We start from the raw sequence: 230,686 nt of genomic DNA, 5'->3' as shown, positions 1-230,686 counted from the left end.
GCACGGAACCGCCGACCACGGCGGCGGCGACGCCCAGAGCGACGACGGCGCTCACCAGGGTCGCCAGCAGCCACCAGCGCAGAACGTAGACGACCACCAGCCCGAGCACCGCCGCCGACGCCGCGGCCGCGCAGCCCGTCCCCAGGTCCGCCCGGCCCCCGTCCCGGCGCGGCCACAGCTCCCCCGCGAACCCCGGGGACCGTGTCCGGCCTGCGCGCTCCCGCCGCGCGGTCCCCGTCCCGCCCCTTCCCTCCCGCCGGCCGGCGGCGCCTCCGCGCGTCCGGGCCGCCGCGCCGCCCGGGGCCGCGGAGCCCTCGGCGCCCGCGGCGGCGCCCGTGGGACCGCTCACGACCGCCGCCCTCCCGTCCGGCGCCCCAGCCCGAACCGTCTCCGCTCCCCGTCCCCGCGCCGAAGCCGCGCCCACTCGTCGAACGCCGCCGCCCCCTCCCGGGGCAGCTGTCTGCGCACCCCGGCGAGGTGCCGGCGGCGCCACGCCGCCACGGCGGGGGACAGCACCGCCGAGTCCAGGCGCCTCCCGCGCTCGTGCCCCGCCAGGTCCTCGTGTCCCGCGACCAGGTACACCACGGCCGCCGTCGCCGTGTCGGGCCGGTCGTCGGCCAGCCGGGCGGCGACCTCCCCGCAGAAGGCCCCGAACACGTCCTCCGGGCACCCCCGCAGGGCCGCGGCCAGCGTCCCGGGGCTCCGCCATCCGGACAGCACGCGCACGACCGTCCGCCGGGCGACGGCGTCCACCGCCGGGTGGACCTCCACGAGAGCCCGGTACACGGCGGCGAGCCGCTCCGGCCCCTGCTCCTCCCCGGCCCGGTGGAGGCCGGCCAGGAGGGGGCGGACCTCCGACCACTCCACCACCACGCGCTGCCCCGCCACCGGCAGCCGGTCGCGCAGCCAGTGCCGGGACACCTCGTCCACCAGGTCCCGCCACGCCCGCTCCCCGTCCGGAGCGGGCGCGGCCACCATCGCCTCGGCCACCCAGCCGCCCACGCCGGGGGACACCAGGACCCCGGGGCGCATCGCCCGCAGGGCCAGCAGGGTGGAGTGCGGCCCGTGCCCGGGCCCCCACACCTCGGTCAGCAGGGCGTCGTCCAGGTCGTGCTCGGCCAGGCCCGGAGCGTTCGAGGCCCGCCCCTCCCGGCGCACCGACACCACGTACGCCAGCAGCCCCACGGGGTCGGAGCGGTCGTCGGTACCCAGGCGGCGCAGCTCCCGAAGGCGCGCGCTGGCCCCGTCGCGGTCGCCGGCGAACAGGGCGCCGACCGGGCCGACCGCCACGTCCGCGAGCCGGTCGGGGGGCAGGGCCGCCAGCCGCTCCGCCGCGCCGCGCCGCACCTCGTGGTGGTGGGACAACAGGAACGCCACGGCGGGATCGGGCCACGCCCCGCCCCGCCCCCCGGCCGGCGGGGCGGGCCCCGCGCCGCCGGACGCGGGGGGACGGCCGGAGCAGGGGTCCGCCAGCAGCGGGGCGACGACCTCGCGTCCGTACCTCTCCAGGCTCACCGCCGACGGCGCCAGCCCTCCCGCGCGCGCCCAGCGCAGCAGTTCCACGGCCCGGTCCGGGGCCACCCCGCCGCCCCCGGACACCGCGCCCCCGCTCCGGCGGCCGAGGGCGCCCTCCCCGGCGGGAGGTCTCCTCGCGGGCGCCCCGGGTCCCGGCGCCGCGTCCCCGGCCCCGCCGCGCCGGGCCGCCGTGCTCCCACCGGACGCCTGCGCCGCCTCGGCCCCGGGCGCCCCGCTTTCCGGCGCCCCGGCCTCCGGACCGGCCCCGTCCGGTTCCGTCCCGCCCCATGCGGCCCGACCGTGCGGGGGCTCCTCGGAGGGCGCGCCGGCCAGGAGCGCGGAGATGCGCTCCCGCGCCGCAGCGCGCACCGCGTCCGACCGCATCGGCGCGACCCGGGGCGCGGTCCCGCCCCCGGCGATGCCGTCCAGCGACCGGCGCACCAGGACGCGTTCGATCCGCTCGGTGACCTCGTCCGCGCCCACCCGGTGGGCCACCCCCTGCACACCGGTCAGGGCCCCGTCGTCCAGCGTCCCGGCGCCGGAGTCCAGGACCCAGGTGGCGAGCGACACCGTGTCCCCGGTGGCGAGCCACTCCACAGCCTCCGGCAACCACTCGCGGACGGCCCGCACGTCCTCCGGGCCGGAGGGGCCGCCGGCCAGGGCAGCGGACGCGGCCAGCACCGGGCGCCAGTCCGCCAGGCGCCGCTCCCTCCCCGACGCGTAGGGCGCGGCCCCGCGCCACAGGTCCACCGCTCCACGGGCCCCCGCCCGGACCAGCCGGTCGGCCACCGCCCGCGACCGCTCGTCGGGTTCGGGCAGCCTCCCGGGGGGGTCCGCCTCCGGGGCGTGCACGGTGAACCGGTCCTCCCACGACGAGGTGTCCGTCCCCGGCGGTACCCCGACGACGTGAACCGGCGTCCCGTCCGGGTCGCCGCCGTACGTCGCGAACGACAGCATCCGCGCCCGCCCCGGCGGCATCAGGTGGGTCAGCGCCGCCACCCAGTGGGCGACGGAGGAGCTGTCGGCCACGAGCACGAGGGGCCGGGCGCCGTCCACGGCCCCGTCCGCGCAGACCAGCAGCCGCACGACCGCCTCCGGGGACAGGCCGCGCGCCCAGGCCTCGGTCCGGCGCCGGTCCAAGGGGCCGCGCCGCACCTCCAGGACCGGGAGCCCGTTGCCGCGGACCGGTGCCTCCGCCCAGAAGCCGGCGTCCCACAGCTCGGCCGGCAGCGGGTCCCCGTCCCGGACACCGCCGGCCCCGTCGCCTCCCGCGGGGACCAGGCTGTGCGCGAAGTAGTTGCCCGGCCGCCCCGAGGGGTCGTCGCCGCTGGACACGACCCGGCTCACCACGGGGACCCCGCCGAGGTCCGGCGCGTAACAGAGGTTGACGGGGTGTCCGGCGACCCCGGCGGGGGAGGAGCGGCGCGGCGGCTCGTAGACGGTGAACCGCTCGACCTCCCTCAGCACCCGGGGGTCCACCCCGGGCGTGGCCGCGTTGAACTGGTATCCCGCGTACCCCGACAGGCCGTGTTCGCACGAGGTGTAGTAGAGCTGAGCGAAACCCATCGGCGCGCCCTTCCGGTCGTTCTGGTCTTTCGCGGGGGTCCTGCGGCCGGCGGACCGGCCCTGCGGGTGCGCCGCACCGCGGCGGCCGCGGGTCAGGGGCCCTCACGTGAGGGGACCACCCCGAACTCGCCCAGCATCCACAGGAACGGGTCCGCGACCCGGTAGGGGCGCACCCCGCCCCGGACCCGGTTCCCGTCGTCGGGGGCGCCGCCCAGCGCGGACACCCCGAAGTAGCGGGCGTTGCGGTAGTGGTTGCGCACGTGCCCGTCGATCCCGCCGCCGTCCCACCGGTGCAGGAGCTGCTGGACCTGGGCGTGCACGTCCTGGCTGTCGGAGTCGTCGAAGAACGGCTCCCCCGGCTGGGGCCGGTGCAGGGGGGACCCCGCGTCCAGCTGGCCGTGCAGCGCGTCGATCTTGGTCAGGCACACCGCCATGGGAACCCGGATGAGCCGGCCGGCCGTCCCGGGCCGTTTCAGGAGCAGGTCGGTGACCCTGCCCAACATGTCCAGCGGTTGCCCCGCGGCGCGGCCGGGCGCGGGCATCCTCGTCCCCGCCGGGGCGAGTCTGCGCGCCCCCTCCATCTGGAGCGGGTCCAGCAGCAGGATGACCCCGTCGGCGTTGTTGAGGTACCGGAGGTTCGCCTCGACGCTCTCCTCCGACGTCAGGTCCTCCCCGGCGGTGTCGAAGAACGACAGCAGGGTGTGCCGGGGCCGCCGCCCGGCCAGCCCCCGCCGGGGCGCCGTGAAACGGAACACCAGCGGCTCACGCGTGGTCCCCGTGCGCCGGGTGGCGCCCAGGAGCCGCTCCTCCTCGTACAGCGGGGTCTCGTAGTCGGCCCGGAACCGGTGGCGCGTGTGGTCGTCGGAGCCGCCCACCGAGGCGCCGAACCTGGCGCCCACGCGGTTCATCAGCTCGTGGATGAGCACCGTCATGAACACGGTCTTGCCCGCGTCACGGGCGCCCACCAGGGCGATCAGCCGACTGCTGGTGCGGCCGAAGTTCACCGGCAGCTGCGCGTGGCAGGTGGCGCACACCTGTTTGCCGGTGGTCGACGAGCACTCCGGGCAGACAGCGAGGGCCCGCCGTCCGTCGGCCCCGAACACCGGTGGGAGCCGCTCGCGGCGTCCCAGGTGGGTCCGGACCGCCGTGTCCTCGACGGGGGCGCAGACCCTCCCGCCGGGGCCGGGCCGCCCGGTGCACCGGAACCGGATCAGGCGCTCGGTGAAACGCGAGTAGCAGTAGGGGCACACGAGGCGTCGGCCGTCCAGGGGGTTCAGGGCGTGCAACGCGGTCAGGGCTCTCACAGGCGCAGTTCCTTCACCGAGGGCTGGCGCAGGTGCGCAGCGCGGTCGTCGTCGGCGGCGGGGAAGCACATCAGCCAGCCGGGGCCGGCCCCCCGGGGCGGCCTCACACGCACCGACACCCGCTCTCCCGCGTCCAGGCGCCGGGAGGGCAGCGTCGCCAGGACACGCCCCTGGGCCCCCGAGTGCGGCTGCACCTCCCCCTCGGCGTAGACCACGGACACCTCGGGCATGGCACAGGCCCGGTCCGCGACCAGGTGGACCACGCGCTCGCGCCGCAGCAGGCCGGCCGTCTCCACGCGGTAGGAGATCACCGCCCGGCCCGGCACGGTGACGGACACGGGAGCGCCCACCGTCTCCTCGCCCCCCGCCGCCACCACGGTGCGGACGCTCACCCGGACCGGGCCGGACCCCATGGCGGCCTCGAAGCCTCCGTCCGCCCCGTACTGGCGCCGGGTGCACCGCGCGCCCCCGGACCCGTCCGGGACCAGCGCGTGCTCCGGGTCCCCGGAGGGCTCGGGGGCCCAGGACACCAGGGCCGCGGCGGCACCGTCCGGCCACGTCCACCCCAGCCGGACCGAGGTGTCGAAGCGCTCCGCGCGCAGCCCCCCGACCGGCGGCGCGGTCGCGATCCGCACCGAACGGCCCACCACGGCCCGGTCGCCGGCGACCGTCACCGCCAGCACGTGGCTGGTCCCCGCGCCCAGGAGCAGCTCCGCCCGCTCCAGCCCCGGCCCGGGGTCCCCCTCCCGGACCGGCCCCGGCGCCGGTTCCCCGAGCACCTCGGGGCCGTGGGCGGCCACCTCGTCGGGGCCGACCGGCGTCCCCGGCTCCCACCTGGACGGATCCGGGCCCACCCGCAGGACGACCCGGCCGCGGGGCGGCCGGGTCCAGTGGACCCGCACCCCCGCGCCGTCGCCCGCCGACACGGCCAGGTCGAGCACCGGAGGGGGCGGCGGTCCGGGTGTCGCCCGCAGGACGAGGCCCTCCGACGCACGGGCGTGCCCGTTCGAGGTCAGGTAGACCGCCCGCACCCGGTAGAAGTACTCCGCGTCCGGGCGCACGTCGCCGTCCCGGAACCCGGCGCCGTCCGTCTCCACCCGGACCCCGTCGCCCGGCCCCCTCGGCGCCTCCCCCTCGCGCCGCCACGCGTCCACGCGTACCGCCTCCGCCGGGACCTGCCACGACGCGGTCACCGACGCCTCGCCCGCGCGCACGCGCAGGTCGCAGACCTCCGGGGTGATCATCACCGGGGAGGTCTCCGCCGGCTCCGACACCCCGCGGCCGCCGCGCACCGCCACCACCGCGTAACGGACATCCGTGCCGACCGGCGCCTCGGTGTCGGTGATCTCGGTCCCCGACGGCTCGCCCACGGCGACCTCGCGCGCGCTTCCGGCCCGGCCGGTCCGGCGCACCACCCGGTAGGAGACCGGACCCGCCCGGCTCGGACCGGGCTGCCACGACACGACCACGTCGCGGCCGTCCACCCGGGCGCGGGCTCCGCGCGGCGGCAGCGGCTCCACCTCCCCGAGCCCGGTGGCCGGGGCCCCGTCGTCGGCGGCCGCCTCCGCCGCCGCGGCGAGGGTGTGCGCGGCCTCCTCGTCCTCGTGGCCTCTGCGGTCCTGTGCGTCCCAGGGCATGGTGCCGTGCCGCTCCCCTCGCGCTCGTGGTGGCCGTCGGCGTCGTCCGGGGCTCCGCGGCGCGGGCCCCGCCGGGTCAGCCGGAGGCGCGGATCATGGCGAGGGCCTCCTCGGCCCGCTCCACCCCCGCCCGGCCCGTCCCGCCGGTCTGTACGTCGAAACCTGTCTTCCGCCCGCCCGCCGGGTCCCGGCCGCGCACGTCGGGCAGGCCGGTCCCGGTGAGGTGGAACCCGCTCCGGGAGGGGGTCTGCGCCGGTCCGCGGGGAAGCCCCGCGGGCAGTGCGCCACCGGCGCCGACCTTGTGCTCCGGCTCCTCGGCCCCTCCGAGTCGGCGGTCCCCGTCCGCGCACACCACCCGCCCGCCGTCGCCCTCGCCCCGGACGACGGCGGCGTCGAAGGCGCCGCCGAGGCCGTGGACGAGGAGGCGGCGGACGTCGGGACCGGGGTCCGGGCTCCGTCGGTGCGGGGCGGCGGCGACCGGTCCGGATCCGTGCTCCCGGCCGTGGAACGCGTACGAGGCGTCCTGGCCCCTCTGCCCCGTGGCCGGGGACACCGCCTGGCCGGGGGAGGGGAGGGCGGCGTCACCGGCCTCCTCGCCGACGACGTCGCGGGCCGATCCGAAGCACACGGGGGAGGGGGTGGCGTCGCCGCCCGCGGCGTTCCCGGCGACGGCGACGCGCCCGGCGGCGACCTCCGCCGGTCCTTCGCCGTGGTGCGACCCCATCCGTTTCGCCTCTCGCCTCCGGAACGACCACGGCGCAGCGCCGTCACGGCGCGGCCGTTGTATTCCGCGATCATACTCGCGGAGGCCTTCGCCGACGGGGAGAACGCACGCGACACATTCCCGGGGTCGCGCATGTTCTCGGAGGGCATGTTCCGGCCTTCCACGTGCACTTTCGTGGTCCATCCGAAAACGCCCGATTATGCACTGAAGATATTCATATGGCGCTTCAGGGGTTCTGGATATGTGTTTTTCGGGGATCGGGACAATGGTGTGCGAAGGGCCGTGCGACGACGTTCGCGCGGTTCTCCCCGGGCCGGGGGGAGATCGGGGCCGGGGCGCACGGCGGACGGGTCGGGCGGGCGGCGCGCTCAGGACAGGGCGCGGTCCAGGCGGCTGCCCAGGTCGTGGGCGAGCAGCCGGATGTAGGTCTCCGTGATGTGCCCGGCGTCCCGGTAGATCATCACGTTGCCGATCACCGCGGGGCACGCGCCGTCGACGCAGAACCGGTCGCTCAGGTCGAGCAGGTGCGCCTCGTCCCCCAGCGCGAGGACGGCCTCCTCCTGCGGGTCGGCGTGCTCGAACGCCTCGCTCTCGGTCACCTCGCAGCGCTCCGGCTGGTCGAGGTTGGCCGACACGCACTCCACCACGTCCCTCTGGTGGCGGGGCGTGTCCCGGATCGCGACGATCGGGCCCGAGACCTCGGCCACGTCCCGCCACAGGCGGTGCATGCCCTCGGCGATCGCGGGCTTGCCCTCCTCGATCGTCTCCGTGCCGAAGGGGCGACTGGTCGTGGAGGAGCTGGTGAAGACCAGGTCCGGGGCCAGCTCCGCGAACTCCTCCACCACCCCCCGGTTCCACTCCTGGCACTCCTCGTAGGCGCCGCCCTCGGCGTCCGCGGTCATCGTGTCCGTGAACGCGCAGGACGACTTCGTGTAGAGGAACAGCCGCCAGTCCCTCTCCTCCGCCATCTCGTGGAGGGCGGGGAACCACTGGGCGCTGTGGGAGTCCCCGACCACCGCCACCGTCGTCCCGGCGTCCTCCGCCCCGTACACGCACTGGGCCGACGCGGGGTCGCTGTCCTCCTTGGACGCCTGGCAGTCGTCGTCGTACAGCAGGGGCAGGTCGTCCTCGGCCCTGACCGGGGAGGGGTACGTCCACTCCCCCTCGGAGTCGGCGGACCGGCCGATCGCGGCCGGGCCGGTGTGCACCGACGGGTCGAACGTCACCGACCCGGACCGGTCGACCTGCAGGTACGCGGCTCCGCCCACCGCCGCCACCGACACCATGCCCGCGGTGGCCACGGCCAGCGCGGACCGCCCGCTCCGGACCAGGCCCCGGTCGCGCACCGGGTCCTCCACCCACACCTTCGTCGCCCACGCCAGCAGCACGGACAGGCCCGCCACCACGACCGCGTCCAAGGGGCCCAGCCGGTCCCGGCCGGTGAGGACGAGCGCGAAGACGATCAGCGGCCAGTGCCACAGGTACAGGGAGTAGGACACGTCCCCCACCCACCGGGCCGGCGCCGTGCCCAGCAGGGCCGAAGCGGTCAGGCGGCCGGACCCCTGCTCGGCGGCGATCACCGCCGCGCCGCCCAGGACCGGCAGGGCCGCCGCCCAACCGGGGAAGGGGGTGGCGTCGTCGTAGGCGACGGCGGAGGCGACGACGGCGGCCAGGCCCAGCCAGCCCAGGGGGGCGCGCACCCTCTCCGGCAGGCTGCCGTGCGCCAGGCCCACGGCGAGCAGTCCGCCCACCGCGAGCTCCCAGGCGCGGGTCGTCGGCAGGAAGTACGCGGACGCCGGCTCCTGAGGGGTCAGCACCACCGAGCAGGCGAAGGACAGCACCAGCACCGACCCCAGGAGCACCGTGAGCGCGCGGGCGGTGGTCCGCCGGCGCCGCCGCGTGAGCGCCCACACCGCGAACAGCAGCGGCCACACCACGTAGAACTGCTCCTCCACCGACAGCGACCAGAAGTGCTGGACGGGGCTGGGCGGCGTGTCGGAGGCCAGGTAGTCCACCGCCTGCCGGGCCAGGTAGAGGTTCTCGACGTAGAACGCCGAGGCGGCCAGCTGCCAGGCGGTGTCGGTGAGCCTGGTGATCGGCAGCACGAAGAACGAGAGGACGCCCGTGCCCAGGAGCACGACCGTCGCGGCGGGGAGGAGCCTCCGGACGCGGCGCACGTAGAAGCCGCGGATCGACACGCGACCGTGCGCCGTCGCCTCGCGGTACAGCAGCGAGGTGATGAGGAAGCCGGAGATGACGAAGAAGACGTCGACGCCGACGTAGCCGCCCGGAAGCAGGGCGGGGTTCAGGTGGTAGACGAGGACCAGGAGGACGGCGACGGCACGCAGTCCCTGGACCTCGGGGCGGAACCGGCGTTCGGACCCGGGAGGTGTGGCAGGCATTCGGTGTGCTCCGCGAGCGGGTTCGGGGACGGGCGACCGGAAGGGCCGCGGAACTGGTGATCGCATTCTGTTATGTTCCGGCGACCTGTTTGGTGTTCCAAGGCAACACGAGGGGAGGTGTTCGCCCAACCTGGGCGGAGCGGACACCTTCCCGTGACCGGATGTTCCCCACACGGTCCCCGCGCTGGTGTGTTCCCGGCACGCGCGCTCCGGATCTCGGGCACACTGTCCTGTACGGACGCCGCCCCGCCGACGGCGCCGCGACCCCCCGTCGCGGCGTTCCCGGCCGCCGGGCCGCGTCCGCCCACCAGAGGGCACCGGTCGGGCACCGTCCGCCGCGGCCTCGCCGCGAGAGGAGGCGCACCGTCACCCCCGTCACCCGAGCACGCCTGATCGCCGCCGCCGCGGCGGTGGCACTCGTCCCCGCTCTGCTGTACCCGCTCATCGGCCCCTGGGCCCTGCTGTGGGCCCCGGTCGTCCTGCTGTGCCTGGCGGCCTACCTGTCGCGTGCGGGCGGAGCGGACGGGCGGTCCGGGACGTCCGACCCGCCCGAGCCGGAGGCGGGGCCCGGGGCCGAGGGGCCGGGCGGCGCGCGGGGCACCCGGATCCGCCCCGTGGCGCTTCCGAGCGCCGTCGCCGACCACGACCTGTACTTCTCGGCGACGGTCCACTGGCGCTGGTCCGGCCACGTGGACCTGGGCCTGCGCAACCCGGTCGCCCCGGCGGTCCTCGCCGTCGTCACGCGGGCGTCCGACCTGGTCAGCGCGACAGACCCCGCCCGCGAGGGCACGGCCGAGTGCGAACTGGCCGCCCTGCTCGCGGTGGAGAGGGCCGTCCTGGGCAGCGGGATCGTGGTGTGGGCGGAGGACGTGAGCCTGCGGCTGGCGGACGAGGACGCGGAGCGGCTGCGACGCCTGTCCGCGCTGCGCAAGGACGGTGCGCTGCGCGACGCGGTACGCGACGCCGAGGAGGAGTTGGAGGAGGCCGCCGCGGGGGTCCCCCCGACGCGTCCGGGCGTGTACCCGCTCGGGGAGGGCGACCTCCTGGACGCGCCGTTCGGCGAGGGGGGCGGAGTCCCCGACCCGGTCGGGGAGCCGGACGCGCACGCGCTCGGCGACGGGCCCCCGCAGTCGGCCGGACCGGGCAACGACGTGGACGAGGAGGGCTTCGAGAGCTACTGGTGGCCCGCCGAGACCGAGGGCCACGAGTCGGCCGAACGCGACGTCCAGGTCGCGATCATCCGGAGCCTGGTCGACGCGGTCGAGGACGAGGCCGCCCGGGCCGAGTTCGCGCGCGAGCAGGTGCGGGTCCTGGGGCTCGGCGGCTTCGACGACGTGGCGGTCCGCGTCCGCGAGGCGTTTCCCGGGCTCGACGGCGGCGCCGGGCGGCGCAACGGCTCCTTCGACGCGCCCCGCTGAGAGGGTTGCCCGCCGGGTGGCGGGCCCCGGGGGCCGGCGCGGCAGAAAATCCCCTGAGGGCGCGGCAACCGGACGCGGGGGCTCCGAACTGCGGTGATCCCGTCCGGGTCCCCGCCTCCGGCGGGTTTCGGGTGCGCCGCCGTACGAGCTTTCCTCAAAAAGAGCGCATCATTACCACATGTTGGGGTAGCAAGGCAGATGAGCATGAAAAAAGTATCTTTTTCGTGATTATTTCTCCCTTCCGTACCGCACGTTCCCTGTGAGGACGGCGAGGAGGAGCAAGGCGCCGCTCACGGAGTGCGGCCCGGCGTCCTCCGACCGGCGAGGGCCCGCGGGCCCCGCCGACGGTGGGAGCGCGGTCGGCGCACCGCGGGGGACCAGGACCGGCGACGGACCCGGTACCGAGCCCCCGGGTGAACGGCCACGGCGCCCTCCGGCGCCGCAGTGGGGCGACCGCGCCCGGGAGATCTGCGGTGACGACGCCGCCACGAACCGACCGAGACAGCGCGATCCCGCGCTGACGAGGAGGAGAACCGTGATGAGGAACCCCCTGAGGAAGGCCAGGAGTCTGACCGCCAAGTGGGCTCCGCCGGCGCGATGGCGGCCCGCCGCCCGCACACCCCTGGCGGGCGGACGCAATCCGCTGGCGCCGGGACGCAACCCGCTGGCCCGTGGACGCGGCCCCCTGGGGCGGCCCGGCCGCCCCGTGCGGACGCCCGGCCCCGGGAACCCGCTGCGGTTCCCGGCCGGCAGGACCCCTCCGCGCGGCCGTCGGCCCCGTAGGAGCCCCCTCGGCTGGCTCAGCGGCCTGGCCAGGAGCCGAAGGATTCGGTGATCACGGCGGTGACGCCGCACCGGATTCCCCGCGTTCGGGTGCCCGCCCGGCACACTGAGGCCGAACGCAGCGGGAAGGCACGGCCCCGCACGGTACCGACCGTGCGGGGCCGTCCCGCGTCCCGGGACCTCCCGACCGGGAGCCGACCCGCCACGGCCGCACCCGGGAGCCCCGCACCCTCCGCGGGGGCGCCCGGGCTCAGGCGCGGGGCAGGGTCGGCCCCGGGCGGACGCCGGCCCCCAGCGTGCGGGTCAGGTAGTCGCCGAAGCCCCCGCGGGCGCGCGGGTCCGGCCTGGCGGAGGTCGTCACGGCCGGGTCGAGGGGGCGGCGGACGCGGTAGCCCGCGGCCTCCAGAGCCGTCACCAGCGCGAGGTCCTCGGAGCAGGGCAGGGGCGGGAAGCCGCCGACGTCGCAGTAGGCCGACGCCCGGACGCCGAGGTTGGCCCCGTGGACGTGGGGGTGCGTCCCGCCCCTGTCGCGCGGGTACACCCGCTCGAAGCGCTGCCCGGCCCCCGGCCCCCTGGCGGACCAGTTCCGCACCGCCACGGTCCCGACGACGGCGTCGCAGTCACGGGCGTGACGGAGCTGCTCGGCGATCCAGTGCCGGGGCACGAGCGTGTCGGCGTCGGTGACGGCCAGCCAGACCGCGTCCAGGTCGGTGCGTCCCACCAGGCGGAGGGCGTGTACCGCGCCGGTCCGGCGGGCGGCGCCGACGTTCCGGTGGTCGGCGGGCACCACGTGCGCCCCCGCGGCCCGGGCGACCGCCGCGGTCCGGTCGGTGCAGGCGTCGGCGACCACCACCACGTGCCGTTCGCCGAGCGGGATGCCCGAGGCGTCCAGGGCCGCGCCGACCGACCCCAGGCAGTCACCGAGGAGCAGTTCCTCCTGGTGGGCCGGGACCACCACCGCGAGGCCGCGGATCACACCAGCCCCCCGGCCCGGGCGACGGACACCGGCCCCCCGGCGTCCGAGGACTGGTACAGGTCCAGGAGGAAGTCCTCCTCGACGTGCTCGACCACCCGCTGCAGCCCGGGGACGGCGGCCAGGGCCCGGTGCGCGTCGTCCCCGGAGCGCGCGTGCTCGGGCACGGGATGGCGCCAGTGCACGGCCAGGACGGTCCCGCCCGGGCCGAGGGACCCCCGGGTCCGGCCCAGGACCGAGGCCAGGTCCGCGTCGTCGAAGTAGTAGAGCAGTTCGGAGAGGACCACGAGGTCGAACGGGCCCTCGGGCCACTCCGCGGGGATCCGGGCGCGCTGTACGAGGACGTTCCCGGCGCCCGCCGACTCCTCGCGTGCCAGGGACGCCGCCTCGGCCGACCCCTCCCAGGCCAGGACCCGGTCGCAGCGCGACGCGAGGTCCCCGGTCAGCAGCCCGATCGCGCAGCCCGGCTCGAACGCGCGCCCGTAGCGCTCCCTCGTCAGGGCGGCCGTGCTCAGGGCGCGCTTGCGCCGCTCGTACCACCGGGACCGGAACCCCCAGGGGTCGTCGGAGGAGGAGTACATCGCGTCGAAGTAGGCTCCGTCGACCGTCACGTGAACACCACCTCGTGGTCGCGGGTGAAGTGGGCCAGCATCGAGGGCTCCAGGATCGCCCGGTCCGCCTCGCCCGGACCGATGGGGCCGACCTGCGTCGTGAAGGCGCGGAGCGCGGCGTCCTTCCGGCGCCGGACGTCCCGAGGCAGGTCCAGGCGGCTCGCCCGGCCCCAGGGGACGGACCCGTCGCCCGGCCGCCTCCAGTGCCAGGTCCAGACCGGGTAGGACAGGAAGCGGACCCCGAGCGAGCGGGCGGCGCGCAGGGAGGCGCGGCCCACCGCCTCGTGGTCAGGGTGCGGATCGCCCTCCCAGGGCGCCACGCACAGGTCCGCGCCGCCGCAGAGGTCCGCCAGCCGCCGGGCCAGCTCCCGCTCGTAGACGCCCACGCCGCCGTCGGGCAGCCCCAGGCGCTCGACCCCGGCCCCGGCCGCCCCGAGGGCCGCGAGCGCGTCCGCGCGCTCGGCCGCGCGCCGCGCCACGAGCCGGTCCTGCGTGAACACGGTGCTGCCCGGGTGCGAGGACTCCCCGTCGGTCACCGCCACGATCCGCAGGCGGACGCCTGCGGCGGCGAGCACGGCGAGCCCGCCGCCGAACCCGAGCGTCTCGTCGTCGGGGTGCGGCGCCACGACGACCGCCTCACGCACCCCTTCGAGGTCCAGGGCCGGAAGGCGGTCCAGGCCCCTCCACCGGACCCACGCCTCCTCCGGTGTGCCGGCGTCCTCCGCCGGACGCGCCGGCGCTCCCTCAGCGGTCATCCCCGTCTCCTCTCGTCCGCGCCGCGAGTGCCCCCAGCGCGGCCAGGTCCCGGTCGGCGTGGTGCTGGCGGACGTACACCGCGAGGTCGGACGCGGCCCGCGCGTAGGCGGGGTCGCCCGCGAGCGGTCCGGCGCCCAGCGCCTCCCCCGTCCGCCGGAGCACACCGGCGCAGACCTCGGCGACGACCGCGCGCACCCTCGCGGCGAGCACGGCGCCGCGGGCGGCGTCCAGGGGGCGGTCGTCGATCTCGCGGGCGGCGCGGCGCAGCACCGACTCCGCGGAGTACAGGTCCCGGTCCACGGCGCCGTACGCGCTGAGCACGTGCGGGCCGGCGCCCTCCCGCCCGGCACGGTCGGCCAGGGGGCGGGCCACGGCCAGGGCGCCCCCGTACCAGCAGGCGGCGACCCCGGCGCCGCCGTGGTGGAACCCCGGCCTGTCCAGGTAGTCGCCCGGGCCGCCGACCGGTTCGGCCGCCACGCCGTCGAAGCGGACGGTGAGCGTGTCGCTGGCCTCCATGCCCGCCGACGCCCACGTGCCCGCCAGCGGCTCCGCGCCCGCGGTCCCGGCCGCGAACAGGGCCCGTCGGCCGCCCCCAACCTCGGCGCCGACCAGGGCGTGGGTGCAGACGTGGGCCCCGGAGCAGAAGGGTTTGGTCCCGTACAGCCTCCAACGGCCGCCCGACGCGCGCGCCGTCAGGGCCGCGCCGGGGGGATGCGCGGCCCACACCCCCCACACGTCACCGGGTTCGGGTGCGGGTCCGTCCAGTTCGGCCAGGATCGCGACGGCGTCGGCGTGGCCCTCGGCCAGCCGGGCCAGGGCGAGGTCCTCACGGGCGAGGTCGCGCAGGCGCTCCCAGCGCGCCCATGTGGCGCCGCCTCCGGGGAGCGGCAGGTCCAGCCCGCCCGAGGCGGCCTCCGCCACCAGCCTGGCGGTGACGCGGTCCCCGTGCCGCTCCTCGTGCCCGCCTCCCGTCGTGTCCGGTCCGTTCCTGTCCACTGCCTCTGACGTTTCCACCAGGTCGTGCCCCTCCGGTGCCGTGTGGGCCGGGCCGCCGCGCCGGACGCGTCGAAGCCCGGCCGGGAACCCGGCCGGGCTTGCCGTCCGCGAAACCCGCGACGGGGCCCGCTCTGCGTGCGGCCCTACTTCTTGGCCTCCTCGAACCTGAGCGCCACCCCGAGCGCGAAAAAGGTCGGCGCCCACTCACCGACGAACAGGCCCTTGCGCTCGGCCGCGTCCTTGCCGGCGTCCTCCTTCTTCTTGGAGGCCAGCCACGTCAGAATGGTCAGGCCGATGGACGCGGCGCCCGCACAGTAGGCCATGTCGGAGGTGACGCCCAGTTCGGACAGCTTGCGGATCATGTCGTCTCCCTTGTGGTCGCGGACCTTGCTCGTGCCGCACTCGTGCCGCTGCCCGGGTCCTGGCCGGGACAAACCCAAGGGAGTGCGAGGAATGCCGGGGGAGACCGGGGCCGGCCGCGGGCCCGGAGCCGGGCGGAGCACCGCGGGGAAGGGCCCGCGACCCCCGCTCCGGCGGGCCCCGGCGGGGAGCGTGGCATCCTGGGAGCGACAGGAGCCCGCCCGAGGAGGAACCGCACCGCATGAGCATCGACGCGCGCCAGGCCCGGGCGACCCCCGTCCTCGGGTCGCTCGCCGAGCCCACGAGCCTCCGCGCCCGGGTGACCCAGGTGCTGCGCGAGGCCATGGTCGCCGGGGAGCTCGCACCCGACACCATCTACTCGGCCCCGGCGCTGGCCGAACGCCTCGGCGTCTCCGCCACCCCCGTCCGGGAGGCCATGATGGAGCTGACCCGGGAGGGCCTCGTCGAGACGATCCGGCACCGCGGGTACCGGGTGGTCGAACTCGGCGACGTCGCGCTCGACGAGATCATCGAGCTGCGGGCCCTCATCGAGGTCCCGACCGTCGGCCGCGTCGCCGGGACGGCCACCGCCGAGCAGGTCGCCCTGCTGCGCCCGCTCGCGGACCGGCTCACGGAGACCGCCGAGTCGGGGGAGCTGCGGGAGTTCGTCGCCGCGGACACGGCCTTCCACCTCCAGCTGCTCGCCATCGCGGGCAACGCCCGGATCGTCGAGGAGGTGCGGCGCCTGCGCGGCATGTCGCGCCTGTCGGCGCTGCGCCGCCTCCACCAGGAGGGGCGCCTCACCGCCACGGCCCGGGAGCACCACGCCCTGCTGGACCGTGTCGAGGACCGCGACGCCCCGGGCGCGGAGGCGCTCATGAGGCACCACCTCGGGCACGTGCGCGGGGTCTGGGCGGGGCTCCCGGAGGCCTGACGCGGCCTCCGCGGCGGGGGCGTTCCCGGAACCGACCAGGTCACGAGGGTTTGCCTAAGTGCAATGTGAAATTGTACGTTGCACTAGTCCCCTTCGTGAGGCCCACGTCACGTCGGCCCCCACCCCAGGAGTTGTGCGTGTCACCGCAACAGTCCACGGTCGGAAAACCGGCCACCAACCGCCGGGTGCTCATCGGCAGCCTCAGCGGCAGCACCATCGAGTGGTTCGACTTCTTCCTCTACGCGACAGCCGCCGCGCTGATCTTCGACAAGCAGTTCTTCCCCAACGACGACCCCCTGGTCTCGTTGATGCTGTCGTACCTGTCGCTGTCGCTGACCTTCTTCATCCGGCCGTTCGGCGGCATCGTCTTCTCCCACATCGGCGACCGCATCGGCCGCAAGAAGACCCTCGTCATCACCCTGTCGCTCATGGGCGGCGCCACCGTGGCGATCGGCCTGCTGCCCAACTACGACCAGGTCGGCGTCCTCGCCCCGGTCCTGCTGATCCTCTGCCGTGTGGTCCAGGGCCTGGCGATCGGCGGCGAGTGGGGCGGCGCCCTCCTCCTCGCCTACGAGTACGCGCCCGAGAACCGCCGGGGCTTCTTCGGCGCCGTGCCCCAGACCGGCATCACCATCGGCATGCTGATGTCCACGGTCGCCTTCGCGCTCGTGAGCCTCATGCCCGCGGCCGCGTTCGAGTCCTGGGGGTGGCGCATCCCGTTCGTCGCCAGCGTCGTCCTCGTCTTCGTCGGCCTGTGGATCCGCAAGGGCCTCGCCGAGACCCCGGCGTTCCGCGAGGCCAAGGAGAGCGGAGACGTCGCCGCACTGCCGATCATCGACACGCTCCGCGACCACTGGCGTTCCGTGCTCGTGGCCGTCGGCGCCAAGGTCGTCGAGACCGCGCCGTTCTACATCTTCGCGACGTTCGTCGTCAGCTACGCCACGGGCACGCTCGACATGGAGCGGTCCGTCGTCCTCAACGCCGTGAGCGCCGGGGCCCTCGTCAGCACCTTCGGCATCCTGCTCATGGGCAGGCTCTCCGACCGGCTCGGCCGCCCCGCCGTGTTCCTCGGGGGCGCGGTGCTCATCGCCGCCTTCGCTGCCCCCTTCTTCATGCTGCTCGACCTCCGGATGGACTGGGCCGTGTACGCGGCCGTCGTGATCAGCCTCGGCCTCGTGTGGCCCCCGGTCACCGCGACCCTCGGCACCCTGACCTCGGAGATCTTCACGACGCGCGTCCGCTACACCGGTGTGACCCTCGGCTACCAGGTCGGCGCGGCCCTCGCCGGCGGCACCGCGCCGCTCCTGGCGACCTGGCTGCTCGCCCGGTTCGACGGCGCCTGGTGGCCCATCGCCGCCTACCTGGTGGTCCTGGCGGCCATCTCGATCTGCGCGGTCTTGCTCTCCGGACGGATCGTGCGCAAGGAGTCCGCGGCGATCGCCGCCAGAGAGAACGACAAGGTGACCCTGTGAACCCCGCACCCGCCGGCCTGCCCCTCGTCGACGCGGAGGAGGTCCGCGCCCGGATCAGCCCCTCGCGAGCACGGGAACTGGTCGAGAAAGCGCTGCTCGACGGCTTCGACCCGGCCGAGGACCCGGCCCGCGCCCACGCCCCGGCCGGGGAGGGGCACCTGCTGCTCATGCCCTCGACGCTGGGGGAGTGGGTCGGCGTCAAGATCGCGTCCGTGTCCCCGGACAACCCCGGGCGGGGGCTGCCGCGGATCCAGGCCGTCTACATGCTCATGGACGCGCGGACGCTGACACCGCGCCTGCTCGTCGACGGCGTCGCCCTCACCTCCCTGCGCACACCGGCCACCTCCGCCGTGGCCGCCGACCGGCTCGCCGCGCCCGGGGCCTCCCGGCTCGTCGTGTTCGGCACCGGTCCGCAGGCCGTCTCGCACACCCTGGCGATGGCGGGGATCCGGGACCTCGCCGACGTCCGACTGGTCGGCCGCGACCCCGGCAGGGTCGCGTCCGCCCTCGCCGAGATCGCCGCGCACGGCATCACGGCGGAGGCGGGCGCCGCCGCCGACGTCGCGGACGCCGACATCGTCGTGTGCGCGACGTCCGCCGCCGAGCCCCTGTTCGACGGCTCCCTCGTCCGCGACGGCGCCTGCGTGGTCGCCATCGGGTCCCACGAACCGGACCGCCGCGAACTCGACGCGGCGCTGATGGGACGCTCCCGCGTCGTCGTCGAGGAGCGCGGCGCCGCACTGCGCGAGTGCGGCGACGTCGTGCTCGCGATCGACGAGGGGACGCTCGCCGCCGGGGACCTCGTCGGCCTCGCACCCCTCGTGCGCGGGGAGGCGCACCGCAGCACCGACCGCCCCAACGTGTTCAAGGGGTCGGGCATGTCCTGGCAGGACCTCGCCGTGGCGGTGGGCGTGGCCCCCGCCGGCTGAGCCGACGGCGCCGGGGGCGCGCACGCCGCCGCCCCCGGCCCCGGCCCGCGGGGCGGGCGGAGGACGGCCTGCCGGTGTGGCCTCCCGTGCCGCGGGGCAGGGTCCCCCACATGCGGGAACCGGAACGCACCGCCGACGGCCGCCACGTCGTGATCGGCGGCCGGCGGTGGCGGGCGAGCGACCCCGCCCTGCCGGACCGGGTGCGCGAGGACCTGGTCGGCCACCTGATGTCGGCCCGCAGGGACGTGGCGGCGGCGCTGCGCTCGCGGGATCCCGGGGCGGAGCGGCTGGCCCGGACCCGGGTGGCCTGGGCCAAGGAGGGCCTGGGCGAACGCGGGACCCCCTGGTGGGAGCTCACCGGTGACGAGCGCCGGAGCCGCTGGGAGGAGGCGCTGCGCCGTCTCGGCGGCCCGGGTCCGGCGGAGGAGCCGACCTGAGCCGCCCCGGGCGTGGGACGCACCGCCGGGGAGCACCGGGATGAGGCCGTAGGACACGCTCTGAACAGGGAGAACGGTTTCCCTGACGAGGGTCGCGGGTACAGGGGGCGGACACACCCGCGATCACCGGGCGGTGGCGAACAAGGCGTTCGGCGCGGGTGTTCGCGCCATGGACGACGGGCAGACCGCATCCCCGGGAGGGCGCAGGGACCGCCGGGTGTGCCCGAACCACGCAGAAGGGTGCCGACACGGTGAACCAGAGTTCCCAGGAGGCAGGCAAGGGCAAGGAGCGGACCACGCGTGCCGGCGGCAGGAGAACCGGGAAGGGCGACGCGCCGGACGAGGGGGGCGCGAAGCCCGGGACCGCGCGGGCGAAGCGGTCCGACGGTGCGGAGGAGGAGCTGGAGCCCCTCCGGGAGGACGTCGACCTGAACCCCGGCAGAGAGGAGACGGACGTGCTCCTCGACGTGCCGGTCCTGAAGGTCGACGAGATCGAGCTCGAGGTCGAGAACCTCCTGGCCTCCGTCTCGCTCCAGGCCGAGGTGCTGGACCTGCTCAAACTGAAGGTGGGGGCGGACGTCGAACTCGGCCGCGTCCACCTGAACATCAAGGGCGTCGAGGCCCAGGCCCTGCTCAAGGTACGGCTCGACAACGTCCGGGACATCATCACCAGGGTCCTCCAGACCATCGACACGAACCCGCAGATCCTCGAGCAGGTGACCCGGGGCGTGGGGAGCTCGCTCGAACAGGTCGCGGGCGGCGCGGGACAGGCCGTGGGAGCCCTGGGCCGGGGCGCCGGAGGAGCCGTGGAGGACGTGGGCCGGGGCGCCGGGAAGGCTGTGGAGGAGGTCGGCGCCGGTGCGGGGACCGCCGTCGAGGATGTCGGCGCGGGTGCCGGGAGCGCTGTGGAGGGCGTCGGCGCGGGAGCCGGGTCCGCGGCGAAGGATGTCGGCGCGGGTGCGGGGAAGGCGACGGAGGGCGTCGGCGCGGGTGCCGGGAGCGCAGCCAAGGATGTCGGCGCAGGAGCCGGGTCCGCGGCGAAGAGCACGGGGAAGGGCGCGGGGAACGCGGCCAAGGACGTGGGCAAGGGCGCGGGGTCCGCGGCGAAGAGCACGGGGAAGGGCACCGGGGGCGCCGCGAAGGGCGCGGGGTCCGCGGCGAAGAGTACGGGGAAGGGCGCCGGGGGCGCGGCCAAGGGCGCCGGCGGCAGGGCCCGGAAGTAGGGTCCGGGGGCCGCCCGGCCCACCGGTCGCGAATCCGCCCGGCGGCAGACGGGGGTGGAGACCATGGGTGAACGGAAACGTGCCGAGTACGACGTGGAGATCAGTGCCTCCGTGACCGCGGACGAACTGGTCTTCCACGAGGCCCCGGAGGTCGTGTCGCGGTCCCGGGGGGAGCCGAACCAGGAGGGGACCGTCGGCAGCGACCGCTCGGGGCTTCCCCGGCCCGTCCGGACCGGGGTGGTCTACGAGGACGTCCGTGCCGACTACCGGCTCGCCAGCCGTATCCGTCCGCCTGGGGAGCCGTCCGAGGACGACGACGCCGACGGGGAGTGAGCCCCGGGAGGCCGCTCCACCGGGCCCCCTGCGTCCGGGCGGGGCGGCAGAAGGAACGCCCGGCCATCGATGTCGGTGTGCCTGCCTTTTCCGGATTTCCGAAAACGGTCTGTGGATAAGGGAGTTTCTGTCGAAGGCGGATTGCCTTCGGCCGTGGGGTGTCGTCCGTCCGCCTCGGTCCGGGGCTCGGAGGCTGTGCCTCCCGACCCGTCGCCGCGCTGCTCGGGAATGTCGCCGGGGATTCGGAACGGATACGGACGCCCCTTTTTGCCGGGGGTGTCCGCCGGGTCATGGTGGAGCTGCGGGAGCCGCCGGGGCGCGGCAGCCCCTGCCGCGAGGCGCTGCAGTGGAGGGCATGCGTCCCGGCCCGGGGAGCGGCTGGTTTTCGGGCTGACGTGAAGCGCTGTTTGATGGTCGCCGCTTAAAGGTCGATCGTGAGTTCGAGTGCTTCTGTGCGGAGGCCGTTCAGGTGGCGCCCGTGTTTCCGGTGGTAGTAATTCTGGTTTTGGTCTGTGTTTATGCCGCTGGGGTTTGTGGTCCGCTGTGGGAATTTGATAACTTCCTGGTTGTCGGAGCGGGACTTCTCTGTCTCGCCCGTATTCTTTTTCGGTCATAGTCGGAATGTGTAGGCACCCCCCGTCATGCGTCGTTCCCTGCCCCGTGCGACGACGGCCTGTGCGACTCTCGCCCTGGTCCTCTCACTGCTGGCCGCTGCCCCGGTCGCGGCCGGCGATGAGGCCCCGACCGCGGGCGGACCGGGAGCCTCCGGGGAGCACGGCGCCCGGGAGGAGCTGATCGGCGCGCGGGGGAGCGCCGACCCGGCGGGCGGGGGCCCCGGGCCTACCGGCCCCGACGCCGACGGCTCCCCCGAACCGGCGCGCTCCGGCGGTGGCCGGACCGAGACCGGGAGTTCCGCGTGGACCTACGTCGACCTGGCCTTCCCCGACCGGTCCTACGGCGGCGCCGAGACCGCCAGCGTGGGCACGGGGCGCCTCGCCTGGGACCGCGTCTACACCCGCAGGGCCCTGTTCCGGTTCCCGGTCGCGCACGGCCCCGGCACCGCCGTCGACTCCGCGGTGCTCCGCACCCGGGTGGTGTGGTCCTACGACTGCGACAGCACCTCCTTCGCGCAGGTGCACCGGGTCGACCCCTTCCACGGCGGGACCACCTGGAACGACCAGCCCGCGGCCCGCGCCCTGCTCGACACCCGGAGCATCACGGGAGGGCAGGCCGCCTGCCCCGTGGACGGGGAGGTGGAGTTCGACGTCACCGAGGCCTACCGGTGGGCCGTGGACCACGGGGAATCCCACCTCCACCTCCGGCTCGGTGAACGCGACGAGTCCGGAACCGCGGCCTGGCTCCGCTTCGACGTCGGGAACGTCCCGCCGGCGCTGGTGGTCGACCACGGCACGCCGCGGTTCCCGGGCAAGGCCGTCGGCCCGGCCCGGCCCACGGGCGACCTCCCGCGCGTGGCCGCGGACACCGGGCCGACCGGGGACCGCGCCGCCGTCCACGACGAGAACTCCCCCGCCCCCGCACCGGACCGTTCCGCGGGAGGACCCGACCTCCCCGGAGGGACCGTCCCCGGGGTCGTGGGAAGCGATGCCGCCCGTGTCCCCGGACCCGGCGCCGCGGACCGGCTCCGGAGCGGGGGTGGGCGGGCCCGTTTCCGGCAGGGGGAACGGTCCGTGCGCCCGGCCGCTCCGCGCAGCCTCCGACCGCCGGGCGGGGGCACGTCCCCCCTGGCCCGGGGCCCTCCGGTCTGCCCGGTCGGAGACCGCTCCCCGGTCCACCGACCACGGAGAACCGGTTGACGGACGACGGCACCCGTCCCCCCGGTGCGGAATCCGGCTGGGCGGAGGCACGCACCGGCGGCAGCCCGAAGGGGTCGGGCAGGCCGCTCTCCGAGCACCGCGGCGGGCGGGGCACGGAAGCGGTCGGGGAACCGTCATCGCCGCACAGGCCACAAGACGCGGTGGCCGCCTGCGGTGAGGGCACGGTTGCCGGAGGAGAGGTGCTCGTCCCGAAACCGGACGCATCTACGGCAGGGCCCGGCAGGGGGCTCTGCCGCCGGAAGCCGCGGTGGTCCGGAACCGTCTGTGCGCGTGGGCACCGCACAGGGGGACTCCGGGCCGCCACCGGCATGCGCGGAGATCGGCCTGTTCCTCCGCACGGGGACCGGAGCGGTCGCCCCGGAGGGCGAGGAGCCGGGCGCGGTCGCCGTGCCCGCGGAGGGTCAGCCCACGCCGGCGAACAGCATGATGTTCGCCGCCGCATAGACCACGGCCGCCACCCCCAGGCCGAGGAGCATCACCCAGGCGGCGGGCCTCCCCCTGACCAGGCGCACGATCGACCAGACAGCGACGATCAGCCAGATCGCCCACGGCGAGAAGACCATCAGCGGGATGGCCGAGGCGACGGCGCCACCGCAGTCGCTCCCGCAGCTCGCGGTCGCCATGACCGAGAAGAGGCCCCATGCACTCGTTCCGAGGCACACCAGCGGAGCGAGGCAGATGAGGACGATCGTGACCGCCTTGTCGGCGGGCGACCCCTGGCGGCGCTGCGGCGCGGCACCCGACCGGGAACCGGGCCGAGGGGTGTTCGGGGGGATCCCGAAGGGGGGAGCTTGGGGCATGGGCGTCATCCTGCCACGTGTGGGGGCCGACGACCAGAGCGGCCGGCTCCCATCGTCGAACAGGGCGGACGCCGCTTCCCCACGGACAGCGGAGAGGCCCTGACCTCTGCGCTTGCGCGCTGGTCAGGGCCTCTCCGCTCTGGGGTGGGTGACGGGCCTTGACCGCTGGCGGGGGAGTTGTCTGACCTGCTGTGATGTGAGAAGTCGCAGGTCGTGGGGATGTGGGAGCTTGGTTGCGCCACGTTGTCCCATGTTCCGCCGGGCAGTGTGCACCCTCCGGGCGCACGTCCTCAACCTGCCGGTGCACCCCCACGGGTGCACCGGATACTCACGGGACGGGGGCCACCCGCCCCTGAAGCGGTTGGGTTGATCGCTCGCGTCGGGCCGTGCCGTTCCGTGCCGGCGAGGAGGCACCCACGTCCGAAGGAGCATCGGGCTCGGGACACTCGGACGCGAAAGCGGGCGGAGGATCCGTCGCGCGCTCGAACCACGGTTTGCCCTCGGCAGCCATGCCTTCGAGAATGCGCAGCGTGTGGGAGAACCCGGCGGCGTCGAGGTTGATATCCGATGCCTCGGTCTGCGGTTCCTCGTCCCCCTGGTCGTGAACGGGGGTGTCGGAGACCGGGATGCTCTTGGCCGGTCCGTTGGTCAGTGTGATGTTCAGGGTGTAGCGCCGTGCGCTCTTGATCTGTACCTGGACGGAGGAAAGCGCGTCGAAACGGTAGTTGTCCCGTTCGCTGCGGTGCCACTGTGCCCGCTCGAAGTTGAGTTTGGCTGTGGCCTCCCGCACTCCTTCGTTGGTGACCAGGAAGACCCTGATCTCGTACTTTGAGTGGCGCCAAGGGCCTCCCTTCACGCTGGCCGACTTACAGGGACGGTCCGGTGTCGGGAGGAAAGCATGGGTGGTGACCTCAGACCAGGCCAGGCGGTGGTGTTTCAGGGCTTCGTTGAGGATCAGGGTCTTATCCGCGTTCAACCAGGCTTCCATCTCCGTTTCCGTGGGCATCAGCGCTTCGAGCTTGCCCTTCCACCGCTCGTACTCGGCTTCCCGCGCGGTGAGGAGGACCTCCCGTTCCCAGTTCTCTTCCCTGTAACGACGGTGTTCACTGTGGATCCTCAACCACAGGGGAATCGCGAACCTGCCGGCGACGACGGCGAGGAGGACACAGCCCACGGTTGAGACCGGTGCCTCCTGGAACGCGATGCTGAGCGCCGTCATGGTCGCTGCCACAGAGAGCAGACACAGGACCACGCATCGGGCTTTGGCCGCCGTTCCCACTGCGTGGATTTCGCCAGGCTCCAGAGGCAGGCCCTGGGTCCAGCGCCGCCGAACATCACGCACCATGAACCGGATCAGCCAGTTCACTGCTCCGTTGCGAACACTGCTCTCCCGGTAGACACGGGCGACCTCATCACGCAGAGACCGGCGTACGCCGATGGTTTGGCTGAGCCACTCGTCCCTGGTTTCCGGTTCGGGGGCGTACTTGGCGAAGTAGTGGTCGAACGCGCGCTCCACATGATCCGCGAAACCGCGCTCGGGCGGACGCGTGTGCGAGCGTCGGTAACCGTACTCCTGTTCCTTGGCGAGCTTGCGCCGGTGCTTGTGATGCCAGAAGGTGATGTGCCAAACTGCGGCGGATCCGAAAACGAGCATCGCCAAGCAGGAAATCAGCGACGACAGGCTCCCCTGGGTCAAGGCGGACTTCATGATGACCGCGACAGGGAACAGGAACGTGCTCGCCAGGATCAGACCTCCGAAGATATCCCGGAGGGCGGTGGATTTCGGCTTGGGCCTCCTGGCCCTGGCCCTGGCGGGTACGGGCTCGAAGTAGGCCCAAGCCCGGTCGACCCGTTCATGGGCGCGTTGCTCCAGTTTGGCGCCCTCCCGGATCCGGTGCCACACACCCTGCTTCATACTTCCGGTGAGTACCAGACTGAGATGGCGCAGAATCAGGTCGCGCTGCACGCTGGGCAGAGCGTCCAGGCGGATCATCGTGTCCGCCGGGTCTCCACCGGAGCCGTCCACACAGGACAGGAGCGCGAAGACGATGTCCAGGCCCCGCCACCACTCGTTGCGTCCTACCGGTGTCCGCCGTGTTGACAGCTCTCCTAGGACCGCGCGGTCTTCCTTGGTGAGATCCCGGTAGGAGCGCTTACTGAGGATGGCCAGAGCCCGATGGAAATGGATCTCCGGACCGTCGAATCCGCGCGCGTAGGCTTGCTCCAGGTGCTCCCTCGCTTTGACCGGGACTCCGTCCGCGAGGTAACGGCACCCGACTTCGTAATCACGCTCAGGCGGGTCGTCGGGGCCCACTACGTAAATGACGGAGTCGTGCACATGGCCCGCCTGGACGCCGACGTAGGAACCGGACCCAGCCGTGTTCGCGGTATCAGGCCCGCTCATGAGAGCCCCTTCACCGCGGTGATCAGGGTCGCGACCTGCGCGGCCAGGGCCGCCAGGTCGCCGAGCAGCCCCCGCAGGCGCTTCAGGGCCAGGACCGAGGTTTTCCTGCTCTCAGGTGTTCCCTCCTCGATCCCCTTGCCGGCGATATCGATCTCGGCCGACGCCGCCTCGTGGGTGTCCTCGTCGATGCGTCCCGCCGAGCGCTCCCGTGCCAGCTTCTCCCTGAGGGCGGCGAGTTCGTCCGTGATCCCGGTCCCGCCGGACCCGGGCACGGCGAAGGACACGTGGAACTTGCTGTCGCGCACGTGGCCCGCTTGGACGCCGACACTCCCGTAGGCGGTGTTGGTGACGTTGCCTCCGTCACCGGAGTTGCCGTCCTTGCGCATGCCGGGGGACTCCTCTTGCTTGATGAGTTCTTCCGCGAGGTCCAGGGCGAAGGCCGCGGCGTTCGCGGCGGCGACCGGCTGCCATTCACGGTCCGTTTCGCCGGCCTTCGTGCCGTCGGCGCGGTCACTGATGCCGCGCACGATCGCCACCGGTGCGCCGCTCAGGTGACCGGCCTGGGCGACGCCCGCGCCCTCCATCTCGATGGCCAGCGCGTCGTTGTAGGTCTGCCTGATCCACTCGGCCTCGCGGGAGATACGCGAGTTCTGCACGATCTCTCCGGCGGCGATGGGACCCAGGTGGGCCTGGGGGCGCGGCCTCTCCGGCGGTGCGTGTCGGGACCATGTGCCGAGCCTGGCCAGGTGCGCGACCGTCTGGGCGATGCCGTGCGGTGACTCCCAAGCGCGGGGCCGGGCCTTGAGGCCGTCGTCCTCGCTGGTTCCGCCGTGGTAGGCGTACACGTGCGTCGCCACGACCACATCACCCAGGGGAGGCGTGTCCCACAGGGCTCCGGCCACGCCCACGAAGAGCACCGCGGCCGGTGAGAACTCCTGGACGGCCCGCTCGACCAGCACCGCCGACGACTGGTTGCCCTTGCCGGTGAGTCCGAGGACGACACGGCCGTAGCCGCCGGGCAGTGTTCCGATCTCGAACCGGGTACCCCGGGTGTGCAGGTGCGGTTCGGGGGAGAGGAGCCGCTCCCGCACGGCCTTGTACTCCAGGTTCAGGGCGGTCAGTACCACCACGAGGTCGTCGCTCATTCTTCGTCCTCACTCTGGGTCGGGGGTAGGGGGCGCATCATCGGCGGACGCAGTATCTGTTGGGGGCCGGTGCGGAAGAGGCGGGCGGGGCGTCCCTTGGTGATGCGGCGGTCCGGGACGACCGGGATCAGGAAGTCCGGTACCGCCTGGACCTTGCGGTAGAAGTTGCGCGGGTCCAGCTCGAACCCCCACACCGCCTCGTAGACCCGTTGCAGTTCGGCGATGGTGAAGCTCTCGTCGCAGAAGGCCGCAGCCAGCGAGGTGTGCTCGATTTTCGAGCGGGCTCTTTCCAGCCCGTCGTCGAGGATCTGCCGGTGGTCGAAGGCGAGTCGTCTGCGGCCTTGGGAGACCTCCTCGACGGCAAGCCAGGAGGCGGCCGAGGCGTCGGTACCGGCCTCGGGCTCGGGCAGGCCGGGGGCGATGGCGAGATAGGCGACGGAGACGATGCGTCCGCGCGGGTCCCGTCCGGGGGTTCCGTAGGCGCCCAACTGCTCCAGGTGGAGTTCGGTCGCGTCGAGGTTGGCTTCCTCACGTAGCTCTCGGCAGGCGGCGTCGAAGACGTCCTCGCCGGCATCGGCGATGAACCCGCCGGGCAGGGCCAGCTCACCTTTGTAGGGGTCGATGCCCCGTTCGATGAGGAGGACGTGGAGGGCTGAGGACCGCAGGGTCAGGATGACGAGGTCAACGGTCAGCAGCACGGAGGGTGGTTGCCATGTTTCGTTCTGCATACGCCGAGCCTAGCTTCCTGTCAGAACGACAGGAAGCATTTTCCAAGAATTGGTGCTCGTGGCTATTTGTTTTGTTGGTGTGTGTTGAGAAGCCTGTGGTTTTGGTGTTTCTGGTGGTCTTTAAGTGCTTTTTGGGGCGTTCTTGCTGTCGACTGGCCGGGGCCCGGTCCCTGTCGGCTGCGGAGGGCGTCCTCGGGTTCTGCCAACGGTGGACGCTTCGTGTCACCGGCTGATGGCGATGACCTCCAGCTTCGTGCCCGGGGTTCTGAGGACGCTGTCCGTGTGCAGCAGAGGGCCCTGGACGAAGAAGAGCGGGTCCACAGTCACCGGCTCCCCCTCCTTGAAGGGGGCCGGGAAGCACGATCGGTTCCTCGACCCCCGGCCGGCCGGATGGTCGAGGGCGAGTTCGTTGAGCTTCTCGGTGAACGTCTGCCGGGCCTCGGTGCCGCACCCGAGATCTCGACGCACCTCTTCACCTGGGCGAAGAGGTGGTTGAACGGGCCGGCGTCGGAGGGGCTTCCTCGCGCCGGGCACATTCCTGTCCCGGTGCACCCCCGGCAACGCAAAAGCCCCTGACCCTTGCGCTTCTGCGCTGGTCAGGGGCTTGAGCCTCTGGGGTGAGTGACGGGACTTGAACCCGCGACTTCTTGGACCACAACCAAGTGCTCTACCGGCTGAGCTACACCCACCACGTTCGCCTGGCCTCGCGGCCCTGCGTACGTATGAAATCTTAGCGGACTCCGGGGAGTGCTTCGATCAGTTTTCCGCCCCGGAGTCCCCGGAGGCCCCGTCGCGGGCCTTGAGTCCGTTGCCCCCGGCGATCACGTCGGCCGCGACGGCGCGTGCCTCGGCCGAGCTGGGGCCGGGCTCGGGCACGAACGCGGTGGCGCGGAAGTAGCGCAGCTCACGGATGCTCTCGGTGATGTCGGCGAGCGCCCGGTGCCCGCCGTTCTTGTCCGGGCTCGCGTAGTACACGCGCGGGTACCAGCGCCGCAGCAGTTCCTTGATGGAGGACACGTCCACCATCCGGTAGTGGAGGAACTCGTCGATGCGCTTCATGTCGCGGGCGAGGAAGGTGCGGTCCGTGGCGATCGAGTTGCCGCACAGCGGGGCCTTGCGGGGCTCGGTCACGTACCGGCGGATGTGCTCCAGGACCATGTCCTCGGCCTCGTGCAGGGTGACGCCCTTGTCCAGCACCTCCAGCAGGCCCGACTTGGTGTGCATGTCGCGGACGAAGTCGCCCATGGCGTCCAGTGCGGCCTGCGGCGGTCTGATCACGACGTCGACGCCCTCGTCGAGGACGTTGAGCTCACCGTCGGTGATCAGACAGGCCACCTCGATCAGCGCGTCGTTCTCGAAGTCGAGGCCCGTCATCTCGCAGTCGATCCACACCAAACTGTCATTCATACCGGTCAGCTTAGAGGTTGTGGGAAGTGCCGGGGATGACGAAGGGGCGGCCGGGCCCGTGGCCCGACCGCCCCCGGGGCCGGGTCAGTCCCAGACCAGGCCGCTGACGCCGAAGACGGCGTCCATCCAGTCGTAGACGCCCCAGAACTGGACGTAGGCCAGGCCGAGGACGACCACCAGGATCAGGAGGAAGAAGAAGCATCCGCAGCCGCATCCGCGTCCGCAGCCGCCCTTCTTCTTCCTCTGGGGCTGCGGAGGCACCTGCGGGGGCTGCTGCGGGTACAGGCCACCGCCGGGCTGTCGGCCCGGGCCCCGCTGCGGCTGCTGGTGGCCTCCGTGGGGGCCGCCCACCGGAGGCTGCCCCCCGGGCGCGCCGGCGACGGGGTATCCGGGCGGCGGGCCCTGCGGGGGGCGGTTCATGTGCTGCGGGGGCGGCATGGGGGGACCCTGGTGGGGGTGCCCGCCCATGTTCGGGTTGCCCCTCTGCTGCGGCGGGTACCCAGGCGGCGGGTAACCGCCCTGGTGGTGCGGCGGGGGGAAGCCGGGCTGGGGGCCCGACGGCGGGATCTGCGGGCCGGAGAGCTGGTGCGGCGGGAAACCGCCCGGGTACGGACCGGAGGGGGCACCCGGCGGGACGGTGTGCCCCTGCTGGGGGCCGGAGAAGGGCGGGGAGCCGGGGTGCTGCTGCCCGGGCGTCTGGGCCCCCGAGGGCTGGCGCCCCTGGACCTGCTGTCCGGGGGCCTGCTGCCCCGGCGGCTGCTGGCCGGGGGTGTATCCCTGGGCCTGCTGGTCCGGCGCCGGGGAGGGCCAGGGCTGCCCGGTCTGCGGTTCGCCGGGCACTGCCGCGGCGGCGCCCGGGGTCTGGCCGGGGGGCTGCGCCTGGGGGTTGCGGGCCTGCTCCTCGGCGCGGCGCGCCGCCTCCTCCCGGAGTTCGGCCTCCTTGCGGACGCGCTCCTCCTCGCGCTGCCTGGCGGCCTCCTCCTCGGCCTTGCGGCGCTGCTCCTTGCGCTCCTCGGACAGGTCCGCCCAGCCCTCCTTGAGGTTTCCCAGGAACTTGTTGAACTTGCCGCCCTTGCCCTCGGAGTCCTCGTTGTTCCCGGCGCCCGAGAACATCGGGTCGGAGGGGTCGAACACCGCGGTTCCGGAGGGCTCCGGGGCGGACGGTGGGAACACGGCGGTGCCGGGGGCGTCGGAGGAGGGGGTGAACACCGCCGTCTGCGGGGAGGGGCGGATGTCGTCGTCGGTGAGGTTGGCCGTGGGGATGTCGTCGTCGCCGAGGTCCGCGGTGGGCGTCTCGTCCTGGTCCCTGCCGGGGACGTCGCCGGGGCCCACGCGCATGGTCGCGCCGACGCCGCTCAGGTCGGCGGTCGGCTCCTCGTCCGCGTCGGGGCCGCGCACGTCGGCGGTGGGTGTCTCGTCATCGGAGGCCCCGTGGGCCCAGGAGGGGTTGATGCGCACGGTGCCGGGGTCGTCACCGATCGGCGCGGGGGCGGGGGACGGCGGGGCCGAGGCGCTCCGGGCCCACGACGGGTCGATGCGCACGGTGCCGGGGTCCTCGCCGATCGGCGCGGGGGTGGGGGACGCCGGGGCCGGGCCGGACGGGGAGGCGTCCTGGGCCCAGGAGGGGTTGATGCGCATGGTGCTGGGCTCGTCGTCCGCCGGGGCGGGCGGCCCGGAGGCGCCCTGGACCCACGACGGGTCGATCCGCATGGTGCTGGGCTCGTCCTCGACCGGCGCGGGGGCCGCCGAGCCGGAGCCCAGCCGGACGGTCCCGGCCTCCTCCTCGTCCGGGGCGGCGGAGTCCCCCCGGTCGGGAGTGCCCAGGAACGCGGTGGCGGCCTCCTCGTCGTCCTGGCCGTCGGCACCGCCCTGGAGTTCGCTCAGAGAACGGGTATGCCGCGTCCACTCGTCGCCGTTCCACCATCTGAGCGTCTGCGCGTCGCCTCGCGGGTCCGCGTACCAACCCGGCTCGATAGATCCACCCATGGCCGACAGACTAAGGGGTGGCGGAGCGGCGCTCGACCAGTGGTACCCGGTCCCACGTGCCCAGGGGTGCGCGGATCACGAGCCCGTCACTCCGGGTGTCCATGTCGTTTCCGAGGGTTGCGCGGCGGTGCCGGTTCCCGATGCCGGAAGATCGGGGCGGGCCCCCGCCGACAGCAGGGAGGCGGTGTCCAGCCTCCCCGGCCCCTTGGCGGACGAACCCGGGACCTGGTCGTGGCCGAAGTGGCCGCCCCGGGCCCACACGCGGGCCGCGACCTCGGCCTTGGCGGCCTCGGTCCCGGGCCGGCCGGCGGGCCACGCACGGCGTACCCCCCAGGAGTCCAGCCACAGCAGCAGCGGGGCCAGGCCGAGCATCGGCCCGTCCGTGAACGGGGTCTCCCGGAAGGCCACCACCGACACCACCAGGCACACCCGGCCCTCGTGCCCGTGGTCGAGGTGCTGCTCGTACAGGTCGGTGCCGCCCAGCTGCACACCGGCGCGCCTGGTCGCCGCCAGCGTCTGGACGGTCTCGCCGGTCAGCGGGTTCCAGACGAGGTGCGTGGCGCGGCCCTCGTCCACCAGTCGGCGCGCCTCCTCGTGCGCGGACCACGAACCGGGGTCGGAGCCGGTCACCGTCCACACGGCGCGCGGGGCCCCGGTCCCGGGGGGTGTTCGGGCGGCCCCGCCGTCGAGCCTCGCGGCACCGGGCATCCACGCCTTCGCCATGGCACTCCCAATCGGGTCGTCGTGTGGCCGGGCCCGACGCCGGACGGGCCGGACCGGCCGGGCACGCCGACCGCGGGGCACGCGCCCCGGGGGAGGGGCCGGGCGCCCGGGGTGCGTTCCCCGGCCCCTCCCTGAGTACGCCAACCCGGGGGAGAAGTCCATATCCCCTTCGCCCTAGGACAGGGTCTTGTCACCCCCAGTCACGCCGGGGCCCGCGCGCGGGGCGGCCCGGACGCGGTTCGCACCGGGCCCCGGCCGCCCGGCCCCGCCGGGGCGGGGCCGCTACTCGGCCCCGGGGTCGTCCTCGGTGAGCCGCAGGGAGAACGCCTGGAGGAAGATGTCGCCGATCTCGGTGGGGTCCTCGGTCATGTACGCGGCGCCGCCCGTGGCCGCGGCGATCTCCTGGAGCGGCTCCAGGTTCTGCACGTCCGGCCCGAACGCGATCGTGATGATCGGGATGGGGCGCGAGGGGCTCGCCATGCCGTCGATCTGCGTCATCAGCTCGTCGAGCTCCATACCGCCGGGGTTGTCGTTGTCCCCGTCCGTGAGCATGAGGATGACGTTGGTCCGGTCGGGCCGGTAGGTGCGGGACATCTCCTGATAGGCGGCCAGGTAGGTCTCGTACAGCGCGGTGTCGCCCTGGGGGCGGGGCCGGAGTCCGGCCAGCGCCCCGGCGATGGCGTCGCGGTGCTCGGTCCCGCCGTCCCCCGTGGCCTGGAGTTCGCGGACGGGCGCCAGCTCCTGGTAGTGCAGGTTGTTGTTGACGTCGGTGGAGAACTCCCACAGGCCCAGCTCCGAGGTGGGCGTGAACATCTGGAGGCCCTCCGTGGCGGCCGCGCCCGTCACCTGCATACGGGTCATCCCCGTCCCGGGCACCTCGGCGAGCATCGATCCGGAGACGTCCACGATCGCGAGCACCCGGGAGTCCATCTTGAGCTGGTTCCAGGACCGGGTCAGCTCGGTGACCGCCCCGTCGGAGGGGACGGGCAGCTCCTCCGGGGCGTCCTCGGCGAAGCCGACGTCCTCGGTGAGCACGGCGGGGTCCATCTGGTCGTCGGGGCCGCGGAACCCCTGCGCGAGCAGGTGGGGGAGGGCCTCGTCCGAGCGCACCGCCTCCCGGAACACCTCGGCGGCGCGGGTGATGTCGCTGTCCTCGCTGCGCACCACGTACGGGTAGTCGAGGTAGTAGGTGCCGCCCTCCAGGTAGTTGGCGCGGGCGGAGGCATCCTCGTGCGCCGCGTTGTAGCGCCACACGGCCTGCTCGGACATCACCATCGCGGGCGGCGAGTCGGCCTGGCCGCCGCTGAGGGCCAGGAACGCGGCGTCCTCGTCGGAGGAGGCCCCCTGGTGGAGCGCCTGGAGCGCGGCCGTCATGTGGGCGTTGAAGGTGTCGGCGTCGGGGCTCGACCGCTCCAGCGCCGACTGCAGCAGGGAGAGGGTGCTCAGACCGGTGGAGCTGCGGGCCGGGTCGACGACGCGCACGCTGCGCTCGGTCGCCTCCCCGGGGGCGGAGGTGGGGATGACGTCGGCCCATGCGAGGGCGGCCTCCCCGTCGGCGAACTCGGCGAGTTCGGCCAGGACCAGCGGGGACCGGGCCACGGAGGTGCCGGTCTCGGTGATGACGGCGTCCCCGGCCTGGCTCTGGACCAGGCGGGGCCACATGGAGGAGTCGGGGATCCACACGTCGGACTCGGTGTCGCCCATGGTGGCTCCCGCGCCGGTGATCTGGTAGGCGACGTTGGCGGAGTCGACCTGGCGCACCTCGGCCCGGACACAGCGCCCGTCCACCCGGTTCTCCCCGGCGTTGAAGTCCGAGGCGACCTGGTCGACGGCGGGGGCGAGTTCGGGGCTGACGGCCACGTCGAGCGTGATGTCCGAGCCGCCGCATCCGTCGGACTCGCCGAACATGTACACGCCCGCGACGGTGAGGCCGAGCACGATCACCAGGGCGGCGGCCAGGGCCACGAAGGCCCCTCCCCGGCCGCGCCGGCGTCTGGCCCGGCTGGAGGGCTCTTCTGCGTATCTTCCGCGGTGACGTCCCACAGCTTTCCTCACGGGTGGTGTACGGACGGGGGTGCCGTACAGGGGGAGACATGTCGGCTCGGGGGCGACCGGCCCGGGACGGGCCGCGCGTGCCGGTCCGCCTCGGGAGGGAACCGGCCAACGGTGTGTTACTGGTGGGAACGGTACTCAACCGCCCGGCCCGGGTGGAGGCCGGGCGGGCCGGTGGCGGTCGGGCGACGGAGGGGTGTACCGGGGGTGAACCTGAGCTCAGTGCCGTTGGCCCCGGGGTATCGGGCGGCCGTTCCGGGAACGGGGTTTTCCGGAGCGCACGGACCGAAACCCGATTCCGATATCCAATCGAGACCATCGGGCGCTGTCGCCGCCGGCGCCGCCGGCGCCGCCGGCGCCGACCGGGGGCGCCCCGGACCGGCGCCGACACGGGCACGGTCTCAGTTGTCGCAGTCGGGCACGCACAGCCGGCGTGAGATCGAGCTGAGGAAGATGTCGCCGATCTCGTCCGGGTCGTCGGTCACGAACGCCGAGCCGCTCGTCGCGTCGGCGACCTGCCTCAGCTCCGCCTCCTCCGCCTGGGCCCCGAAGGCGATGATGAACATGCTGACCGGCCGCTCGGGGTCGAACCGGTCCTGCAGCGCCGCCACGAGTTCCGCGTGCGAGATGTCGCTGGAACCCTCGTCCTGCCCGGCGGTGAGCAGGATGACGCTGTTGATCTTGTCCTCGTGGTAGGCGTCCTGGACCTCGTTGTAGGCGGCCAGGATGTTGTCGTACAGGCGTGAGCCGCCGCCGCGCACCCCGACGCCCTCGGCCACGGAGGTGAGCTCCTGGCGGCGGGTCGAGTCCCCGTCGCCGTCCGAGGCGCCCAGCCGGTGCATGTCGGCGGACTCCTCGCGGCCCTCCTCCCCGTACGCGTCCGACATCAGCCACAGGCCCATGTCGGTCTCGTCGGGGAACAGCGACAGGCCCAGCAGGGCCGCCTGGAGGGCGGCCTCCATCCGGGTCGGTCCGCCGGCGCCGTCGAGGTCGTCCGCCATGTTGGCCGAGACGTCGGCCAGGACCAGCGTGCGGCTGGGCATCGACAGCCGGTTCCAGTCGGTGACCGAGGCCAGCAGGGCGTCCCCGGTCAGGTCCTCGTGGGTGGCGGGCTCCTCGGGGATCAGCCCGGGGCGGCCGGCGAGGGCGGACGAGGCCCTTCCGTCGGGGTCGCGGAACCCCAGGTCGCGCAGGCGCGAGCGGTAGGCGTCGTCGCGCAGCACCTCGTACAGGTCCGCCGCCGCGGACCGCAGCGCCGCCTCGTCGGTGGTGGTGACGTAGGGGTAGTCGAGGCTGACCGTTCCCTCGGCCGGGTAGTGGGCGGCCAGCTGGGGCGCCGACTCCGCGCGGTCCTGGTTGTAGGACACCACCGCCTGCTCGGGGACGACGATCACCGGGTCCGGGCGCTCCGCGGCGGCCTCCGACCCCGTGTAGAAGGTGGCGAGGTCGATCTCGCCGAACGCGCTGTCCGTCTGCACGTCGCGTACGAAGTCGGTCATGGCGGTGTCCGCGTCGTCCCCGGTGCCCAGGTGGCGGCGCACGGCGTGCATGACCGTCATCCCGTCGGCCCCGCGGTTGGGGTCGACCATGACCAGCGGGCGGTCGGGTTCCCGGCCGTCGGGCAGGACCGCCGTCCAGCTGGTGTCGCCGGGGTCGGGCATGCCCTCGGTCCGCTCGGGGGCGGCGAGGACCACCGGGGAGGAGGCCAGGGACGGCGGATCGGTCCCGATGCCGTGGGTCCCGCCCCCCGACACGCGGGCCAGCTCGACCCAGGCCGACGACTCGGGCACCCACACGTGCGGGGCGATGGTGGAGTCGGACGCCCGCCCGCCGGTCAGCGCGGTCATGATGCGGTGCGGAGCGATCTCGTCCACCTGCGCGTACACGCACGCGCCGCCGTATCCGGGACGGTCGGCGTTGAACTCGGTGGCGGCCTCCCGCAGAACGGGGGCGATGCTCTGGGTCGCCGACACGCGCAGGTAGCGGGCTTCGCCGCAACCGAGCGAGTTCATGGCGACCGGAACCGCGATCGCGGCGACGGCGACGATCGCGACGACGACGGCGGTGACTCCCAGCGGCGACCTGAACGCACCGCGTGCGGTCCGGCCGGTCGGGGAGGGATGACGGTGGCGTCCACTGGACACGGGCACTCCGGGGGTGTGGCGGTGTCCGGCTTCCGACCGGCGGCCGCCCGGAAGCCGGGTGGGTGCGAGGGGAGGACGCGGGGGTGGCGTCCCGCACCCGCGGTAGGGGGGAGGGGGCGAACCATCGCGCGCCGGCCGGCGTCCCACAGGGTGGAGACGGACGACCGCGCCCTGGGGTGCGAACGATTCTTCACCTGGACCCTACTCGTTGGTAACGGTGGAGCGGAAGGGGCCGACCGGAGCCGTGGGCGCCCCGGAGGCGCCGGATCGGGGTGATCGCTTTGTTACGGTGCTCTCGGAGGAGTGCTCCGCACCGCCCGCTAAGCTTGGGCCCCGCCCCTGGCGTCCACCCCGACTCACACTCCCCGGTGGACGACTCGTGACCAACCGAACCCCGAGGGTTTTTGGTATGTCCCCATCGCACCGTGACCACCGGAGCCGAGGAACCATCGGCACCGCCATGCTCGCCGGCGCCTGCTGCGTCGGCGCGATCGCCTACGGAGTGGTCGTCGGTCCGTCGATGATGCCGCCGCAGGACGTGCAGGCCACCACCGCGATGACCCCCGACGCCGGCCCTGCCGCCCCCGAGCCCGAGCCCGAGCAGGTGACGGAGCCGGGGCCGGTCGGCTACCTCCAGATCCGGCTCAGCGACCGCGACCGCGCCTGGGTGCAGACGCTGCGCTGCACCGGCGTCGTCGAGGAGGACCCGGTCACCTGCGCCGACCTGGCCCTGGCCGCCACCGAGTTCCAGGGCAGGACCGAGGGCGCGGAGGGTTCCGAGGAGGAGCTGGAGGAGGCCCTGGCCGGGGTCGAGGCCGAGCCCACCACCGCTGCGGATCCGGGCGTGGAGCAGTTGTTCACGGAGGTCGGCGAGGGCACCGTCTGCACCGACAAGGTGTACGGCCAGGAGGAGGCCACCGTCGTGGGCACCTGGGAGGGCCAGGAGGTCGAGACGACGCTTACCCGCAAGGGTTCCTGTGAGGAGGCGCGCTGGCAGCGGCTGCGCGCCCTCACCGACCAGATCGGCTGACCCTCCCGCCCGGACCCCGGCCTGTCCGGCGCCCCTCGCGCGTCGGCCGCGCGTCCGCGGCCGGTCCGGCCCGCGACCTCCCCCCGCGGCCGGGACCGCAGACCCCTCGGGGGCGGGCGGCCGGCCGCCCGGGTCGGCCCCGCGTCCCGGAGCAGGGGATAATCCCGTCCCATGGACGTCATCAAGGTCAGTGACCCCGGGGACCCGCGCCTGGCCGACTACACCCGCCTGCGGGACGTGAACCTGCGCCGCCACCTGGAGGCCGAGCACGGCCTCTTCATGGCCGAGGGCGACAAGGTGATCCGCAGGGCGGCCGCGGCCGGTTTCCGGCCCCGCAGCTTCCTGCTCACCGAGCGCCGGGCCGAGGCCCTCGACGACGTGGTCGCCGGCTCCGACGCCCCCCTGTACGTCGTCACCGAGGAGACCGCGGAGCGCCTCGTGGGGTTCGACCTGCACCGGGGCGCGCTGGCGGCCTTCCACCGCAGGGCCCTTCCCCCGCTCGACGAGGTCCTGCGGGGCGCCCGCAGCATCGTCGTGCTGGAGGACCTGGTGGACCACACCAACGTCGGCGCGATCTTCCGCAGCGCCGCGGGCCTGGGGGTGGACGCCGTCGTCCTCGCCCCCCGCTGCGCCGACCCCCTGTACCGGCGGTCGGTCAAGGTGTCCATGGGCGCGGTCTTCACCCTTCCCCACACCCGCATGGACGACTGGCACGGCGGCCTGGACACCCTGCGCGGGGCCGGGTTCCACCTCATGGCCCTCACCCCGGGGGAGGGGTCCCTGCCGATCCGGGACGCCATGGCCGCCCTCGCCCCCGGCGACCGGGTCGGCCTGCTGCTGGGGACCGAGGGAGACGGGCTGTCCGCGCGCTGGCTGGAGCGCGCCACCGCACGGGTGCACATCCCGATGGCCGACCGCGACGTCGACTCCCTCAACGTCACCGCGGCCGCGGCCATCGCCTGCTACGAACTGGCGCGCGGCGCACGCCCGTGAGCCCGGCGCCCCCTCCGCCCGCGCGGTCCGTGCGCCGTGCCCCGGGGACGGCGCGAAAACGGGGCCGGTGGACGTGTGATTCGTCCCACCATCGGACTTCGGGCGACCCGGGACACTAGGGTGGCCGGTGACACGGACCGAGGGAGAGGATGCGGCGACATGGGCGGCCGAGCACTGGTGCAGTGGGAACAGAACAGGGAGGGCGCCCCGGCCTCCCTGACGGTGGACGTCTACGCCGGAGGACGCGCCCCCGAGGCCGGGCTCGACGAGGTCACGTTCTACCAGGTGCCCTACACCCCCTCCTCCCAGGGCGTCGACGAGCGGCTCGACGTGATCTCGCGGATGCCCTCGCTGGAGGTGGTCCAGCTCCTCTCGGCGGGCTACGAGCACGTCCTGCCCCTGGTTCCCGACCACGTGACCCTGTGCAACGGGCGCGGCCTGCACGACGCCAGCACCGCCGAGCACACCCTCGCCCTCATCCTGGCCGCCCAGCGCGACCTGCCCAGGTGGGCGGTCGCGCAGAGGGACCACCGGTGGGAGTCCGTCCCGCTGCGCTCCCTCGCCGACTCGCGCGTGATGATCGTCGGCTACGGCAGCATCGGCAGGGCCGTCGAGCAGAGGCTCCTCCCCTTCGAGACCGAGGTCGTGCGCGTGGCCGGCCGGGCGCGCCCCGACGAGGGGGTGCACGGGGCCGACGAACTGCACGCCCTGCTGCCGGACGTCGACATCGTCGTGCTGGTCACCCCGCTCACCGAGGCCACCCGCGGCCTGTTCGGGGAGCCCGAGTTCGCCCTGCTGCGCGACGACGCGCTCGTGGTCAACGTGGGGCGTGGCCCCGTCCTGGACACCCGCGCCCTGCTGGCGGAGAACGGCCGGGTGCGCGCCGCCCTCGACGTCACCGACCCCGAACCCCTGCCGGTGGAGCACCCCCTGTGGGACGCGCCGGGGGTGTTCGTCACCCCGCACGTCGCGGGCGGCTCCGCCGCGTTCTACCCCCGTGCCCGGGCCTTCATGGACGCCCAGCTCTCCCGCTGGGCCGTGGGGGAGCCCCTGGCCAACGTCGTGCGGGCCGGGGACGGAGGCCGCTAGCGGGGACCGGCCGGGACCGGGCCGGTGCGGCACGGTCCGTCGGCCCCGGCGGCCCGTGCCGGAGGCTCGGCGACGCCCCCTCCCCGGGGAGGGGGCGGCCGACACGGCGCCCGTGCCGGGGACGGCAGAATGTCGGCGGCCGCGGCCAGAATGGGGGCATGCGGATCGCAGTGGTCGCCGACGGCGAGGGCGGCGGCTGGCTCCAGGAACTGGACGCCGTCCCCGGCCCGGCCCGACGTGTGGCCGACCTCGCCGCCGCCGTCCGCGCCGCCGAGCACGCGGGGCCCGAGCCGCCCCGGTGGGTGTGGTCGGCCGGGGAGGACGTCTACCCCGACCTGGTCAGGGCGGGCGTCCGGGTCTCCCGCTGCCACGACGCGGCCCTGACCGAGGCACTCCTGCTCGGCCACCAGGTCCGCCACGGTGAGGCGCACTCCCTCGGCGCCGCGTGGGCCAGGCTGCACGGGCTGCCCGTCCCCGCCGACCCGGTCCGGCCGCTCGGCGAGGGCGCCGCGGCCCAGCCCGCGCTCTTCGAGGCCGACCGCTCCACCCTGCCCCCCGGTACCGACCGCCTCGCCGCCCTGGTCGAGGTGCACGGCGACCAGCTGCGCCGTATCGCCGGCCTCCCCGATCCGGGGCGGATGAGCCTGCTCACGGCCGTGGAGTCCGCGGGCGGGCTCGCCGCCGCGGAGATGAGCCACGACGGCCTGCCCTGGCGGCCCGACGTCCACGACCGGATCCTCACCGACATCCTCGGCCCCCGGCCCCCGGCCGGGCGGCGCCCGCCCGTCCTGGCCGACCTCGCCGCCCGCATCGGCGACGCCGTCGGCCGCGAGGTCAACCCCGACTCGCCGGCCCAGGTCCTCAAGGCCATGGCGTGGATCGGCCACCCCGTGGAGTCCACCCGGTCCTGGGTGCTGGAGCAGGTCGACCACCCCGTCGTGCCCCTGCTGCTGCGCTACAAGGAGCTCTCCCGGCTGCACTCGGCCAACGGCTGGGCCTGGCTGGAGACCTGGGTCGGCGAACGCACCGGCCCCCGGGGCGAGCGGCTCGGCCGCTTCCGCCCCGACTACGTGGTCGGCGGCGTCGTGTCCGGCCGCTGGGCCACCCGGGGCGGCGGCGCCCTGCAGATCCCCAAGTCGGTGCGCGGGGCCGTCCGGTCCGACCCCGGCTGGGTGCTCGTCCGCGCCGACGCGGGGCAGCTCGAACCGCGCGTGCTCGCCGCCGTCTCCGGGGACGACGCGCTCGCCTCGGCCGCCGCCGAGGAGGACCTCTACGCCCGCCTCGCCGTGCACGTGGGCGGAGACCGCGAACGGGCCAAGATCGGCATGCTCTCCGCCATGTACGGCCAGACCTCCGGCGACGCCGCGCCCCTGCTGGCCACCATGCGCCGCCTCTACCCGCGCGCCCTCGACCACGTCGACTCCGCCGCGCGCACGGGGGAGGGCGGCGGAGTGGTCCGCTCCTGGCTCGGCCGGACCTCGCCCGCCCCGGGCGACTGGGCCGCCGCCGTCTCCGGCCCCGGCGGCGACCGCCGCCGGCGGGCCCACGGCCGCTTCACCCGCAACTTCGTCGTCCAGGCCACCGCGGCCGAATGGGCGCTGGTGCTGCTCGCCGCGCTGCGCCGGCGCCTGCCGGACATGCCCGAGGGCGGCGGCATCGTCTTCTTCGTCCACGACGAGGTCGTCCTGCACGTGCCCGCCGAACTGGCGGACGAGGCGGTGCGCGCGGTCGCCGACGCGGAGGCGCAGACCCGGACGACGCTCTTCGGGGAGACCCCCGTACGCTTTCCCCTCGCGACGGTCGTCACGGACAACTACGCGCACCTCTAGAATGCCCGCGAGGCCGGGACGTGGGCGTCCACCACCGGACGGCGTGGGCTTCTTGCAAACTCGTCCTGGTACGCCCATTCTTGGACGCGGTAACCATCGGCAAGGAAAGACAGCCCGTGCGCCTCAGGGGTCCCCCACACCCCGGGTGGCTCACAGAAAGGTGAGATCTCCCCGTGCGGAGCCGTTTCAGAACGTGTACGGGTACCACGGTCGCGTTCGCGGTCGCCTTCACCGCCCTCGGAGCCAGCCCTGCCTGGGCGGACCCGGTGGTCGAGGACCGTCCCCCCGTCAGCGAGCAACTCTCCCTCAACGCCCCCAGCGGCACCGATCCCCGACAGGACCAGGGGTCCGACCCCCGGCCCCCCGACGTCGCCGACGTCGCCGACCTCGAACGCGACGCCTACGTGGCCCCCTTCCGCGAGGCGCGCAGCGTGGAGTACTTCGCCGTCTCCCCGCGCGAACTGCCACGCGAGGCCGTCGCCGCCGTGCGCGCCGTCGAGGGCGTGGAGGCCGCCCTGGCGGTCGACGCGGCCCGCGTCGAGATCGACGGCGAGCCCACCTCGGTCCTCGGCGTCTCCCCCTCCAGCTTCCGCAACCACGCGCCCGAGCCCTCCGCCGAGTCCGACGAGATCTGGCAGGGCGTGGCCGAGGGCCGCATAGCGCTGTCCAGGGAGGTCGGCACCGAGCGCGAACTCGAGGTCGGCAGCGAGGTCACCGTCGCGGGCGGGCGGGGCGAGATCCCCGTGGAGGTGTGGACGCACGCCACCTCCGGCATCGCCGGCATCGACGCGCTCGTGTCGCGGGAGCGCGCGGCCGAACTCGGCATGCCCGAGGGCAACGCCCTGGTGGTCTCGGCGCCCGACGCCGACCTGTGGGACCTGCACGACGCCCTGGAGGAGGTCCTCGGGGAGGACGCCTCGCTCCAGCTCGTCGCGGACGCGCCCGAGCCCCTCGTCGACGGCGACGCCGTGCCCTCCACGGTGATCGAGCAGGTCATCGCGAACGCCGAGACCCAGCTCGGCGTCCCCTACGTCTGGGGCGGCACCACGCCCGACGTCGGGTTCGACTGCTCGGGGCTGCTCCAGTGGGCGTTCCGCGAGGCGGGGGTGAGCATCCCCCGGGTGACCCACGACCAGTGGAACGCCGGCGAGCGCGTGGAGTACGAGGACCTTCAGCGCGGCGACCTGCTGTTCTGGCGGTCCGACCCCACGGCTCCGGACTACATCTCGCACGTCGCCATCTACCTCGGCGAGGGCATGATGCTGGAGGCCCCGCGGACCGGCCTCGACGTGCGCGTCACGCCGGTGCGGACCCGGAACTACGCCGGCGCGGTGCGCGTCAACGCGTGATTCCCGGGATTTCCCCGTCCGGTATCGGACCGGGCGGGGAAATCCCTCGGGTGCGAGGGAAATGCGGCGCACCGGGAAAAGCAGGAGTGGGCCGTGGCGCCACCGCGTCGGTGGCACCACGGCCCACTCTTTTCTCCTTGTCCGAAAAACCCAGCCGGGAGGGGAAGGCAGGCCTCGGTCAGGAGGGGGAACAGGGCCGTCGCTGAGGGAGGGGGAGACAGCGCGCGAACCCCGTATTCAATGGTTCCGAGTTGCTGCGGAGGGCACTCCGGGCGTTCCCGGGGATCCGCTGCACAGGTCTACATAAGCAGTGACCGGACGATTTGGCAAGAGGCCAGATCAAGGCAGGCAAGCGCTCTCAATCCGCACCCGGACCACATCGCGGCCGACGCCGTCCCGGGGGCCGCCGCCCCGTGCCCCTCCGCGTCAGCGGCCCGCCGCGTACCCCTGCGACGCGCGGGCGTCGGCGGCCGCGCGCAGCTCGCCGGTGTCGGGGTCGCGGGCCACGGCCGCCAGCCGCCCCAGCGACCACGGCTGTGCGACCTGCACCCGGTGCCCGCGTGCCATCAGTTCCGCGATCGTGTCCTCGCCGACGCCGGGCTCCACGACCAGGTCCCCCGGGACCGTCTCGCGCGGGTGGAACGAGCTCGGGAAGGCGTTGGTGTGGAACATGGGGGTGTCCAGCGCCTCCTGGAGGTCGTCCACCCCGTTGAGGATGCGCAGCAGCGCGGTGAACGTCCACTGGTCCTGCTGGTCGCCGCCCGGCGTGCCGATCGCCAGGACGGCCTGCCCGTCCTCCCGGGTGACCAGGGTCGGGGAGAGGGTGGTGCGGGGGCGCTTGCGCGGGGCCAGGGCGTTGGGGGAGTCGGGGTCGAGCCAGAACATCTGGGCCCTGCTGCCGAGCGGGAAGCCGAGGTCGGGGATGACGGGGGAGCTGCTGAGCCAGCCGCCGCTGGGGGTGGCCGAGACCATGTTGCCGAAGGAGTCCACGACGTCCACGTGGCAGGTGTCGCCGCGCAGGTCCGCGGGGTTGGAGACGGCCGCGTCGCGCACCGTCGGCTCCCCGGTCGTGCGGTCGCCGGGGGTCCGGCCGGGCACGTACAGGGGAGGCTCGAACGGGGAGCGGGCGCCGATGCGGCCGGGCCGCTGCTCCATGCTGGCGCGGGCGTCGTCGACCAGGGCGGCGCGCCCGGCGGTGTAGTCGGGGCCGAGCAGCTCCTTGAGGGGGACGTCGGTGAAGTCCGGGTCGCCGTACCAGGCCTCGCGGTCGGCGAAGGCGAGCTTGGCCGCCTCGGCCACCCGGTGGACGAAGTCGGCGCTGATACCGTCGCGGACGTCGTGGCCGGTGCCCAGGGCCTCCGCCAGCCGGAACTGCTGGAGCATGGTGGGGCCCTGGCCCCACGGGCCGGTCTTGTGCACGGTGTGGGTCCCGTAGGCGACGCCGACCGGCTCCTCGTAGGACGCGCTCCAGTCGGCCATGTCCTGGGCGGTGAGCAGGGCGCGCTGGGGCTCGCCCGTGCCGCTCGGGACGGGGGAGGCCAGGAAGTCGCCGACCGCCCCGGCGACGAAGCCCTGCGACCAGGCCCGGCGCGCCGCCTCGATCTGCTCCTCCCGGTCGCCGCCGGCTCCCTCGGCCTCGGCGACGATCCGGCGGTAGGTGGCCGCCAGTGCGGGGTTGCGCAGCCGGGAGCCGGGCGCGGGCGCCGTTCCGTGGGGGAGGTAGACGGCGGCCGAACCCGCCCAGTGCCGGGAGAAGACGGGGCGCAGGGCGGTGACGGCCGCGGCGATCCGGTCCAGGACGGGGTAGCCGCGCTCGGCCAGCCCGATGGCGTGGTCGAGGACGTCGCGGACGGTCATCGTGCCGTGGTCGCGCAGGAGCAGCATCCAGGCGTCGAAGGCGCCGGGCACGGTGGCGGCGAGCACGCCGCTGCCCGGGATGCGGTCCATGCCCCCGTAGGCCCCGATGGTCGCCGCGGCCGGCGCCACGCCCTGTCCGCACAGCACGCGGGGGGCCGCGCCCGCCGCCTGGAAGACGACGGGGACCTCGCCGCCGGGGCCGTTGAGGTGGGGCTCGACGACCTGGAGGGTGAAACCCGCGGCGACGACGGCGTCGAAGGCGTTGCCCCCGCGTTCGAGCACGGACATGCCGGTGGCGCTGGCCAGCCAGTGGGTGGAGGCGACCATGCCGAAATCGCCGCGGAGCTGGGGACGTGTGGTGAAACCGGGCATCTGAGCGGGCCCTTCCTCGGGGGTGGGGGACGGCGGTCGCCATCGGTGTCCTGGGCCGGGGAGCCCCGGACGGGGGGTGACGGGGCGGTCGGCCGTGGTCGCCCGGCCGCCGACGTCGAGGTGACGGTACATCATGGGATGTTCCCGCCCGAAGGGGTCGCGGGGGATCGTCCACCGGTCCGCGGTCCTCCTCCCCGTCCCGTCCACAGAAGGAACCCGGGGCTGGTGCATCGCACCGGCCCCGGGTTGACTTGACGTAGGGGGTCCCCAGGGGGCGTCCGCACCGTGCTGCCCGGCACCCTTCCGGCGCCGGGCCCCGACCGCTCCGCCCCGCCCGGGCCCCGCTCACCCCGGGGCGGTCCCGGCCGGTCCTCCGGCCGGTCCGGGCCGCCCCGGGACGGCCGGGGTCAGGCGTTCCCGGCCTCGAACTTCCAGGGCAGCGAGGCCCACATCTCCTCCCACTCCCGGGCGTCGACGGGGTCGACGGGTGCGGCGCCGGTGTCCGCGGCGGCGCCCTCCTGGGCGCCGCTCCCGTCCGCCGCCTGCTCCACGGCCGGGGCCGACTCCTGGGCGGGCCCCTGGACGAGGCCGCCGACCCTCTCCACGACCGCGCCGATCACGCCCTCCACCTGGGCGGGCTCCAGGCGGAGCTCACCGGCGCAGTGGTCGACGGCACCGGTCTTGGCGCTCTCCTCGCCGTGGTTCCAGACGGTGGCGAGCAGCCGGTCGCGGTCCTCCGCCGTGAGCTGTTCCTTGGTCAGGGCCTGTTCCACGAACTCCCCTTCGGCCAGGGGCAGCCGGGCGCCGACCGGTTCGGTCGCGCCGGACCCGAAGTCCACGAACCGGTCGAGGACGCACTCCTCGACCCGGCGTGCCTCGGCGCCCTCGGGCAGTTCGGTCGCCACGGGGGTGTCGGCGGGCGTCTGCGCCGGGGTCTCGTCCGGGGTCTGCGCCGGGCTCCCGGCGGGCTCCTGGGCCGACTCCTGGGCCCCCTCACCCGGAGTCTCCGCGGCCCCGGACTCCTGCGGGGCGCCGGGGTTCCCGACCGGTGCGGCCTCCACCGCGCCGTCCGCCGGAACCTCCTCGGCGGGGGTCCCCGCCTCCCCGGCGCCCTCGGGTCCCGTCGCGGGCTCCTTCCCGGCGGGTTCCCCTGCCGCGGGTTCGACCTGCTGCGCGGCCTCCTCGGCGGGAACCTGTTCGGCGGGGGCCTCCTCCGCGGGGGCCTCCTCCGCGGGGGCCTCCTCCGCTGGAGCCTCCTGCGGAGCCTCCTCGGCGGGGGCCTCCTCCGCTGGAGCCTCCTGCGGAGCCTCCTCCGCGGGCGCCCCTTCCGCCGGAGTCTCCTCCGCCGGCGCCTCCTGCGCCGCCTCCTCGGCGGGAGCCTCGGGCGCCTCCGCCGCCGGGGCCTCCGGCGAACCGGACTCCTCGGTCACGGACCCGGCCATCTCGAGCAGTTCGCCGCGGTCCCACCGCTCCGGCTGGAGGTGCGCGGTGACGGCGACGCCCGGCCGCTCCAACCAGAACACGTCGCCCGTGGACTCCGACAGGTAGGCCTCGCGCTCGAGGCCCGCGCCCGCCGTGAGCCGCTCCAGGCCCTTGTCGGCCAGGTGGGTGTAGCGGCTCTCGCGGAGGTCGTCGAGCTCCTGCACCCGCTCCGAGCGGATCACCGAGACCCGACCGTACAGCTGGTCGGGCCCCTGGACCCAGGAGATCTGCGACTGGCGGACGCCCTGCCGGTCGGTGGTGGAGGACGCGTGGAGCCCGTACCGCTCCAGCCCCGGCGGCAGGTAGCCGATCTCGAAGCCGTCGAGGCTGTACGAGGACGTCCCCTGTCTGACCAGCGGCCAGCTCAAGGCCCCTCCGTCCCGTTCGTCCGCGGACGCGGCGGGGACGCCGACCAGTCCCGACGTCGCGATGGCGGCGGCGCCGAACAGCGCGACCCACCCCGTGTGGTGCTTGCGCATGAGTGTTCCTTCCAATCGACTACTGAAGGTGATGATCTCAGGACTCTGGGTAGTTATTGGGGGACCCTGTGGTCAAAACTGACACATGAAGTAATCAAAGGGATGCACTGGGTGAGGCGTGGTGTTGGGTGCCACTTCACCACCAGATGATGGGCCGCGGATCACCGGATGCTCTGCACACGGTCACCGCCCCGTCACCATGCGCGCTCACCCTGAGGAAGCAGTCGGCCTGTTCACGCTCACCTGGGAGGTCCGGTGCACCGCATCGGGATCGTCGTCGGAGCCGTTTCACTCTTCGTTGCAGTCAGTGCCAGCGCCTCGCCCGCAGCACCGGCCCTCGACCCCGCGGGGGCGGGCAGCCGGAGCGTCGTCGAGGTCCAGCACGCATCCCCCACACGTCCTCTGATCGCCGTCTCCCACAGGGGAGCCGCCGGCCACGCCCCGGAGAACACGCTCGCCGCACTCGACGCGGCCGACGAGCTGGGGGCGGAGACGGTCGAGATCGACATCCAGCGCACGGCGGACAACCACATCGTGCTCCTGCACGACACCACGCTGGCCCGGACCACCGATGTCGAGTCGGTCTTCCCGGACCGGAGCCCCTACCTCGTCGGCGACTTCACCCTGAGGGAGATCAAGAGGCTCGACGCGGGTTCGTGGTTCGCGCCCTCCTTCACCGGGGAGAGGATCCCGACCTTCGACGAGGCGCTCGACCGGCTGGAGCGGCTGGACCTCAACCTCTTCCTGGAAGTCAAGGAACCGGCGCTCTACCCCGGCATCGAGCGGGCGGTCGCCGAGGAGCTGGCCGGGCGCCGGACCTGGCTGGAGCACAACCCGGCCTGGAAACCCCGCAAGCTCATCGTGCAGAGCTTCGACTGGGACTCGGTCCGCCGGTCCAAGTCCCTGCTGCCGTCCGTCCCGCACGCGCTCCTGGGGCGGGTGCCCGAGGCGCGCATCGGCGAGTTCACATGGGCACACATGATCAACCCCAACCACACCACCATCGACGCCGCCTACGTCGAGCGGGTCCAGGACGCGGGCCTGGAGATCATGCCCTACACCATCAACGACAGACAGCGCATGGACCACGTCCTCGGTCTGGGCGTCGACGGCTTCATCACCGACTTCCCCGACACGGGGCAGCGGGCGATCGCCGACTTCAACGGAGGGCGCGACGCCATCGACAGGGCCGCCACACCGGCGCCGGCAGTGGTCCGCTACTGACCCTGGTGGCCGCGCCGCCGCCAGTGGCATGATCGGTCCGGACCACACCGAACCCGCGCGCCGGGGGGGGGCCCCCCGGGGGGCCCCCGGGGGGGGGGCGGGGGGCGGGGGGGGGGGGGTGGGGGGCGGGGGCCTCCCCCCCCCAAACCTGGGCGGGGGGCCCACGCGGGGGGGGGGGGGGGCGGCGCGGTCGGGGGGGCGGGCCCCGCGGCCGCGGGGCGGGCCCCGCCCCCCCCCCCCCCCCCCGCCGGCGCCGGCCCCCCCCCCCCCCCCCCCCCCCCCCCCCCCCCGCGGCACTGGAGCAGGAGGCGACGTGAGCGACCGGCTGACCATCCCCCAGGAACACGTCGACTGGCGGACCAAGGGGCTGTGGTGGACGGGTGGGCCCATCACCCTGGAGGAGTTCGCGGCCCGCCGCGACAACCTGTTCACCGGCCCCTTCACCTGGCCGCTGATGGTTCTGAGGGCCTCCGCGCTGGACCGCAACATCACCGCGCTCGCCGACTTCACCCGCCGGAGCGGGCTGCTGTTCGCACCGCACGGCAAGACCTCCATGGCGCCCGCCCTCATCCAGCGCCAGCTGGACGCGGGCGCGTGGGGCGTCACCGCCGCCACCGCCAACCAGGTCCTGGACCTCCGGCGGTTCGGGGTCCGGCGCATCCTGCTCGCCAACCAGCTGTTCGACGAGAAGGTCCTGCGCTGGGCGGCGGACGAGGCCGCCGCCGATCCCGGTTTCGAGTTCCTGTTCTACGCCGACTCGGCCGAGGGGGTCGCGGCGGCCGCCCGCGCCGCCGCCGGCCGGGAGGACGGGCGTCCCCTGAGGATCCTGGTGGAACGCGGGGTCCCGGGCGGCCGGACCGGCTGCCGCACCCGCGAGGAGGTCCTCGCCGTCGCGCGCGCCGTCGAGGAGGCGCCGGGGCTGGCACTGGCGGGGGTCGCGGGCTACGAGGGACCGCTGGGCGACGCGGACGCGGTCCGGGGGTTCCTCCGGGACCTCTCCGGCGACGCCGCCGCCCTCACGGACGCGCTCGGGGTCGACCAGCCGATCGTCTCGGTGGGCGGCAGCGCGTGGTTCGACCTGGTCGCGGAGGAGATGGGCGGCCGGACCGAGTACATCCCCGTCCTCCGCAGCGGGGCCTACGTCGCCCACGACGACGGCCTGTACAGGAGGACGACCCCCTACAACCGCCTCCCCGAGGGGCCCGGGGCCCTCGCGGGCGCCCTGGAGCTGTGGGCCCAGGTGACCTCGACGCCGGAGAGGGGGCTGGCGATCGCCGCCCTGGGGCGCCGGGAGGCCAACTACGACCAGGGGTTCCCCGTCCCGCGCCTGCTGCGCCGCGCGGACGGGAGCGCGCAGGCGGCGGAGGGCGTCGAGATCACTGACCTCAACGACCACCACGCCTACCTGCGCGTCCCGCCGGAGCTGGGGGTCCGCCCCGGGGACCTGCTCTCGTTCGGCATCTCGCACCCGTGCACCGCGTTCGACCGCTGGCACGTCATCCCGGTGGTGGACGACGCCGACACCGTCGTGGACGCGGTCGCCACCTACTTCTGACCGGCGCCCGGCCGCCGACCGCCGCGTGAACCGCGCGCGACGTCGGCGGCCGGCCCCGCGGGGAGCTACTCGCCCCAGCCGCGGACCCCGGGACGGGTGTGCCAGGGCCGCGGCCCGTCCAGTGGCCGGTACTCCACCCCGACCGCGTCCAGCCGCTCCAGGTGCCGCTTCAGCCGGGGCTCGAACTCGGCGTAGTCGCGCTCGCCCGCCGACCACACCTTCTCGGCGAAGGCCGACAGCCGGGGGAACACCATGTAGTCGAGCTTGCGCGGCGTGTCGATGTGCTCCACCCACACGTTCACCTGCGCACCGAGCACGTGGGCGGCCTCCTCCTCGGTGAGGCCGGGGGGGACCGTCCCGGCGGTGTAGACGTCCTCGGTCCGCAGCAGCGTCCCCACCCGGATCGGCTCGTCCTCGGACTCGGACTGCTTGTAGTCGAGGTAGGAGGTGGCGGTGGGGCTCATGATCACGTCGTGCCCGGCGCGGGCGGCGGCGATGCCGCCCTCCTCGCCCCGCCACGACATCACGGTCGCGCCCGGAGCCAGCCCGCCCTCCAGGATCTCGTCCCAGCCGAGCAGCCGCCGTCCGCGCGCCGTCAGGTGGTCGTCCAACTGGCGGATGAACCAGCTCTGCAACTCGTCCTCGTCGGCCAGCCCCTCGTCCCTGATCCGCTTCTGCGCGGACGCGCTGTTCTTCCACTGGGTCTTGGGGCACTCGTCGCCGCCCACGTGGATGTAGGTGCTCGGGAACAGTTCGAGGAGTTCGTCGAAGACGTTCTTGTAGAACTCCAGCACGTTGTCGGTCACCGCGAGGACCTCGTCGAAGACGCCCCACTGGGTCCCGACCGGGATCAGGCCGCTCTCCCCCAGCTCCGGGTAGGCGTGGATGGCCGCCTGGGAGTGGCCGGGCACGTCGATCTCGGGGACGACCGCGACGTGGCGGGCGTCCGCGTAGGCGACGATCTCGCGGATGTCGTCCTGGGTCAGGAAGCCGCCGTGGGGGCGGCCGTCGAACTCGGGGGGCTTGCCGGCGCCCAGCTGGCTCTCGGTCCGCCAGGAGCCGACCTCGGTGAGCCGCGGGTAGCGGCGGATCTCGATCCGCCAGCCCTGGTCGTCGGTCAGGTGCAGGTGCAGGACGTTGAGCTTGTGCATCGCCAGGAGGTCGATGAACCGCAGGATCTCCCGCTTGGGGGAGAAGTGGCGGGCGATGTCCAGCATCGCGCCGCGCCACCGGAAGCGCGGGGCGTCGGTGACGCTCATGGCGGGCAGGGTCCACACGGCCCCGTCCAGGGGGGCGCTGCGGAAGGCGTCGGGCGGAAGGAGCTGGCGCAGGGTCTGCGCCCCGTAGAACACCCCGGCGGGGTCGTTGCCGACGATGATGGCGCCCTCGTCGTCCACGATCAGCCGGTAGCCCTCCCTTCCCAGGCCGGCCCGGGCGTCGACGCTGAGGCGGATCTGCGCACTGGCCTCGTCGCCGGTGGCGAGGGGGAGCCCGGTGGCCGCGCCGAGTTCACGTTGGAGCCACGTGAGCGTGCCCCGGGCTTCGGCGTCGGCGGAGACCCTGGTCGCGGCGGTGAGGGTGAGGCCCCCCGGCCCACCGGACTCCGTCCGGGAGGGGCGGGGGATCACGGGGAGGGGGGTCGGGGATGAGGCTGGGGCGTCGGGCACGGCGAACTGCTCCTATCCGGTCTAGACCAATCACGGACATAGTGCCACGGGGCCCCACCCGAACACACCCCTGGCGTCAATCGGTCCTCCGGAGAGGGCGGTTCGGGCCTGCCCCATACCCAGTCTTGACCCTGCATGGCTCTTAACACTCCGTGTTTTGCGGGAGACGTAGAAACAGGCGGGACGGTACGAAGGCGCCGAAAACCGTCGCAGGAGAGGCACGGCACGTGCACGGCCCCGTCGCGCAGTGGGGTGGGCACTACCGACGGACGGGGGTTGGCTTTATCGCCAGGACACCCCTCCCGTTCGTACTGTTCTGGTCATGCCCGGCGTTCCACGAGCCGGGACGGGACCGAGCGTCAGGGGATGCGGCGATGACGGAGAGGCGGGGGACACCCGTTGAGCGCGGCGGGTGGTGGCAGTGATGTTCTGGCCCGTCCTCATCGCCGTCGCGGGGGCGTTCAGCCTCGCGCTCGGCTCGGCCCTCCAGGAGCGCGACGCCGTCCGGGCCCCCGGCCGGCAGGTCGCCCGCGCCGGGTTCCTGCTGCACCTGCTCCGCCAGCCCCGCTGGCTGATCGGCAGCGCCGCCGCGGTCCTCGGGTCGAGCCTCCACCTCATCGCCCTCAGCGGGGCGCCGCTGACCGTCATCCAGCCGCTGGGCGTGATCGGCCTGCTGTTCGCGATCGTCCTGTCGGCGGTGTTCAACCGCCAGAGGGTCGGGAAGTCCCAGGTCCTCGCCGGGGTCGCGGTGATGGTGGGCCTCACCGGGGTCCTCCTCCTCTTCCCGCACGGTTCCGAAATCCCCGTCCTGCCGACCTCCACGGCCCTCGTGCTCGCCGGAACCGCGATCGGCGCGGGCCTCCTCGTCTACCTGACCGCGCACTGGATGAACAGCGGCACCAGGGCCCTGCTCCTCGCCCTCGCGGGCGGCGCGGCCCTGGGGACCACCTCCGGCCTGGCCCGGGTGGTCACCGCGAACGCGGTCGACGACTGGACCCGGCTCGTCAGCTGGCTGACCCTGCTCGCCGTGGCCACGGCGGTCTTCGGCGCCCTGCTGATGCAGAACGCCTACCGCACGGGGCACTTCTCCGCCGCCTACGCGACCCTCCTGATCACCGACCCGGTCGTCGGCGTGGCGATCGGCGCCGTCCTCCTGGGGGAGGGCGCGCCGGAGACCCCCGGAGCCCAGATCGGAGCGCTGGCCTTCAGCGTGCTGGCGATCGCGGGCACCATCGCGCTGGCGCAGGCGCGCCACCGCAACCCCGAGGCCCCGGGCGGGCGCAGGCGCCCGGGGACGACGGTCCGTACCCGTACACGTTGAACGAAGGAGACCCACCATGGCCGAGCCCACCCGCCCGCTGCGTGTCCTGATCGCCACCGACACGTACCCGCCCGACGTCAACGGAGCCGGGTACTTCGCCCACCGCCTCGCCGAGGGGCTCGCGGGTCGCGGGCACCGGGTCCACGTGGTGTGCCCCTCCGAGGTGGGCGACCCCTATGTGACGGTCGACGGGGCGGTCACCGAGCACCGGCTGCGCTCCGCGCGCCTGCCCTTCCAGCCCAGCATGCGGGCCGCGGTCCCCCTGGGCATGGGAGGGCACATCGCGAGGCTCCTGCGGCGCTTCGACCCGGACGTCGTGCACGCGCAGAGCCACTTCACCCTCAGCCGGTCGGCGATGAACCGCGCCCGGGCCGAGGGCATCCCGGTGGTCCTGACCAACCACTTCATGCCGGACAACCTGTACGCGCACGCCCGGGTGCCCCGGCCGATGCAGTCGGCGGTGGGGGCGCTGGCGTGGAAGGACATGGTCCGGGTGGCGGGCGAGGCCGACCACGTGACGACGCCGACGCCCCGCGCGGCCGGGCTCCTCCGGGAGAAGGGGTTCGCCCGGGAGGTCGAGGCCGTCTCGTGCGGGATCGACCTGGAGCGCTTCCACCCCCGGCCGCGCGACCGGTCGGCGGCGAGGGCCAGGTTCGGCCTCCCGGACCGGGACACGGTCGTGTTCGTGGGACGGCTCGACGCGGAGAAGAGGATCGACGACACGATCCGGGCGCTGGCGCGGATCCTCCCGGAGAGGGACGCCCAACTGGCGCTGGCGGGGATCGGTGCGCGCGAGCAGGAGCTGCGGGCCCTGGCGGCGGAGCTGGGGGTGGCGGACCGGGTGTTCTTCCTGGGGTTCGTCCCCGACGAGGACCTTCCGCTGGTCTACGCGGCGGGTGACGCGTTCGCGATAGCGGGCGTCGCCGAGCTCCAGAGCATCGCCACGCTGGAGGCGATGTCCACCGGCCTGCCGGTGGTCGCCGCCGACGCGATGGCGCTGCCGCACCTGGTGGAGGTGGGGCGCAACGGGTTCCTCTTCCCGCCGGGCGACCCGGCGAGCCTGGCGGACCGGCTGCTCTCGGTCCTCGGGAGCGAGCGGACCCGCCGCTCCCTGGGCGCGGCCAGCCGCGAGATCGCCCTGCGGCACGACCACCACCGGTCGCTGGAGCGCTTCGAGTCGGTCTACGTGCGCCTCCAGGGGGCCACCCCCGTGCCGCTGAGGGCGGAGCGGGAGTTCTCCGCGCGCCCGGTCGCGGTGTAGGTCAATTGGGCTGTATGTCCAGAAAGGGAGCTTTGAACCTTTTGCCACTTTCCGTATTCTTTGCGTGGCGAACGGTGATGTTGGGGCCCTTCGGGAAACACCAGACACTGTGTGGTTCCAAGGCATCAGTGGACAGGCCGGCCGCAGCCGGACCGCCCGCGGCGGGCACGCCGCCGAGGGCCTCGCCGCTCGGCTCGCCGACGCCGAGAGGGAGGCGGGGTCCCATGAGCGCGACATGTCGTCGTTCGAGCGCGAGCGGATCGACCTGGAGCACAGGGTGACCCGGATGGAGGCCGAACTGGAGGCGCTGAGACAACGCAGACTGGAAGCCTACGCGCGATGGTGGAACGCCCGGGACGACCGGGACCGTGCACTCCACGTCTGTCGCAGACTGCGGCGCAGGATCGACAGGAGCCGCGGCAGGGACGGCGGCGAGTGAACCGGTGCGAGGCGGCGGAGCCCCCGGGGGCGACCGGACGCGACCCGACCGACGTGTGGTCCGGCCCAGGAGGGCCGGGCCACACGCCGTTGTCGCGCGCTCCGGGCCCCTGTCCGCCGCGGCCTGTCTCCCGGTCCCGGCCCCGTCCCGCCCGCGCGACGGCCCCGCCGAGGAGCCGTGTCGTCCACCGGAGCCGGGACCGACCGCCTCCGCCCCCGACCGCTCACGCGCCCGTCACCCGGACCCGGAAGCTCCGCGACCTCGGCGACGGACCGGTCGTGGGCGGCCCGGCGCGCCCCGGACCGTGCGTCGCGCGGGGCATCCGGGTCCACGGCCGCGCGGAGCGGCCGTGCGAGCGGACGGGCGTGATCGGCCCCGGCGTGTTCCTGCGCGCCTCCCCGGCCCCCTCCCGGAGCCGGAACCCGGAAGGGGCGCCCGTGGGGGACGAGTGCGCCCCCGTGCGGGGGACGCTCCACGGGCGGCCCGGCGCCGACTGACGCGGGCCCGGCGAGCGGACTACAGGTCCACGAGCTCCGCGAGCTCCCGCTCGACCTGCCGGGCGGCCTCGCGCAGCGCCGCCAGCGTCACCTGCACCGCGGGCCTGCGCAGCGCGGCGGGGCGCACCACCGCGTACACGTGCCGCTCCGGCGCCGACGCGGGGAGCCTCCGGCAGACCAGTTTCGCGGGGGCGCCCACCATCGCCAGGGCCGGGACGGCGGCGATCCCGATGCCCCGGGACACCAGGCTCAGGATGGTCCCCAGGCCCTCGAACTCCCAGGTGGTGGCGGGAAGCCCGCCCACCTCGGCCAGGAGCCGGTCCGTTCCGTAGCGCGATCGCTCGGTCTGCGGCGCCACGATCCACGACTCGCCGAGCAGGCGGTCCAGCGCCGCCGGCTCGGCCGGGTCCGCCAGCCTGTGGTCCTCCGGCACGGCCAGCACCAGCGGGTCGCGCAGCAGGTGGATGTGGCGCAGTCCGCCGTCGGGCCCCCGGCCGGGGTGCTGCCCCGACCAGTCGTCGACCAGGGCGATGTCCACCTCCCGCGACCGCACCTTCTGGGGCCCGGTCGACAGCAGTGTCTGCCGGAGGACGAGCTGCATCCCCTCGTGCCGCCGCAGCGGCGGGGCGAGCAGGGGGGCGAACGCCACGGCGGCGGTCGGGAACGCCGTGACGGTCACCATGCCCAGGGCCACGTCCGCCTGCTCGGCGAGCACCGACTCGGTCGCCTCCACCAGGGCCAGGATCTCCTCCGCCTGGGTCACGAGCAGCCGTCCGGCGTCGGTCAGCTCGGCGCCCTTGGGGGAGCGGTCCAGGAGCGCGACGCCCGTCTCCCGTTCGAGTCTGGCCAGTTGCTGGGAGACCGCGGAAGGCGTGTAGCCGAGGGCGTTCGCAGTGGCCGCGATGGTGCCCCGGACGCTGAACTCGCGGAGGACGTGCAGGCGACGGAGATCTAGCATAAGGAGATCTTACGCTCAGCATCGAAAAGACTCGCTTGTACTGATGGCTGAAGCGGGGCATGGTGAGGCGTGACAGACCGTCGCACCGAGGCGCGGTCGAGCGCCGAACGATGAGCCGGAGATGAGTCGTCCATGACCGTCACTGTGTCCGCCACCCTTGCCGTCAACGAAGCCCTCGCCGAGAAGCGGCGCCAGGGGGTGCGCGTGCTGCCGCTCGGCTTCGGCGAGGCCGGGCTCCCGGTCCACCCGGTCATGCGCGACCAGCTCTCCGCGGGCAACGGCGCCAACGCCTACGGCCCCGTCGCCGGGTCGGCGGCCCTGCGGGAGGCCGCGGCGGGCTACTGGGAACGCCGCGGACTGCCCACCGACCCCGGCCTGGTCATCGCCGGCCCCGGCAGCAAGCCGCTCCTGTACAGCCTCCTGCTGGAGATCGGCGGCGACACCGCGATCGCCGCGCCCAGCTGGGTCAGCTACGCCGCGCAGAGCCGCCTGGTCGGCCAGCGGCCGATCCTGGTCCCCACGGCCACCGGCCAGGGCGGGGTGCCGCAGCCCGACCTCCTGCACGCCGCGGTCACCGCCGCCCGCGAGGAGGGGCGGACGGTCAACGCCGTCATCGTCACCCTGCCGGACAACCCCACCGGGACCGTGGCCGACGCCGACACCGTCCGCAGGCTCTCCGAGGTGGCGCGCGAGCTCGACCTGCTGATCATCTCCGACGAGATCTACCGCGACCTGGTCCATCCGGCGGGCCCGGGCGAGGACCCCGTCCAGATCCACAGCCCCGCCGAGTACGCGCCCGAGCGCACCGTCATCTCCACCGGCCTGAGCAAGAACCTCGCCCTGGGAGGGTGGCGGATCGGCGTGCTGCGCCTTCCCGACTCCGAGGCCGGCCACCGGCTGCGCGGCGGGCTGCTGGGCGTGGCCAGCGAGATCTGGTCCAGTCCCGCCGCCCCCGTCCAGGAGGCGGCCTCCCACGCCTTCACCGAGCCGGCCGAACTCGTCGACCACATCGACCGCAGCCGCCGCCTGCACGGCATCGTGGCCCGCGCGGTCACCGGGGCCTTCGAGCGCGCCGGCGCGACCGTCGCCGCCCCGCGCGCCGCGTTCTACCTCTACCCCGACTTCGAGCCGGTCCGCGAAAGACTGGCCGCCCTGCACGGCGTGACCACCGGCCCGGCGCTGACCGGACTGCTCCTGGACCGCTTCGGCATGGGCGTCCTGCCCGCCCTCGAATTCGGCGAGGGGCCCGGCGCCCTGCGCATGAGGGTCGCCACCAGCCTCCTCTACGGGGAGTCCGAGGAGCGCCGCTACACCGCGCTCGCCGCCACGGACCCGCTGGCCCTGCCCTGGATCCGCGCCCACCTGGACAGGCTCGACGAGGTCCTCGCCATGCTGCTCGACGCCGCTCCCAGCGCCGTCGTCACGAGGGCCCGGGCCACCGCCCAGACCGTCGGCTAGACCATCCCGGCGCCCGTCCCGTGGAAGGGGGCGGGGCGGGCGCACACTCTTCCGGCCTCCCCCGGACGCTCCTTCCGGGGGAGGCCGGAGCCCTGTCCGGCGCCGGACCGCTCCGGTCCCCGCCGACCGGAGCCGCTCAGGCGGACCGCGCGGCGTCGGTCCCCCGCGCCGCCAGTTCGCGGCTGGGCGTGATCACCGCCCGGTAGTGGCCGATGAGCTGGTCGCCGACCGCCTCCCAGCTGCGGTGCGCCACCGAGGCGCGGGCCCGTCCGGCCATCCTCTCCCGCACGGCCCCGTTGTGGGCCAGGCGCCCGACCGCCACGCGCAGCTCGCGGACCGAGTCCGGCGCGAACAGGAGCCCGTTGTGCTCGGGGACGACCAGGTCCAGCGGCCCGCCCGCGGCGGGGGCGACCACCGGCACCCCCGAGGCCAGCGCCTCCTGGACGGCCTGGCAGAACGTCTCGTCGGCCCCCGTGTGGACGAACACGTCCATCGACGCGTACAGCCGGGACAGCTCGGAGCCCGTGCGCTGCCCGGTGAAGACGGCGTCGGGCAGGCGGCGGCGCAGGCGGGAGCGCTCGGGACCGTCCCCGACCACGACCAGCCTGATGTTGCGCAGGCGGGCCACGTGGGCGAGCAGGTCGACCCGCTTGTCCCGGGCCAGCCTCCCCACGTAGCCCACGACGGTCTCGCCGTTCGGCGCGAGCCTGCGGCGCAGGCCGTCGTCGCGGTGGGCGGGGGAGAACCGGCGGGCGTCGACACCGCGCTGCCACAGGTCCAGCCGGGGGAACCCGCGTCCGGCCAGCGCCTCCATGGCGGCAGAGGAGGGGACGAGCGTGCGGTCGACGGCGGAGTGCGTGCGCTTCAGCAGGGACCAGACGCCGTCGCCGCCGGGCAGGCCGTAGCGCGCCGCGAAGCCGGGGAGGTCCGTCTGGAACACCGCCACCGTCGGGAGGGCCCAGCGGCGGGCGGTCTCCACCGCCGCCGATCCGAGCAGGGCGGGCGAGGCCAGGTGCAGCACGTCGGGGGCGAAGGCGCGGACGGCCGCGGTCATCGTGCGCCGGGCGGGGAGGCCCACGGGGAAGTCCCGGTAGAAGGGCAGGGGGAGCGAGGGCATGCGGACCACGGGGAAGCCCGCGTAGGAGGACGGCCCGGGGCCGGGGGCCAGGACGAGGGCCCGGTGCCCGCGCGAGGCGAGCAGTTCGGCGACCCGGCAGACGGAGTTGGTCACCCCGTTGACCTGCGGGAGAAAGGACTCCGTCACGATCGCCACGCGAAGCGGCTGAGAGGGCTCGGTCGGTGGCATGCGGGGGCTCCCAACGCCGGGGGAAGGCTGGTGCCGACACTAGGACCGCCGGATGAACCGCGGTCCGGCACGGGGGGAACCCCTTCCGAAGCGCAGGCGTGGGCCGGGCGATCGGACGGTGACCCGCCCGCGCGCGCCTGTGGCCGCCCGGTGACGCCCGGATGGCTATGATCGCCTGACGTGACCGCCATCCCTCTCCTAGGAGTCGCCCGGTGACCCTCGTCGAATGGGCGGAAGCCGTCCACCGTGAACTGGAGCTGACCGGTACGGAGCCCCTGGGCAAGGAGGACGTCGACCGCGTCCTCGACCTCGCCAGGGACGCCGCCCACTCCGTGGCCCGCCCCGCCGCCCCGCTCACCACCTACCTGCTCGGCGTCGCCGTCGGCCGGGGCGCCGACCCGGCCCGGGCCGCGGAGGTGCTGAGCAGGCTCGCCCTCTCCCACAAGAAGGACGACTCCTGACCGCTGCCCTCCCCCAGGGGCCCCGCGGTGACCGGGGCGTCCGGCGGGCGGGCGCCCCCGGCCGCGGTGCGGCGGGCACGGGGCGCGGCGGGCAAGGCTTCGCCGCGTGTTGCCGTGATTTCCCTGCGTCACCGCCCGGTGTCCACTAGCGTCGGCACGTCCCTCCGGACCGCCGGACCCCGCCTCGCCGTGCCGGTGGCGCCGGGCCGACGCGCGCACCGAGACGGAGACCCCCGTGGACCTGCTGCTCGACATGGCCGGAGTACTGAGCGGCATCATCTGGGGTCCGCTCGTCCTCCTCCCGTTGCTGCTGGTCACCGGGGTCTACCTGACGATCCGGCTCCGGGCGCTCCAGTTCACACGGCTCGCCCACGCCCTGTGGCTCGCCCTCGTCCGGCGGGAGGAGGTCGGCGAGGGCGTCAGGGGCGACATCTCGCACTTCCAGGCCCTCAACACCGCCCTGGCCGCGACGACCGGCGTCGGCAACATCGCCGGGGTGGGGCTGGCCATCGGGCTCGGCGGGCCGGGCGCCCTCTTCTGGATGTGGGTCACCGGCGTCCTCGGCATGGCCACCAAGTACAGCGAGGCCCTGCTCGGGGTGAAGTACAGGGTCACGGACGAGAGGGGCGAGCAGGCCGGCGGCCCGATGTACTACCTGCGCCGGGGCCTTCCCGGGGGCCTCGGCGTCCTCCTCGGCTGCTCGTTCGCCGTCTTCGGGGCGGTGGCCGCCTTCGGCATCGGCAACGGCACCCAGGCCAACGCCGTGGCCGAGGCGGTCAACGACGCCACCGGCGTCGACCGGCCGATCGTCGGCGCGGTCCTGATGCTGCTGACCGCCGTGGTCGTCCTCGGCGGCATCAGGGGGATCGGCCGGGTCGCCTCCGCCGTGGTCCCGTTCATGATCATCGGCTTCGTCCTCATGAACCTTCTGGTCCTGGCGGTGCACCACGACCGGATCGGCCCCGCCTTCGCGCTGGTCCTCGGCGACGCCTTCACCGGCACCTCCGCGGTGGGCGGGTTCGCGGGCGCCACACTGATGCACGTCATCCGCCAGGGCGTCTCCCGCGGCATCTTCTCGAACGAGTCGGGCATGGGCACCGGCGCCATCGCCGCCGCCGCGGCCAGGACCGACCAGCCGGTCCGCCAGGCCCTCGTCGCGATGACGCAGACCTTCGTCGACACCGTGATCATGCTGACCCTGACCGCGATGATGATCATCACGACCGGGGTGTGGCAGGACACCGGCGCCGCAGGAGTGGAGGGCGGCGACAAGGGCATCCTGCTCACCACCTCCGCGATGGAGGTCGGCCTCGGCCGGATCAGCCCGGACCTGGCGGGCCTGGGCCCCGTGTTCGTCACCTGCGCGGTGGTGGTCTTCGCCTACACCACCATCCTCGGCTGGGCCTACTACGGCGAGAGGTGCGTCGTGTACCTGGCGGGGCGCGCGCTCGTCGTGCCCTACCGGCTGCTGTTCATCGCGTTCGTCTACGTCGGCGCCACGGCGCAGATCGACGCGGTGTGGCTGTTCAGCGACATCGCCAACGGGCTCATGGCCCTGCCCAACCTGATCGGGCTGCTCCTGCTGTCCCCGGTGGTCGTCGCGGAGACGAGGAAGTTCTTCGCCCACCCGGACTGGCGGGACCCGGACGCGGTCATGGAGCCCGTACGGGGGTAGCGGTACGGCCGGCGGCCCACCGCGCCCCGGCCGCGGCCCTCGCGGACGGGCCGCACCGCCGGGGCCGGGCCTCACCGGGGAGGGCGCCGGCCGCGCCCTCCCCGGTCGGCGGGCCCTACTTCCACCAGGCGTGAAAGTGGTGCACGGGCCCCTGTCCGCCTCCGGCGTCGATCTCGTCCGCCCGCCGGAGCGCCTCGGTCAGGTAGGCCTTGGCGTCGCCCACGGCGGAGGCCGTGTCCGGCCGCTGCGGGAGCAGGGCCGCGATCGAGGAGGACAGGGTGCACCCCGTGCCGTGCGTGTTGCGGGTGCGGACCCTCGGCGAGCGGAACTCGACCGGGGCGGAGTCCCGGGTCACCAGGATGTCGACGCAGTCCTCGCCGGCCAGGTGGCCTCCCTTGAGCAGGACCCCGCGCGGACCGAACTCCAGCAGGCGGAGGGCCTGGTCGTGCATCGCCGCCAGGTCGGCCGCCTCCGGCTCGTCCAGCAGGTCGGCCGCCTCGGGGAGGTTCGGCGTGACCAGGTCCGCCCGGGGCAGCAGCCGGGTGCGCAGCGCGTCGACGGCGGAGGGTTCCAGCAGCCGGTCGCCGCTCTTGGCCACCATCACCGGGTCCACCACCACGCGGGGCAGTCCGTGGCGCCCGATCGCCTCGGCGACGGCCTCGGTGACCTCGGCCGTGCCGAGCATGCCGACCTTGACCGCGTGCACCGTGGCGTCGGAGAAGAGGGTGTCCATCTGGTGGGCGACGAATTCGGCGGGGATCGGGTGGACCCCGGTGACGCCGCGCGTGGACTGGGCGGTGAGGGCCGCGACCACGGTCATGCCGAAGGCCCCGTGTGCGGAGAAGGCCTTGAGGTCCGCCTGGATCCCGGCGCCCCCGCTGGGGTCGCTGCCGGCGATGGACACGATGTTGTACGCGCTCATGGGCGTTCCTTCGCTAGTACGAACTAGGGCAGGTTCGACGGGTGTGCTCTCAGCCGGTGGACCCACCGGCACCCCGCGCCGTCGGGGCCGCCGCGTGGGCGGCCCCGCTCAGTGTGCGGCCGACCCGAGGGGGTCGGCGTATGTGTTCCGGGCGTGCGGGCCCGAGGGGCCCGTACGGCTGCCGGCGCCGTTCAGAGGGTGGGTGCGTTGTCCGCGGACCGGGCCTTGAGCAGCTTGCGGACGCGGGCGATGACGAACCACAGGAACAGCAGGGCGATGATGACGAGCACGATGTTGCTGATGAGGCCGCTCCACTGCACCAGGATCGGCTTGATGGCCGGGCCGAAGGCGTAGCCGAGGCCGATCCAGATCGAGTTCCAGACGGCGGAGCCGATCACGGTGTACACGGAGAACTTGAGGATGGGCATCCGCTCGATGCCCGCGGGGACCGAGATGAAGCTGCGCACCAGTGGCACGCACCGGCCCAGGAGCACGGCGAGGCCGCCGAAGCGGGCGAAGAAGCGCTCGGCCTTGTAGAAGTCCTCGACCTCCAGCAGGGGGGTCTTCTCCACCAGCCACTTGGTGCGGTCCCGGCCCAGCAGGGCGCCGATCGCGTAGAAGCCCCAGGCGCCGACCAGGCAGCCGATCGTGGCCCACAGGATGGCGAGCCAGACGTTCATGTGCCCGTCGTAGGCCAGGAAGCCCGCACCGGGCAGGACCGCCTCGCTCGGCATCGGGGGGAAGAAGGTCTCGATGAACAGGGCCACGCCGACGCCGGGCTCGCCCAGGGTCGTCATCAGGCTCAGAACCCAGCCGATGAAGCCCTCGTACTCGTGGACGACCTCGCCTTCCATCGCCAGGTTCGACGCCGTCCACAGATTCGCTGTCATGAGAAGTGGCTTTCCGTTCTTTCCGGTCAGACGCCGGTCGGGACGTGGGCGGCCTCGGCCCGCGAGCGCTTGCGGCGCTCCCAGACGATGGCGGCGGTCACGATCACGAAGCCGGCGACGATGAAGACGACTGTCACGGGGACGTCGGTGGGGGTGACGACCTCGCGGGACTCGGTCTGCCACGGCCACAGGGCGCGCAGCGAACCGGCCATGAGGCCGGTGAGTACAACGAGGGTCATGTGGTGAAAGTTCTCCAGGAGGTGCTGGAGCAACTTCACGAACAGGGACAGGCCGGTGAGCATGCCCAGGGCGAAGACCGCCAGGTAGGCGATGTCCAGGTCGCCGACCGCGCTGATCGTCGGCTCGTAGAGCCCGAGGGTGAGCAGGATGAAGGAGCCGGACAACCCCGGCAGGACGAGCGCGCAGACGGCCACCGCGGCGGCGAGGAAGACGACCGCCGGGTGGGTCGGCAGGTTGGCGCCCGGCAGCCCGGTGAGCACGAACGCCGCTACGGCGAACACCAGCGCCACGGCGTAGTGCCCGGCCCTCCAGGGGCGGCCGGCCCCGGAGTAGGGGATCCACAGGCACGCCAGGACGAGCCCGAAGAACAGCGCGTAGGCGTACTGGGTGTAGGCGTCGACGAGCGGGGCCAGGAGGAGGGCGGCCAGGACCAGGAACACGGCCATGCCGACCAGCGCGGGAACCAGAACGCCCCAGTCCACCTGCCGGAACCGCTCCCGCGCGCGCTCCCCGCCGCGCCCCCGGGGGACGTCCGCGACGTACCTCCTGATCCCGCTGACCACGTGGCCGGCGCCCCCGATGAGCTCGTCGTAGAGGCCGACGATGAGGGCGACGGTCCCGCCGCTGATGCCGGGAAGGGCCTCGGAGGCGCCCACGGCGCCGCCGCGCACCGCGTCGAGGAGGTAGGAGCCTGCGGAATGGGCCATCTGGATAGTTGGACGCGGCCCGGGGAACCCGGGAGAAATGCGCCTTCCTCCGTCCTAGGTGTCTCGCCCGTGCACGCGAATGCGCGACGGGAGGGGGATGAGGCGAAAAGGAGACTGTCCGAATCGGCCGGAGAGTGCGGCCGTCGGGTTCTACGGTACAAGGGGCGGAGGCCGCTGTGGGCAGGCGCTGGGGAGAGTTGTGGACGACCGTACCCCGCCCTGAGCCGTCACAGCGAGGTCTGACAGAACCCCTACGTGGCCTTTGTCCTGGAATGTCGTAATTTTCGGCCCTGGGGAAGGGTGACTGGATAGCATCCGAAAACTGTGCTTCGTCTCAGTGACAGGGTGTGGTCTTCCACAGGGCGGACACCGTCCCGGCCCTCGCGCCGAGGGCTCCGCGGACCGCGGCCGTCAGTACCGCAGCGGGCTCGGGCGCGGGGCCCCGCCCTCGTCCCGGGCCACCGACGCCGCCCACCGGTAGTCCTGCTTGCCGACGGCCGTGCGCCGCACCCGGTCCACGAAGTGGACGGTCCTCGGCACCTTGAACCCCGCCAGGCGCACGCGGCAGTGGTCCAGCAGGGCGGACTCCTCCAGGAGGGCCCCCGCGGCGAGGGAGACCAGGGCCGTCACCCTCTGGCCGAGCCGCTCGTCCGAGGCGGGCACCACGATCGCGTCCTCCACCGAGGGGTGCGCCTTCAGGGCGGCCTCCACCTCCTCCGGGTACACCTTCTCCCCGGCGGTGTTGATGACGGCGCTCCCGCGTCCCAGGAGGACGATCGACCCGTCCACGGCCCGCGTCCCGAAGTCGCCGGACAGGGCCCAGCGGCGTCCGTCGGCGTCGGTGGGGAAGGTGCGGGCCGTCGTGATGGGGTCGTTGTAGTAGCCCAGCGGGATCCGGCCGGTCCGCGCGATCCGGCCGACCTCGGGCGAGCCCGGCGGGAGCGGGCGCAGCGCCTGGTCCAGCACCGCGATGCTGCCGCCCATCGTGAAGCTGCGGGCGTCGGCGGCCCCCTCCAGGGACCCGGGGCCGTCCGGCCCGCCGCTCCCCTCCGCGGCGGTCGCCGAACCGCACACGCCCGTCTCCGAGCCCCCGTAGGAGTCGGCCAGGGCGACGTCCTCGCGCCAGGCCCGCCACAGGCCGCGCACCTGCGGGGTGAGCGGTGTGCCGCCGGAGCGGACGGCGGTCAGGTCCGGGCACAGGCCGGGTTCGGTGAGCAGGTGCCGGGCCAGCGGGCGGGCCATGGCGTCGCCCACCAGCTGGACCGTGTGCACGCCCTCCCGGTGCGCCGTCTCCAGCACCCGGTCGGGTTGGAAGCTGCGGTCGGTCGACAGCACCACCTGCTTGCCGCACAGCAGCATGCTCAGGGCGTTCCACTGCCCGGCGGCGTGCATGAGCGGCCCCAGCACCAGCATGCGCTGGGGGAAGCACCGGGCGGCGCGCCCGGCCACGTCGTCCAGGGTCCGGGCCCGGGGCGCCCCGGGGGAGCGCCGCTCCAGGGCGGCGCGGAAGATGTCGGCCTGCCGCCACAGCACCCCCTTGGGGTAGCCGGTGGTGCCCCCGGTGTAGAGCAGGTAGTGGTCCTCGCCGCTGGTCGGAGGAAGGGCCGTGCCCTCCGGCGCGGCGGCCAGCGCCTCCTCGTAGCCGACCCCCTCGGCGGAGCGCACGGAGCCGTCGGCGACGAGCACCACGTGGCGGAGCCGGGGCAGGTCCGGGAGCACCGCCTCGACCGTCGACGCCAGGGAGTCCTCCGCGATCAGCGCGACCGCGTGCGAGTCGGCCAGGACGTGCCGCAGCTCGCCCGCGACGTAGCGGTAGTTGACGTTGACCGGGACCGCTCCCGCGCGCAGGACGCCGAGGAAGGACTCCACCCACTCGGCGCGGTTGAAGGCCAGGATCGCGACGTGCTCGCCGCGGCCCACGCCCGCGCCGACCAGGTGGCGGGCGAGGCGGACGGAGCGGTCGTGCAGGGCCCGGTACGTGAGGCGCCGGGGCCCGGCGACCAGGGCCGTCCGGTCGGGGACGGCGTCGGTGACCGCGGCGAGCAGCGCCGCGAGGGAGAACGGGGCGTCGGCGGACGCCGGGGACACTGCGGTGGGCACGCCCGACCTCCCATCGGTCGACGGGCCGTCCACGGCGGAGGGGCTCGCGGCGGCACTGTGGCTCGTTGGTGCGACGGTACCCCTCGGGGGAGGAGCCGATCGCCGTCGGGGCTGTGGAGCGCGTCACCCAGGGTGTCGTACCAGGTCACCACGGATGGAAGGGGGGCCGCTCAGGGGGTCCGGAGGGGATTTTCCGGACGGGTTCCGGACCCCGCCGGAGATCTGTGATACGCCTCACCCCTTGTGGGGTCGCCGGATCATCTGCTCAACTCGTGGGGACCTCCGCCGGAGGGCTCTACAGGGCCGTCCGGTGGGTATCTACTGTCTGACATCGGTCAATGGTGATCGGAGCGGCTAGATGGACACCACCCAGAACCTGGGCCAGCAGGACTCTGCCGGAAACCCCGGCGGACAGGGATTCTCCAGCGCCGAGCACATCGCGCTGGCACAGGCGCGATCCGCGCACAACTACTCACCCCTCCCCGTCGTGATCGCCGAGGGCCGCGGCGCCTGGGTCACGGACGTCGAGGGAAGGAAGTACCTGGACTGCCTGGCCGGATACTCGGCCATGAACTTCGGCCACCACAACCCCGAGCTGCTGGCGGCGGCGCACCGGCAGCTGGACCGGGTCACGCTCACCAGCCGCGCCTTCTACAACGACCAGTTCGGCCCCTGGGTGAGCGCCCTCGCCGACATGGTCGGCAAGGAGAAGGTCCTGCCGATGAACACCGGCGCCGAGGCGGTGGAGACCGGCATCAAGGTGGCCCGCAAGTGGGGCTACGAGGTCAAGGGCATCCCGGAGAACCGGGCGACCATCGTCGTGGCGGGGGCCAACTTCCACGGCCGCACCACCACGGTCATCTCGTTCTCGTCCGACCCGGAGGCCAGGACGGGCTTCGGTCCCTACACCCCGGGCTTCCGGTCGGTGCCGTACGGCGACGCCGCGGCCGTCGAGGAGGCCGTCGACGACACCACGGCGGCGGTCCTCATCGAGCCGGTCCAGGGCGAGGCGGGCGTGATCGTGCCCCCTGCGGACTACCTCCCCCGGGTCCGGGAGATCTGCGACGCCAACCGGGTGCTGTTCATCGCGGACGAGGTGCAGTCCGGTCTCGGCCGCACCGGCACCGTCCGCGCCTGCGAGCACAGCGGGGTGGTCCCCGACGCCTACCTGTTCGGCAAGGCGCTGGGCGGGGGCATCCTGCCCGTGTCGGCGATGGTCGCCGACGAGGACGTGCTCGGCGTGATCCAGCCGGGCCAGCACGGGAGCACGTTCGGCGGCAACCCGATGGCCGGCGCGGTGGGGTCCGCGGTCGTCCGCATGCTCACCGAGGGGCCCTACCTGGACGACGCGCGCCGCCTCGGCGAGGTGCTCAAGCGCCGCCTGAAGGAGTTCGTCGGCAACGGGGTGGTGTCCGCGCGCAGCATCGGCCTGTGGGCGGGCATCGACGTCGACCCCGGGCTCGCCTCCGGCAAGGAGCTGTGCAAGCGCCTCGCCGAGCACGGCGTCCTGGTCAAGGACACCCACGGTTCCACGGTGCGCATGTCGCCGCCCCTCGTGATCAGCGAGGAGGACCTCAACTGGGGTCTGGACCGGTTCGGCGAGGTCTTGGAGGAGCTCAGGGCGGAGCGGTAGCGGACCGGCCGTGGGGGGCTCCGCCGTGACGAGGCCCCCTCCGGCCGGCGCCCGCCGTGCCCGGTGCGGTGACCGGCGGTCGCCCGGCCCCGGGCCGACGGCAGGGACGGGCCCGTCGACCGGACCCGGCCCCACGCCCCCTGCCGGTCCGAGGCCGAGGGGCGGGAGGGGGCACAGGGCGGCCGCACCACCGGTTCCGCCCCGCCGTCGACGGCCCTCCCGCGTCACCAACCCCCGGACCGGTACGGCTAGGGCGCGTCGGCCTCGTTGGCCGGCGACCCGGAGGGCTCCGGGACGCGGGCCGGGTCCAGGGGACCGCCCAGCTCCGTCATCAGCTGTTCCGGGTCGACGTCCTCCAGGGTCTCCCGGGACACGTACAGGGTGCGTTCGGGCCCTTCCAGGATCTGGAGGCGCACGCGTTCGGCGATGGACATCTGGCCCTGGGCGGTGGGGTGGAAGCTGGCCCGGTCCACGCGCAGGCCCTCTCCCAGCTGGCCGAGCACGATGCCGTTCAACCAGGACTCCTCCGCGCTCACCTCGTACCCGTTGAGGGCGGAGAAGGTGTTCACGTACTCGACGCTGCCGGTGCTGCGACCGCCGTACACCTCGCCGTCCACCGCGTAGACCCCGTCGCGGATACGCTCGTTGAAGCGCTGGGCCAGGGAGTTCAACCAGACCTGGTCGCTCACGGTCAGCGTGTAGTACATGCCCGGGGGCTCCTCGGGGAACAGCCGGGGGTACCCCAGCACGAGGACGCGGGCGTCGGGCGCGCGGTCGCGGATCTCGCCGAGCACCTCGGCGAGGGTCTCCTCGAAGGCGTCCATCCGGCGCTCCAGGTCCTCCTCCTGCTCGACGCAGACGCTGCTCTCCAGCAGCGGCATCCGCACGATGCAGGTGCGCAGGACGGGGGTGAACCCCAGGTCGTTGCCGCCGATGCCGAGGGTGACCAGGGACGTGTTCTCGGTGACCCGCTCGATCTGGGACTCGGGCGTCCCGATCTGGCCGAGCATGTCCTCGCCCTTGTGGGTGCTGCACGCGTAGAAGGCCAGCGAGCCCGCGAAGTCGAACTCCTCACCGATGACCTTGGGGTAGGCGTTCTCGGAGCGCCAGCAGCCGCCCGGCTCGGCGGTGGCCGGGTCGTAGTCCCCCGCGCCGTCCCCCGAGGAGTAGGAGTCGCCCAGGGCCACGTAGTTCCCCCACAGCGCGGCGTCCTCCGGTTCCATCCGGACCCGCCAGTCGGACTCCTCGTCCTCGGTGATCGGGGGGAGCTCCTCCCCGGGGCACACGCCGCCGGTGGCGTCGCACCAGAGCCCCATCAGCCCCTCGCGCGTGGCGGGCACGGTGAGGGCGACGACCAGGGCGAGGACGAGCACGAGGGAGACGGCGACCGCGGCGCGGGCCCCGCGCCGCCGTGCGCGCGGACCCGAGGGGCCCCCGCCGCCCGCGCCCGGGGAAGCGTCGCCGGAGCCGTCGGGGGAGTCGCCGTCCCGGGGGTCCGGGCCCCCCGCGGGGCCGGTCCCCCCGACGGCGGAGGGATCGTCGGACACAGGTTCCGGCGTCTGCGGGTCCTCACCACGTGCTGACACGGCCGATACCGCCTCCCGCCTACCGGACGGCTCCTGATTCCCTCCGCCAGGGTACCGGGGGGCGGGTGGATCCGACGACCGCCAGCACGCGGTCGAGGTCGCCGTCGCCGAGTGTCGCGCGGGCGGTCAGCCGCAGCCTGGACCTGCCGTCGGGGACCGACGGCGGGCGGAAGCACCCCACCCGCACCCCCTCGGCGAGGCACGCGTCCCGCCACGCCACCGCGGCCTCGGGAGAGGGGGCCCCGACCGACACCACGGCGGCGTCGGGGCGGCTCGCGTCGAGGCCCCGCTCGCGCAGCCCCTCGGACAGCCGCCGGGCCCGGTCACGGACCGCGGCGGCCCTCCCGGGCTCCGCGACCAGCACCCGCAGGGCCGCCAGCGCCGCTCCCGCCGAGGCCGGGGCGAGACCGGTGTCGAAGACGAAGGTGCGGGCGGTCTCGACCAGGTGCCGGACCACGCGCCGGGGTCCGAGGACCGCCCCGCCCTGCGCGCCGAGGGACTTGGAGAGGGTCACCGACACCGCCACGTCGTCCGCGCCCCGCAGGCCGGCGGCGGTCGGCGTCCCCCGGCCGCCCGGCCCCACCACGCCCAGCCCGTGCGCGTCGTCCAGCAGGAGCGCAGCGCCGTGCCGGCGCGCCGTCCGGGCGAGCGCCGCCGCGTCGGCGAGGTCGCCGTCCACCGAGAACACGGTGTCGCTCAGCACCAGCGCGCGGCCCCGCGTCCGGGCGAGCGCCTCCGCCGCCCGGTCCGGGTCGGCGTGGTCGAAGAGGGCGACCCGCGCTCCGGAGGCCTTCGCCAGCCGCGCCGCGTCGACGAGGGAGGCGTGGTTGTACCGGTCGCACACCAGCAGGGGCGGGTCGCCGCCGCCGTCGCGGGAGGCCAGAGCGGTGACCATCGCCAGGTTCGCCGTGTACCCGGAGGAGAACACGAGGGCGGACTCCGTGCCGTAGAAGGCGGCGAGCCCGCGCTCCAGCTCCTGGTGGAGCTCGGTGTCGCCGGAGACCAGGCGCGAGCCCCCGGAGCCCGCGCCCCACGCACGGGCCGCGTCGGACGCCGCGCCGACCACGTCGGGATGGCGGAGCAGGCCCAGGTAGTCGTTGCCCGCCAGGTCCAGGAGGCCGTCGTCGGCGGCCCTGGGGGAGGTGCGCCGGGACAGCCCGGCGGCCGAGCGGAGCCGGGCCGCGCCGTCCAGCCAGCCGAAGGGGTGCCGGGGGGACGCGGCGGAGGAGGGTCCGGAGCCCGTGCGCACCGGGGCCCCGGCCGGGGAGGGCGGGCGCCTGGCGCGCAGGGTCCAGGGGCGGCGGTGCGGTGCGGCGGCGGTGCGTTGCATGCGCGCGGGCTCCTCGGTGCGGTGGTCGGTGCGGGTCACACTCCGGTGGGGGCGGGGGGAGGCGGACGGGCGGTCCCGGGGCGGGTCGCGCGCCCCGGGGCCGTCGTGCCGGGCGGTGCGGCCGGGCCGCGGCCCGGCCGGGACGGCGGAAGGGCCTCCCGGGAGGGACCGGCCCAGCGGCGGCCAATTCCGCTGGGGCGGTCCGGTCCTGCGTGCCAGGGAGGCGTCTACGACTCTGCCCGTCCTCGGGTCCGACCGTCACCGGCGGAAGCCCACAAAGTTCCGCGCGGATTCCTGGCGGGACGGCACGGGGGCGCCCGCCCGACCCGGGTGAACAATGGGGCACCATGAAGCGCACGGACACAGGAGCGGTCCGCCCGCGGACCGGGTTCGGCCCCCGCCGGGTCAGGGACGCCGACACGGCGCACCTGTGGCACCCCTACTCCGCGGTGCCCCCGGCCGAACCGCCGTACGTGGTCACCGCGGCGGAGGGGACCCGGCTGACCCTGTGGGCGGACGGGAGGACCCACCGGGTGGTCGACGGGATGGCGTCCTGGTGGTCGGCGATCCACGGGTACCGCCACCCCGTGCTCGACGCGGCGGTGCGGCGGCAGGTGGACGCGTTCAGCCACGTCATGTTCGGGGGGCTCACGCACGGCCCGGCCGCCGAGCTCGCCGAGGCGCTCGTGGGGATCGCGCCGGAGCCCCTGGAGCACGTCTTCCTCGCCGACTCCGGGTCGGTGTCGGTGGAGGTCGCCATGAAGATGTGCCTCCAGTACCACCGCTCGTCGGGGAGCCCGGAGAGGCGGCGGTTCCTCACCTGGAGGGGCGGGTACCACGGGGACACGTTCCACGCGATGAGCGTGTGCGACCCCGACGGGGGCATGCACTCCCTGTGGGGCGACCTCCTGCCCGCCCAGGTGCACGCGCCCGCGCCGCCCGGCGGGTTCGACACCCCTCCCGACCCCGGCTACGTGGAGGAGTTCGAGCGGATGGCCGCCGAGCACGCCCGCGAGCTGGCCGCGATCATCGTGGAGCCCGTGGTGCAGGGCGCCGGGGGGATGCGCTTCCACCACCCGGGCTACCTGCGTGAGCTGCGCAGGATCGCGGACGAGCACGGGCTCCTGCTGGTGTTCGACGAGATCGCCACGGGCTTCGGCCGCACGGGCGAGCTGTTCGCCGCGGACCACGCGGGGGTGGCCCCCGACGTGATGTGCCTGGGCAAGGCGCTGACGGGCGGTTACCTGACCCTCGCCGCCACTCTGTGCACGGGGCGCGTGGCCCGGGGGATCGCCGAGGGGGAGGTGCCCGTCCTCGCCCACGGCCCGACCTTCATGGGCAACCCGCTGGCCTGCGCGACGGCCGCGGCCTCGGTGGACCTGCTGACCGGGGGCGGCTGGAGGGGTGACGTGGCACGGATCGGGGCCGGTCTGCGCGCGGGCCTCGCCCCGCTCGCGGGGGTGCCCGGTGTGCGGGAGGTGCGGGTGCTCGGCGCGATCGGGGTGGTGGAGCTGGAGGCTCCCGTGCGGGTGCGTGAGGCCACGCGCGCCGCGGTGGAGGCAGGGGTGTGGCTGCGGCCCTTCCGCGAGCTCGTGTACGCCATGCCCCCCTACACCTGCACCGCCGGGGACGTGGCCGTGGTCGCCGCGGGGATGGTCGCCGCCGCGGAGGCCTCCGCCGCCGGCGGGGCGTGAGCGGAGGCCGGCCCCGGCGCGCCGGGCGGGGGCCGTGCTTGGGCTCCTCCTCTCGGGGAAGAGAGCGGGTTCAGGATGATCGGGGACGGGAGGAAGGGTGAGGGGTCGCGTGGGCCGAGACGGGGAGAGAGCGTGGTGCCGGTGAGCGTCCTGATGGTGACAGGAACCGGTACGGAGGTCGGCAAGACCGTGGTCACGGCCGCCGTGGCCGCGCTGGCGCGGGCCGCCGGGCGTCGGGTGGCCGTGCTCAAGCCCGCCCAGACCGGGGTGGGGCCGGCCGAACGGGGTGACGTGGACGTGGTCGCCGGCCTCGTGCCCGGAGTGACCACCGTCGAGCTGGCCCGCTACCCCGACCCCCTGGCGCCCGCCACGGCCGCCGCGCGCTGCGGGGCGCCCGCCGTCCGGGCCGAACACGTGGCGGACGCGGTGTGGGAACTGCTGGGGGACCACGAACTGGTGCTGGTCGAGGGGGCCGGCGGGCTCCTGGTCCGGCTGAACGCCGAGGGCCAGACCCTCGCCGACGCAGCCGTGCTGCTGTCCGCGCCCGTGCTCGTGGTCGCCCGGCCGGACCTGGGAACGCTGAACGCGACCGCGCTGACCGGCGAGGCGCTGCGCACGCGGGGGCTGCACCCGGCGGGCGTCGTGGTGGGGTCCTGGCCGGAGCGGCCGGACCTGGCGATGCGGTGCAACCTCACCGATCTGCCCGGGATGGGGGCGGGGCCGCTGGAGGGGGCGGTGCCGGAGAGCACCGGCGGCCTGGACCCGGCCGGGTTCGCCGAGGTGGCGAGCCGCTCCCTTGCGCCAGGACTGGGCGGGACCTGGACGGTGGAGGGGGTGCGCTGACCGCGCAGGGCCCTCCCGCCGCCGCAGGCCCGCGCCGGTCCGTGCGACGCGGGCCGTCAGGCCGGGGCGGGGACCGGGGAGGCGAGTGTGAACGCGTGCGGACGCGGACCGTGCTCGCGCAGGTGCTCCGCGCGGGCCGCGGCCTCCTCCGCGGTCACCGCGGCGCCGTCCGCCGCCCACCACAGCACGCGTCCGACCCGGGGGAAGCCGCCGGTCAGCGCGCGGAAGTCCAGGAGGTCGCCGTGGGACGCCTCCACGAACTCCCGCAGGTCCGTCGGTGAGCGCCACAGCGCGATGACGTGTATGCGGTCCCCTCCGTCGGAGAAGTGGACCTCTTGCGGGGCGCCGCTTCCCTCGGCGGCCCGCTTCCGCATGGCGGCGGCGAGCGGGGCGAGGTACCGGCGGTCGCCCCGGATCGTGCGCGACTCGGCCAGGAGCGGCCGTCCCTCACGGAGACCCCGTGCTATCGGGGTTCGGTGCGGTGTACGCGGGTGGTCGGCGACGGTGCGGGGGCGCTGGGCGAGGAGGTTCACGACGACTCCGATCGAGAAGTGGACCTCGATGAAGCGGTCCACTTTGGCTCTGGTGGTGCTCTGTTCTCCAATGCCATTATGGAAGTCCCGGGGCCTTCCCCACAGATCCAATGGAGCGGAAAATGGACTCTTCGCGGAAGCCCGCCGAACTCGCCGACATCCTCGGCGCCTGGTCCCGGGGGGAGGGCCCCCTCTACCGGCGCCTCGCGGACTCCCTGCGCGATCTCGTGGCCCAGGGCACCCTGGCGCCGAACGAGCGCCTTCCCTCGGAGCGGGTCCTCGCCGCCGGGCTCAGGGTCAGCCGTACGACGGTGGTCTCCGCCTACGACTCCCTGCGCTCGGAGGGACTGCTCGAGAGCAGGCAGGGCAGCGGCACCCGGATCAGCGGCAGGGTCGCGCCCGTGCGCCCGGACGGCTGGAGCCGCACCGGCAGCGTCAACGCCATGTACCGCAACCTCTTCCACAGCGACGAGGGGCTCATCTCGGCCGCCTGCCTCCACACCCCCGCCCTGGGCGGGGTGGAGACGGCCGTCCGCCGGGTCGTCGCCGAGGACCTGCCGTCGCTCATGGCCGAGAGCACGTACCACCCGCGCGGGCTGCCCGCGCTGCGCCAGGCCGTCGCCGACCACTACTGCCGCCTGGACCTGCCGACGACCCCGGACCAGATCGTGGTCACCACCGGCGCCCACCAGGCCGTCAACCTGGTCTCGCAGCTCTACCTCCGCGAGGGGTCGCCCGTGGTGGTGGAGGACCCCAGCTTCGCGGGCTGCCTGGACCTGATGGCGGACCGGGGCGCCGAGTTCCTGCCGGTGCCCCTGGACGACCAGGGCATCGACGGGGCGGGCGTGCGCCGGGCGGTGGCCGAGCACGCGCCCCACCTGGTCTACGTCATGCCCTCGTACCACAACCCCACGGGCACGATGATGTCCGTGGCGCGCCGCCGGGAGCTGGGCGAGCTGTCCGCCCGCCACGGGGTGCCGATCCTGGAGGACGCCGCCTACACCGGACTGCGCGCCCCCGACGAGCCCTCCCCCCTGGCCGCGTACGCCCCGCGGGGGGCCGAGGTCATCAGCGTCGACTCCCTGTCCAAGGTCTCCTGGGCGGGGCTCCGGGTGGGCTGGCTGCGCGCCCCGGCCGAGATGGCGCTGCGCCTCAGCCGCCGCAAGGTCCTCGCGGACCTTGCCAGCCCCCTCCTGGACCAGGCGGTGGCCGTGCGTCTGCTGGAGGACTACGCCGGCCTCGCCCGTGAGCGCTCGGAGATGGTGCGCGGGGCCCTCGACCACATGGAGGGGCTGCTCCGCGAGGCCCTGCCCGACTGGGAGTGGAGGCGTCCGGACGGGGGCGCCGCCCTGTGGGTGCGCCTGCCCGGCGAGGACTCCCGCGCCTACGCCCAGGTCGCGCTCTGCCACGACGTGGAGCTGGTGCCGGGCCCCACCATGTCGGCGTCCCGCGAGGGCCGGCACGCGGAGTACTTCCGGCTCCCCGTGGCCTTCGACGCCGGGACCCGGGAGGAACTGGTCTGGCGGCTCTCCCGGGCCTGGCGGGAGTTCCGCCGGCACGGTCCGGTGGCGAAGGACCCCGTACGGCTCGTGGTCTGACCGCGGCCCGGCCCGGGCGCACGCGGGGGCGGCACCACCGGTGTGGTGCCGCCCCTCGCACTGCCCCGGCCGCGCCGCGGAGGAGGCCCTAGCCCAGCTGGACCTTGCGGGCGGCGTCGAAGCGCTCCTGGACGTCGGCCCAGTTGACCACGTTCCAGAACGCCTTGACGTACTCGGCCTTCACGTTCTTGTACTGGAGGTAGAAGGCGTGCTCCCACATGTCCAGCATCAGCAGCGGCTGGGTGGTGACCGGGCTGTTCGCCTGCTGGTCGTACAGCTGCTCGACGATCAGCCGCTGACCCAGGGTGTCCCAGGCCAGGATCGCCCAGCCCGAGCCCTGGAGGCCGGAGGCCGCGGCGCCGAAGTGCGCGCGGAAGGCGTCGAACGAGCCGAACTGGTCGGCGATGGCCGCGCCCAGCTCGCCCTCGGGCTTGTCGCCGCCCTCGGCGGACAGGTTCTTCCAGAAGATGCTGTGGTTGACGTGGCCGCCCAGGTGGAACGCCAGGTTCTTCTCGTGCAGGTTCACGGTGGCGTAGTCACCGGACTCGCGAACCTCCGCCAGCTTCTCCAGAGCGGTGTTGGCACCGGTGACGTAGGCAGCGTGGTGCTTGTCGTGGTGCAGCTCCATGATCTGGCCGGAGATCCACGGCTCCAGGGCCGCGTAGTCGTAGGGCAGTTCGGGAAGCGTGTATGGCGCAGACATCTCTGACGCACCTTTCCAGGAACGGGGCTCGTCGTGTTCAGCAGCGATGGGATCGCCTAGGCAGCAAGCTATCAGCCGGGCGGCAGGACACCGGGTGTCAGGCTCTTTACACTCCGGCCGGGGAATAAACCGCGCTCCGCGCCCCCGCGCGACACCGCCGCGCCGCGGTCCGCCGGTGCTGCCCGCGGCGGATCCCCTACCGCCCTTCCCCACGAGACCCGTCCACAATCATCGCCTTCGTGGCGGAAACGCCCGTCCAGTCCGCTCCGGCCGACGCAGAGGGGTTCCCTCCCGGGTTTCCGCGCCCACGGCCGGGAGCCGCCACGAGTGTCGGCGGGCCGTTGGCCGCGCGTTCTCCGTCCATTCACCGGAGGGGTGTCAAAATCGGCGATGATTCAGCGCCGAATTCGAGGGACCGAACCCGCTCCGCGTCTCGTTCGGTGAAAACCTTCCTATTCTCCGAGGCCGTTCACCACTCATGTCCGTCTCAGCGGCTGGGGCCTCCGCGCCCGCCACCACGAACACGTTCTCCAGCGAGCCGTCGGGCACGCGAAAGGGCGTAGGATTCCGCCCCGAGATCGAGGGGCTGCGCGCCGTCGCGGTACTCCTCGTGGCCTTCTACCACGTCTGGTTCGGCCGGGTCTCCGGCGGTGTGGACGTGTTCCTGCTCCTCACGGGCTTCCTCATCACGGGGTCGCTGGTCAGGGGGCTGGAGCGCGACGGCCGCATCCGGCTCGCCGCCTTCTGGACCAGACTGGCGCGCAGACTCACCCCGGCGGCGGCCGTCGTGCTCGCCGCGACCCTCGCCGCCACCTGGCTGTGGCTGCCGCGCTCGCGGTGGACCGACGTGATCGCGCAGGTCAGAGCCGCCGCGCTCTACCACGAGAACTGGGCCCTGGCCCGGGCCGCGGTGGACTACCTCGCCCGGGAGGCCGCGGTCAGCCCGGTCCAGCACTTCTGGTCGCTGTCGATCCAGGGCCAGTTCTACCTGCTCTGGCCGCTCCTGCTGGGGCTGACCGCCCTGGTCGCGGCCCGGCTCCGCGTACGGCCGGACCTGGCCTTCACCGCGGTCGTGGGCCTGGTGTTCGCCGCCTCCCTGGCCTACTCGGTGTGGATCACCGGGACCAACCAGGCCTGGGCGTACTTCGACACCGGCGCCCGCCTGTGGGAGCCCGCCCTGGGCGGGCTGCTCGCCCTCGTCGTCCACCGGATCGACCTGCCCGTGCGCCTGCGGGTCGTCCTGGGGTGGGCGGGCCTGCTCGCGCTCGTCTCCTGCGGGGTCCTCCTCCAGGTCTCCACGCTCTTCCCCGGCTACGTCGCCCTGTGGCCGACCGGCGCCGCGGTCATGGTGGTCCTGGCCGGCTCCGGGACGCGGTTCGGCGCGGACCGGCTGCTCACCTGGAGGCCGCTCACGGCCCTGGGCGCGCTGTCCTACCCCTTCTACCTCTGGCACTGGCCGGTCCTGGTCTGCTACCTGGCCGTGACCGACCGCTCCCTGGCGACCCCCCTCGGAGGGGCGTTCGTGCTCGTGTCGTCCCTGCTCCTGGCCCTGGTCACCTCCAAGGCCGTCGAGGGTGGGGTCGAACGCCTGACCAGGGCGCCCGGACGGCGCTCCCCGGCCTGGTCCCTGGGGGTGGCCGCGGCCCTGCTCGCCCCCGTGCTGGCCGCGACGGCACTGTGGTCGGGCCGGATCGAGGAGGAGCAGCAGGCCCGCGCGGAGGAGGTGCGCACACCCGCCTACTACCCCGGGGCCCGGCTGGCGGTCGACCCGTCCCTGGTGCTCCAGGAGATGCCGGTGCGCCCCGACCCCGCGGACGCGAGCCAGGACCTGTCCCCCCACCACGCCCGGGGCTGCCACGTGCCGCTCACGCGGAGCGAGGTCACGGTGTGCGACGTCGGACCGGCCGACGCCGAGCACACCCTGGCCCTGGTGGGCGCGTCCCGGGTCGCGCACTGGTACCCGTCGGTCCTGGAGGCGGCCGCGGACAACGGGTGGAGGCTGCTGTCCTTCACCAAGAGCGGCTGCCAGTTCAGCACCGGCCCCCACAGCCGGGGCGGGGAGCCCTTCCCCGAGTGCGAGGCGTGGAACGCCGAGGCCATGGAGATCCTGGAACGGGAGCGGCCCGACGCCGTGTTCACCTCCTCCACCCGGGCCAGCCCGGCGGGGGAGCGGGTCCACGAGGGGTTCGTGGAGCGCTGGCGGCAGCTGGACGCGCTCGGCATCGACGTCATCGGCATGCGCGACCTGCCCCGCCGCGACACCGCGGGGGCCGAGTGCGTGGAGAGCCGCCCCCTGGAGGAGTGCGTGTCCCCGGCCGCCCACAGCCAGGCCGCCGCCGACCCGGCCGCGGCCGCGGACCTGCCGGGCAACGTCACGACCGTGGACCTCACCGAGTACGTGTGCCCGGCAGGGCGGTGCGAAGCCGTCATCGGGAACGTCCTGGTGTTCTGGGACCACTCCCACATGACCGCCACCTACTCCGCGACCCTCGCCCCGGTGATGGACGAGGCCCTGCGCGGCGCCACCGGATGGTGACCGCCCCTCCGGCGAGAAGGGTACAGATACGCAGGAATGAGGAAATGGTGATGGAAAGGTGAACAGGAGGAGAATTGAGCGTCCTGCGGGTTTCGATTCGACTCACGGGCATCTCGCCGTCGACGTGAAGGGCTAGTCTCGAAAACGCTTGATCCGTTTGTCGATCCTCCTCCCGTAACAGCGTTCGGAACCGGTCGTTCCGTGTGGAGAAAGCCGATCGTCCCCCTCTGTGTCCCCCTCGGTTCACCCTTGCGGTGCCGGGCCGCCAACTCCCGTGGAGGTACCCGCCCATGCGGTCGCTTCGCAGCCGTCTCCGTCCGATCCTGGCCATCGGCGCGGTCGGCGGTGCCGCCGTCCTCGCCGTCCCCGTGGTCCTGGGGTTCCTCGGCCTGATCCGGTGGGTGGACGCGGCCGTCCTCGTGCTCCTCGGCGCGCTCGGCGGCGCGGTCGCGCTCATGGCCCTGCTCCTCCTCCTGCTGCGCCGCACCGTCAAGGGCCTGTCCGGCTCCGTGTCCACGGCGATGGACACCCACAGCCGCAGGGTCGCGGAGGCGCTGGGCCACGACCGCCTGGAGGCCGCGCACGCGATGGACGGGGTCAAGGAGCGGCTCACGCACCTGCGGGACCACTCCCTCCCCAAGCTGGCGCGCGAGGTCACCCACGCGGTCACCGTGCAGGGACGCAACGACTACGAGCAGCAGGTCGCCTGGACCGAGCTGCGCGAACACCTCGACACCCCGACGTTCATGCCGCCCCTGCGCGGCTGGGCGGCCTCGCCCGACGTCATGCGGCTGCTCGTCCGCGACATCGACCGGCGCCGTCCCGGGCTCGTGGTCGAGTGCGGCAGCGGGTCGTCCAGCGTGTGGATCGGTCACGCGCTGCGGCGCGCGGGCGCGGGCCGCCTCGTGGCCATCGAGCACGACGCCCGCTACGCGGAGCTCAGCCGCGCCCTCGTGGCCTCGCACGGCCTGGAGGACGTGGTGGAGATCCGCACCGCCCCGCTCACCGGGTTCGAGCCCGGTGACGGCGAGGCCGGCGAGGCCGGCGAGGGGGCGGACGGCGGAGTCCGCCGGTGGTACGACACCTCCGTCCTCGCCGACCTGGAGGACATCGGCCTGCTGTTCGTCGACGGGCCGCCGGAGGCCACGGGCTCCCAGGCCCGCTACCCGGCCGTTCCCGTCCTGCTGCCCCGCTGCGCCGAGGACGCCGTGATCGTCCTGGACGACGCCTCCCGCCCCGATGAGCGCGCGCTGGGCGACCGCTGGCTCGCCGAGAACCCCGGTCTGCGCCGCACCGAGGAGGCGGCCGAGAAGGGCGCCCACGTGTTCACCCGCGCCTGAGCCCGCCCCGGCGCCAGACCCACGTCCCCCGAACCGAGGTCGCCAGATGATCACCACCGCCCTCCGCGAGGCCCTGCGTGCCCGCGGGGACGAAACCGCCGTGCTGTGCCACACGGGCGCCGGCGCCCGGGCCGGGCTGGCCGGGCTGCCCACGCGCCCCTCCGACCTCGTCCTCGACCTGGACGCCCACCCCCTGGGCGCGCCGGTGGACCTTCCGGACGGGGAGCGGCCGGAGGCCGGCCTGGTCGCGGTCGTCGCGGCCACCACCACCGACCTGCGCCGCGCGCTGACCACGGCAGTGCACCTGCCCCGGACCGCCCACGTCCTCGTGGCGCTCGTCGCGGTCCCCGGACACCAGGACCCGCCGCTGCCCGCCTCCCCGGGCATGGGGCAGTGGCGGGACCTGGAGGAGGTCCGGGTGCGCAGGGCCGACCGGCAGGGCTGGCTGTGCGAGCTGTACTTCCCCAACGGGGTGGACACCGCCGAGGTCCTCGACGCGGTCCTGCACGGGACCCGGGGACGCCGCCGGGGGCCCGCGGTCGCCCCCCTGGCCGCGCTCTCCGGACCGGAGGGGGCCCTGTGGAGGCCGGGTGACACCGGCGCCGCCGGGGTCCCCGCGTCCGGGCCGGTCCCGCTGCGCCGCGTCACCCCCGTCGCCGACCTCGCCCTGCGGACGACCGCCGGACGCGGACGCGCCGGCTGGGAGGACGCGGCCGTGCCCGCCCTGGACCGCGCCACCACCGGTGCGGACGCCTGGGCGGACCTGGCGGGCGAGAACGGCCACGCCCGCCTGCGCGAGGCGCGCTCGGCCGCCGGGCCGGACCCCGTGTCCGCGATCGCCCCCGTGGACGAGCTGTCCGTCAACCCCGTCGGCTTCACCAAGGCCGAGAAGGGCCCCCTCGGCGACCTCACCGCCCACGGCGACCGCGCGGTCGTGCGCGCCGGGGACAAGGTCCTGGTCGACGTCGCGCCGGACGGCACCGTCACCGACGTCGACCTGGCCCGCCTGCGCCACCTGCGCGGGGTCCGGGTGGACTGGTCCGGGCACACCGGCCCCTCGGCGGCCGTGCGCGCCGTCGCCTCGCTGGCCGCCGGAGGGGTCCCCCTGCTCAGCGGGCCCGTGCCCGCGTGGGCGGCCGGTCTGGGCCGGCCGCTCGGCGACCTCCTCCGGGGAGCCGCCGACGCCGACCTCACCGACCGGCTCCGGCGGGAGGAGCACAGCGTCCGGCTGCGCCGCGCCGCGCTGCGCACCCACGGCCTGCGCACCCGCTGGAGGTCGCTGGCGGCCGAGGCGGGCGTGCCCGTCCCGCCCGACCCCCGGATCTCGGTCATCCTGTGCACCCGCCGACCCGAGATGGTCGGTTTCGCCCTCGCCCAGATCGCCCGGCAGCGCGGTGTGGACCTGGAGGTGGTGCTGACCCTGCACGGCTTCCCCGCCGACCTGCCGGGGGTGGCCGCCGCCGTAGCCGAGGCCGCCGCGACCGGCCTGCGGATCGTGGTGCACGAGGCCGCCGCCGACCAGGTGTTCGGCTCGGTGCTCAACGACTCCGCCGCCCGCGCCTCGGGCGACCTGCTCGCCAAGTGGGACGACGACGACTGGTACGGACCCGACCACCTGGCGGACCTGGCCCTGGCCCGCGCCTACTCCGGCGCGGAGCTGGTCGGGACCGGCCAGGACTTCGTCTACCTCCAGGAGGTGGACGTCACCGTGTGGCGCAGCCGCGAGTCGGAGACGGCAACCAGGTTCATCGCCGGGGGCACCATCCTCACGGACCGGGTGGTGCTGGAGGAGACGGGCGGTTTCCGCCCGCTGCCCCGGGCGATCGACACCCAGCTCCTCCTCGCCGTCACCCGGGGCGGCGGCCGCATCCACCGCACCCACGGACTGGGCTACGTGCTGCGCCGCACGGGCGGCGGACACACCTGGTCCGAGGACATGGCCTACTTCCTGCACAACTACGCCCGGCAGTGGGCCGGCTGGCGGCCCAGCTCCCTCCTGGAGGGCGAGCCCGCGGAGTTCGGCCGGTCCATCACCGAGAACACAGGGGGACAGCGTTGACCACCACAGAGACCGGACACGAACCCGCCGTCGGCGCCGCGGTCGCGGACACCCGCGTGCCACCGCGGCCGGAGGCCGACTTCACGCGGCAGCCCCGCGTCCTGCGCAACGACCACGGCGTCCTCGTTCCGCCGGTTCTGGGGGGGTGGGAGCCGGTGCTGTCGGTGTCGGTGGTGGTTCCGGCGCACGGTCATCCGGAGAAGTTGGCGATGGTGTTGGCGTCGTTGTCGGCGCAGAGTTATCCGTCGCATCTGATGGAGGTGGTGGTGGTGGACGACGGTTCTACGGAGCCGTTGGAGCTGCCGCGGGTGCGTCCGGAGAACACGCGGCTGCTGGTGTCGGCTCCGGGCGGGTGGGGGTCGGGGCACGCCTTCAACACCGGCGTCGCCGCCTCGTCCGGCCAGGTGGTCCTCAGACTCGACGCGGACATGCTGGTGTACCGGGAGCACGTCGAGTCGCAGATGCGGTGGCACCACCTCCTCGACTACGGGGTCGCGATGGGCCACAAGCTGTTCGTGGACTTCGACCCGGAGGCACTGAGCCCGGAGTACGTGGCCGAGCAGGTGCGGGCGGGGCGGGCGGCCGACCTGTTCGACCGGGAGACCGCCGACACGCACTGGGTCGAGCGCCTGATCAACAAGCACGACCGGCTGCGCACCGCCGACCGGCTCTCGTACAAGGTGTTCATCGGGGCCACGGGCTCGCTGCACCGCACCCTGTTCGAGGCGGCGGGCGGGATGGACGCCGACCTGATCCTGGGCGGCGACAGCGAGTTCGCCTACCGGGTGTCGCAGCAGGGCGCCGTGTTCGTCCCCGACCTGGACACCAGCAGCTGGCACCTGGGCCGCTCCCAGATGCAGACCCGCCGCGACGCGGGCACCCGGTACCGCATGCCCTTCGTGGCCAACCGGGTCCCGGACTTCCACCTGCGTCGCAAGCGGCCGGACCGCCAGTGGGAGGTGCCCTTCGCGGACGTCCTCCTGGACGTCGGGGCGCACACGCTGGAGGACGTCGACACCACCGTCTCGGCCCTGCTCGACGGCACGACGCCGGACGTGCGGCTGTGGCTGTGCGGTCCGTGGGGCGTGTTGGACGAGGGGCGGCGGTCCCCGTTGGACGACGAGCGGTTGGACCTGCGCCTGATCCGGGAGACGTTCCGGGGCGATCCGCGGGTGCGCTTCACGGAGGGAGACCCGGAGGAGGACCCGCGGGTGCCCTTCCGGCTCCACGTCCCGGTGGGCGCCGTCCCCACGCCCACGATGGTGGCGGACCTGGTGCGGACCGTGAACGACAAGAAGGCCGGCCTGCTCTGCGCGCCCCTTCCGGGCGCCACGCGGGCGGGGGACGGGGTGCTGCGCCTGGAGCGCACCTCCGCCTTCGCCCGCGCCCGCCACCTGGAGCCCGGAGCGACCGGCGGCGACCTCGACCGGGTGGTCGAGGAGGTCCACACCACCCACTGGATGCCGGGGGAGCCGTTCGTCGTCCGGGAGGCGGAGGAGGAGGCCGGGGCGTCCGACGCCGACGCACTGCGCCGCGAGCTCGCGGAGGCCCGCGCCGAGGTCGGGCGCCAGACGGCCCGGGCCAAGCGCGCGGAGCGCAAGCTCCGCTGGTCGAAGCCGGGGGCGGTGGAGAGGGTGTTGCGCAGGTTCGCGCGCTGACGCCGGGACGGCCCGCGGGGCCGGGAGCCAAACAGTCACGACACGCAGTCATATTTGCACCCAGAGTGATTGTATTGGTTAGTCTGGGACGCAGTGACCGACACGCGTCCGACGGGCTCCCGCCCCGCGCACCCAACCCACCGAGGTCGTCCGATGATCACCTCCGCCATCAGCCAGGCCCTGCGCACACGCGGTGACGAGCGCGCCGTACTCTGCCGGATCGGAGCCGGGGGCGGCCTCCTCGACGAACTCGCCTCCCTGCGGTTGCGGCCCGGAGACCTCCTCCTCGACCTGGGGTCCCACCCGGTGGGGGAGCCGGTGCTCCCCGGCGGAGAGGCCGGTGGGGACGGGGTCCGGCCCGCGGTCGGCCTGGTCGCCGTCGTCGCCGCCAGCCTCACCGACCTGCGCAGGGCGGTGACCCTCGCCGCACACCTGCCCCGGGCCGTCCACCTCCTCGTGGCCGTGGCGCACATCCCCGGCCACCACGGGGTCCTGGCCCCCTCGCCGCCCGGCATCGAGGAGTGGAGCGACCTCCACGAGCTGCGGGTGCGCAGGGCGGAGAAGGGCGGCTGGGTGTGCGAGCTCTTCTTCCCCAGCGGGACCGACGTCGCGCCGGCGCTCGCGGCGGTCTTCCACGGCGGGCGAGGACGCCGGAGAGGCCCCGGGAGCGGGATACGGGCCGGGCTCCACGGACCGCAGGCGCACCTGTGGAGTCCGGGCGACCCGGAGGCCACGCCGGTCGGTCCGGTGGGACCGGTCCCGCTGATCCGGGTCACGCCCGCCGCCGACCTGGTCCTGCGCACGGAGGAGGGCGCCTCCCTGCCGCTGTGGGAGGACGTGGCCGTCCCCGCGCTGGACCGCACCACCACCGGGGCGGACTCGTGGGAGTCCCGGGTCGACACCGACGGACCGGCCGCGTCGCTCAGGGTCCGGGGCCCCGACCCGGTGAGCGCCGTCGCCCCGATCGACGAGCGCCTCGTCAACCCCATGGGTTTCAACAAGAAGACCAAGGGGCCCGTCGCGGACCTGACCGTCGACGGGTCGCGCGCCGTCATCCGCGCCGACGGGGACGTCCTGGTGACCGTGCCCGCCGACGGGGGCCTCACCGACGTCGACCTGCACCGGATCCGTGACCTGCGCGTCGTCCGGGTGGACTGGTCCGGACACGCCGGGCCGGCGGCGGCGGTGAGGGCGGTCGCCTCCCTCGCCGCGGGCGGCGTCCCGCTGGTGAGCGGCCCCGTGCCCGCGTGGGCCGCCGGACTCGGGCAGCCCCTCACCGACCTCCTCACCTCCGTCGCGGAGGAGGACACGCTCGACGGCCTGGCGCGGGAGGAGCACAGCATCCGGTTGCGCCGCGCCGCGCTGCGCGCCCACGGGCGGCGGACCAGGTGGCGCGCACTGGCCGAGGAGGCGGGCATCCCCGTCGTCCCGGACCCGCTGGTCTCCGTGGTCCTGTGCACCCGGCGCCCCGACCTGGTGGGGTTCGCCCTCGCACAGGTGGCCAGGCAGCGCCACGTCAGGTTCGAGGTGGTCCTCGCCCTGCACGGGTTCCCCGCCTCCCTGCCCCCGGTGGAGGAGGCCGTGCGCGGGTTCTCCGCCCTCGGCCACGCGATCACCGTGCACGAGGCGGACGGGGACAAGGTCTTCGGCGCGGTGATGAACGAGGCGGTGGACCGGGCCTCCGGCACGGTCATCGCCAAGTGGGACGACGACGACTGGTACGGCCCCGAACACCTCTCCGACCTGATGCTGTCCAGGGCCTACTCCGGGGCCGACGTCGTGGGCATCAGCCAGAACTTCACCTACCTCCAGGAGCTCGACCTGACCGTGTGGCGCAGCTACCGGTCGGAGTTCCCCAACGCCCAGGTGGTCGGCAGCACGATCCTCACCGACCGCGTGGTGCTGGAGGACGTCGGGGGCTTCCGTCCGCTGCCCCGGGCGATCGACAGCCAGTTCCTGCTCGCCGTACGACAGGTCGGCGGCCGCATCTACCGCACCCACGGTCTCGGGTACCTCCTGCGCAGGGCGGGAGCCGGGCACACGTGGGAGGTGGACCTGGGCTACTTCCTGCGCAACCACACCAAGCAGTGGTCGGGCTGGCGGCCCAACTCCCTCATGGAGGGGGAGGCGGAGCCGCTCGGCCGGGCGGCCCCGCACACCGAGCACTCGGGGGGACAAAGTTGACCACCTCAGACAGCGCCTCCAGCAAGGAGGTACCCGCCGGGCGCAGCGCCGGCGGACCGGAAGGCCAGGGGGCGGCGCCGACCGACCCGGCGCCCGCGGTGCAGCCCAGGCTGTACCGCAACGACTACTCGCCGCTCGTTCCGCCGGTTCTGGGGGGGTGGGAGCCGGTGCTGTCGGTGTCGGTGGTGGTTCCGGCGCACGGTCATCCGGAGAAGTTGGCGATGGTGTTGGCGTCGTTGTCGGCGCAGAGTTATCCGTCGCGCCTGATGGAGGTGGTGGTGGTGGACGACGGTTCCGCGGAGCCGTTGGAGCTGCCGCGGGTGCGTCCGGAGAACACGCGGCTGCTGGTGTCGGCTCCGGGCGGGTGGGGGTCGGGGCACGCCTTCAACACCGGCGTCGCGGCGTCCGAGGGAGCGGTCGTGCTGCGCCTGGACGCGGACATGCTGGTGTACCGGGAGCACGTCGAGTCGCAGATGCGGTGGCACCACCTCCTCGACTACGCCGTGGTCCTGGGGCACAAGCTGTTCGTGGACTTCGACCCGGAGGCACTGGATCCGGAGTACGTGGCCGAGCAGGTGCGGGCGGGGCGGGCGGCCGACCTGTTCGACCGGGAGACCGCCGACACGCACTGGATCGAGGAGGTCGTCGAGCGCACCGACGGCCTGCGCACGGCGCACCACGGGGCCTTCAAGGTGTTCGTCGGGGCCACGGGCTCGCTGCACCGCACCCTGTTCGAGGCGGCGGGCGGGATGGACGCCGACCTCATCCTGGGCGGCGACAGCGAACTGGGGCACCGCCTGGCCCAGCGGGGGGCCGTGTTCGTCCCCGACCCGGACACCAGCAGCTGGCACCTGGGCCGCTCCCAGATGCAGCAGGAGAAGGAGAGGGGCACGCGGTACCGGGGGCCCTACGTCTCCAACCGGGTTCCGGACTTCCACCTGCGCAACAAGCGCCCCGACCGGCAGTGGGAGGTTCCCCGGGCCGACATCGTCCTCGACGTGGCCGAGGCCACCCTGGAGGAGGCGGACACCACCGCCTCCGGCCTGCTGCGGGGCACGACGCCGGACGTACGGCTGTGGCTGCGCGGTCCGTGGGGGGAGTTGGACGAGGGGCGGCGGTCCCCGCTGGACGACGAGCGGTTGGACCTGCGCCTGATCCGGGAGACGTTCCGGGGCGATCCGCGGGTGCGCTTCACCGAGGGAGACCCGGAGGAGGACCCGCGGGTGCCCTTCCGGCTCCACGTCCCCGCCGGGGCGGAACCGCGCGACAACGCCGTCGCGAACCTGGTGGCCCTGCTGGACCGGAGCGGCGACGGCCTGTTCTGCGCGCCCCTTCCGGGCGCCACGCGGGCGGGGGACGGGGTGCTGCGCCTGGAGCGCACCTCCGCCTTCGCCCGCGCCCGCCACCTGGAGCCCGAGGCGGAGCCGAAGGAGCTGGACCAGCTGGTCGAGGAGCTGTTCGGCGTCCAGTGGGCGTCCGCGCAGGCCTTCGTGGTGGCGGACGGGGCCGGTCCCGCGGACGAGGAGCGGACGGAGGACTCCGCCGAGGCGCTCCGCCACCAGCTGAACCAGGCGCGTGCCGAGGCGCAGAGGCTCCGCAGGCGGGCGGAGCGGGCCGAGCGCAAGCTGCGCTGGTTCACCCCCGGCCTGGGGCGCCGCCTCCTGCGCAGGATCGCCCGCTGAGGGTCGCCCGCCGCGCCGGACGCGCCCCGGGCCCCGGGGCGCGTCCGGTCGGACCCCGGGGCCCGCGGGGTCAGGGAACCCAGAGGCCGAGGGACTCGGCGACGAGCGCGGGGCGCTCGGAGCCCTCGATCTCCACGGTGTGCCGGGTGCAGACCAGGTAGCCCTTGGGCGTCTCCTTGACGGAGACGATCTCCACGCCGTCGCGGACGCGGGAGCCGGACGCCACGGGCTGGAGGAACCGCACCTTGTTCAGGCCGTAGTTGACGGACATGCTCGGCTTCTCGGTGACCGAGATGATCGACTGGGAGAAGTGGGCCAGCATCGACAGGGTCAGGAACCCGTGCGCGATGGTGGTGCCGAAGGGGCCGTCGGCCGCCCTCTCCTGGTCGACGTGGATCCACTGGTGGTCCTCGGTCGCGTCGGCGAAGAGGGAGATCCGGTCCTGGCCGATGGTCACCCAGTCGGTGTGTCCCAGGTGCTCGCCCTCGGCTGAGAGCACCTCGTTGATGTCGGCGAATACGCGCACCGCGCCTCCACTGTCACGTCGGGTCCGGGGGTCGGGGCCGGACGGTGCCGCAACTCTACCTAACAGTGTTCGGTTATAGGCGTGCGCCCCTCCGCCGCAGGGCCCCGCCGCGAGCGGAGGGACGGAGGGGGACCGCGGGCCCGCCCGTCCGGCGCGCGTTCAGCGGCGCCGGCCGCGGGCCTCGCGCCCCCGCCCGGCGCGGACCTCGCGCGGTCCGTCGGCGTCCACCACCAGGGAGCGCGCGGTCCGGTCGGCCACCGCGGTCCGGTCCACCCCGTGTCCCAGCCCGCTCTCCGCCAAGGGGATCGGCACGACGCCGTCATGGGCGCGCACCGGCGGTACCACCAGGTCGCGGCTGCGGTTCCCGGCGCCGGGCATCTCCACCGGGAGGGCCACCCCGGTCAGGGACGCCAGCGCCACCACGGCCGCACGGCCGATCCCCGTCACCGCCGACGAGCCGCACCACACCTGCCAGCCCGCGTCCACGGCGCGGTCCACCGCACGCCGGGCGGCCGTCAGTCCGCCCAGCCGGGTCGGGTCCACGTTGACGGCCCCGCCCGCCTCGGCGCGGATCGCGTCGTCCAGGTCCTCCACCGACGACAGCGACCGGCCCAGGGCGACAGGGGTGCGCAGCTCCGAGGCCAGTCGCGCGTGGGCGGCCAGGTCGTCCGCGGCGAAGGGGTCCTCGACGGCCAGGAGCCCCAGCCCGTCCATGGCGCGCAGTGAGTCCAGGTCGGCGGGCGACTCCGTGTAGCGGCCGCCGCAGTCCACCTGGAGGACCAGGAACGGGAAACTGGCCTGCACGGCCCGGACCACGTCGGCGTCCCACCCCGGCTCCACCTCCAGCCTGATGCGCCGGAAACCCGAACCGACCTGCCGGTTCACCTCCGTGACCACCGACTCCAGGGTGACCTGGCGGGCCAGGGTCACCCCCGCGGTGAGCGCGGTGCGCTCACCGCCGAGGGCGTGCGACAGCGGCGTCCCGCGCTGGCGGCTCCACAGGTCCCAGCAGGCGGTGTCCAGGGCGTTCGCCACGGCGGAATCCCGGGGGAGGTCGGCCCAGGCGTCGCCCGCCTCGGTGGGGCGCCTCCACGTGTGCCGGAGCAGGGCCGGGGCGAACTCGGCGGTCAGGGCCTCCCACTGGGCCCCGGTGGCGGCGGGGAGCTCTCCCCAGCCGCCGACCCCCTCGCCGTCGGCCACTCTGACGAGGACGGGGCCGTCGGTGTCGGCGCTCCGTCCGCCGGGCGCGGGCCGCAGTCGGATCAGCTCGAGTTCGACGATCCGTGTCGCGGTCGCCGAGCCGGTGTGTGCCACGCTGTCCCCACCTCGGTGTTCGTCCTCCCGCAGGTCGTCCGTCCCAGTCGGGCGGACGCGGGCCTTCCACCCGACCGTACCCGCGCCCGACCTGCCCGACCACCCCGAACCGCGTGGTCCTTCCCATCGGGCGGACCCGGCCGGTGCGCCGCCCGGTCCCCGGTCAGCGGCGCGCGCCCGCTCCGTCCACAGGCCGACGGCCGGCCTGGCGCCGCGGCGGGTTTCCGGGTTTCCTTGAATACGGGGGGTCCCCGGGGGCCGCCGACACCGGCGTGCGCTCCCGCGTACGGCCCCGCGCCGCTCCCGCCTTCGCGCACGGCACCGCTCCCGCGCACGGCACCGCTCCCGCGCACGGCACCGCCCCGCCCCCGCCCCCGCCCCCGCCCCCGCCCCCGGGTACGGGTTCGGGGGTCGCCCGGGGAGACCGGGGAGACCAGGGCCGCCCCCGCGCACGGGTCCGGGCCGCCCCCGGCCTGGCGGGGACGGCCCGGAAGGCCGGGGGTGGGAGCGCTCAGCCGGCGGCGAGGACCTCCTCCAGCATCCGGTGCTTGAGACCGTGCGCCTCCGCGACCGGCGCGTACACCACCTCGCCGCCGAAGGTGTTGAGCCCACCGGCGAGCGCGTCGTCCTCGCGCAGGGCCCGGCGCCAGCCCTTGTCCGCCAGCGCCGCCGCGTACCGCAGGGTGTCCTTGGTCAGCGCGTGGGTCGAGGTGTTGGGCACCGCGCCCGGCATGTTCGCCACGCAGTAGAACACCGTGTCGTGCACCCGGAACGTCGGGTCGTCGTGCGTCGTCGGCCGGGAGTCCTCGAAGCAGCCGCCCTGGTCGATCGCGATGTCCACCAGCACCGCCCCGGGCCGCATCCGCGACACCAGTTCGTTGGACACCAGCTTGGGCGCCCGGGCGCCCGGCACCAGCACCGCGCCGATCACCATGTCGGACTCCAGGACGGAGTGCTCCAGCTCGAACGCGTTCGAGACCACGGTCCTGATCCTGCCCCGGTACAGCGCGTCCACGTGCCGCAGCCTGTTCACGTTCAGGTCCAGCACGGTGACGTCGGCGCCCATGCCCACCGCGATCTGCGCCGCGTTGAGGCCGGAGACGCCTCCGCCGATCACGGTCACCCGCGCCGGGCGCACGCCCGGGACGCCGCCCATCAGGACCCCGCGGCCGCCGTTGGGCCGCTGGAGCGTCACCGCCCCCATCTGGGGCGCCAGCCGCCCCGCCACCTCGGACATCGGGGCCAGCAGCGGCAGGGCTCCGTCCGGCAGCTGCACGGTCTCGTACGCGATGCCCGTCACCCCCCGCTCCAGCAGGGCCTCGGTGCACTCACGGGACGCGGCCAGGTGCAGGTAGGTGAAGAGGACCTGCCCCTCGCGCATCCGGTGGTACTCCTCCCGGATCGGCTCCTTGACCTTCAGGACGAGGTCGCCCGCCGCCCACACCTCGTCGGCGGTGTCCAGGATGCGGGCCCCCGCAGCGGAGTACTCCTCGTCGGAGATGGAGGAGCCGAGGCCGGCGCCGCGTTCGACGACCACCTCGTGGCCCCGGCCGGCCAGCTCGTGGACTCCCGCGGGAGTGATGGCCACCCGGTACTCGTGGTTCTTGATCTCACGGGGCACGCCGATGCGCACGGTTCCTCCACTGGTATCTCCGTTGATAGCCCCACTGTGAACTGCGAAGGCGTCCTGGCGCTATCGCCAACATGCATGTCTCTCGGCGTCCTTGTTGACACCGTGTAAGGACGATGTGTGGGGTGTGACACGAGTGCGCGCCAGTGCCGTCCAGGACCCGCGGCGGTCTCCCCGGGGGAGGGCTACCGGTCGTCCCCGGCCGCCGCCTCGCGTCCCGACACCCACACCCGCCCTACCCGGCCGGTCAGCTCCCTACCCGCGTACGGGCTCGGGTCGGCCGGGGGGACCGCCACCCCGCGAGAGTGGTCGAAGGCGACCAGGTCAGCGTCGAACCCCACCGCGATCCGGCCCTTGCCGTCCAGCCCCAGGAGTTCCGCCGGGGCCCGCGACGTCCAGCGGGCCAGGTCGGTCAGGCCCAGTCCGCGCCGGTGCGCCGCCGTCCACAGCGCCGACAGGCTCCACTCCAGGGTGTACAGGCCGTGGGAGGGGAGGTGCCCCGAGCCGATCGTGGAGATCGCCGAGCCCTGCGAGAGCAGGGCGCTCCACAGCGCCCGGCGGTTGGCGTCGGAGCGCAGCGGTGGGCGGCAGCCGTGCGCGGGCGAGGACGCGTCCAGCCCCTCCGAGGGCAGGCAGAGGTAGTGCGGGCAGGTGTGGGCCGTCATCGCCACGCCGATCGACTCCGCCGCGGCCAGCAGGGCCGCGCAGTCCGCCGCCGTGAACGGGCACACGTGCGTGCGCGCCCCCGCCACGCGTGCCGCCGCGATCACCCGCTCCATCCCCCGGCGCTCGGCCCGCGGCGGCCGCTGCGCCGCGGACACCGGCGGGGTCCCCAGCTCGCGGGCGTCCTCGGTGTGCACGAGGAGCACCGCGTCCGACGCGGTGAGCTCGGCCATCGTCTTGCGCAGCAGGGCGTCGCTCATCGCCGCCATGTCCGGAGACCCCCCGTCCGACAGGGAGCAGTGGAACGCCACCGCTCCCGCCGCCTGGAGGTCGGCCAGGTCCAGCGGACTGGTGCCGCGCGTCACCCCTCCCAGGAAGCGCACGGACACCGCGGAGCCCGCGGCCGCCAGCTGGTGGGCGTGCAGCGCCTCGGCGCACGTGATCGCCGGGCTGGAGGGCGCCGGGGCGGCGACCACACAGGTCACACCGCCCCTCAGCGCCGCCTGCCCCACCAGGCGGTAGGACTCGGCCAGCCCCCGGCCCGGCACGTGTACGCCGGTGCCGATGTCCACGGCCCCGGGCAGCAGGGCCACGTCACCGAGATCGGTCACCCGGCGCGCGCGCAGGCGCGCACCGTGGTCCGCGACGGCCTCGATGCGGCCGTCGCGGACGGCGACGGAGGCGGGCACGACCCCCGCGGGGGTGACCACCCGCCTTGAGCGGACCACACTGTCGAACTCGGCCATCGCCGTCTCCTTCGTACGCTCGCGACGAGAGAGTGCTGCTGGGACACGGGATCCGCAGGGGGATCGTGGGAGCGGGGGACGAACGCGAGAAGGAGGGAGACCGTCGTCACGACTGGTTCACGAGAGTAGCGCGAAGACCCCGGCCGGAAGGGGAGAACCCGACAACAGGGGCTCGCGCGCGGCAAGGACCGGCCCGGGGGACGGCGCCCCGCGGCGCGGGCGTGCCGCGCGGTCACGGGAGCCGTCCGGGCGCACCCGAGTCCGACGCCGTGTAGTAGACCGTTTAACCTTGGGCGAGGTGCTCCTCCGTGCACAGCCCCTGCCGGAGCCGACCGGGCGGCGGCGAGGCGGCCACAGCCGAGGACGCTGACCAGCCAACCGAACGACATCGACGACGGAGTGCCGCGTGGCTCCACTCGCACACAATGCGACATCCTCCTCCCCGGAGCACCATGACGACGCTCCGGGCACAGGGCGGGTGCCCCTGTTCGCTGCGGCCGCCGCCGTCCTGGGACTCACGGGGCTGAGCCTCACCCTGGTCCTCGGCGGCGCCGCCTTCCCCGAGGTCATCCCGGGCCTCCCCGACGCGGGCGAGGCCGTGCGGTGGGGCATGCCGCTGGCCAAGGTCGCCATGGACGGCTCGGCCGTGGTCGCGATCGGGCTCCTCCTGCTCGCCGCCGTCCTGCTGCCCTCGCACACGGGCAGGCTCACCCCGCAGGCGGCCTCCTACGTGCGCGGGGCCACCTGGGCGGCCCTCGTCTGGGCCGTCGCGGCCGTGGCCACCCTCTACTTCCAGGCCTCCGAGTTCCTGGCCAGGACCATCGGCCAGGTCAGCGTCGACGAGGTCACCGCGTACGCCGGGGCGGTCTCGGGCGGCATCGCGCTCATGTTCGTCATCCTGCTGACGACCGGCATCGCCCTCTTCGGCCGCACGGCGACCACGGCGACGGGGGGCCTGTGGCTCCTCGTCCTCGCCCTGGTCGCCACCACGCCGCCCGCCCTGACCGGCCACTCCGCCTCCTCCGGCGCCCACGAACTCGCCGTGACCGGGCTCGCCATGCACGTCGTCTCCATCAGCGTGTGGGTGGGCGGGCTGGCGGCCGTCACGTACCACGCGGTGCGCCGGGACGCCCAGGAGCCGGCGGTCGCCGCCCAACGGTTCAGCCGCCTGGCCCTGTGGGCCTACATCGGCGTCGCCGTCAGCGGGGCGGCCAGCGCCCTGGCCCGCCTCTCCTCGCCGGCCGAGCTCGTCACCACCGAGTACGGGCTGATCATCCTGGTGAAGATCATCCTGTTCGGCGTCCTGGGGGCGTTCGGGTACATGCACCGCGAGTTCGCCCTCAAGGGGGCCGACGGCCCGGAGTTCCGGCGCGGCTCGTTCCTGCGCATCGCCCTGGTCGAGGTGCTCGTCATGGCCACCGTCATCGGGGTCTCCGTCGGCCTGGGGCGCACCGCCCCGCCCCCGCCGCTGGAGGGCACCGTCGACCCCGCCGCCGCCATCCTCGGCTTCCCCGTCCCGCCGCCCATGAGCGTGCAGACGCTGCTCACCCTGTGGCGTCCGGACCTGTTCTTCATCATGCTCGTGGTCATCGCCGGAGGACTGTACGCGGCGGGGGTGGCCCGGCTGCTGCGCCGCGGCGACAGCTGGCCCGTCGGGCGCACGGTCGCGTTCGGGGCGGGCCTGCTGTCGATCGTCGTCATCCAGCTCAGCGGTTTCGCGACCTACGCGATGGTGCTGTTCTCGACGCACATGATCCAGCACATGACCCTGTCGATGCTCACGCCGATCCTGCTGGTGCTGGGAGCGCCCGTCACGCTCGCGCTGCGTGCGCTCAAGCCCGCCCGGCAGCGCGGCGACCGGGGTCCGCGCGAGTGGCTGAACCTGTTCCTGAACAGCCGCTTCTCCAAGGTGGTCACCCACCCGGCGGTGGCGGCGCCGCTGTTCGTGTTCAGCCCCTACGCCCTGTACTTCACCCCGCTCTTCCCGACGCTGATGAACGACCACCTCGGTCACCTGTTCATGGGCGCGCACTTCCTCATCACCGGTTTCCTCTTCTACTGGGTCATCGTGGGGGTCGACCCGGCGCCGAGGAAGATGCCCTACCTGCTGCGCATCCTGCTCCTGCTGCTCGCGATGGGCTTCCACGCCTTCTTCGGCATCTCGATCATGATGCAGTCGGCCCCGATGGCCATGGACTTCTACAGCCAGTTCGACGTGCCGTGGCTGGACGGCCTGGCCGAGGACCAGTACGCGGGCGGCGGGGTCGCCTGGGCGCTCGGGGAGATCCCCACGCTCCTGGTGATGCTCACGCTCGTGGTGCAGTGGTCCCGCGACGACGAGAAGCAGGAGCGCCGCAGGGAGCGCCACAGCCGCCGCGGGGGCTCGGACGACGCCGACATGGACGACTACAACGCCTACCTGGCCGAGCTGGACCGCCGCTCGCGCGGCCCGGCCGCCACGGGGGCCGTGGCGGCGCCGGCCGAGGAGCCGGACGCCGCCGGTCCCGCCGACCGTGCGGAGCAGGACGGGCGGGACGGTGAGGGCGAGCGGGGGGCGCCGGGGTCCGCCGGAGAAGGCGCCGCGGACGACGACCCGGCCGCCGCGAACGGACGCTGACCCGGCAGGAGGCGGGGGCGCACCACCCGGTGCGCCCCCGTCGCCGTGTCCGGGGGCGCGACGGGGGCCGCGGCCGGCCCGGGAGCCCCGCCGCGGGGCCGGGCCCCGGACGACGAGTGCCCCGCGCCTACGGGCGCGGGGCACGGGGTGTCAGGAGGGGTGGGCCGGGGCTCAGACGACGAGGGCGGCCACGGCCGTGCCCAGCAGCCCCAGCGCCAGGCAGATCAGGAGGCCCGCCGCCAGGACCGGCGGCGACGGCCGCAGCGACGCGAGGGCGGTCTCGCCCGTGGCCGCGGCCCGGCGGCGCGCCACCACCGGCAGCATCGCCACGTTCACCGCGTACACGACGGCCACCACACAGGTGGCCGTGGCGAACGCCACCCAGAAACCGGAGCCCGAGGACAGCGTGTTGGCGGCGGTGAGCGTCGGCAGCGCCACCAGCAGCACCACGGAGGCGACCCCGAACGCCACCCGTACCCGGGGCGATGCCCCGCGAGCGCTCCCCGAGACCACGAGGAGCAGACCGATGAGGGCCGCCATCATGATGGCGCCCACGATTCCGAACACAGCGATGTCCACCAGCGAATTCACGCTGGTCATTGTCGCACCGCCGCGCGGGCGCCCCGACCCGGGGTGGGTGCGCGGCCCGTACCCGCCGGCCGACGCGCGGCGGCGGAGCGGTGACCGGGAGGCGCGTAGCCCCGCCGGCCGGCGCGCGTGGGCGGAGCAGCCCCCGGGCGGGGCCGGTCGGCGTGCGCACGGGGTGCGGCCTCCGCCCCGCACCCGGCCGCCGGAACGGGCGCCCCCGCCCGGGGCGGAACCGGGGCCGCCCGGGCGCCCGGTCAGCCGGTGTGCTCCACCCGCGAGCCGGAGGGCCCCTTGACCACCTTCAGCCGGGTGGTGACCCGGTGCTTGAGGTCGGCGACGTGGCTGACCACGCCCACGGCCCGTCCGCCGTCCCGCAGGCGGTCCAGCACGTCCAACACCTCCTCCAGGGTGTCCTCGTCGAGGGTGCCGAAGCCCTCGTCCACGAACAGGGTGTCGATGTCGGCGCCGCCCGCCTCGGCGGCGGCCACGTCGCCCAGCCCCAGCGCCAGCGCCAGGGAGCTGAAGAACGTCTCGCCGCCCGACAGGGTGGCCGGGTCGCGCTCCACCCCCGTCCACGCGTCGACCACCCGCATGCCCAGGCCGCCCGCCGACCGCGCACGGCCGTCCCCCGCGGCCTTGTCCACCGTGTAGCGGAGTTCGTACCGGCCGTCCGACATCGTCAGCAGCCGGTCGTTGGCCGCCGCCACCACCTGTTCCAGGCGGGCGGCCAGCACGTACGCCGACAGGCGGACGTTGTCGGTGTTGTCCCCGGAGGTGCCCGCGGCCAGGCCGCGCAGACCCTCGGCCACCGCGTAGCGGCGCAGGACCGGTTCGCTGCCCTCCATCCGGCTCCGCAGCTCCCGGCGGAGGGCGGCCAGGCGCCGGGCCCGCTCCTCCAGCATGCTCCGCCAGGCGACCGCGCGGTCGGCCGCGGCGGAGGCCCGCTCGGCCCCGGCGGCCAGCGCGGCGAGGTCGGGGGCCGGGCCGTCGGCGGCGAGGAGCTCCGGATCGGCCAGCGCGGCCCGGGCCGCGGCCAGCTCGTCGTCGAAGGCGCGGGCGCGCTCGCGCAGGGCGCGCCGCTGCGGCTCGTCCACGGCCGCCTCCCACACCCCGGCCTCGTCGGCGAAGCGGGCCTCGGCCCGGTACCGCTCGGCCTCGGCGACGGCGGACCGGTACTCCTCGGCGGCGCCGTCGCGGGCGTTCGCGGCCTCGGAGGCGGCGCGCAGCAGGTCGGCCTCACCGGACAGCCTGGCGATCCGCTCCTCCAACCCGGGGTCGTCGCCGCGCGCCGCGTCCAGCAGGGCTGTCAGCCTCCCGTGCTCCCGGACCGCGCTGTCCAGCTCGGTCCCGGCCTCCGCCTCCAGCCGGGTCAGCTCCCCCTCCCGGGTGCGGATCCGCTCCACCTCGGCCTCGAGCTGTTCGAGCGCCTCCTCCACCCGGCGGACCTCGCCGGCGGCGGCGCGGGCCTCGGCCAGCGCCCTCGCGCGCTCCCCGACCTCCTCCCGGGCGGACTCCGTGGTGAGGCCCTCGGCACGTTCGAGTGCCGCGGCCCGGCGCTCGCCCAGCGCCACCACGGCGCCCTCCGCCGCCGTGCGGCGGGAGGCGGCGTCGTCCGCGGCGGCCTGCGCCGCACGCTCCTCCTCCGCGGAGACCAGGTCCCCGTCCGACGGGAGGGCGGGGCGCGGGTGCTCGGCGGACCCGCACACCGGGCACGGGACCCCCTCGGCCAGGTCCGACGCCAGTTCGGCGGCCATGTGGGTGATCCGCCGCTCGCGCAGCGCGAGGGCCCGCCCGCGTGCGTCCTGCGCGGCGTCCACGGCGCGGCGGCGCCGGTCCTCGGCCTCCTCCAGCTCGCGGCCGAGCCGTTCGTACGCGGCGGCCGCCTCCCGGCGGCGCTCCGCGGCGGCCAGGGCGGTCCCGGCGGACTCCACCTGCCCGGCCAGGTCCCGGACCCGGCGCAGTTCGCCCGTCAGGGTCTCGACCCTGGGAGGCAGGGAGAGGGCCCGCTCGCGCAGGCGCGCCGACTCCTCGCGTGTGCGGTCCAGGCGCGCGGTGAGCTCCTCGACGGAGCGGCCCAGGGCCCGGCGGCGCCCGGCGTCCCCGCGGAGGTGGTCGAGGCGGGCCAGTTCGGCGCGGCGCTCCTGCTCGGCGGCGCGCAGCGCCTCCTGGGGGCGGAGCGGCCCCGGGGCAGGGGCGTCCGCGCCGGCGGTCCCCGGCCCGGACGGCGGGGAGGACAGGGCCGGGACGGTCCCGGGGAGCCCGGCGACCAGGGACAGGTGGTCGGCGACGGCCAGTTCGGCCTTGTCCAGGTCGGCGCGCCGGTTGTCGCGGGCGCGGAGGAACGGCAGCACCGACTCGGCGCGCTCGGCGGCGTCGAGCCGGACGTCGAGCCCGGCCCGCCGGTCGGCGTGCCCGTCGAGCCGGGCCGCCCGGTCCCGGGCGGCGGCCAACCGCTCCTGGCGGGCGCGGAGCTCCCGCCCGTCGGCCAGGGCGCGCAGGGCGGCGTCACGCGCGGCGGTGAACTCCGCGGCCACGGGGGCGGCGTCCAGCGCGGTGGCACCGGTGACGGCGGCCAGTTCGGCGGCCCACGCCGTCAGCTCCTCGGGCAGTTCGGGCGCGGTGGAGCGGCCGACCTCGGCGATCCGCCCGGCGATCGAGCGCACCTCGCGGTCGGCGGACTCCACCTCGTGGCGCAGCTTGTTGGCGTGCCCCTTGAACCACTCCTCGACGTCGCGGAACACGCGGGTGTTGAAGATCCGCTCCAGGGAGTCGCGCCGCTCGTCCGACTTGGCGCGCAGGAACCGTGCGAAGTCGCCCTGGGGGAGCATGGCGACCTGGCAGAACTGGTCGAGGGTGAGCCCGACCAGGTCGCCCACGAACTGGCCCGCCTCGTCGGGGCGGGTGGTGACGTCCGTCCAACGGCCGCCGGAGTGCTCCAGGACCACGACCTTGGCGTTCTCGACCCTGGTGCCGGTGCCGCGCTTCTTGGGCCGTTCCCAGCGGGGGCTGCGCTCGATGCGGACGCGGCGCCCCCCGACGGTGAACTCCAGGGTGACCAGGGGGCGCCGGTCCGGCGGGGCGTGGTCGCTCCTGGGGGAGCGGTCCCTGCCCCGGGCGCCGGGGACGCTGCCGTACAGGGCGAAGCACACCGCGTCCAGCACGGAGGTCTTGCCCGCGCCGGTGGGGCCGTGGACGAGGAAGAGGCCGCCCGCGCCGAGCCGGTCGAAGTCCACCTCCTCGGTGCCCGCGAACGGGCCGAACGCCTGGAGGGTGAGGGTGTGCAGGCGCATCAGCGCATCCCCTCCTGGAGACGGACCTGCTCGACGGCGGTGTTCACGAGGGCCTCCTCCTCGGGGGTGGCGGGGGTGCCCCGGGCCCACTCGACGAAGTCGGCGACCACCTCGCGCTCACTGCGGTCGGCGACGGAGGCGGCGACCGGGCGGGTGTCGGGGGCGCCGCCCTCGGGGGCGAACTCCAGGACCAGGGTGTGGGGGAAGCGCTCGCGCAGCCGGTCCATCGGGTGGGCCGGACGGCGCGGGTCGGTGAGGGTGACCTGGAGCCAGTGGCCGGTGTACCCCTCCCATTCGGGCCGGGTGAGCAGGTCCTCGATCCTGCCCCTGATCCTGGCCAGCGGCCGGGGGACGGGCGCCTCCGCGAACTCGGCCCCCGCCAGGCCGTCGGCGTCCAGGTCCACCACCCAGTAGCCCTTGACGTGGTGCTCCTCGGAGAAGGAGTAGGCGAGGGGGCTGCCCGGGTAGCGCACCGAGGGGGTGATGGTCTGCCTCCCGTGCAGGTGGCCGAGGGCGACGTAGTCCACCCCCGAGTAGACCGGCGCCGGGACGTGGGAGGCGCCTCCGACGGAGATGTCGCGCTCGCTGTCGGAGGGCTCCCCGCCGGTGACGAAGGCGTGCGAGAGCACCACCGAGCGGGTCCCGGGGCGCTCCGCGAGGTCGGCCCGGACGAGGTCCATGGCGTGTCCCACGGCCGCCGCGTGCCCGCGCTCGGGCAGGTCCCAGTGGTGGCGGGCGACCTCCGGCTCCAGGTAGGGGATGCCGTAGAAGGCGACGGGGCCGTGCTCGTCGTCGATCAGGACGGGGGACCCCACACCGTCCAGGGAGCTGCGCAGGTGGACGCCGGAGGCGTCGATGAGACCGGTGGCGAACGACATCCGCGCGAGGGAGTCGTGGTTGCCGCTGATGAGGACGGCGCGGGCGCCGGTGGCGCGGATGCGGCCGAGCGCCCGGTCGAAGAGGCGGACGGCGTCGACCGGCGGAAGCGCGCGGTCGTAGAGGTCGCCGGCCACGACCACCACGTCGATCCCGCGTTCGCGGATGGTGCCGACGAGGTGGTCGAGGAAGGCGGACTGGGCGTCGATGAGGTTCTCCCGGTGGAAGGAGCGGCCCAGGTGCCAGTCCGATGTGTGCAGCAGGCGCATGGGACTGGACATTACCGAAGGTGCGCGCGATCCGCCGGGGGCCCTGCCGTCCCGGAGGGGAGGCAGGGGGCGTGTCAGTTCCTGCGCGCGAGCGTGAGCCCGTCCCCGACGGGCAGCAGCACCTGCGTGACGCGGTCGTCGGCGACCAGGCGGTCGTTGAAGTCGCGGATGCCCTGGACGTGGGCGGACGTGTCGCCGTGGTCCACGACGCGTCCGTGGGAGAGCGTGTTGTCGGCCAGGACCAGGCCGCCCGGACGCAGCCGGGGGATCAGCTCCTCCCAGTAGGCGACGTAGCCCTCCTTGTCGGCGTCCAGGAAGGCCAGGTCGAAGAGGGGCTCGCGGGGGAGGGCGCGCAGGGAGTCCAGCGCGGGCCCGAGCGTGAGCGTGATCTTGTCGGCGACCCCGGCGCGCTCCCAGTAGCGGCGGGCCACGGACGTCCACTCGTCGCTGATGTCGAGGGCCAGCAGGGTGCCGTCGTCGGGGAGGCCGCGGGCGAGGCAGATCGAGGAGTAGCCGGTGAAGGTGCCGACCTCCACGACGTCCCGCGCCCCGCTGATACGGGTGAGGAGCGTGGTGAACACCCCCTGCTCCGGGCCGATCTGCATGCCCTGGTACGAGGGGAAGAGCTCCGCCGTCTCCTCGGCGAGGTCGGCGAGGACGTCGTCGACGGGCTCGCTGTGGGCGACGACGTAGGCGTGGAGTTCCGGGCCGAGGCCCTCTGTGGTTCGTGTCACGGAGGCCAGCCTAGGCCAGGGGGGCCGCGCGGCCCAGTACCCGCCCGCGCCTGTGGACGCCGCCCCCGCGTCCGGCGCGCGGGGCCGGGGGAAGAGGGCCGCGGCCTCCGGGCGTGCGGCCCCGGCGGGCGGGGACCGGCGTCCGGCCTAGTACTCGGGGAGGATGGCGGGCCAGTCGAAGAGGTAGACCGAGCCCACGATGACGCCCACCGTCAGCAGCGGGGTCACCACCTTCTGCTCGACGGGGCCGTCGGTGACGAACCCCTTGCCCTGGCCGATGCGCTTCTTCCACAGGGGCCAGAAGATCGGCACGCCCATCTTGGTGATCATGTCGCCGAAGAAGTGCAGGGTCACGCCGAACGCCACGGCCAGGCCCAGCCAGGTGTAGTTGACCCCCGCGGTGAACAGGGCCAGGGTGATCCCCGCCGTCGCCAGGGCGTTGATGACCCCGGACGCGACCCGGTTCTTGTCCAGGCCGAAACCCAGTCCCTGGAGAGCGATGCCGATGAGCAGGAACACGAAGACCTGGACGGCCATCTCGGACCACAGCGCCAGCAGCTGGACGATCACGCCCATGAGGATCGCGAAGAAGAACGAGTGCGTCCCCATCCGGTGACCGCCGAAGAGGAACCCGAGCATGCCGCCCAGGACCTCGGTGACCTTGCCGTAGGTCTTGGTCACCGTGGCGCTCTTGTGGTCGAGGTCGGGCAGCAGGGCCGCCCCCGCGCACACGAGAGAACCGGCGATGATCTCTCCCGGGCCCAGCTCGAAACTGAGCCCCAGGAATTCCGCGCCTTGGACCAGCGGAACGACCGCCATCCAGCCGACCACGCCACTCAGTGCGTGCGAGTGCCCCATCATGGCGGGAACCGTAGCGGAGTATCCCAAGCACCGCGAATCCGAAGTCATTGCGGTCCGGCCCATTCGTCACCCGGTGCACCTGAAACCCCGCTGCGCCGGAGCTCGGCCGCGAATGTATTTCGATGTCACGGCGCTCCTCGGAGGTCATTGACGTTAATCCACGTCCGTTGGTAGACAACCAACAACCCCCGGGTGGCGTGACACCGACCCGGCACCGTCGACCTCCCCGCGCCACCGACCCCACGAAACCGACAGGGGCAGACATGTACTCCCACCGCCCTCCCCCCACCCCCTCCCCGCGCCTCCCGTGGCGCGTGGCGACCACGGGCGCGGCACTGCTCCTCGTCGGCGCCGCCGCGGTCGCCCCGGCCGCCGCGGAGCCGGCCGACGAGGCGAACACGCTCACCGTCGCCATCTCCCAGCAGGTCGACTCCTTCAACCCCTTCACCGCCCAGCTGGCCGTCACCACCAACATCCTCGACCACGTCTACGACTCCCTGGTCACGGTCGACGCCGTGACCAACGAGCCCGCGCCGGCCCTGGCCGAGGAGTGGGAGACCAGCGAGGACGGCCTCACCTGGACCTTCCACCTGCGCGAGGGCGTCACCTTCAGCGACGACGAACCCCTCACCGCCGACGACGTCGCGTGGACCTTCACCACCATCATGGAGAACGAGTCCGCGGCGATCGCCAACGGCAACTACGTGTCGGGCTTCGACACGGTCACGGCCGAGGACGACCACACGGTGGTGATCGAGCTGGAGGAGCCCCAGGCGACGATGACCTCCCTCAACGTGCCGATCGTGCCGCGCCACGTCTGGGAGCCCGTCCTGGAGGAGCAGGGCGACGACTTCGCCGACTACACCGGCGAGGACCTGCCCGCCGTCGGCAGCGGCCCCTTCGTCCTCACCGAGCACCAGCGCGGCGAGCACATCGCCCTGGAGGCCAACCCCGACCACTGGAGAGGGGCCCCGGGGTTCTCCGACCTGGTCTTCCGGTACTACTCCGAGAAGGACGCCGCCGTCGAGGCCCTGCGCAGCGGCGAGGTCTCCCTCGTCTACGAGCTGACCGAGGCCCAGGCCAACGCCCTGGACGGCGCCGACGACATCGCCGTCAACTTCGCCGACGGCAAGCGGTTCCAGGCCTTCACCGTCAACCCCGGCGCCCGCACCCAGGACGGGGAGGAGTTCGGCGACGGGCACCCCGCGCTGGCCGACGCCACCCTGCGCCGGGCCATCGTCAGGGCCATCGACAACGAGGAGATCGTCGAGAAGGCGCACGGCGGCCGCGCCACCGCCGCCGGGGGCTACATCCCGGCCCGCTACAGCGACTACCACTGGTCGCCCGAGGGCGACGAGGCCACGCTCTCCTTCGACCCGGAGGCCGCCAACGCGATGCTCGACGAGGCGGGCTACGACAGGGGCGAGGACGGCGTGCGGGTCTCGCCCGACGGCGACCGCCTCGAACTGCGCATGCACGTCCACCAGGACCGTCCGGACAACGTCAACGCCGGGCTGGTCATCGTCGAGCGCCTCGCCGACATCGGCATCGAGGTCGAGAACCTCACGGTCGACCCGGGCGTCCTCAGCGACGCCCTCTTCGCGGCCGAGTACGACCTGATCTTCACCGGGTGGACGGTCAACCCCGACCCCGACTACGTGTTCAGCATCCACACCTGCGACGCGCTCCCCGAGGAGCCGGGCAGCATGCAGGGCGACGCCTACTTCTGCGACGAGGAGTACGACGAGCTCTACCGGGCCCAGCTCGCCGAGTACGACCGCACCGCCCGCGCGGAGATCATCCACGACCTCCAGCGGGTGCTCTACGAGGAGGCCGTCGTGAACGTCCTGGCCTACCCGGACATCCGGGAGGCGTACCGCACCGACCAGATCGCCGACATGCAGATCCAGCCGGACCCCGGGGGCAACATCTGGGGCCAGGACGGCTACTGGGCCTTCTGGTCCGCCCAGCCGGCCGCCGCGGACGGGGACGGCCCCTCCGGGCCCCCGACCTGGGTCTGGATCGGCGTCGGGGCGGCCGTGCTGGTGCTCCTGGCCGCGGGCGGGTTCGTCCTGTTCCGCCGACGCGCCACCGTGGAGGACCGCGAGTGACCAGCGACCCCGTCACCCCGGGAGCCCCGGCCGGGGCGGAGGCGCCCGGCGCCCCCGCCCCGGCGGGCCCCGCCGGGCAAGGCCGTGCCGGCAGGATCGCGCGCTACGTCGCCGGACGCCTGGCGACCGCCGCGTTCTCGCTCCTGGCCGTGGTCGTGGCCGGGTTCTTCCTCTTCCGCATCCTGCCCGGCGACCCGGTCCGCGCCATGACCGAGGGCCGCGAGGTCACCGCGGAGCAGCGCGAGGAGCTCCGCCGCCAGTTCGGGCTCGACCAGCCCCTCTGGCAGCAGTTCCTCGACTACCTGACGGGCCTGCTCCGACTCGACCTCGGCACGTCCTTCCAGTTCCGCGAGCCGGTCACCGAGCTCATCCTCGAACGCCTCGGTCCCACGGTCCTGCTCGCGGGGACCGGCACGGTCATCGCCGCGCTCCTCGGCCTCCTCCTCGGCGTCCGGGCCGGGTGGAGGCCCGGCGGCCGGTCCGACCGGGCCAACAGCGCCGTCGCCCTGTTCTTCTGGTCGGTGCCCACGTTCTGGCTCGGACTGCTGCTCATCGTGGCCCTCGCCTCGGGGCGCGGGTTCATGCCCGGCCTGTTCCCCACCGGCGGCATGGTGGACCCCGCGGCGACGGGCCCCGTGGAGACCGCGCTGAGCACGGCCTGGCACATGGTGCTGCCCATCACCACCATGGTCGCCGTGATCTACGCCCAGTACCTCATGATCATGCGCTCCTCCCTCATGGACGAGAGGGGCGCCGACTACCTCACCACGGCGCGGGCCAAGGGGCTGCGGGACGCCCTCGTGCGCCGCAGGCACGCGGTCCCCAACGCCCTCCTGCCCACGGTGACCCTGATCTTCCTCAACCTCGGCCAGGTCGTGTCCGGGGTGATCCTCGTGGAGACGGTGTTCTCCTGGCCCGGACTCGGCCAGCTCTTCTACTCCGGCCTGCGCGTCCCCGACCTCGGCCTCGTCCAGGGCCTGTTCGTGGTCTTCGCGGCCTCGGTGATCCTCATGAACCTCCTCGCCGACCTGGTCTACCCGCTGCTCGACCCCAGGGTGCGCCCATGAGCGCGGACACCGAGGAACACGGAGCCGGCGCACCGGGCGAAGACGCCGCCGGGACGAACGGCGCGGGCGGCGCGCCCGTGTCGCCCCGGGCCCTGGCCCGCCGCCGCCGCGCGGAGGCCCTGCGCCGGTTCGCCCGCGAGTACACCCGCAACCGCGCCGGCCTGGCGGGCCTCGCCGCCCTCTCGGCCATCGTCCTCCTGGCGCTGTTCGCACCCCTGCTGGTGGACCAGGCCGAGCTGACGGTCACCGGCGCCCCCGGAGCCGCCTACGAACCGCCCAGCGCCGAGTTCCCCCTGGGCACCGACAACTTCGGCCGGTCCGTCCTCGACCTCATCATCTGGGGCTCCCGGGTCTCCCTCACGGTGGGCTTCCTGGCGACGGTCGTCTCCGTGGTCCTGGGCACGCTGGTCGGGGTGACCGCCGGGCACTTCGGCGCGTCCGGGGGGCCGGCCGGCCGGGTCGTGTCGTCCGTGCTCATGCGGGTCACCGACTGGTTCCTGGTGCTGCCCACCCTGGTCCTGGCCGTGGCGCTGGCCGCGGTGCTGCCGCGCGGCACCGGCACCATCATCGTCGCCATCGGCCTCACCGTCTGGCCCGCGACGGCCCGCCTGGTGCGGGCGCAGACCCTGGCGGTGGAGGCGCGCCCCTACGTGGAGCGCGCCCGCGCCCTGGGCGGGGGGCACACCCACGTCATGGCCTGGCACGTGCTGCCCAACGTGATGCCGGTGGTGCTCGCCCAGACCACCCTCCTCGTGGCCACGTCGATCATCGCCGAGTCCACGCTGGCGTTCCTGGGGGTGGGGGACCCCACCACCATCTCCTGGGGCGGCATCCTGGAGGCCGCCCGCACCGCGGGGGCCATCAGCTCCGGGATCTGGTGGTACATGATCCCGCCGGGCCTGGCCATCGCGGCCGTCGCCCTGTCCTTCACCCTGTGCGGACGCGCTCTGGAGTCCGTCATCAACCCCCGACTCCGGGAGCAGCGTTGACCTCCCTCCTCGACGTCCGAGAACTGCACGTCACCTACCGAACCGGGCAGGGCGAGGTCCCGGCCGTCCGGGGCGTCGACCTGTCCCTGGACCCCGGGGGCACCCTGGGGCTGGCGGGTGAGTCGGGGAGCGGCAAGTCGACCGTCGCCCTGGCCCTGCTGCGCCTGCTGCCCGAGGGCACACGCATCGGGGGAGAGGTCCTGCTGGAGGGGGAGAACGTCCTCGACATGCGGTGGGGCCGCCTGCGCGCGGTCCGCTGGGTGGGCGCGGCGATCGTCTTCCAGGGCGCCATGCACTCCCTCAACCCGGTCAAGCGGATCGGCGACCAGATCGCGGAGCCCATGGCGATCCACGGCACCGTGCCGGCGAACCGGATCCCCGGGCGCGTGGCCGAGCTCCTGGGACAGGTGGGCCTCCCGGCCTCCCGCACCCGCGACTACCCCCACCAGCTGTCCGGCGGACAGCGCCAGCGGGTCATGATCGCGATGGCCCTGGCCTGTGAGCCCCGCCTGGTCATCGCGGACGAGGCCACCACCGCCCTGGACGTGATGATCCAGGCGCAGATCCTCGCCCTGCTCAAGCGCCTGGTCGCCGAGCAGGGCATCGGCATGCTGATGATCAGCCACGACCTGTCCGTCCTGGCGGCCACCTGCGACCGGGTCGCGGTGATGTACGCGGGCCGCGTCGTGGAGCAGGGCCCCGCCCGCGAGGTCGTGCACGAACCCGCCCACCCCTACGCGAGCGCCCTCAGCGCGGCCTTCCCCCGCATCGGCGACCCGGCCTCGCGCCTGGCGCCCCGGGGCCTGCCGGGGGACCCGCCGGACCCGGCCGACCCCCCTCCGGGCTGCGTCTTCCGACCCCGCTGCGCGGTGGCCGAGACGGTCTGCGCCACGGTCGACCCGCCCCTGTGGCCGGTGGACCCCGACCCCGCCGGGAACTCCGCGCGCCATGCGGCGTGCGTGCACGTGGGCCCCGCGAGACCCCTGACGACCGCCCGGGACGGGGGCACCCCGTGAACCCGACCGCCGACCCCACCGAGGAGACGCGCCCTTGAGCACCACCGAGACCGACCCCCGCGACGCCCCCCGCGCCTCCGGGGGAGGGGAGTCGGCCGAGCCGATCCTGAGCGCCAGGGACGTGGAGGTCGCCTTCGCCGCCGGGTTCGCCCCGGGCGGGGGCAGGGGCACGGCGCGCGCCGTCGACGGCGTCAACCTCGACGTGTCGGCGGGTGAGATCGTGGCGCTGGTGGGGGAGTCGGGCTGCGGCAAGACCACCTTGGCCCGGGTCCTGCTGGGCCTGGAACGGCCCACCGGGGGCGTCGTGGTGTTCGAGGGCAGGCCGATGCGGTACGGCTCCCGCGACCTGCGCGCCTACCGGCGCCGGGTCCAGCTCGTGCAGCAGGACCCCACCGGCTCGCTCAACCCGCGCCGCACCGTCTACGAGTCCGTGGCCGAGGGGCTGCGCATCCACGAGGGCACCACGGCGGACGAGGCCGCACGGGTCGCCGGAGCGCTCTCCAGGGCCGGCCTGCGCCCGCCGGAGCGCTTCCTCGCCCGCTATCCGCACGAGCTGTCCGGCGGACAGCGCCAGCGCGTGGTGATCGCCGGGGCCCTGGTCCTGGACCCCGAGGTGCTGGTGGCGGACGAGCCGGTCGCGTCCCTGGACGCGTCGGTGCGCGGCGAGATCCTCCGCCTGCTCCTGGACCTGCGGGACGAACTGGGGCTGTCCGCCCTGGTGGCCACGCACGACCTGGGTCTGGCGTGGAACATCGCGGACCGCGTCGCGGTGATGTACCTCGGACGCGTGGTGGAGCTGGGCACCGTGGAGGAGGTCCTGGCCGAACCCGCCCACCCGTACACCCGCGCGCTGCTGTCGGTGCTGCCCGACGCGGGAGAGGGCGAGCCGGTGGTCCTGGCGGGCGAGCCGCCGGACCCCAAGCAGGTGCCGCCGGGGTGCCGGTTCCACCCGCGCTGCCCGGTGCTCGCCTCGGGCGAGGCCGAACGGGCGGGCGTCGCCGACCTGTGCCGCACCGTGGACCCCGCGGTCCTGGGGGGCGGGGCCGAGCGCCGGGTGGCCTGCCACTGGGCGGCCGCCGACGGGGCCGGCCGGGTCCGGGCGGAGGTGCGGGGCGCGGGCTGAGGGCGCCGCGCGCGGGAACTGCGCCGCCGTCGGTGCGCCCCGGGAGCGGGGCACGCCGCCCCTGCCGGGGGGGACACGGCGGACCCCGGGGACCGGGCCGAAGCGCGGGCGGCCGACGCCTGCCGGGGCGCTTCCCGGTGGGGGAGGGCGGCGCCCGGCTGAGCGCGGACGTGCGCCGGCGTCCCGCCGCGGAATGGCCGCGCCCTTCCTCCGGTTGGCCGGGGCATGGCAGACGAAACATCCCGTGACCGGGCCGGGGCGCCACCGGCGCCCCGCCCCGCGCGCTTCTTCACCGACCGGGACCTCTGGCACGGGGACGAGGTCGACCTGGACGCCTACCGGGCCCGGGTGGGCCTGGAGGGCGACCTGCCGCCCACCCCCGACACGCTGCGGGCCGTGCAGCGGGCCCATCTGGCCGCCATCCCCTTCGAGAACCTCCGGCTGCTCACGGGGGAGCCGGTGCGGCTGGACGTGCCCGCCCTCGTGGACAGGATGGTCCGCGCCCGGCGGGGCGGCTACTGCTACGAGCAGAACCTGCTCCTGGCCGCCGTGCTCGACCGGCTCGGGTTCTCCGTGACCGGGCTCGCGGCCCGGGTGCTGTCCGGCCGCCCGGGGCGCCCCCGCCCGTCCACGCACTGCCTGCTGCGGGTGGACCTGGAGGGGCGCCCGTGGCTGGTGGACGCCGGCTTCGGCGGGGGCGGGCCGCTGGAGCCCCTGCCGCTGTCCGACGGGCACCAGGAGGTCCAGGGCGGCTGGGGCCTGCGCCTGGACCGGGTGTCGGAGCTGGGCGGCGACGAGTGGCTGCTGCGCTCGTTCGACGGCCGTGCGTGGCGTCCGCTGTACCTCCTCACGACGGCCGCGACGGCGCCCCAGGACTACGAGATCTTCAGCCGCCACCTCTCCAGCCATCCCCGTTCGCCCTTCCTGACGCGGTTGACGGTGCAGCGGATCGGGCCGGGCGTCCAACACGTGCTCACGGACACCACCCTCACGACCCTGACCCCGGACGGGACGCGTGAGGAGCACCGGGTGCCTGTGAGTGAGGTGGGGCGTGTGCTGCACGAGGTGTTCGGTATCGAACTCCACGCGCGTGAGCGGGCGGCGGTCGAGGCCCGCGTCGAGGAGTTCACCAGAGTGTGACGGTGGTCACTTTTTCCGGGGCTCGTCCCCCTCCGTCGGCCCCCGCCGTCGAATCCACCTGGCGTGTCGTCGGAGCGAACCAGGGCGAAGGGTGCTTGTGTTGACACATCCTGTGATTTCCGGTCGCCGCAGACGTTCGGCGCACCGGACCCCGGGGCAGGACCCTGGGGTGTCACACCCCGGAGGGGTGTCGTTCCGAGGGAGCCTCGCATGGCGCACCACATGACCACGGAAGACGTTCACGAGTACATCAACGGGGTCTGTTTCAAGACCGGCCCGCCCGGCAAGGTCGGCACCGAGACCGAGTGGCTGGTCGCGGACTCCGCGCATCCGACCGCACCCGTCGCCGTCGACCGCCTCGCGTCGCTGCTGGAGGCCGGCGGGCCCCCGCCCGCGGGAAGCGCGGTCACCTTCGAGCCCGGCGGGCAGATCGAGCTCAGCTCCCCCGCGCTGCCGGGCCCGGCGCGGGCGCACGAGGCCCTCGCCGCCGACCTGGACCACGTCTCCAAGGTCCTCGCGGGGGGCGGACTCCGCCTGGTCGAGACCGCGCTCGACCCGCTCCGGCCCCCCGTGCGCCAGCTGCGCCTGCCCCGCTACACGGCCATGGAGCGGTTCTTCGCCGGCCGCCGCCAGCCCAGCGGACACACCATGATGTGCAGCACCGCCTCCCTCCAGGTGTGCCTGGACACCGGGGCCGACGGCGCCGACGGCCGTGCCCGCTGGGAGCTCCTCCACCGGCTCGGGCCGGTCCTCGTCGCCGCGTTCGCCAACTCCGCCGTCTGGCGGGGCCGCCCCACCGGATGGAAGTCCACCCGGTGGGCGATCTGGGCGGCCACCGACGCCGGCCGCACGCGCCCCGTCCTGGACGCCGGCAGCCATCCCGACCCGGCCACGGCGTGGACGGACTACGCCCTCGCCGCCGACGTCATGGCGGTCCCCGAGATCCCCGGCGGCGGCGGGACCTGGACCCCGGACCCCGGCATCACCCTGGCCGAGTGGGTCGGGGGCCGCGGGCCCCGCCCCCTCACCCCCGCGGACCTGGAGTTCCACCTCAGCACCCTCTTCCCGCCCGTCCGCCCGCGCGGCTGGTGGGAACTGCGCATGATCGACGCGGTCCCCCACCGCTGGTGGCCCGTCCCCATGGCGCTCTGCGCCGCCCTCGCCGACGACCCCCGCGCCCGCGCCGCGGCCGAGGAGGCCACGGAGAAGCTCTGCCGCGGCCCCTTCCCCGACCGCCGCCTGTGGCTGCGCTCCGCCCGGCTCGGCCCCGGCGACCCCGCCGTCGCCGAGTGCGCCCGCTCCTGCTTCGACGCGGCCGTCGAGGCCCTGCCCCGCATGGGCGCCGCCGGACTCTCCTCCCTCGTCGACGACTACGCCGACCGCCACGTCCGGCGCGGGCTGTGCCCCGCCGACGCGCGGCCGAGCGTGCCTGCCCCGCGCCCGGGGCGCGTCGGTACCCGGGCGGGACGGACAGGGACCCACCGACACAGCGGAGGAGCACGGTGAACCACGATCCTGAAGACCAGGAACACGCCAAGGAGCGCATCGCCACCGAACTCGAACGGAGCCGGCGGCGCAGCAACGGACTCACGATCGACGCCCTCGACGACGAGGGCCTGCTCGCCCAGCACTCGCCGCTCATGTCGCCGCTCGTCTGGGACCTGGCGCACATCGGCAACTACGAGGAGCAGTGGCTGCTGAGGGCGGCCGGGGGGCGCGAGGCGCTGCGCCCCGACATCGACGGCCTCTACGACGCCTTCGAGAACCCGCGCGCCGACCGCGTCACCCTGCCGCTCCTGCGGCCCGAGGAGGCACGCGAGTACAACGACCGGGTCCGCAAGGAGGTGCTCGACGCCCTCGACTCCGCCGACCTCGGAATCCCGGAGCAGCGCGGGGAGCCCGACGGGCAGCGGTCGCTGCTGAGCGCCGGGTTCGTCTTCCATATGGTGATCCAGCACGAGCACCAGCACGACGAGACCATGCTCGCCACCCACCAGCTCCGGGAGGGCGTCCCCGTCCTGCTGGAGGACACCGGCGCCGTCGCGGCCCTGCGCCCGCCCGTGGAGGAGGAGGCGTACGTCCCCGGGGGCCCGTTCACGATGGGCGTCGACGACGACCCCTGGGCCTACGACAACGAGCGCCCCTCCCGCGAGGTCGTCCTCGACCCCTACTGGATCGACACCAGGCCCGTCACCAACGCCGCCTACCAGCGGTTCATGGAGGACGGCGGCTACCGGGACCACCGCTGGTGGACCCTGGAGGGCTGGGAGTGGCGGGAGAGGACCGGCGCGTCCGCCCCGGCCTTCTGGAGCCCCGAGGGCGATGAGTGGTCCCGCCGCAGGTTCGGCCGCCAGGAGATGGTGCCGCCCGAGGAACCCGTGCAGCACGTCAACTTCCACGAGGCCTCCGCGTACGCCTCGTGGGCGGGCAAGCGCCTGCCCAGCGAGGCGGAGTGGGAGAAGGCCGCCAGGTTCGACCCCGCGACCGGCCGGTCCCGCCGGTACCCGTGGGGCGACGAGGAGCCCCGGCCCCGGCACGCCAACCTGGGCCAGCGCAAGCTGGGGCCCTCCCCGGCGGGACGCCACCCCGACGGCGCGTCGCCGCTGGGGGTGCAGCAGCTGATCGGCGACGTGTGGGAGTGGACCTCCACCACCTTCACGGGCTACCCGGGGTTCCGCGCCTTCCCGTACCGCGAGTACTCGGAGGTGTTCTTTGACCAGGGCTACAAGGTGCTGCGGGGCGGCTCCTGGGCCACCCACCCCACGGCCGTCCGCTCCACCTTCCGCAACTGGGACCACGCGGTCCGCCGGCAGATCTTCAGCGGCTTCCGCTGCGCGCGGGACGGGGACCCCGCCTGATGTGCCGTCACCTCGCCTACCTGGGGCCGCCGCGTACGCTGCACGAGCTGCTGTACGCGGCGCCCCACTCGCTGCACGTCCAGTCCTGGGCGCCGCGCATGCAGCGGCACGGCACCGTCAACGCCGACGGCTTCGGCGTCGGCTGGTACCCGCCGCACGGTGCGCCGGGGACGGGGGCGCCCGCGGACCCGTCGGCGTCCGACCTGCCGTCGGCCCATCCCCCGGGGCCGCTGCGCTACCGCCGGGCCATGCCCATCTGGAGCGACTCGTCCTTCGCCGACGCGGCGCGCGCCATCACCTCCGGGTGCGTGGTGGCCGCGGTCCGCGACGCCACCGTCGGGTTCGGCTCCGAGGAGTCGGGCGCGCAGCCCTTCCGGGCCGACCGGCTGCTGTTCAGCCACAACGGCGCGGTCAAGGACGACGAGGCGCTCGCCGCGGCCTTCGTCCCGCCCCCGGGCGTGCTGGACGCGCGCTCCCCGGTGGACTCCGCGCCCCTGTTCGCCCACACCGTGCGGCTGTGGAGGGCCTCCGGCGACCTCGCCGGGGCGCTGGCCGGCGTGGTCCGCCACGCCCGCGAGCACTCCGACGGCCGCTACAACCTGCTGGCCTCCGACGGGGAGGGCATCGTCGCCACCGCCGCCGGGGACACCCTCTTCACCCTCAGGGAGCCCGGGGGAGGGGTCTTCCTGGCCTCGGAGCCCTTCGACGACGCGCGCGGCTGGCGCGAGGTGCCCGAGGGCTCCGTCGCCGTCGCGACGCGGGAGCGCACCGAGATCCACCCGATCGCCTGACGCCCGGGGCACCGCCCCCGCGGCACCGGCACGCCCATGGGCACCCACCAAGGGACACAGGAGGCACCATGTTCCGGATCGACCGAAACCTGACGGCCGACGACCTCGACAAGGCCCTGCGCAGCGACGTCGCCGCCGGGCTCACCGCAGTGCCCAAGCAGCTCCCGCCCAAGTGGTTCTACGACGAACGCGGCAGCGCCCTGTTCGAGGAGATCACCGGGCTGCCCGAGTACTACCCCACCCGCGCGGAGCGGAGCATCCTCGAGGCCCGGTCCGACGAGATCGCCGCCGCGGCCGACGCGGAGACGCTGATCGAGCTCGGCTCCGGATCGGGGGTCAAGACCCGGCTCCTCCTCGACGCCATGCTCCGCCACGGCCGCCTCACCGGCTTCGTCCCCGTGGACGTCAGCGGCGACTTCCTCGCCGCCTCCGCGCGCGGCGTCGTCGACGACTACCCCGGGCTCGACGTCCACGGCGTCGTCGGCGACTTCGAGGAGCACCTCGGGCTCCTCCCGGTCGGCGAGAACGGCGGACGCCGGCTCCTGGCCGTCCTGGGCTCCACCATCGGCAACCAGGAGCCGGGGCCGCGCGCCGCCTTCCTCCGCGACATCCGCGCCGTGCTCGACGCCGGGGACTCGCTCCTGCTCGGCGCGGACCTGGTCAAGGACCCGGCCCGCCTGGTCGCGGCCTACGACGACGCCCAGGGGGTCACCGCGGCGTTCAACCGCAACGTCCTCGGCGTCGTCAACCGCAGGCTCGGCGCCGACTTCGACCCCGCGGCCTTCGACCACATCGCCCGCTGGAACGCCGGGGAGGAGTGGATCGAGATGCGCCTGCGCGCCCGCTCCGCCCAGCGCGTGCGGGTCGCCGACCTGGACCTGGAGGTCGGCTTCGCCCCGGGGGAGGAGATGCGCACCGAGGTATCCGCCAAGTTCCGCCGCGAAGGGCTGGCCGCCGAACTCGACGCCGCCGGGTTCGAGCCCACCCACTGGTGGACCGACCCCGCCGGGGACTTCGCGCTCACCCTCGCCGCCGCGCGCTGACCGCGCCCGCCCGAGGGGGCCGCCCGTCCGCTCCGCCGGCGGCGGCGGATCACCGCACGTCGGCCGTCTCGGCGCGGGCGGCGCCACACCGGTGCCGTCCGTGACTCCGGTACGCTCATGGCGTGTTCAAGGTAGGAGTTTTCGGCGCCGATGGGCGTATGGGGTCAGAGGTCGTCCGCGCGGTTCAGGCCGCCGACGGCATGGAACTCGTGGCGGGCGTGGACAGCGCCGACGACCGGAGCGCGGTGCTGGGCGCCGACTGCGTCGTCGACTTCACCCACCCCGACGCGGTGATGGACAACCTGGAGTGGCTCATCGGCCACGGGATCCACGCCGTCGTCGGGACCAGCGGCTTCGACGAGGCCAGGCTGGAGCGGGTGCGCGCCATGCAGGCCGCCGCGCCCGGGGCGAAGGTGCTGATCGCCCCCAACTTCGGCATCGCCGCCGTGCTGATGATGCACTTCGCGCGCAAGGCCGCGCCGTACTTCGAGTCCACCGAGATCATCGAGCTGCACCACCCCAACAAGGCCGACGCCCCCAGCGGCACCGCCTACCGGACCGCGGAGCTCGTCGCCGAGGCGCGCCGCGGGGCCGGGGCCGCGCCGATGCCCGACGCCACGACCTCGGAGATCCCCGGCGCCCGCGGCGCCGACGTGGACGGGGTCCGGGTGCACGCCCTGCGCATCACCGGGCTCATCGCCCACCAGGAGGTCGTGTTCGGCACCGACGGGGAGACCCTGAAGATCCGGCACGACTCGATGAACCGCACCTCGTTCATGCCCGGGGTGCTCCTGGGCGTCCGCGGTGTCGCCGGCCTCGCCGACCCGCTCACCGTGGGCCTGGACGCCCTCCTGGACCTCGACTAGACACGGCCGTGAGGGGGGAGGCGCCCGCCCGGGGCGCCTCCCCCGCCGCCGCGGTGCGCGCCGCTCAGGCGCCCCGGCGGCAGGTCAGGAAGACCTGGGTCTCGGGGTGCGCGCCGGAGTCCTCCGGCTCGTAGGACACGACCCGCTCGTCCTCGACGAGCAGCCCCGCCTCCCGCACCACCCGGCGCAGCTCCTCGCGCGGATAGCCCGACACGCGGACGTCCGAGCCGAGGAAGGGGATCGGCGCGTCGTCCATGTCGGCCTCCACCATGGCCAGGCACAGCAGGCCCTCCGGGACCAGCGACGCCCGGATCCGGCTGAGCGCCTCGGGGATGCGCGACTTGGGCAGGCACAGCAGGGAGAAGAACGCCACGATGGCGTCGTAGGAGGACTCGACCGGTTTCAGGTCGAGGATGTCGGCTTGGACGAAGGTCGCCTGCGGCACGTTGCGGCGCGCGATCTCGATCATCCGCCCGGAGATCTCGTAGCCGGTGACGCGGACGCCCGCGGAGGCGAACTGGCGGGCGGTCGGCAGCCCGGTGCCCGACCCCAGGTCGAGCACGTGCGCTCCGGGCGGCAGCAGGTCCAGCAACCGCCGGACCCGCTCCTCCTGCCCCTCCTTGCGCGGAAAGGCCTCGTCGTAGCGTTCTCCGATCGTGTCGAACGCGGCGGCCTGCTGGGCCGAGCGCTCCGCCCACGCTTCCGGGTCCGGAGCGAGGTCGAGGGGGTCGGGGGCGGTGTTCTCGCTGGGCACGGTGTCGTCTTCTCCCTACCGTGGCTGAACGCGTGTCTGGGGGACCGGCCCGCATACTAGCCCCACGGGGGCGCGCACCGGAGCCCGGACCGCGTCCTCGCAGGCCGGACGGAGTGTCCCGGCCGCCACGGCGCCCGGACGCCGCCCCCCGAGCCGGCCCTCCGGAGGAGGGCGCGGGCCCCGCGGTGACCGCGTCGCCGCGGAGAGGACCGGGGCGGGCCGTCGAGGGCCCGCCCCGGAACGGCGCCCCCACACACCTCTCGGACGGGGCCGCGCCGCTCGCGGCGACCTAAAGCGCGTCCCGCGGACGCTCGCCCCGCTGCGCGTCGCCCCGGCACGCCCTTCGCGGCGTTCTCCTCCGTCGACAGGGCCCCGCCCCGACCCCTTCTCCGGCCTTGCGGTGAACGCACCGGATGCGCCGCTCGCGGCGACCTAGCCCAGGGCGAGCGCGGCCGAGAACAGGACGCCGAACGCCATCTGCAGCCTGCCCGTCTCGCCCAGGCCCAGGACCAGGTCGCGGCCCGCCTGCCCGCCCAGCACACGCCTCAGCGGGGGCACCGCGAGCGGCGCCGTCAGCAGCACGAGCGGGGTCCACCAGAACACCGGGGTCAGCACCAGAGCGACCGCGTAGGAGGCGCCGATCGCGCCCGCGAACAGCCGCCGGGTACCCGCGTCGCCGAGCCGGACCGCGAGGGTGACCTTCCCGGTCTCCCGGTCCGTCGGGATGTCCCGCAGGTTGTTGATGACCAGAACGGAGCAGGACAGCAGGCCGACCGGCACGGAGGCCACCCAGGCCTGCCACGGCGCCGAGCCCAGCTGCACGAACACCGTGCCCACCACGGCCACCACGCCGAAGAAGACGAACACCGACACCTCGCCCAGGCCCCGGTAGCCGTACGGTGCGCGGCCGCCGGTGTAGTACCAGGCCGCGGCGATCGCCAGGGCGCCCACCAGGAGCAGCCACCACGACGACGTCGCCACCAGCACCAGGCCGACCGCGCCCGCGAACGCGAAGCTGCCCAGGGCCGCGGCGAGCACGTGTCCCGGCTTCGCCAGGCCCGACGCCGTCAACCGGGTCGGACCGGTGCGCTCCTCGGTGTCGGTGCCCTTCACGCCGTCGCTGTAGTCGTTGGCGAAGTTCACCCCGACCTGGAGGGCCATGGACACCACCAGGGCCAGGAGGGCCTTCCACCAGACGAACCCGTCCAGGGCGAGGGCCAGCGCCGTGCCGACCGCCACCGGGACGACCGAATTCGGAAGCGTGCGGGGACGCAGCCCCGAGACCCATTCACTGACCGTGGCCACGCGGCGGTCCTCCACCCTCGACGACTCTGCGCCGCACCTGGTGCGCGACGCGGACAACCACCCAACGGTAGTCCCTGTCCGCGTCCGGCCCCAACCGGCCGCGGGCGGGGGCGCCCCTACGCGGAGACCGCCGCGTGCAGGCGCACCATCGGCAGCGGCGAACCCAGGTCGATCTCCCGGCGGGCGCCGTCCGCGCGCCACCCCGACGCCTCGAAGAACGAGCGCAGCGCGTTGCCGGCCTCCGGAACCCACACGTGCACCGTGCCGAAGCCGTCGTCCACCAGGTGGTCCACGCAGGCGTTGACGAGGCGGCTGCCGTGCCCCTCCCCGGCCCGCTCCGGGTCCACGTGCAGCGCGAACACCTCCGCGTCCGTGGCCGGCCACAGGTCCGGGTCGCCCGCGGGGCCGAACGCGGCGAACCCCGTCACGGTCCGCACCCCCCCGACCTCGTCGGTGGCCACCACCAGCCGGTGCCGGGAGGTCGGCGGGGACTCCAGCGCGGCCGTCCACTGCTCGTGGAACTGCCTGCGGGCGTCGGCGCCGCCGATCTCGGCGACCACCGCGTCGGGCAGCAGCGCCCCGTACACCGCCCGCCACGAGGCCACCTGGACGTCCACGACGGTGTCCACATCGGACGCGCGGGCGGGGCGGACGAACTGGGCGCTGGACACGAGGGGGCCTCCTGGGGAGCGGGCCGCGGCAAGATCACCTACGCCGGAGTTTCCGGACCTTGCCTCGGCATGGGAACATCTACAGTTGTGAGCCTCATTATCAGAGTTATCGTGAACGCGCTCGCCCTTTGGGCGGCTGTCTTCCTGATCGACGGGATCGACGTCACAGCCCAGACCACCGCTGGTCAGATCGGCGTCTACCTCGCGGTCGGCGCCATCTTCGGTGTGGTCAACGCGATCATCAAACCGATCGTCAAGGCTGTCGGGTGCCTGTTCTACGCGCTGACCCTCGGGCTGATCGGCCTGGTGGTGAACGCGCTGCTGCTCATGCTCACGAACTGGATCGCGAGCCTGTTCGCCCTCCCGTTCCACATCGAGGGGTTCTGGCCCGCGTTCTGGGGTGCGATCGTCGTCACCATCGTCAGCTGGCTTCTGAGCATGTTCCTTCCGGACGGACAGGACGACTGAGACCGGGGCGCCAGACGCCCGACCAACCCCCTTCCGCGGCCCTGACCTGCACGCGGTTCCCGGGCCCGGCCGGATGGCACGGGCCCGGGACGGGTAGGTTCACATGAGCCGGTCCGTCAACCTCGACCCACGAGGACGGCGGCCGAGCAGGGCACGACCCCGCGCCCGACCCAAGACGGGGCACCACAGGAACTTTCCCGCGACCGGATCGCGTACCGCCGGTCGCGGTGGCGGACACGCAGCGCCGCACACCCGTGCACGCGTCATGCGCACGGGACACATCCAGCTGTCGACGCACACCGAGAGGAGGAGGGGCACCTTCGGACCCACCGCCCGGCGGAGGCGGTCCGGAGGCCTTTCACACACGATGACGGACACCAAGAACCGCCCGTTCGGCAAGATGCTGACCGCGATGGTCACGCCCATGCTCGACGACGGCGAGCTCGACTACGAGGGCGCGGCCAGACTGGCCACGTACCTCGTCGACGAGCAGAACAACGACGGCCTCATCATCAGCGGCACCACGGGTGAGTCGCCGACCACCAGCGACGACGAGAAGGACCGCCTGCTCAGGGCGGTCCTGGAGGCGGTCGGCGACCGCGCCAGGGTCATCGCCGGGGTCGGGACCAACGACACCCGCCACAGCGTGAGGCTCGCCAAGGCCGCGGAGAAGGCGGGCGCGCACGGTCTGCTGACCGTCACGCCCTACTACAACAAGCCGCCTCAGGAAGGCCTGATCAGGCACTTCACCGAGATCGCGGACACCACCGAGCTGCCGGTCATGCTCTACGACATCCCGCACCGCACCGGCACGCCGATCGCCTCGGAGACCCTCGTCCGCCTGGCCGAGCACCCCCGCATCGTCGCGAACAAGGACGCCAAGGACAACATCGGCGCCAGCTCCTGGGTGATGGAGCGGACCGACCTGGCCTTCTACTGCGGCACCGACATCCTCAACCTGCCGCTGCTGTCCGTCGGCGCGGCCGGTTTCGTCAGCGTGGTCGGCCACATCGTCGGCTCCGACCTGCGCGAGATGATCGACGCCTTCGAGAAGGGCGAGGTCGGGCAGGCGCTGGCCATCCACCGCCGCCTCACCCCGGTCTACACCGGTATGTTCCGCACCCAGGGCGTCATCACGACCAAGGCGATCCTGAACCAGTTCGGACTGCCCTCCGGTCCCGTGCGCACCCCGCTCACCGACGCGTCGGTCGAGCTCCAGGCACTGCTGCGCGAAGACCTTGCCGCCGCCGGCGTCAAGGGCCCCATCGGACTGGCCCCGCACCAGGCCGTCCCCGCCAGCGCCGTGCGCGTCGAGCGCCTCACGGAGGGATCTGTATGAGCCACCCGCACCCCGAACTGACCTCGCCCCCGCCCCTGGGCAAGGGCGCGCTGCGCGTCGTCGCCCTGGGCGGCCTCGGCGAGATCGGCCGCAACATGACGGTCTTCGAGTACGACGGCCGCCTGCTCGTCGTCGACTGCGGCGTGCTCTTCCCCGAGGAGGAGCAGCCCGGTGTCGACCTGATCCTGCCGGACTTCGACTACATCCGGGACCGGCTCGACGACATCGAGGCGGTCGTGCTCACCCACGGGCACGAGGACCACATCGGCGGCATCCCGTTCCTGCTGCGCGAGCGGGCCGACATCCCGATCGTCGGCTCCCGCCTGACCCTGGCGCTGATCACCGCCAAGCTCGGCGAGCACCGCATCAAGCCGGAGACCGTCCAGGTGGAGGAGGGCGAGCGGCACCGGTTCGGCTCCTTCGACCTGGAGTTCTTCGCGGTCAACCACTCCATCCCGGACGCGCTGGCCGTCGGCATCCGCACCCCCGGCGGGTCGGTGCTGCACACCGGTGACTTCAAGATGGACCAGCTGCCGCTGGACGGCCGCCTCACCGACCTGGCCGGGTTCGCCCGGTTCGGCGACGAGGGCGTGGACCTGCTGCTGTCGGACTCCACCAACGCCGAGCAGCCCGGGTTCATCGTCAACGAGCGCAACCTGTCCGAGGCCATCGACAAGGTGTTCCGGCAGGCCGAGAAGCGCATCGTGGTGGCCTGCTTCGCCTCGCACGTGCACCGCGTCCAGCAGGTCATCGACGCCGCGTCCAAGCACGGCCGCAAGATCGCGTTCGTGGGCCGCTCGATGGTCCGCAACATGAACATCGCGCGCGACCTGGGCTACCTGAGCATCCCCGGCGACACGATCATCGACGTCAAGCAGCTCGACCAGATGCGGCCGAACGAGGCCGTGCTGATCTGCACGGGCTCGCAGGGCGAGCCCATGTCGGCGCTGAGCCGGATGGCCAACCGCGACCACCAGATCCGCATCGAGGAGGACGACACCGTCCTGCTCGCCTCCTCGCTGATCCCCGGCAACGAGAACTCCGTCAACCGGGTGATCAACGGCCTGACCCGCTGGGGCGCCAAGGTCGTGCACAAGGGCAACGCCCTCGTGCACGTGTCCGGGCACGCGTCCGCCGGCGAGCTGCTGTACGTGCTCAACATGGTGCGTCCGCGCAACTTCATGCCGGTGCACGGCGAGTGGCGGCACATGCGCGCCCACGCCGACCTGGCCAAGCTCACGGGCGTTCCCTCGGACCGGATCATCATCGCCGAGGACGGCGTGGTGGTGGACCTGTACAAGAAGCGGGCCAAGATCGTGGGCGCGGTCCAGGCCGGATACGTGTACGTGGACGGCGCCTCGGTCGGCGACGTCACCGACGCCTCGCTCAAGGACCGCCGCATCCTCGGCGAGGAGGGGTTCATCTCCGTCGTCGTCGCGGTGGACTCCGGGACCGGCAAGATCCTCGGGGAGCCCGAGATCCACACCCGGGGCGCGGGCATCGGCGCCGCCGCCTTCGACGACGTCATCGACAAGATCCAGGACTCCCTGGACAAGGCGGCCAGGGACGGGGTCAACGACCCGCACCAGCTGCGGCAGCTCATCCGCCGCAACACAGGCCGCTGGGTCAACGACACGTACCGTCGTCGTCCCATGATCATCCCTGTCCTGGTCGAGGTCTGACCGACCGGTCCGGGGACGCCCCGGACCGGAGCACGGGAACGGCCCGAGGCGCGCGCCCCGGGCCGTTCCCGTGCTCCGTGCCGCCCCGGGGGAGCCGCGGGCGGGACACCGCCGGCCGATTCGGACGACACGCCGTCCCGGTACGGGCCAAGGGGGTGGACGCTTCAGTAGGCTGCCCGCCGTGACGGGCCGTCCTGCCCGGCCGTCCGACCGACCCCGTCCCCCGTGGAGGTGACCCCGATGGCCACGCGTGCCTCCTCCGGTGGTTCCGGACGCAAGAAGCCCGCCGCCCGCAAGCCCGCGCCGAAGAAGCGCATGCCCGACGGGCCCATCGCCTTCGCGTTCACCATGTTCGGCCAGTTCCTGCTCGTGCTGTGGAAGCTGATCGCGCACACCGTGGGCGGCGCCGCGCGCGCCGTCGGCCGCAGCGCGCGCGACCTCGACCCCGACCTGCGCCGCGACGGCATCGGACTGGTCCTGCTGGCCGCGGGCGTCCTCGTCGCCGCCGCCGTGTGGTGGCGGAGCGAGGGGCCTCTGCTGGAGTACACCCGCATGATCGTGACCGGCGGCTTCGGCACGTTCTCGCCGATCCTGCCGCTGCTGTTCCTGCCGGTCTCGGTCAAGCTCATGCGCACCCCCGGTTCGGGCCGTGAGGGGGACGGCGGCCGGCTGTTCATCGGCACCGTCTCGATCATGCTGGGGCTGCTCGGGCTGATCCACATCGCCAACGGCCTCCCGGAGCCCTCCGACGGCCTGGAGGCGCTCCAGGGGTCGGGAGGGCTCATCGGCTTCGTCGCGGCGGGCCCCCTGAGCGCCGTCGTCACCCCGTGGCTGACCGGCGTCCTGCTCGCCCTCGTGCTGGTCTTCGGCATCCTGGTGGTCACCGCCACCCCCATCCGGCGCGTCCCCGAACGCCTCCAGACGCTGTTCAACGCCCTGATGGAGCGGGACACCGGACCCGACTCGGGCATCGGCATCCTCGGCGCGGACCCCGCGCCCAAGGCCGCCAGGCCCCGCAAGCGCAAGCCGAAGAAGGAGCCCGCGGCGGAGACCGGGACGGTGGCGGGCGACCACGAGCGCCCCTACGACAGCCCGGTGGTGCCCGAGGAGCCCGTCGCCCCCGCCCTCACCGACGAGGAGGAGGCCGCCGCGGCGGCCGTGACCGCGGCCGGGAGGAAGAGGCCCGGCCGCAAGAAGGTCGACGTCCCCGACCCCACGCCGCCCCCCGCCGTGACCGAGCAGCTGACCATCCCCTCCCGGGTGGTCGAGGGCGACTACGAGCTGCCGGCGCCGGCGATGCTCAAGCCGGGCAGCCCGGTCAAGCCCCGCACCAAGGCCAACGACGACGTCGTCGCCGCTCTGTCGGGGGTGCTGACCCAGTTCGGCATCGACGCCGAGGTCACCGGGTTCACACGCGGCCCCACCGTCACCCGCTACGAGATCGAGCTGGGCCCGGCCGTCAAGGTCGAGAAGGTCACCGCGCTGGCCAAGAACATCTCCCTGGCGGTCAAGAGCGCCGACGTGCGGATCCAGTCGCCCATCCCCGGCAAGTCCGCGATCGGCATCGAGATCCCCAACACCGACAAGGACATCGTCAGCCTGGGCGACGTCCTGGGCTCGACGGCCGCCACCTCCGACGACCACCCCATGCTGGTGGGCCTGGGCAAGGACGTCGAGGGCTCCAACGTGGTGGCCAACCTGGCCAAGATGCCGCACGTGCTGGTGGCCGGCGCGACCGGCGCCGGCAAGTCCACCTGCATCAACGGGCTGATCACCTCGCTGATGATGCGGGCGACCCCCGACGAGGTGCGGATGATCCTGGTCGACCCCAAGCGGGTCGAGCTGACCATGTACGAGGGCATCCCGCACCTGATCACGCCCATCATCACCAACCCCAAGCGGGCCGCGGAGGCCCTGCAGTGGGTGGTGGGGGAGATGGACCGCCGCTACGACGACCTGGCGGCCTCGGGGTACCGGCACGTGGACGACTTCAACGCCGCCGTGCGCGCCGGGCAGCTGACCGCCCCGCCGGGCAGCGAGCGGGTGTACGAGGCCTACCCGTACCTGCTGGTCATCGTGGACGAGCTGGCCGACCTCATGATGGTCGCCCCGCGCGACGTCGAGGACGCGGTCGTGCGCATCACGCAGCTGGCCCGCGCCGCCGGGATCCACCTGGTGCTCGCGACCCAGCGTCCCAGCGTCGACGTCGTCACCGGGCTGATCAAGGCCAACGTGCCCTCCCGGCTCGCGTTCGCCACCTCCAGCCTCGCCGACAGCCGCGTCATCCTCGACCAGCCCGGCGCCGAGAAGCTGGTGGGCAAGGGCGACGCCCTCTTCCTGCCGATGGGCGCGGGCAAGTCCATCCGCCTCCAGAACGCCTGGGTCAGCGAGAAGGAGATCCGGGCGATCGTCGAGCACTGCAAGAAGCAGTCCGAGCCCAGCTACCGCGAGGACGTCGCGGCCCCCGAGGGCAAGAAGAAGGAGATCGACGAGGACATCGGCGACGACCTCGACCTCCTCCTCCAGGCCGTCGAACTGGTGGTCACCACCCAGTTCGGGTCGACGTCCATGCTCCAGCGCAAACTGCGCGTCGGCTTCGCGAAGGCGGGCCGCCTGATGGACCTGATGGAGAGCCGTGACGTCGTGGGACCCAGCGAGGGCTCCAAGGCGCGCGACGTCCTCGTCACGCCGGACGAGCTCCCGGGCGTCCTGACGGAGATCCGCGGGGGCTGAGCCGACCCGCGGGCGGGTCGCCGGAGCACGCTCCGGCCGCGCGGAGGCGGCGACATTCTGTGCACCGGTGCCCTCTTTGGCGTGTTCTTGAGAGCTTCATGGGGCGTGGTGAACTGCGTCGGCGAGCCCCGGGCGGCAGAGTGGGAACCAGTCAGTCACACACAGTCGCGGAAGGAGTGCGCATGGCGACGATCGGTCAGGCCCTGTCCGGCGCCCGAATCGCGGCGGGGTACACGGTCGCGGACCTCAGCGCCCGTACGCGCATACGGCAGTCGGTCCTCAAGGGCATCGAGGAGGAGGACTTCGTCCCCTGCGGCGGGGACTTCTACGCACGCGGCCACATCCGCGGCCTCAGCAGGGCGCTCGGCCTGGACCCGGAGCCGCTGCTGGCCGAGTACGACCGCGAGCACGCGTCGTCGGACGCCCCGGCCTTCGTCCCCCTGCCGCGCCACCCGGCGGCCTCGCCCGCCGCGGTCAGGGCGGCGGTGGCCGCCGAGCGGGGCGAGGCGTACGCGGCCGAGGACGAGGAGCCGATGGCGGGCCCGCTCCCGAGCTTCGGCGAGGACGACCCCGGCGCCGGCGCCGAGCGGTGGGGCCACTTCGAGCGGGACCAGCGCCTGCGCCCGGGCGCGCGCCGGGGCCGCTCCCGCGCGGAGGCGGAGGACGCCGGCCCCGGACCGCGGGAGGCCGGCGCCCGGCGGGGCACCAGGGGCGTCCCGCGGCAGAGGGAGGACGGCGGCACCCGGCCCGGGGACACGAGGCCCGCGCCGCGGCCCCCGGTCACAGCCGCGCGGATACGGCGGGGCGAGGCGGTCCGCCGCCACTGGCCCTGGGCCGTGGTCGGCATCATCGTCCTCCTGGGGGTCGTCGTCGGCGTCCGCACCTGGCAGGACTGGGACGGGGGCAACCCGCTCCGCACCGCGTTCGAGTCCAACGGGGGCGGCGAGACCGTGGACTCCGCCGTCCTCCCCGGGGAGGGGCGGGCGGGCGCGGAGGACGCGGCCGTCGTGCCCGCGGCGGAACAGGCCGCGGAGCCCGCCGGGTTCACCCTCGGGCTGGAGTCCGCCGGACGCAGCTGGATCAAGGTCACCGCCCCCGACGGCAGCGACCTGTTCACCGGCTTCCTCCTCAAGGACGAGCCGCAGGAGTACGCGACGCAGGAGGGCGTCAGCCTGTGGGTCGGCGACGCCGGCTCGGTCGAGGTCTCCGTCGACGGCGAGGTCCTCGGACCCGCCGGGGAGATCGGTGAGGTCAAGGAGGTCGCCATCGGCCCCGACGGCTTCGACCGGTGACGTCACGGCCCGCTGCCTGGGGGAAGACGGGCCGGGGTACGGGCGGGTGAGCCGACCAAGGTAATGTGGGGGGCTGCGGGCGGCGCCCACCGGCGCCGCGCCGTGCGCGCGGTCCGACCGGTCCGCCCCGGCCCCGCATCACACTCGAAGCTCTCCCACACGCTTGGAAGCCATGTCATCGCGCCGTACTGTCTCTCTCGTCACCCTGGGGTGTGCGCGTAACGAGGTCGACTCCGAAGAGCTGGCCGGGCGTCTGTCCGCGGGCGGCTGGGACCTCGTCGACGGCGACACCAAGGCCGACGTCACCGTGGTCAACACCTGCGGGTTCATCGACGCGGCCAAACAGGACTCCATCGAGACCCTCCTCGAAGCGGCCGAGAACGGCGGCAAGGTCGTCGCCGCGGGGTGCATGGCAGAACGGTACGGCTCCGAGCTGGCCGACGCCCTCCCCGAAGCCCAGGTCATCGGTTTCGACGACTACTCCGCCATCACCGACCGGCTCGACGACGTCGTGGCCGGCCGCAAGCTGGTCCCGCACGACCCCCGCGACCGGCGCACGCTCCTGCCCATCAGCCCCGCCGACCGCGACGCCTCCCAGGTGCACGTCCCCGGCCACGCGGGCTTCGCCGAGGCGCCCGGGGCCGACGGCACCGAGCTGCCCTACCGCGCGGCGGTCCCGCGCCGCCGCCTCACCGGCGGGCCGGTCGCCAACCTCAAGATCGCCTCCGGCTGCGACCGCCGCTGCACCTTCTGCGCCATCCCGACCTTCCGTGGGGCCTACCTCTCCAGGCGCCCCGACGAGATCGTGCGCGAGGCCGAGTGGCTGGCGGGGGAGGGCGTCCGCGAGGTCTTCCTGGTCAGCGAGAACTCCACGTCCTACGGCAAGGACCTGGGCGACGTGCGCGCCCTGGAGAAGCTGCTGCCCCGGCTCGCCGCCGTGGAGGGCCTGGAGCGCGTGCGCGTCAGCTACCTCCAGCCCGCCGAGGTCCGGCCCGGCCTGGTGGACGTCCTCACCGGCACCCCCGGAGTCGTCCCCTACTTCGACCTGTCCTTCCAGCACGCCAGCGGCACCCTGCTGCGCCGCATGCGCCGCTTCGGCGACCGCGAGCGCTTCCTGGAGCTCCTGGACACCGTGCGCAAGCGGACCCCCGAGGCCGGGGCGCGCTCGAACTTCATCGTCGGCTTCCCCGGCGAGACCGAGGCCGAGTTCGAGGAGCTGGTCTCCTTCCTCTCCGAGGCCCGCCTCGACGCCATCGGCATCTTCGGCTACTCCGACGAGGACGGGACCGAGGCCCTCTCCCACGAGGGCAAGCTCCCGGCCGAGGTGGTCCAGGAGCGCGTGGACCGGCTCAACCGGCTCTCCGAGGAGCTGATGGTCCAGCGGGCGGAGGAGCGGATCGGCACCGAGGTCACCGTCCTCGTGGAGAGCGTGCTGGAGGACGGCGCCTACGAGGGCCGGGCCGACCACCAGGCCCCCGAGGTGGACGGCAGCACCATCCTGTACGGGGAGGGCCTCGCCGTCGGCGACCTGGTGCCCGCCACGGTCGTCCAGTCGGCCGGGGCCGACCTCGTCGCCGAGCAGGACGAGACCCGGCCGGGCGGGGAAGCCGGGGACAGATGAGCACCCACGACGCGGCGACGCCCGCCCCCCACGTTCCGCTGTGGAACATCGCGAACATCCTCACCATGAGCCGCCTGCTCATGGTCCCGGTCTTCGTGTGGTTCATGTTCCTGGACGGCTCATGGTGGCGGTTCGCCGCCTTCGCCGTCTTCGTGATCGCCGCCATCACCGACCGGATCGACGGCGAGCTCGCCCGCCGCCACAACCTGGTCACCGACTTCGGCAAGATCGTCGACCCCATCGCGGACAAGGCGCTCACCGGGTCCGCGCTCGTCGTGCTGTCCCTCCAGGGCGACCTGTGGTGGTGGGTGACCGTCGCGATCCTGGTCCGCGAGTGGGGCGTCACCGCCCTGCGCTTCGCGGTCCTGCGCTACGTCGTCATGCCGGCGAGCAGGGGCGGCAAGCTCAAGACGGTCCTCCAGATCGTGGCCATCAGCGTCTACCTGTTCCCGCTCCAGGTCCTGCCGTTCAGCGACCTCTTCGTGTGGTTCGCGCACATCGTGATGGGCGCGGCCCTGTTCGTGACCCTGTGGACCGGTGGGTCCTACGTGCTGGACGCCGTGCGCGCCGTGCGCGCGAGGAGGGACGCCCGGGGATGAACCAGCAGGAGGACCGGGTGGGACTGGGCTCCGAGGTCAGGGAGTTCCCCGTCGAGTCGCTGACGGCGGCCGGGGCGGTCCACCGCGCCCTGCTGGAGGGCGGTGGGACCTGCGCCACCGCCGAGTCCCTGACGGGCGGCCTGATCGGCGCCCACCTGACCGCCGTCCCCGGCTCCTCCCGCACCTACCGCGGCGGCGTGGTGACCTACGCCACCGACGCCAAGGCGGCCGTCCTGGGGGTCCCCGAGGACCTCCTGGCCGAGCACGGCGCCGTGCACCCCGACGTGGCCGCCCACATGGCCCGCGGCGCCAGGCGCCTGTTCGGGGCCGACCACGGGGTCGCGGTGACCGGTGTCGCCGGACCCGAACCCCAGGACGGGCAGCCCGTCGGGACCGTCTATGCGGCCGTCGCCACCTGGGACGACCGGACCCTCGTCCGCCGGTTCAGTTTCACCGGGGACCGTGCGGGTATCCGATACCGCACGGTCGAGGGCGCGCTGTCGCTCCTGGACTCGGTTGTTCGCGGGAGCACGGTGGGAAACACCCGGACCTGAACCATTCGGGCGGTCCTCCCTCTCCCGGCACTCGGGAACAAAACCACCCCCGAGTGAGGTTCCCCCTCCAGCGAACAGGACGGCAAGAGGTGCCCGAATCGGGCGTGGGGCAGGTACGGTGTTGTATATGAAGGTCGCTACCGGTGGGAGGGAGCGCGAATGATGGTCCTGCTTCGTCACCTACTGGGTGACGTGCTCAGGCGGCTGAGGCAGCGCCAGGGCCGCACCCTCCGCGAGGTGTCGGCCGATGCGCGTGTATCCCTCGGATACCTGTCCGAGGTCGAGCGCGGGCAGAAGGAAGCCTCTTCCGAACTGCTCTCGTCGATCTGCGGGGCCCTGGGGGTCCCGCTTTCGCAGGTTCTGAGGGAGGTCTCCGACCAGCTCGCCCTCGCCGAGCTCCAGGAGGCCGCTCTGCTGGGTGACGCGGTCACGACCGACCCCGTCCCCGCCCAGGACCTCGGCATCGAGCCGGTGCCGGATCGTGTTCCCCAGGTCGCCGACATGGTCGGGGTCTGACCCCGGCCGGGAACTGTCCGTACAGCCGCACCCTGACCACGTGAAGGAGCCGGCCACCCTCGGGTGGCCGGCTCCTTCACGTGTGGGACGGTGCGAGGACGCCCCGGCGCCGCCGCGGTCAGCGGTGGGTGTGGTTCACCCAGGCCTCGGGGTCCTCCGCCAGCGTACGCACCGCCTCGGGCAGCTCGTTCGTCACCAGGTGCTGGAGGTTGACCCCCTCCAGGATGGCGCGTTCGCTGGCGCGCAGGGCGATCCACACCTGTTGCAGGCTGCGGGCCGCGCCGTCGTAGTCCACGTGCTCGGGGCGTTCCCCGCGCACGTTGGCGAGCGGCCCGTCGACCGCTCGGATGATGTCGGCGAGAGAGATCTCCGCCGCTGGTCGGGCCAGCCAGTAACCGCCGACGGGGCCGCGTTGGCTGCGCACCAGCCCGGCACGGCGTAGCTGGGTGAGGATGTTCTCTAGGAATTTTCCGGGGATGGCCTGAGCGCGTGCTAGCTGCTCGGCCGTCACCGGCCCGTCGCCGGCGACAGCGAGTTCCGCTGCCGCGCGAAGCGCGTAATCGACCCGGGCTGAAAGGCGCATGCTGTGATTATGCCGTGGTTAGAAGGGCGAATGGGGCACCGGACGCCGACGGGTGTGCCGACGGACCGGGATGCTACAGGCCAAGGGTACTTCTCCTACCGGGTTTCGGGGACACCGGCGGCGTCCCTCCCCGGCGCCCGCGCTCCGCGTTCCCGCGCCTTCGGGGGCGGGACGCGGCGGACCGCGTGAACGGATCCGGCCCGGCCCCGCCGTGCGGCGGGGCCGGGCCGGGGGCGCCGGGCCCTAGGGGGGCGGGGCCTCAGCTCATGCCGGGGGCGGGTGCGCCCACGGCGCCCCCCAGCAGTTCGGCCGCGCTCAGGCCGTTCACGTGCGCGGCCCCGTAGGTGCTCACGTAGGCGCCGCAGTCGGGCCGCCAGATGGGAAGGCCCATCTCCACCACCACGGCCCCGGGCCGGGCGTCGAGCAGGCGGCTCACGAGCGCCCGGGCCTCCGGGTAGCGGTGCGCGTCCCTCACGACGACCACCAGGTCGCGTCCCCGGGCGCCGGCGATGAGCCGGTCCGCCTGGGCGGGGTCGGGGACGACGCGCTCCGAGCCGGGGAACCAGGGGGCCAGCCCCCAGGGGACCTCGCCCACGGCCATGCCGGCGGGGGCGTCCACCTCGACCACGAACGGGTCGCTCAGGGGCGGCAGGTCGCCGTCCACGCGCACGGCGCGGCGGGCCCCGGCCAGCCCGACGGGCTCGCCGGCGGGGACGGCCGCCCCGGGGGCGGACGTCTCGCGGATCCAGGTGCGCAGGCGCGCGTTCCGCTCGGCGGCCTCCTCCAGGCGCTGCCCGGGGAGGCGGCCCTCGCGCACCGCGGTGACCAGGGCGGCGCGGATCAGTTCGATCTGGTCCTCGTACACCCGGCGTCCCAGGCACAGCAGGTCGACCCCGGCGGCCACGGCGAGCACGCTCGCCTCCGGGATGCCGATCCGGCCGCTGACGCCGTCCATGTCCATGGCGTCGCTGACCACGGTGCCCCGGAAGCCCAGCTCGTCGCGGAGGAGGTCGTTGAGGATGTGCGGCGCGAGCGTGGCCGGTCCCTCGCCGCCCAGGCCGGGAAGCTCGATGTGCGCGGTCAGGATCGACTGCACGCCGGCCTCCACGGCCGCGCGGAAGGGGAGCAGCTCGCGGCGGTGCAGGAGGTCGGCGTCGGCCTCCACCCGGGGCAGCGTGTGGTGGGAGTCCTGCGAGGTGGCGCCGTGGCCGGGGAAGTGCTTGGCGCAGGCGGCCACGCCGGCGGACTGGAGGCCGATCACGGCGGCCGCCGCGTGGCGGGCCACCAGTTCGGCGTCGGAGCCGAAGGAGCGGGTGCCGATCACGGGGTTGTCGTCGGCGACGTTGACGTCCACCGAGGGCGCCAGGTCCAGGTTGAAGCCCAGGGCGGCGAGGCGGTCGCCCATCGAGCGGTGGGTGTCGCGGGTCAGGTCCGGGTCGTCCACCGCGCCCAGGGCCGCGTTGCCCGGGTAGTCGCTGCCGCGCGCCTGGCCGATGCGGGTGACGTCGCCGCCCTCCTCGTCCAGCGAGATCAGCGGGGTGTCCGTGGCCTCGGACAGGGCCGCGTTCAGGGCGGTCACCTGTTCGGGTGTGTCCAGGTTGTTGTGGAACAGGCAGACGCCGGAGATGCCGTCCGCCAGACCCTCCAGGACCCAGCGAGGGGCGTGGTAGGACTCGAAGGGCACCAGCAGCGTGGCGTTGGCCAGACGCGCCAGGGTCGGGTCGTACGGCATGACGAGCTCCGTTCGGTGAGCATAGGGGTGCCCGGGAGGTCACCACTGGAGCCGGCGGCTCCCCATCGGGGTGGTGAGGGCGACATTCGGGCAGACGGGTGGCGGGAACACGGGTACGGAAGCGGTGCGGCGGGCGTGCCCGGGGCGGGGGCCGCGGCGCCGGCCGCGGTCCCGCCCGAGGTGGGGAGCCCTGTCAGCCCTTGACGGCTCCCATGGTCAGACCGGAGACCATGCGCCGCTGGACGAACAGGAAGAAGATCATCACGGGGATGGTCAGCAGGGTGGAGGCCGCCATGATCGGTCCCCACTCGGTGCCGAACCGGCCGAAGTAGTACGACAGGGTCAGCGGCAGCGTGTAGTGGTCCGTGCTGCGGCCCAGGAACGTCAGCGCGACGATGAACTCGTTCCAGGCGGTGATGAACGCGAAGATGCTCGCGGCGACCAGGCCCGGCGCGACCAGCGGCATCAGGATGCGCCAGAAGATGGTCCAGGCGCTGGCGCCGTCGATGGCCGCGGCCTCCTCCAGCTCCTTGGGCACCGCCGCGACGAACCCGCGCAGCATCATGATCGTGATCGGCAGGGAGACGGCCGTGTAGACGACGAGCAGGCCGGACAGGTTGCCGAGCAGCTGCACGCCGCTGGCGTCGGACAGCTGGCGGAAGTTGAGGAAGATCGAGATGATCATCGCTTCCATCGGCACCATCTGGATGATCATCAGCAGGATGATGAACGCGGTGCGCAGCTTGAACCTGAAGCGGGCCACGGCCACCGCCGCGAGCAGCGACAGGAACGCTCCCATGCCCACGGCGAAGAGCGTGACGACGAGGCTGTTGCCCAGGAACTGCCAGAAGTTCACACCCGGGATGAGCTGGCCGTTGACGACCCGGTCGAAGTGCGCCAGGGTCGGCGCGCTCGGGAACAGGGTCTGGTTCCGGGTGAAGATCTCGCCCACCGGCTTGAAGGCCGTGACGACCATCCAGTACACCGGGAAGACCGAGAAGAGGAACACCGCGATCCCGGCCAGGTACAGCGGCAGGGAGCGCAGGCGGCGCAGCGGGCTGCGGCGGTAGACGCGCTCGGCGCCCCGGCGGCGTCCGGCCCCGGAACCGCCGGTCGCGGTGGTGGCGGCCCGGGCGGCGGGGCCGGCGGTGTTGTCGATCGCGGTCATCGGGTCTCCCCCTGGCGGATCATGATGCGCAGGTAGTACGCGGTGACTCCGAGGATCATCACGGTCATGACCACCGCGATCGCCGAGCCCATGCCGTAGTTGGCCGGGCTGGCGCTGAACCCCTGCTGGTAGATGTAGTACGAGAGCAGGTAGACGTCCTGGTTCTGGAAGCTGTTCGCCAGGATGTACAGCTGGGTGAACACCCTCAGGTCCCAGATGATCTGGAGGACGAGCAGCAGGGCGAACAGCGGGCGCAGCATCGGGAACGTGACGTTCCAGAAGGCCTTCCAGGCGCTCGCGCCGTCCATCCGCGCGGCCTCGTACAGCTCGTTCGGGATGCTCTTGAGCCCGGCGAGGACGGAGACGGCCACGAACGGGAAGGACTGCCAGACGATCACCATGATCAGGACCGAGAACAGCGAGCCCGGTTCGAGGAACCAGTTGTACTCGAGCCATCCGCTGCCCACCAGCCAGTCCGGCATCCGGTCGAGGACGACGTTGACGAGGCCGCGCTCGGGCAGGAACAGCCAGCGGAAGACCAGCGACGCGCTCAGCGCGGGGGTGGCCCAGGCGAGCATCATGCCGATGGACACGAACCCGGCGAACCACTTGGGCATCTTGTGGAGCAGCAGACCCACGAGGGTGCCCAGCACCATCGTGATGCCGACCATCAGCACGCAGACCACGACCGTGTTGCGCAGGATCGTCCAGAACGTGGGGTCGGTCAGCAGCTGCTGGTAATGCGCGAAGCCGTTCCATTCCGGGCCGGGCTGGTTCGGCAGGAGGTTGCGCGTGGTGAAGCTCGTGAGCGAGTACCACACCATCTGCACGATCGGCCAGAGCAGCACGACCGCGAGGAGGATCAGTGCCGGGGTGATGAGCAGGTACGGGGTGGGATTTCTGCGGCGGCGCGGCGCGGTCTCGTCGGAGGCCGGTGCGACGGCCTCCTCGTCCCCGCGCGGGTTCGCCGGTTCGACGGTGTGTGCCATGGTCTTCTCAATCGAGGCGTGGGCCGACCGCGGCGGGCGGGGTCCGGGAGGGACCCCGCCCGCGCACGGCTCTGCACAGTGGGGTGGAGAGGACTACTCGACCGGCTCGTTGAGGATCGAGGCCAGTTCCTCGTTGGCGGCGCCCAGGACCTCCTCGGCGTCACCGCCGCGGACGATGTCCAGGACGGCGCCGGGCAGGATCTTGCTGTCCTGGTCGGCCGCGGTCCAGCGCGGGGTGGTCGGGAAGAAGCGGGTGTTCTGCATCTGCGTGGCGGCCGCGGCGCGCTCCGGGTCCTCCTGGTACTCGGGGGTCTCCAGGAGAGCCGGGTAGGCGGGGAAGAAGCCGGCGACGTCGGCGTAGGCCTTGCCGCCCTCCTCGTCACCGAGGACGGTGAGGAGGTCGAAGGCCTCGTCGGGGTGCTCGGTGGTGGTGAAGACCGTCAGGGCGGAACCGCCCGCGAAGACGGGGGCGATGCCGTCGGCGCCGGGGATCGGGGCGGAGGCGATGTTCTCCAGGACCGCCGGGTCCTCGGCCTGCTCCTCCATGGAGCCCAGGGCCCAGCCGCCGTCGATGTACATGCCCAGCTCGCTGTTGGCCATGTCGGCCAGGGCGACGAGCTCGTTCTCGCCGACGTAGCCCTGCGGGGAGATGCCGTCGGTGGTCAGGCTTGCGTAGAACTCGACGGCCTCGACGGTGGCGGGGTCGGTGAGGTTGCCCTCCCACGTGTCGCCGTTCTGGGTCGCGATCTCGCCGCCGTTGCTCCAGATGAAGCTGGCGATGCCGTTGGTGAAGTCGGTCGGCGCGGCGAAGCCGGGGACGTCGTACTCCTCCTGGATGGCCTCGGAGACCTCGACGAGCTCGTCCCAGGTGGTGGGGGGCTCGTGGCCGAGCTCCCGCAGCCAGTCGGCGCGGTAGTAGAGGGTGCGGACGCCGGAGAACCACGGGACGCCGTACTGCACGCCCTCGTAGGTGCCGTACTCCAGGGCGTTCTCGTCGATGCCCGCGGCGGCGTCCCAGCCGCCGACCTGCTCGCTGATGTCGAGGAGGGCGCCCTGCGCGGCCCAGCCGGCCACCTGGTCGTTGCCGACCTCCAGGACGTCGGGGGCGTCGCCGCCGGCGAGGGCGTTGGTGATGGACTCCTGCGCGTCGGGCCAGGGGATGAACTCGACGTCGACCTCGACGCCGGGGTGGGTCTCCTGGAAGCGGGCCTCGGCGTTGTCGAAGTACTCGACGAGGGGGTCCTGCGAGGTGCCCATGACCCAGACGGTCAGGCTCTCGGCCTCACCGCCGCTGGAGTCGTCGGAACCGCCGCCGCAGGCGGCGGCGAGCAGGACTACGGCCGTGGCCGCTGCGATCTTGGGGAACCTCATGTGTACCTATTCTCCCTTCGCACCACGCGCCGGGGATGCGACGCCTGTGCTCAAGCCGGGCTGGGATGATGGAACGATCACCCACCGACTCGACGTCTTCGTGGGGGTTGTGCTGGGATAGCACGTTGGCCGCCCCGCCGGCGCGGGTACCGGAGGGCCCGAAATTAACGCGGACCTGCCAGGACGTGACCTCCTGTGAGGTTGTGAGCTAAATTAACAGGAAACTTTCCTAATAAAAACAGGGTGAGGTGTCACGGTTATGTCTCAACGTCCGGGGACTCCCCGGCTGCTACGCCAGCTCAACGACCGCGCGGCACTGGAGCTACTCCTGTCCGCGGGGCCCTTGACCAGGACGCAGCTGGGCACGAGGACCGGCCTGTCCAAGGTGACCGCCTCCCAGCTGCTCGCGCGGCTGGAGGAACGGGACCTGGTACGCGTCGTCGGCAGTCAGGCGGGGGGCCGGGGCCCCAACGCCGCCCTCTACGCGGTGGTTCCGGAGAGCGCTTACGTGGCGGCCCTCGACGTGAGCGCCCACTCGGTGACCGCGACGATCGCCGACATCACGGGCCGGGTGATGAGCGAGGTGACCGTCGACCCGAGCGCCTCCGACGACCCGGTGTCCCTCGTCCACACCGCCGTCATGCGGTTGGCGGACACGGCCGGGGTCCCCCTCGACAGGGTGCGCGCGTGCGTCATCGGCACACCGGGCGTCGTCGACCCGCGCACCGGCGACATCCGCTTCTCCTTCGACCTGATCTCCTGGCACGAGGGCATCCTGGAGGCGCTGCGGGCCGACCTCAAGCGCTCGGTCATGATCGAGAACGACGTCAACCTGGCGGCCCTGGCCGAGCACGCCGAGGGGGCCGCCGCGGGGGTCGACGAGTTCGTCCTCATCTGGCTCAGCGCGGCGGGCGGCGTGGGCATGTCCACCATGATCGACGGCCGCATCCACCGGGGCCGCTCCGGCGGCGCGGGGGAGATCGGCTACCTGCCGGTCCCCGGTGCGCCGATGCCGGTCGACGTCGGGCTGTCCGGCGGCTACGAGTCCCTGCGGGACGGTGCGACCAGGGAACTGCCCCACGGGTTCCAGGCACTGGTCAAGGCGGGACAGGTGGTGCAGCTCGCGGCGGAGTACGGGATCGACGGCGCCGACGTCGTGGACGTGGTGGAGAAGGCCTCGGCGGCCGGATCGCCCGAGGGCGACGCGTTCCTGGACGCCTTCGCCGAGCGCCTGGCACGGGGGGTGGCGGCGGTCAGCGTCATCCTCGACCCCGGGCTCGTGGTCCTGGGCGGCGACGTCGCCCGGGCCGGAGGCCCCAAACTGGCCGAGAGGGTCCAGGAGGCCGCCGCCCGCATCGCCCCCAACGCCACCGAGGTCGGCCTGGGCCTGGTCGAGGGCAGCCCCGTGGTGCGCGGCGCCCTGCTGCACGCGCTCGAACGCGCCCGCGACGACGTGTTCTCCTCGACCGTCTGACCCGCGCTCCGCCGGCCGCCGTGTCCCCGGCCCTCCTCACCCGTCGGGGACACGGCGGCCGACGCGTGTCCGGGGCCGGTTCGGCCCCGGCACGGCCCCGCCCGTGACCCGGTGTCAGAGCACGGGCTCGAACGAGTCCAGCACCGCGTCCACGAGGTCCCCGTGCACGGGCAGGTCCGCCGCGGGGATGTCGGCCTGAATGAGGTATCCGCGGCCCTCCTCCTCGATGACGGTGTACTGCCAGACGGTCCACCGGTCGGGTTCGTCCCAGCCGATGTGGGTGTAGGTCAGCTCCAGGCGGGTCGTGTCCCACCCGGGCGGGGCCGACGCGTCCTCCTCCAGGGCGACCCTGCGCACGGTACTTCCCCCCGAGGCGAGGAAGTCCGCCTCCCACTCCTCCACCTGCTCCCGTGAGGTGGGCACGTCGGCGCCGTACCTGTGGACGTCGAAGCAGAACGTGTGTGCACCGCCCGGCGCCGTGATGGTCCGGAAGACGAGGGTCGGCGACCTCTCGTCCGTGGACTCGACGCTCGGTCCCGCGACCTCCCACCCCTCGGGGTACCGGAGGGTCGCGTACTCCCCGGTGAGCTCGACGAGGGCGGGGGCCTCGGCCGCGGCGGAGGGGGAGCCGGTCGCGGCCGGGGCCGCCGCCTGGGCGAGGGGAGCCCCCGGACCGAACGCGAGCAGGGAGCCCGCGACCGCCGTGACGGCCACCAGGCTCAGGCCGATCACCACCGCGCCCTGCACCCGGCCGCCGGGGGGATGGGGAGGGCGGTCCCCTTCCGGCCCGGTCGTCGCGGGCTCCTGGGCCGGGGGCCGGTGGGGGGAGGGAACGGCGTCGGGACGCGGCACGGGGGCCTCCGGTGCGAGGGGGGACACGGGATCGTGAGTCTACGGCGTGTCCCGCTGACGCCCCCGGCCGACACGGCGCCCGCGCCGTCCGGCCCGGGGGCCGCGGCGGGCCGCCGCGCGGCTGCCCGGAGCATCAGGGCCGCTCAGGGGCCGGGGGAGAGGGGGCGCTCCATCACCACGCGCGGCAGGACGCCGATCCCGGCCCGCTCCTCCGCCTCCCACACCTGCTCCAGCGCCGGGCCCCAGGCTGCACGGGGCACGACGGAGAACCCCCGCGCCGCGTACCAGGGGCCGTTCCACGGCAGGTCGCGGAACGTGGTGAGGGTGAGGCGCGCGTGTCCGGCGGACGCGGCCCCGCCGCACACCGCCTCCAGCAGAGCCGAGCCCGCGCCGCGCCGCCCGTGGGCGGGGTGGACGGCGAGCTGTTCCAGGTGGGGGCCCGCGCCGACGGTCACGGTCGCGGCCAGGCCGACGACCGGCCCGCCCCCCGGCGCGCACGCCACCAGGACCTCCTCCACGTGAGCGAGCATCTCCCGCGGGTCGTCCGGCGGGAGCACCACGCCGGCGTCGGCGAAGACCGTGTCCGCCGCCAGGGACACCTCCACCGCGCGCGGTTCGTCCTCCGGCCGCATCGGCCGGATCTCCAGGTCCACGAGCGCCTCCCCTCCGCCTCGGCCGGGCCCCTGCCGGCCGGGGGCCATTGTGGACCCGCCCCCGCCGTGCGGCAACAAGTTTCCGCCTTGTCAGGGCCGCAGGCGCAGACCCTTGGGGGTGACGTGGAACCCGGCCGCCACCAGGGCGGCGTCCACAGGGGTCCCGAAGACCTCCGTCCCGTCCGAGCGCTCCACGGTCAGCGCGCCCAGGGCGCCCTCGCGCACCACCCCGGCCAGGGCCCGCGCCGCCCGCTCCAGCAGGTCCGGGGGCGAGCCGAACGTGAGGACGGAGCGCCCTCCCCTTCCCACGTAGAGGGTCGGGCGGCCGCCGTCGAGCACCACCACCGCGCCCGGGTTCCGGCCCGGACGCGACGCCGGGTCCTCGGCCCCCCTCGGCCACGGCAGGTCCGTGCCGAACGGGTTGGCCGGGTCGGTCGCCGCCAGCACCACCGGCGCGAGCGCCCCGCCGGGGGCGTCCCCGGACAGCGCGCGCAAGCGGTCCACCGCCCCCGCCAGCGCGAACTGGGCCCCGCCCAACCCCTCCACGAAGTAGCCGCGGCGCGCCCGCCCGGACTCCTCCATGGACCGCAGCACCCGGTACTCCTCCTGGGAGACGTTGCGTCCCTGCCACCCCCTCACCAGCAGGCCCGCGCGCTCCAGCCTGGCCTCCACCCGGGCCAGCGCGCGCCGGGTGGGGTCGGGTTCGCGCTCGGGCAGCACCCACCAGCGGCCCGCCGCCGAGGGAGGCCCCGACCGGGTCGGCAGCGTCGGCCGCCGCACGCGCCCCGCGCGCGAGGGGGCCCTGCGCGGCGCGGGCCCCGCGCCCAGCCGGGCGCGCAGCGGGGCGAGCGTGTCGTTGGTGACCAGCCCGTTCCACACCAGCGTCCACAGCGCGTCCACCAGGTCCCCGTCGGTGACCGCCGCGGCGCCCAGGACGCGGGCGGCCCGGTCGGCCACGTCCCGGAAGAACAGGGCCCCGCCCTCCCGCAGCACCTCCAGCACGGTGTGCGGCAGGGTCCCCTCGTCGGGGGTCAGGGGGTCGGGCAGCAGCACCGCCGCCTCGTCCGCGGGGACCAGCGTCAGCCACCCGTCCTCGCCGGGCAGGGTCCCGACCCCGGCCCAGACCACCTCGCCCGCCTGGGTCAGCTCGTCCAGGCGGTTGGGGGCGTACCCCTCGACCCGGGCGGGCAGCACCAGCGACTCCAGGGACGAGGCCGCGACCGGAGCGCCCCGCAGCGACTCCACCGCCTCGAACACGGCGTCCGGCCCGCGCCACCGCTCCGAGGGGGTCGCACGCTGCCACATCGGCGCGAACCTGGCCAGGACCGCCGGGTCCACGGGCTCCACCTCCCGGCGCAGGCGCGCGATCGACCCGCGCCGCAGCCTCCGGAGCACGTCGGCGTCGCACCACTCGGTGGCGGCCCTCCCCGCCCGCGGGGCCCCGCCGCCGACGGAGGCCGGGGGGCCGGTCCCCTCAGGCCGGAACCCGCCCCGGGACACCCTGCCCTCGCGCGCCAGGACGCGCAGCACGCCCAGGACCCCGTCCTCGGGCAGGCCGAGCCGCTCCGCGGCCTCGGCGGCGGTGAACGGGCCGTGCGTGCGGGCGTACCGGGACACGAGGTCGCGCCGGGCGTCCGCCACCGGTTCGAGCAGGGCGGCGGGCACCCCCGCCGGGGGTTCGGCGCCCAGGGCGTCGCGGAGCCGCGCCACGTCCTCCACCGCGCACCAGCGCCCGGTCGCGCCGGGCCGCTCGCCCGGAAAACGCATCCGCACGATCCGGCCCTCGGCCTCCAACCCCTCCAGCCACGCCTCCTCCACGCCCCGCCCGGCCGCCTCCTCCGTCGTCAGCGGCCCCACCTCGCGCAGCAGGTCCGCCGCGCCCTCCGCGTCCCGCACCGGGGCGGCGGTCCGCTGGAGCAGGGCACCGACGTGCTCCACGACGTCGGGGTCGAGCAGGTCCCTCAGGTCGGCGTGGCCCAGGAGGTCGGCCAGCAGGGACGGGTCCAGGGTGAGGGCCTGCGCGCGCACCTCGGCGGCCGGGGCGTCGCCCTCGTAGAGGAACGCCGCCGTGTACTCCATCAGCAGGGACTGCGCGAACGGCGACGCGCGCTCCGTGCGCACCTCCACCACCCGTGTCCGCCTCGCACGGAGGTCGCCGAGCACCTCCACCAGCGCGGGCACGTCGAACACGTCCCGAAGGCACTCGCGCACCGTCTCCAGCACGATCGGGAACGACCCGTACCGCCCCGCCACCGACAGCAGGTGCGAGGCCCGCAGCCTCTGCTGCCACAGCGGCATCCGCCGGTCCGGGCGCTGGCGGGGGAGCAGCAGGGCCCGCGCCGCGCACTCCCGGAACCGGGAGGCGAACAGGGCCGAACCGGTCAGCTCCTCGGTGACGACCCCCTCCACCGTCTCGGGGTCCAGCGCCACCAGGTCGGCCAGGCCGCCCGCCCGGTCGAGCGACTCGGAGTCGGGCAGCCGCAGCACGATCCCGTCGTCGCCGTGCACCACCTGGGCGTCCGCCCCGAACCGCTCCCGCACCCGGGCCGCGATCGCCAGCGCCCACGGCGCGTGGACCCGGGCCCCGAGCGGCGAGTGGACCACCGCGCGCCAGTCGCCGACCTGGTCGCGGAAGCGCTCGACCACGACCGTCCGCTCGTCCGGCACCTGGCCGGTGGCCCACCGCTGGTCCGCGACGTAGGCCACCAGGTTCCGGGCGGCCCAGCGGTCCAGCCCGGCGCCCTCGGCCAGGGCCAGCGCCTCCTCCGGGCCGGAGTCGGCGAGCTCCCTGGTCATGGCGCCGATCGCGCGGCCCAGCTCCACCGGGCGGCCCTGGGCGTCGGCCTTCCAGAACGGCATCCGGCCCGGCCTGCCGGGCGCCGGGGAGACCAGGACCCGGTCGGCGGTGATCGCCTCGATCCGCCACGACGTGGAGCCCAGCACGAACACGTCGCCGACGCGCGACTCGTAGACCATCTCCTCGTCCAGCTCGCCGACCCTGGTGGGCGCCCTGCCCCCGTCCCGCCCCGCGAGGTGCACGCCGTACAGGCCGCGGTCGGGGATGGTGCCGCCGCTGATCACGGCCAGCCGCTGCGCTCCCGGCCGCGCGCGCAGGACGTCCGCGTCCCGGTCCCACACGACGCGCGGGCGCAGCTCGGCGAACTCGTCCGAGGGGTAGCGGCCCGAGAGCATGTCCAGGACCGACTCCAGCACGGAGTCGGCCAGGTCGGCGAACGGGGCCGCCCGCCGCACCAGGGCGGCCAGTTCGGCCACCGGCCAGTCGTCCATGGCCACCATCGCCACGATGTGCTGGGACAGCACGTCCAGCGGGTTGAGCGGCATCTCCAGCCGTTCGATGCCGCCCGCGCGCATGCGCTCGGCGACCACGGTCGTCGCCAGCAGGTCCCCCCGGAACTGGGGGAGGAACACGCCCTGCGAGGTCTCGCCGACCCGGTGCCCGGCCCGCCCGACCCTCTGCAGCCCGCTGGCCACCGACGGCGGCGCGGCCACCTGGACCACGAGGTCGACCGCGCCCATGTCCACGCCCAGCTCCAGGCTGGAGGTGGCCACCACGCAGCGCAGGCGTCCCGCCTTGAGGTCGTCCTCGATCAGCGCCCGCTCGGCCTTGGACATCGAGCCGTGGTGGGCGCGCGCCACCACGGCCTCCCCGCCCCTGCTCTGCCCGGACTGGGCCATGACCTGCGCGGCCGGGGCCTCCGACGGGAGCTCGGATCCGTGCCGCTCCGCGTACAGGTCGTTGACGCGGGCGCACAGCTTCTCGGCCGTGCGCCTCCCGTTGGTGAAGACGATCGTGGACCGGTGGGACTCGACGAGGTCCAGGACCCGGCGCTCGACGTGCGGCCAGATGGATCCGCCCCGACGGGCGCCGGCGCCGCGCGGGTCGGGCTCCGGACGCGCCCCGACGCCGTCGGCGTGGGGCCGGGGGACGAGGGCCCCGGCACGGTCGGGGATAGCGTCCCCGCCGTGCCCCTCCGCGTCCGGGCCCACGGGGAGCGGAACGGGCTCCGCGCCCGTCTCCTCCGGGGCGCCGGGCGGCAGGGCCGCCGCCTCGGGGGCGTCGGGCTCCTCCATGTCGGGGACGGGCACCACCACGCGCAGGTCCAGACCGGGGGAGTCGGGCGGGGAGACGATCGCGGCTCCGCCGAGGAACCCGGCGACGAGCTCGGGCGGGCGCACGGTCGCCGACAGGCCGATCCGCTGCGCGGGCCGGTCCAGCAGGGCCTCCAGCCGTTCCAGGCTCAGCGCCAGGTGGGCCCCGCGCTTGGTGCCCGCCAGGGCGTGCACCTCGTCCACGATCACCGTCTCCACCCCCGAGAGCCCCTCGCGGGCGCGCGAGGTGAGCACGAGGAACAGCGACTCGGGTGTCGTGATGAGGACGTCCGGGGGCCGGGTGGCGAGCCTGCGCCGCTCGTCGGAGGGGGTGTCCCCGGTGCGCACGCCCACGGTGACCGGGGACAGGTCCCGGCCCGCGGCGCCGGCCGCGGCCGCTATCCCCGCGAGGGGGACGCGCAGGTTGCGCTCCACGTCCGCGGCCAGCGCCTTGAGCGGGGAGACGTAGAGCACGCGGCACCGCCTGGAGCGGTCCTCGGGAGGGGGAGAGGTGAGCAGGCGGTCCAGGGACCACAGGAACGCGGAGAGGGTCTTGCCCGACCCCGTGGGGGCCACGACGAGCGTGTTGCTCCCCCCGGCGACGGACTCCCAGGCGCCCGCCTGCGCCGGGGTCGGGCCGGCGGGGAAGGCCTGGTCGAACCAGGTCCGCGTGGCCGGTCCGAAGCGTTCGAGGGGATGCGACACACGACTCATCCCGCCAGTGTGCCCGCCGTCGGGGACAGAACGGCGGAAGGGGCGCGGCGGGCGCGCCGATCCCCGATACTGGGGCCGATGAGACTCACTGCTTTCTGGAACAACATGCACCAGCAGTTTGGCGAGGCGTACGCGCAGAGCCTGGCCAAGGACTACGTCATCGAGGGTCTCGGCTCCAGGACGGTCCAGCAGGCGCTCGCCGACGGGGCGAGCCCGAAGGAGGTGTGGCGGGCGGTGTGCGACGCGTTCGACCTCCCGCTCTCCGCGCGGTGACGGAGCGGGCCGCCGGCGCGCCGCGACGACGGTTCGTCCACGGGTCGCCCACGAAATCGAACAGAGGTTCGGGTAGTGTGGGTTGTCCACAGGCGAACGTCGGACGTCGCGATTGTCGTATCGACCGCGTAGCGTCGTGCGCATCATGAAGAAGAAGGCATCCACCCAACAACAGGGGTATCCCGTGGCATCTGGAGACCGAGACAAGGCTCTCGACACAGCGCTCGCGCAGATCGAGCGGCAGTTCGGCAAGGGCTCCATCATGCGCCTGGGCGACGATGATCGCCCGCCGATCGAGTCGATCCCCACCGGGGCGATCGCCCTCGACGTGGCGCTCGGCATCGGCGGTCTGCCCCGGGGGCGGATCATCGAGGTCTACGGCCCCGAGTCGAGCGGTAAGACCACCGTCGCCCTGCACGCGGTGGCCAGCGCGCAGAGGATGGGCGGCATCGCCGCCTTCGTCGACGCCGAGCACGCGCTCGACCCCGAGTACGCCAAGAAGATCGGCGTCGACACCGACAACCTCCTGCTCTCCCAGCCGGACACCGGCGAGCAGGCCCTGGAGATCGTCGACATGCTGGTGCGCTCCGGCGCTGTCTCCATCGTCGTGATCGACTCGGTGGCCGCCCTGGTCCCCCGGGCCGAGATCGAGGGCGAGATGGGCGACAGCCACGTCGGCCTGCAGGCCCGCCTGATGTCGCAGGCGCTGCGCAAGATGGCCGGTGTGCTGCACCAGACGGGCACCACCGCGATCTTCATCAACCAGCTGCGCGACAAGATCGGCGTCATGTTCGGCTCCCCGGAGACGACCACCGGCGGCAAGGCGCTCAAGTTCTACGCGTCGGTCCGCCTGGACGTCCGCCGTATCGAGACGCTCAAGGACGGCACGGACGCGGTCGGCAACCGCACCCGGGTCAAGGTGGTCAAGAACAAGATCGCGCCGCCGTTCAAGCAGGCGGAGTTCGACATCATCTACGGCGTCGGCGTCTCCCGCGAGGGCAGCCTCATCGACCTGGGCGTGGAGCACGGCATCGTGCGCAAGTCCGGCGCCTGGTACACGTACGAGGGCACCCAGCTGGGCCAGGGCAAGGAGAACGCGCGCACGTTCATGCGCGAGAACGTCGACCTGGCCAACGAGATCGAGAAGAAGATCAAGGAGAAGCTGGGCGTGCCCGTCAAGGGCGACGACAGCGCCTCCGGCTCCGCGGCCGAGAGCGGCAAGGAGACCGCGAAGGACTCGGCGGACACCGCGGCCAAGGCGCCCGCCAAGCGCGCCCCGGCCAAGACCGCCAAGGCGCCCGCGCCGGATGCGTGACCGGGGCCGGCCCGGGGGGCGGCGCCCCTCCGGCGGTGCACGCCCCGAGGACGTCTCCGAGGACACCTCCCCGGGCGGGTCGACACCGCCCGGGGACGACCCCGAGGCACGGGCCCGCGCCCTGTGCCTGCGGATGCTCACCCACTCCCCGCGCACCCGCGCCCAGCTCGAACGGGCGCTGCACCGCAGGGAGTTCCCGGAGGAGGTCGTCGACGCGGTCCTGGGGGCGTTCGGCGACGCAGGGCTGATCGACGACGCCGCCTTCTCCCACGCCTGGGTCTCCTCCCGCCACCACGGCAGGCGGCTGTCCCGACGCGCCCTCGCCCAGGAGCTGCGCACCCGGGGCGTGGAGGAGGACACCGTCAAGGAGGCGGTCGCGGAACTGAGCGACCAGGACGAGGAGGAGGCCGCCCGCGACCTGGCCCGCCGCCGCCTCGCCACGACCCGGGGCAAGGACCGGGAGGTCCGCATCAGGCGGGCCCTGGGCGTCCTCGCCCGCAAGGGCTACTCCTCGGGCCTGGCCTACCGGGTCGTCCGCGAGGAACTCGAACGCGAGGGCGTCGAAGCCGACCTGTACGACCCCGACCTCTGACCGGGACGCGACTCACGGCCGCCCGCGCGCTCCGCGACACCGATGACCATGGGAGGTCCCGTGCACGAGGAAGCCGTCCCGATCCTCCGCGTCGCCGACGCCGAAGCGGCCTCGGCCTGGTACCGGCGCCTGGGCTTCACCCGCGAGTGGGAGCACCGGTTCGAGCCGGGCCTCCCCGCCTTCGTCGGGGTCGCGCGCGGGCAGGTCCGGCTGTTCCTGTCCGAGCACGAGGGCGACGCCCGCCCCGACACCCTGGTCTACCTGCGGGTACGCGACGTCGACGCGGTCGCCGCCGAGTTCGGGGTCCCGGTGCGGGACGTCCCCTGGGCCCGCGAGACCGAGCTGCGCGACCCCGACGGCAACCGCCTGCGAGTGGGCACCCCGAAGGACTGACCCGCCCCGCGCCCCGGAGCGGGGCGCGGGGCCGACGCCCCGCTCACGCCGACCGCCTCACTCGGAGGCGGACGCCCCGGCCGTTCCGGCGGGGTGCGGCGCCTGTTCGCCGGGTCCCCCGCCCCCGGCAGGGGCCCCCGCGGGGGCGTCGGCGCCCTCGTCGCCGGTCGCGGCGGACCCCGGCTCCGCCGCCGCGTCCGCCTCGGGCGGTCCGGCGGGCTCCGGAGCGGGGCGCGGCTCCGGCGGATCGGTCACGAGCTCCAGCGGGGCGACGTCTGCCGTGAACCCGAACACCCTCGCGTAGAAGGCCAGCTCGGCCTCCAGCGCCCGGACGCGGACGTCCTCCGCCGTGAACCCGTGCGCCTCGCCCTCGAACTCCAGCAGGGCGTACGGGGTCCCGTGGCGCCCCAGCGCGGTCGCCATCGAGAAGGCCTGGTCCGGGGTGACGACGGGGTCGTCCAGCCCCTGCAGCAGGAGCACCGGGGCATCGATGTCCCCGGCCCGGTTGACCGGCGAGCGCTCACGGTACCGCTCCACGAACCCCGGCAGCGTGCCGACGAGGGAGTCCAGGAACCGCGACTCGAAGTCGTGCGTGCTCTCCGCGAACCCCAGCAGGTCGGTCACACCGAACAGCGACACCCCGCAGGCGAAGGTGTCACCGGTCAGCGCCATCAGCGCCGTGTACCCGCCGGCGCTCGGGCCGCGGATCGCCAGCCGCTCGGGGTCGGCCACCCCCTGCTCCACGAGGGCCCGCGCGGCGGCCGAGCAGTCCTCCACGTCCACCACGCCCCACTCCTTGTGCAGGCGCTTGCGGTACGAGCGGCCGTACCCGGTGGAACCCCCGTAGTTGACGTCCACCACGCCGATCCCGCGGCTCGTGAAGTACGCCTTGGCCAGGTCGAACTCCAGCGTGCTGACCGACACCGGGCCCCCGTGCGCCCACACCACGTACGGCGCGGGCCCCCGGGCCCCGGCGCCGGGGTTGGTCGGCGGGTACACGTTGGCGTACACGGGCGCCCCGTAGCGCCCGGGGAGCCGTTCCTGCCGGGGGACGGGGAGGTAGGCGGGGTCGGGCAGCTCCTCGGCGGCCCGGCGCAGCACCTCCACCCGTCCTGAGGCCGGGTCCAGCCGCACCAGGCACGGGGGCTCGGTCGGGGACGAGGCCACCGCCACCACCGAGCGGCCGTCCGTGTCCAGCATCCCCCACGTGGTCAGGTCGGTCGCCACGGGCGTCAGGTCGAGGGTGTCGGGGTCGTACACGCTCGGCGTCAGGTCGGCGTGCCCGTGCAGCGCCACGACCTTCCCCGACTCCAGCACGCAGAAGGACCGGTTGCCCAGCCGGCCCGGCGAGGCGTGGAACTCCTCCTCCGCCGGGTAGAGGGCGATCGGCTGCCCGGTCGTCCCCGCCTGGTACAGGTTCCACCAGCCGGGCCAGTCCGAGGCCACGTACAGGGTCGCGTCGTCCACCCAGGCGGGGGACACCACCGACTCGTCCACGCCCCCCTTGATCGTGTACTCGGCGGACAGGCCGGTCTCGCCCAGCGCGCCCACGCGCAGCTCACTGCCGTCCCAGGGCATGCGCGGGTGGTTCCAGCGCACGTAGGCCAGGTGGCCGCCACCGGGGGAGGGGGTGGGCGAGGCGTAGAAGTCCGCCCCCGACACCAGCTCGCGCACCGCCGACGGGTCCCCGGCCCCCCGCCCGGAGAGGGGCACGGCCACGATCGACCGGCGCACCTCGCCCCGCGCGTGCTGCTCGCGCACGCACAGCACGCTGCGCCCGTCGGGGCTCAGCGCGGGGTCGGCGTAGCGCAGCGCCGCGGGCTCCTCGGGCTCGGGTGTGAGGGGGACCGGCTCCCTCGTACCGCGTTCCAGCAGGTAGAGGCGCTGGTCGGAGGACCGGGAGAACACGACGCCTACACGGGCGATGGCCTTGTCGTCACGGCGGGGGACGGGCAGGAAGGCACGTCCCCCGTACTCGTGGACCCGCGTGCCCGCGCTCCAGGGCGCGGAAAGCAGGTCGGTCACCGTCCCGTCGGCGTCCCGCCGCATGAGGGTGGTCCGTCCCTCCTCCGGTCGGCTCTCCTCCCACCAGACCTCGTCGCCCACGACGGAGGGGAACGCCATCCGGCGTACTCCTCGGGCGACGTCGCCGGCGCTGATGGGCGATGGCCAGGAGCCGTAGGGGCTCGACAGTTCAGACATGTCCCGCTCAGGATGGGTCGTGGGTTCGATCAGATGACATGTCGACCTTAGTCCTCACACGCGTCCCTGTGCAGTCCCGTGGGGACCTGTCTCCCGGCGGGGAACGGCGACGGCCCCGCGTACGCCGTCGTGGCGTGCGCGGGGCCGTGGCGGCCGGGGCGGGGGATCAGTCCCGCCGGTTCTCCGGGCCTTCGCCGTCCTTGTCGGAGCCCTCGTCCGGCGCGGTCGCGCCGGACGGGCCGGCGGCGGTCGCTCCGCCCTCGGCGGGCTCCTGGGCGGTGGCGTCCGGGGCCGCCGGTCCGGGCTGTACCGCCACGGGGGCGCCGCCGGCGGCCGTCGGCTTGGTGGAGGGCCTGCCGCGGCGGGAGTTGCGGCGCTCCAGCCAGATCGCGAACCGGCTCAGGGACAGGTTGATGACGATGTAGATGATCGCGCAGATGATCGCCGCGGGGATGACGTTGCTCTCGCGGGTCGCCACCAGGGTGAAGCTGCGCAGCAGCTCCGGGAAGGCGACGATGTAGCCCAGCGCGGAGTCCTTGAGCAGGACCACCAGCTGGGCGACGATCGCGGGCATCATCGAGGTGATCGCCTGCGGGATGAGGATCAGCCACATGTTCTGGGTCTTCGTCATGCCGATGGCCTGCGCCGCCTCGGACTGCCCCTTGGGCACGGCGAGCACGCCGGCGCGGAACACCTCCGCCAGCACCGACCCGTTGTACAGGGTCAGACCCGTGACGACGGCGACCAGCGCCGTCACCTGGAACGTGCCGGTGGGGATGTCGAACACCTGGTACGCCACGATGGGCAGCGCCATCGTGAAGAAGATCAGCATCAGCAGCGGGATGCCGCGGAAGAACTCCACGACGGCCCCGGCCGGGACGCGGATCCACCAGTGGTCCGACATGCGGCCGATACCGAACACGAGGCCGAACGCGATGGCGAGCACCGCGGCGGTCAGGGCGGCCGTCAGGGTGTTCTGGAGGCCCGGGACGACGTAGTCGGTCCAGGTGTCGGGCCGCAGGAACGGCTCCCACTTCTCGGCCGTCCACTGCCCGGCCGGGTTGACCGCCCAGGTGGCGGGGTCGAACAACCCCGTCTCCCGCTCGGTCAGGGTGCGGTTGAAGCCCAGGTACAGGATCGCCAGGCCGATCGCGAAGAGGATCAGCGTGCCGACGGTGTAGACCACGTTGCGAGCACGGGCCTTGGGACCCGGCGCGTCGAAGAGGACGCTCTGCGCACTCATCGGACCACCGCCATGCGCTTGGAGAGCCAGCCGAAGAAGTAGCCCGTCGGCAGGGTCAGGATCAGGAAGCCGATCGCGAAGCCGACGAAGGTCGGCAGGACCGGCGCGATGCCCTGGTCGAACATGAGCTTCATCTCCCTGGACGCCTCCTGAACGCCCAGCCCCGCGACGGAGGCGACGGTCGTGTTCTTGGTCAGCGCGATGAGCACGCTGCCCAGCGGGCCGACGACGGTGCGCAGAGCCTGCGGGATGACGATCAGCCGCAGGTTCTGGGTGAAGGTCAGACCCAGGGAACGGGCCGCCTCCACCTGGCCGAGGGGGATGGTGTTGATGCCCGAGCGCAGCGACTCGGAGACGAAGCAGGCGGTGTAGGCGGAGAGGCCGATGACCGCCCACCAGAACACGTCCCACGCGACGGTGCCGGACAGGCTCAGCCCGAGGGCGCTGTTGAGGCCCAGCCCGCAGAACAGCAGAACCAGGGTCAGGGGGGTGTTCCTGACGCCCTCCACGTAGGCCGTGGAGATGGCGCGCAGCAGCGGGACGGGGGAGACCCGCATCGCGGTGAGCAGGATGCCCAGAACGAAGGAGAAGAGAGCGCTGAGGAGGGTGAGCCGGACGGTCCATGAGAAACCGTCGACAACCCTGTCGATATTGCTGAGAAAGGCTTCCATGGGTCCCAGCTGGTCAAGGGCCGCGCGGCGGAACGGGAGTCCGGTTCCGCCGCGGGCGCGCGGTCAGTACGGGGTGGACTTAGGCGCAGTCCTCGAGCGCGGGGACCTCCTCCTCGAAGGCGAAGTCGGTGGCGCCGAAGGCGGTCTCGAGGGCGTCGGTCGCGGCGCCCTCCTCCCACATCTTGGTGATGGCGGCGTTGACCTCCTCGCAGCGCTCGGTGGAGCCGGCGGGCAGGCCCACGCCGTACTTCTCCTCGCCGAATGGGTTGTTGACCATCCGGTAGGTGTCCGGGTTCTGCGCGGCGAAGCCCGCGAGGATGGTGTTGTCCGTGGTCACCGCGTCGACGGTGCCGTTGCCGAGGAGCTCCAGGCACTCGGAGTAGTTGCCGGCCTCGCGCAGCTCGGCGTCGATGCCCATGTCGTCGACGATGTTGTTGGCCGACCGCGAACCGGAGGCGGAGCACAGCACCTGGCCGGACAGGTCCTCCGGCCCCTCGATGTCGGTGTTGTCGGCGGCCACCAGGATGTCCTGCTGGGCGACGTAGTACGGGCCCGCGAAGTCGACGACCTGGCGGCGCTCGTCGGTGATCGAGTAGGTGGCGATCACCATGTCGACGGTGCCCTGCTGGAGGAAGGACTCGCGGTTCGCGGAGGCCGCCTCCTCCCAGTTGATCTGCTCCGGGGAGTAGCCGAGCTCACCGGCGATGTAGGTGGCGACGTCGACGTCGAAGCCCACGGGGGTGTCCCCCTCGAGGAGGCCCAGACCCGGCTGGTCGTACTTGACGCCGATGGTGATGGTGTCGCCGCCGCCCTCGCCGCCGTCGCCGCCGCCCTCGCCGCCACCGCCGACGTCGGCGGTGCCACAGGCGGTGAGAGCGAAGGCCAGAGCCGCGGTGCCGCCCAGGATGCTGCTGATGCGTCCGACTCGCATGTCGGATACCTCTTCCTTGAGTTCGGGAGAAGGGGAAGGAAAGGGGAGATCTAGTGGGTCAGGATCTTGGAGAGGAAGTCCTGGGCCCGCTCGGAGCGGGGGTTCGTGAAGAACTCGTCCGGAGTGTTCTCCTCGACGATCTGGCCGTCGGCCATGAACACGACGCGGTTGGCGGCGCGACGGGCGAAGCCCATCTCATGGGTGACGACGACCATGGTCATGCCTTCGGTCGCCAGGTCGGTCATGACGTCCAGGACCTCCTGGACCATCTCCGGGTCGAGCGCGGAGGTGGGCTCGTCGAAGAGGAGCACCTTGGGGTTCATCGCCAGGGCCCGGGCGATGGCCACACGCTGCTGCTGCCCGCCGGAGAGCTGGGCCGGGTACTTGTTCGCCTGGTTGCCGATCCGGACCCGGTCCAGGAGCTCCATGCCGCGCTTCTCGGCATCGGCCTTGGACTGGCGAAGGACCTTGGTGGGCCCCAGGGTCACGTTCTGCAGCACGGTCTTGTGCGCGAACAGGTTGAAGGACTGGAACACCATGCCGACGTCGCTGCGGAGTTTGGCGAGACCGCGTCCCTCCGCCGGCAGGGGCTGGCCGTCCAGGGTGATAACCCCGGAGTCGATGGTCTCCAAGCGGTTGATCGCTCGGCACAGAGTCGACTTTCCGGACCCGGACGGTCCGATGACGACTACCACCTCGCCGGAGTTAACCGTCAGATTGATGTCTTGGAGCACGTGCAGGTCGCCGAAGTGCTTGTTGACGTTCTCCAGCACGACGAGAGGAGTTGATGTCATGTGGGGAACTTAGTGGGTTCGACGAGCACTGTCACCCTGAAAACGCCGCCCGAATTCGCGGTGGCGCACTTGTTACAGACTCACGACTGGAAACGTTACCAGTGAACGTTGTTCGGTTTGATATCGCCACTCTGGGTGTTTGTCCGGTGGCGTTTCCGATTCGGGGCGTCGACTATCGGTCGCCCGGAAAACGCCGCAGAACCGGGTCGATAACGCGACGCGCCGGTACGCCCCGGAGGACGGGCCGCGGCGCGCGCCCGGGCGGGGCGGCCGGGGGCCCTCGGCCGTCCCCGGGCGGTGCGCCGCACCGGATAGCCTGGTCCCGTGAGCCAGAGTCGTACCTACCAAGTGCGGACCTACGGCTGCCAGATGAACGTCCACGACTCCGAGCGCCTCTCCGGTCTGCTGGAGGACGCTGGGTACGCGCGCGCAGCCGAGGACACCACCGCAGACATCGTCGTGTTCAACACCTGTGCGGTCAGGGAGAACGCCGACAACCGCCTCTACGGCAACCTCGGGCACCTGCGCCCGGTCAAGGATGCCAACCCGGGGATGCAGATCGCCGTCGGCGGCTGCCTCGCCCAGAAGGACCGCGGCGAGATCGTGCGCCGCGCGCCCTGGGTCGACGTCGTCTTCGGCACCCACAACATCGGCTCCCTGCCCACGCTGCTGGAGCGCGCCCGCGTCCAGCGCGAGGCGCAGGTGGAGATCGCCGAGTCCCTGGAGCACTTCCCGTCCACGCTGCCCAGCCGCCGGGAGTCCGCGTACGCGGCGTGGGTGTCGATCTCCGTCGGCTGCAACAACACCTGCACCTTCTGCATCGTGCCCGCGCTGCGGGGCAAGGAGCAGGACCGCCGCCCCGGCGACGTGCTCGCCGAGGTGCGCGCCCTGGTCGCCGAGGGCGTCAGCGAGATCACCCTGCTCGGCCAGAACGTCAACGCCTACGGCAGCGGCTTCGGCGACCGGCAGGCCTTCTCCAAGCTGCTGCGCGCCTGCGGCGGGATCGAGGGGCTGGAGCGCGTGCGCTTCACCTCCCCGCACCCGAGGGACTTCACCGACGACGTCATCGAGGCCATGGCCGAGACGCCCAACGTCATGCCGCAGCTCCACATGCCGCTGCAGTCCGGGTCCAGCAAGGTCCTCAAGGACATGCGCCGCTCCTACCGCCAGGAGCGCTTCCTCGGCATCGTGGAGAAGGTGCGCGCCGCCATGCCGCACGCCGCGATCACCACGGACATCATCGTGGGCTTCCCCGGGGAGACGGAGGAGGACTTCCAGGAGACCCTCCACGTGGTCCGCGAGGCCCGCTTCTCCATGGCGTACACCTTCCAGTACTCCAAGCGCCCGGGAACCCCGGCGGCCACCATGGACGGACAGGTGCCGCCGGACGTGGTCAAGGACCGCTACCAGCGGCTGGTGGAGCTCCAGGACGGGATCTCCTGGGAGGAGAACAAGAAGCTCGTCGGCCGGGAGGTCGACCTGCTGGTGTCGGAGGGCGAGGGCAAGAAGGACGGCGAGCACCGCCGCCTGTCCGGCCGCGCCCCGGACAACCGCCTGGTCCACTTCGCGGTGGGCGAGGGCGAGGAGCCGCGCCCCGGCGACGTGGTGACCGTCGAGGTCACCTACGCCGCACCGCACCACCTGGTGTCCGACTCGGGGATCCGCGGACTGCGCCGTACCCGTTCGGGCGACGCCTGGGCGGCCCGCAACGGCCGCCCGGCCGCGGACGCCAAGCCGGACGTCCTGCTGGGCATGCCCGGGATCGGCGCCCCGGCCCAGCAGCCCGCCGCCGTCGGCGGGTGCTGCGACGCCTGAGGCCTGCGACCGGGAGGGCTCCGGACGTGTGAGCCCGTGACGAGCACGCACGCCCCCCTGCGCCGCGGCGCAGGGGGGCGGCGCCGTTCCGGGGCCGGGCCCCGGGGACGACGGACCGGCCTCAGAGCCGGACCGGGAGGCTGTCCAGGCGCAGGGCGCCGGGGACGGCCCCCGGGCGGGGATCGCGCCCGGGGACCAGGGACAGGTCCGGATGGGCGGAGACCAGCGCGCCGACGCCGACCTCCCCCTCCTGGCGGGCCAGGGCGGCGCCCAGGCAGTAGTGGACGCCGTGCCCGAAGCCGACGTGCGCCTCCCCCGGCCTGCCGTGGTGGCGTGTGATGTCGAACCGCTGGGGTTCCGGGTGGACCCGCGGGTCGCGGTTGGCACCGCCGATGACCGCGATCGCCCGCGTCCCGGCGGCCACGCGGCCGGAGCGCAGTTCGACGTCCTCGACGGCGTACCTCGCCTTGGCGATCACCGCGGTGCCGCCGTAGCGGAGCATCTCGTGCACGGCCGCGGGCAGCAGCCCCGGGTCCCCGCGGAGTATCCCCCACTGGTCCGGGTGCCCGAGCAGGGCGCGGACGCCGTTGCCGAGCAGGTGCGCGGTCGTCTCGTGGCCGGCGATGACCAGCGTGAACACCAGGGTGATCAGCTCGTTCTCGCTGAGGCGTCCGCCGTCCTCGTCGCGTGCCCGGACCAGGGCGCCGAGCAGGTCGTCGGTCGGCTCGGCGCGCCGGGCGGCCAGCATCCCCCTGATGTGCTCGACCATCTCCCCGAGGGCGCTGTTCATGAGTTCGGGCCGGGTCGGGTCGAAGGCGGACAGCCGCTCGCTCCAGGACCGCCAGGCGGAGCGCTCCTCGACGGGGACCCCGACCAGGTCGCAGATGACCGCGATGGGCAGCGGGTAGGCGAAGTGCGGCATGAGGTCCACGACCCCGTCGCCGTCGGCGAGCTCCGGGAGCCGCGCGATCAGCTCGTCGGCGATCCGCTGGACGGCGGGGCGCATCGCGTTGACGCGCCGCACGGTGAACGTGCGCGAGACGAGCTTGCGCAGCCGGGTGTGGTCCTCGGCGTCCTTGTCGAGGAGGGACTCGGTCAGATAGGTGACCAGGTCGGGGCTGATGCCCAGCCCGGCGAGGGCGTCGGAGCGCCTGGCGGTGACCTCTCCGGCGACGTTGGCGGGGTCGAGGACGAACCGCCGGTCGCCCAGGATGGTGCGCACGTCCTCGTCGTCCACGAAGAGCGTGGCCTCCAGCGTGTCGACGAACAGGGCCGGCGCCGACCCGCCCGCCGCTCGGACCCGCTCGATCACCGGGAAGGGGTCGGTGGCGAACCCGGGTGCGCGCAGGTCGATGAGGTCGTCTCGGGCGGACGGGGGGTTGGCTGTCATGGGCCCTCCTCGGGAGGTGTCAGGTGGTGCCTGGTGTCTGCTTCAGCCGTGCGATCTCGGCGCGCATGCTCCGGTCCAGGGCGGAGAAGATCTCCAGGACCCTGGCCTGGGCCTTGCGCGTGTTCTCCGGTGGTGCGTCCTGCTCCAGGAGCAGCCGGACGCTCTGTGCCATGAGGTCGGCGCGCGTGCCGTGGTCGGGCACGTGCATCCCCTGCTCCTCCAGTACGGGCGGGGTGACCAGGTGGCCGAGGACGAGCGCGTTGTAGGCGTACAGCTGGTCGTCCACGGGGAGGTCCGGGCTCAGGAGCCCGAGGTCGCGCAGCACGTCCCAGTAGGCCCTCATGGCCCTCTGGCGCTCGCGGACCGTCCCCCCGACGAGGGCGGCCGCGTCCCGGGAGAGGTCCCCCAGGGACTCGGTGCCCCCGGTGAGGACGGCCCGCATCAGCGGTGAGTCGAGGTGGTGCAGGTACAGGGAGCGGGCGACCTCGCTGGGCCGCACGTTCTCCGGCGACCTGCCCATGACCTCCAGGACCTGCCCCATCAGGCCGAGCTGCGCCCGCATGACCACCGCGAGCAGCAGCGCCTCCTTGGTGGCGAAGTGGAGGTAGACGGTGCCCTTGCCGACCTTCGCCCTCCTGGCGACGTCCTCGACGGTGATCTTGCGGCGCCCCCAGGCCACCAGCAGCTCCTCCGCGGCGTCCAGGATGCGGTCGGCCCTCAGTTCCCTTTCGGCCACGGCAGGGTCCGCGGCCGGGGAGGGGGTGGTGGAGGCGCCCGGGGGCGTGTCGGTCGACGGGCTCACGATGTGCTCCTGCGAGTCGGGGACGGACGGGATGCGGCTTGACCACGCGTATTGACGCGACGACCATATCCCCCACCCCTTCTCCCTGACTCCGTGACCAGTTTTGAAAACTGGTCACGCAGTCAACATAGGCGAAGGCGTCCCCCGGGGCAAGGGGCGCACGACACAGAGGACCGGGCCCCGCGGGGCCCGGTCCTCGGAACGGCAGGGGGAGCGGGAGGCGCTACCCGGGTGAGCGCTGCCCGTGCGGGACCAGCGTCGCCACGTCCACCAGGGCCTCGCCGGGCTCCTCCGGAGAACCGGACAGGGCCGCCTCCACCTGGGCCAGCGCGCGCTCGACCAGGTCGGGGGCGTCGTAGGGCAGCCAGCGGACCCGGGGGTCGCGGCGGAACCACGACTCCTGGCGGCGGGCGAAGCGCCGGGTCGCCTGGGCGGTGGCCGCCTTCGCCTCCTCCTCGGACATCTCGCCGTCGAGCTGGGCCAGGGCCTGGGCGTACCCGAGGGCGCGGGACGCGGTACGGCCCTCGCGCAGCCCCAGCCCGTCCAGGGCGCGGACCTCGTCCAGCAGGCCCTGATCCCACATGCGCTCCACCCGGGCGTCGATGCGCTCGTCCAGCGAGGGGCGGGGGGAGGCCAGGCCGATCTGCGTGCACGGGTAGAAGGACGTGTGGTCCGGCAGGTTCGCGGTGAACGGCTGCCCGGTCAGCTCGATGACCTCCAGGGCCCGCACGATCCGCCGCCCGTTCCCGGGCAGGATGGTGCGCGCCGCCGCCGGATCGGCCTCCGCCAGCCGGGCGTGGAGCACCCCCGGGCCGACGTCGCCGAGCTCCGCCTCCAGGCGGGCCCGCACGCCGGGGTCCGTGCCGGGGAACTCCAGGTGGTCCAGGACGGCGCGGACGTAGAGCCCGGACCCGCCCACGAGGACGGGGATGACGTCCCGGTCGGCGCAGTCCTCCACGCGCTCACGGGCCATGTCCTGGTAACTGGCCACGTCCGCGGGCTCGCTGACCTCCCAGACGTCCAGCAGGTGGTGGGGGACCTCGCGTCTGTCGGCCTCGCCGAGCTTGGCGGTGCCGATGTCCATGCCGCGGTAGAGCTGCATGGAGTCGGCGTTGATGACCTCGCCCCGGCGCCCCGTGCGCTCTTCGAGTCGCAGGGCCACCTCGACGGCGAGATCGGACTTGCCCACAGCGGTCGGGCCGACAACCGCGATCACCTTGATCATTCCTCCAGCGTAGTCAGTGCGCGGCCTGCCCCGGCCTGCCCCGGCCGGTACCGGGCGCCGGAGCTCCCGCCGCCGCCGGGGCCACGGGGCCCCGGAGGGCGGTCGGGGACACGCGGTGACCACGCCTAGGATGGTCGGCATGCGATTCGCCAAGGGCCACGGAACAGAGAACGACTTCGTGATCCTCCCCGACCCCGACGGGGAGCTCGACCTCACGGAGGAGGCCGTCCGCCTGCTGTGCGACCGCCGCGCGGGCATCGGCGGCGACGGCATCCTGCGGGTGGTGCGCACACGCGCCCTGGGCGAGGCGCTCGCGCCGTCCGCGCGCACCGCGGAGCGCGCCGAGTGGTTCATGGACTACCGCAACTCCGACGGGACCGTCGCGGAGATGTGCGGCAACGGCGTGCGGGTGTTCGCCCGCTACCTGGTGCACGCCGGCCTGGTCGGCGGCGACGTCTTCGAGGTGGGCACCAGGGACGGCGCCAAGGAGGTCCGGATCGGGCCCGGGGGCGACGTCACCGTCGACATGGGCCGGGTCGAGAGGCAGGGCACGTCCTCGGCGAAGCTCGCCCGGCAGGTGGTGCACGGCGCGCAGATCTCGGTGGGCAACCCCCACCTGGCCTGTGAGGTGCCCGGCCCCGTCGCGGACGTGGACCTGACCGAGCCGCCGCTGCTGGACCGCGAGGCCTTCCCCGCGGGCGCCAACGTGGAGGTGTACACCGAGGTCGAACCCGGTGTCCTCGACATGCGCGTCTTCGAGCGCGGCTCGGGCGAGACCCGCTCCTGCGGCACCGGGATCGTCGCCGCGGCGGCCGCCGCCACCCCTGCCGGCGAGGGCGCCACCTGGCGTGTGAGGGTCCTCGGCGGGGAGTGCACCGTGTTCCTGGACTCCGACGGCGCGAGGATGAGCGGCCCGGCCGTCATCGTGGCGGAGGGCGAGACCTCCCTCCTCTCCTGAGGACCGCACCACGGGGGCGGGGCTGCGGGCCCCGCACCCGTGGCAGGCTGTGCCCGGTCCGCGCGCCGGACCGGGCACAGCCTGGTTCACGGGCGGCCCCTCACGGGTGCGGGGCCCGCAGCCCGTCCCGGGTCAGGGGCGGTCCCCGATGCCCGGAACCCAGCCGGACCACAGGAAGGTCCGGTACGAGACGGTCACCGGGAGTTCGAGGCCGTGCCGTGCGAGGGCGGACTCGCCGGGCTCCTCCTCGATCAGGGTGACGTCCCGGTGGAGGAGCACACCGCTCTCGGGGTCGAAGACGTACCGGTACTCGTTGGTCTGCGACCCCTCCTCGATCCGCACCTGGAAGAGCTCGCCGTCGCGGGCGAGGGGGTCCTGGGTCCGGCCGGCGTACTCGACGCCGGAGAGGCCGGAGAGCACGCGCAGGGAGGCGGCCCTCTCGTCGGCGTCCAGCGGACGGTTCTCGTAGAGGTGGTTCAGGGCGTTGACGAGGGCTCCGTCCGCTTCGGGACTGTCGGCCGGGACGTCGTCCTGCCCCCACCCGAGGAGGGCCCGCGCCAGGGCGTCCGCGTCGGTGGGCAGGTCCCGCGGGAGCACGAGGCTCTCGTGCAGGGTGCTCTCGAAGTCGTCCGACCGGTCGTCGAGGAACTCTTGGTGGTCCTCGACGTCGCCCCGGGTGTCCTCGGCCTCTCCGGCGACGCGGATCTCGCGCGTGTCACCCCCCGGCCCCTGCCAGTACTGCCAGTCGTAGGGGATGAATCCGGCGCTGCGCAGGTCGTCGTCGCTGGGCTCCTCACCGGCGAAGCTGGTGACGGTCAGCAGCTCCTGCCCGGTCGAGGAGACATGGGCGACGTCGCCGTCGCCGGGGGCGTCCTCGCCGGCCCCGGCCGACTCCGCGAGGGCGAGGAGCCGCTCCGCGCCGGGCTCGGGCGCGCCCCCGGTGACCTCGATCGGGTCCGGCGGCGCCGCGTACGCGGCGGGGATGCCCCCGGGGCCGTCGCCGGCGGTGCCGATCACGAGCGCGGCGGCGGTGGTGGCGGCGACCAGGGTCGCGGCTCCGGCGAGGACGGGGATCCGGCGCCACAGGGGGCGTCGGGCGGGTGCTGCGTCGAGCATGGCGAGGGCCTTCGTACGTGCGCGCTGGCGGTCGGGGAAGGAGGTGGTCGCCCCGGCACGGGGGTCGCTGTCGTTCAGGAGCGCGCGAAGCGCGGTGACGTCGTCCACGACGCGTCCTCTCTGTCAGGGGTGTCGGAAGCGGGTCGGACGGTGTCGTCCATGAGGGCCTGGAGCCGTCGGCGGGCGCGGTGGAGGCGGCCCCGCGCGGTCACGGGGGCGCAGCCCACCACCCGGGCCGCCTCGCGGCTGCTCAGCCCCTCCCAGGTCACGAGCATCACGAGCTCGCGGTCGGTGTCGGAGAGCCCGGCCAGCGCGGTGAGCGCCGACTGGCGCCGGATGACCTGCTCCGTGTCGTCCTGTGAGTCCCGCCAGAGCTGTTCCGGGGGAGTGGGGACCTCGCCGCGTCCGCGGATCTCCCGCAACGTGGCGAGGGTGATGCGGCGGGCGCAGGCGTACAGCCAGGGGAGCTCCCTGTCCGCGGGTACCCTGTCGCGCCGCCGCCAGGCGACGACGAACGCCTCGGAGGCGACGTCGTCGGCCAGGTCGGGGCCGACCCTGCGGCGCGCGTAGTCGTACACCGCGTCGTAGTGCCTCTCGAACACCGCGTTGAACTCCGCGTGTCCGGGCGGGTCGCCGTCGTGGCTCGTCACCATCGGCAACTCCTCTCTGTCACCCTCTTGTGTCGCCCGGGCGGTCGTTGTTCGAGGGGGAGAGGGAGAAATCGTGCGGATGGGTGTGATGTGGGACACGTAAGGGTGTCGGGGTGAGACGGGGGCGGAGGACGGTGGGGCCGGGAACCGGCGGGATCGGAGGGGCCGGTGCGGAGGCGGCAGACGCGGAGGCGGCAGGCGCGGCCCCGGGCGTGGCGGGGCGCGGGCACGCCGGAGCGGCCGGGGGAGGGACCCCCCTGGTTCAAGGAAAGCACCTGTTCACCGGTCGGGGACAGCCCCGTCCCGGTCCTGTGGACGGGGCCCGCCCCGGGTCAGCGCCCCAGCAGCTGGTCGACGGTGAGCCCGCGCAGCGACGCGTCGAGGACGCGCGCGGTGTGGGTCACCGCGACCCGCCTCCCCGCGCGCTCCATCGCCGACGCGATCTGGAGTGCGCACCCGGGGTTGCCCGACACCAGCGCGTCGGCGCCGGTGGAGGCCACGTCCCGGCCCTTGCGGTCGCCGAGTTCCCGTGCGGCGTCGGGCTTGAGCAGGTTGTAGACGCCCGCCGAACCGCAGCAGACCTCCTTGTCGGGCAGGTCGGACACGCGCAGCCCCGGAATCCCCGCGAGGAGGGCGCGGGGGGCCTGTGTGATCCCCTGGCCGTGGGAGAGGTGGCACGCGTCGTGGTACGCCGCGTGCAGCGGGAGGGGATGGCGCTCGGCCCGCGGGCCCAGGTCCACCAGGAACTCGGTGAGGTCCACGACCCTCGCCGACATGTCGCGCGCACGGCGCACCCACGCGTCGTCCGCGCCCGCCTCGGCCAGGGTGCGGTCGAAGTGCTTCATGCTGGAGCCGCATCCGGCGGAGTTGACCACGACCCGGTCGACGCGCGCCCGCTCGAACACCTCCACGAGGCGCCGGGCGAAGGCAGCGGACTCCTCCGACCGCCCGGAGTGCCCGGACAGGGCGCCGCAGCACCCCTGGGAGCGGGGGACGACCACGTCGCAGCCCTCCATCGCCAGCACGCGCGCGGTCGCGGTGTTGACCTCGGGGAAGAAGGCGCCCTGGACGCACCCCACGAGCATCCCCACCCTGGCCCGCGCCCTCCCCACCGCGGGGACCACGGGCGGGAGCGGGGGAGGGGGCGAGGACAGCGGCGGCGCGATGCGCTCCATGGCCGCCAGGGCCGGGGAGATCCGCTCCAGCAGGCCCGAGCGCCGGACGAGGGCGGACGCACCGGTGGCCCCGTAGGCCCGCAGCGGTCCGCGCATGAGGCGCAGCCTGCGCCGGTACGGGAACAGGGAGAAGATCGCCCCCCGCAGCACCCGCTCCCCCCGGGGCCGCTCGTGCTCCCTCTCCACCCTGTTCCGCGTGTGCTCGATGAGGGCGTCGTAGGCCACCCCCGACGGGCACGAGGAGACGCAGGCCAGGCACCCCAGGCAGTTGTCGAAGTGGCCGACCGCCGTCTCCGTGAGGACGTCCTCGGCGTGCATCTGGGACATCAGGTGGATGCGGCCGCGCGGCGAGTCCATCTCCTGCCCCCACAGCACGTTCGTGGGACAGGTGGGGAGGCAGAACCCGCAGTGGACGCAGTCGTTCAACAGGTCGCCGAACACCTGGTCCCGTTCGCGTGGAGCCTCCGGCGGCTGGTCGGTCACGTGCACTCCCTCAGGTTCTGGAAGGTTCGGGCGCCGGGTTCAGGCGCCGTCGGCGAAGCGTCCCGGTGCCAGGCGGCGGCCGGGGTCGAAGGAGTCCCTGACGGCCCGCATCAGCGGCAGGCCGGGGATCTCGCCCCACGGGTCCACCCCGGCTGCGTGGACGTGCGGTTCCGCCCGCAGCAGGGTGGCCGACCAGCCGGGACGGGAGCGGGCCCCCGCCACCGTGTCCGCCACGGCCCCCGCGGGCGCGCCCGGGTCGAACGAGACGAAGAGGGCGCCGCGCGGCGCCGAACCGGTGACCACCGCCCCGTGCGCGGGGCCGGCCAGGGCGCACAGCGCCTCGGCGGCCTCCGCCGACTCGGCGGGCGGCACGGACACCCGGACGACCGTGCCCTCGGAGGGGAGCAGCCCCCACCCCGCCGGCAGTTCCCGCTCCACCCGGGGATCGGGCGGCACGGCGCCCTCCCGCGGCGCGGCCCCGCGCAGGACCGAGAGCACGGTGGCGGTCCTGGCCTCCAGCCCCTCCGGCGTCCCCTCCAGTACGACGCGCAGGCAGGGGCCGTGGTGGGGGGCGGCCGGAGGCGGCGGGGCCGGGGCCGTGCGGTCGTCGTCGGTCGGGGGTGGTGGGGGGAGACGGGTGGGTGGGGTTGCGCCGGAGGCGTCGGTTGAGGGTGGTGGAGGGAGACGGGCGGGCGGGGTTGCGCCGGAGGCGTCGGTTGAGGGTGGTGGAGGGAGACGGGCGGGCCAGTGGAGCTCCACCGCCGCAGGCACGACCGTGGTCGCGCGCAGGGCCGCCGTGATCCGCTCCGCGTGAGCTCGGGAGGCCAGGGGGACGGTCACCACCCGCAGGGCGGGCGGCAGCGGATGCAGGCGGAAGGCCACCGAAGCGATCACGCCGAGGGTGCCGAGACCGCCCGTGTGCAGTTTCGCCAGGTCGTACCCGGCCACGTTCTTGACCACCCGGCCGCCGCTGCGGGCCACCACCCCGTCGGCCCGCACGACGGTCATGCCGATGACCAGGTCGCGCAGGGCCCCGGTGAGCAGGCGGCGCGGGCCGGACACTCCTGTGGCGACCATGCCGCCGACGGTTCCGCCCTCGCGCACGGGGTCGACGGACAGGCGCTGTCCGGCGGCCTCCAGCACGGCGAAGAGTTCGCAGACGGGGGTCCCGGCCCCGGCCTCGACGACGAGGTCGCCCGCGATGTGGTCGATCCACGACAGGCCGCCGGTGTCGACGACCAGGTCGGCGGAGCGCGGGACCCCGCCCCAGTCCATGGCGGTGCCGTGGCCGCGCGCGACGACGGTGAGCCCCTGCCTCCCGGACACGGCCATGATCCGGGCGAGGGCGTCGGTGTCGGCGGGCCGCGCCACGTACCCGGGGACGAGGGCGCCCACGGCGTCGTCGGCGGTCCCCCTCCGCAGGGCGCAGCCCTCGGCCTCCAGCTTCTCCGCGGGTGTCACGCGTCCTCCCTCGTCGTCGGAGCCGTCGCTCAGAACTGTTCGGCCCGCCCGGACTCCACGAGCGGGTGCACGCCCCTGCGCACGCCCGGCCGTTCGCCGCACAGCCGCGGCGTGGGGAGCAGCTTGTCCGGGTTGGCGATGCCGTCCGGGTCGAAGGACCGGCGGAACAGGTCGAACGTCGCCAGGTCGTCGGGACCGTACATGCGCGGCATCTTGCACGCCTTGTCCACGCCGACGCCGTGTTCCCCGGTGATGGAGCCGCCGTGTTCGATGCACAGGTCGAGGATGGCCCCGGAGACCTCCTCGGCCCTGTCCGCCGCGCCGGGCTCGTCGTCGTCGAACAGCACCAGGGGGTGGAGGTTGCCGTCACCGGCGTGGAAGACGTTGGCGACGCGGATACCGCTGGACTCCGACAGCTCGGTGATGCGGCGCAGCACCTCGGGCAGGGCGGTGCGGGGGACGACGCCGTCCTGGACGATGTAGGCGGGGCTGATCCTCCCCACCGCGGCGAACGCCGACTTGCGCCCCTTCCAGATGCGGGCGCGCTCCTCGGCGCCGTCGGCGGTGCGGGTCTCGAAGGAGCCCGCCTCGCCGCACAGCCGGGTGACCTCGGCGAGCTGGGCGTCCACCTCCGCCGCGGGGCCGTCCAGCTCCACGACCAGCACGGCCGCCGCGCCCTCCGGGTAGTCGCAGGCGACGGCCTTCTCGGCGGCCTCGATGGCGAGCGCGTCCATCATCTCCATGGCGGAGGGCAGCACCCCGGCGGCGATCACCGAGCTGACCGCCCGCCCGCCCGCGTCCATCGACGTGAACGCGGACAGCAGGGTCACGGTCTTCTGCGGGGCACGGGTCAGGTTGACGGTGATGCGGGTGGCGATGCCGAGCGTGCCCTCGGAGCCGACGAACGCGCCGATGAGGTCGTAGCCGGGGGCGTCGGGGCTCCGGCCGCCGAGGCTAACGAGTTCGCCGGAGGGGGTGACGATGTCGAGGCCGCGCACGTGGTTGACGGTGAACCCGTACTTGAGGCAGTGGGCGCCGCCGGAGTTCTCGGCGACGTTGCCGCCCACCGAGCACACCTGCTGGCTGGAGGGGTCGGGCGCGTAGTAGTACCCGTGGGGGGCCGCGGCGCGGGTGACGTCGAGGTTGGCCACCCCCGGCTCGACGACGGCGCACTCGTTCTCGACGTCGATCTCGATGATGCGGCGCATGCGCGAGGTGACGACCAGGACGCCCTCGGGGTGGGGGAGCGCCCCCGCGGAGAGGCCCGTGCCCGCGCCCCGCGGCACGAAGGGGACGCCGCGGTCGGAACAGAGCCGGACGACGGCGGCGACCTGCTCGGCGGTGGTGGGGAGCACGACGACGCCGGGGACGGACGTGTGGTGGGTGAGCCCGTCGCTCTCGTAGGTGCGTCTCCGGGAGGCGTCGGTCAGGACCCCGTCCCCACCGCAGATGTCGCGCAGCACGGGGACGAGGGCGGCCAGGGCCGCCGGGGTCCGTGTGACGGGTGCGGTCTCGGTCATGGCGCCTCCCGGGCTGGTCCGGAGAAGTGGGCCCGGGAGCCTTCCTCCGGCTGCGACCTCGCAAGGGGAACGTACGACCGCACCCCCTGCCGTAGCAAGGGGTGCGATGGAAACTCTCTTCCGTTTTATGGAATCAAGCCCGGGCTACGGCATGCGCTCGTAGGCCGGCAGCGTCAGGAAGTCCACGTACTCGTCGGCGAGGGCCACCTCGGAGAACAGCTCCTTGGCCTGCCGGTACAGGCTCTCGTCGTACGCCTCGCCCAGGGATTCCCGGATGGCCGCCAGCTCCTCGTCGATGAGCTGCCTGACGAGCTCGGCGGTGACCTTCTCACCGCCGTCGAGGGTGACGTCGTTGTGCAGCCACTGCCAGATCTGGGACCGGGAGATCTCGGCGGTGGCGGCGTCCTCCATGAGGTTGTGGATGGCGACCGCGCCGTTGCCGCCCATCCAGGCCGCCAGGTACTGGAGGGCGACGTTGATGTTGCCGCTCAGGCCGGCGAGGGTGACGCCGCCCGGGGTCCGGTCGACGGAGAGCAGGTCCGCGGCGGTCGCCTCGACCTCGGGACGCTGCTTGTCGATCTGGTGGGGGCGCTCGCCGAGGACGCCGTCGAAGACCTCCATGGCGACCGGGACCAGGTCGGGGTGGGCCACCCACGAACCGTCGAAACCGTCGCCGGATTCGCGGGACTTGTCGTCGCGGACCTTGGCGAAGGCGACCTCGTTCACCTCGGCGTCGCGGCGGGATGGGATGAACGCGGCCATGCCGCCGATGGCGTGGGCGCCGCGCTTGTGGCAGGTCTTGACCAGCAGTTCGGTGTAGGCGCGCATGAACGGGGCGGTCATCGTCACGGCGTTGCGCTCGGGCAGCAGGAACCGGCGGCCCCGGGTGCGGTGCGTCTTGATGATGCTGAACAGGTAGTCCCAGCGCCCCGCGTTGAGCCCCGCGGAGTGCTCCCGCAGCTCGTAGAGGATCTCCTCCATCTCGAAGGCGGCCGGGATGGTCTCGATGAGGCAGGTGGCGCGGATGGTGCCGCGCGGGATCCCCAGGCGCTCCTGGGCCAGGACGAAGATGTCGTTCCAGAGGCGGGCCTCGAGGTGGCTCTGCATCTTGGGCAGGTAGAAGTACGGCCCCTTGCCCTTGGCGATCTGCCGCCGGGCGCTGTGGAAGAGGTAGAGCGCGAAGTCGACGATGCCGCCGCTCGTCCGGCGGCCGTCGACGAGGATGTGCTTCTCGTCCAGGTGCCAGCCGCGCGGCCGCACGACCACGGTGGCGAGCTCGCCGTCCTCCTTCAGGGCGTAGGTCTTGCCCTGCGGGGAGGTGAAGTCGATCTGCCGGTCGAGGGCGTCGCGCAGGTTGAGCTGCCCGCCGATCATGTTCTCCCACAGCGGGGTGTTCGCGTCCTCGAAGTCGGCGAGCCAGACCTTCGCGCCGGAGTTGAGCGCGTTGACGGTCATCTTGCGGTCGGTGGGGCCGGTGATCTCGACCCGGCGGTCGGTGATGCCGGGCGCGGGCGGGGCGACCTGCCAGCTGTCGTCCTCGCGGATGTGCTTGGTCTCGGGGAGGAAGTCGAGGTCGGCGCCCGCGGCGATCTGCTCCTCGCGGGTCCTGCGGGCGGCGAGGAGCTCCTGGCGGCGCCCCTCGAAGGTGCGGTGGAGTTCGGCGACGAGGGCCAGGGCCTCATCCGTGAGGATCTCGTCGAACCGGTCGTGGAGGGGGCCGGTGATCTCGACCCCGTGCGTGGCGCCCATGGAAACCTTCCGCAATACGAAAATAGCTTTTGGTATGTGGAAAACGACGCTACCGTCAGTGCCTCCGCGCGGTCAACGCCGCGGTCCGCGCACATGATCGTGAAGTTTCCCGGCGTGTGAAGGTCCGGAAAACTTCCGCCCGGAAGAACGGGGCTTCTTTGGCCAGTATCGACGGAGGGTCACCGGGCGACACCGCACGGCGCAATGTCGCGTGTCGCACGGCCTGCGATAATTCAGATGCCCTGGAGGCGGCGACCTGCCACCATCGACAGGGCGCCCGCCGCGGCCCGCCCACGGGAAGAATCACGACGGCGACCGCGTTGACCCACCTGGAGGGATATGAATACAGCTGACACCCGCGGAATCTCCGAGTCCGGCCACGAGGCCGCAGGCGAGGACGTCTTCCGCGAGGCGATCACCGTCGGGGACGGGGACGACGCGACCCGTGGGGCCGAGGCCGACGGCGGAGACCGCTGGAACGAGCCGAGGAACGCTCCCGACCAGGGAGAGATGGAACTCGCCGAACGCCACGCGCTCCGTCGCGTGCAGGGGCTTTCCACCGAACTCACCGACATCACCGAGGTCGAGTACCGGTCACTGCGGCTGGAACGCGTCGTCCTCATCGGCGTGTGGACCAGCGGCACCCAGACCGACGCAGACAACTCGCTCACCGAACTCGCGGCCCTGTCCGAGACCGCCGGGGCACTCGTCCTCGAAGGGCTCACCCAGCGCCGCTCCAAGCCGGACCCGGCCACCTACGTCGGCAAGGGCAAGGCGGCCGAACTGCGCGACATCGTCGAGGCGACCGGCGCCGACACCGTCATCTGCGACGGTGAGCTCACCCCCGGCCAGCTGCGGCAGCTGGAGGACGTCGTCAAGGTCAAGGTGGTGGACCGCACCGCCCTGATCCTGGACATCTTCGCCCAGCACGCCAGCAGCAGCGAGGGCAAGGCGCAGGTCGAACTCGCCCAGCTCAGCTACCTGCTGCCGCGACTGCGCGGCTGGGGCGACTCCCTGTCCCGGCAGGCGGGCGGCTCCGGCGGCGGAGGCGCGGGCGGAGGCGTGGGCCTGCGCGGCCCCGGTGAGACCAAGATCGAGACCGACCGCCGGCGCATCAACGACAAGATGGCCAAGCTGCGCCGCCAGCTCGCCCACATGCGGACCGCGCGCGACGTCAAGCGCGACGTCCGGCGCACCCGCGAGGTGCCGTCGGTGGCCATCGCCGGGTACACCAACGCCGGCAAGTCGAGCCTGCTCAACCGGTTGACGGGGGCCGGCGTCCTGGTGGAGAACGCCCTGTTCGCCACCCTGGACCCGACCGTCCGCCAGGCGCGCACGCCCGACGGCCGCGGCTTCACCCTCAGCGACACCGTCGGGTTCGTCCGGCACCTGCCGCACCAGCTGGTGGAGGCGTTCCGCTCCACCCTGGAGGAGGTCGCCGACTCCGACCTGATCCTGCACGTGATCGACGGGTCGCACCCCGACCCCGAGAGCCAGATCCGCGCGGTCCACGAGGTGTTCGCCGACATCGAGGCCGCGGAGGTGCCCGAGCTCATCGTGGTCAACAAGGTGGACGCCGCCGACCCGGACGTGCTCAAGGTGCTGCGGACCCGCTACCCGAACATGGTCGAGGTCTCGGCCCGCACCGGCGAGGGCGTCCCCGAGCTGGTCGCGGCGCTCGCCGACGCGCTCCCCGAGCTCGCGCACGAGGTCAACGCGCTCGTCCCGTACTCGCGGGGCGACCTCATCGCCAAGGTGCACCAGGAGGGACGCATCATCAGCGAGGAGCACACCGGAGACGGAACGGCGATCCACGCCTTCGTCCCCGAGCTGCTCGCGGCGAAGCTCAACGAGTACGCGCCCAGCAGGGCCTGAGCACCGGGCGGCCCCCAGGGGGCCGCACCCGCCACCGGCTGTGACCGGGGCGCCCCGACCGGGGCGCCCCGGTTCTCGCGTGTCGGAGGCCGTCGCACGCCTGCGGGACCGGGCGGGGCCGGGGCGCGCGGTCCGGGACCGGACCGGCGGCGCAGGGGCGCCGGTGCCCTTCGTCCCGCCGCCCACTCGCGAGTTCTGCTCCGCGACGCTCGCATTCCTCCGCCAGGAGAGGTGTACACGGAGTCCGCGGATGGACTACGGTTTTGGAGCACTGGCCGCCAGCGGCCCGCTGTCCCCCGACAGCCGACTCTCCTTCCCGCTGTCACGGCACCGCGGCGGCCCCACGGCCGCCTCCTGCCGACCCTGTCGGATCGTTCCAGATACGAGGTCGTTATGTCCGCCCGTGCATCCCGCGACCGTGTACCGCACTCGCGCCGGCGGATCTGACCGACGAGGGCGGAAAACCCCATGACGGTAGTACTCCTCAGCAACATCGGTCGGCTGTGGACCGGGAACGAGATGCTCACCAAGGCCGCGCTCCTCATGGACGAGGACCGCGTGGCCTGGGTCGGGCCCGCCGCCGAGCTGCCCCAGCGCATCCCCGGAGTGGTGGACGACCTCACCGACGTCGACGACGTCGTCAACATCGGCGGCGGACTCATCACGCCCGGCCTGGTCGACGCCCACTGCCACCCGGTCTACGCGGGGGACCGCTACGCCGAGGTCAACATGTGGGCGAAGGGCGCCTCCAAGGGCGACATCTTCGCGGCGGGCGGCGGCGTCTCCACCACCGTCACCATCACCCGCGGGACCGACCCCTGGACCCTGTGCAACGCGGTCCGCGAACGCCTGCGGCACTGGGTGCTGACGGGCAGCACCACCGTCGAGGCCAAGACCGGATACCACCTCACGCGGGACGGCGAACTGGCCGACGTGCGCCTGCTGCGCTCCCTGGAGGAGGAACCGGGGATGCCGCGCCTGCACGTGACCTTCTTCCCCGCGCACGGGGTGCCGCCCGAGTTCTTCGGACGGCCCAAGGACTACGTGGCCACGGCCGCCTCGTGGCTCAGCGACGCCGCCCTGGCCGGTGCTGACGGGGTGGACGTGTACTGCGACAACGAGCAGTTCACCACCGAGGACGCCCGCCTGCTGCTGGGCGTCGGCCAGTCGGTGGGGCTGCGCACCACCCTGCACGCCTGCTCCCGCCCCCGGCACGGCGCCGTGCGGATGGCCACCGAGCTCGGCTGCTCGTCGGTGGACCTCCTGCACGAGACCGACGACCGGGACATCCTGGCACTGGCCACCACGCGGACCCCCGTGGTGGCCTGTCCGACCACGTCCCTGCACGAGCGCCGCACCCCGCCGGTACGGTCCCTGCTCGACCACGGTGTGCCGATCGGCCTGGGCACCGACCACAACCCGGGCCTGGCCGGGACCACGTCGATGCCGCTGGTGATCTCCCTCGCCATCTCCATGTTCGAGATGACCGTCCACGAGGCGCTGCACGCCGCCACCGTGGGAAGCGCCCACTCCCTGGGGCTCCGCGACCGGGGCATGCTGACGCCGGGCAGCCTGGCGGACCTGGTCCAGTGGGACGCCGACCACGAGGGCGCGTTCGCCTGGTCGATGGGCCTGAACACCCTGCGCGTCTGGCAGGGCGGCAAGACCATCCGCTGACGCCCGCTCCGGCGACCGCTCGGGGCGAACCCGGTCAGCGGACCCCTCTGGCACGGGCGATCTCGATCACGGCGCGTTCCAGCGCGTACTCGGGGTCGCGGCCGGCGCCCTTGATGAGCGCGTCGGTCTCGGCGACCACCGCCATCGCCCGTGTGACGCCCGCGGCGCTCCATCCCCGGGCCTGCTGGCGCAGCGTGCGCAGTTTCCACGGCGGCACCTTGGCGCGCTTGGCGAGATCCGCCTCGGACATCCCGCGCGGGGGCTGCGCGGCCACGGCGATGCCGCGCACCGCTCCTGCCAGGGCGCTGTTGATCAGCACCGGGGCGGTGCCCACCGCCAGCGACCAGCGCAACTGCTCCAACGCCTCGGGCAGCCGGCCCTCGACCGCGCGGTCCGCGACGCTGAACCCGGAGGCCTCCGCCTTGCCGGAGTGGTAGCGGGCCACCGCCGCGCCGTCCACCCGGCCCTCGGTGTCGGCCACCAGCTGCGTGCACGCCGCGGCGATCTCCCTCAGGTCGGTGCCCACCGCGTCCACCAGGGCCTGGGCGGCGTCCGGGGTGATCTGGCGACCGGCGGCGGTGAACTCGCCCCTGACGAACGCCACCCTCTCGGGGCCCTTCGTCGGCCCCTTGCAGTCCACGCGCTCGGCGCCCGCCTTGACCGCGGCCTGCAGCAGTGCCTTGCCCTTGTTGCCGCCCGCGTGCGTGAGCACCAGGTGGACGTCGTCGGCCGGGTCCTTCAGGTAGTCGGTGACAGTCGCCGCCAGATCCTTGACGAGGTCCTGGGACGAGCGCAGCACCACCACCCGCCGGTCGCCGAACAGGGAGGGGGAGGTGACCTCCACGACCGTGTTCGCGGTCACCTGGGAGGGCGTCAGGTCGTGGACGTCCACGCCGGGGTCGTTCTCGCGGGCCGCCGCGACGACGGCGGCGACGGCCCGGTCGACGAGGAGCTCCTCGTCGCCGACGATGATCGTGAGCGGGGCGGGTGCAGGCATACAACGAGGATGCCACGAGCCGGGGACGGTTCCCGCCCGGTTCCCGCGGCCGGTCGGCGGGGCGCCGGTCCGTCCCTCCCGGCCCCTCGCGCCACCACGTGTGGTGGGCCCGGTTCGGGACGGTTCGGAGAGGATATGTGGTCGGATGGCGACAGAAGGTACGCTTCGGTAACTGTGTGACCTCTGGGCACGTCTGTTACAGTGCACGACACATACCAGCACAGAGGGTGAGGTGTGCGAATATTCGCCTTTCCGCCCCCCTCGACATATGGTCTCCGGGACTGTCCCGGCTCCCAGGGGAGACCTGAGACCGGAAATGGCAAGGCAGCGTTGAGGGATCCCGCAATCTCGATACTGTCGGACGCCCGTCGCGTCGGTTCGCCCCGGACCGGGGGCCGCGCGCACGGGAGGCTCCCGGAGCCGGCGACGGACCGTCGTTCCGGGACCGGGGGCGGCACGCGCGCCGACCGCTCCGGAGCACCACCCCCGTTCCGGCGCCGAGGCTGAGACGCCCCTGGCGCACAGAGGCCCCCGCACCGCCGGATCCGTCCGGGCCCGGGGGCGCGCAACCCGAACAAGTGAGCACCGACCGGTCCGCGTTCGCCCGGAACCGTGGTCGGGCCGCAGCGAGGTATCCCGGAGGTCCGTGGGCCGCGCCGACCGCGCGGACCCCTTCGTGGGCCACCGCCCTGCCGCGCCCCCGCCACCCGAACACCTGGAACCGCCCTTGCAACCCCGCCGTATCACCGAAGTCCCTCTGCCCAACGCCTCGGTCATCGAGGCGGTACGGGAGTCGTGCGCGTCCCTGCCCGCCGGCTCGACGCGGCTCTCCGAGAGCTTCTACGCGAACCTCTTCGTCATGGCGCCCGAGGTCCGCGCCATGTTCCCCGACGACATCCGGCCCCAGCAGAGACGTATGGCCGACGCCCTGGTGGAGGTCGTCCGCTATCTCGACGCGCCGGACCACGTGGCGCAGTTCCTCCGGGAACTGGGCGGCCGGCACTACCGGGAGCTCGGGGTCAGGCCCGAGCACTACCCCTTCGTGGGCCGGGCCCTCGTCCGTGCCGTCAGCGAGGTGTCACCGACCTGGTCGTCCTCCATGAGCTCGGCGTGGGTGCTGGTCTACGAGTGGATCACCGCCACCATGCTCGCGGGCGCGGAGGACGCCATCTCCAGGGAGGAGGGCGCCCGGCGCTCCCCCGGGGAAGCCGCGCCCCGGGGCGACGGCCGTCCGTACGGGGGCCGGGACGGCTCCGGCGCGCACTCCTCCCCGGGGGAGCAGCGCCCCTCCGGCGCCCGGCACCAGTACGACGCACCGCGTCCGTCCGGCGCCCGGCACGCCTACGACACACCTGGTCCGTACGGCGCCTCCCAGCCGACCCGCTGACCGTGCCCGGCCGCCCAGGAGCCCCCCACCCCTGTCCCGTCCCCGTCCCCCTCGAAAGTCCATTGTGATGAGTGAGACCGACCAGAGCCGAACGCCGGGTACCGAGGGCGAGCGCTACGTCCAGACGGTCACGGGCACGACCGAGCGGGCCGACCGCTTCTACCGGGACCAGATGCTGGACCGGCTCAACCCCCGGATGCGCGAGTTCATCGCCCATCAGGAGATGCTGTTCATCGCCACCTCGGACAGCAAGGGCGAGTGCGACTCCAGTTTCCGGGCAGGGCCGCCCGGGTTCGTCCACGTCGTCGACGAGCAGACCCTGGTCTACCCCGAGTACCGGGGGAACGGCGTGTTCGCCAGCGCCGGGAACATCATGGAGAACCCGCACATCGGGCTGATGTTCCTCGACTTCCAGCGCGAGAGGATCGGCCTGCACGTCAACGGCCGGGCCCGTCTCCTGGAGGACGAGAAGCTGCGGGGCCACGTCCGCGGGCTTCCCCACCCGGAGGTGCCGGGGCAGAAGGCGATGCTGTGGACCATGGTCCACATCGAGGAGGCCTACATCCACTGCCGCAAGCACATCCCCCACCTGCGCACCGTCGGCAGGGACGAGGTCTGGGGCACGGACGACGCCCAGCGCAAGGGCGGCGACTACTTCGCCGCCAAGCAGTCCCCCTCGCCGTGGAGCACGCCCCGGGCCCCGGTCGCCGGCCGCCACGCCTGAGCGGCCCGGCACGGGGCGCCGGGGAGGCCCCGCCGCGGCGGGACGGGCGGGCGGAGCCCGTCCGTGCCCCGGCCCCGCGTCCGGGCCCGGACGGCGGGACCCGTCGCCCGGGGCCGGGCCCCCGGATCACGGCGATGCCCGAGCCGGACACGCCGTCGCCCAGGACCGCCACGTCGCCGTCGCGGTCCGTGCGCAGGTTGACCTCCGCGACCCGCTCCAGCACGCCCCACGTGAACGGCGCCGGGTGCCCGTACGGGTTGTCCGCGCCCACCGAGGTCACCGACACCACCGGGTCGGCCGCCTCCAGGAACGCCGGTTCCTGGGTCCCCGCGCCGTGGTGCGGCGTGGCCAGGACGGTCACCGCCAGCAGGTCCGCGTCCGGCCCCGCCAGCAGCCGGCGCTGGGCCGCCTCCTCGACGTCGCCGGTCAGCAGCACGGAGGGCCCCGTGCCGTCCGCGCGCACCACCATCGATGTGTCGTTGAGCGAACCGGAGAACGCCGGGTCGGGCCACAGCACCCGGAACAGCCACGGCCCGACCCGCAGGGCCCGTCCCGGCTCCGCCTCCGCCAGTTCGACGCCGGACCCCCTCAGCAGCCGTCCGACGGGGGTGTCCCCGAACCCCGGCGGCGCCATGGCCGAGTGCACCCTGCGGTTTCGCAGCACGCCGGGGGTCCCGTCCACGTGGTCGGCGTGGTCGTGGCTGAGGAGCAGCAGCGGGACCTCGCGCACGCCGAGGCGCCGCAGACAGTCGTCCACGAGGTCCGGGTGCTCGCCCGTGTCGGCCACCACCGCGGAGCCGGGAGCCGCGGACAGCACCAGCGCGGTGCCCTGCCCCACGTCGCACGCGACCAGCGCCCACCCCGCGGGCGGCCATCCGCCCGGCAGGCACCGCGCTGCCAGGGCGAGGACCAGTGCGGCCGCCAGCGCCGCCGCGACCGCCCGCCGCACACGCCCGCGGGACAGCACGACGGCCGCCAGGACGGCCGCCAGGAACACCCCGCCCACCAGGTCGGCCCGCCACGGCAGAGCCCCGTACGGCACACGGGCGCCGCCCCCGGCGACCGCCGCTATCCAGGACACCCCCAACGCGGGCAGGTGCACCGCCACGGAGGCCGCGCCCGGCCACACCGCGGCCAGGGCCGCCACCGCGGAACCCGCCACGGTGACCGCGGCGACCAGCGGCGCGGCCAGCACGTTCGCCGGGATCGCGATCCACGACAGCTCCCCCGAGAGCACCACCAGCACGGGAGCGACGGCCACGTGTGCGGCCACGGCCACGGCGAACGCCTCCGCCACCGGGGGCGGCACGTGCTCCGACCACGCCCGCGTCCAGACGGGCACCAGCAGCAGGATGCCCGCGGTGGCCAGGACGGAGAGGGCGAAGCCGTAGGAGGCCGCCAGCCCGGGGGAGACGAACAGGACCCCGACCACGGTGGCGCTCAGGGCGCCGAGCCCGGCGTGCGCGCGTCCGGTCGCCAGCGCCAGCAACCCGAGCGATCCCATGAAGGCGGCCCGCACCACGCTCGGCTCCGGGCGGCACACCAGCACGAAGAGCCAGATCATCACCGCACCGCCGGCGACCGCGCACCAGGGCGGGGCACGGAGCAGCCCGGCCACCGCCAGGACGAAACCGGTCAGGATCGCCAGGTTGGCGCCGGAGACGGTGAGGAGGTGCGTCATGCCGGTGGCCCGGAACTCCTCCTCGGTGTCGGGCCGGAGCAGGGAGGAGTCGCCGACGATCAGTGCCGGGAGCAGGCCGCGCTCCGGCTGAGGCAGGTCCGCCGAGGCCTCGCGCAGGCCTTCCCGCACCCGGCCGGCGAAGGCCTGGGCCCGCCCCGGGGAGGCGACCCCCTCCGGCGGCCCGCGCACCAGGACCAGGGCCGCCGTCAGGGGGTCGTCCTCCGCCTCCAGGAAGACGCCCCTCGCACGGAAGGACTGGCCGGGCAGGAGGCCGCTCCACTCCGGGCCGGAGGCGAGGACCACCACCGGGGCCCGGGAGGCACGGGGGTCGCCCCCGAGCCGGACCCAGGCGGTGCGGGAGCGCACCACCCACTCGGCCCTCCCCGGGCGGTGCGTGCCCGCCCGGGACACGGGGTCGTCGGCCACCACCGCCCCGAACTCCACCGTCCGGCCGTGCAGGGCCGCCTCCGCCGCGGCGCTCCCGGCCACACGGTGCACGTGGACCCCGGACACCGACGCCACGGTGGCCGCGCAGACCAGTGCCGCCGCCACGGTGAGCACGGCGGCCTCCGACGGTGGCCGCGAGACGGCGAACAGCGCCAGCGCCGTGCAGCCGGCGACGCCGCCGAACACCCACGCCGCCCACGCGGGAGCCGCGAGGGCGCCCAGGGCGGCGGCCCACGCCGCCACGGCGGGTGCGAGCAGCCGGAGGTCGCTGGGCCTCCCCAGACCGTACGCGTCGCTTCCCAGCCATGTCACCATGCTCCCGGCACCCCCGGTCCGGGGGCGGGCGAGCAGGGGAGGTCCGGCACGGCCCTCACCCCGCCGTCGCGTGGGGGGCGAGGTCGGCGAGCACCTTCTCGCCGATCCTGTCCACGTCGAGCAGCTCGTCGACGCTGGCGAACGGCCCGTGGGCCTCCCGGTGCTCGATGATGTTGCGCGCGATCACCGGCCCCACCCCGGGCAGGGTCTCCAACAGCGCGCTGTCGGCCCGGTTGACGTCGACCAGGGCCTCCGCGCCCGACGCCGCCCCGCCGCCCGCGGTTCCCGCCCCGGCGGCGCCCGGAGGCTGCGGGACGCCCACGAGGACCTGTTCGCCGTCGACCAGGGCGCGGGCCAGGTTGAGCAGGTCGAGGTCGGCGTCCGGCAGGGCACCGCCCGCCTCCTCGACGGCGTCGGCGACGCGCGACCCGGCCGGCAGGGTGTACAGGCCCGGATCGGCCACCTCGCCGCCCACGTGCACGACCAGGTCGGCGTCCGTGCCGGCCTGCGTCGGCCCGTCCGGGGGGACGGCCCCGGCGGGATCGTCCCCGCCCACGGGGTCGCCCGCGTCCCCACCGGCGGGGTCGCCCGCGGCGGGTGCGGAAGCGGCCTGGGCGACCATCTCCGGCGCCCGCACGGTCGCGGGACGGTCGTGCAGCACCACGACCGCGGTGACGGCCAGGGCCCCGACCGCGACCAGGGCGAGCACCGAGCGGCGGGACAGGGTCGCGTGGGGCGGCCAGCGCCGCGCCAGGCGCTCCAGGAACGCGCCCGGGGGCTCGGGGACGAACTCGGTGTACCCGGACGGGGGCCGTGACTCCCGCCGGTGCCGTCCGCGCTCCCCGTCCGGCCCCGCCCACGGTCCGGTCGGGTCACGGAGGCGGTCCGCCGGATCCGGTCCGGGCGCTTCCGCCCCGTGTTCCTCCCGGTCGGCGGGGACGACCCGGACCGCGGCCCGCGACCGGCGGTCCGCCGGGGCCGAATCGTCCGGGGCGCCTCGGACGGGCCCGCCCGACGCGCGGGGCGCCGGTCCCCGGTACGCCCGTCCGGCCCCCGGGTCTCGCGAGGCGCCGGAGCCCTCCCACCCCGCGCCCTCCCCGGGGGCGGGCCCCTCCCGGCGCGGCTCGCGCACCGGGCTCCTGCGGCGGGAGCCCTCCTCCCAGCCGGCCCCCTCCCCGCGGGGGGCGGCGGTCCCGGTGCTCCGGGAGCCCTCCTCCCGGTCCGCGCCCTCACGGCGACGGTCGGACACCGCGGCCCCGCGGCGGGGGGCCGCCTTCCCCGGCGGCCCGTCCCCGAACGGGCCGGCCGTCAGGGGGCCGGGCCGGCCCCCGCCGTCGACGCCCGGCGCGGGCCTGCCGCAGGCGGGCGGGACCGGCGGAGCCGGGGACACGGCCACCGTGTCGTCGTGGTGCCTCTCCGGCCACACCCGGGCGGTCGCCCCCCGGCCGGGGGGCGACCGGTGTCCGGGCGGCGCCTCCCTCCCGGGGGCCTGCGGACGGTACGGCGCCTCCGAGCCGGCCCCGCGTACCGCGTAGGGGGCGCTCGGGACGGCCGGGCCGCCGGGTCGCGCGTCCGCGGTCGCGGCGTGCCGGGGAGCGTCCGGCCGGGGCGGGGACGCGTTTCGTTCCGGGGAGGTGGGGACGCCCGCGGCGGGACCGTCGGCGCCGGGCGGGGCCGCACCGCCTCCCGCCCGGGCGGCGGGCGCCGGGGGCGGGGACCCGGTCGGCAGGGGGTCGAGGGGAGGCCGGGGGATACGGGCCCGCAGCCTCCGGGCCGCGGGGGAGGAGTCCAGGGTGAGCGCCCGGAGCCGGGCCTGCTGGTCCGGCACGGAAGGGTGACGCCGGGGACGGCGCGGAGCGGTCATACGTCAACGGTAGGAAGCCGCCGACCCCCTGTCACCGGCCGATTCCACCCTGTGGACAACTCCGCGGGAGCGGCCGCCGGAAACGACGAAACCGGCCCGGTGCGGACACCGGGCCGGTCAGCGCAGATCGGTCCTCAGGCGGACTGAAGCTCGTGCAGGCGCTTGGCGATCGCGCTCTTGCGGTTCGCGGCCTGGTTCTTGTGGATGACGCCCTTGCTCTGGGCCTTGTCCAGCGCGCGCGCGGCGTCGCGCTGCGCGACGGTGGCCTTCTCGACGTCCCCGGCCTCGGAAGCCTCACGGAACTTGCGGACGGCGGTCTTCAGCGAGGAGCGCACCGCCTGGTTGCGGACACGGGCCTTCTCGTTCTGCCGAATGCGCTTCTTCTGCGACTTGATGTTCGCCATGCGAAAACGTGCTCCAGTTACTCTGATGATCGCGTCGGTCGAACAAGCGGCTCAACTCGCGGGCAGCCGTTCCGCGAGAGGCCAGGGTGGGCGCCGACGCCGGGTGTGTGAGTCCACGGGGCTCATATTGAAACGTGGAAGTCCGAGACACGGACTTCCAGTATGCAGCACACCGCCACCACTCGCGCACACCGGTCCCCGTGCGGACGCTCCCGGTCCCCGCGCGGGACGCACGGCTAGGACAGCAGCCACCCGGCGGTGTACGCGGCCACGTCCGCCTCGCCCGCCTCGTCCCCGAGGTGGAACGCCACACCGAGCGTCCTCCCCTCCGGGGGCTCCGCCCGTGTGAGACCGAGCCTGATCCCGGCGAGCGCGGTCGCGGCCGACTCGTTCCCCGCTCGCGGCCCCCCTTCCCCTCCGCTGCGGGTCGGCAGGCCGAAGCGCACCGCGACGTCCTCGCGGGCGCTCAGGGCGGACAGGGACTCGGTCACCTGCCGCACCATGAAGCCCCCGTACATCGCCTCCGCGGGCATGTCCGCGCCCACGCCCGGGAGCACGACCTCGTCGGCGTGCTCGGCCATCCGGTCCAGGTAGCCCTTGGACCAGTACTTCTCCCCTCCGTCCGAGACGAACGAGGGGACCCGGCCGCCGGGCACCAGCTCCACGTGGTGCGCCTGCAGCGAGAGCACGGGGTCCTCGCCCAGCTCCTCGCGCACCAGCTCCATCAGCGCGGGCATCGACGGGTCGTTCACGGTCACCGGCCGGATGTCCAGGTGGACGCCGGCGAACCCGTCCGAGGCCACCTCGGCGACGGCCGGGGCCAGGGCCTCACGCGCCTCCTCCCCGAACCGGTCGCGGATCAGCGACGACCCGTCCGCCCCGTGCCGGAGCCACGCCAGCGGCCGCACGTCGGGGTACTCCGAGCCGAGCCACGACAGCAGGGCCGCGGTGTCCTCCACCCGCTCCACGGAGCCCTCGGCGTCGATGTTGCCCGCGTACACGTACACCGTGTCCACCCCGCCGGTGTCGAGCACCCGCGCCAGGTTCCCGGTGTCCTCCCACGAGCCCACCCACGCGGCGTCGGCCCCCTGGGACGCCGCCCACGGGGCCGGGTCGCCCGAGAACTGGTAGGCCAGCAGCGCGCCCGCGCCGACCAGGACCACCGCGATCGCGGCCAGCCCGGCGAACACCCGTGTCAACAGCCACTTCACCCGATCGCTCCTCGCACGCTCCGGCCGGGCCCGGGACCCGTGCGCGAACGGCGCGTTCCCGGTGCCGGGTCACATAATCTGGACACGAACCCCGCTCCCGGACCCCATACTGCCGCACGGGCGGCGGCCGTCACCGGGGAGGGCGACCCCGTCGCCATGGGATGATTGACGATGCCGTGGACCCACGCCGCGGCGGGGCGGTGACGCCGCAGGCGCACACGCGACCCGGACCCCAACCTGTGAACGGAGCACGGTGGCACAGCCGAACTGGACCGATCCCGCGCTGATCCGCAACTTCTGCATCATCGCGCACATCGACCATGGCAAGTCGACGCTGGCCGACCGGATGCTCCAGATCACCGGGGTCGTCGAGGACCGCCAGATGCGCGCCCAGTACCTGGACCGCATGGACATCGAGCGCGAGCGCGGCATCACCATCAAGTCGCAGGCCGTGCGGATCCCGTTCACGGCGCTCGACGACAAGACGTACACGCTGGACCTCATCGACACCCCCGGGCACGTCGACTTCACCTACGAGGTCTCGCGCTCGCTCGCCGCCTGCGAGGGCGCGGTCCTGCTGGTGGACGCCGCCCAGGGCATCGAGGCGCAGACCCTCGCCAACCTGTACATGGCGCTGGAGAACGACCTCACCATCATCCCCGTGCTCAACAAGATCGACCTCCCGGCCGCCCAGCCGGAGAAGTACGCGGAGGAGATCGCCGGCATCATCGGCTGCGACCCCTCCGACGTGCTCAAGGTCAGCGCCAAGACGGGGCAGGGCGTCGAGGAGCTCCTCAACGAGATCGTCAACCAGATCCCCGCGCCCGTCGGCGACGCCGACGCGCCCGCCCGCGCGATGATCTTCGACTCGGTCTACGACACCTACCGGGGCGTCGTCACCTACGTCCGCGTGGTCGACGGCAAGCTCAGCCCGCGCGAGCGCATCCAGATGATGTCGACCCGGGCCTCGCACGAGATCCTGGAGATCGGCGTCAGCTCGCCCGAGCCCACCAAGGCCGGGGGCCTGGGCGTGGGCGAGGTGGGCTACATCATCACCGGTGTCAAGGACGTGCGCCAGTCCAAGGTCGGCGACACCATCACCGCCCTGAACAGGCCGGCGACCGAGATGCTCGGCGGGTACCAGGAACCCAAGCCCATGGTGTTCTCGGGCCTCTACCCGATCGAGGGCACCGACTACCCGGTGCTGCGCGACGCCCTGGAGAAGCTCCAGCTCAACGACGCCGCCCTGGTGTTCGAGCCGGAGACCTCCGCGGCCCTGGGCTTCGGCTTCCGCTGCGGTTTCCTCGGACTGCTGCACCTGGAGATCACCCGGGCCCGCCTGGAGCGCGAGTTCAACCTCGACCTCATCTCCACGGCGCCCAACGTGGTCTACCGGGTGGACATGGAGGACGGCACCGAGCACGTCGTGACCAACCCCAGCGAGTTCCCGTCCGGCAAGATCGCCGCGATCTACGAGCCGATGGTCAAGGCGACGGTGCTCAGCCCCTCCGACCACATCGGCCAGATCATGGAGCTGTGCCAGGAGCGGCGCGGCGACCTCCAGGGCATGGACTACCTGTCCGAGGACCGCGTGGAGATGCGCTACACGCTGCCCATGGCCGAGATCGTGTTCGACTTCTTCGACCACCTCAAGTCGCGGACCAAGGGCTACGCCTCCCTGGACTACGAGCCCACCGGCGAGCAGCAGGCCGACCTGGTCAAGGTCGACATCCTGCTCCAGGGCGAGGCCGTCGACGCGTTCTCCGCGATCGTGCACAAGGACAAGGCCTACACGTACGGCGTGGACATGACCAAGAAGCTGCGCGAGCTGATCCCGAGGCAGCAGTTCGAGGTCCCCATCCAGGCGGCCATCGGCGCCCGGGTCATCGCGCGCGAGAACATCCGCGCCATCCGCAAGGACGTGCTCGCCAAGTGCTACGGCGGCGACATCAGCCGTAAGCGCAAGCTGCTGGAGAAGCAGAAGGAGGGCAAGAAGCGGATGAAGATGGTCGGCCGGGTCGAGGTGCCCCAGGAGGCCTTCATCTCCGCCCTGTCCACCGACGGCGGCGGTGGCGAGGACAAGAAGAAGAAGTAGTCACCGGCCCGGAGGGCCGGCGGGCGGGGGGGGGGGGGGGGGGGGGGGGCGCCCCCCCGCCCCCCCCCCCCCCCCCCTCGTCCGTGCACGCCCGGTTCCGGCACGCTCCCGGTGTCCTCGTTCCGCTCGACCGGCCCCCGTCCGTGCACGCCCGGTTCCGGGGAGCCCGCTCTTCGGGCGCCCCGGAACCGGGCCGCTGGGCCTCAGCCCTTGACGGCCCCCGCGGTCAGACCCTCGGTGATGTAGCGCTGGAGGAACCAGAACACCGCCAGGGTGGGTAGGGACAGCATGATGGCGCCGACCGCGAACATCCCGAAGTTCGCGTTCCGCTGGGAGGACACCAGCTGGTAGAGCCCGAGCCCCAGGGTCTTGGCGTCGGTGTCGCGCAGGAACACGCTCGCCATCAGGAACTCGTTGATGGTGGAGATGAACACCAGCAGGCCCACGATCGCCAGCACGGGCGTGACCAGCGGCAGCATGATCCGGAAGAACACCTGGGCGTGCGAGGCCCCGTCGATCTGCGCGGACTCGTCCAGCTCCTTCGGCACGGTGTCGAAGAAGCCCTTCATCAGCCACGTGTTGATGCTGAGCGCACCGCCCAGGTACACCAGCAGCAGCCCCCACCGGGTGTCGAAACCGATCCCCGGGTAGTACTCGCCCAGCGTGGTGAACATCAGGTAGATCGCCACGATCGCCAGGAACTGCGGGAACATCTGGATGACCAGGAGGCCGATCAGCCCCACCCTGCGCCCCCTGAACCGCATGCGGCTGAAGGCGTACGCGGCGAGCGCGGACAGCATCACCGTCGCGGCCGCGTTGGTGACCGCGAAGAACAGCGAGTTCGCGTACCAGGTGGTGAACGGCGTGTTCGTGAAGAGGTCCCGGGCGTTGGCCAGACTGGCCCCGGTCGGCCACAGCTGCGCACTGGACAGGGTGCCCAGCGGGTTGAGGGCGGCCGAGACGACGAACAGGACCGGGAAGATCGCGAAGGCCACGACCGCCAGCATCACCAGGTGGCGCCAGCCGAGCCGGACGGCCCACAGGGAGAACCGGGTTCCCGCGCTGCGCCGGTAGGGCGTGCGCGCGGTACCGGTGGCGTGCACCGCCATCAGTCCACCTCCTCGAGGGCCTTGCTGCGGCTGAGGCTGAGCACGGACATCCCGGCCACGATCAGGAAGATCATCACCGACAGCGCGGCCGCGTACCCGTACTCCGCGGTGGCCTCGTTGAAGGCGAGGCGGTAGGTGTAGGTGATGAGCAGGTCCGTGGCGCCGGCCGTCGGGTTGTCCGGGGAGAACGGGCCGCCCCGGCTGATCAGCCACACAGCGTTGAAGTTGTTGAAGTTGAACGCGAACGTCGCGATCAGGATCGGTGTCATCGCGACCATCAGCAGGGGCAGGGTGACGTTGCGGAACGCCTGCCAGGGGCCCGCCCCGTCGATCTGCGCCGCCTGCCCCAGTTCGCGGGGGATGGCCTGGAGCGCCCCGGTGGCCACCAGGAACATGTACGGGTAGCCCAGCCACACGTTGGCGAGGATCACCGCGGCCCGGGCGCTCCATCGGTCCCCCAGCCAGTCGACCTGCAGCCCCAGCATCCTGTTGAACAGCCCGAAGTCCGTGTTGAACATGTCCCGCCACAGCAGGAACATCGCCAGGGAGCTCATGGCGTACGGCAGGACCACCAGGATCCGGTACACGACCTTGCCGCGCAGTTTCGGTACGTGCAGGGTGAGGGCGACCGCCAGGCCCACCACGAACACCAGGAAGGTGACCGAGACGGCGAAGGCGATGTTCCACACCAGGATGCCGAAGAACGAGGACGCGAAGGTGGGGTTGAACAGGAACCGGGCGAAGTTGTCGAAGCCGACGCCGACCTGCCAGCCCTGCGCCAGTCGCTGCCCCTCCTCGTCGTAGAACGCGCCTCGCTCGTCGTCGGCGTGGTAGACCGCGCCGGTCTCGGAGTCGGTGACGCAGTCGCACCCCTCGTCGTAGACGCGGGTGGCCGTGCCCTCGAACGCGCTCGACAGGCCGCTGGAGCGGATGCCGGAGCCGTTGCCGGAGGGCACCGCGAACTCCGACAGCTCCTCGCTGCGGGCGTTGACCTCGGCGGGGGTCAGGATCGAGTAGCCGAAGGCCTCGGTGACCTTGCCCGACGGCTCGACGGTCGCCCCGGTGAGCTCCGTGAGCCCCTCCGCGTCGCCGGCATAGGCGGAGCCCTCGCCGTCGACCAGGAGGAAGACCAGGTCACCGGTCTCGGGAGAGCCGGTGACCGCCACGGTGAGCGTGTACTCCCGAGCGCCGTCGGGGCTGCTCACGGAGTACGCCTCGATGGCGGCGATCGCCTGCTGCTTGTCGCCGCGGTGGCCGTCGCTGAGGTTCGTGACGGACGTGCTCATCGTGTAGAGCACGGGCAGGATCTGGAAGGCGAGCAGGAACAGCACGCCCGGGACCAGGTACTTGACCGGGACGGCGCGCTTGGACAGGTAGACCGCGTAGACGAGTGCGACGACGCCGGCGACCAGGGCGATGCCCAGCCAGTTGCCCGCCACGTAGAGGGGGAGGGCCGCCCACACGCCGAGGGCGGTGAACAGGCCGAGGAGGGAGATCTTGACGAGCTGCCCGCCGAGTGAGCCGTTGCCGGCGAACCGGCCTCCGGGGAGTCCCGGGCGGGCGGGCGCCCCCGTGCCGGGGGCGCCCGCGGTGTCGGTTTTCCTGGACGCCACCGCTACTCGCCGATCTGGCCGGCGATCGTCTCGTGGGCGGCCTCCATGGCCTCACGGACGTCGGCCCCGCCGATGATGGCGGCCTGGGCGATGCCCAGCGGTTCCCAGGTCTCGCCCATCTCGGGGATGGAGGGCATCGGCATGCCCTCGGCGCCGGCCTCGGCGATCGCCGCGATGTTGGGGTCGTCGGCGGACACCGTCTCGAGGGCGTCCAGCTGGACCGGGGTGCGCGGGTCGGCCTCGTAGAGGCTGAGGATGAAGTCGGTGTCCGTGACGTAGTTGGTCACGAACTCCTGGGCGAGGGCGCTGTTGGAGCTGCCCTCGGTGACGAAGAACGCCTGGTAGCCGATGTAGGGGGTGGCGGGACCCTCGCCCTCGAAACCGGGGATGGGGCTGATCGCGTAGTCGACCCCGGCCGCGTCGGCGTCGGCGATGTTCCACGGGCCGGCGACGAAGAAGGGGGCGTCGCCCTCGTAGAACAGGACGGCGTCGTTCTCCAGGTCGATGGAGCGCCGCAGCACCCCCTCGCCCCCCTCGCCGTACTCGGCGATCCGCTCCATGGCGGCGATGGACTCGTCCGAGCCCACGCCGAGGTCGGCCGGGTCCCAGTTGCCCTCGTCGTCCTGGCCGAAGAGGTATCCGCCCGCGGAGCCGAACAGGGCGTTCATCCGGAAGGGGTCGCCCTCCTGGGTGACGGCCATGGAGAGGACCTCGCTGGTGTCACCGGCGTCCTTGAGCTCGGTCCCGACCTCGACCATCTCCTCGAAGGTCTCGGGGGCGTCGGGAACGAGTTCGGTGTTGCGCATCAGGAAGATGTTCTCCTGCGAGTACGGCACACCGAAGAGCTGTCCGTCGTAGTTGAGCGCCTGGACCGAGGTCTCGTCCAGGCCCGCGGCGCTGTCGCCGGTCAGCTCGATGGGCTGGACGGCGCCGTTGCGCACCAGGTTGCCCGTCCAGTCGTGGGCGCCGATGAAGACGTCGGGCGCGTTCCCGGCCTGGTGGGCGTTGAGCAGGTCGCCCTGGATGTCGCCGAAGGTCAGGCTCTGGACGTCGACCTCGATGCCGTTGGCCTCGGCGAACTCCGCGGCGGCCCCCTGGATGGCGTCGGCGCGTTCGGGGTCGGACCAGATGACGAGGGTGCCCTCGGCCGACGCGTCGTCGCCCCCGTCCTCACCGCCGCCACCGCACGCGGTCGCCATCAGGGCGATCGCGGCGATGCCTGTCACCACTGGTGCGCTGCGGAATCTCATGGTGTGTTCCTTCCGGGAGGCCGTGCTGAGGAGGTCGCGCATGCGGTTCGCCGGTGGCCCCGGGTCCGTCGCGGGCATGCGTGGTGATGTGACGTTAGCAATAACTTGCAAGCTTTGAAAGGGTTTGCAGACTTGCTGCATAAAGATGTGGAAACACCGCGGAAACGGACGCGTGACCGCCTGCCGGGGGTAGCCGTGCAGTGACCGCCTGATGATGATATCTGTGATTAACGCTCATTTAGTCACACCATTGGGTGTGACGTGGCCGTGAGCAGCGGCGTCCGGCGGCCCCGACCGGGGACGCGGGGGCCGCTCGGCGTGCTCCGCCGGGGCGGCGGGGCGGAAGCCGCTTCGGGAGGAGCGCGGCGGTCCGGGGCCGCGGGCCGGCGGGACCCGTGCGCGGGGGACTCCGCGCACCGGGCGCACCGGGGGAGGGGGAAGGGCGGCGCCGGTGTCCGGCACCGCCCGCACGGCGTCAGCCGCGCAGCCAGACCGCCGTCTCGGCCGGCAGGGAAAGGGAGCCGTCGGCCGGTGCGGCCACCGGGCCGCTGGCCACGAGCACCTCGCCCGAGGCCGCGATCTCCGCGGTCTCCCCGCCGAGGTTCACCGCGACGCGCACGCCGGGCTCGCGCTCGAAGTACAGCACGCCCTCGGGGGCGTCCAGCCAGGTCATCGCGCCGTCGCCCAGGGCGTCCAGCTCACGGCGCAGCCCGAGCGCCCTGGTGTACAGCTCCAGGGTCGAGCCCTCCACGCCCCGCTGGGACGCGCGCGACAGGGCGCCCCAGCCCTCGGGGACGGGCAGCCACGGGGTGCTTCCCTGCGGGCCGAACCCGAACGGCGCGCTCCCGTCCTCCCAGGGCAGCGGCACCCGGCAGCCGTCCCGGCCGCGCTCGGTACGGCCCGAACGCTCCCAGGTCGGGTCCTGGAGCGCGTCGTCCGGCAGGTCGGTGACCTCCGGCAGGCCCAGCTCCTCGCCCTGGTACAGGTAGACCGAGCCGGGCAGGGCCAGCATGAGCAGCGTCGCGGCGCGCGCCCGGCGCAGCCCCTGCTCCCCGCCGCCGAACCGCGTCACGTGACGGGTCACGTCGTGGTTGGACAGCACCCAGGTGGTGGTCGCGCCCACCGCGCCGTTGGCGGCCAGGGAACCGTCGATGACCGCCTTCAGGCGGGCCGGGTCCCAGGGGGCGGTCAGGTACTCGAAGTTGAACGCCTGGTGCAGCTCGTCCGGGCGCAGGTAGCGGGCCACCCGGTCCGCGTCCTCGACCCACGCCTCGGCCACCAGCGCGCGCTCGCCCGGGTAGGAGGCGGCGATCGCCGACCAGCGGCGGTAGATGTCGTGCACGCCGTCCTGGTCGAAGTACGGCAGCGTGGTGCTGCCGTCGAGCAGGTCGGCCTTGGCCCCCTCGGCGATGTCGGGCAGGCCCGGGTCCTTGACCATGCCGTGCGCGACGTCGATGCGGAAGCCGTCCACGCCCCGGTCGAGCCAGAAGCGGAGCACGTCGTCGAACTCGTCGTGCACCTCCTGGTGGGTCCAGTCGAAGTCGGGCTGCTCCGGGTCGAACAGGTGCAGGTACCACTGCTCGGGGGTGCCGTCGGGGCGCTTGAGGCGCGTCCAGGCGGGGCCGCCGAAGATCGACTTCCAGTTGTTCGGGGGCTGCTCCCCCTCGGGGCCCTTGCCGTCCCGGAAGACGTACCGGGACCGTGCCGGGTCGCCCGGCTCGGCGGCGACGGCCTCGCGGAACCACGCGTGGGCGGAGGAGGAGTGGTTGGGCACCACGTCGATGATCAGGCGGATGCCCAGGTCGTGGGCTGCGCCGAGGAGGGCGTCGAAGTCCTCCAGCGTGCCGAAGCGGGGGTCGACGTCGCGGTAGTCGGCGACGTCGTAGCCGCCGTCGGCGAGGGGGGAGACGTAGAACGGGGTCAGCCAGATCGCGTCCACGCCGAGCTCCGCCAGGTGGGGGAGGCGCTCCCGGATGCCGGTGAGGTCGCCCTCCCCGTCACCGTTGGAGTCGGCGAAGCTGCGCACGTAGATCTGGTAGATGGCCGCTTCACGCCACCAGCGAGACTGAGGCTCCATCTTCGAGGGTCCTTCCCTGTGGCGACTGCAAGTTCTTGCGCAAGATTACCCCGAACTTTCGGCCATGTGACGACGATCTCGACTAGAGTTACGCTCATGGGTCCACGACTTGCCGACATCGCGCGGCACGCAGGCGTCAGCGAGGCCACCGTCTCGCGGGTGCTCAATGACAAGCCGGGGGTCGGCACCGAAACCCGCAAGGCCGTCCTGACCGCCCTCGACGTCCTCGGCTACGAGCGTCCCGCGCGGTTGCGGCAGCGCTCGGCCGGGCTGGTCGGCATGGTCATCCCCGAACTGGAGAACCCGGTCTTCCCGATGTTCGCCCAGGCGGCCGAGGGAGCTCTGGCCCAGCGCGGGTACACGCCGGTGCTGTGCACCCAGACCCCGGGCGGAATAACCGAGGACGAGTACGTGGAGCTGCTCCTGGAGCGCAACGTCTCCGGCATCCTCTTCGTCTCCGGCAAGCACGCCGACACCACCGCGCCGCACGAGCGCTACCACGCCCTGGTCTCACGAAGACTCCCGATCGTCCTGGTCAACGGGTTCGCCGAGGCCATCCCCTCGGCGTTCGTCTCCGCGGACGACCGGGAGGCCGGAAGGCTCGCGGTCGACCACCTGGTGGCCCTCGGCCACACCCGCATCGGCTTCACCAGCGGCCCCGAGCGCTACGTCCCGGTCCGCCGCAAGCTGGAGGGCTACCACCAGGCCCTCGCCAGGCACGGCCTCGACGGCAACGACCTCGTGGAACTGTCCCTGTTCGGCGTCGAGGGCGGCCACGCGGCCGCCGTCCGCCTGATCGAGCGCGGCGTCACCGCCATGGTCTGCGGATCCGACATGATGGCGCTCGGCGCCATCCGGGCCGCCCGCCAGCGGGGCCTGCGCGTCCCCCAGGACTTCTCCGTCGTCGGGTACGACGACTCCCAGCTCATCGCCTTCACCGACCCCCCGCTGACGACCGTCCGCCAACCGGTCAACGCGATGGCGCTGGCCGCGGCGCGCGCCCTGTGCGACGAGATCGCCGGGCACCCCGTCTCCCACACGGAGTTCATGTTCGACCCGGAGCTGGTCGTGCGCGGCTCCACCGCCATCGCCCCCGATCGGCAGAGCGCGACCGGGCACGTGGACCCTCCCCGCGGCCCCCTCCCGCAGCGGGCCGCCTCCCCGGCCCCCGCCCACCCCTGACCCGGCCGGGGCGGGCCCCTCCTCCGGTCCGGTGGGGCGAGCGCCCGCGGTCCCCGGACGAGGCAGGGCCCCGGACGCAGCGGTGTCGACCCCGCCCCGCGCGGGCCGTCCGCGTCGCCCCGGAGACCGCCTCCGCCCTCCGCCCGGCCCGCACGGGCCGGAGGAGCCCCCGGAACCGGGCCCTGTGTCCCATCTCTCCGTGCCCCGAGCCCCGGCCGTGGCGGGTCCCGGCGACGGCCCGGCCGGGGCACGCCGCGGCGTCGGTGACACTGGAGGCATGCCTTCCGTTGCCCTCGACGGCGACCCCGTACCGCGTACCGGGGAACTGCCCGAAGCCTCCCTCGCCGAACTCGGCGGGCAGCCGCTCGGGTTCTACGTCCACGTGCCCTTCTGCGTCACGCGCTGCGGCTACTGCGACTTCAACACCTACACCGCCGAGGAGCTCGTCTCCAGGGACGGGACCGCCACGGCCTCGCGCGCCACGTACGCCGACCAGGCCGTCGCCGAGGTCGCGCTGGCGGACCGGGTCCTGTCCGGTGCGAGGCCCCCGGTCAGCACCGTGTTCGTCGGCGGCGGCACGCCGACCCTGCTGTCGGCCGAGGACCTGGGCCGGATCGTCGCCGAGGTCCGAGACCGGTTCGGGTTCACCCCCGGGGCCGAGGTCACCACCGAGGCCAACCCCGAGACCGTCACGCCCGAGTACCTGGCCCGGCTGCGCGAGGCAGGGTTCACACGGATCTCCTTCGGCATGCAGAGCGCACGCCCGCACGTGCTGAAGGTCCTGGAGCGGGGCCACACCCCCGGACGCCCCGAACAGTGCGTGGGATGGGCCCGCGAGGCCGGGTTCGACCACGTCAACCTCGACCTGATCTACGGCACGCCGGGCGAGACGGACGACGACTGGAGGGCCTCCCTCGACGCCGCGGTCTCCGCCGGCCCCGACCACGTCTCCGCCTACTCGCTGATCGTCGAGGAGGGCACCCGCCTCGCCGCCCGGGTGCGCAGGGGCGAACTCACCGAGCCCGACGACGACACGATGGCCGACCGCTACCTGATGGCCGACGACGCCCTCGCCAGGGCCGGGTTCACGGCCTACGAGGTGTCCAACTGGGCGCGCACGCCCGAGGGGCGCAGCGCCCACAACCTCCTCTACTGGACCGGCGGCCACTGGTGGGGCGTGGGGCCCGGCGCGCACAGCCACGTCGGCGGCACCCGCTGGTGGAACGTCAAGCACCCAGCCGCCTACGCCGCCCGCCTGAACTCGGGCGACAGCCCGGGCCAGGCCCGCGAGGTGCTCACATCGGAGGAGCGGCGCTTCGAGCGGATCCTGCTCGAACTGCGTGTGGAGCAGGGGTGCCCGCTGGACCTGCTGGAGCCGCACGGGCGCGCCGCGGCCGAGCGCGCCGTCGCCGAGGGCCTGCTGGAGGCCGGCGCCCACGGCGCGGGCCGCGCCGTCCTGACCCGGCGGGGGCGCCTGCTCGCCGACGCCGTGGTGCGCGACCTCACCTGAGGGTCCGCGCGCACGCCGAGGGGGCCGGGCCCCGGCCCGGCCCCCTCGGGCGTTCCCGCGGCGCGCGCCGCGCCGTTACTTGACCCAGTCGACGTTGACCGGGTAGCGGTACCACTCGCCGCGGTTGGCCGCGGTGCCCGCCAGGATGCCGAACACCACGGCCAGCACCCACAGGACCAGGCTCAGGAGCCCGCCGATGAGGATGAACGACAGCGGGATCGAGATGACGTAGCCGATGGTCAGCAGGATCTGGAAGTTCAGCGCCTGAGCCGACTGGTGGCGGAGGAAGGGCGACTCGTCCTTCTTCACCAGATACATGATCAGCGGGACGAGGAAGCCCAGCACGATCCCGCTGAGGTGGGTCAGGAGCGCCATCGTGCGCTCCTCGGAGTTGGGCTGGCCGGTCGTCGCCGACGACTGGCCGTAGCCCCCCTGGGGCGGGTAGCCGGGGGGCGGATAGCCGCCCTGCTGGTAACCCTGGTAGCCGCCCTGCTGGTAGCCGCCGGTCTGCTCCTGGTATCCGGGCTGCCCGGGGTAGCCGTGCGGGCCCTGGTAGCCGCTCTGCTCCTGGTGTCCGGGGTAGCCGGGCGGCGGGTACCCGCCGCCCGGGTGTCCCGAGGGGTCCTGCGGCGGCGGGTATCCGGCGGGCCCGCCGGGGGGCGGGTAGCCGCCCGACCGGTGACCGGAGCCGTCGTCGCGGCCGGTCGGGTCTCCCTGGCCGTAGGGGTCCTCTGGCGGGTTGTTCGGGTACGACATGGTGTTCCTTCGGGTGGACTCGCTCGGACCGTGCTTCGGGACGGCCTCACTTCAGCAGGCGGATGCTGACCGGGTAGCGGTACCAGGTCCCCTTGTTGGCGCCGTTGGCGCCCATGACCCCGAACACGATCGACACGATCCAGACGACCGCGATGAGGAGGGATCCGATCCAGGACAGTCCTGGGAAGAAGATACCCAGACCGATGAAGACGACCCAGGCGAAGACGTACGGGATCAGCAGCGTGATCTGGAAGTTCGCCGCCTCCGAGGCGTGGTGCCGGACGAACGGCGACTGGTTGCGCTTGGCGAGGTAGACCGCGAGGGGCGGGATCCAGCCGAAGCAGGCGATCACGAAGCCCGAGAGGTGGGCGAGCATGGCCACCAGCGTGCTGTTGTCGGTCCCCTGGGCGGGCGGCTGCGGTCGGCCGTGGGCCGCCAGCGCCCCGGGGTACTGCGGCTGCTGGGGATGTCCGTAGGCCTGCGGATGCTGCGCGTGGTCGGACGGGGGTGCGTACCCCTGCGGGCCGCCGAACTGCTGGCCGTAGGGCTGCTGCGGCTGTGCCTGAGGCTGCTGCGCCTGGTGGGGATGTCCGTAGGTCTGCCGGCCCTGGTCGGGCTGTGGGACGTAGGGGGGCTGGCCGCCGGCCGGCTGTCCGTACGCGGGCTGTTCGCCGGAGGGCTGTCCGTACGGGGGCTGTGCCTGGTCGGGCTGCGGGGCGTAGGGGGACTGTCCGCCGGAGGGCTGTCCGTACCCGGGCTGGGGCTGCTGTCCGTACCCGGGGTGGGCCCCCGAGGGCAGGCCGTACGCGGGCACGCCGTAGGGCTGCTGGGGCTGGTACCCGTGGGCCTGGGGCCCGCCGCCGGGAGGCGCGAAATCGGGCTGCGCCTGGGGCCCGCCGTAGGGCTGCTGGGGCTGCTGTCCGTACGCGGGCTGTTCGCCGGAGGGCTGTCCGTACGGGGGCTGTGCCTGGTCGGGCTGCGGGGCGTAGGGGGACTGTCCGCCGGTCGGCTGTCCGTACCCGGGCTGGGGCTGCTGTCCGTACGCGGGCTGTTCGCCGGAGGGCTGTCCGTACGGGGGCTGTGCCTGGTCGGGCTGCGGGGCGTACGGGGACTGTCCGCCGGTCGGCTGTCCGTGGCCGTACTCCTGCTGTCCGCCGTCCGGCTGCCCGGGCTGCCGGTCCTGGTCGGGGTCCTCCGGGAACGGGGGGTTCGTCGGGGTCTCGCTCATGCTCTTCCTCAGCTCCGCTGATGAGTGGCGGTTCTCGTACTCTGGCTGCGTACCGACGACCGCGCAGGGCCGGAGGCGGGCGACCGGGGCGCCGGACACCGGGTGTCCGGACCGCGCCCTGGGCAGAATCCTAGGTCCTGGGGCCGTGCCGACGCGAAAACGGCCCGGTCACGGGCGGGCGCCCCTGCCTGGCGACGGGTCCCGGGGCTCGTCCGGGTGGGGCCCCGTGACGAAGTCGATGAGCTCCTCCACGCGTCCGAGCAGCGAGGGCTCCAGATCAGCGTAGGTACGGACCGATCCGAGGATCCTGCGCCACGCCTCACCGGTCTCCGACCGCCACCCGAGGGCCTCGACGACACCCTCCTTCCAGGGCCGCCCGCGCGGAACCTCGGGCCAGGCCCCGATCCCCACGGCGCCCGGCCGCACCGCCTGCCAGACGTCGACGTAGGGGTGGCCGGTGACCAGCACGTGCTCCCCGCGCACCCGCTCGGCGATCCGGCTCTCCTTGGACCCGGGGACCAGGTGGTCGACGAGGACCCCCAGGCGGCGGCCCGGGCCGGGGGAGAAGTCGGCCACGATCGAGGGCAGGTCGTCGACGCCCTCCAGGAACTCGACGGCGATCCCCTCGATGCGGAGGTCGTGGCCCCAGACCTTCTCCACGAGCTCGGCGTCGTGCGCGCCCTCCACGTAGATCCTGCTCCCGCGCGCCGTGCGCGCGGCGGCCCCGGGCACCGCCACCGAGCCGGACGCGCTCCGCAGGGGACCCCGCGGCGCGGGCGCGGGGCGCACCAGGGTCACGGGTCTCCCGTCGAGCAGGAAGGCGGCCGGGCCGAGGTCGAACACCCTGCGGCGCCCCGCACGGTCCTCCAGGGTCACGGTGGACCTGTCCCACGTCACGACCGCTCCGCAGAAGGCCTCGTCGGCGTCCTCCACGACCAGGTCCCGACTCAGGGCGACCTCGCGCACGGCCCCCTTGCGGGGCAGCCGCCAGTCTCCTGCGAGTACGTCGCGGCCGTAGCGGCCGGTTCCCTTGGTAGCCACGGTCGTGCAGTCTACTGGGGGAGGGTGTCGGTTCGTCCGCGCCGTGGCGCACGTCGCCGCGCCGGAGGGAAGATCCGGCGCCTCCGCCGGTGTTACTGCCGACGGGTACCCGTCCGGGTTTGCGGCCGGGCATAGAATTAGCACTGAGGACCCCGGAGTGCCAGGAGGTGGCGAGTTGCTGGACGAGCGCAAGCTCGCTGTCCTGCGAGCGGTCGTGGAGGACTTCGTCAACACGAACGAGCCCGTCGGCTCCAGGGCGCTGGCCGACCGGCACAGGCTCGGGGTCTCCCCCGCGACCATCCGCAACGACATGGTCGCGCTGGAGGAGGACGGGTACATCGCCCAGCCCCACACCAGCGCGGGACGCGTGCCCACGGACAAGGGATACCGGCTCTTCGTCGACCGGCTCTCCTCCGTCAAGCCCCTGTCGGCGCCGGAGCGCCGCGCCATCGAGTCCTTCCTCGCCGGAGCGGTGGACCTGGACGAGATCGTCGCGCGGACCGTGCGGCTCCTCGCCCAGCTCACCCGCCAGGTCGCGATCGTGCAGTACCCGTCGCTGACCCGTTCCTCGGTCCAGCACGTCGAGCTGGTCCCCCTGGGGGGCCAGCGGGTCATGATGGTCGTGATCACCGATACGGGCAGGGTCGAGCAGCGCGTCATCGACGGCCTCGGCGAGGTCAACGGGACCGCGGTCAACGACCTGCGCTCCATGCTCAACCGCGCCATCTCCGGTCTCCACCTCGGAGAGGTGCCCGACGCGGTGGAGGACCTGCCCGCGCAGGTCCCGCCCGAACACCGCCAGATGGCGGTGGCCGTCCTCTCCGTCCTGCTGGAGAGCCTCGTCGAACGGCACGAGGAGAAGATCGTCCTCGCGGGGACGGCCAACCTCGCCGCCGTGGACTTCGCCGCCAGCCTGCGGGACGTCCTGGAGGCGCTGGAAGAGAACATGGTCCTCATCCGTTTGCTAGGTGAGGCGAAGGACCCGTCAATGCTCACGGTGCGCATCGGCGCGGAGAACTTCCACGAGGGTCTCCGGTCCACCTCCATCGTCTCGGCCGACTACGGTGTGGGAAACCAGTCGCTCGCCAAGATCGGTGTCGTGGGGCCCACCCGGATGGACTATCCGGGAACAATGGGAGCGGTACGCGCCGTGGCTCGGTATGTCGGACAGATTTTGGCAGGACAGTAACTCAGTGGCCAGAGACTATTACCAGGTTCTCGGGGTGCGTCGCGACGCGTCCAAGGACGAGATCAAGAAGGCGTACCGGAGGCTCGCGCGCGAGCTCCATCCGGACATCAACCCCGACCCCGCGACCCAGGAGCGCTTCAAGGAGGTGACCCAGGCCTACGAGGTCCTCTCCGACGAGAACAAGCGCCGGATGTTCGACATGGGCCAGGACCCCTACGCTCCCGGCGGTGGCGGCGCGGGAGGCTTCGGCGGCGGGGGCGGGTTCGCCTTCGACGACATCATGAACGCCTTCTTCGGCGGCGGCCAGCCCGGCGGGCGCGGCCCCCGGGAGCGGGTCCGGCGCGGGCGCAGCATCAAGATCCGGGTCGAACTGGACCTGGTGGAGACCGCGTTCGGGGTCAGCAAGGAGATCACCTTCCCCACCGCGATCCTGTGTGAGACGTGCCAGGGCGAGGGGACCGCGGCCGGTTCGCACCGCACCACGTGCGAGATGTGCCACGGCCAGGGCGAGGTCTCCCAGGTGACGCGGTCCTTCCTGGGCCAGGTCATGACCTCCCGCCCCTGCCCGCAGTGCTCGGGCCAGGGCTCGGTCATCACCAACCCCTGCGGCGACTGCGCGGGGGAGGGCCGGGTGCGCGAGAAGGTCACCCGTACCGTCAAGATCCCGGCCGGCGTCGACGACGGCACCCGCATCCAGCTCGCCGGAGAGGGCGAGGTCGGCCCCAACGGCGGCCCGCGCGGCGACATCATCCTGGAGATCATCCAGCGTCCCCACCCGACCTTCGAGCGGCGCGGCGACGACCTGCACTGCACGGTGACCGTCCCCATGACGGCCGCCGCGCTGGGCGCGTCCTTCGCCTTCGACACCCTGGACGGGACCGAGAACATCGATCTGCGGCCGGGCACCAATTCCGGCCACGTCATCACCCTGTCCAACAAGGGCGTCACGCACCTGGACGGGGGAGGCAGGGGCGACCTGCGCATCCGCGTCGACGTGGAGACCCCGGCCAAGCTCGACGAGGAGCAGGAGAACCTGCTCCGCAAGTTCGCCGAGCTGCGCGGCGAGGACCAGTCCCCGGGGCGGTTCAGCCCCGGGCACGGCGGCCTCTTCGCCAAGCTCCGCGACGCCTTCGGCGCGAAGTGACACCCCCCGTCTTCCTGGTCGGGACCGCCGCCCTGGCGGCCGACCGGGTGACGGTGGGCGGCCCCGAGGGGCACCACGCCGCGGTCGTGCGGCGCATCAGGGAGGGCGAGACCGTCGACCTGTCCGACGGTCTCGGCCTGCGTGCCCGGTGCACGGTGTCCGCCGTGGGCAGGGACCACGTCGTCTGCACGGTGGTGGAGCGCCGGGAGGAACCCGCGCCGAGCCCCCGCCTGACCGTGGTCCAGGCGCTGCCCAAGGGCGACCGCGGCGAACTGGCCGTGGAGATGATGACCGAGGCCGGGGTGGACGCGATCGTGCCCTGGGCCGCGGAGCGGTCCGTCACCCGCTGGAAGGGCGACCGGGCGGCCAAGGCGCTGGCCAAGTGGCGCGCCACCGCGAGGGAGTCGGCCAAGCAGGCGCGGCGGGGGCGGCTGCCCCTGGTCGAGGACCTCGCGGACCGGTCCGCCGTGGCCGGGCTGCTGGCCGGGGCCGACCTGGGCGTGGTCCTGCACGAGGACGGGGCCGGGCGCCTGGCCGAACTGGACCTGCCCTCGGGCGACGGTCCGGGGGTCGTCGTGGTGGTCGGTCCCGAGGGCGGGTTCTCCGACGCCGAGCTGGACGCGTTCACCGAGGCGGGCGCCGTGCGGGCCCTGCTGGGACCGAGCGTGCTGCGCACCTCCACCGCGGGGGTCGCCGCCCTGGCGGTGCTCCAGGCGCGCACCGGGCGCTGGTAGCGGCCCGGGCAGGGGAACGGGAACCGTACCGGCCGGGGGTGGGCACACCGCCGACGCGACGACGGAGGCGGCCGGGGGATCCCTCCCCCGGCCGCCTCCGTCGTCGGACCCGGCACGACCGGGCCCGTGCGTCATTCCCCGGGCACGGCCCGGTTGCTGGTGGCGTCGCCGCCGGTGCCGCCGGAACCGCCGCCGGAGGTCTCCTCACCGCCGCCGGCCCCCTCGTCCCCGCTGCCGGCGCCGGGGGCCTCCCCGCCACCGCCGCCGCTGCTCTCGTCACCGCCGCCGGCCTCGCCGTCGGTCGGCTCCGCGCTCGGGTCGCACTCCTCCTCGGAGGCCGAGGCGCTGTCGTCCTTCTCCTCCGGTGAGGCGCTGGGGGAGGGCGCCGGCCCGTCCGCCGGGGGAGCGCAGGTGGACGTGGTCTCGACGCCCTCCTCGGCCGGGTCCTCGTCGTCGTCGGAGCTGGGAGTGCTCTCGGGGTCCCGCGGCGGCTCGGCCGGCTGCTGTGTGCTCCCCTCGGTGGAGTCGGAGGACGGGTCGGGGGCGGCCACGCCGCCGCCGTCCTCGTCGTGCTCGGGAGGGGCGCCGTGGCGGTCGGCCCCCGCCGGGACGAACTCCAGCACCTGGTCGCGGACCTGGGGGCTGGACACGACCACGGAGGCGGCGATCATCACGGCCCCCGCCACCGCCGCCACCGGTCGTAGCCAGGGCAGGCCGAACCAGGCGACACCGCGGTTGCGCTCGGTGCGCTCGCGGATCAGGTTCAGGGCCTCAGGAGAGGGCTGCACCGTGCTCGCCTCGGCCGTGAGGACCTGGCGGAGCCGGTCCTCGAAGGCGTCGTCGGTCGGATCTGTCGGGCCGGTCATGTCGTCTGCTCCAGAACAGAGCGGAGCGAGGAGATGCCACGGGACGTGTGGCTCTTCACCGCGCCCCGGCTGATCCCCATGGCGTCCGCGATCTGAGCCTCTGACAGGTCGCCGTAGTACCGGAGCACGATGGCCTCTCGCTGACGGGTGGGTAGTTTGCGCAGGGCACGGATGACCGCCTCCCGCTCCAACAGGTTCAGGGCGCCGTGTTCGGCGCTGGGGGCGTCGGGGAGGGCCTTGGGGGCGTGCTTCTCCACCACCGCGCGGTGGCGGAGCACGGACCGGGCCTTGTTCACCACCGCCTGGCGGAGGTAGGAGAGGGCCTTGTTCGGATCGCGCAGCCGGCGCCAGGCGCCGTGCATCGCGACGAACGAGTCCTGAACGACTTCCTCCGCGGTCGCGTGGTCGCGGACGAGAAGGGATGCGAGCCGAACGAGCGGACGGTAGTGCTCCCTGTAGAGCTCCGTCACGGCGTGGTCGGCGTCCCACTCCACCGAGAGCGGGGCCGTGGGGGCTCCGGCCACCATGGTTTCTGTCGTCACGTCAGTTCGACGCACACCCTTGTCGCGGGGTTTACGAAAGGGCATACCTCTTCTTTTCCAGGTAGACGCGCGTTTCATTCCGAACACGTGGATACAGGGTCGGGGCGGACGTTTCCGACGACCCGACGCGCACGGGTGGAAAGCCTATCGCGCCTGGGACGGAGGCCGTTGCCGAACGGGCTCCCGGACCGCGGCCGGCGGCCTTCCCGGGAGGGGCCGCCCGGCACCGACCTGCGGCATCATGGTCCCGGACAACCCCCAGACGGCGGCCGTTCCGGCGGCCGCGACCACACCACGGAGGTTCGCGATGGCCCATGAGGACTGCCTCTTCTGCAAGATCGTGAAGGGGGAGGTGCCCGCCGAGATCGTCCGGGAGGGCGAGCGGACCCTCGCCTTCCGCGACATCAACCCCCAGGCCCCCACGCACGTGCTGATCGTCCCGCGCGAGCACCACCCCGACGCCGCCGCCGCTGCCGCGGCCGACGCCGGGCTGCTGGACGAGATCTTCCGGGACGCACACGAGGTCGCCGTGGCAGAGGGCGTCGCCGACACCGGGTACCGGCTGGTGTTCAACACCGGCAGCGGGGCCGGGCAGACGGTCTTCCACCTCCACGGCCACCTCCTGGGCGGCCGCGGCCTCAACTGGCCCCCCGGCTAGGGGCCGGTCCCGGGCCCCGCCCCGCTTGCGGACCGGGCACGGGCCCCGGACGGCCCGGGACCCGTGCCCGGCCGCTGCCGGAACCGCCCCCCCGGCCCCCCGCACGGCCCCGTCCACAGGCGCCGGATAACCCATCGAGCGGGGAGGGGACGCCTTGGTAGACTCGGGGTGTGGGCTTCCGGAGCCCGGTGGGACTCCTGTGGAACACCGGCGCGGAGCCCCGCCCGGCGCCCCGCACGGCGCCGGGGACGTCCAGGAGACGCCGCGCCCGTCCAGGCGGGCGGCGCCCGAGCGAAGGGTAGGACAGCGGCCGCAAGGCCACACCATGGCCGAGACAACGCACACGCACCCGCGACGGGACACTCAGGTCAAGGTCGTGGTGCCCGACGAGCACACGATGATCAGCCTGCTGGGCTCGGGGGACGAACTCCTCAGGGCGTTGGAGCGGGCCTTCGAGAGCGACATCCACGTCCGAGGCAACGAGTTCACCATCAGCGGCACCCCCGAGGAGACCGCCGTGGTGGTCCGCCTCGTCGAGGAGCTGATCGAACTCGCCAAGAGCGGCACGCACGTCACCCCCGACACCATCGAGCGCATGGTCCACATGCTGGCGGCGCCTGGTTCGGAGCGGCCCGCGGACGTGCTCACCACCAACATCCTGTCCAACCGCGGCAAGACCATCCGGCCCAAGACGCTCAACCAGAAGCGCTACGTCGACACCATCGACCGCAGCACCGTGGTGTTCGGCATCGGCCCCGCGGGCACCGGCAAGACCTACCTGGCCATGGCCAAGGCGGTCAAGGCGCTCCAGGACAAAGAGGTCAACCGGATCATCCTCACCCGTCCCGCGGTCGAGGCCGGTGAGCGGCTGGGCTTCCTGCCGGGCACGCTCTACGACAAGATCGACCCCTACCTGCGTCCCCTCTACGACGCCCTGCACGACATGCTCGACCCCGACTCCATCCCCAAGCTGATGGCCGCCGGGACGATCGAGGTCGCGCCCCTGGCGTACATGCGGGGCCGGACCCTGAACGACTCCTTCATCATCCTGGACGAGGCGCAGAACACCTCGCCCGAGCAGATGAAGATGTTCCTGACGCGCCTGGGCTTCGGCTCCAGGATCGTGGTCACCGGTGACGTCACCCAGGTGGACCTGCCCGGCGGACAGGCCAGCGGGCTGCGGACCATCGAGACGATCCTGAGTGACATCGACGACATCGCCTTCTGCCGGCTCACCAGCGAGGACGTCGTCAGACACAAGCTCGTCGGCAAGATCGTCGACGCCTACGGGCGTTACGACGCCGTCCAGAACGACCGTCAGGGCGACCGCAGGGGGGACCGCCGCCGCGCCGGGAACGGCCGCGGCCGGGGCCCGTCCCCGCGCGACGAGCCCTCCGACACCCCGAAGGACCCGGGGACGGGGAGCACCCGCCCCGGGGAGCGGGCAGACTGAGGTAGTACGGCGTTCGCACCGGTGGGTCCGTGAGCATGCGGGCCCACCGGTTCGGGTGTCCCGGGTGAGGGCCGCAGGGCGGCGCACCCACCGGCCGGGCGCGCCGCCCGGCCGCGACGATTCCAAGTGAGGCAGCCGCAACCGATGAGTATCGACGTCGCCAACGAGTCCGGCGTCACCACAGTGGACGAGGAGCGACTCTCCCGCCTGGCCCGGCACGTGCTCGACGCCATGCGCGTCCACCCCCTGGCCGAGCTGTCCGTCGTGCTGGTGGACGAGGGGCCGATGACCGACCTGCACGTGCGGTGGATGGACGAACCGGGCCCCACCGACGTGCTCTCCTTCCCGATGGACGAGCTGCGCCCCGGCGGCCCGGGGCGCACCAGCGAGCCCGGCGTCCTCGGTGACGTGATCATCTGTCCGCAGGTGGCCGAGCGCCAGGCCGAGAAGGCCGGGCACAGCACACGGGCGGAGATCGACCTGCTGTGCACCCACGGCATCCTCCACCTGCTGGGCTACGACCACGCCGAACCGGAGGAGCACAAGGAGATGTTCGGCCTCCAGGGCGAGATCCTCGCCGCCTGGCGTGAGCGGGAGTCCGCCGGGTCCGCGAAGGACGAGAGCTCCTGATGAGACCCCTGATGTGGCCCGACGTCGCCCCCATGACCACGGGGGAGCCCGCCGAGTGGATCACCGCCTTCGTGATCGCGCTGGTGCTGACCGCGGCGGCCGGGTTCCTGGTGGCGGCGGAGGTCGCCGTCACGCGAGTCATGTCCGTGGGCCTTCCCGAGGCGACCGGCTCGGAGCGGGCCGCCAAGGCCGACGGCCGCTGGGGCAGGGTCGCCGCCGATCCGACGCGCCACCTCAACGTGCTGCTGTTCCTGCGCGTGGTGTGCGAGGTGTGCGCGGTCATCGCGGCGGTCATGGGGATGGTGTTCCTCCTCGGACTGGGCTGGCCCGCCCTGCTGCTGACCGCGGTGGCGATGGTCGTCGTGGAGTCCGTGCTGATCGCCATAGCGCCGCGCATCCTCGGCCGGCAGTTCGCCGGGCAGTTCGCCCGCGTGAGCGCGACGGTGGTCTACCCGGTCCAGGTCGTGGTGGGCCCGCTCGCCCAGCTCCTGGTGGGCGCGGGGCGGGCGATCACGCCGCGGGGCAAGGGCGACCGCGAGGGGCCGTTCAGCACCGAGGTGGAGCTGCGGCAGCTGGTCGACCTCGCGGAGCAGGGGGAGGTGATCGACGCCGAGGAGCGGCAGATGATCCACTCCGTCTTCAAACTCGACGACACCTCCGTGCGCGAGGTCATGGTGCCCCGCCCCGACATTGTGTTCACGAGCCGCGAGGCCGACGCCGACGCGGTCCTCACCCTGGCGCTGGGGAGCGGGTACTCGCGGATCCCCGTGACCGGCGAGGACGAGGACGACGTCGTCGGCATCGTCTACCTCAAGGACCTGGTGGACCAGCTCCGCGACCGCTGGGCGGCGTCCGCGGGCAGCGCCGGGGCAGAGGTGCCGCTCACCGCCGGCGACGTGATGCGCACGGCGTCCTACGTGCCCGACACCAAGCCCATCGACGAGCTGCTCCGCGAGATGCAGCAGCAGCGCAACCACGTCGCGGTGGCCATCGACGAGTACGGCGGAACGGCCGGGCTGGTCACGCTGGAGGACATCGTGGAGGAGATCGTCGGGGAGATCACCGACGAGTACGACCACGAGATCCCGCCGGTGGTCTGGCTGGACGACGACAGTGTGCGGGTGACGGCCCGCCTGCCCCTGGGCGAGCTCGACGAGCTCTTCCCCGACCAGGACCTCGACGTGCCCGACGTGGAGACCGTCGGCGGACTCGTGGCGTTCGTGCTGGGCCGGGTGCCGGTCGGCGGGGCCCGGGCCGAATACGCTGGACTGAGGCTCACCCTGGAGGGCAAGAGCAGCCGCCGCAACCGGATGACCACGGTCCTGGTGGAGCGACTGCCCGACGAGGGGGCCGGGGCGCCGGACGGCCGGGGCCGCAACGAGGACGTAAGGAGCACGGACCAGTGACGGAGACGACGGGGCTCGGCCCCGAGGACGGCAAGCTCATCACCCTCGCGCGGGCCTCCCGGGCCCGCAACGCGGCGGCGGAGGGCGCTGCGGTGCGCGACGAGACGGGACGCACGTACGTGGCCACGACGGTGTCGCTGCCCTCCCTCCGGCTGACGGCGCTCCAGGCGGCCGTGGCCGCGGCCGCCTCCAGCGAGGCCTCCGCCCTGGAGGCGGCGGTGGTCGTCACCGAGGCCAAGGAACTGACCGAGGACGACCGCGCGGTGGCGGACGACCTGAAGACCCAGGTGGTGGTGATCGCCGCCCCTGACGGGGTGCCCGCGAGCATCACCCGGCGCTGAGAAGGACCCATGAACGACCTCGACCTCGAGAAGCTGCGCGTCCCGCTGCCGGCCCCCTCCCACCCGGAGGGTTTCCGCAGCGGCTTCGCCTGCTTCGTGGGCCGCCCGAACGTGGGCAAGTCCACGCTGATGAACGCGCTGGTCGGACAGAAGGTGGCGATCACCAGCAACCGGCCGCAGACCACGCGGCGCACGGTGCGCGGTATCGTCCACCGGCCCGGTTCCCAGCTGATCATCGTGGACACCCCGGGCCTGCACAAGCCCCGCACCCTGCTGGGCGAGAGGCTGGACTCGCTGGTGCGGTCCACCCTGGTCGAGGTGGACGTGATCGCCTTCTGCCTGCCCGCGAACGAGCCGATCGGCCGGGGTGACACCTACATCGCCAAGGAGCTGGCGGAACAGCGCAACACCCCGGTGGTCGCCCTGGTCACCAAGACCGACCTGGTCGACAAGGAGGCCGTGGGCAAGCACCTGATGGCGGTGGACGAGCTGGGCGACTGGGCCGACATCGTCCCGGTGTCCGCGCAGGGCGCGTTCCAGCTCGACACCGTCACCGACGTGCTGTCCTCGCACCTGCCGGAGGGGCCGCCGCTGTACCCGGACGGCGACCTGACCGACGAGCCGGACGAGATGCTCGTGGCGGAGCTGGTCCGCGAGGCCGCCCTGGAGGGCGTGCGCGACGAGCTGCCGCACTCCATCGCCGTGGTCGTGGACGAGATGTTCCAGCGGGAGAACACCCGTCCGGGCAAGGAGCTCGTGGACATCTACGCGTCGCTGTACGTGGAGCGCCCCAGCCAGAAGGCCATCGTCATCGGCTCGAAGGGCTCGCGCCTGCGGGACGTGGGCTCACGGGCCCGCAAGCAGATCGAGGGCCTGCTGGGCCAGCGGGTGTTCCTCGACCTGCGCGTGCGCGTGGCCAAGGACTGGCAGCGCGACCCCAAGCAGCTGCGCAAGCTGGGCTTCGACCAGCAGACGTAGCGACCCGTGCGGAAGGGGCGGACCGGCCGGTCCGCCCCTTCCGCCGTTTCCGGGCCGGTTCAGGCCTGGTTGTTGAGGTCCGTGGCGAGCATGGTCGCGCAGCGCTGCACGATGGGCGCGGCGCGCTCCACGAACTCCCAGCTGACGCGGGCCTCCGGCCCGGAGACGGACACGGCCATGCCCGAGGGGGCGCCCGTGACCGGGACCGCCACGCAGCGCACCCCGATCTCCTGTTCGCCGTCGTCGATGGCGAACCCCTGGTCGCGGACCCTGTGCAGCTCGGTGACGAACCGCCCGGGCTCGGTGATGGTGCGGTCGGTGGCCGCGGGCATCCCGGTGCGGCGCACCGTGGCCAGGGCCTCCTCGTCGCTCAGCTGGGAGAGCAGGGCCTTGCCCACCCCGGCGGAGTGCGGCAGCACGCGGCGGCCGACCTCCGTGAACATGCGCATGGCGTGCGGTGAGGGGACCTGCGCCACGTAGATGACCTTGTCGCCGTCCAGCATGGCCAGGTTCGCGGTCTCCCCGAGGTCCTCCACCAGCTGCGCCAGGTGCGGCCTGGCCCAGGTCCCGAGCATCTGGGAGGCCTTGTCGCCCAGGCCGATGAGCCGGGGGCCGAGCGCGTAGCGGCGGGAGGGGAGCTGGCGCACGTACCCGTTGCCCACCAGGGTGCGGATGATGCGGTGGATGGTCGGGAGCGGGAGGCCGGAGGACTCGGCCAGCTGGCTCAGCGAGGTCTCGCCGCCCGCCTCCGCCATGATCTCCAGCAGGGAGAAGGCGCGGTCGAGCGACTGCACACCACCGGAGCGTTCGCGTTTGCCCGCTTCGTCGGTGACTGGAGAGGTCTGTGGGACTGACAACGGACGCGCTCCCATGGGCTGTGGCGTGGGTTGAGGCTCTTGCTTCTGCGATACGAAAAAGGGTTCTCGGTATCAGTGTCTTCTATAGCACGGGCGAAACCGGCTGTCCGGGGGTTCTGGGGCCGCTGTGGTCCGGGCGTCCCGGACTTCCTCATGGTCTCTCTTGTTCTTCCGGATTGCAAAAGTTAGCATCCACGATAGGAAAAACATCGCTTCGGAGAGGACACACACGTGGAAGAGGACCGGTCCGAAAGCCGCCGCCCGGCGCCCGATCTCGCCCTGGACGTGCTCACCGCAGGGCTGAACGCGCGCCTCGCCGACGCGGACGCCCGGCTCGCCCTCGCCTACCCCGGCTCCTCCGGGACCCGGCAGCCGGTGCACACCGTGTACGTCCCCGCGGACCGGGTGCGGCCCGGCCTCGCGGCCGAGTGGGGGAGGGACGCCGCGGCCTCGCTGGCCGAGTACGCGCCGACGGCCGCGGACCTGGCCGAGGCGACGGGGACCGACGGGGCCGCGGTGGCCGAGATCCTCCCCCGGTTGCGGGACAAGCTCGCCACCGAGCCGGTCGAGGACCTGCGCGCCGACCTGGAGGACGGCTACGGGGACCGGGGCGACGAGGCCGAGGACGCCGACGTGGTGTCCGCGGCCCGTGCCCTCTCGGCCGACCTCGCCGCGGGGCAGGCCCCGCCCCACTTCGGCGTCCGCATGAAGGGGATGGAGGCCGCCGGGCGGGCCCGCGGCGCCCGCAGCCTCGCCCTGTTCCTGGTCACGCTCATGGAGGAGAACGGGGGGCTTCCCGCCAACCTGGTCCTCACCCTGCCCAAGATCACCTCGGTGGAGCAGGTCGAGGCGATGGTGTGGCTCACCGATCAGCTGGAGGAGCGCCTCGGCCTGGAGGCCGGGAGGCTGCGCTTCGAGCTTCAGATCGAGACCCCCCAGTCGATCCTGCTCCCCGACGGGACCGCCGCGGTCGCCCGCATGATCCACGCCGGGCAGGGCCGGGTCAGCGCCCTCCACTACGGGACCTACGACTACAGCGCCGCGTGCGGGGTCACCGCCGCGTACCAGAGCATGGCCCACCCGGTCGCCGACCACGCCAAGGCCGTCATGCAGGTGGCCGCGGCCGGCACGGGCGTGTGGCTGTCGGACGGGTCCACCAACGTGCTGCCCGTCGGCTCCCCGGAGGAGGTGCGCTCCGCGTGGAGACTGCACGCCTCCCTGGTCCGCCGGTCCCTGGAACGCGGGTTCTACCAGGGGTGGGACCTGCACCCGCACCAGCTCGTCACCCGCTACCTGGCCACCTACGCCTTCTACCGGGAGGCCTTCGCCCCCGCCGCCGCCCGCCTGCGCGCCTACCTCGGCGCCGTCGCGGGAGGGGTGCTGGACGAGCCGGCCACCGCGCAGGCCCTCGCCGCGGCCCTGGTCAGCGGAATGCGCTGCGGGGCCCTGGACGAGACCGAGGTCGCCGAGGCGTCCGGAGCCGACACCGCGACCCTGGTCGGCCTGGCCACACGACGCGTCGGACAGGAGTAGGGGCACATGACGCGACACGATCTCGCCGTACGCGCCCGCAGAGCCGTCACCCCCGAGGGGGAGCGGTCCGTCACCGTCGGGGTGCGCGACGGCCGCGTGGTGGATGTCCTCCACGACGACCGGGCGCCGCTGATCGCCCGCAGGGAGATCACCCTCGCCGAGGACGAGGTGCTGCTGCCCGGGCTGGTCGACACCCACGTGCACGTCAACGAACCGGGGCGCACCGAGTGGGAGGGGTTCGCCTCGGCCACCGGGGCCGCCGCCCTGGGCGGTGTCACGACCCTGCTCGACATGCCGCTGAACAGCGTGCCCCCCACCACCACCGTCGCCGGTCTGGACGCCAAGCGGGCCGCGGCCGAGGGCAAGCTCGCCGTGGACGTGGGCTTCTGGGGCGGCGCCGTTCCCGAGAACAGCCGCCCCGGGGCCACGAAGGAGCTGGCCGCGCTCTGGGAGAGGGGGGTCTTCGGCTTCAAGGCCTTCCTGTCCCCGTCCGGCGTGGACGAGTTCGGCCACCTCTCCCCGGAGGAGCTGCTGACGGCCGCGGAGGCCGTCGGGGAGTTCGGCGGCAGGATCATCGTGCACGCCGAGGACCCGGCCGTGCTGGAGACCGCGCCGCCGGCCTCCGGGCGCGACTACGCGGACTTCCTGGCGTCGCGCCCCGACACCGCCGAGCACGCGGCGATCGCCAGGGTGATCGAGGTGGCGCGGCGCACGGGCACCAGGGCGCACGTCCTGCACCTGTCCAGCGCCTCGGCGCTCCCGCTGATCGCGCAGGCCCGGGCGGACGGCGTGCCGCTCACGGTGGAGACCTGTCCGCACTACCTCACCCTGGAGGCCGAGGCGGTGCCCGCCGGGGCCACCCAGTTCAAGTGCTGCCCGCCCATCCGGGACTCCGCCAACAGGGACCTCCTGTGGAGGGCGCTCCAGGACGGGCTGGTCGACTGCGTGGTCAGCGACCACTCGCCGAGCACCCCCGACCTGAAGGACCTGGACACCGGCGACTTCGGGACCGCCTGGGGCGGGGTCTCGGGGCTCCAGGTGGGCTTCGCCGCCGTCTGGACGGAGGCGCGGCGCCGCGGCGTGGACCTGGTGGACGTGGTGCGCTGGATGTCCTCGGCGCCCGCTCGTGTCGCCGGGGTGCGCGACAAGGGCGCGATCGAGGTGGGCCACGACGCCGACTTCGCGGTCGTCGCCCCCGAGGAGCCCTTCCGGGTGGACGTGCGCGAGCTCCGGCACCGCAACCCGGTGAGCCCCTACGACGGCGCCGACCTCGTGGGACGCGTGCGGCGCACCGTCCTGCGCGGCGAGGACGTCGGCCCGTCCGGCGCGGCCGGGCGGATGCTGCTCCGGGACTGAGCAGGTCCCGGGTCCGGCGGTCCGCGGCGGCCGCCCCCGCCCCCTCCCCGTTCCGGGGGCGGGGCGGGGGGCGGCCCCGCTGTCCCGGGAAGGGCCCGGTCCCATGTCGCCGCCCCGGGCCCGCCGGGCACACCGAGGGGCGGGCACGCGGTGGTGTGCCCGCCCCTCGGCGCTGAAACCCTCCCGGCGGTCAGCCCAGGAGGGAGTCCCAGCGGCTGCCGAGGTCGGCGGCGCCGGCCTCGGTCAGCGAGCCGTAGACGTTGAGGCGGGCGATGCCGCCGTCGGGGAACACGTCGGTGCGCACGTGGGTGACCGTGACGGGGGAGTCCAGGACGAAGCGGTGGGCGCTGTCGGGCTGGAGCCGGGTCCGGCCCACGATCTCGAACCAGGCGTCGGGGGCGTCCGATCCGGCGTCCCGCCCCATGACCGTCACCCAGCCCGCGGAGTTGCCCTTGAGGTAGGCGGTGTCGATCTCCAGGGCGCGGACCGTGGCCTGGGCGGTGAGGCGGAAGCGCACCCAGTCGTGCCCGGTGTCACGGCGGCGGCGGTTCTCCCAGCCGTCGTCCATCTTCTGCGAGCGCCCGGGGAGGACGATGTTGTTGGGCGAGGAGTAGAAGCGGTCCGAGGCGTCCTCGACCGTGCCGCCGTTGACCAGGGCCGCCAGGTCGAAGCCGCCCAGGGAGGCGAGCCAGGCGGGGTCGGCGACCGGATCGCCGTACACGCGCAGGCGGGCGACCCCGCCGTCGGGGAACTGCTTGAGGCGCAGGTGGGTCCATCTGCGCTCCAGGGTCACCGCGAAGTCGTTGGCGGCGTGCCCGTGGACGGGTACGCGGGGCACGATCTCGGTCCACTCGGCGGCCAGGAGCTCGTCCGTGGTGGGGGTGCCGGTCAGGTGGGCGGCCTCGACGGAGACCTCGGTCGGGTGGTTGCCGCGGAAGTGCGCGGTGTCGACCACCAGTCCCCGGACGATCCCGGGGAGGCCGAGGCGGACCAGCGCCCAGTCGTGGTCGTCGGCGGCGGGGTGGGGCTGCTCGGCGCTCGCCCCGCGGCGGCGCCTGGTCTCCCAGCCGTCCATGACCTTGCCCTTGTGCCCGAACGCGTGCGGGTCGAACTGCGCCCGGTCGGGCTTGAGGAGGTTCTCGCGCTGGGCGAAGAACTCGTCGTTGGCGGCGACCACGCCGCCCCCCAGCCGGCGGTCGGCGAGGTCGACGAGGCCGGAGAAGTCGTGTTCGCCGTCCCGGTAGTCGGCGTAGGGGTCGCCGCCCGCGTAGGGCTGGGCGTTGTAGTCGCGCGGGTCGAAGGGGCGGCCCTGGCTCATGTCTCTCCCGGGTTGCGAGGTCGTCGGACGCTTCCCAGCGTCCCAGGGAGGACCGGTAACTTCCAGCGAAAGTTTATGACCCCTCTGTTCAGTTGTACTGAACGATTGGTCCGCCGAGCGCTGCGGCGGCGCTCGCCAGGGCGCGCAGCACCACGGCGATCCGCGGATGCTCCCCGGCCCCCGACCGCACCGCGGTCACCACGTGTCGGCGCGGCTGGTCGGAGTGCGGGACCCGCAGGCTGACCCCGGGGGCGTCGCCCGCCGCGGCGAGGCGGGGGATCAGCGCGACGCCCAGCCCCGCGGCGACCATGTCGAGGATGGCCCGCCAGTCGGAGGCGACGTGCGCCTGCTCCGGGACGAACCCCGCCTGGGCGCAGGCGGAGACGGTGATGTCCCGCCAGGGCCCGGACGCCCCGTAGATCCAGGGCTCCCCGGAGAGGTCTCCCAGGCGCAGGGCGCGGCCGGAGGCGAGGCGGTGATGCGCCGGCAGGGCCACGTCCAGGGGGTCGGTGAGGAGCTCCCTCCGGTCGTAGCGGCCGTCGTGGGCGGTCGGAGCCTGCGCGGCCAGGGACAGGCCGACGTCGATCTCGCCCGCCGAGAGGAGGTCGTAGACCTCGGCGGCGTCGGCCTGGTGCACCTTCGTGGTGAGGTCGGGGTACTCGCGGCGCAGGGCGTGGAGCGCCGGGACCACGAGGCTGGGGATGGCGGTCGCGAACGCGCCGACGCGGACGTGCCCGATCTCGCCGCGGACGAAGCCGTCCAGCTCGGCCTCGGCCCGTTCCAGCTGGGCCATCACGATGTCGGTGTGCCGGAGCAGCACGTGGGCCGCGTCGGTGAGGCGGACCCGTCTCCCGTGCGCCTCCAGCAGAGCCACCCCCACCTGGTGCGAGAGGGACGAGAGCTGCTGGGAGACGGCGGACGGCGTCATGCGCAGCGCCTCCGCGGTCGCCCGGACGGTTCCGAACTCCTCCAGGGCGCGGAGGACGCGGAGTTTGCGGAGGTCCCAGTCGGTCACCCCCCAGGCATACCATTCAGTGCTCCTGAACGGAACACGCGGTTCCGTGCGCCCGGTGGGCCGGGGCGCGGCCCCGTGGTGACGCCGGCGTCCCGGTTCCCGCCGGGGCGGGGCGCCCGCCGCCCCCGCCGGAGGGCGGGGGCGGTCCGGGAGGCGGGCGCTACGCTCCCGCCGGGGCCTCGGGTTCGCCGTCGCGGTAGACCGCTCCGGCCTGGTCGGTGTACTTGGCCTCGCCGGGGCCGGCGCTGCCGATCTCCTCCTGGTCGATCCGGGCCGGGGCCTGCGCCCCCGAGCCGCGGCCGAGCACGTTGAAGCAGATGTTCAGCAGGATGGCGGCGACCGCCGCGCCGATGATCCCCGAGTGGGCGACCAGCTCCACGGACTCGGGGAGGAACGCGTAGAAGGTCGGGTAGGCCAGGGGGATGATCGCCACGCCGACGGAGGTGGCCACCAGGACCAGGTTGAGGTTGTTGGTGAAGTCCACCTTGGCCAGGGTCTTGACGCCGCTGGCGGCCACGCTGCCGAAGAGCACGAGCCCGGCGCCGCCCAGGACGGGGGCGGGGATCGCGGCCATGACGCCGCCGAGCACGGGGAACAGGCCGAGCGCGACGAGGATGAGCGCGCCGGTGGCGACCACGTACCGGCTCCGCACCTTGGTCAGGGCCAGCAGGCCGATGTTCTGCGCGAACGAGCTGGTGGGGGTCGCGCTGAAGATCGGGCCGATGAGGGAGCCGCTGACGTCGGCCCGCAGGCCCGCGGAGATGCGCTTGGCGTCCACCTCGGAGCCGGTGATCTCGCCGACCGCGATGATGTGGGAGGCGCCCTCGGTGAGCACCACGAGCATGATGACGCACATGGTGACGATCGCGGCGACCTCGAACCGGGGGGCGCCGAAGTAGAACACCGAGGTGGGGTCGAAGACGATGTCGGCCTCGCCGACGCGGCTGAAGTCGGCCATCCCGAGGGGCAGGGAGACGAGGGTGCCGACGACCAGGCCGATGAGGATGGACAGCCGCCCCCAGATGCCGGGCAGTACCCGGGAGCCGACCAGGATGACCGCCAGCGTGAACCCGGCCAGGGCCAGGTGGGACAGCGGCGCCGCGGGGGCCGCGGTGCCGTCCTCCGTGGTCCGGACGGCGCCGTCGACGATCCAGCCGGCGGCCACCGGCATCAGGCTGACGCCGATGACGGTGATGATGGTGCCGGTCACGATCGGGGGGAAGAAGCGGATCAGCTGCCCGAAGAACGGCGTCAGGACCAGGGCGAAGACCCCGGCCGCGAGGGAGGCGCCGAAGGCGACGGGCAGGTTCTCCCCGTCCTGTCCGGCGGCCAGGGCGGTGACGGCGCTGACGGGGACGAAGGAGCTGGCCACCACGATCGGCATCTGGGCGCCGAAGCGGCGGTGGCCCACGGACTGGAGGAGGGTGGCGATGCCCGCCACCAGGAGTGCGCCGCTGACGAGGATCCCCATGGAGGCGGGGTCGTTCGCGAGCCCAGCGGCGCTGCCGATGACCAGGGCCGGGGCCACCGCGCCGGCGTACATGGTCAGGATGTGCTGGAGCCCGTAGACGAACAGCAGCCGTGCGGGCAGCTTCTCGTCCTCGGGGCGGGTGGGGGGTGTGGCGTTCGTTCTGGCCGAGTCCTTCGCGGACGGACTGTTCGACATGGCCGGTTCCAGCCTTTGCGCTTGGCGGCCGCCTCAGAGGGGGCCTGGTTCTCGGGCGCGTGGCCCGGTGGTGTCGCACCGGTCGGGCGACCCGCCGCCGTGCACGCCGGGGCGCGGCGTGCGGCCCGCAGCGGAGCGCGGGCCGGGGACGGCGGAGCCCCGAGCGGGGCGGGGGCCGGGGCCCGGCCGCACAGACGGGCCCCGGCGCGGGGGTGGCTACAGGAAGCCGGGCACGGTCTTCCAGGCGTTGCCGGGGGCGGGGGCGTCGTCGCGCTCGACGGTGGCCTCGATCTTGCCGTAGGGGCGGTCCGCGGCGAAGAACACCTCGTTGGGGTTGTCCAGGCCGAAGGGCGAGAGGTCCACGAGGAAGTGGTGCTTGTTGGGCATGGAGAAGCGGATCTCCGCGATCTCCGGGTGGCTCTTCAGCACCGAGCGGCCCATCTCGTACAGCGATTGCTGGAGCGCCAGGCTGTGGGTGTTCGCGAACGCCTCCAGCATCAGGGCGCGCACCGACGCGTACACGGCGTCGTAGTCGTGGTCCACGCCGACGTACCGCCAGCGGGCGCTGACGTCGGTCGCGAGGATCCGGTCGGTGGTCTCCTGGAGGGTCGTGTACTTGGTCTTGGGGTAGCCGTGGAACTCCGACCCCGTGGACTTGAGGACGGTGAGCCCCTCCAGGCCGGAGACCACCCACTCGCCCCCGGCGTCCTTGGTGACGACGGTGGTGCGGGTCTCGCCGCCGCGCCGGGAGAAGGCGTGGTCGTGGGGGCCGTCGGCGGTGGTGATGCGGTCCCAGGCGTACTCGTGGATCTCCTGCCGGGCGCCCTCCACGTAGTCGTGCTCGCCGACGAAGTGGCGGGCCAGGCGCAGGGCGAAGTCCTCGATGGCGCCGACGCCGCCCCACTCGCGGGCCTTGGCGTAGACGGTGTTCTTCTGGGTGTCGGTCGGCAGGCAGGTGGTGTTGTCGCCGAGCGTGTGGACCGTTTCCAGGTCGCCCCGCAGCTGCGAGGTGACGTTGACGTCCTTGATCCGGTGGACGTCGGTGTCGCGGTTGACGTGGACGAGGCGTACCTCGGCCTTTCCGTACTGGTTCTCTCCGAGTCGGATGCCCATCAGGGTGAACTCCAGGGTTGTGGATATTCGTCATCGTCGCGCCTGCGCGCAGTACGTACGAGGGAGGACCGCTGTGGTCATGCGGAAGGACCTGTCACGCACTCGAAGAAGCAGGTGTCACACCTTGGCCGGCTGAGGTTCCGTGTCGGTCTCCTTTCCGTTGCGGGGCCGTGTCCGGGGCGTCCGCGGACGAACGCCTCCCGGGGCTAGGAGCCCCGGTAGGTGGAGTAGGAGTAGGGGCTCAGGAGCAGGGGCACGTGGTAGTGGGCCTGCTCCTCGGCGAGGTCGAAGGTGACGGTGACTTCGGGGAAGAAGCCCGTCCGGCCGTCCGCCGCGAAGTAGGCGGCGGTGTCGAAGACGAGGCGGTAGGTCCCGCCGGCCAGCCGCTCGGGGCCCAGGTCGGGGACGCGTCCGTCGTCGTTCGTGCGTCCCTCCGCGACGGTGCGCCAGGACGTCCGGCGCTCGTCGGCGGCGCTCTCCAGGCGGACGGGGACCTCGCGCGCCGGAGCGCCCAGAGCGGTGTCCAGGATGTGGGTGGTCACGTGGCTCATGGGTTCTCCAGGAGTTTGGCCAGGCGGAGCCCGGCGATCCGGCGGAGTTCGTCCGCGACGACGCGGAGCTCGGCGGCGGTGTCGTTGCCGAGGCGGTCGACCAGGTCGGCGAGGAGTTCGCGACTGGAGCGCCCGCTGGCGCAGACGAGGTAGATGTGCCCGAACCTGTCCTCGTACTCACGCTGGGCGTGGGAGAAGATGCGCTGTACGCGGGCCGAGGCGTCGTCGGTGTCGGCGGCGAACGCGGACTGCTCCCCCCGCGACCACCGTGCCTCGGTGCCCGTTCCCTCGGCCTTCTCCCCGATGCGGGGGTGGCGGGCGAGGGCGGTCGCGACCTCCTCGGGCGTGATGTCGCGCGCGTGGTCGTCCGCGCCGCGCATCAGCTCCTCGCGGTCCCGGAAGGGCGCCCCGGCCGCGAGCGCCTCGACCCAGCGGTCCACGTCCAGGCACTGGGCCAGCCGTGCGCGCAGCTCCTCCCCGGTCAGGGCGTTCAGTTGCTCCAGGCCGGGGTCGGAGCCGTGTCCCGGCTCCTCCGGCATGGTCTCGGGCATGTGCTCTCCCGTGGCTCGGCCGGTCGGCGCCCCCGCGGGCGGGGAAGCTGAACCGACCAAGGATTTTCGTAGTGCAGACGGCCAATTCCGTATTGCGGATTGGGGGGACTCTAGTTGATGGCAGTGTGACCTTGTCAACACTCAAAAGGCCCCTATCGCGAAAGGCGACGGAATCTGTACGCCCGCACGAAGGTCCCGCGCCCACCCATGGTGCGTGGGGCGCCTGGGGCTCATGGGGTTGAAGTGGTTGCTCCGCGGCGCATCCGGCGCGCCCGGACGGTTGACAAGCCAGGGTGACCGGCCGCACACTCATGACATTCCTCAAAACGAAAACTACTTTCCACAATGCGGAAGTAGAAGTTGGAGGCAATGCATGAGCCACTCACTCCGCTACACGGTGAACTGCTCCCTGCTGTTCACCGAACTCCCGCTCCTCGAACGACCCCGGGCCGCCCGGGACGCCGGTTTCGACGCCGTCGAGTTCTGGTGGCCGTTCGGGAGCCCGACCCCGCCCCAGGACGAGGTCGACGCCTTCGTCCGCGCCCTCGACGACGCCGGCGTGCGCCTCACCGGCCTCAACTTCTTCGCCGGCGCGCTCCCCGGACCCGACCGGGGCGTGCTCTCGCACCCCGGCCGGGTCGAGGAGTTCCGTGCGAACGTCGACGTGGTCACCCGGATCGCCGAGCGCACGGGCACCACCGGCTTCAACGCCCTCTACGGGCTGCGGCTGCCCGGAGCCGACCCCGCCGAGCAGGACCGGGTGGCCCTGGAGAACACCCTCGCGGCGGCCCGGGCCGTCGCCCGCGTCGGCGGCACCGTGCTCGTCGAGCCCATCAGCGGTTCGGCCGACTACCCCCTCACCACCGCGGCCGAGGGCCTCGGGTTCGTCGCCCGGGCCCGGGAGGCCGGGGCCCCGAACGTCGCCCTCCTCGCGGACCTGTACCACCTCGTGGTCAACCGGGACGACGTCTTCGCCGTGGTCCGCGACCACGCCGCGGAGTTCGGCCACGTACAGATCGCCGACTCCCCGGGGCGGGGCGAGCCCGGCTCCGGACGCCTCCCCTTCGACGACCTCCTCCGGGCGCTCGGGGACGGCGGCTACACCGGGCTGGTCGGCCTGGAGTACAAGCCGACCGTCCCCAGCGCCAAGAGCTTCGACTGGCTGGTCTGAGCCGCCCGCCACCCCTTCGCGGCGACAGCCGCGGCACGAACGAGACACGAGAGGGACAGCGATGCCCGACACCGAGATCGCCTTCATCGGCCTGGGGATCATGGGCCTGCCCATGGCCGTCAACCTGGTCCGCGCCGGCTACACCGTCACCGGCCACAACCTCACCCCCGAGCGCGTCGACGCGCTCGTCGCGGAGGGCGGACGCCGCGGCGGCGGCGTCGCCGGGGCCGTCACCGGGGCCGACGTCGTCATCACGATGGTTCCCGACTCCCCGGACGTGGAGGAGCTCCTCCTCGGCCCCGGGGGCGTGTACGAGAACGCCAAGCCCGGCACCCTCGTCATCGACATGAGCACCATCCGCCCCGACGTCTCCCGCGCGGTCGCCGAGGCAGGGGCCGAACGCGGTCTCCGCGTCCTGGACGCCCCCGTGAGCGGAGGCGAGGCCGGGGCCGTCGAGGCCAAGCTGTCCATCATGGTCGGCGGGGCGCAGGCCGACTTCGAGGCCGCACGCCCGATCTTCGACGTCCTGGGCACCACCCCGGTCCTGGTCGGCCCCAACGGGGCCGGGCAGACCGTGAAGGCCGCCAACCAGCTCATCGTCGCCGGCAACATCCAGCTCCTCGCGGAGGCGCTCGTCTTCCTGGAGGCCCACGGCGTCGACACGGAGTCGGGGCTGGAGGTCCTCGGCGGCGGGCTCGCGGGCAGCACCGTGCTCCAGCGCAAGGGCAGGGCCATGCGCGAGCGCGACTTCGCGCCGGGGTTCCGCATCGCCCTGCACGACAAGGACATGCGCATCGTCACCGACTCCGCGCGCGCCGCGGGCGTCGCGATCCCGCTCGGCGCCCAGGTGGCGCAGTCCGTCGCCGCGCTCAAGAACCAGGGGCACGGCGGACTCGACCACTCCGCGCTCCTCATGATCGTCCAGCAGCTCTCCGGCCGGTCCTAGCCGACCTCCCAGGAAGGCCCCGTGCCGCAGTCCCCGGTGTTGGCCGCACCCGGGACGCCGCGGGCGGAGCCGACCGCACCAGCACCCCTAGCACTGAAGGGTTCACCCGTCATGGCACAGATGCCCGTGATGAACGCCGTCGTCGAGGTCCTCAAGGACGAGGGCGTCGACATCGCCTTCGGCTGCCCCGGCGCCGCGATCCTCCCCCTCTACAAGGCGATGGAGGAGGTGGGCGGGATCGAGCACCTCACCGTCCGCCACGAGGAGGGCGCCACCCACATGGCCGACGGCTGGTCGCGCACCACCGGCAGGGTCGGCGTGGCCATCGGCACCTCCGGGCCCGCCGGCACCAACATGATCACCGGCCTGTACACGGCCATCGCGGACTCCGTCCCGATCGTGTGCATCACCGGCCAGCAGCGCACCGACCTCCTGGACAAGGAGGGCTTCCAGGCGGTCGACATCGTCGAGATCGCCAAGCCGGTCACCAAGTGGGCCGTGCAGGTCAAGGAGGCCGCGACCGCCCCGTGGATCTTCCGCGAGGCGTTCCGGATCGCGCGGGAGGGCCGTCCCGGGCCCGTCCTGATCGACATCCCGGTGGACGTCGCCCAGAAGCTGATCGAGTACGACGCCGCGATCGACGCCCCGCTGAAGGTCAACACGGTCGAGCCGCACCTGCCCCGCGTGGAGCGGGCCCTGGACCTGCTGCTGGCCGCCGAGCGCCCGCTGATCCTCGCCGGGGGCGGGGTGATCCTGGCGGAGGCCTCGGCGGACCTGCGCGAACTCGCCGAGTACCTGCGGGTGCCGGTGCAGGTCACCCTGATGGGCAAGGGCTCGTTCGACGAGGACTCGCCCCTGTACTCCGGTATGACCGGCGTGCAGACCTCCCAGCGCTACGGCAACGCGTCCTTCCTGGAGTCGGACCTGGTCCTGGCGGTCGGGGCGCGGTTCGCCGACCGCCACACGGGCCAGATCGACGTCTACCGGGGAGACCGCAAGTTCATCCACGTGGACATCGAGGCGACCCAGATCGGCCGGGTCTTCGAGCCGGACCTGGGCGTGGTCTCCGACGCGCGGCTGTTCCTCCGGGAGCTGCTGGCCGCGGCCAGGCGCAGGGGGGCCACGGCCCGGGTCGGCGCGTGGATCGACCGGATCGGCGAGCTCAAGGCCACCCTGACGCGCCGCGAGGACTTCGACACGGTCCCGGTCAAGGCGCCGCGCGTCTACAAGGAGATCAACGAGGTCTTCGACGAGGACACCTACTTCGTCACGGCCATCGGCCTCTACCAGATCTGGGGGGGCCAGCACCAGAAGGCGTACAAGCCGCGGCACTACCAGATCTGCGGCCAGGCGGGCCCGCTCGGCTGGGAGATCCCGGCGGCCATCGGCGTCCGGAAGGCACTGGCGGCCACCGAGCCCGACGCCGAGGTCGTCGGCATCGTCGGCGACTACGGCTTCCAGTACATGGTCGAGGAGCTCGCCGTCGCGGCCCAGTACGACGTCCCCTACGTGATCATCATGCTGAACAACGAGTACCTGGGCCTGATCCGCCAGGCGTCGATCCCCTTCGGGATGAACTACCAGGTGGACGTCCACTACGACGAGTACGGCACCGACAACGTCAAGCTGATGGAGGCGTACGGCTGCTCGGGGCGCCGTGTGTGGGAGCCCGGGGAGATCCGCGAGTCCCTGGAGTGGGCCCGCAAGGAGGCCCGCTCGACCTCGCGGCCGGTGCTCGTCGAGATCATGATCGAGCGCGAGGCCAACACCCCGCACGGTCCCTCGATCGACGCCGTCAAGGAGTTCGAGCCGGTTCCCGGCGCCTGACGGCCGGGGCCCCGGGGGATCCCCGGGGCCCCTCCGCGTCCGCCGGGTCAGCCGCAGTACGCGGCCTCCTCGCCGATGATCCGGTACGGGCAGTCCGCGTAGTCGAGCAGGCGCAGCACGGCCTCCTCGTTGCGGGCGGTCTCCCTCTCGATCACCGACGAGGGCGGGTAGAACCCGCCGCCGGCCGCGCTGCGGGGGTACATCTCGTACGTGAAGTTCACGATCCGCTGGTCGCCCCACAGCCAGTCGTTGATCGACCCGTCGGTGACGTACAGGTCACTGGACTGCTGGGGGGTGTAGCCGTTCGCCTCGGCCATGTGCTCGCCGAGCGCCGCGTGGGTGTCGTACTCCTCCTGGGTCATCCCGTCCGCGACGTCGTCGTAGGTGTGGCCGAACGGCCAGAGGATGAGCTCGCTGTAGGTGTGGAAGTCGACGGCGGCGGTGATCTGCTGCTCGCCGCCGACCACCCGGCCGCGCACGAAGTCGGCGACCACCCGGACCTCCGGCGCCGACTCCGGCGCGGGGCCCCGGTAGGTGGCGCTGCCCGGGTTGCCGGACGAGCCGCCGCAGCACCCCCACTCGTAGGCCCAGTTGCGGTTGAGGTCGGTGCCCGGTGACGAGGAGCCCTCGTTGGGCTGGCGGTTCTTGCGCCAGTTCCGCCAGGTGCTGCCCGCCATGTCGTACTCGCTGCCGTCCGGGTTGACGTTGGGCAGGATCCAGATCTCGCGGCCGTCGACCAGGTCGGTGATCCGGGGGTCGCTGCCGTACCCGTCGGTGAGCATGCGCATCAGGTGGACCGCCATCTCGACGGTCAGGTGCTCGCGCGCGTGCTGGGCGTGGACGAACAGCACCTCGGGCTGGTCCTCGTCCACGTCGACGTTGTCGCTGATCTTGACCGCGAGGAGGTCGCGCCCCTCGTGCGACCGGCCGATGACGGACCGTGCGGCGATGTCGGGGTGGGCGGCGACGACCTCGTCGATGACGCCGACCAGTTCCGCGTAGCCGGTGTAGCCGGGGTCGGGGGCGGCGAGGGGGACGGGGAGGTCGAACTCCTCGACGCCGTAGCCCAACCCGCTGATCGCCTCGACGTCGTCGGGGGCGGCGGTGACCAGGACCGAGTCCTCGCCGACGTGGTCGATGGCCGCACCGGTCGCGGCGATCTCCGAGCGGTCCCGGGCCGAGGTCGCGCCGCTGACCTCGTAGAGGCCGTGGACGGGCTCGGCGGCCGCGCCGCTCGTGCCCAGGAGGCCGAGGACGAGTGCTCCCACGGCCGCGGGGACGAGGATTCTTCTGACGGGGGTGCTTCCCACGATGCCTCCAGCGGGGGTGAGGCTGCGGATACGTGGCGTTATTGCAGAAGAATCAGGCACAATCTGTCAATATGGATAACTTTCTGCCACCGGCGTGGCGGATCGCCTTGTTTGCCCGCTCCGCCAGGTGAAGCCCGCTTCGTCCGTGACGGGGGCCGGGTGCCCCCTGGCCGGATGTGGCCACGGCGGTCGCGCCGTCGGACCGCGCTCCGGGGCCACGGGATACAGGCCCTCACTCCTTCGGCGCCACCCGGTAGACCCGCTGCTCCGTCACACGCGCGATCGTCTCGAAGTCGTTGTCGCAGTGGAGCAGGGTGAGGTCCCGGAGTTCGGCGCAGGCGGCGACCAGGAGGTCCACGGGGCCGGCGCTGCGGTGTTCGCCCCGGGAGGTGAGGATCCGTTGGACCTCCCAGGCCCGTCGGTAGTCCCTGTCGTCCAGGTCGACCGGGAGGAGCATTCTGTTGAGCAGGGACACGATGCGGTCGCGATCGCTCACGGACCGGGCGCCGTACAGGAACTCGAGCTCGGTGACGGGGCACACCGCGACCACGCCGTTGGCTATGGCCTCGTCCCACCGGGAGTCCTGTTGCCCGAGGACGCGGGCGAGGGCACTCGTGTCGATGAGGTACCGGGCAGGGCTCACCGGCGATACCGCCGCTTGTCGGAGAGCACGTGCAGGTCCACGCCCTCCTCGGCTGCGAGTTCGCGCATCTCGGCCAGGGCGGCGGAGCGGTCGAGCCTCGTCACCGCGTCACGGAGGGCCGTGTTCACCGTCTCCTTCTTGGTCTTCGTTCCGTAGAGCTCGGATGCTCTGGAGAGCGCCTCGTCGTCGATGTCGATGAGAACCTTGGTCACAGCGGCCTCCGTATATCCCGGTGAGGCAACAGTATATCCGCGGTGGCCGGGCGGGTGGCGGGGTCTGCGCGGACCGCGGTCGCGGCACCGCCCCGCAGGGGCGGGAACGAGAGATCCCGCCGACGGTACCGGTCTCGCCGCCACCGCGGCTTACGCGTACTCGGCGCGGGTGGCGGCGGCCTCGGGTGTTGGCCGCACCCCGGGTCCCGTCGGCGGGACTCGAACAACCCCCCTAGCACTGAAGGGTTCACCTGAAATGGTACAGACCTCTGTGCGATATCTCGAAGTCGAGGTACACGTAGCGGTCGCCCGGCCCGGCGCGTCGGCGGCGTCCCATTCGCGGACACCGTGTCATCGCAGGTAAGTGACCTGCGTCTCGACATGTGGACGCGGGGTACCGGAGATCTTCGGCCGTCTGCTAGCGTGATCACCGATATGCTGCGCGTGCTGCTCCTCCTTAGCGGCCGCGGCGGGGGTCGTTAGACGGTCGGCTCCCTCGCCGCGGGACTTCGGCTTGCTCCTGGTCGACCAGACCACATGCACGAACCACCCCGAGGAGACACCGCGATGGTGCCGCAGCAGCAGACCAGCCCCATGCCCTTCCACCGGTACAAGCCCTTCGCCCCGGTGGACCTGCCGGACCGCACCTGGCCGTCGAAGACCATCGACGCGGCCCCCCGCTGGCTCTCCACCGACCTGCGCGACGGCAACCAGGCGCTGATCGAGCCCATGGACCCCGCGCGCAAGCACGAGATGTTCCGGCTGCTGGTCGGGATGGGCTACAAGGAGATCGAGGTCGGCTTCCCCTCCGCGAGCCAGACCGACTTCGACTTCGTCCGGTCCCTGATCGAGGACGGGCTGATCCCCGACGACGTGCAGATCTCGGTGCTGACCCAGGCCCGCGAGGACCTGATCGAGCGCACCGTGCAGAGCCTGGTCGGCGCGAAGCGCGCCACCGTGCACCTGTACAACGCCACCGCCCCGACCTTCCGCCGCGTGGTCTTCCGGGTCGACCGGGAGGCCTGCAAGGACATCGCCGTCCAGGGCACCCGCCACGTCATGCGCTTCGCGGAGCAGTACCTGGACGGGACCGAGTACTTCGGCTACGAGTACTCGCCCGAGATCTTCATCGACACCGAGCCGGACTTCGCCCTGGAGGTCTGCGAGGCCGTCATGGACGTGTGGAACCCCGGGCCGGGCCGCGAGATCATCCTGAACCTGCCCGCCACCGTCGAGCGCTCCACCCCCAACGTCTACGCCGACCAGATCGAGTGGATGAGCCGCAACCTGTCGCGCCGCGAGCACGTCGTGCTCTCCGTGCACCCGCACAACGACCGGGGCACCGGCGTCGCCTCCGCCGAGCTGGCCGTCATGGCCGGGGCCGACCGGGTCGAGGGCTGCCTGTTCGGGCACGGCGAGCGCACCGGGAACGTCTGCCTGGTCACCCTGGGCATGAACCTGTTCAGCCAGGGCGTCGACCCCCGGATCGACTTCTCCGACATCGACGAGATCCGCCGCACCGTCGAGCACTGCACCCAGCTGCCGGTGGCCCCCCGCCACCCGTACGGCGGCGACCTGGTCTACACCGCCTTCTCCGGCTCCCACCAGGACGCGATCAAGAAGGGCTTCGCCGCGCAGGAGGAGGCCGCCGGGGCCGCCGGCACCCCGGTGGACGAGCACACCTGGGACGTCCCCTACCTGCCCATCGACCCCAAGGACGTGGGCCGCAACTACGAGGCGGTCATCCGCGTCAACAGCCAGTCCGGCAAGGGCGGCGTCTCCTACATCATGCAGCGCGACCACGCCCTGGACCTGCCGCGCCGGCTCCAGATCGAGTTCTCGCAGGTCATCCAGAAGTTCACCGACGCCGAGGGCGGGGAGTTCGCCGCCGACCGGATCTGGGAGATCTTCTCCACGACCTACCTGGCCGACCAGGGCCCGGTCGCGGTCCTGGCCCACCGCTCCTCCACCGACGGCGACGGCACCTACCGGATCGAGGCCGACGCCCGCGTCAACGGTGAGATCCGCGAACTGTCGGGCACCGGCAACGGCCCCATCTCCGCGTTCTGCGACGCCCTGGCCGACGTCGACGTCAAGGTCCGCGTCATGGACTACGTGGAGCACTCCATGGGCGGGGACGGCGACGCCCGCGCCGCCGCCTACGTGGAGGCCGAGATCGACGGCCGGGTCGTGTGGGGCGTCGGCATCCACAGCAGCATCACGACGGCCTCGCTGAAGGCCCTGTGCAGCGCCATCGCCCGCGTCTGACGGACCGGTGCTCCCGGGGCCGGGGCGACGCGGCAGCGCTCGCCCCGGCCCCCGCCCACCGCCGCGCGCGGAGGCGGGCCGCCCCTCAGAGAAGGCCGAACGGTCCGGGGTCGGGCAGGCCCAGGGCGGCGCAGGAATCCCGGTTCGCCGCGGTCAGCTCGCCCAGCGGGACCGCTCTGCGGGAGGCGGCGGCCGGGTCCGTCCGGGACCGCTCGGACCCCGGCCGGGGCCGCACCGCCAACCCCTGCCCGAGGCCGAGGCCCTCCACCTCCTCGCGCCAGCCGGTCCAGCGCAACCCCTCGTAGAACCCCTCCAGGTTGCCCGCCAGCATCCACAGCAGCCACGAGGAGTACGTGGTCTCCATCGGCTCCCACCGCAGGGAGTCGGGGGCGAAGTACACCATCTCGCCGGGTCTGCCCGGGTGCTCCGCGCCCTCGGAGCCCGGTCCGTTCAGGGCGAACACCCCGCCCAGCACGTCGTGCCCCACCACCAGCCGCAGCGGCGGACCGAAGACCACGGCCGCGCTCAGGTCGTTGACCTCGCCCAGCCCCCGCAGGCCGGGGCCGCCCCCGCCGTGCACCCGGAGCCAGCCCCCGTCGAGCACCAGGCCGCCGCACTCCAGCGCCATCGCGCCCAGGAAGGACCGGGCGGTCACCTGGAGCCGGTGCAGGCAGGTCCGGCCCGCTACGGGGTCGACCGGCAGCACGCGCACCGGCGCGGCGCTCCCGGCCAGGTGCTCGCTCAGGACGGGCCAGGCGGGCTCCTCGACCTCGACCAGCTCACTCAGTTCACGCATCGGGGGACCCTCCGTCACACCGCGGGGTAGGCGCGGCGACGGACCAGGTTACAGGGAGGCTCCGACGGTCCAGGAGGGGACGTGCTTGCGGAACCCGTCCGCGCAGGACACGAAGCCGCACGCGCGGTAGAACGCGTGCACGTAGGCGTCGCCGGCGGCGAGCAGCTGGATCCTGTGGCAGCGGGCGCGGCGCGCGAGGCGCTCCGCCGACCGAAGCAGGGAGCGCCCCGCACCCGAGCGCCGGTGCCGTTCGGCGACCACGAGGTTCTCCACGAGCATCACCGGCCGCCCGTCCCGGAACGTCCAGGGCACCACCAGGCAGTCCACCGTCCCGGCGACGAGCCCGTCGCGCTCGTGGACCAGCAGGGTGCGCCCCTCCTGGCCCGAGACCTCGGACCAGATCCGCGCGGCCGAGGCCGCGCCGAGGGGCGGGGCGTCGGGGGGCAGTTCGCCGAGCAGGGACAGCACGGCGTCGAGGTCCTCGGCGGTCGCGGGCCGCGTGACAGGGGGCACCGGGCCAGGGTAGGGCGCGGGGGAGCCGCGGCGGTAGGGTTTCGCGCGGCGCGGTCCCTCCGTGCGCGGAGCGAGGAGCCTGCGCCGGGGCCTCCGACGACGGCGGTCCGCGCCCCGGGGGAGCGCGGACCGCCGTCGTGCCCGGCCTACTCCCAGCCGAACTTCTGGGTCCAGGCGTCGCCGGACTCTCCCACGCCGATCGCCACCAGGTCGCAGTTGAGGATGTTGTCGCGGTGGTCCCGGCTGCCCATCCAGGCGTCCATGACCTGCGCGGCGCTCGTCTGCCCCTTGGCGACGTTCTCCGCGCCCCACGCGTCGTAGCCGTGGCGGAGGGCGCGGTCGCCCGGGCCCTCGCCCTCGGGGTTCTCGTGGCTCATGTAGTCGCGCCGGTCCATGTCCTCGCTGTGCTCCTGGGCGGCGGCGGTGAGCCGCGGGTCCACCTTGAGCGGGTCGCACCCGGCGGAGGCGCGCTCACCGTTGACCATCGTCACGACCTGGTCGGCGGATCCCCCTCCGGAGGAGGATCCGGAACCGCCGCGGCCCCGGCGCTCGCCGTCGCCCTCGTCGTTCCCGCCGCCACCGCCGCCACCGCCCGACGGGCCTTCGTCCTCCCGGGCCTCCTCGGGGACGGAGGAGGCCGTCACGTCGGCGCTCTGAGGCCCTCCCTCGCCGGACGGCGACGGCCGGTCCTGCGGCGACGCGCTGGGCGACGCGAAGAAGTCGTCGTCCGCGGAGGACCCGGGGACGGCGGAGTCGTCGGCGACGGCGTCACCGATCCGACCCGTCGCCAGGGTCTCGTCCGCGGTGTCCCGGAACGGGTTCAGGCTCTCGCCGGCCCCGGTGACCAGCAGTGCTCCGGCCAGGGTCAGGCCGACCGGTATCGCGGCCAGCGCCACCGCGAGGGGGACCGGGCGGCGCCGCCGCCCGTCCTTCCGTGAGCGGTTCTCGCGAGCGCTCATCCGGCGCTTGCCTCGGCGACCACGCGCCATATCGCTCTCCTCCGTGACGGGAATCGGGTGGACGCACCTGCGGACCCGCCGGTCCGTGACCGCGGCCGGGGTGTCAGTCCTTCCCCCGGCCGGTTCTGGCCGTGCCCATGGGCACGTGAGTTCTGTGTGACCCGTGCCCGGCGGGCAGCGCGTGCGCGCGGGGGACTCCGGACGCCGCGGGGGAAGGGCGGCAGGCCCGGTGAGGTGCGTCCTAGCGCGTGAGAGTAGAGCAAAGCGAGCAAAAAGGGAATCCAAAACGTAATAAAGCAGGTCACGTCGGGGCCTACGTGGAGAGGTCGGGCCGCCCGGGTGGTCGGTGGCATCCGCGACAATGGGGGGGTGAGTCTCTACCGCGACGAGGGCGTCGTCCTGCGCAACCAGAAGCTGGGCGAGGCCGACCGCATCGTCACCCTCCTGACCCGGCGCACCGGCCTGGTCCGCGCCGTCGGCAAGGGGGTCCGTCGCACCAAGTCCCGCTTCGGCGCGCGCCTGGAGCCGTGCACCCACGTCGACCTGCAGCTCCACACCGGCCGCACGCTCGACGTCATCACCCAGGCCGAGACCCTCCGCTCCTACGGCGAGGCCGTCGTCTCCGACTACGCCCGCTACACCGCCGCCACCGCGATGCTGGAGACCGCGGAGAAGGTCGTCTCCGTGGAGAAGGACCCCGCGCTGCGCCAGTTCCTGCTGCTGATCGGCGCGCTGCGTACCCTGGGGGAGGGCGTCCACGACTCCAGGCTGGTCCTGGACGCCTACCTGCTCCGGTCGCTCGCCGTCGCCGGGTACGCCCCGGCCCTGGACGGGTGCGCCCGCTGCGGCAGCCGGGGGGAGCACCGCGCCTTCGCGGTCCACGCCGGCGGTATGGTCTGCTCGGTGTGCCGCCCCCACGGTTCCGTGCACCCGTCCCCCGACACGTTCCGGCTGATGTCGGCCCTGCTCGGAGGGGACTGGGGGAGCGCGGACGCCAGCGAGGGCAGGCACCGCTCCGAGTGCAGCGGGTTGGTCGCGGCCTACCTACAGTGGCACCTGGAAAACGGAATCCGATCACTGCGCCATGTGGAGCGTTCTTGAGTCTGTTCAGCTTCGACACCGGTAAACGCCGGGAGTACGCCGCGCCCGTCCCGCACCCCAGCGGCGCGCGGCCCCCCGAGCTTCCCGCCGCCCTCGTGCCCGGGCACGTGGCCGTCGTCATGGACGGCAACGGCCGCTGGGCCAAGGAGCGCGGACTGGCGCGCACCGAGGGGCACAAGGCGGGGGAGTCCTCCCTCTTCGACGTGATCGAGGGCGCCCTGGAGATGGGGGTCTCCCACCTCTCCGCCTACGCCTTCTCCACCGAGAACTGGAAGCGGTCGCCCGACGAGGTCCGCTTCCTCCTCGGCTTCAACCGCGACACCATCCGCAACCGCCGCGACGAGCTGCACGCGCGCGGGGTCCGCGTCAAGTGGGCCGGGCGCGCCGGGCGCCTGTGGAAGAGCGTCATCAAGGAACTCCGCGACGCGGAGGAGATGACCAAGGACAACACCGGCCTGACCCTGCAGTTCTGCGTGAACTACGGAGGCCAGGCGGAGATCGTCGACGCCGCCCGCGCGATGGCCCGCGAGGCGGCGGAGGGGCGGCTCTCCCCGGACAAGATCACCGAGGACACCCTCGCCAGGCACCTCTACGCCCCCGACGTGCCCCCCGTCGACCTGTTCGTGCGCTCCTCCGGGGAGCAGCGGCTGTCCAACTTCCTCCTCTGGCAGTCCGCCTACGCCGAGTTCGTGTTCCTGGACACGCTCTGGCCCGACTTCGACCGCCGCGACCTGTGGCGGGCATGTGAGATCTACGCGAGCAGGGACCGCCGTTACGGAGGCGCCCTGCCCAACGCCGTAGCTGGGGAGGAAAAGTAATGTCGGGTTCCGAAGAACCCCTGGTCAGGCAGGGCATGTCGCTGGTCTCGGTGGGAGACAGCTTCACCGAGGGCGTGGGCGACCCGTACCCGGGCGGGGAGGGGTTCCGCGGCTGGGCCGACCGGCTGGCCGAACACCTCGCCGACCACGTGGGGGAGATCGGGTACGCCAACCTCGCGGTGCGCGGCAAGCTGATGCGCCAGATCGTCACCGACCAGGTCCCGCCGGTCCTGGCGATGGCCCCCGACCTGGTGACGCTGAGCGCCGGCGGCAACGACCTGCTGCGCCCCGGAGGGGACCCCGAGCGGATGGCCCGCATCCTGGACCACACGGTGGGCCGCCTCCGCGCCGCGGGGAGCCAGGTCGTGCTGTTCACGGGGGTGAACATCACCACCGGCTACATGCGCGGCACCATCGGCCTGTTCGCCCGCTACTACCTCCACGTGCGCGCGGTCGCCGACAAGTACGGCTGCTTCCTGGTGGACCAGTGGTCCATGGACGTGCTCACCGACCCCCGCGCCTGGGACGAGGACCGGTTGCACATGTCACCGGAGGGGCACCGCCGCCTCGCGCTGCGCGCGGCCGAGGTCCTGGGCGTGCCGGTCGCCGACCGCTGGGACGAGCCGTGGCCCGAGCAGGGGCCGGTGCCCTGGCGGCAGGCCCGCCGTGAGGACCTGACCTGGGTGAAGGACTCGCTCGGTCCGTGGATCGGGCGCCGTCTGACCGGCCGCTCGTCCGGCGACACGGTCACGGCCAAGCGCCCGGAGCTGACCCCGCTCACGAAGGACCGCTGACCGGCCCGGCCTCCTCCTCCGCCGACGCACCGCTCACGGTGTGACGTGCCACCCAATACGCGCGCGAACGGCAACCTACTGTCGCGTAACCCGGGGGTGGGGATGGATCATCGTGCACTATGAGCGGTTTTGGGACGAAGGATCTGACGAGCGGGGACATCCTGTCCTACGTCGCCCTCGGTGACAGCTTCACCGAGGGCATGAGCGACCCCTACCCGGACAGCGACGCCGTGCCCAACGGCCGCTACCGGGGCTGGGCCGACCGGGTGGCCGAGCACCTCGCCGACCACGTCGCCGAGGTGCGCTACGCCAACCTCGCCGTGCGCGGCAAGGTCATGCACCAGATCATCGACGAGCAGATCCCCCGCGCCGTCGAGCTGTCGCCCGACCTCATCACCCTGTGCGCGGGCGGCAACGACATCATCCGCCCCGGGGCGGACCCCGACGCCGTGGCCGCGGCCTTCGCCGGCGCGGTCGAGGAGCTGAGCCGGACCGGCGCGCGCATCGTCCTCTTCACCGGGTTCGACACCAACTGGCAGCCGGTGATGCGGCACATGCGCGGCAAGATCGCCACCTACAACATGCACCTGCGGGCCATCGCGGACCGCTACGGGTGCGACGTGGTGGACGTGTGGAGCATGCGGGTCCTCGACGACGCCAGGGCCTGGAACTGGGACCGCCTGCACCTGTCCTCGGAGGGTCACCGCCGGCTCGCCCTGCGCGTGTGCGAGGTCCTCGGCCTGCCGACCGGCACGGACTGGAACGAGCCGTGGCCGCCCGCCGCGCCGCGCGACTGGCGGACGGCCCGGCAGGAGGACCTGCACTGGGCGCGCGAGTTCCTGGTGCCGTGGATCCACCGGCGGCTCACCGGCCGTTCGTCCGGTGACCACGTCAGTGCCAAGCGTCCCGGCCTGGAGCCGCTGCGCGTCCACCGCGACTGAGCGGCGGCGCGGACGCCCGCACGATCCGGCGGCGGGCCCCGGAGCGGTCCGGGGCCCGCCGCCGGGCGGTCTCGCGTGAGAGGGCCCCGGCCCGCCCGGTCCGTGGACGCCCGGCGCCCGGGGGACCGGCGGTACGGGGTCCGGCTCAGGAGCAGCGGGCGCAGGTGCCGAAGACCTCGAGAGTGTGCGTCACCCCGGTGAAACCGTGCTTGGCGCCCATCTCGACCGCCCACCTCTCCACGGCCGGGCCCTCGATCTCCACGGCGGTCGAGCACACCCGGCAGACCAGGTGGTGGTGGTGGCTCTCGGTGTCGCACGCCCGGTAGACGGCCTCGCCGTCGTCGGTCCGCAGGACGTCGACCTGACCCGAGTCGCTCAGCGCCTGCAGGGCGCGGTAGACGGTGGTCAACCCGATCTTGGAACCGTCGGCGCGCAGGTCGGCGTACAGGTCCTGGGCGCTGCGAAAGCCTGTGGACTCGGTCAGCGCCTGGCGGACCGCGTCGCGTCGTGTACTCATGGTTTCACCCTCCCCCGATCAGTCTGGGGCATCGTACCGGCCGGAACCCCCGCTCCGGGCCGGTGGGCCCGCGGGGAGCGCGCTCCGGAAGCGCGGCGCAGCACGCCGCCCGCCGCCACCGCCGCGCCGTAGACGGCGAGGGCCAGCAGGACGATTGTCGCACCGGGCGAGAGATCGGCGTAGAACGACGTGGTCAGCCCGCCCAGCGAGGACAGGAGCCCGATCGCCACGGCCAGCAGCATGGTCACCCGGAAGCTCTTGGTCAGCTGCTGCGCGGCGGCGACCGGGACGATCATCAGGGCGCTCACCATGAGGACCCCCACCACGCGCATGGCGATCACCACGGTCAGCGCGGCGGTCACCGCCAGCAGCACGCTCAGGAAGCGCACGGGGAGCCCGTGGGCCCGCGCCACCTCCTCGTCCTGGCACAGCACGAACAGTTCGCGTCCGAACACCGCGACCACGCCGACCACCCCCGCGGCCAGGACGCCCACGACCCACAGGTCGGCCTCCTCCACGGTGCTGACCGAGCCGAACAGGTAGGAGACCAGGGTGGCGTTGCTCGCCCCCGGGGTGAGTCCGATGAGCAGCACGCCGCCCGCGATGCCGCCGTAGAACAGCAGGGCGAGGGCCACGTCGCCGCTGGTGCGGGTGCGCACGCGCACGATCTCGATGAGCACGGCGCCCGCGGTCGCCACCACGGCCGCGGTGAGCACCGGGGAGGTGCTGGTGAGCAGGCCCAGCGCCACGCCGGTCAGCGCGACGTGGCCGATGCCGTCGCCCAGCAGGGCGAGGCGGCGCTGGACGAGGTAGGTGCCGATGATCGGGGCCACGAGGCCGACCAGCACGGCGGCGACCAGGGCGCGCCGCATGAACTCGTACTGGAGCAGTTCAGTCACGGCCGGGGACCTCGAGTCGGATCAGGTTGGCGGGGGCGGTCCCGGTGGCGGCCCTCGCGGGGTCGTTGGGGTCGGGGTGGGGGTGCTGGTGCTCGTGGCCGGGACGGGCGCACTCGCCGGTGGGCTCGGGGGCGCGGCCGTCGTGCGCCACGCGTCCCGACTCCAGGACCACGGCGCGCTCGATCACGTCCTCCAGGGGACCCAGCTCGTGCAGGACCAGCACCACGGTGGAGCCGAGGTCCCGCAGGCGGGCGATGGTGCCGGCGAGCGCGCGCTGGTTCTCGGCGTCCACGCCGGCCATGGGCTCGTCCATGACGAAGGTGTCGGGCCGCCCGGCGAGGGCGCGGGCGATGAGGACGCGCTGCTGCTGGCCGCCGGAGAGCTCCCGCACCGAGTCGCGGGCCCGGTCCGCCAGGCCGACGGTCTCCAGGGCCTCCTCGACGGCGGCGCGGTCGGCCCGTGTGGTGAACGAGAGGCGGCGGCGCGAGGCGACCTGCCCGGAGGCGACGATCTCGCGCACGGTGGCGGGGACGGCGCCCCCGGCGGTGAGCCGCTGGGGGACGTAGCCGATCCTGCGCCAGGAGCGGAAGCGCCGCAGCGGGACGCCGTGCACGAGGACCTGACCCGACGTGAGCGGCACGATGCCCAGCATCGCGCGCATCAGCGTCGACTTGCCGGAGCCGTTGGGGCCCAGGACCGCCATCGTCTGGCCGACGGGCACGTCGATGCTCACGCCGTCGAGCACGGGAACGCCGTCGTAGGCGACATGCGCCCCGACGGTCCGGAAGGCGGGCGGTACGTCGCTTTCGACGTCCGTGAACTGGGCAGACACCTAGTCATTATGGCGAAAACGAAAATGATTGTCAAAATGTGACAGAGGCGACGCGAGGGCGGACCCCGGTCAGAAACCCAGGGTCCTCGCCACCGCCAGCACCAGGACGACGCCCACCATGAGCACGCGCGGCACCTTCTGCTGACCCGTCAGGGAGGGCCAGGTCAAGAACGCCAGCCACACGAAGAACACCGCCACCAGCAGAAGGCAGACCGCGCCCACGAACCCCGGCGCCGCGAGCCCCGCGAGGAACAGCGCTCCCAGCACCAGGGGAGCCAGCCAGCGGGGGCCCTGGTGCAACCACACCAGCGGCACCGCGCTGCGCCCCTCCACCTCCCGCCGCAGGCGTCCCGCACCCGGGGCGCCACCCGTCCGTCCCCCGCCGGGGGGCGGCGGGGAGCCCTCCTCGGGGCGGGGGAGGTCCCCGTCGCCGCGCCGCTTCTCGTCACCGTGCTCAGGAGGGGCCATGCTGTCCGTATCCGCTTCCGGGTCGTGCCGACGACAGGGGGTCCGGGCCGTTCGCCCGGGTCACCCACCCCGCTGTGGTGGGCCCCGGGCTCCCGGGCCTGTGATACTTGTGTCTCTGACCCTAGTGCAGGGCCCCGGCACGCCGCCGGGCTCCGGCTCGGCCCCCGCGGCCGCACGTCTCCCCCCGACCCGCGCAGCGCGCCGCAGATCGGGGCCCCGCACACTTTTGGTCGCGCATCCCCTACGTTCAGTAGTTCATTCGTCGTCTGAGAAACGCGGCCCGCGCCGACGGTTCCCGCGCGTTGCCCACGGCAACGAACCCTCCGGAGGGTGTCAACTTCCGTGCCCGAACCCACTGTCATCGTGACGTTCGACGTCACCGAGCCACATCTGCAGAACTGCCTCGACTCCCTGAGCCGCCAACGGAGCGGTGACCGGGTCGGGGAGGCGGCTCCCGAGCCGCTCACGGACGTCGAGGTCGTCCTCGTCCCGATCCGCGCCGGAAACGGCGACCGCCCCCGCACCGCCGACACCGGGTCCCCCTCCACGGGGGCGGACGCCGACGGCGGCGGTGACGAGGACGCGGCGGAGGACGCCGACCCCGAGGTCCCGGCCGAGGACGGTGATCAGGGGGACGAAGCCGTCGAGTCCGTCAGCGAGGACGGGCTCGCCGCGGCGGTCGCGTTCGCCGAGTCCCCGCCGCCCGGCCTCACGGCCGTACTCCTGGGCGGCGACCCCGCCCCCGACCGGCCGACCGCGCGCGCACGCGGGGCGGAGGCCGCCCGCGGCAGCCACCTGCTCTTCCTGGAGGGCTCCGACGCCCTCACCGGCTACGCCCTGTCCTACCTCGTGAAGAGCGCCGCCGACAGCCGTTCCGACCTGGTCGTCGGCAACGTGTACAAGTTCAACGAGCTCGGCGCCTCCCCCTCCAGGGCGCACAAGCGCTACTGCGGCAAGAACCGCCTGGCCGAGGACCCCCGGAACGTCCCGGGCCTGGCCGCGGACCCCGCACTCGGCAACAAGCTCTGGCGCAGGGGGTTCTGGGAGTCCCTGCCCGACCACGGCCTCCACCCCGACGACGCCGACCTGGGCCTGCGCCGCGCCGTCCTCGCCGCCACCGCCGTCGACGTCCTCCCCGGCCCGGTCCTGCTGATGCGCGAGCGCGAGCACGTCCGGCTCCCGCTGGAGAAGGACGTCCTCGAACGCCGCATCTCCGCCATGGGCGAGCTCGCCGCGGGCCTGGCCACCGCCGACCGCGAACTGTGGGACCGCACCCTCCTCAACGGCGAGCTCCACAGCCTGCTCCTCAGGCTGGACGACGCGGAGGACGACGCCCGCGAGACCGCGGTCGACCTCCTCAACGGCTTCCTGGACCACGTCCCCGCGCAGCAGCTGCGCGGACTCGGCGTCCTCGCGCGCCTCCTCTACCACCTCGTGCGCAAGCGGCGCGTGGCCGACGTCCTGGAGGTGGCCACCTTCGCCAAGAGCGTCGAGATCAAGAAGGCCACCGTCGTCCGGCGCGGTCTCGGCTACTACATCCGGTACCCCTTCTTCGAGTCCGAGGACCCGGAGAGGGCCGTGCCCCGCGAGGTGTACCGGCTCGACGAGGAGATCCGGGTCCGCCAGAAGACCGAGGAGATCCGTTGGGAGGACGGCCGCCTGCACATCAGCGGCAGGGTCGGCATCCGCCACCTCCGGGCCCGCAGGCGCTGGCAGCAGCACGTGGTCGCGTTCGCCGTCAACACCGCCACCCACCGCCGCGTGCGCGTACCGGTACGGACCCGGCTCGCCGCCGAGTTCAAGCTCCCCGACGTCATCGACGCCGCCCGCCACGACTACGGCGGCTTCGACCTCGTCCTGGACCCGCGCAGGCTGCGGTCCGCCGGCGGCTGGGAGCCCGGGGACTGGAAGGTCGAGCTGGTCGTCCTCAACCGCGGCATCACCCGGCGCAAGTTCCTGTCCAGCCCCGTCTCCGGTCCGCCCGAGCGCCCCGGCTACCAGCAGGTCGACGAGGACTTCTGGGTCCGTCCGTACTGGAGCAAGGACCGGCAGCTGGTCGTGGGGGTCGAGCAGGCCCGCGCCCGCGTCACCTCCCACCGCTTCGACCCCCGTACCGGTGAACTGGAGCTGGAGGGCGAGCTGCTGTCCGCGCCCGCCGCCGAGGCCACGGAGCTGCGCCTGACCCGCAGGCCGGGCACGGCGGTGCTCACCCACCCCGTCACCGTGCACGCCGGCCGCTTCGGCGCCCGGATCCGCGCCGACGAGCTGTTCGACCGCAGCGTCAGCGAGTGCGGAGGCGTGATCCGCCAGGAGGAGTGGGACGTCCACCTGGTCACCCCCGACCGCCAGACCATCCCCCTGGTGATGTCCGACGACGTCGCCACCACCGCCTACGCGGCCGAGGACACCCTCCAGGAGCTGGTCGTCCGGCGCGGCGCCACCGGTTACCTGCGACTGCGCGCCGGGCACGCCAGGCCCACCGTGGACGGGGCCCGCTGGGAGGGGCGCGCACTCGTCCTGGAGGGCGAGTTCCCCGCCGGCACCGACCTGCGCCTGGTCGCCAAGGCGCGCGGGCGCGACGAGGAGCACGGGCTGCGGGTGGAGCGCTCCGGGAACCGGTTCGGGGCCAGGTTCTCCCCGGCGGACATCCCCACCCTGTCCGGGGACCTGTCCCTGCCCGCGGGCACCTACCAGCTGTGGGGCCGGGTCCGGGGCGGGGAGGGCTCCGAGGAGGGCCCGACGGACGTGGGAGTGGAGTTCTCCGACGCGCTCATCACGGGACTGCCGCTGGAGATGCAGACGAGCGAGCGCTCCTACAAGCTCTCCTACCAGGGGCGCGGGATCCCCGTCCTCCGGGTCGGCAGCGACCTGCGCCCGGCCGAGCGCGGCAGCTTCGCCCAGCGCGAGCTGAGGGAGACGCTCTACCCGGCCGAGCGGGAGAAGCCGGTCGACGAGGGCATCCTCTTCGACACCTACACCGGCCGCCAGTACTCCGACAGCCCCCAGAGCCTCTACGCGGAGCTCCGGGGCCGCGGGCGCTGGGCGGACTACCCGATGTCGTGGCTGGTGGCCGACGGACAGGTCCGCCTTCCCGACGACCTGGCGCCGGTCCGCCACCGGGGCCGGGAGTACTACGAGGCGCTGGCCCGCACGCGGTACCTGGTCACCAACTCCCGCCAGCCGACCTGGTTCCACCGCCATCCGGACCAGGTGGTCGTGCAGACCTGGCACGGCTCGATGCTCAAGCGGATCGGCTTCGACGTCGAGAACATCCGGGGCAAGTCCCGCGACTACTTCGACAAGCTCGCCTGGGAGACCCGGCAGTGGGACTACCTGGTCTCGCCGAGCCCGTGGGCGACGCCGATCCTGCGCAGCGCCTTCCGCTTCGAGGGGGAGGTCCTGGAGACCGGCTACCCGCGCAACGACATCTTCTTCTCGCCCGACCGCGAGGCGATCGCGGAGCGCACCCGGCGGCGCCTCGGCCTCCCCGAGGGCAAGAAGGTGGTGCTGTACGCGCCGACCTGGCGTGACGACAAGTACTACACGCGCGGCAAGCACAAGCTCGACCTGCACCTGGACCTGCGCCGGATGTACGAGAAGCTCGGCGACGACCACGTGCTCCTGGTGCGGCGCCACCCCCGGGTGGTCGACAGCGTGCCGATCGTCGGCGAGGGCTTCGTCCACGACGTGTCCCTGTACCCGGAGATCATGGAGCTGTTCCTGGTCACCGACGTGCTCGTCACGGACTACTCGTCCATGATGTTCGACTTCGCGAACACCGGCCGTCCGATGCTGTTCTTCACGTACGACCTGGAGGGCTACCGGGACAACCTGCGCGGTTTCTACTTCGACTTCGAGGAGACCGCGCCGGGGCCGCTGCTCACCGGGTCCGACGACGTGATCGAGGCGCTCCTCGACATCGACGAGGTGGCGCGCCGGGCCGAGCCGTCCTACCGGTCGTTCGTCGACCGGTTCTGCCCGCTCGACGACGGGCACGCGGCGGCCCGGGTCGTGGACCGGGTCTTCGGCGAGGGCTGACCCGGGCGGGCGCCGTCCCCGGCGTCCCGGCGGCCCCGGCCGCCGGGACGCCCGTGGCCGCCCCGGGTCGCCGCCCTCCGCCCGCGGGCGGAGGGC

The 230,686-nt window shown here is 73.6% G+C and carries 184 protein-coding genes, 1 tRNA gene, 1 pseudogene and 1 riboswitch (1 of these 187 running past the window's edge); of the genes and pseudogenes, 86 read left to right on the top strand and 100 right to left on the bottom strand.

Annotated elements, in window-relative coordinates:
* The 6 genes from ACIRPH_RS04820 to ACIRPH_RS04795 form a co-directional block, all read right to left on the bottom strand.
* On the bottom strand, positions 1-349 hold the 5' end (the start) of the coding sequence (locus ACIRPH_RS04820; protein WP_402909221.1) for a hypothetical protein. It extends 1,436 nt beyond the left edge of the window; only the first 349 of its 1,785 coding nucleotides appear in the window; it begins with the start codon at positions 347-349; its stop codon lies off the left edge, out of view.
* On the bottom strand, positions 346-3,081 hold the full coding sequence (locus tag ACIRPH_RS04815; RefSeq protein WP_402909218.1) for a GTPase-associated protein 1-related protein: 2,736 nt from the start codon (positions 3,079-3,081) through the stop codon (positions 346-348). Before ACIRPH_RS04815 ends, ACIRPH_RS04820 begins: the two co-directional genes overlap by 4 nt.
* A 92-nt stretch (positions 3,082-3,173) precedes the next feature.
* Positions 3,174-4,385 carry a hypothetical protein gene (locus ACIRPH_RS04810; protein WP_402909215.1) on the bottom strand — a complete coding sequence of 404 codons (1,212 nt, stop codon included), beginning with the start codon at positions 4,383-4,385 and terminating at the stop codon, positions 3,174-3,176.
* Positions 4,382-6,022: a hypothetical protein gene (locus ACIRPH_RS04805; protein ID WP_402909212.1), complete on the bottom strand. Its 1,641-nt coding sequence runs from the start codon at positions 6,020-6,022 to the stop codon at positions 4,382-4,384. Before ACIRPH_RS04805 ends, ACIRPH_RS04810 begins: the two co-directional genes overlap by 4 nt.
* Before the next feature lie 76 nt (positions 6,023-6,098).
* Positions 6,099-6,746 carry a hypothetical protein gene (locus tag ACIRPH_RS04800; protein WP_402909211.1) on the bottom strand — a complete coding sequence of 216 codons (648 nt, stop codon included), beginning with the start codon at positions 6,744-6,746 and terminating at the stop codon, positions 6,099-6,101.
* A gap of 368 nt (positions 6,747-7,114) precedes the next feature.
* Positions 7,115-9,148 (bottom strand): acyltransferase family protein, encoded by a 2,034-nt coding sequence (locus ACIRPH_RS04795; RefSeq protein WP_402909208.1) that lies wholly within the window; start codon positions 9,146-9,148, stop codon positions 7,115-7,117.
* Positions 9,149-9,558: 410 nt separating this feature from the next.
* Between ACIRPH_RS04795 and ACIRPH_RS04790 the strand changes: the two genes are divergently transcribed.
* Positions 9,559-10,566 (top strand): hypothetical protein, encoded by a 1,008-nt coding sequence (locus tag ACIRPH_RS04790; protein ID WP_402909206.1) that lies wholly within the window; start codon positions 9,559-9,561, stop codon positions 10,564-10,566.
* 1,033 nt (positions 10,567-11,599) lie between these two features.
* Here the strand turns inward: ACIRPH_RS04790 and ACIRPH_RS04785 are convergent.
* The 5 genes from ACIRPH_RS04785 to ACIRPH_RS04765 all read right to left on the bottom strand — a co-directional run bounded on the left by ACIRPH_RS04785 (position 11,600) and on the right by ACIRPH_RS04765 (position 15,047).
* On the bottom strand, positions 11,600-12,325 hold the full coding sequence (locus ACIRPH_RS04785) for a glycosyltransferase (protein ID WP_402909204.1): 726 nt from the start codon (positions 12,323-12,325) through the stop codon (positions 11,600-11,602).
* Positions 12,322-12,933, bottom strand: coding sequence for a class I SAM-dependent methyltransferase (locus tag ACIRPH_RS04780; protein ID WP_402909201.1), 612 nt, complete (start codon positions 12,931-12,933; stop codon positions 12,322-12,324). Before ACIRPH_RS04780 ends, ACIRPH_RS04785 begins: the two co-directional genes overlap by 4 nt.
* On the bottom strand, positions 12,930-13,688 hold the full coding sequence (locus ACIRPH_RS04775) for a PIG-L deacetylase family protein (RefSeq protein WP_402909198.1): 759 nt from the start codon (positions 13,686-13,688) through the stop codon (positions 12,930-12,932). Before ACIRPH_RS04775 ends, ACIRPH_RS04780 begins: the two co-directional genes overlap by 4 nt.
* Positions 13,678-14,685, bottom strand: coding sequence for an acyl-CoA dehydrogenase (locus tag ACIRPH_RS04770; RefSeq protein WP_402909195.1), 1,008 nt, complete (start codon positions 14,683-14,685; stop codon positions 13,678-13,680). The genes ACIRPH_RS04775 and ACIRPH_RS04770 overlap by 11 nt, the downstream gene beginning before the upstream one ends.
* A gap of 143 nt (positions 14,686-14,828) precedes the next feature.
* On the bottom strand, positions 14,829-15,047 hold the full coding sequence (locus tag ACIRPH_RS04765) for a hypothetical protein (RefSeq protein ID WP_402909192.1): 219 nt from the start codon (positions 15,045-15,047) through the stop codon (positions 14,829-14,831).
* Positions 15,048-15,286: 239 nt separating this feature from the next.
* Here ACIRPH_RS04765 and ACIRPH_RS04760 point away from each other — a divergent pair, with 239 nt between their 5' ends.
* The 7 genes from ACIRPH_RS04760 to ACIRPH_RS04730 all read left to right on the top strand — a co-directional run bounded on the left by ACIRPH_RS04760 (position 15,287) and on the right by ACIRPH_RS04730 (position 22,187).
* A complete protein-coding gene (locus ACIRPH_RS04760) occupies positions 15,287-15,979 on the top strand; it encodes a GntR family transcriptional regulator (RefSeq protein WP_402909189.1) in 693 nt (230 codons plus the stop codon).
* 137 nt (positions 15,980-16,116) lie between these two features.
* Complete coding sequence (locus ACIRPH_RS04755) at positions 16,117-17,451, top strand: MFS transporter (RefSeq protein WP_402909187.1); 1,335 nt, start codon at positions 16,117-16,119, stop codon at positions 17,449-17,451.
* Positions 17,448-18,380, top strand: coding sequence for an ornithine cyclodeaminase family protein (locus ACIRPH_RS04750; RefSeq protein ID WP_402909184.1), 933 nt, complete (start codon positions 17,448-17,450; stop codon positions 18,378-18,380). The genes ACIRPH_RS04755 and ACIRPH_RS04750 overlap by 4 nt, the downstream gene beginning before the upstream one ends.
* A gap of 110 nt (positions 18,381-18,490) precedes the next feature.
* Complete coding sequence (locus tag ACIRPH_RS04745) at positions 18,491-18,817, top strand: hypothetical protein (protein ID WP_402909181.1); 327 nt, start codon at positions 18,491-18,493, stop codon at positions 18,815-18,817.
* A gap of 251 nt (positions 18,818-19,068) precedes the next feature.
* The gene (locus tag ACIRPH_RS04740; RefSeq protein ID WP_402909179.1) at positions 19,069-20,040 is read left to right on the top strand and encodes a hypothetical protein; all 972 of its coding nucleotides are present in this window, start codon (positions 19,069-19,071) and stop codon (positions 20,038-20,040) included.
* Between the two features lie 63 nt (positions 20,041-20,103).
* Complete coding sequence (locus ACIRPH_RS04735; RefSeq protein WP_402909176.1) at positions 20,104-20,373, top strand: hypothetical protein; 270 nt, start codon at positions 20,104-20,106, stop codon at positions 20,371-20,373.
* Positions 20,374-21,014: 641 nt separating this feature from the next.
* Positions 21,015-22,187, top strand: a complete 1,173-nt coding sequence (locus ACIRPH_RS04730; protein ID WP_402909173.1) for a DNRLRE domain-containing protein — start codon at positions 21,015-21,017, stop codon at positions 22,185-22,187.
* A 422-nt stretch (positions 22,188-22,609) separates the two neighbouring features.
* Here the strand turns inward: ACIRPH_RS04730 and ACIRPH_RS04725 are convergent, their stop codons facing one another.
* From ACIRPH_RS04725 to ACIRPH_RS04675, 11 genes are all read right to left on the bottom strand, one after another.
* A complete protein-coding gene (locus tag ACIRPH_RS04725) occupies positions 22,610-23,008 on the bottom strand; it encodes a hypothetical protein (RefSeq protein WP_402909171.1) in 399 nt (132 codons plus the stop codon).
* Positions 23,009-23,336: 328 nt separating this feature from the next.
* On the bottom strand, positions 23,337-25,412 hold the full coding sequence (locus tag ACIRPH_RS04720; protein ID WP_402909168.1) for a hypothetical protein: 2,076 nt from the start codon (positions 25,410-25,412) through the stop codon (positions 23,337-23,339).
* The gene (locus ACIRPH_RS04715; protein WP_402909165.1) at positions 25,409-26,557 is read right to left on the bottom strand and encodes a purine phosphorylase; all 1,149 of its coding nucleotides are present in this window, start codon (positions 26,555-26,557) and stop codon (positions 25,409-25,411) included. Before ACIRPH_RS04715 ends, ACIRPH_RS04720 begins: the two co-directional genes overlap by 4 nt.
* The gene (locus ACIRPH_RS04710) at positions 26,554-27,285 is read right to left on the bottom strand and encodes an NUDIX hydrolase (protein WP_402909162.1); all 732 of its coding nucleotides are present in this window, start codon (positions 27,283-27,285) and stop codon (positions 26,554-26,556) included. The genes ACIRPH_RS04715 and ACIRPH_RS04710 overlap by 4 nt, the downstream gene beginning before the upstream one ends.
* Before the next feature lie 222 nt (positions 27,286-27,507).
* On the bottom strand, positions 27,508-27,753 hold the full coding sequence (locus ACIRPH_RS04705; RefSeq protein ID WP_402909159.1) for a hypothetical protein: 246 nt from the start codon (positions 27,751-27,753) through the stop codon (positions 27,508-27,510).
* A 145-nt stretch (positions 27,754-27,898) separates the two neighbouring features.
* Positions 27,899-27,974: transfer RNA gene (locus ACIRPH_RS04700), tRNA-His, on the bottom strand.
* A 67-nt stretch (positions 27,975-28,041) separates the two neighbouring features.
* Positions 28,042-28,692, bottom strand: a complete 651-nt coding sequence (gene orn / locus ACIRPH_RS04695; RefSeq protein ID WP_402909157.1) for an oligoribonuclease — start codon at positions 28,690-28,692, stop codon at positions 28,042-28,044.
* 84 nt (positions 28,693-28,776) lie between these two features.
* Positions 28,777-30,678, bottom strand: a complete 1,902-nt coding sequence (locus ACIRPH_RS04690; protein WP_402909155.1) for a DUF2510 domain-containing protein — start codon at positions 30,676-30,678, stop codon at positions 28,777-28,779.
* Between the two features lie 75 nt (positions 30,679-30,753).
* A complete protein-coding gene (locus ACIRPH_RS04685) occupies positions 30,754-31,401 on the bottom strand; it encodes a hypothetical protein (protein WP_402909152.1) in 648 nt (215 codons plus the stop codon).
* Between the two features lie 282 nt (positions 31,402-31,683).
* Positions 31,684-33,444 (bottom strand): substrate-binding domain-containing protein, encoded by a 1,761-nt coding sequence (locus tag ACIRPH_RS04680; RefSeq protein ID WP_402909149.1) that lies wholly within the window; start codon positions 33,442-33,444, stop codon positions 31,684-31,686.
* 410 nt (positions 33,445-33,854) lie between these two features.
* A complete protein-coding gene (locus ACIRPH_RS04675; RefSeq protein WP_402909146.1) occupies positions 33,855-35,597 on the bottom strand; it encodes a substrate-binding and VWA domain-containing protein in 1,743 nt (580 codons plus the stop codon).
* A 409-nt stretch (positions 35,598-36,006) separates the two neighbouring features.
* Between ACIRPH_RS04675 and ACIRPH_RS04670 the strand changes: the two genes are divergently transcribed.
* The 5 genes from ACIRPH_RS04670 to ACIRPH_RS04650 all read left to right on the top strand — a co-directional run bounded on the left by ACIRPH_RS04670 (position 36,007) and on the right by ACIRPH_RS04650 (position 41,887).
* Positions 36,007-36,627, top strand: coding sequence for a hypothetical protein (locus ACIRPH_RS04670; RefSeq protein ID WP_402909144.1), 621 nt, complete (start codon positions 36,007-36,009; stop codon positions 36,625-36,627).
* 171 nt (positions 36,628-36,798) lie between these two features.
* A complete protein-coding gene (locus tag ACIRPH_RS04665) occupies positions 36,799-37,620 on the top strand; it encodes a TrmH family RNA methyltransferase (protein WP_402909141.1) in 822 nt (273 codons plus the stop codon).
* 159 nt (positions 37,621-37,779) lie between these two features.
* The gene (locus ACIRPH_RS04660) at positions 37,780-38,709 is read left to right on the top strand and encodes a 2-hydroxyacid dehydrogenase (RefSeq protein ID WP_402909139.1); all 930 of its coding nucleotides are present in this window, start codon (positions 37,780-37,782) and stop codon (positions 38,707-38,709) included.
* 158 nt (positions 38,710-38,867) lie between these two features.
* The gene (locus ACIRPH_RS04655; RefSeq protein ID WP_402909136.1) at positions 38,868-40,538 is read left to right on the top strand and encodes a bifunctional 3'-5' exonuclease/DNA polymerase; all 1,671 of its coding nucleotides are present in this window, start codon (positions 38,868-38,870) and stop codon (positions 40,536-40,538) included.
* A 173-nt stretch (positions 40,539-40,711) separates the two neighbouring features.
* A complete protein-coding gene (locus ACIRPH_RS04650) occupies positions 40,712-41,887 on the top strand; it encodes a C40 family peptidase (protein ID WP_402909133.1) in 1,176 nt (391 codons plus the stop codon).
* A gap of 426 nt (positions 41,888-42,313) precedes the next feature.
* On the opposite strand, the gene ACIRPH_RS04645 is transcribed toward ACIRPH_RS04650, so the two are convergent.
* Together ACIRPH_RS04645 and ACIRPH_RS04640 are read right to left on the bottom strand one after the other, a co-directional pair.
* Positions 42,314-44,116 (bottom strand): gamma-glutamyltransferase family protein, encoded by a 1,803-nt coding sequence (locus tag ACIRPH_RS04645; protein WP_402909130.1) that lies wholly within the window; start codon positions 44,114-44,116, stop codon positions 42,314-42,316.
* Between the two features lie 407 nt (positions 44,117-44,523).
* Positions 44,524-46,077, bottom strand: a complete 1,554-nt coding sequence (locus tag ACIRPH_RS04640) for a hypothetical protein (protein WP_402909128.1) — start codon at positions 46,075-46,077, stop codon at positions 44,524-44,526.
* Positions 46,078-46,332: 255 nt separating this feature from the next.
* Between ACIRPH_RS04640 and ACIRPH_RS04635 the strand changes: the two genes are divergently transcribed.
* Entirely contained in the window at positions 46,333-47,301 is a 969-nt protein-coding gene (locus ACIRPH_RS04635; RefSeq protein WP_402909125.1) for a glycerophosphodiester phosphodiesterase, read from the top strand.
* A 313-nt stretch (positions 47,302-47,614) separates the two neighbouring features.
* A complete protein-coding gene (locus tag ACIRPH_RS04630; protein ID WP_402909122.1) occupies positions 47,615-48,856 on the top strand; it encodes an alanine racemase in 1,242 nt (413 codons plus the stop codon).
* Between the two features lie 65 nt (positions 48,857-48,921).
* Here ACIRPH_RS04630 and ACIRPH_RS04625 read toward each other — a convergent pair whose 3' ends face one another.
* Positions 48,922-50,484: a beta-N-acetylhexosaminidase gene (locus ACIRPH_RS04625; protein ID WP_402909539.1), complete on the bottom strand. Its 1,563-nt coding sequence runs from the start codon at positions 50,482-50,484 to the stop codon at positions 48,922-48,924.
* A gap of 463 nt (positions 50,485-50,947) precedes the next feature.
* On the opposite strand from ACIRPH_RS04625, the gene ACIRPH_RS04620 reads away from it, so the two are divergent.
* From ACIRPH_RS04620 to ACIRPH_RS04610, 3 genes are all read left to right on the top strand, one after another.
* On the top strand, positions 50,948-51,844 hold the full coding sequence (locus ACIRPH_RS04620; RefSeq protein WP_402909119.1) for a DMT family transporter: 897 nt from the start codon (positions 50,948-50,950) through the stop codon (positions 51,842-51,844).
* 16 nt (positions 51,845-51,860) lie between these two features.
* Positions 51,861-53,105, top strand: a complete 1,245-nt coding sequence (locus ACIRPH_RS04615) for a glycosyltransferase (RefSeq protein ID WP_402909116.1) — start codon at positions 51,861-51,863, stop codon at positions 53,103-53,105.
* Between the two features lie 109 nt (positions 53,106-53,214).
* A complete protein-coding gene (locus tag ACIRPH_RS04610; RefSeq protein ID WP_402909114.1) occupies positions 53,215-53,544 on the top strand; it encodes a hypothetical protein in 330 nt (109 codons plus the stop codon).
* Between the two features lie 516 nt (positions 53,545-54,060).
* Here the strand turns inward: ACIRPH_RS04610 and ACIRPH_RS04605 are convergent.
* Positions 54,061-54,999, bottom strand: coding sequence for a LysR family transcriptional regulator (locus tag ACIRPH_RS04605; RefSeq protein ID WP_402909112.1), 939 nt, complete (start codon positions 54,997-54,999; stop codon positions 54,061-54,063).
* 132 nt (positions 55,000-55,131) lie between these two features.
* Here ACIRPH_RS04605 and ACIRPH_RS04600 point away from each other — a divergent pair, with 132 nt between their 5' ends.
* Entirely contained in the window at positions 55,132-56,457 is a 1,326-nt protein-coding gene (locus ACIRPH_RS04600) for a pyridoxal phosphate-dependent aminotransferase (protein ID WP_402909109.1), read from the top strand.
* Positions 56,458-56,593: 136 nt separating this feature from the next.
* Here ACIRPH_RS04600 and ACIRPH_RS04595 read toward each other — a convergent pair whose 3' ends face one another.
* On the bottom strand, positions 56,594-57,730 hold the full coding sequence (locus ACIRPH_RS04595) for a glycosyltransferase family 4 protein (protein WP_402909106.1): 1,137 nt from the start codon (positions 57,728-57,730) through the stop codon (positions 56,594-56,596).
* 245 nt (positions 57,731-57,975) lie between these two features.
* On the opposite strand from ACIRPH_RS04595, the gene ACIRPH_RS04590 reads away from it, so the two are divergent.
* Together ACIRPH_RS04590 and ACIRPH_RS04585 are read left to right on the top strand one after the other, a co-directional pair.
* Positions 57,976-58,224: a DUF6457 domain-containing protein gene (locus ACIRPH_RS04590; protein ID WP_402909103.1), complete on the top strand. Its 249-nt coding sequence runs from the start codon at positions 57,976-57,978 to the stop codon at positions 58,222-58,224.
* A gap of 235 nt (positions 58,225-58,459) precedes the next feature.
* Positions 58,460-59,899 carry an alanine/glycine:cation symporter family protein gene (locus ACIRPH_RS04585; RefSeq protein WP_402909100.1) on the top strand — a complete coding sequence of 480 codons (1,440 nt, stop codon included), beginning with the start codon at positions 58,460-58,462 and terminating at the stop codon, positions 59,897-59,899.
* 115 nt (positions 59,900-60,014) lie between these two features.
* On the opposite strand, the gene thiD is transcribed toward ACIRPH_RS04585, so the two are convergent.
* The 4 genes from thiD to ACIRPH_RS04565 form a co-directional block, all read right to left on the bottom strand.
* The gene (gene thiD, locus ACIRPH_RS04580) at positions 60,015-60,821 is read right to left on the bottom strand and encodes a bifunctional hydroxymethylpyrimidine kinase/phosphomethylpyrimidine kinase (protein ID WP_402909098.1); all 807 of its coding nucleotides are present in this window, start codon (positions 60,819-60,821) and stop codon (positions 60,015-60,017) included.
* Positions 60,810-60,907, bottom strand: a riboswitch (TPP riboswitch). (Overlaps the previous gene by 12 nt.)
* A gap of 105 nt (positions 60,908-61,012) precedes the next feature.
* Positions 61,013-61,711, bottom strand: a complete 699-nt coding sequence (locus ACIRPH_RS04575; protein ID WP_402909095.1) for a DedA family protein — start codon at positions 61,709-61,711, stop codon at positions 61,013-61,015.
* A 26-nt stretch (positions 61,712-61,737) separates the two neighbouring features.
* On the bottom strand, positions 61,738-62,658 hold the full coding sequence (locus ACIRPH_RS04570) for a DUF368 domain-containing protein (protein WP_402909092.1): 921 nt from the start codon (positions 62,656-62,658) through the stop codon (positions 61,738-61,740).
* A 411-nt stretch (positions 62,659-63,069) separates the two neighbouring features.
* Positions 63,070-64,758, bottom strand: coding sequence for an acyl-CoA synthetase (locus ACIRPH_RS04565; protein WP_402909089.1), 1,689 nt, complete (start codon positions 64,756-64,758; stop codon positions 63,070-63,072).
* Positions 64,759-65,116: 358 nt separating this feature from the next.
* Between ACIRPH_RS04565 and rocD the strand changes: the two genes are divergently transcribed.
* Positions 65,117-66,391 (top strand): ornithine--oxo-acid transaminase, encoded by a 1,275-nt coding sequence (rocD, locus tag ACIRPH_RS04560; protein ID WP_402909086.1) that lies wholly within the window; start codon positions 65,117-65,119, stop codon positions 66,389-66,391.
* Positions 66,392-66,639: 248 nt separating this feature from the next.
* On the opposite strand, the gene ACIRPH_RS04555 is transcribed toward rocD, so the two are convergent.
* Complete coding sequence (locus tag ACIRPH_RS04555; RefSeq protein WP_402909083.1) at positions 66,640-67,977, bottom strand: SGNH/GDSL hydrolase family protein; 1,338 nt, start codon at positions 67,975-67,977, stop codon at positions 66,640-66,642.
* Positions 67,978-67,996: 19 nt separating this feature from the next.
* Positions 67,997-69,307 (bottom strand): 8-amino-7-oxononanoate synthase, encoded by a 1,311-nt coding sequence (locus ACIRPH_RS04550; RefSeq protein ID WP_402909080.1) that lies wholly within the window; start codon positions 69,305-69,307, stop codon positions 67,997-67,999.
* A gap of 347 nt (positions 69,308-69,654) precedes the next feature.
* Between ACIRPH_RS04550 and ACIRPH_RS04545 the strand changes: the two genes are divergently transcribed.
* Together ACIRPH_RS04545 and bioD are read left to right on the top strand one after the other, a co-directional pair.
* Entirely contained in the window at positions 69,655-71,001 is a 1,347-nt protein-coding gene (locus tag ACIRPH_RS04545) for an adenosylmethionine--8-amino-7-oxononanoate transaminase (RefSeq protein ID WP_402909077.1), read from the top strand.
* Between the two features lie 141 nt (positions 71,002-71,142).
* Positions 71,143-71,844 (top strand): dethiobiotin synthase, encoded by a 702-nt coding sequence (gene bioD, locus ACIRPH_RS04540; protein WP_402909075.1) that lies wholly within the window; start codon positions 71,143-71,145, stop codon positions 71,842-71,844.
* Positions 71,845-71,900: 56 nt separating this feature from the next.
* Here bioD and ACIRPH_RS04535 read toward each other — a convergent pair whose 3' ends face one another.
* Positions 71,901-72,419 carry a DUF3291 domain-containing protein gene (locus tag ACIRPH_RS04535; protein WP_402909072.1) on the bottom strand — a complete coding sequence of 173 codons (519 nt, stop codon included), beginning with the start codon at positions 72,417-72,419 and terminating at the stop codon, positions 71,901-71,903.
* Positions 72,420-72,499: 80 nt separating this feature from the next.
* On the opposite strand from ACIRPH_RS04535, the gene ACIRPH_RS04530 reads away from it, so the two are divergent.
* On the top strand, positions 72,500-73,975 hold the full coding sequence (locus ACIRPH_RS04530; protein WP_402909069.1) for a PLP-dependent aminotransferase family protein: 1,476 nt from the start codon (positions 72,500-72,502) through the stop codon (positions 73,973-73,975).
* Between the two features lie 88 nt (positions 73,976-74,063).
* Here the strand turns inward: ACIRPH_RS04530 and ACIRPH_RS04525 are convergent, their stop codons facing one another.
* Positions 74,064-74,678 carry a superoxide dismutase gene (locus ACIRPH_RS04525; protein WP_402909066.1) on the bottom strand — a complete coding sequence of 205 codons (615 nt, stop codon included), beginning with the start codon at positions 74,676-74,678 and terminating at the stop codon, positions 74,064-74,066.
* Positions 74,679-75,156: 478 nt separating this feature from the next.
* On the opposite strand from ACIRPH_RS04525, the gene ACIRPH_RS04520 reads away from it, so the two are divergent.
* From ACIRPH_RS04520 to ACIRPH_RS04495, 6 genes are all read left to right on the top strand, one after another.
* On the top strand, positions 75,157-77,214 hold the full coding sequence (locus ACIRPH_RS04520) for an acyltransferase family protein (RefSeq protein WP_402909064.1): 2,058 nt from the start codon (positions 75,157-75,159) through the stop codon (positions 77,212-77,214).
* A 290-nt stretch (positions 77,215-77,504) separates the two neighbouring features.
* Positions 77,505-78,554, top strand: a complete 1,050-nt coding sequence (locus ACIRPH_RS04515; protein WP_402909061.1) for a class I SAM-dependent methyltransferase — start codon at positions 77,505-77,507, stop codon at positions 78,552-78,554.
* A gap of 46 nt (positions 78,555-78,600) precedes the next feature.
* Positions 78,601-80,613 carry a glycosyl transferase family 2 gene (locus ACIRPH_RS04510; RefSeq protein WP_402909058.1) on the top strand — a complete coding sequence of 671 codons (2,013 nt, stop codon included), beginning with the start codon at positions 78,601-78,603 and terminating at the stop codon, positions 80,611-80,613.
* Entirely contained in the window at positions 80,610-82,271 is a 1,662-nt protein-coding gene (locus ACIRPH_RS04505; RefSeq protein WP_402909056.1) for a glycosyltransferase, read from the top strand. Before ACIRPH_RS04510 ends, ACIRPH_RS04505 begins: the two co-directional genes overlap by 4 nt.
* Positions 82,272-82,424: 153 nt before the next feature.
* The gene (locus ACIRPH_RS04500; RefSeq protein ID WP_402909053.1) at positions 82,425-84,455 is read left to right on the top strand and encodes a glycosyltransferase; all 2,031 of its coding nucleotides are present in this window, start codon (positions 82,425-82,427) and stop codon (positions 84,453-84,455) included.
* Positions 84,452-86,137 (top strand): glycosyltransferase, encoded by a 1,686-nt coding sequence (locus ACIRPH_RS04495; RefSeq protein WP_402909051.1) that lies wholly within the window; start codon positions 84,452-84,454, stop codon positions 86,135-86,137. Before ACIRPH_RS04500 ends, ACIRPH_RS04495 begins: the two co-directional genes overlap by 4 nt.
* Positions 86,138-86,207: 70 nt before the next feature.
* Here ACIRPH_RS04495 and ACIRPH_RS04490 read toward each other — a convergent pair whose 3' ends face one another.
* The 4 genes from ACIRPH_RS04490 to ACIRPH_RS04475 all read right to left on the bottom strand — a co-directional run bounded on the left by ACIRPH_RS04490 (position 86,208) and on the right by ACIRPH_RS04475 (position 91,016).
* On the bottom strand, positions 86,208-86,663 hold the full coding sequence (locus tag ACIRPH_RS04490; RefSeq protein ID WP_402909049.1) for a MaoC family dehydratase: 456 nt from the start codon (positions 86,661-86,663) through the stop codon (positions 86,208-86,210).
* A 159-nt stretch (positions 86,664-86,822) separates the two neighbouring features.
* The gene (locus tag ACIRPH_RS04485; RefSeq protein ID WP_402909048.1) at positions 86,823-87,977 is read right to left on the bottom strand and encodes an enolase C-terminal domain-like protein; all 1,155 of its coding nucleotides are present in this window, start codon (positions 87,975-87,977) and stop codon (positions 86,823-86,825) included.
* A gap of 511 nt (positions 87,978-88,488) precedes the next feature.
* Complete coding sequence (gene ald, locus ACIRPH_RS04480; protein ID WP_402909046.1) at positions 88,489-89,610, bottom strand: alanine dehydrogenase; 1,122 nt, start codon at positions 89,608-89,610, stop codon at positions 88,489-88,491.
* Positions 89,611-89,792: 182 nt separating this feature from the next.
* A complete protein-coding gene (locus tag ACIRPH_RS04475; protein WP_402909044.1) occupies positions 89,793-91,016 on the bottom strand; it encodes an amidohydrolase family protein in 1,224 nt (407 codons plus the stop codon).
* A gap of 406 nt (positions 91,017-91,422) precedes the next feature.
* On the opposite strand from ACIRPH_RS04475, the gene ACIRPH_RS04470 reads away from it, so the two are divergent.
* Positions 91,423-93,633: a cytochrome c oxidase assembly protein gene (locus ACIRPH_RS04470; protein WP_402909042.1), complete on the top strand. Its 2,211-nt coding sequence runs from the start codon at positions 91,423-91,425 to the stop codon at positions 93,631-93,633.
* A 171-nt stretch (positions 93,634-93,804) separates the two neighbouring features.
* Here ACIRPH_RS04470 and ACIRPH_RS04465 read toward each other — a convergent pair whose 3' ends face one another.
* From ACIRPH_RS04465 to ACIRPH_RS04445, 5 genes are all read right to left on the bottom strand, one after another.
* Positions 93,805-94,233 (bottom strand): hypothetical protein, encoded by a 429-nt coding sequence (locus ACIRPH_RS04465; protein ID WP_402909040.1) that lies wholly within the window; start codon positions 94,231-94,233, stop codon positions 93,805-93,807.
* 242 nt (positions 94,234-94,475) lie between these two features.
* Positions 94,476-97,511: an AAA family ATPase gene (locus ACIRPH_RS04460; protein ID WP_402909038.1), complete on the bottom strand. Its 3,036-nt coding sequence runs from the start codon at positions 97,509-97,511 to the stop codon at positions 94,476-94,478.
* The gene (locus ACIRPH_RS04455; RefSeq protein WP_402909036.1) at positions 97,511-98,668 is read right to left on the bottom strand and encodes an exonuclease SbcCD subunit D; all 1,158 of its coding nucleotides are present in this window, start codon (positions 98,666-98,668) and stop codon (positions 97,511-97,513) included. The genes ACIRPH_RS04460 and ACIRPH_RS04455 overlap by 1 nt, the downstream gene beginning before the upstream one ends.
* 62 nt (positions 98,669-98,730) lie before the next feature.
* Positions 98,731-99,390: an O-methyltransferase gene (locus ACIRPH_RS04450; RefSeq protein ID WP_402909034.1), complete on the bottom strand. Its 660-nt coding sequence runs from the start codon at positions 99,388-99,390 to the stop codon at positions 98,731-98,733.
* Positions 99,391-99,537: 147 nt separating this feature from the next.
* Positions 99,538-100,251, bottom strand: a complete 714-nt coding sequence (locus ACIRPH_RS04445) for a metal-dependent hydrolase (protein WP_402909032.1) — start codon at positions 100,249-100,251, stop codon at positions 99,538-99,540.
* Between the two features lie 263 nt (positions 100,252-100,514).
* On the opposite strand from ACIRPH_RS04445, the gene ACIRPH_RS04440 reads away from it, so the two are divergent.
* From ACIRPH_RS04440 to dapB, 11 genes are all read left to right on the top strand, one after another.
* Entirely contained in the window at positions 100,515-102,362 is a 1,848-nt protein-coding gene (locus ACIRPH_RS04440; RefSeq protein ID WP_402909030.1) for an ABC transporter substrate-binding protein, read from the top strand.
* Positions 102,359-103,429: an ABC transporter permease gene (locus ACIRPH_RS04435; RefSeq protein ID WP_402909028.1), complete on the top strand. Its 1,071-nt coding sequence runs from the start codon at positions 102,359-102,361 to the stop codon at positions 103,427-103,429. The genes ACIRPH_RS04440 and ACIRPH_RS04435 overlap by 4 nt, the downstream gene beginning before the upstream one ends.
* Positions 103,426-104,418 (top strand): ABC transporter permease, encoded by a 993-nt coding sequence (locus ACIRPH_RS04430; protein WP_402909026.1) that lies wholly within the window; start codon positions 103,426-103,428, stop codon positions 104,416-104,418. Before ACIRPH_RS04435 ends, ACIRPH_RS04430 begins: the two co-directional genes overlap by 4 nt.
* Positions 104,415-105,434, top strand: a complete 1,020-nt coding sequence (locus ACIRPH_RS04425) for an ABC transporter ATP-binding protein (RefSeq protein WP_402909024.1) — start codon at positions 104,415-104,417, stop codon at positions 105,432-105,434. Before ACIRPH_RS04430 ends, ACIRPH_RS04425 begins: the two co-directional genes overlap by 4 nt.
* 34 nt (positions 105,435-105,468) lie before the next feature.
* A complete protein-coding gene (locus tag ACIRPH_RS04420; protein ID WP_402909022.1) occupies positions 105,469-106,557 on the top strand; it encodes an ABC transporter ATP-binding protein in 1,089 nt (362 codons plus the stop codon).
* A gap of 225 nt (positions 106,558-106,782) precedes the next feature.
* Positions 106,783-107,697 (top strand): arylamine N-acetyltransferase, encoded by a 915-nt coding sequence (locus ACIRPH_RS04415; protein ID WP_402909020.1) that lies wholly within the window; start codon positions 106,783-106,785, stop codon positions 107,695-107,697.
* Between the two features lie 210 nt (positions 107,698-107,907).
* Entirely contained in the window at positions 107,908-109,203 is a 1,296-nt protein-coding gene (egtA, locus tag ACIRPH_RS04410; RefSeq protein ID WP_402909018.1) for an ergothioneine biosynthesis glutamate--cysteine ligase EgtA, read from the top strand.
* The gene (gene egtB, locus ACIRPH_RS04405; RefSeq protein ID WP_402909016.1) at positions 109,200-110,555 is read left to right on the top strand and encodes an ergothioneine biosynthesis protein EgtB; all 1,356 of its coding nucleotides are present in this window, start codon (positions 109,200-109,202) and stop codon (positions 110,553-110,555) included. Before egtA ends, egtB begins: the two co-directional genes overlap by 4 nt.
* On the top strand, positions 110,555-111,346 hold the full coding sequence (locus ACIRPH_RS04400) for a class II glutamine amidotransferase (RefSeq protein WP_402909015.1): 792 nt from the start codon (positions 110,555-110,557) through the stop codon (positions 111,344-111,346). Before egtB ends, ACIRPH_RS04400 begins: the two co-directional genes overlap by 1 nt.
* Before the next feature lie 68 nt (positions 111,347-111,414).
* Entirely contained in the window at positions 111,415-112,389 is a 975-nt protein-coding gene (gene egtD / locus ACIRPH_RS04395) for an L-histidine N(alpha)-methyltransferase (protein WP_402909013.1), read from the top strand.
* A gap of 122 nt (positions 112,390-112,511) precedes the next feature.
* The gene (dapB, locus tag ACIRPH_RS04390) at positions 112,512-113,255 is read left to right on the top strand and encodes a 4-hydroxy-tetrahydrodipicolinate reductase (protein ID WP_402909011.1); all 744 of its coding nucleotides are present in this window, start codon (positions 112,512-112,514) and stop codon (positions 113,253-113,255) included.
* Between the two features lie 64 nt (positions 113,256-113,319).
* Here the strand turns inward: dapB and ACIRPH_RS04385 are convergent, their stop codons facing one another.
* The 3 genes from ACIRPH_RS04385 to ACIRPH_RS04375 all read right to left on the bottom strand — a co-directional run bounded on the left by ACIRPH_RS04385 (position 113,320) and on the right by ACIRPH_RS04375 (position 115,985).
* Complete coding sequence (locus ACIRPH_RS04385; protein ID WP_402909009.1) at positions 113,320-114,009, bottom strand: class I SAM-dependent DNA methyltransferase; 690 nt, start codon at positions 114,007-114,009, stop codon at positions 113,320-113,322.
* A 432-nt stretch (positions 114,010-114,441) separates the two neighbouring features.
* Positions 114,442-115,314, bottom strand: a complete 873-nt coding sequence (locus ACIRPH_RS04380) for a 1,4-dihydroxy-2-naphthoate polyprenyltransferase (RefSeq protein ID WP_402909007.1) — start codon at positions 115,312-115,314, stop codon at positions 114,442-114,444.
* Positions 115,315-115,430: 116 nt separating this feature from the next.
* A complete protein-coding gene (locus tag ACIRPH_RS04375) occupies positions 115,431-115,985 on the bottom strand; it encodes a GNAT family N-acetyltransferase (RefSeq protein WP_402909005.1) in 555 nt (184 codons plus the stop codon).
* An 87-nt stretch (positions 115,986-116,072) separates the two neighbouring features.
* Between ACIRPH_RS04375 and ACIRPH_RS04370 the strand changes: the two genes are divergently transcribed.
* The 9 genes from ACIRPH_RS04370 to ACIRPH_RS04330 all read left to right on the top strand — a co-directional run bounded on the left by ACIRPH_RS04370 (position 116,073) and on the right by ACIRPH_RS04330 (position 126,789).
* Positions 116,073-116,453 (top strand): phage holin family protein, encoded by a 381-nt coding sequence (locus ACIRPH_RS04370; RefSeq protein ID WP_402909003.1) that lies wholly within the window; start codon positions 116,073-116,075, stop codon positions 116,451-116,453.
* Positions 116,454-116,820: 367 nt separating this feature from the next.
* The gene (dapA, locus tag ACIRPH_RS04365) at positions 116,821-117,792 is read left to right on the top strand and encodes a 4-hydroxy-tetrahydrodipicolinate synthase (RefSeq protein ID WP_267946037.1); all 972 of its coding nucleotides are present in this window, start codon (positions 116,821-116,823) and stop codon (positions 117,790-117,792) included.
* A complete protein-coding gene (locus ACIRPH_RS04360; protein ID WP_402909000.1) occupies positions 117,789-119,474 on the top strand; it encodes a ribonuclease J in 1,686 nt (561 codons plus the stop codon). The genes dapA and ACIRPH_RS04360 overlap by 4 nt, the downstream gene beginning before the upstream one ends.
* A 240-nt stretch (positions 119,475-119,714) precedes the next feature.
* Positions 119,715-122,207: a DNA translocase FtsK gene (locus ACIRPH_RS04355; RefSeq protein ID WP_402908998.1), complete on the top strand. Its 2,493-nt coding sequence runs from the start codon at positions 119,715-119,717 to the stop codon at positions 122,205-122,207.
* 182 nt (positions 122,208-122,389) lie between these two features.
* Complete coding sequence (locus ACIRPH_RS04350) at positions 122,390-123,499, top strand: helix-turn-helix domain-containing protein (protein ID WP_402908996.1); 1,110 nt, start codon at positions 122,390-122,392, stop codon at positions 123,497-123,499.
* A 172-nt stretch (positions 123,500-123,671) separates the two neighbouring features.
* Positions 123,672-125,120, top strand: a complete 1,449-nt coding sequence (gene rimO / locus ACIRPH_RS04345) for a 30S ribosomal protein S12 methylthiotransferase RimO (RefSeq protein WP_402908994.1) — start codon at positions 123,672-123,674, stop codon at positions 125,118-125,120.
* Positions 125,117-125,719, top strand: a complete 603-nt coding sequence (pgsA, locus tag ACIRPH_RS04340) for a CDP-diacylglycerol--glycerol-3-phosphate 3-phosphatidyltransferase (protein WP_402908992.1) — start codon at positions 125,117-125,119, stop codon at positions 125,717-125,719. Before rimO ends, pgsA begins: the two co-directional genes overlap by 4 nt.
* Positions 125,716-126,273 (top strand): CinA family protein, encoded by a 558-nt coding sequence (locus ACIRPH_RS04335; RefSeq protein ID WP_402908990.1) that lies wholly within the window; start codon positions 125,716-125,718, stop codon positions 126,271-126,273. The genes pgsA and ACIRPH_RS04335 overlap by 4 nt, the downstream gene beginning before the upstream one ends.
* Before the next feature lie 159 nt (positions 126,274-126,432).
* Positions 126,433-126,789, top strand: a complete 357-nt coding sequence (locus ACIRPH_RS04330; protein WP_330160277.1) for a helix-turn-helix transcriptional regulator — start codon at positions 126,433-126,435, stop codon at positions 126,787-126,789.
* Between the two features lie 118 nt (positions 126,790-126,907).
* On the opposite strand, the gene ACIRPH_RS04325 is transcribed toward ACIRPH_RS04330, so the two are convergent.
* The 5 genes from ACIRPH_RS04325 to ACIRPH_RS04305 all read right to left on the bottom strand — a co-directional run bounded on the left by ACIRPH_RS04325 (position 126,908) and on the right by ACIRPH_RS04305 (position 132,632).
* Entirely contained in the window at positions 126,908-127,372 is a 465-nt protein-coding gene (locus tag ACIRPH_RS04325; RefSeq protein WP_267946029.1) for an Rrf2 family transcriptional regulator, read from the bottom strand.
* A 259-nt stretch (positions 127,373-127,631) separates the two neighbouring features.
* Positions 127,632-129,104, bottom strand: coding sequence for a glycoside hydrolase family 3 protein (locus ACIRPH_RS04320; RefSeq protein WP_402908988.1), 1,473 nt, complete (start codon positions 129,102-129,104; stop codon positions 127,632-127,634).
* A gap of 193 nt (positions 129,105-129,297) precedes the next feature.
* Positions 129,298-130,272, bottom strand: a complete 975-nt coding sequence (locus tag ACIRPH_RS04315) for a carbohydrate ABC transporter permease (protein WP_402908986.1) — start codon at positions 130,270-130,272, stop codon at positions 129,298-129,300.
* Positions 130,269-131,261, bottom strand: a complete 993-nt coding sequence (locus tag ACIRPH_RS04310) for a carbohydrate ABC transporter permease (RefSeq protein ID WP_402908984.1) — start codon at positions 131,259-131,261, stop codon at positions 130,269-130,271. Before ACIRPH_RS04310 ends, ACIRPH_RS04315 begins: the two co-directional genes overlap by 4 nt.
* A 93-nt stretch (positions 131,262-131,354) precedes the next feature.
* Positions 131,355-132,632 carry an extracellular solute-binding protein gene (locus ACIRPH_RS04305; protein WP_402908982.1) on the bottom strand — a complete coding sequence of 426 codons (1,278 nt, stop codon included), beginning with the start codon at positions 132,630-132,632 and terminating at the stop codon, positions 131,355-131,357.
* 259 nt (positions 132,633-132,891) lie between these two features.
* Here ACIRPH_RS04305 and ACIRPH_RS04300 point away from each other — a divergent pair, with 259 nt between their 5' ends.
* The gene (locus ACIRPH_RS04300) at positions 132,892-134,106 is read left to right on the top strand and encodes an ROK family transcriptional regulator (protein WP_402908980.1); all 1,215 of its coding nucleotides are present in this window, start codon (positions 132,892-132,894) and stop codon (positions 134,104-134,106) included.
* A 114-nt stretch (positions 134,107-134,220) separates the two neighbouring features.
* Here ACIRPH_RS04300 and ACIRPH_RS04295 read toward each other — a convergent pair whose 3' ends face one another.
* The 3 genes from ACIRPH_RS04295 to ACIRPH_RS04285 all read right to left on the bottom strand — a co-directional run bounded on the left by ACIRPH_RS04295 (position 134,221) and on the right by ACIRPH_RS04285 (position 140,435).
* Entirely contained in the window at positions 134,221-134,985 is a 765-nt protein-coding gene (locus tag ACIRPH_RS04295) for a hypothetical protein (protein ID WP_402908978.1), read from the bottom strand.
* Between the two features lie 116 nt (positions 134,986-135,101).
* Positions 135,102-135,590, bottom strand: coding sequence for a GNAT family N-acetyltransferase (locus ACIRPH_RS04290; RefSeq protein WP_402909536.1), 489 nt, complete (start codon positions 135,588-135,590; stop codon positions 135,102-135,104).
* 111 nt (positions 135,591-135,701) lie between these two features.
* The gene (locus ACIRPH_RS04285) at positions 135,702-140,435 is read right to left on the bottom strand and encodes a DEAD/DEAH box helicase (RefSeq protein ID WP_402908976.1); all 4,734 of its coding nucleotides are present in this window, start codon (positions 140,433-140,435) and stop codon (positions 135,702-135,704) included.
* Positions 140,436-140,513: 78 nt separating this feature from the next.
* Between ACIRPH_RS04285 and ACIRPH_RS04280 the strand changes: the two genes are divergently transcribed.
* From ACIRPH_RS04280 to ACIRPH_RS04265, 4 genes are all read left to right on the top strand, one after another.
* Complete coding sequence (locus ACIRPH_RS04280; RefSeq protein ID WP_402908974.1) at positions 140,514-140,708, top strand: DUF3046 domain-containing protein; 195 nt, start codon at positions 140,514-140,516, stop codon at positions 140,706-140,708.
* A 184-nt stretch (positions 140,709-140,892) separates the two neighbouring features.
* On the top strand, positions 140,893-142,023 hold the full coding sequence (gene recA / locus ACIRPH_RS04275) for a recombinase RecA (protein WP_402908972.1): 1,131 nt from the start codon (positions 140,893-140,895) through the stop codon (positions 142,021-142,023).
* On the top strand, positions 142,016-142,615 hold the full coding sequence (gene recX / locus ACIRPH_RS04270) for a recombination regulator RecX (protein ID WP_402908970.1): 600 nt from the start codon (positions 142,016-142,018) through the stop codon (positions 142,613-142,615). The genes recA and recX overlap by 8 nt, the downstream gene beginning before the upstream one ends.
* A 42-nt stretch (positions 142,616-142,657) precedes the next feature.
* Positions 142,658-143,008, top strand: coding sequence for a glyoxalase superfamily protein (locus ACIRPH_RS04265; RefSeq protein ID WP_402908968.1), 351 nt, complete (start codon positions 142,658-142,660; stop codon positions 143,006-143,008).
* A gap of 57 nt (positions 143,009-143,065) precedes the next feature.
* On the opposite strand, the gene ACIRPH_RS04260 is transcribed toward ACIRPH_RS04265, so the two are convergent.
* The 5 genes from ACIRPH_RS04260 to ACIRPH_RS04240 form a co-directional block, all read right to left on the bottom strand.
* The gene (locus tag ACIRPH_RS04260) at positions 143,066-145,210 is read right to left on the bottom strand and encodes a S9 family peptidase (protein ID WP_402908966.1); all 2,145 of its coding nucleotides are present in this window, start codon (positions 145,208-145,210) and stop codon (positions 143,066-143,068) included.
* A gap of 166 nt (positions 145,211-145,376) precedes the next feature.
* Positions 145,377-146,453: an amino acid ABC transporter permease gene (locus ACIRPH_RS04255; protein WP_402908964.1), complete on the bottom strand. Its 1,077-nt coding sequence runs from the start codon at positions 146,451-146,453 to the stop codon at positions 145,377-145,379.
* Positions 146,450-147,124, bottom strand: coding sequence for an amino acid ABC transporter permease (locus tag ACIRPH_RS04250; protein WP_267946015.1), 675 nt, complete (start codon positions 147,122-147,124; stop codon positions 146,450-146,452). The genes ACIRPH_RS04255 and ACIRPH_RS04250 overlap by 4 nt, the downstream gene beginning before the upstream one ends.
* A gap of 79 nt (positions 147,125-147,203) precedes the next feature.
* Positions 147,204-148,055, bottom strand: coding sequence for a glutamate ABC transporter substrate-binding protein (locus ACIRPH_RS04245; protein ID WP_402908961.1), 852 nt, complete (start codon positions 148,053-148,055; stop codon positions 147,204-147,206).
* A 50-nt stretch (positions 148,056-148,105) separates the two neighbouring features.
* Positions 148,106-148,849 (bottom strand): amino acid ABC transporter ATP-binding protein, encoded by a 744-nt coding sequence (locus tag ACIRPH_RS04240; protein ID WP_402908959.1) that lies wholly within the window; start codon positions 148,847-148,849, stop codon positions 148,106-148,108.
* A 348-nt stretch (positions 148,850-149,197) separates the two neighbouring features.
* Between ACIRPH_RS04240 and miaB the strand changes: the two genes are divergently transcribed.
* Positions 149,198-150,664 carry a tRNA (N6-isopentenyl adenosine(37)-C2)-methylthiotransferase MiaB gene (gene miaB, locus ACIRPH_RS04235; RefSeq protein ID WP_402909534.1) on the top strand — a complete coding sequence of 489 codons (1,467 nt, stop codon included), beginning with the start codon at positions 149,198-149,200 and terminating at the stop codon, positions 150,662-150,664.
* Between the two features lie 121 nt (positions 150,665-150,785).
* On the opposite strand, the gene ACIRPH_RS04230 is transcribed toward miaB, so the two are convergent.
* From ACIRPH_RS04230 to miaA, 3 genes are all read right to left on the bottom strand, one after another.
* Positions 150,786-152,054, bottom strand: a complete 1,269-nt coding sequence (locus ACIRPH_RS04230; protein ID WP_402908957.1) for a cytochrome P450 — start codon at positions 152,052-152,054, stop codon at positions 150,786-150,788.
* 19 nt (positions 152,055-152,073) lie between these two features.
* Positions 152,074-152,856 carry a TetR/AcrR family transcriptional regulator gene (locus ACIRPH_RS04225; RefSeq protein WP_402908955.1) on the bottom strand — a complete coding sequence of 261 codons (783 nt, stop codon included), beginning with the start codon at positions 152,854-152,856 and terminating at the stop codon, positions 152,074-152,076.
* Positions 152,857-153,079: 223 nt separating this feature from the next.
* Positions 153,080-154,081, bottom strand: coding sequence for a tRNA (adenosine(37)-N6)-dimethylallyltransferase MiaA (miaA, locus tag ACIRPH_RS04220; RefSeq protein ID WP_402908953.1), 1,002 nt, complete (start codon positions 154,079-154,081; stop codon positions 153,080-153,082).
* A gap of 130 nt (positions 154,082-154,211) precedes the next feature.
* Here miaA and dapF point away from each other — a divergent pair, with 130 nt between their 5' ends.
* The gene (gene dapF, locus ACIRPH_RS04215) at positions 154,212-155,039 is read left to right on the top strand and encodes a diaminopimelate epimerase (protein ID WP_402909531.1); all 828 of its coding nucleotides are present in this window, start codon (positions 154,212-154,214) and stop codon (positions 155,037-155,039) included.
* A gap of 132 nt (positions 155,040-155,171) precedes the next feature.
* On the opposite strand, the gene ACIRPH_RS04210 is transcribed toward dapF, so the two are convergent.
* From ACIRPH_RS04210 to aceB, 6 genes are all read right to left on the bottom strand, one after another.
* Positions 155,172-156,263 carry a CU044_5270 family protein gene (locus tag ACIRPH_RS04210; RefSeq protein WP_402908951.1) on the bottom strand — a complete coding sequence of 364 codons (1,092 nt, stop codon included), beginning with the start codon at positions 156,261-156,263 and terminating at the stop codon, positions 155,172-155,174.
* Complete coding sequence (locus ACIRPH_RS04205; RefSeq protein ID WP_402908949.1) at positions 156,230-156,808, bottom strand: RNA polymerase sigma factor; 579 nt, start codon at positions 156,806-156,808, stop codon at positions 156,230-156,232. Before ACIRPH_RS04205 ends, ACIRPH_RS04210 begins: the two co-directional genes overlap by 34 nt.
* A 329-nt stretch (positions 156,809-157,137) precedes the next feature.
* Complete coding sequence (locus ACIRPH_RS04200) at positions 157,138-158,463, bottom strand: (Fe-S)-binding protein (RefSeq protein WP_402908947.1); 1,326 nt, start codon at positions 158,461-158,463, stop codon at positions 157,138-157,140.
* A 39-nt stretch (positions 158,464-158,502) separates the two neighbouring features.
* The gene (locus ACIRPH_RS04195) at positions 158,503-159,924 is read right to left on the bottom strand and encodes an FAD-binding oxidoreductase (protein ID WP_402908945.1); all 1,422 of its coding nucleotides are present in this window, start codon (positions 159,922-159,924) and stop codon (positions 158,503-158,505) included.
* 29 nt (positions 159,925-159,953) lie between these two features.
* Positions 159,954-161,444: an FAD-linked oxidase C-terminal domain-containing protein gene (locus ACIRPH_RS04190; RefSeq protein WP_402908943.1), complete on the bottom strand. Its 1,491-nt coding sequence runs from the start codon at positions 161,442-161,444 to the stop codon at positions 159,954-159,956.
* Positions 161,445-161,588: 144 nt separating this feature from the next.
* Positions 161,589-163,193 carry a malate synthase A gene (gene aceB, locus ACIRPH_RS04185; protein ID WP_402908941.1) on the bottom strand — a complete coding sequence of 535 codons (1,605 nt, stop codon included), beginning with the start codon at positions 163,191-163,193 and terminating at the stop codon, positions 161,589-161,591.
* A gap of 339 nt (positions 163,194-163,532) precedes the next feature.
* Between aceB and hflX the strand changes: the two genes are divergently transcribed.
* On the top strand, positions 163,533-165,068 hold the full coding sequence (gene hflX, locus ACIRPH_RS04180; RefSeq protein ID WP_402908939.1) for a GTPase HflX: 1,536 nt from the start codon (positions 163,533-163,535) through the stop codon (positions 165,066-165,068).
* Between the two features lie 468 nt (positions 165,069-165,536).
* The gene (locus ACIRPH_RS04175; protein WP_402908937.1) at positions 165,537-166,745 is read left to right on the top strand and encodes an amidohydrolase family protein; all 1,209 of its coding nucleotides are present in this window, start codon (positions 165,537-165,539) and stop codon (positions 166,743-166,745) included.
* A gap of 34 nt (positions 166,746-166,779) precedes the next feature.
* Here the strand turns inward: ACIRPH_RS04175 and holA are convergent, their stop codons facing one another.
* The gene (gene holA / locus ACIRPH_RS04170) at positions 166,780-167,742 is read right to left on the bottom strand and encodes a DNA polymerase III subunit delta (protein WP_402908935.1); all 963 of its coding nucleotides are present in this window, start codon (positions 167,740-167,742) and stop codon (positions 166,780-166,782) included.
* A 727-nt stretch (positions 167,743-168,469) separates the two neighbouring features.
* Between holA and ACIRPH_RS04165 the strand changes: the two genes are divergently transcribed.
* Together ACIRPH_RS04165 and ACIRPH_RS04160 are read left to right on the top strand one after the other, a co-directional pair.
* Positions 168,470-169,129: a globin domain-containing protein gene (locus tag ACIRPH_RS04165; protein ID WP_402908933.1), complete on the top strand. Its 660-nt coding sequence runs from the start codon at positions 168,470-168,472 to the stop codon at positions 169,127-169,129.
* 67 nt (positions 169,130-169,196) lie between these two features.
* Positions 169,197-169,853 carry a pyridoxamine 5'-phosphate oxidase family protein gene (locus tag ACIRPH_RS04160; RefSeq protein ID WP_402908931.1) on the top strand — a complete coding sequence of 219 codons (657 nt, stop codon included), beginning with the start codon at positions 169,197-169,199 and terminating at the stop codon, positions 169,851-169,853.
* A 103-nt stretch (positions 169,854-169,956) separates the two neighbouring features.
* On the opposite strand, the pseudogene ACIRPH_RS04155 reads toward ACIRPH_RS04160, so the two are convergent.
* The 4 genes and pseudogenes from ACIRPH_RS04155 to ACIRPH_RS04140 all read right to left on the bottom strand — a co-directional run.
* A pseudogene (locus tag ACIRPH_RS04155) lies at positions 169,957-172,296 on the bottom strand (ComEC/Rec2 family competence protein); the annotation flags it as partial.
* A 55-nt stretch (positions 172,297-172,351) separates the two neighbouring features.
* Entirely contained in the window at positions 172,352-173,545 is a 1,194-nt protein-coding gene (locus ACIRPH_RS04150; protein ID WP_402908929.1) for a helix-hairpin-helix domain-containing protein, read from the bottom strand.
* Positions 173,546-174,294: 749 nt separating this feature from the next.
* A complete protein-coding gene (gene rpsT / locus ACIRPH_RS04145) occupies positions 174,295-174,564 on the bottom strand; it encodes a 30S ribosomal protein S20 (RefSeq protein ID WP_267945997.1) in 270 nt (89 codons plus the stop codon).
* Positions 174,565-174,800: 236 nt separating this feature from the next.
* Positions 174,801-175,775 (bottom strand): hypothetical protein, encoded by a 975-nt coding sequence (locus tag ACIRPH_RS04140; protein WP_402908926.1) that lies wholly within the window; start codon positions 175,773-175,775, stop codon positions 174,801-174,803.
* A gap of 253 nt (positions 175,776-176,028) precedes the next feature.
* Here ACIRPH_RS04140 and lepA point away from each other — a divergent pair, with 253 nt between their 5' ends.
* A complete protein-coding gene (lepA, locus tag ACIRPH_RS04135; protein WP_402908924.1) occupies positions 176,029-177,870 on the top strand; it encodes a translation elongation factor 4 in 1,842 nt (613 codons plus the stop codon).
* A gap of 203 nt (positions 177,871-178,073) precedes the next feature.
* On the opposite strand, the gene ACIRPH_RS04130 is transcribed toward lepA, so the two are convergent.
* The 4 genes from ACIRPH_RS04130 to ACIRPH_RS04115 form a co-directional block, all read right to left on the bottom strand.
* A complete protein-coding gene (locus tag ACIRPH_RS04130; protein ID WP_402908922.1) occupies positions 178,074-178,979 on the bottom strand; it encodes a sugar ABC transporter permease in 906 nt (301 codons plus the stop codon).
* Positions 178,979-180,592, bottom strand: a complete 1,614-nt coding sequence (locus ACIRPH_RS04125; protein WP_402908920.1) for an ABC transporter permease subunit — start codon at positions 180,590-180,592, stop codon at positions 178,979-178,981. The genes ACIRPH_RS04130 and ACIRPH_RS04125 overlap by 1 nt, the downstream gene beginning before the upstream one ends.
* 2 nt (positions 180,593-180,594) lie before the next feature.
* Complete coding sequence (locus ACIRPH_RS04120; RefSeq protein WP_402908919.1) at positions 180,595-181,842, bottom strand: extracellular solute-binding protein; 1,248 nt, start codon at positions 181,840-181,842, stop codon at positions 180,595-180,597.
* 475 nt (positions 181,843-182,317) lie between these two features.
* Positions 182,318-183,919 (bottom strand): glycoside hydrolase family 13 protein, encoded by a 1,602-nt coding sequence (locus tag ACIRPH_RS04115; protein WP_402908917.1) that lies wholly within the window; start codon positions 183,917-183,919, stop codon positions 182,318-182,320.
* Between the two features lie 96 nt (positions 183,920-184,015).
* On the opposite strand from ACIRPH_RS04115, the gene ACIRPH_RS04110 reads away from it, so the two are divergent.
* Both ACIRPH_RS04110 and hemW read left to right on the top strand, forming a co-directional pair.
* A complete protein-coding gene (locus ACIRPH_RS04110; protein WP_402908916.1) occupies positions 184,016-185,101 on the top strand; it encodes a LacI family DNA-binding transcriptional regulator in 1,086 nt (361 codons plus the stop codon).
* Positions 185,102-185,378: 277 nt separating this feature from the next.
* Positions 185,379-186,611 carry a radical SAM family heme chaperone HemW gene (hemW, locus tag ACIRPH_RS04105; protein ID WP_402908914.1) on the top strand — a complete coding sequence of 411 codons (1,233 nt, stop codon included), beginning with the start codon at positions 185,379-185,381 and terminating at the stop codon, positions 186,609-186,611.
* 75 nt (positions 186,612-186,686) lie between these two features.
* Here the strand turns inward: hemW and ACIRPH_RS04100 are convergent, their stop codons facing one another.
* The 3 genes from ACIRPH_RS04100 to ACIRPH_RS04090 all read right to left on the bottom strand — a co-directional run bounded on the left by ACIRPH_RS04100 (position 186,687) and on the right by ACIRPH_RS04090 (position 189,636).
* Positions 186,687-187,367 carry a DUF4870 domain-containing protein gene (locus ACIRPH_RS04100; protein ID WP_402908912.1) on the bottom strand — a complete coding sequence of 227 codons (681 nt, stop codon included), beginning with the start codon at positions 187,365-187,367 and terminating at the stop codon, positions 186,687-186,689.
* A gap of 46 nt (positions 187,368-187,413) precedes the next feature.
* Entirely contained in the window at positions 187,414-188,595 is a 1,182-nt protein-coding gene (locus ACIRPH_RS04095) for a DUF4870 domain-containing protein (protein WP_402908910.1), read from the bottom strand.
* 168 nt (positions 188,596-188,763) lie between these two features.
* The gene (locus ACIRPH_RS04090) at positions 188,764-189,636 is read right to left on the bottom strand and encodes a DUF3097 domain-containing protein (protein WP_402908908.1); all 873 of its coding nucleotides are present in this window, start codon (positions 189,634-189,636) and stop codon (positions 188,764-188,766) included.
* A 175-nt stretch (positions 189,637-189,811) separates the two neighbouring features.
* Here ACIRPH_RS04090 and hrcA point away from each other — a divergent pair, with 175 nt between their 5' ends.
* Genes hrcA through ACIRPH_RS04075 form a run of 3 tightly spaced genes read left to right on the top strand, consistent with a single transcriptional unit; the run spans position 189,812 to position 192,703 of the window.
* Entirely contained in the window at positions 189,812-190,825 is a 1,014-nt protein-coding gene (hrcA, locus tag ACIRPH_RS04085; protein WP_267950474.1) for a heat-inducible transcriptional repressor HrcA, read from the top strand.
* 4 nt (positions 190,826-190,829) lie between these two features.
* On the top strand, positions 190,830-191,969 hold the full coding sequence (gene dnaJ / locus ACIRPH_RS04080; protein WP_402908906.1) for a molecular chaperone DnaJ: 1,140 nt from the start codon (positions 190,830-190,832) through the stop codon (positions 191,967-191,969).
* Positions 191,966-192,703 carry a 16S rRNA (uracil(1498)-N(3))-methyltransferase gene (locus ACIRPH_RS04075; RefSeq protein ID WP_402908904.1) on the top strand — a complete coding sequence of 246 codons (738 nt, stop codon included), beginning with the start codon at positions 191,966-191,968 and terminating at the stop codon, positions 192,701-192,703. The genes dnaJ and ACIRPH_RS04075 overlap by 4 nt, the downstream gene beginning before the upstream one ends.
* 131 nt (positions 192,704-192,834) lie before the next feature.
* On the opposite strand, the gene ACIRPH_RS04070 is transcribed toward ACIRPH_RS04075, so the two are convergent.
* Both ACIRPH_RS04070 and ACIRPH_RS04065 read right to left on the bottom strand, forming a co-directional pair.
* Positions 192,835-193,569: a hypothetical protein gene (locus ACIRPH_RS04070; protein WP_402908902.1), complete on the bottom strand. Its 735-nt coding sequence runs from the start codon at positions 193,567-193,569 to the stop codon at positions 192,835-192,837.
* Entirely contained in the window at positions 193,566-194,096 is a 531-nt protein-coding gene (locus ACIRPH_RS04065) for a SigE family RNA polymerase sigma factor (RefSeq protein ID WP_267950473.1), read from the bottom strand. The genes ACIRPH_RS04070 and ACIRPH_RS04065 overlap by 4 nt, the downstream gene beginning before the upstream one ends.
* A gap of 322 nt (positions 194,097-194,418) precedes the next feature.
* Between ACIRPH_RS04065 and ACIRPH_RS04060 the strand changes: the two genes are divergently transcribed.
* The 6 genes from ACIRPH_RS04060 (at position 194,419) to era (ending at position 199,577) form a co-directional block, all read left to right on the top strand.
* A complete protein-coding gene (locus ACIRPH_RS04060; protein WP_402908901.1) occupies positions 194,419-194,769 on the top strand; it encodes a histidine triad nucleotide-binding protein in 351 nt (116 codons plus the stop codon).
* Positions 194,770-195,094: 325 nt separating this feature from the next.
* Positions 195,095-196,222 carry a PhoH family protein gene (locus tag ACIRPH_RS04055; protein WP_402908899.1) on the top strand — a complete coding sequence of 376 codons (1,128 nt, stop codon included), beginning with the start codon at positions 195,095-195,097 and terminating at the stop codon, positions 196,220-196,222.
* Between the two features lie 144 nt (positions 196,223-196,366).
* The gene (gene ybeY, locus ACIRPH_RS04050; RefSeq protein WP_402908897.1) at positions 196,367-196,852 is read left to right on the top strand and encodes an rRNA maturation RNase YbeY; all 486 of its coding nucleotides are present in this window, start codon (positions 196,367-196,369) and stop codon (positions 196,850-196,852) included.
* Complete coding sequence (locus tag ACIRPH_RS04045; protein ID WP_402908896.1) at positions 196,852-198,258, top strand: hemolysin family protein; 1,407 nt, start codon at positions 196,852-196,854, stop codon at positions 198,256-198,258. Before ybeY ends, ACIRPH_RS04045 begins: the two co-directional genes overlap by 1 nt.
* A complete protein-coding gene (locus ACIRPH_RS04040; RefSeq protein ID WP_267945979.1) occupies positions 198,255-198,599 on the top strand; it encodes a cytidine deaminase in 345 nt (114 codons plus the stop codon). The genes ACIRPH_RS04045 and ACIRPH_RS04040 overlap by 4 nt, the downstream gene beginning before the upstream one ends.
* A 9-nt stretch (positions 198,600-198,608) precedes the next feature.
* Positions 198,609-199,577, top strand: coding sequence for a GTPase Era (gene era / locus ACIRPH_RS04035; RefSeq protein ID WP_267945978.1), 969 nt, complete (start codon positions 198,609-198,611; stop codon positions 199,575-199,577).
* Positions 199,578-199,636: 59 nt separating this feature from the next.
* Here era and ACIRPH_RS04030 read toward each other — a convergent pair whose 3' ends face one another.
* Positions 199,637-200,371, bottom strand: coding sequence for an IclR family transcriptional regulator (locus ACIRPH_RS04030; RefSeq protein ID WP_402909528.1), 735 nt, complete (start codon positions 200,369-200,371; stop codon positions 199,637-199,639).
* A 294-nt stretch (positions 200,372-200,665) separates the two neighbouring features.
* Here ACIRPH_RS04030 and ACIRPH_RS04025 point away from each other — a divergent pair, with 294 nt between their 5' ends.
* Positions 200,666-201,967, top strand: coding sequence for a DUF6986 family protein (locus tag ACIRPH_RS04025; RefSeq protein WP_402908893.1), 1,302 nt, complete (start codon positions 200,666-200,668; stop codon positions 201,965-201,967).
* Positions 201,968-201,973: 6 nt separating this feature from the next.
* Positions 201,974-203,323, top strand: coding sequence for an allantoinase AllB (gene allB, locus ACIRPH_RS04020; protein ID WP_402908892.1), 1,350 nt, complete (start codon positions 201,974-201,976; stop codon positions 203,321-203,323).
* Positions 203,324-203,513: 190 nt separating this feature from the next.
* Here the strand turns inward: allB and alc are convergent, their stop codons facing one another.
* From alc to uraD, 6 genes are all read right to left on the bottom strand, one after another.
* A complete protein-coding gene (gene alc / locus ACIRPH_RS04015) occupies positions 203,514-204,641 on the bottom strand; it encodes an allantoicase (RefSeq protein ID WP_402908890.1) in 1,128 nt (375 codons plus the stop codon).
* A gap of 88 nt (positions 204,642-204,729) precedes the next feature.
* Complete coding sequence (locus ACIRPH_RS04010; protein WP_402908888.1) at positions 204,730-205,656, bottom strand: LysR family transcriptional regulator; 927 nt, start codon at positions 205,654-205,656, stop codon at positions 204,730-204,732.
* Positions 205,657-205,816: 160 nt separating this feature from the next.
* Positions 205,817-207,322 carry a nucleobase:cation symporter-2 family protein gene (locus ACIRPH_RS04005; protein ID WP_402908886.1) on the bottom strand — a complete coding sequence of 502 codons (1,506 nt, stop codon included), beginning with the start codon at positions 207,320-207,322 and terminating at the stop codon, positions 205,817-205,819.
* 216 nt (positions 207,323-207,538) lie between these two features.
* A complete protein-coding gene (gene pucL, locus ACIRPH_RS04000; RefSeq protein WP_402908884.1) occupies positions 207,539-208,435 on the bottom strand; it encodes a factor-independent urate hydroxylase in 897 nt (298 codons plus the stop codon).
* 206 nt (positions 208,436-208,641) lie between these two features.
* The gene (uraH, locus tag ACIRPH_RS03995) at positions 208,642-208,986 is read right to left on the bottom strand and encodes a hydroxyisourate hydrolase (protein ID WP_402908882.1); all 345 of its coding nucleotides are present in this window, start codon (positions 208,984-208,986) and stop codon (positions 208,642-208,644) included.
* Positions 208,983-209,537, bottom strand: coding sequence for a 2-oxo-4-hydroxy-4-carboxy-5-ureidoimidazoline decarboxylase (gene uraD, locus ACIRPH_RS03990; RefSeq protein ID WP_402908880.1), 555 nt, complete (start codon positions 209,535-209,537; stop codon positions 208,983-208,985). Before uraD ends, uraH begins: the two co-directional genes overlap by 4 nt.
* A 373-nt stretch (positions 209,538-209,910) precedes the next feature.
* On the opposite strand from uraD, the gene ACIRPH_RS03985 reads away from it, so the two are divergent.
* The 3 genes from ACIRPH_RS03985 (at position 209,911) to gcl (ending at position 213,481) form a co-directional block, all read left to right on the top strand.
* Positions 209,911-210,708, top strand: coding sequence for a hydroxypyruvate isomerase family protein (locus ACIRPH_RS03985; RefSeq protein WP_402908878.1), 798 nt, complete (start codon positions 209,911-209,913; stop codon positions 210,706-210,708).
* A 61-nt stretch (positions 210,709-210,769) separates the two neighbouring features.
* Entirely contained in the window at positions 210,770-211,654 is an 885-nt protein-coding gene (locus ACIRPH_RS03980; RefSeq protein ID WP_402908876.1) for a 2-hydroxy-3-oxopropionate reductase, read from the top strand.
* A gap of 111 nt (positions 211,655-211,765) precedes the next feature.
* A complete protein-coding gene (gene gcl, locus ACIRPH_RS03975; protein ID WP_402908874.1) occupies positions 211,766-213,481 on the top strand; it encodes a glyoxylate carboligase in 1,716 nt (571 codons plus the stop codon).
* A 47-nt stretch (positions 213,482-213,528) separates the two neighbouring features.
* On the opposite strand, the gene ACIRPH_RS03970 is transcribed toward gcl, so the two are convergent.
* The 3 genes from ACIRPH_RS03970 to ACIRPH_RS03960 all read right to left on the bottom strand — a co-directional run bounded on the left by ACIRPH_RS03970 (position 213,529) and on the right by ACIRPH_RS03960 (position 215,646).
* Positions 213,529-214,791, bottom strand: a complete 1,263-nt coding sequence (locus tag ACIRPH_RS03970) for a M14 family metallopeptidase (protein ID WP_402908872.1) — start codon at positions 214,789-214,791, stop codon at positions 213,529-213,531.
* Positions 214,792-215,023: 232 nt separating this feature from the next.
* Positions 215,024-215,434, bottom strand: coding sequence for a PIN domain nuclease (locus tag ACIRPH_RS03965; protein ID WP_402908870.1), 411 nt, complete (start codon positions 215,432-215,434; stop codon positions 215,024-215,026).
* Positions 215,431-215,646: a type II toxin-antitoxin system VapB family antitoxin gene (locus ACIRPH_RS03960; protein ID WP_402908868.1), complete on the bottom strand. Its 216-nt coding sequence runs from the start codon at positions 215,644-215,646 to the stop codon at positions 215,431-215,433. The genes ACIRPH_RS03965 and ACIRPH_RS03960 overlap by 4 nt, the downstream gene beginning before the upstream one ends.
* Positions 215,647-216,213: 567 nt before the next feature.
* Here ACIRPH_RS03960 and leuA point away from each other — a divergent pair.
* The gene (gene leuA / locus ACIRPH_RS03955) at positions 216,214-217,914 is read left to right on the top strand and encodes a 2-isopropylmalate synthase (protein WP_402909526.1); all 1,701 of its coding nucleotides are present in this window, start codon (positions 216,214-216,216) and stop codon (positions 217,912-217,914) included.
* Positions 217,915-217,999: 85 nt separating this feature from the next.
* Here the strand turns inward: leuA and ACIRPH_RS03950 are convergent, their stop codons facing one another.
* The 3 genes from ACIRPH_RS03950 to ACIRPH_RS03940 form a co-directional block, all read right to left on the bottom strand.
* The gene (locus tag ACIRPH_RS03950; RefSeq protein WP_402908866.1) at positions 218,000-218,710 is read right to left on the bottom strand and encodes a DUF2625 family protein; all 711 of its coding nucleotides are present in this window, start codon (positions 218,708-218,710) and stop codon (positions 218,000-218,002) included.
* A gap of 48 nt (positions 218,711-218,758) precedes the next feature.
* Positions 218,759-219,223 (bottom strand): GNAT family N-acetyltransferase, encoded by a 465-nt coding sequence (locus ACIRPH_RS03945; protein ID WP_402908864.1) that lies wholly within the window; start codon positions 219,221-219,223, stop codon positions 218,759-218,761.
* Between the two features lie 146 nt (positions 219,224-219,369).
* Entirely contained in the window at positions 219,370-220,182 is an 813-nt protein-coding gene (locus ACIRPH_RS03940) for a CAP domain-containing protein (RefSeq protein ID WP_402908862.1), read from the bottom strand.
* A gap of 369 nt (positions 220,183-220,551) precedes the next feature.
* On the opposite strand from ACIRPH_RS03940, the gene recO reads away from it, so the two are divergent.
* From recO to ACIRPH_RS03920, 4 genes are all read left to right on the top strand, one after another.
* Entirely contained in the window at positions 220,552-221,283 is a 732-nt protein-coding gene (gene recO, locus ACIRPH_RS03935; protein ID WP_402908860.1) for a DNA repair protein RecO, read from the top strand.
* Positions 221,280-222,101, top strand: coding sequence for an isoprenyl transferase (locus ACIRPH_RS03930; RefSeq protein WP_402908858.1), 822 nt, complete (start codon positions 221,280-221,282; stop codon positions 222,099-222,101). The genes recO and ACIRPH_RS03930 overlap by 4 nt, the downstream gene beginning before the upstream one ends.
* A complete protein-coding gene (locus ACIRPH_RS03925; RefSeq protein WP_402908856.1) occupies positions 222,101-222,895 on the top strand; it encodes an SGNH/GDSL hydrolase family protein in 795 nt (264 codons plus the stop codon). The genes ACIRPH_RS03930 and ACIRPH_RS03925 overlap by 1 nt, the downstream gene beginning before the upstream one ends.
* Positions 222,896-223,014: 119 nt before the next feature.
* Positions 223,015-223,836, top strand: a complete 822-nt coding sequence (locus ACIRPH_RS03920) for an SGNH/GDSL hydrolase family protein (protein WP_402908854.1) — start codon at positions 223,015-223,017, stop codon at positions 223,834-223,836.
* 145 nt (positions 223,837-223,981) lie between these two features.
* Here ACIRPH_RS03920 and ACIRPH_RS03915 read toward each other — a convergent pair whose 3' ends face one another.
* The 4 genes from ACIRPH_RS03915 to ACIRPH_RS03900 form a co-directional block, all read right to left on the bottom strand.
* Positions 223,982-224,353: a Fur family transcriptional regulator gene (locus tag ACIRPH_RS03915; protein WP_267945956.1), complete on the bottom strand. Its 372-nt coding sequence runs from the start codon at positions 224,351-224,353 to the stop codon at positions 223,982-223,984.
* Positions 224,350-225,252 (bottom strand): metal ABC transporter permease, encoded by a 903-nt coding sequence (locus ACIRPH_RS03910; RefSeq protein ID WP_402908851.1) that lies wholly within the window; start codon positions 225,250-225,252, stop codon positions 224,350-224,352. The genes ACIRPH_RS03915 and ACIRPH_RS03910 overlap by 4 nt, the downstream gene beginning before the upstream one ends.
* Complete coding sequence (locus ACIRPH_RS03905; protein WP_402908849.1) at positions 225,245-226,084, bottom strand: metal ABC transporter ATP-binding protein; 840 nt, start codon at positions 226,082-226,084, stop codon at positions 225,245-225,247. The genes ACIRPH_RS03910 and ACIRPH_RS03905 overlap by 8 nt, the downstream gene beginning before the upstream one ends.
* A 69-nt stretch (positions 226,085-226,153) precedes the next feature.
* Positions 226,154-226,552 carry a DUF6703 family protein gene (locus tag ACIRPH_RS03900; RefSeq protein WP_402908847.1) on the bottom strand — a complete coding sequence of 133 codons (399 nt, stop codon included), beginning with the start codon at positions 226,550-226,552 and terminating at the stop codon, positions 226,154-226,156.
* Positions 226,553-226,894: 342 nt separating this feature from the next.
* Here ACIRPH_RS03900 and ACIRPH_RS03895 point away from each other — a divergent pair, with 342 nt between their 5' ends.
* The gene (locus ACIRPH_RS03895; protein ID WP_402908845.1) at positions 226,895-230,590 is read left to right on the top strand and encodes a CDP-glycerol glycerophosphotransferase family protein; all 3,696 of its coding nucleotides are present in this window, start codon (positions 226,895-226,897) and stop codon (positions 230,588-230,590) included.
* Positions 230,591-230,686 lie beyond the last annotated feature (96 nt).

Origin of the sequence: Nocardiopsis sp. NPDC101807 (genome assembly GCF_044766605.1) — a bacterium.
Taxonomy (GTDB): Bacteria; Actinomycetota; Actinomycetes; order Streptosporangiales; family Streptosporangiaceae; genus Nocardiopsis; species Nocardiopsis tropica.
The sequence above is the reverse complement of the archived record's forward strand: the minus strand, read 5'-3'. Positions and strand labels throughout refer to the sequence as shown.

Bases quoted from the DNA above. Each gene is read 5' to 3' on its own strand.
- ACIRPH_RS04815 (WP_402909218.1), bottom strand. From the start codon at position 3,081: ATGGGTTTCGCTCAGCTCTACTACACCTCGTGCGAACACGGCCTGTCG.
- ACIRPH_RS04805 (WP_402909212.1), bottom strand. From the start codon at position 6,022: ATGCCCTGGGACGCACAGGACCGCAGAGGCCACGAGGACGAGGAGGCC.
- ACIRPH_RS04800 (WP_402909211.1), bottom strand. From the start codon at position 6,746: ATGGGGTCGCACCACGGCGAAGGACCGGCGGAGGTCGCCGCCGGGCGC.
- ACIRPH_RS04795 (WP_402909208.1), bottom strand. From the start codon at position 9,148: ATGCCTGCCACACCTCCCGGGTCCGAACGCCGGTTCCGCCCCGAGGTC.
- ACIRPH_RS04775 (WP_402909198.1), bottom strand. From the start codon at position 13,688: ATGACCGCTGAGGGAGCGCCGGCGCGTCCGGCGGAGGACGCCGGCACA.
- ACIRPH_RS04765 (WP_402909192.1), bottom strand. From the start codon at position 15,047: ATGATCCGCAAGCTGTCCGAACTGGGCGTCACCTCCGACATGGCCTAC.
- ACIRPH_RS04760 (WP_402909189.1), top strand. From the start codon at position 15,287: ATGAGCATCGACGCGCGCCAGGCCCGGGCGACCCCCGTCCTCGGGTCG.
- ACIRPH_RS04745 (WP_402909181.1), top strand. From the start codon at position 18,491: ATGCGGGAACCGGAACGCACCGCCGACGGCCGCCACGTCGTGATCGGC.
- ACIRPH_RS04735 (WP_402909176.1), top strand. From the start codon at position 20,104: ATGGGTGAACGGAAACGTGCCGAGTACGACGTGGAGATCAGTGCCTCC.
- ACIRPH_RS04730 (WP_402909173.1), top strand. From the start codon at position 21,015: ATGCGTCGTTCCCTGCCCCGTGCGACGACGGCCTGTGCGACTCTCGCC.
- ACIRPH_RS04725 (WP_402909171.1), bottom strand. From the start codon at position 23,008: ATGCCCCAAGCTCCCCCCTTCGGGATCCCCCCGAACACCCCTCGGCCC.
- ACIRPH_RS04720 (WP_402909168.1), bottom strand. From the start codon at position 25,412: ATGAGCGGGCCTGATACCGCGAACACGGCTGGGTCCGGTTCCTACGTC.
- ACIRPH_RS04715 (WP_402909165.1), bottom strand. From the start codon at position 26,557: ATGAGCGACGACCTCGTGGTGGTACTGACCGCCCTGAACCTGGAGTAC.
- ACIRPH_RS04710 (WP_402909162.1), bottom strand. From the start codon at position 27,285: ATGCAGAACGAAACATGGCAACCACCCTCCGTGCTGCTGACCGTTGAC.
- orn (WP_402909157.1), bottom strand. From the start codon at position 28,692: ATGAATGACAGTTTGGTGTGGATCGACTGCGAGATGACGGGCCTCGAC.
- ACIRPH_RS04690 (WP_402909155.1), bottom strand. From the start codon at position 30,678: ATGGGTGGATCTATCGAGCCGGGTTGGTACGCGGACCCGCGAGGCGAC.
- ACIRPH_RS04685 (WP_402909152.1), bottom strand. From the start codon at position 31,401: ATGGCGAAGGCGTGGATGCCCGGTGCCGCGAGGCTCGACGGCGGGGCC.
- ACIRPH_RS04670 (WP_402909144.1), top strand. From the start codon at position 36,007: ATGTCCCCATCGCACCGTGACCACCGGAGCCGAGGAACCATCGGCACC.
- ACIRPH_RS04665 (WP_402909141.1), top strand. From the start codon at position 36,799: ATGGACGTCATCAAGGTCAGTGACCCCGGGGACCCGCGCCTGGCCGAC.
- ACIRPH_RS04660 (WP_402909139.1), top strand. From the start codon at position 37,780: ATGGGCGGCCGAGCACTGGTGCAGTGGGAACAGAACAGGGAGGGCGCC.
- ACIRPH_RS04655 (WP_402909136.1), top strand. From the start codon at position 38,868: ATGCGGATCGCAGTGGTCGCCGACGGCGAGGGCGGCGGCTGGCTCCAG.
- ACIRPH_RS04645 (WP_402909130.1), bottom strand. From the start codon at position 44,116: ATGCCCGGTTTCACCACACGTCCCCAGCTCCGCGGCGATTTCGGCATG.
- ACIRPH_RS04640 (WP_402909128.1), bottom strand. From the start codon at position 46,077: ATGCGCAAGCACCACACGGGGTGGGTCGCGCTGTTCGGCGCCGCCGCC.
- ACIRPH_RS04620 (WP_402909119.1), top strand. From the start codon at position 50,948: ATGTTCTGGCCCGTCCTCATCGCCGTCGCGGGGGCGTTCAGCCTCGCG.
- ACIRPH_RS04615 (WP_402909116.1), top strand. From the start codon at position 51,861: ATGGCCGAGCCCACCCGCCCGCTGCGTGTCCTGATCGCCACCGACACG.
- ACIRPH_RS04605 (WP_402909112.1), bottom strand. From the start codon at position 54,999: ATGCTAGATCTCCGTCGCCTGCACGTCCTCCGCGAGTTCAGCGTCCGG.
- ACIRPH_RS04600 (WP_402909109.1), top strand. From the start codon at position 55,132: ATGACCGTCACTGTGTCCGCCACCCTTGCCGTCAACGAAGCCCTCGCC.
- thiD (WP_402909098.1), bottom strand. From the start codon at position 60,821: ATGAGCGCGTACAACATCGTGTCCATCGCCGGCAGCGACCCCAGCGGG.
- ACIRPH_RS04575 (WP_402909095.1), bottom strand. From the start codon at position 61,711: ATGACAGCGAATCTGTGGACGGCGTCGAACCTGGCGATGGAAGGCGAG.
- ACIRPH_RS04570 (WP_402909092.1), bottom strand. From the start codon at position 62,658: ATGGCCCATTCCGCAGGCTCCTACCTCCTCGACGCGGTGCGCGGCGGC.
- rocD (WP_402909086.1), top strand. From the start codon at position 65,117: ATGGACACCACCCAGAACCTGGGCCAGCAGGACTCTGCCGGAAACCCC.
- ACIRPH_RS04550 (WP_402909080.1), bottom strand. From the start codon at position 69,307: ATGCAACGCACCGCCGCCGCACCGCACCGCCGCCCCTGGACCCTGCGC.
- ACIRPH_RS04545 (WP_402909077.1), top strand. From the start codon at position 69,655: ATGAAGCGCACGGACACAGGAGCGGTCCGCCCGCGGACCGGGTTCGGC.
- ACIRPH_RS04530 (WP_402909069.1), top strand. From the start codon at position 72,500: ATGGACTCTTCGCGGAAGCCCGCCGAACTCGCCGACATCCTCGGCGCC.
- ACIRPH_RS04525 (WP_402909066.1), bottom strand. From the start codon at position 74,678: ATGTCTGCGCCATACACGCTTCCCGAACTGCCCTACGACTACGCGGCC.
- ACIRPH_RS04520 (WP_402909064.1), top strand. From the start codon at position 75,157: ATGTCCGTCTCAGCGGCTGGGGCCTCCGCGCCCGCCACCACGAACACG.
- ACIRPH_RS04515 (WP_402909061.1), top strand. From the start codon at position 77,505: ATGCGGTCGCTTCGCAGCCGTCTCCGTCCGATCCTGGCCATCGGCGCG.
- ACIRPH_RS04510 (WP_402909058.1), top strand. From the start codon at position 78,601: ATGATCACCACCGCCCTCCGCGAGGCCCTGCGTGCCCGCGGGGACGAA.
- ACIRPH_RS04500 (WP_402909053.1), top strand. From the start codon at position 82,425: ATGATCACCTCCGCCATCAGCCAGGCCCTGCGCACACGCGGTGACGAG.
- ACIRPH_RS04475 (WP_402909044.1), bottom strand. From the start codon at position 91,016: ATGGCCGAGTTCGACAGTGTGGTCCGCTCAAGGCGGGTGGTCACCCCC.
- ACIRPH_RS04465 (WP_402909040.1), bottom strand. From the start codon at position 94,233: ATGACCAGCGTGAATTCGCTGGTGGACATCGCTGTGTTCGGAATCGTG.
- ACIRPH_RS04460 (WP_402909038.1), bottom strand. From the start codon at position 97,511: ATGCGCCTGCACACCCTCACCCTCCAGGCGTTCGGCCCGTTCGCGGGC.
- ACIRPH_RS04455 (WP_402909036.1), bottom strand. From the start codon at position 98,668: ATGTCCAGTCCCATGCGCCTGCTGCACACATCGGACTGGCACCTGGGC.
- ACIRPH_RS04445 (WP_402909032.1), bottom strand. From the start codon at position 100,251: ATGATGGGGCACTCGCACGCACTGAGTGGCGTGGTCGGCTGGATGGCG.
- ACIRPH_RS04440 (WP_402909030.1), top strand. From the start codon at position 100,515: ATGTACTCCCACCGCCCTCCCCCCACCCCCTCCCCGCGCCTCCCGTGG.
- ACIRPH_RS04430 (WP_402909026.1), top strand. From the start codon at position 103,426: ATGAGCGCGGACACCGAGGAACACGGAGCCGGCGCACCGGGCGAAGAC.
- ACIRPH_RS04415 (WP_402909020.1), top strand. From the start codon at position 106,783: ATGGCAGACGAAACATCCCGTGACCGGGCCGGGGCGCCACCGGCGCCC.
- egtA (WP_402909018.1), top strand. From the start codon at position 107,908: ATGGCGCACCACATGACCACGGAAGACGTTCACGAGTACATCAACGGG.
- ACIRPH_RS04400 (WP_402909015.1), top strand. From the start codon at position 110,555: ATGTGCCGTCACCTCGCCTACCTGGGGCCGCCGCGTACGCTGCACGAG.
- egtD (WP_402909013.1), top strand. From the start codon at position 111,415: ATGTTCCGGATCGACCGAAACCTGACGGCCGACGACCTCGACAAGGCC.
- dapA (WP_267946037.1), top strand. From the start codon at position 116,821: ATGACGGACACCAAGAACCGCCCGTTCGGCAAGATGCTGACCGCGATG.
- ACIRPH_RS04360 (WP_402909000.1), top strand. From the start codon at position 117,789: ATGAGCCACCCGCACCCCGAACTGACCTCGCCCCCGCCCCTGGGCAAG.
- ACIRPH_RS04355 (WP_402908998.1), top strand. From the start codon at position 119,715: ATGGCCACGCGTGCCTCCTCCGGTGGTTCCGGACGCAAGAAGCCCGCC.
- ACIRPH_RS04350 (WP_402908996.1), top strand. From the start codon at position 122,390: ATGGCGACGATCGGTCAGGCCCTGTCCGGCGCCCGAATCGCGGCGGGG.
- rimO (WP_402908994.1), top strand. From the start codon at position 123,672: ATGTCATCGCGCCGTACTGTCTCTCTCGTCACCCTGGGGTGTGCGCGT.
- pgsA (WP_402908992.1), top strand. From the start codon at position 125,117: ATGAGCACCCACGACGCGGCGACGCCCGCCCCCCACGTTCCGCTGTGG.
- ACIRPH_RS04335 (WP_402908990.1), top strand. From the start codon at position 125,716: ATGAACCAGCAGGAGGACCGGGTGGGACTGGGCTCCGAGGTCAGGGAG.
- ACIRPH_RS04330 (WP_330160277.1), top strand. From the start codon at position 126,433: ATGATGGTCCTGCTTCGTCACCTACTGGGTGACGTGCTCAGGCGGCTG.
- ACIRPH_RS04325 (WP_267946029.1), bottom strand. From the start codon at position 127,372: ATGCGCCTTTCAGCCCGGGTCGATTACGCGCTTCGCGCGGCAGCGGAA.
- ACIRPH_RS04320 (WP_402908988.1), bottom strand. From the start codon at position 129,104: ATGCCGTACGACCCGACCCTGGCGCGTCTGGCCAACGCCACGCTGCTG.
- ACIRPH_RS04315 (WP_402908986.1), bottom strand. From the start codon at position 130,272: ATGACCGCGATCGACAACACCGCCGGCCCCGCCGCCCGGGCCGCCACC.
- ACIRPH_RS04310 (WP_402908984.1), bottom strand. From the start codon at position 131,261: ATGGCACACACCGTCGAACCGGCGAACCCGCGCGGGGACGAGGAGGCC.
- ACIRPH_RS04305 (WP_402908982.1), bottom strand. From the start codon at position 132,632: ATGAGGTTCCCCAAGATCGCAGCGGCCACGGCCGTAGTCCTGCTCGCC.
- ACIRPH_RS04300 (WP_402908980.1), top strand. From the start codon at position 132,892: ATGTCTCAACGTCCGGGGACTCCCCGGCTGCTACGCCAGCTCAACGAC.
- ACIRPH_RS04290 (WP_402909536.1), bottom strand. From the start codon at position 135,590: ATGCGGCCGGAGGACGAACCGCGCGCGGTGGAGGTGTCCCTGGCGGCG.
- ACIRPH_RS04285 (WP_402908976.1), bottom strand. From the start codon at position 140,435: ATGAGTCGTGTGTCGCATCCCCTCGAACGCTTCGGACCGGCCACGCGG.
- ACIRPH_RS04280 (WP_402908974.1), top strand. From the start codon at position 140,514: ATGAGACTCACTGCTTTCTGGAACAACATGCACCAGCAGTTTGGCGAG.
- recX (WP_402908970.1), top strand. From the start codon at position 142,016: ATGCGTGACCGGGGCCGGCCCGGGGGGCGGCGCCCCTCCGGCGGTGCA.
- ACIRPH_RS04265 (WP_402908968.1), top strand. From the start codon at position 142,658: ATGACCATGGGAGGTCCCGTGCACGAGGAAGCCGTCCCGATCCTCCGC.
- ACIRPH_RS04260 (WP_402908966.1), bottom strand. From the start codon at position 145,210: ATGTCTGAACTGTCGAGCCCCTACGGCTCCTGGCCATCGCCCATCAGC.
- ACIRPH_RS04255 (WP_402908964.1), bottom strand. From the start codon at position 146,453: ATGAGTGCGCAGAGCGTCCTCTTCGACGCGCCGGGTCCCAAGGCCCGT.
- ACIRPH_RS04250 (WP_267946015.1), bottom strand. From the start codon at position 147,124: ATGGAAGCCTTTCTCAGCAATATCGACAGGGTTGTCGACGGTTTCTCA.
- ACIRPH_RS04245 (WP_402908961.1), bottom strand. From the start codon at position 148,055: ATGCGAGTCGGACGCATCAGCAGCATCCTGGGCGGCACCGCGGCTCTG.
- ACIRPH_RS04240 (WP_402908959.1), bottom strand. From the start codon at position 148,849: ATGACATCAACTCCTCTCGTCGTGCTGGAGAACGTCAACAAGCACTTC.
- ACIRPH_RS04230 (WP_402908957.1), bottom strand. From the start codon at position 152,054: ATGACAGCCAACCCCCCGTCCGCCCGAGACGACCTCATCGACCTGCGC.
- miaA (WP_402908953.1), bottom strand. From the start codon at position 154,081: ATGATCAAGGTGATCGCGGTTGTCGGCCCGACCGCTGTGGGCAAGTCC.
- dapF (WP_402909531.1), top strand. From the start codon at position 154,212: ATGGTCGGCATGCGATTCGCCAAGGGCCACGGAACAGAGAACGACTTC.
- ACIRPH_RS04205 (WP_402908949.1), bottom strand. From the start codon at position 156,808: ATGGTGACGAGCCACGACGGCGACCCGCCCGGACACGCGGAGTTCAAC.
- ACIRPH_RS04190 (WP_402908943.1), bottom strand. From the start codon at position 161,444: ATGACCGAGACCGCACCCGTCACACGGACCCCGGCGGCCCTGGCCGCC.
- aceB (WP_402908941.1), bottom strand. From the start codon at position 163,193: ATGGGCGCCACGCACGGGGTCGAGATCACCGGCCCCCTCCACGACCGG.
- hflX (WP_402908939.1), top strand. From the start codon at position 163,533: ATGAATACAGCTGACACCCGCGGAATCTCCGAGTCCGGCCACGAGGCC.
- ACIRPH_RS04175 (WP_402908937.1), top strand. From the start codon at position 165,537: ATGACGGTAGTACTCCTCAGCAACATCGGTCGGCTGTGGACCGGGAAC.
- holA (WP_402908935.1), bottom strand. From the start codon at position 167,742: ATGCCTGCACCCGCCCCGCTCACGATCATCGTCGGCGACGAGGAGCTC.
- ACIRPH_RS04160 (WP_402908931.1), top strand. From the start codon at position 169,197: ATGAGTGAGACCGACCAGAGCCGAACGCCGGGTACCGAGGGCGAGCGC.
- rpsT (WP_267945997.1), bottom strand. From the start codon at position 174,564: ATGGCGAACATCAAGTCGCAGAAGAAGCGCATTCGGCAGAACGAGAAG.
- ACIRPH_RS04130 (WP_402908922.1), bottom strand. From the start codon at position 178,979: ATGGCGGTGCACGCCACCGGTACCGCGCGCACGCCCTACCGGCGCAGC.
- ACIRPH_RS04120 (WP_402908919.1), bottom strand. From the start codon at position 181,842: ATGAGATTCCGCAGCGCACCAGTGGTGACAGGCATCGCCGCGATCGCC.
- ACIRPH_RS04115 (WP_402908917.1), bottom strand. From the start codon at position 183,919: ATGGAGCCTCAGTCTCGCTGGTGGCGTGAAGCGGCCATCTACCAGATC.
- ACIRPH_RS04110 (WP_402908916.1), top strand. From the start codon at position 184,016: ATGGGTCCACGACTTGCCGACATCGCGCGGCACGCAGGCGTCAGCGAG.
- hemW (WP_402908914.1), top strand. From the start codon at position 185,379: ATGCCTTCCGTTGCCCTCGACGGCGACCCCGTACCGCGTACCGGGGAA.
- ACIRPH_RS04100 (WP_402908912.1), bottom strand. From the start codon at position 187,367: ATGTCGTACCCGAACAACCCGCCAGAGGACCCCTACGGCCAGGGAGAC.
- ACIRPH_RS04095 (WP_402908910.1), bottom strand. From the start codon at position 188,595: ATGAGCGAGACCCCGACGAACCCCCCGTTCCCGGAGGACCCCGACCAG.
- ACIRPH_RS04070 (WP_402908902.1), bottom strand. From the start codon at position 193,569: ATGACCGGCCCGACAGATCCGACCGACGACGCCTTCGAGGACCGGCTC.
- ACIRPH_RS04065 (WP_267950473.1), bottom strand. From the start codon at position 194,096: ATGGTGGCCGGAGCCCCCACGGCCCCGCTCTCGGTGGAGTGGGACGCC.
- ACIRPH_RS04060 (WP_402908901.1), top strand. From the start codon at position 194,419: ATGGCCCATGAGGACTGCCTCTTCTGCAAGATCGTGAAGGGGGAGGTG.
- ACIRPH_RS04055 (WP_402908899.1), top strand. From the start codon at position 195,095: ATGGCCGAGACAACGCACACGCACCCGCGACGGGACACTCAGGTCAAG.
- ybeY (WP_402908897.1), top strand. From the start codon at position 196,367: ATGAGTATCGACGTCGCCAACGAGTCCGGCGTCACCACAGTGGACGAG.
- ACIRPH_RS04045 (WP_402908896.1), top strand. From the start codon at position 196,852: ATGAGACCCCTGATGTGGCCCGACGTCGCCCCCATGACCACGGGGGAG.
- era (WP_267945978.1), top strand. From the start codon at position 198,609: ATGAACGACCTCGACCTCGAGAAGCTGCGCGTCCCGCTGCCGGCCCCC.
- allB (WP_402908892.1), top strand. From the start codon at position 201,974: ATGACGCGACACGATCTCGCCGTACGCGCCCGCAGAGCCGTCACCCCC.
- alc (WP_402908890.1), bottom strand. From the start codon at position 204,641: ATGAGCCAGGGCCGCCCCTTCGACCCGCGCGACTACAACGCCCAGCCC.
- ACIRPH_RS04005 (WP_402908886.1), bottom strand. From the start codon at position 207,322: ATGTCGAACAGTCCGTCCGCGAAGGACTCGGCCAGAACGAACGCCACA.
- pucL (WP_402908884.1), bottom strand. From the start codon at position 208,435: ATGGGCATCCGACTCGGAGAGAACCAGTACGGAAAGGCCGAGGTACGC.
- uraH (WP_402908882.1), bottom strand. From the start codon at position 208,986: ATGAGCCACGTGACCACCCACATCCTGGACACCGCTCTGGGCGCTCCG.
- uraD (WP_402908880.1), bottom strand. From the start codon at position 209,537: ATGCCCGAGACCATGCCGGAGGAGCCGGGACACGGCTCCGACCCCGGC.
- ACIRPH_RS03985 (WP_402908878.1), top strand. From the start codon at position 209,911: ATGAGCCACTCACTCCGCTACACGGTGAACTGCTCCCTGCTGTTCACC.
- ACIRPH_RS03980 (WP_402908876.1), top strand. From the start codon at position 210,770: ATGCCCGACACCGAGATCGCCTTCATCGGCCTGGGGATCATGGGCCTG.
- gcl (WP_402908874.1), top strand. From the start codon at position 211,766: ATGGCACAGATGCCCGTGATGAACGCCGTCGTCGAGGTCCTCAAGGAC.
- leuA (WP_402909526.1), top strand. From the start codon at position 216,214: ATGGTGCCGCAGCAGCAGACCAGCCCCATGCCCTTCCACCGGTACAAG.
- ACIRPH_RS03950 (WP_402908866.1), bottom strand. From the start codon at position 218,710: ATGCGTGAACTGAGTGAGCTGGTCGAGGTCGAGGAGCCCGCCTGGCCC.
- ACIRPH_RS03940 (WP_402908862.1), bottom strand. From the start codon at position 220,182: ATGAGCGCTCGCGAGAACCGCTCACGGAAGGACGGGCGGCGGCGCCGC.
- ACIRPH_RS03925 (WP_402908856.1), top strand. From the start codon at position 222,101: ATGTCGGGTTCCGAAGAACCCCTGGTCAGGCAGGGCATGTCGCTGGTC.
- ACIRPH_RS03920 (WP_402908854.1), top strand. From the start codon at position 223,015: ATGAGCGGTTTTGGGACGAAGGATCTGACGAGCGGGGACATCCTGTCC.
- ACIRPH_RS03915 (WP_267945956.1), bottom strand. From the start codon at position 224,353: ATGAGTACACGACGCGACGCGGTCCGCCAGGCGCTGACCGAGTCCACA.
- ACIRPH_RS03900 (WP_402908847.1), bottom strand. From the start codon at position 226,552: ATGGCCCCTCCTGAGCACGGTGACGAGAAGCGGCGCGGCGACGGGGAC.